The sequence below is a fragment of the Natrialba asiatica DSM 12278 genome, from assembly GCF_000337555.1.
Classification (GTDB): Archaea; Halobacteriota; Halobacteria; order Halobacteriales; family Natrialbaceae; genus Natrialba; species Natrialba asiatica.
The window spans coordinates 223,474-408,357 of the sequence record NZ_AOIO01000040.1; the positions used below are offsets into that span (position 1 = coordinate 223,474).

The following is a 184,884-nucleotide window of genomic DNA, read 5'->3' on the forward strand; positions in this document are numbered from 1 at the left end:
TGGCATTCGTCGCTGCATTCACCGGCCTGCTGCTGTTCTATAACTCCTATTACCTCGCCGATTGACGGCCGATAAGTCCCTTCTTCCCGAACCTCCGTTTTCGATTTTAGCACCGAGACTGCATACCGAAATCGCGCTACTACCTACTGCGATACTGAACGACCAAGCGATTACTTCTGACGTGCCTGTCTTCGGCCACCTATTTTTGTATCGCTATAATTGGTTTATGGAACATCTCCAATGAGACGAGTATCTCTCGAAAACCGGATATTCAGGACGTCTTCGTACGGAACTGGGTTTATACGCTTCCGAGTGGTAGCAACCCACATGAGTGAGGAACAACAAAATCCTCGGCTCGGCTTCGGCACCACCGTCTACAGCGAAGATGGGTCCCCCGTCGGTCGCATTCGCGGCTTCGACGAGGAGGGGTTCTACGTGACGATTCGAGACGGTATCGAGGGGATGAGCATTGAACACGTCCGCTCCGGCCACGAGTTCGGCGAGGCGCATCTGATGTGGCGCTGTCTCGAGTGCGGAGCGATGGACGAACTCGACAACGAACTTCCGGAGCGGTGTCCATCCTGTGGCACCGAGCGGGAGGACCTGTACTACTGGACCGAGGACTAAGACGAGCGTTTTTATCGCGTCTGGTGCGCTACAGCCCGGTATGGAGATCGTGGTCTTCGGAGCCGGGAGCCTCGGCAGTCTCGTCGGTGGACTCCTTGCACAGCCTGGCGCACACGAGGTGACGCTCGTTGCCCGCGACCCACACGCGAGTGCGGTACGGACGGCCGGCCTGCAACTCGCGGGCGAGTTCAGCGAGACGGTCGCTCCCGCGGCGGTAACGGACGGAACCGAACTCGCAGCTGAACTCGGGGTCGTGACGGTCAAATCCTTCGACACGGAAGCAGCCGCCGCTGCGCTCGCGACCGGTTCGTTCGATGCCGTGCTCTCGCTCCAAAACGGGATGGGAAACGAAGCGACGCTCGCAGGCCGGCTTGACGTTCCCGTCCTGGCCGGAACGGCAACCTACGGAGCGCTATTGCGCGAGCCCGGCGTCGTCGAGTGCACCGGACTGGGTGAGGTTACTCTCGGCCCGCGGTCCGGTGGGTCGACCCCACTTGCCGACCGCGTCGGCGAGGCATTCGCGCTGAGCCCGCTCGAAACGACCGTTGCGAGTGATATGCCGACTCGTCTCTGGCGGAAACTCGCTGTTAACGCCGGTATCAATCCGCTAACGGCGCTTACCGGAACGAAAAACGAGGCCGTTCTCGCCGATCCTGCTACTGAACTCGCCCGAACAGCCGCCCGGGAGACGGCTCGGGTCGCCCGGGCTGACGGCGTTTCCCTCTCGGACGAGACGGCCGTTAAGACGATGACCCGCGTGGCGCGACAGACCGCGCTGAACTCGTCTTCGATGGCTCAGGATGTCCGTGCGGGCCGGCGGACGGAGATCGACGCTATCAACGGCTATGTGGTCGAGCGCGCCGATGAACTGGGTGTGTCGGTACCGGCGAATCGGACACTCACTGCGTTACTCCGTACCTGGGAGCACGACTGTGGGTTTCGATAGAAGCGGAAGGAACGGTCGAATCAGCGGTCAACGGTCAGCACCGACGTATCCGGGTCGTACGCTGGGCGACACTGGGGGGCGCTGAGGGGCGCCGGTGACGCGATTAGAACGGCGCTTCGGGACCTTCGTCGGTCTCGCCGTCGTCGTCGACGGTTTCGCCGGGGAACGATGGGCTCATGCCACCGCCCATGTCGTCGCCGCCGCCCATTCCGGTCTGGGCGTTGACTTGCTCGATTTCGGGGATCTCTTTGACCATCCGGCTCTTGATCGCCTGGATCGTCATCGGCGAGATCCCGCAGCCACTGCAGGCACCGCCGAGGGCGATCGAGACTTCACCCGTTTCACGGTCGAGATCCTGAATCGCCGCACTCCCGCCGTGCATCTGGATCTGTGGGAAGTTCCGTCGCAGGAAGTTCGCGACGCGGTCTTCGAGGTCGTCTCCGCCTTGGGTTTCGGTACTCATATCTCGCCGTTAGGGCTGAGCCTCCCTAAACCTTCCGTCGGTCCCCTTCGTCGCGCCGCTCAGGCGAATCCGAAGACGCGTTCGAGTTCAGTTTCGATAGCGTCGACGTGGCTGTCTAGAACGTCTTCGAATCGGTCCTGTTCGACGATAGTGCCGGTAAGTCGGTTGTAGGGGTCGTCGGGGAGTTCGACGTGGAACTCGCCGTCGCCGTCGTAGAAGGGTTCGCTTTCGTTTAACACCTGTTGGTCGATTGCGTGGACGAGTTCGGAGTCGTAGCGGTCGTTCATCCGGTTGAACGCGTTCTTGTAGGCTTGTTGGAGTTCGGGGAAGTAGTTCGCGTACTTGTCCTCGAATTTTTCGGGATCGAACTCGGTGTTCGTGTCTGCCATATCGTATTCGAACGCGAGTGAGGACAAAAGTCGGACGGTTGGCCCGGCCGGTGTTCGTACCGGTCTGTATTGAAGTAGCCGCTCGTTTCGGCGACTGCCGATTCGTTGACATTGTAGGGGGTCCCTACAGATGGCGTGCGTACGCAAGCGGAACGCACACCTTCACCAGTAGCGATATTGTCAGCTATGCCACTCGATACCCACCCCATTCCCTGGGAGAAACTGCCGCCGGAGTGGGGGCCGACCGAGTACGACGACGGTCGGTTTGCGTACCATCATGATCGGTTCTCGATCGTGTTGGTGGCTAATCGGACGGAAGCGGCGAAGTCTCATCCTGGCTTTGGACTCTGCGGGTACTGGGAACTTCGCTACCGGTATCTGCTCGGCGACCGGGCGGTTTCCGAGGCGATCGCTCGCGTCTCGACCCGCAGTGCTGCAGTCAGCGGCTTGCTCAAGTGTATGAATCGGGTTCACGATTCGGTCGAGCGACCGACGGATCCGATCGAAGTGATGGAAACGCTGCGCGACATCTCGTTTTCGGATTTCGTCCCGGAGAACCGGTCTACGCCGGGCTGATTGTGCGCGACGGCTCGGTTGCCGTGTAATCGCCTATGAACGTTGCCCGTCTCGTATAATCGGGTGCTACATTAGCAATAAATCCCATGTTGCGATATAAAATGGGTGGTCTGTTCGGTCCCGCTCGTAACCGAGTGTTTAAGCTTCCATCGGCAGTACACGTGTGCATCCCCGGTCCCCATGACAGCGCCGATTCCCTTCACGATCGACTTTCACGTTCACTCGGACGACTCCTACGACGGCCACGAGCCGGTCGAACTCATTCTCGAACACGCTGCCGACATCGATCTCGACGGGGTCGTTATTACCGACCACGACGAAATCGGTGAATCGCGCCGCGCCGCTGCGCTTGCCCCCGAGTACGGGCTACTCGGGATTCCGGGCGTCGAGGTGTCGACGCGGCACGGCCATCTGCTCGCAATCGGCGTCGAGGAACGCCCCGACCCCGGCCAGCCGTTCATGGACACTGTCGCCGCCGTTCGAGAACTCGGCGGCATCGCGATCGTTCCGCATCCGTTCCAGCGAAGTCGCCACGGTGTTCGCAAACGCCGTATCCGGGATGCAGATGCGATCGAGACCTACAACTCGATGCTCTTTACCGGCTACCGGAATCGCCGCGCGCGGACGTTCGCTCGCCGGCGTGAGTACCCTGAAATCGGCGCAAGTGACGCACACTACCTGCCAAACGTCGGGAGGGCATACACCGAGGTACGCGTGACACCCGAAACGGACAACGGAACGCCGACAAAGGCCGATATTAACGGTGAGGACCTCGTCGAGGCCATTCTCGAGGGCCGGACGCAGATTCGAGGGAAGCGAACGCCGATCCACAAGAGTTCGGTGCAGTACGCCAAGGGAGCGGTTCGGAAGTCAGCGTTCGTGCTGACATCGCACGCGCCGCTCGTGCCGACGGTCCCGGCGTCGATGGAGCGGTCAGGATAGCTGGTCGCCGACGAGTTCGTCGGCGCGGTCGACGAACGCCTGTTCGTTGCCCTTCGGGACGGTTGCGCCGGCCGCCACGTTGTGGCCGCCGCCGTCGCCGCCGACGGCCCGCGCGGCTTCACCCATCACGACCGAGAGGTCGAGGCCCTGACGAACCAGACCGTGTGTGCCGCGAGCCGAGACTTTGACCTTCTGGTTTTGCTCGCGCCCTTCCGAATCGTTCTGATCTGGCGCATCCGGATCTGGCTCGTCGCGCTTGTCGGCGAAGGCGATGATCGGCTTCGAGCGGCTGATGCCTGCGTTGCCCATCGCCATCCCGGCGACGATGCCGACGATGGTCTCCCGGATGCGATCCTCCGCGTGGAACCACTGGACGTGCTCCGCGTGGGTGACGCCCTCCTCGGTGACGAGTTCGATGCCGTTCGAGAGGTTTCGTCGGTGATCTCGTAGGAGGGTGCGGGCTCGATCCAGGGCCTCGTCACGGTCGCCGAGACAGACGCCGAGGCCGACGTCGGCGCGGTCGTAGCGCGCGGTCGCGTTGAGCAGCGTCGAGAACTCGCTGGCGTCGCGGAGTTCGGTCCCGACGGGTTCCGCGCTGAGGACGTAGGCGGTGCCGACGAGTTGGTCGATCTTCGAGGCGGGGACGCCGCGGGAGACGGCGCGTTTGACGAGGGCGCTGGCGACGGTTTGCTTTTCGTCGCCGGAGAGTTCCGCCCAGCGCCGCCAGTTGCCGTCGCCGGTGCCGTCCCCGTCACCCGTCCGTTTCAACTCGAGATCGAGGTCGTCCAGAAACGAGAGCGCGCCGCGTTCGCTGCCCGAAATTCCGGGGATGCGGACGTCGGTGGCGTACTCGAGGAGTTTCGGGAGCGGGCGGGTCTGTTTGCCGTAGAGCGCGAGATCCGTGCTGGTTTCGATGACGCCGGCTTCGACGCCCTCGGCGACGATTTGCTCGTTCGCGCCGTGGAGTTCGCCGCCCGAGGCTTGCATGTCCCCGACCGCGCCGACGACGGCGAGGGCCGCGAGGTCGCGGTTGTCGGCGCGGGCGGCGGATCCGCCGCCGTCCGTCGTCATCGTCCGCTCCGCCGTCTGCCCCGAAACGTCCGCGAGTGCCCGTGAAAGTACGTAACTCGCGCCTGCGCCGGAGAGCTCCGACGCCCCGTCGATGCCGAACAGGAGCGGGTTGAGATGATAGTGCGTTTCGCTGTCGGCCGGCTGGTGGTGGTCCGCGATGACGGGCGTGAACGCGCCCTCGCCCTCGTGGACGGTGATTTCGTCGAGCTGGCCGCTCCCGAAGTCCGTAAAGAGGACGGTGTCGTACTCGGTCGCCGCGATTGCGGCGATCGCGTCCGCGTCGAGTTGTTTCTCGAAGACGGTTTCGAAGGGAATATCCGCGCGCTCGAGCGCCTGCGAGGCGATCGCGGCGCTCGTCAGTCCGTCGGCGTCGATGTGGGAGGCGAGCAGGACGCGCTCGGCGTCGGTGAGCCGCCGTGCGCACTCGGTCGCGCGTTCCGCGAGTTCGGGGATCGGGCCAGCCATCGGTCGAGTGTGGGTCGGCTTCGGGGATAAACGTGCGGTCCTCGGCTCGCAGCGGGGTCCGTATTCGTGTGCGTGTGCGCGTCCGATCGATCAGCGATTCCGTCCGGTCACGGCGTCGACCGTCTCGCGGGCCAGCGTCTCGAAAGTTGCCTCGCTCGCGACGAGATCGACGTCGAGTTCGTATTCGGCCGCTGTCGCGGCGGTCGGTTCGCCGATGACGCCGACGACGGCTTCGTCGAGTCCCGCGAGCGCCTCCTCGCGAACGCCCCGTTCCGCGGCGGCCTCGAGGAAGTGTGCGACGGTCAGCGACGAGGTGAAACAGGCCCCATCGAGTTCACCCGCGGCGGCCGCGGCGGTCGACGCGCCGCTGCCCTCGGGGCGGACCAACCGGTAGAGGACGGTTTCGTGGCAGTACGCGCCCGCGTTCTCGAAGCCCTCGAGCAACACGTCGCTGCCGTGGTCGCTGCGAGCGACCTCGACGCGCGCGCCGTCGATCTCCGCGGCGAGTTCGGCGACGAGGCCGCTCGAGGTGAACTTGTCGGGGACGCGATCCACCGCGTAGCCTGCCTCGCGGAGCGCGTCGGCCGTCGCGGAGCCGATCGCACAGACGGTCGCGTCGCCGGGGTCCCAGCCCGCGTCGGCGACGAGTTCGGCGCCGGTCTTGCTCGTGAGGACGGCGTAGTCGGCGTCGGTTCGCGGGACGGCGTCGGTCGGCTCGACGGCGAGCATCGGGTCCGGAAGCGGTCTGACGCCGAGGGATTCGAGGCGGTCGGTCGCCACCGCGAGACGCTCGTCGTCGGGGCGGAAGACGGCGACGGTGGGTGCCGCCGCTGTTTCGGCCGATTCGGCGTCGCTCATCGGTCTCCTCCGGCCCCGCCGTCGGCCGCCTCGCCGTACTCGTTCCGGATGAACTCGACGACCGGCTCGCGGGTACCCGCAACGTCGCCGATCACGGTCACGGCCGGCGGCGAGATGTCCTTCTCATCGCGCACGTCGACGATGGTTTCGAGCGTTCCCGTGGCGACGCGCTGGCCGGGCCAGGTGCCGCGTTCGACGAGCGCGACCGGCGTCTCGGGGGCCATGCCGGCCTCCCGAAGCGCGGCCGTGTAATCCGGCAGTCGACCGACGCCCATCAGGACGACGATGGTGCCGCCGGTCGCGGCCAGCGCGTCCCAGTCGACGGACGATTCGGCCTTCGTCGGGTCCTCGTGGCCGGTGACGAAGGAGACCGACGAGGCGTGGTCGCGGTGGGTGACCGGGATTCCGGCGACGGCGGGTGCCGCGATCGCGGACGTGACGGCGGGAACGACCTCGAACGGAATCTCGTGGGCCGCGAGGTGCTCGGCCTCCTCGCCGCCGCGGCCGAAGACGAACGAATCGCCGCCCTTGAGCCGCACGACGGACTTGCCCTCGCGGGCGAGTTCGACCAGTCGCTCGTTGATCTCCGACTGGGGCGTGCGCTCGCCGCCGGCGCGCTTGCCGACGTCCTCGCGGCGGTCCTCGGGGAGCATTTCGATGATCTCCGGCCCCGGGAGCTTGTCGTGGAGGACGACGTCCGCCGATTCGAGGAGGCGTTTTGCCTTGACCGTGAGCAGGTCGGGATCGCCGGGACCGCTGCCGACGAGGAAGACGGTGCCGGGTTCGAGTTCGAGTTCGGAGCCGGACTCGGATTCGGCCGTGCGCCCCATCTACTTCCCCTCCGGCTGGTCCTCCTGATTCGGTGCAGCGCCTCCGTCGGCGTCCTCGCGCGCCGTGTCGATCAACGCCGCGGCGCCCTGGTCGGCGAGTTCAGCGGCGAACTCGCGGGCCGCTTCGGCGTGGGTTTCGATCGGCAGGTCGCGGGTCGCCGTCACCGATTCCTCGCCGTCGCGGTCGAAGACGGTCACGCTCGTGTGGACGAACTCGCCCTGGACGATCGCGTAGATGCCGATCGGGGCGATGCAGCCGCCGCCGAGTTCGGCGAGGATGGTTCGCTCGACGGTCGTTTCGACGCGGCTGCGCGGGTGGTCGATCGCGGATTGGATCTCGCGTGCGGTTTCGCCGTCGGTCGCGGTGACGGCGAGTGCGCCCTGTCCCGGTGCGGGGACGAACGTCGTTGTCGGAAGTTCCTGGGTGTCGACGTAGTGGGTGAGGCCGCTGCGTTCGAGGCCGGCCTGTGCGAGGACGATGGCGTCGTACTCGGTGTCGACCTCGCGGCCGAGGGCCTGCTTTTCGAGTTCGGAGAGGTCGTCGAACCACTCGTCGACGGTGCGGTCGTACTCGGGCTCGAAGTCCTCGTTACCCGTATTTCCTTTCCGTTCTTTGTCGGCCTCGCTGCGTTCCTGGTGTTCGGCCTGCAGCGCGGGTGCGAGGAGTTTCTCGAGGCGAGTGTCGACGTTGCCGCGGAGCGGTTCGACGGTGAGGTCCGGCCGTTCGGACAGGAGTTGTGCGCGCCGGCGGAGACTCGAGGTACCGACGGTCGCGCCGTCCGGAAGGTCCGCGAGTGGCGATCCGTCGGGCGTGACGAGGAGGTCGCCCGGGCGGCCCCGCTCGGGGATGGCGGCGGTGACGAGTTCGTCGGGCTGTTCGGTCGGCATGTCCTTCATCGAGTGGACCGCGCCGTCGAGGTCGCCGTCGAGGACCCGCTCGTCGAGTTCGCGGACGAAGGCACCGGTCTTGCCGAGGCGGTGAATGAGTTCGTCTCGGATCTGGTCGCCGGTCGTTTCGACGGTCACGAGTTCGACCTCGTACCGGCGGTTCTCGAGGGCTTCTTTCACGAGTGCGGCCTGGCGGCGGGCGAGGGCCGATCCCCGTGTCGCCAGTCGCAACGTCCCACGCGTTCTCATAAAGAGTAGTCCTCGCCTGAGGTATGAAAAGCGCACGCTTGTCCGACGCTGGCCACACTGTCCGGTCCCGGGCCGCCATAGGGGCTGACTGAATCGTCACGAATGTCGTGGGTAGTCGTAGAAGCCGGCCACAGCGGCCGACAACGGGCGAATTGTCCGGGTTCGAGTAACATGTTCGGGGCGCCACTTATGATCAACCGGCGATAATATCGATCCAGATGACAGAGACGCTCTATACGCGCCTCGGCGGCGAGGACGCGCTGACCGTCGTCGTCGACCGCTTTTACGATCGCGTTCTCGCCGACGAGCGCCTCGCCCCCTTCTTCGAGGACGTCGACATGCAACAACAGCGCGCCCATCAAGCGCAGTTCCTCAGCGCGGTCACGGGCGGCCCGGTCGAGTACACGGGCGCGGATATGGCGTCCGTGCACGCCGATCTCGACGTCGGTCGGGCCGACTTCGACGCCATCGCGACGCACCTGGACGACACGCTGGCCGAGTTCGACGTCGACGAAGCCGACCGGGAGGCCGTCCTCGCGGAGTTCGGCAGTTACGAGGACGCGATCGTCACGGCCGATTGAATCGTCTTCGCGTCCTGGCCGATTGCTCTGGCGGGGGTGTGGGTGTACCTTCTCACTCGCTCACTACCGTTCGGCGCTTGTACAGATAGTACCCCGCAAGGAGCGGTTGCAGCGGCGCGACGGGGAGACTCAGAAACGCGAGCCCCAGGTAGACCCCGGGGTTCGGCCGCCACGAGTTCGGCTGCGTGCAGACGTACGCCGCATCCCGGTGGATCGCGACCGGGAACGAGCCGACGACGACCGTGCTCGCCAGCCCGATCGCAGCCGTGATCAGCCCTGGAATCACGAGAACGTACGCGATGGCTGCGACGGCTGCACCGAGGAGCGTCGCCACCAGCGAGCCCAGAACGAGGAGCCACCAGCCGGACCACCCCGGCGGCGTCCCGAAGTATCTGTGTCGCCGGGCCAGATAGACCACGCCCGCGACGGGGGCCCAGACGAGCGCGAAGAGCCCGTTGAGCCAGGGCCGGGGCCGCCAGTTGCCGCTCGCTTTCGGCCGCCGCCGAACGCGGCTCGCATCACAGACGATCGCGACCGTGATCCCGATCGTGAGGACCGTATAGCCGCCCGTTCCGAGCAGGAGCAGCACCTGATCGAGGCCGGGAACGCCGACTTCGAGTTCCCGTAGCACGCCGACGATACCGACCCCGGCGACGGGGGGGACGAGATACAGGAGGTGCTCCAAGATGCGCGCCCAGTCGCGGTCGGCTCGGGTCGTCGACACCTGCGGTATCGAACCACGCCCCGCCTCATAACAGTTCGTCGTCGCGTCGCCGCGATCGACTTACAGCGCGTCCTTATACGCTTCGAGCGTGTCCTCGACGTCCGCTTCGATGTGTCCGTAGCTGACGAACTGACACTCGAACTGGTTCTGCGAGAGGAACACGCCCTGCTCTTTCATCTGCCCCCAGAAGATGCGCCGCCAGCGGTCGCTTTCGGCGGCTTTCACGTCGCCCGCGTCCTTCGGACTGAACTCGTAGCGCGGGCAGTCGGGGTCCTGTCGGGAGCCGGCCGGACACTGGCCGTCGAGTTCGTCGCGCCCCGGCCCCTCGCGGGTGAATATCACCTTGAACATGCTGTCCGTCCCGGTGACGGTGTAACTCGGGGCCTGGTCGGCGACGATGTCGGTGAGGCCGCTGCGAAGCTGTTCGCCCAGGTCGTTGACGTGCGCGTACACGTCGTTTTCGGCGGCGAACTGCAGCGTCTCGAGGCCGGCGGCCATCGTGACGGGGTGGCCGGAGAAGGTGCCGGCCTGGAAGACGTCGCCGGCGGGCGTGAAGTGCTCGATAATCTCGGCGCGGCCGCCGATCGCGCCGACCGGGAAGCCGCCGCCGATGATCTTCCCGAAGGTGGTGAGATCGGGCGTGACGCCGAACTCACTCTGGGCACAGCCGAGGCCGCCGACGCGGAAGCCGGTGATGACTTCGTCGAAGATGTGTAAGGCACCGTACTCGGTCGTGATCTCGCGGACGAACTCGTGGTAGCCGTCTTCGGGGTAGACGATGCCGTGGTTGCCGAGGATCGGCTCCGTGAGAACGGCCGCGATGTCCTCGCCGTGTTTCTCGAAGACCTCGCGCATCGCGTCCTCGTCGTTGAACGGCACCGGGAGGGTGTGCTCGGCGAAGGCCTGCGGAATCCCCGCCGAGGAGGGCGTTGGGCTCTCGGCGTCGCCCTCGACCAGCGTCGACTCCTGGGCCCCGTGGTAGCCGCCCTGCATGACGACGATCTTGTTCCGGCCCGTATAGCCGCGCGCGAGTCGGACCGCGGAGGTCGTCGCCTCGGTTCCCGAGTTCACGAAGCGGATCTTTTCGACGCTCGGGACGTGGCGGACGACGAACTCGGCGAGGTCGACCTCGATTTCGGTGGGGGTGCCGTACATCGGTCCTTCGCTGGCTTTCTGCTGGATGCCGGCCTGGACGGATTCGGGGAGGTTGTGGCCGAGCAGCAGCGGGCCGAGGCCCATGACCCAGTCGATGTAGCGGTTGCCGTCGGCGTCGATGACGTGGCCGCGGTCGCCTTTCTGGACGAAGAACGGATAGGGTTCGATCGCCGCACGAACGGCGGAGTTCACGCCGCCGGGCATCACGGAGAGCGCCCGGTCGTACAGCGCACGCGAGTTGTCGTCGGTCATGCGCGGGCCTAGGTAACGGAACGGCAAAGTAGTACCGAGGTTCGACTGACGGCCTCCGATTACGACGCCGTTGAACGATTGGTGAACGAAAACAGGCACCCCCGTGATATCCTGGTCCCCGTGACATCCTGCCATCCGGAGACTGGCTGTCCGGTAGCCGGCGTGGGTCCGTCCCTCCCCCGAGTTCAGACCCACGTCGTGTCGGTTGTCGGTTCAGACGGCGTCCGAACCGGTCTTTCCGGTGCGGATCTGGTAGGCGCTCTCGACGGGCGTCACGAAGATTTTCCCGTCACCGGGTTCGCCGGTGTGTGCGCCCTCGCTAATTGCGTCGATAACGTCGTCGGCGGGGATGTCGGCGACGACGCACTCGATTTTGACCTTCTGGTGGAGGTCGACCGTGTACTCCTCGCCGCGCCACTGGCCCTTCTTTGCGGGCTGGGAGCCGCGACCGGAGACGTTGGTGACGGTCAGCGACGGTGCGCCCGCTTCGGCGAGCGCCTGTTTGACCTTGCCGAGGCGGTCGGGGCGGATGATCGCGGTGACCATCTTGATCTCGCCACCGTTTGGCTTGCCCCCGTCGGTCCGGATTTCTGGCTCAGCGTCGCCTGCACGCGCTGGGCTGCCGCCGTCGGTTCGAACGTCCGAGACGGTTCCGCTGCCGTCGGTGGCCACGTCCGGCTGGCCGAACTCGGGGTAGGTGTCGACGCCGTGTTCGGAGACGTCGAGGCCGTCGCGTTCGTGTTCGGGCGTGACGCGGGCCTGTCCGGCGGCTTTGAACACGAACCAGATCGCAGCGGTCGCGGCGACCGTCCAGACGGCGATGACGGCGACGCCGGCGAACTGAGCGATGAACGCCTCGGTGCGGGTCGCACCGAGATCCGCCATGTATCCCGACGTTGCGACGAGCGGGAACAGCAGCGTGCCGAGGACGCCCGCGGAGCCGTGGACGGGGAAGACCGCACAGACGTCGTCGATCTTCAGGTAGTTTTCGACGAATCCGAAGACGAGCGGGAGTTGCGCCCCGGCGAGACCGCCGACGAGAAACGCACCCCACCAGGTCGAGGCGTCCGGAATCGCGGTGATCCCGACCAGCCCGGCGAGCAGTCCGTTCGCGACGTATAGCGTGTCGACCTTCCCCGTCTTGAGCCACGCGACGAGTCCCGCACCCATCGCACCGCAGGCCATCGCGATCGTCGTCGTCATGGCGACGCGACCGAGCTGCTCGCCGAGGAACGCGCCCTCCTCGGAGAAGATCGCCGACGTCCCGACGTTGAAGCCGTACCAGCCGAAGGCGAGGATCAACGTTCCGAGGACGGCGAACGTGAGCGAGTGACCGGGAATGACGTTCGCGGTGCCGTCACTGTTGTACCGGTCCATGCGCGGACCGAGGATCCACGCGGCGGTGAGGCCGGCGATACCGCCCATGCCGTGGACGATCATCCCGCCCGCGAAGTCCGAGAACGGCGTGCCCGTGAGCGTCTCGATGTACCCGCCGGCCCAGGTGATCCCGGTGACGACCGGATAGATGACTGCGGCCAGCAGGAACGTGTAGGTGACGTACGCGCGGAGCTTCGCACGGCCGGCGACGGCTCCCGAGACGATGGTCGCCGCCGTCATCGCGAAGACGGCGCCGTACAGCCAGTCGATCCACCCCGTCCCATCACCCGTGAACGCGGGCTCGAACCCCGCGCCGGCGACCGCGCTTTCGACGCCGATACCGACGAGGAAGAACACCGTTACGCCGACGCTCCAGGTCAGCAAGTTCTTCGTCAGCTGGTTTGCAACGTTCTTCGAGCGCACCTGCCCTGCCTCGAGCATGGCGAAGCCGGCGTGCATGAAGAAGATCAGGAACGTGACGACGAGAATCCACGTGTAATTGATCGCCTCCATCAACGCATCGGGCTCGGTTTGGAGCACCATCGACTCCATCATCCGCTCACCTCCGTCCACGCACTACCGTTCCGTATTTGTAGACATATGTCCACGTCCCATCCAATCAACTTCGTGGTTATGTTCTGAATCACGTCTATCCTCGATGGACTAGCTATATATAAGGATTAGCGTTGATGTTCGTCTAAAAATCGGCGGATAATAGGGGCAGCCGAACAAATCTAAAGGTGGTTTAATGTGTATAAGGGTATTGGATTTTGTGTCTTTTTCGTCTCGCGGGTATCTATCCGGCGTTCGTGAACTCGAACTAACGGCGATCTGTCGCGTATCGTACCGAGATGACGACAAATTGTGTCACGACACCGCACGCGCGGCAGATGTTGCCACCCGTTCGGCAGATGGAGACATCGGTTGGACGTTCGTCCGAATGGTGGTGTCTCACACTGGGTTTGCCGTAGATGCCCACGTGTTACCGATCGAGTATCGGATCCAAATCCGACGATACGTTCGCAGTCGGTGGGGCAATGCCCCCGAAATGGACCTCCGTTCAACGCAGTTGTTCGGCGATGTCCTCGGCGAAGTACGTCAGAATCAGATCCGCTCCGGCCCGCTTGATCGACAGCAGCGATTCGTGGGCGGCCGCTTCGAGATCGAGCCACCCCTTCTCCGCCGCGGCGTGGAGCATCGCGTACTCCCCGGAGACGTTGTAGGCGGCGACCGGCTGCTCGAACTCGCGGCGAACGTCGGCCACGATGTCGAGGTACGGAAGCGCGGGTTTGACCAGTAGTACGTCCGCGCCCTGCTCGACATCGAGGCGGACCTCGCGCATGGCCTCGCGGGCGTTGGCGGGGTCCATCTGGTAGTGGCGGCGGTCGCCAAAGGCGGGTGCCCCGTCGGCGGCGTCCCGAAACGGGCCGTAGAAGGCGCTCTCGTACTTCGCGGCGTAACTCATGATCGGCACGTCGTCGAACCCCTCGCCGTTGAGTTCGTCTCGAATCGCGCCCACCATACCGTCGGTCATGCTACTCGGCGCGACCATGTCCGCGCCGGCCGCGGCGTGAGAGACGGCCGTCCGTCGGAGCGAGTCGAGCGTCGCGTCGTTGTCGACGGTCAACGACGGATCCTCGCGCGATCCAGTCTCGGTCTCGCGGATACCGGGTTCGAGCGTTCCGCAGTGGCCGTGCTCGGTGTACTCGCACAGACACACGTCGGTGATGACGTAGGCGTCCGTCTCGGCGGTAATCCGTCGCGTCGCCTCCTGGACCACGCCGTCTTCGGCCCAGGCCCGCGTCCCCTTCGCATCCTTCGATTCCGGAATCCCGAACAGCATCACCGCTTCGACGCCGGTTTCGAGCACCTCCTCGACGCGAGCGACGCTGTCCTCGATCGGCACGCGCTCGTGGCCCGGCATCGACTCGATCGGCTGGCGCTCCGCCGTCGTCGCATCGACGAACACCGGCGCGATGAGATCCGTCGGCTCGAGGCTCGTCTCGCTGACGAGCCCGCGGATCCGGTCCTGCCGGAGCCGCCGCGGGCGATGTGTGAGATCCATACTGGCGTTACTGACGGCATACGCAAAAGCGGTGCGTTCGCGGTCCGTCGGGGTAGATGAAAGACCGCTTTGAGCTAACTTCACTTTTATGATGAAACGAAACCGTTCTGACGTGTGGACCGCCATCGCCGCCGCTTTCTCCGGGTCGTCGCCGGGGCCGGGGGAAGCGCCCTCTTCGCGGGCTGTACCGACCGCCTCAGGTTCGACGACTCGCCGCAACGACCCCCGGCGCAGGTGAGTACCGACCCCAACGCAGACGCCGACGCGGACGATGCAGGGGGAGTCGGAGGCTCGTTCGAACAGCCAACGATCGTCGACTTCGAGACGGCGCCGCTGACGGCCGTCGTCAACGGGAGCGTTCGCACGGACGACGGCCTCGTCGCGACGCTCGATTTCGTCGAGCCGGCGACCTCGTCCTCGCCGGCGACGCTCGCGGCAGTGGTCGAGAACGGACGGTCCTACGAACAGACGTTCGAACCGGGCCGGCTGGTCGTGCTCGACGATTCGCCCGCCAGTCGCTCGAGCGGCGACGCCGCCTACCTCGCCCCCGCCGCGGATCACCCGCTCGCCGAGACGGCGCCGCCGTTCAGCCGCGACGACGACGGCCGCTGGCGGCTCGACAGCGTTCGAGACGAGTGGTTCCCCGACACGCTCACGCTCGAGGCCGAGGAACAGGTCGAGTGCGAGTACTACCTACTGGGGCACTACCAGCGCGATTCACAGCCGATTCAAGCCGGTCGCTACCGGTTCGGCCGGCGGGAGGGAGCGTTCACGGTGACCGTCTGGCCGACCGCGGAACCCGGTCCGGACGGCGACTCGCGGTTCGACGGGACGGACGTGCCGGCGATTCCCGGTGCGGAGAACGGAGCGATGCGGTGGTACCACGAGGCGACGCCGGAAACGCCGGTCTTTCTCGAGCCGAGTCGCGAATCGGTCGCGGCTCCGGCGCGTATCGAGTTCTCCCTCGTCAATCACGGCGACGAACGGCTGTCCGGCAACCCCCATCAGTGGCGGTTGTACAAGCTCGTCGACGGCGCGTGGCATTCGATCGCGCCCTGGGCGATTCTGGACCCGTTCTCGTGGGTTGATCCGGGGACGACCGCGGCGTCGGAACTGTTCCTTTACGACGGCGATCCGATCGACCGCGAGGACGCTCGGACGATTGGCCATCTCGGCGGCGGTCGGTACGCCTACACGGTCGGCTACAGCGCCGGTTCGGGGACCCACGCGGCGCTGTTCGATCTCGAGGCGCCCGAGATCCGGGTCGACCCGGAGGCGGACGCGGTGATCGACGAGGACGGAGGCGATACGCTCGTCGTCCGACTGCCGAACTACGAGGCGGCTCGCCGTCCGGCGACCGTCACCATCGATCGAGCCGATTCCTCCGACGACGCCGGCGCTGCCGCCGAACGTCTCGTTCCCGAACAGCTTCCCCGACGGCAGTTCCGCAGCTTCCGCAACTCGCTGCCGCTCTTCGACGACGGCGTCGACCGGGTGCTGGTCCGGACGGATCGCAGCACCGCGCTCGGCTGGTTCGGCTACGACGAGGGCGTGACGCGGACGGTCGCCTACGACGGCGAGTTGTTCGAAGCGACCGGGTCGCTCGAGTCGGAGTGAGCGAGCGCGAGCGACGGCGGGGTTGGGCTCGCAACTCGGGTGCGATTCGGACGCGACTCAGACGACCGACTCGACGCCGTCGAACGCGGCCGCGACCCGTTCGTGCGGCGTCCCTGCGTTCGCGTCCGCGTCCAAGCTCTGGTCCGAGTTCGCACCCGTTTCCCCCGCCCCGCCGGCCGACAGCACGAGTTCAGTTTTCACCCTGGCCTTCCACGGTGGAAGGTCGCCGCCGGAAATCGCGCCGGCGTCGAGAAGCGTTCGTCCGCCGCCGGGGCCGCCGTACAGGCCGGCCGAACTCCCGGCGTGGCAGCGGGAGGTGAGGACGACGGGGTAGCCGGCGTCGATCGCGGATTCGAGTGTGGCCCCGAGTTCGCCGGTCGCGTTACCGAGTCCGGTGCCGGCGAGGACGAAGCCGTCGGCGGTCCCGTCGTCGAGTGCGCGCTCGACCTGTCTGCCGTCGACGCCCATCGCGTTCGTCACGAGTTCGACGCGCACGTCGGCGTCGATTCGCGCGCCGGCGTCCGGAATCGCCGCGGCGTCGCTGTAGCTGCGCGGCTCGCGGAACGTTCGCAGTCCGTTCGGCGTGCGTTCGGCGACCGGCCCCGCGCCGGGCGAGGCGAACGTTTCGAGTTTGCTCGTGTGGGATTTGCGGACCCAGCGGGCGGCGTGAACGGCGTCGTTGAACGCGAGATAGCTGCCGGACCGAAATCGGTCGTCGACGACCGTCTGAACGGCTGTGAGAAGATTTGCCGGGCCGTCGGTGCCGGGCTGGTCGAAGGGACGCTGCGCGCCGGTGAACACGACCGGAACGTCGGCCGCCGAGACGAGGTCCAGGTAGTAGGCGGATTCGGCCATCGTGTCGGTGCCGTGGGTGACGACGACGCCGGTAACGCCGTCTTCGGCGGCGCGTTCGGCCGCATCGACGATCGCCGTCGCCTGCTCGGCGGTTATCTGGAATCCCGAGCGCTGACAGACCGTCTCGACGCTGACGGTCGCGTAGTCGGCCAGTTCCGGAACGGCCTCGACGAGTTCGTCGCCGGTACGGGTGGGCGTCTTTCCGCTCGTCTCGCTCTCGCCCGTGCTCGCGATGGTACCGCCGGTGCTGAGGATTCTGACGTGTGGCTGCGAGCGTGATTCCGACCGCGATTGTGACCGTGATCGTCCCGTCTCCATACCGCTCACCTCGCACCCCAGCGGGAAGGCTCTAGTCCAGCGCGCGGTCGGCACGGCAAATGGGACTGTCACCGGTGGTCTGTGGTGAGCACCGTCACGCCACTCCACGGCGGCGACTGCCGGGACCAATATCCTCATCCGTACACGCCGGTGACGAACGGATGAACTCTCGGCGCGAGTGACCGGTCGGGACGCCGCGTTTTCGACCGCCGAGACCACTACTCACGCCCGATGCGCTCGACAATGGCGACGATACCCCGACGACACGACCACGCGAGACAGCCGGTCGATCAGACGACGCGCCGGCGGGACCACGAATGAGACGTTGGCGGTACAGCGAGACCGTCCTCGCACTGTCGACGCTCGCGTTCTTCGCGACGATGGTCGGCCGCCTGGCGATCAGCCCCGTCCTGCCGATGATCAAGGACGAGTTCGGCGTCTCGAACACGGTCGTCGGCATCGCGATGACGGGCATGTGGATGGCCTATTTCCTCTCGCAGTTCCCGAGCGGTATCTTCGCCGACCGGTACGGCGAGCGCCCGATCATCCTGATCGCCGTCGGCGGCACGGCGGCGACGAGCCTCTTCCTCGCGGTCGCCCCCGTTTTCGACGTCTTCGTCCTCGGCACGGTCGCGCTGGGTGCCGTCGCCGGCCTCCACTACAGCGTCGCCACGACGCTGCTCACCCGGACCTACGACGAGATCGGGGCCGCGATCGGCATTCACAACAGCGGCGGTCCCGCCGCCGGGCTCATCGCGCCGCCGATCGCCGGCTGGGTCGGCGTCACCTACGGCTGGCGGCCGGCCGTCGCCATCGCGGTTCCGATTGCTATCCTGGTCTACGTCCTCTTCGCGCGGTTCATCGAGCCGACCGACCCCCGACGGCCCGACCAACCGATGCGCAACCGCTTCGACCTCGGCGCCATGATCGACCTCCTCTCTCGGCCGCAGGTCGCGTTTCCGATCTGCCTCGCCATCGCCGCCGCGTTCGTCTGGCAGGCGACCTCCTCGTTTCTCCCCACGTTCCTCGAACACCACCGGAACTACTCGACTGAACTCGCGAGCGTCGTCTTCGCCGGCTACTTCGTCGTCCAGGCGACGACGCAGGTCGGCGTCGGGGCGATTTCGGACCGCTACGGTCGCGATTTCGCCACGGCGGGCTGTATGCTCCTGGCGTCGGCCGGGTTCGCGCTGCTCGTCGTCGGTCCAGGCTTCACCGCCGTGGCCGTCGCCGTGCTCCTGATCGGCACCGGACTCGGTTGGGGGGCCGCCCTGCTGCCGCGGTTCATGGACGTGCTTTCGGACGCCGAACGCGGGGCCGGCTTCGGCCTCATCCGCACCGTCTACGGTTTCGTCGGCGCGCTCGGCTCGGTCGGCACCGGACTGGTAGCGGACCTCTTCAACTGGGGGGTTGCCTTCGGCATGCTCGCGGGCCTGCTGGCGCTCGTGCTCTGTGCGCTCGTCGTCAACTGGGCGCTCTCGCTCGGGTACTGACATCTGCAGTTGTGAGCGCGCTGTTGTTACGACAGCAGTAACGACCGTCGTACTACTGCTAAAACGACAATATGTTTATATTACCCACCGACGAAATCCGCATGATGACGGAATCAACGCGACAGAGAGGCGCAGCACGTTGTGAGGCCTGCGGCAAGGCGCTCGCGGTCTGGGTAACCTCGACCCACAAGATCGCACCGATCGGCTCCGTCGACGGCTGTCCCTGTGGCGGGTCCTCGTTTCGGCTGCTCGGCTGACCGGATCGTTCTGCGGACTCGTCTGCTGAAGGCCCCGAACTTTACCCGCTTCGAATCCTGTATCGCGTGTGTCCGCCGAGAAAGCCGAGGAAGCGATCAGCACGCTCGTGGAGATCGGGCTCACGGAGTACGAAGCGCGCTGTTTCGTCGCGCTCACGCGCCTCCCGAAAGGCACTGCCAAGGAGATCAGTCAGGTTGCAGACATCCCTCGATCGCGGGTGTACGACACGATCGAACGACTCGACCGAAACGGATTGGTCGACGTCCAGCAGACCGAACCCCGCGAGTACAAAGCCGTGTCCGTCGAAACGGCCTGTCGGCGGCTCCGAGAGGACTTCGATTCGCGGATCAGCGCCGCCGAGAACGCTCTCACGCAGGTCGAAGAGCCGGCGTCTCGGGAGGACGAGGGAATGTGGGCGATTTCCCAACCCGATCACGTCACCGATCGAATCGTCTCCTTTCTGGAGGAGGCTGCTGAGACGATCCATCTGGTCGTCGCCGACACGTCGGTCGTCGACCGCCGAACTCGTGACGGACTGGCGGCGGCAGTCGATCGCGGCGTCGACGTTCACATCGAGGTTCCCACCGCGGACGACAGGGACGCCTTCGAGAGTTCGGTTCCGGCCGACGACATCGTCGTCGCGCCCGACCTCGAGACGACCGCCACGATCTACGACGAACGGCCGGGACAACTCCTCGTTGTCGACGGCCAGTCGATAGTCGCGGTCGGGATCAGGGAGAGCGACCTTCCGGATGTCGTCAAGGAAACGGCGGTGTGGACCTACGGTAACGATCACGGCTTTGCAGCCTGGGTGCGAACGCTACTCGACAACCGGCTGGAGCAGTATGCCGACGACCGGACGGATGGCGGATGAGGCCGAGCGAAAAATCCGAATCGTCAGTCCGGCGAGCGGGCGGTCAATCGGTTACACCGCAGACCCCGAGTCCGTGCTTTTAAGTACGCATCGGCCCTTCTCCTCTGCTAGCAATGGCCATCGATCCGCAGTTTCACGAAACCCGCGAGCAGGTCGACGACCACGAGGGCCACAGCGTCTGGGGTCCCGTCGATGAACCGGACGAACTCGGTATCCACGGGACACACGTCGCCGTCGACTTCGATCTCTGCATCGCCGACGGTGCCTGTCTCGAGGACTGTCCGGTCGACGTCTTCGAGTGGCTTGATACGCCGGGTCACCCTGAAAGCGAGGAAAAAGCGGACCCCGCAAACGAGGCCCAGTGTATCGATTGCATGCTCTGCGTCGATGTCTGTCCGGTCGACGCGATCGATGTCGACGCCGGACGATCGGCCTGAATCGGCCACTACCAACCAGTCAGACGCCTTCCCAAGGCGTTACTCGGCACGATCCACGTCGACCTTCTCCTTCAAGTTCTCGAGGCCGTCGGCTTCGGCGAGCTCCTGTAACCGCTCGCGGAAGTGTTCCTCGCAGAGCCCGACTTTGAGGCCATCGGATTCGGCGGCGAAGGCGGCCTCGCGGTCACAGTAGTGGCAGTTCATACTGCTTCGTTGGAGACACGGAACATTGAACCCTCCGCTCCCGGCCAGGATTTACATTTTCACGCTGTCAGATTCAGCCGACTGAACTCGGCCTCGGTGAGACCGGCGACGCCGAGCGTCTCATCGTGGGCGTCGGTGCCGCCAGTCGCGAGGAGGTCGTATCGTTCGATGGCCCGCTCGACCGGCGTGCGATCCACCGATCGACCGTAGGGATACGCGAGTTCAACGGCGTCGAGTTCCGCGGCGTATTCCAGCGCGCCGTCCGGGTCAGGGTAGCGAAGCGGGTGGGCGAGCGAGACGAGTTGTGCGGCGTCCGCGAGTATTCGTCGGCCTTCCTCGAACGACGGGATGTCGCGGGCGACGAAGCAGGGGCCGTCGTCGCCGATGAGGTGCTCGAAGGCGTCCCCGTAGTCGTAGTCGGTGTTCGGATTGGCGTCGACGGCGCGGGCGACGTGCGGGCGGCCGAAGCCGTCGCCGACGGTAACGTCGAGGTCGATGTCGAGGCGCTCTTCGACGCGGTCGACGATGGCCCGGCCGCGCTCGATGCGGTTCTCCTGGATGCGCGCCGTCAGCGATTCGAGTTCAGCCGTGGGTTCGATGCCGTAGGCCAGGAGGTCGACGCGCCGGTCGCCCCCGTCGGAAACACCGATCTCGTCGTCGAGTTCGACGCGGAGTTCGATGCCGTTGACGACGGTCACCCCGTCGCGTTCCGAGAGGGGAGCGTCGAACGGTTGGAGCCGATCGTGATCCGTGACGGCGACGACCGAGACGTCGGACCGGCGGGCAGCCGCGGGGATGTCCGCCAGTTCGAGGCTACCGTCGGAGCGGGTCGTGTGGACGTGCAGGTCGGCGTAGGGCATGGCTCATGCGAGCCGTCCCGGCGATAAAGGCGTTTTCAGTGTCGGTTCGGTCGTGCGGTGACGACCCATTCTAGCTGTATTAGGTCTTGGGTGGCACTAGGAATCCATTATGGACAATATTTATAATCATTGTTCACGGACAACTGGGTGTAATGCTTTCAAACGGCACCGCCGAGGTCATCGACGACCACGAGTACCCCGCGACGACCGAGGAACTGATCGAGGACTGTGGCGACCGCGTCCTCGAACTCCCGAACGGCTCCGAGACGGTCAGCGACGTGCTCGCCCGCCTCGAGTCCGAAACCTTCGAATCGGCGGACGACGCCCACCTCGCCGTCTACTCGGCCGTGAGCAACAAGGCCGTTGGCCGTGTCGGTTACAGCGACCGCGATCCGACGCCGGTCGGGAGTCCGTACTCGCCGGATGCCGTCTCGTTCTAGGACTGCGGCACACCCTTCTGTCCGTTCGAAACCTTCGATAACGCGTCTCCGATTCAGGCGATTACAGGCTTTCCTCATTCGCCGATCGCAGTGTCTCCTCATCCGGCCGATCGACTCCGAGGATGAGACGCCGATCGGCCGACGAACGGCAACGATTTAGATACCGAGTGCTAACTAGACACATGCCAGAACACGTCCTCGTTCCGATCGATCGGTCACAGCAATCCCGGTCGGCGCTCACGTTCGCCGTCGAGGAATACCCGGACGCGACGATCACGCTCTTGCACGTCATCGACGTGGGAAACTTCTCCACCTACGGCACTGACGGCGCCATCTTCACGGACGAGTTCATCGATCAGCTCCGGGCGCACGGCACCGAACTCCTCGATGACGCCCGCAGCCAGGTTGCAGATCGCGACGTGACGACCGAGACTGAACTCGAGATCGGGACGCCGGCACAGACGATTACCGAGTACGTTTCGACGCACGACGTCGATCACATCGTCATGGGGAGCCACGGTCGACACGGCGTCAGCCGGGTGCTTCTCGGGAGCGTCGCCGAGACGGTGACGCGACGCTCGCCGGTTCCGGTGACGATCGTTCGGTGAGTCCGTTCTCGGTCACGGCGGGGACCGGGACCGGGACCGGCGCTCGAGGCCGGTCGCCCCGCGCCATCACTTCGCCGGCGGCCACTCCCACGCGTCGGCCCGAACGACGCCCAGTAGCTTCCGTCGGCGATCCGATAGCTCCGCGAGCGCAGCGTCGAACTCCTCGTCGGAGACGGTCGGAATCCCCTCCTCGCGCAGTCGCTCGAGTTCGGGTTCCGGTGGCACTTCTTCGGCCGGATCGATGAACGCCGTGTCCAGCGTTTCGAGGTAACTGTCGACGCTCGTGCGCGCGTTCTCGACCAGCGTCGGATCGAGTTGCTCGTCGGCCGGGACTCCGTGCCGAAAGAGCGTGAGCGCATCGTCGAGGATCGGGACGGCGACGGCGGAGGCCTGCATGGCCTGCTCGCTGTGGTAGTAGTGCAAGATCGGGTAGGACTTGTGCTGCTCCGCAAGGAGACTGAGCTGGGAGGCGAGCGATTCGAGCGGCAACTCGAGGCCGCTGAACGGGTTCTGCGCCTCGCCGGCTCGCCCACCGTCCGGGCGGCGACCGTCGGTTTCGGAATCGTAATCGGAAGGGGCGACGTCACCGGTCCAGCTCGTCCGCACGAACGCCTCGCTGCGCTCGCCCAGCCCGGTCACGTCGCTGGCGAACGCTCGCTTTTCGGAAACCGCGCCGAGCACCGAGAGGACGTATGAGACGCCGAGCGTGACGAAGGCCATCCCCGTCGCCGTCGTGAACGAACTGACGAGTTCCCAGACTGAACTCGTCGGCGTGTAGTCGCCGTTCCCGCTGGTGAACATCGTGTAGGCGACGTAGTAGAGCCGTCCGGCCCAGGTTGCGGGGTCGCCGGTCTGACTGTCGGCGAGGGCTGTCGTGCCCCCGGCAAAGAGGAGCGTCCAGCCGAGCCAGATGAGTCCGATCCACATCGCGAGGGTGAGCGCGAGGATGATCGGGCCGGCGAGGCTGAGCGCGCGGGGGTAGTTGTCGGTGACACGCCGAAGGCCGTGCCAGACGCCGGTCGTGAGCCGACCGGACAGCGGGCCGGAACCCCCGTCAACCCAGAGCGTCGTCCAGAGTAAGTCGACGATGACGGCGGCCAGTACGACGGTTCCGGCGAGGAGAAACAGCGGGTTCATAGATTCGTCACACTACTACGGGATGGCGGACCGTTAACGATGGGCCAGCGACGGACGACAGCGGGCGATCGATAGCGGGGGTGGGGGGTGAAAGAGCGAGGAGTGATGAAACCGGTGGAAAACGAGGATGGGCGACGAAACGGAAACGGGGGGCGATGGCGGCAGCGTCGACACTCGAACCGTCGGCGTCGGAAACGAAAGTCGAGTCGCGTTACTCGAGCAGGCCGAGATCCTCGAGTCGGGAGACGATCTTGTCGACCGCGTGTTCGGCGTCTTTAGGCTTCTTGCCGCCGGTAATGACGAGCTTGCCCGAACCGAAAAGCAGTGCGACGACTTCGGGTTCGTCGAGGCGGTAGACGAGACCGGGGAACTGCTCCGGTTCGTACTCGATGTTTTCGAGCCCCAGGCCGATCGCGATCGCGTTCAGGTTGAGGTTCCGCCCGAGGTCGGCCGAGGTGACGATGTTCTGGACGACGATTTCTGGGTCTTCGTTGACCTGAATCTGGAGTTCACGGAGCTTATCGAAGACGATACGAAGGCTCTCGTGGACGTCGTCAGTGCTCTTTGCCCCGGTGCAGACGATCTTCCCCGAGCGGAAGATCAGCGCTGCGGATTTTGGATTCTGCGTCCGGTAGACGAGACCGGGGAACTGTTCTGGGTCGTAGTCGGCCCCCTCGAGGTCCATCGCGACGCTCTGGAGGTCGAGTTCCTGCCCGATGCCGGTCGACGCCACCACGTTTTCGATGTTGATGGTGTCCTTCGGATCCGTCATAAGTCGCTTAAAAAGACGTATTTAAGGTTTATAAAGCTTGGTACCGACACCTGATATATCCGGTTCATTGAGTACGGGGCGGTCTTAACCGGTAGTCGAGGCGAAGCCGACGTCGATCGTGCCACCGAAAACGGTAGGCTCATACTCGGCCCGCGGTGACGACTCATCGTGTACCTCCTCGAGTTCGGCGGCGAGGACGACGCCTTTGCGGCCCGGGAGGCCCGTAGCGCCGCGAGCGACGTACGACGGATCGCGCCCGGACTCGGCGTCGCGCGCGGCATCGCATCCGAGCGGGTCCGCGGACTGGCTTATACGCACCGCGCGAGCGAGTTACTGGGTCGAACCGAAACCGACGCCGACCTCGAAAGCGCCCGCGCGCTGCTTGACGCGGCGACGCTCGAGCGCGAGCCGCCGGGAACCGTCGCCGTCCGCGCGACGGACGTGCACGGCTCGACCGGTATCAGCACTGCACGCGCCGAACGTGAACTCGGGCAGGTGTTGGTCGATCGCGGGTTCGACGTCGACCTCGACGATCCGGACCACCTCTTGCGAGCCGTGTTTTCGGCCGAGCCGGCGGACGGATCGACGGCGGGAGACAGCGATAGCGGGCACGCGAGAGACTCCGATTGGGGTTCCGTCTGTGCCCTCGGCTGGCTCGCCGCCGAGAGCGTCCGCGACTTCGGCGCTCGCGCTCCGACGGACAAGCCGTTCTTCCAGCCCGGCAGCATGGACCCGCTGCTCGCTCGCGCGGTCGCGAACATCGCCGGCGCGCGGCCCGGCCGCACCCTCTTGGATCCGATGTGTGGCACCGGCGGCGTCCTCGTGGAGGCCGGCCTCGTCGGCGCGGACGTGATCGGCACCGACGCGCAGGCGAAGATGACCGAAGGGGCTCGAAAGAACCTGGCTCACTTCCTGGATCGCGACGAGCCGTCGCCCATCGGCGTCGAGCGCGGCTCCTGGCACGTCGGTCGCGGCGACGGCACGCGCCTGCCGCTCGCGGACGACGCCGTCGACGGCGTGATCTTCGACGCGCCCTACGGCCGCCAGTCGAAGATCGACACCCACCGACTCGAGGATCTCGTCGCCGGCGCGCTCGCCGAGGCTCGCCGCGTCGCCTCGCGGGCCGTCGTCGTCGCCGACCGATCCTGGGAGCGCGAGGCGCGGGACGCGGGCTGGGAACTCGAGGCGTCCTTCGAGCGCCGAGTTCACCGATCGCTGACGCGATACGTGCTGGTGCTCGAATAGCTCGTGTTCGTGACGAGCGGTTTGGTAGGAAACAGCCGCCTTAGGATCTGTAATCGGCCGCGAGCGCTCGCTCTCGGAGTTGCTCGCCCTCGTCCGTTTCGACGCCGAGTTCAGGTACTGGGATGGGGGTCCCGTCGTCGTCGATCGCGACGAAGGTAAACGACGACTCGGTCGTCTTTTCGGTCTCGCCGGTTCGCGGGTTCTCGCGCCAGGCTCGAAGGGCGACGTGGACGCTCGTTCGCCCCGCATCGTAGACGTAGGCTTCGACTAGCGCGGTGTCGCCGATCTGGACCGGCCGCTCGAACGAGAGGCTGTCGACCCGCGCGGTGACGCAGGTTTCGCCGGCAAAGCGCATCGCCGCCATCCCGCCGACCTCGTCGAGCCACTTCATCAGATTGCCGCCGTGGAGCGTGCCGTTGCTGTTTGCGTGGTTCGGCTGAACGGGAAAGCGGTTCTGAATATGGGTTTCGCGAACGGTTGGCATACCGGCCCTTCGCCCGACGGGGTGAAGAAATTTGCTTCACCCGCCCGCGACGCGGCATCGTAATGCCGTCCGAATCAGGCGTCCCGCCCGAGTTCAGCAAGCAGGTGCGAGACGTGAATGCGATCGCTCGTTCCTTCGTGCATCTCGAACTCGATATCCGCGGCCAGTCGGTGTATCCGGGCCAGTTTCGCCCCCTGATAGCGCTTACGTGCGAGTTCCAGAACGGAGTCGAGAACTTCCTCGCCGTCTAATCCCTCGTCGACGAGCAGGTCGTCCAGCGTCTTTCGCGCGTCGCTGAACTCGCCGGCTTCCGCGTCGTCGAGCATGGATTCGATCTCGTCGTCCAGCCCGACTTCGCCGATCGTTTCGTAGGCTGCACTCATCGTGAGTTCGCCTTCGTCCTCGACGGTCGTCTGAGCCGCCAGAATGGCCTGCCGAAGGTTGCCGTCGGCGTAGCCGGCGACGAACTCGAGGCCGTCCTCGTCGTATTCGACGGCTTCGGCCTCCACGATGCGTTCGAGGACGGTGACGATTTCGGCGGTCGTCGGCGAGCGAAAGGAGACGGGAAAACACCGCGATCGGATCGGCGGAATGAGTTTCGTCGGCTGGCGGGTAGCGACGATGAACTGCGTCGTCCGGTGGTGTTGCTCCATGATCCGGCGCAGTGCCTGCTGGAAGTCCTCGCGGACGTCCTCGGCGTTGTCGAGCAGGATCGTCTTGTACTCCCCCGAGACGGAGGCGTAGCTTGCGGATTCCTTGAGGACGCGATTGATCATGTCGCGTTTGGACATCGAGGAGCGCCCGACGAGGAACTGCGCGAACCGCGGGTCGTTCTTGATCTCGGTCTTCGTCCGACCGAAGAAGTCGGCGACGTTGATCTCGATTAGATCGTTGTCCGGGTCCGCGTGCGCTTCGCGGGCGAGTGCGCGCGCCGCTGCGGTCTTGCCGCTTCCGGGCGGTCCCTGCAGCAGGAGATTGATCGGCTCGTCGACGGCCCGCGCTAAGTACTCGCGGGCGTCGTCCTGTGGCAACTCGGCCAACTCGGGCGCGTACGTGTCGGTCCACAGCGGCGCGTCCATCGACGGGTGCTATGGTCGGAACGGGTAAGAATCGGTCGATTACTCCGCGTCAGTCGTCTGGCCGTTCGGTGTCGTTCCAATCGTGAACGTCGTCTCGATCCGATCCCCGTCCTCCTCGTACGGCGATGCCGATTCTGGTGTGTCGGGATCACCCTCGTAGACGACCGCGGTGAGTTCAGCCTCCCCGTCGACGGAGACGTTTTCCGGGATCGAGATGCGGACCTCCTCGTGCTCGCCGGAGTCGAGTTCGTCGCTCGTGGCGAGTATCTCGCCGCTGTCGTTTTCGACGGCGACGAACCCCTCGGTGGGCGTCGCGACATCGGTGATGATGCGGTCCTCGGTCGCGTTCGTCACTTCGACACTGGGGTCGGTGTGGAACTCGAACTCGACGAGTTCGACTGTGCCGTCGCGGTTCGTTTGGACGCTGAGGGGGTGTTCGCCCGGTGGCGTGCCGCGGGTGTCGACCTCGAAGGTGAGTTCGGTTGTCTCGCCGCCGTCAAGATCGACGGACTGCCACTCGACGAGTTGGCCGTCGAGCCGAAGTTCGACGTTCTGTTGAGCGCGGATGTCGGTCGGATTCCGTACGTTGACGGTGACGTTCATCGTCTCGTTCGTCGTCGCGGTGTCCGGAACGTCGAGCGAATCGATGACGAACGAATCGCCGAGCGCGTCGTCAGTCTCGTCTGCGGTGACCGTCGCAGTGGCGCTGACCGGATAGCCGGCGTCGAGATACGGACGGTCTTCCTCGCCGTCGCTCTCCCCGTAGGTGTACGTTTCGTCGTCGTCGGTATCCTGGTGGACCGTCGCGGTGAGTCGCCCGAGCAGTTCGCGGTCGGCATCTTCGGCTAAGTCGACCGTGACGTTCTCGTGGGTGCCTGCTTCGAGCGGATCGGAGACCGCGATCGATTCCGAGCCATCACTGTTGGCGGTAATGACGACGAATCCGCCGTCAGACAGGCTCACCTCGTCGATCGTGACTGCCGTTCCGTTGCCCTGTTGATCCGTGAACTCGATCGATGCTTCGGGGTCTTCCTCGATCCCGAAGAGGGTGGGTGCCTGCCCGACGACGATTCCGGCGGCCAGGACGATTATGATCGCGATCAGGATGGCGACGACGCGTTTGATAGTACCGAAAGTCGATCTCGAACTCATTGGGTTGGGGGTGGATAGCGACCGGGGATACGGACTCGAATGACGTAAAACGCGCCGTCCGTTCACGGGTTTCGAGTCGCTTCGAGCGACTGCTTCTCGCTCTCATCCAGAGTCACGATTCGAAGCCGGTTTAGCCGCGGCCCGTCGAACACCCTACCAGATGCCACTACGCGTGACGTTTCTGGGGACGGCCGGCGCGATTCCGACGACCGAACGGAATCCGAGCAGTATCCACGTCTCCCGCAAGGGTGAGGGGCTGTTGTTCGACGCCGGTGAGGGTACCCAGCGACAGATGATGCGCTTTGGGACCGGGTTTTCCGTCTCGCATCTGTTCGTCACGCACCTCCACGGCGATCACGTCCTCGGGATCCCGGGACTCCTCCAGACGATGGCCTTCAATGACCGCGAAGCGGCCCTGGCGATCCACACTCCCCGCGGGACGCGTCGCCAGCTCAAGGGACTGGTCAACGCCCTCAACAATCGCCCCTCGTTTCCGGTGCGCATCAGCGAAGTCGGCGACGGCGACGTCGCCTACCGCGCCGCCGAGTTCGAGGTCCGAGCCTTCGATACCGACCACGACACGAACTCGGTCGGCTACGCGCTCGTCGAGGACGACCGCAAGGGCCGCTTCGACCGCGACCGCGCCGAAGAACTGGGCGTCCCCGTCGGTCCGAAGTTCTCGAAACTCCACGAGGGCGAGGCGGTTGAACTCGAGGACGGCACCGTCGTCGAACCCGAACAGGTCGTCGGCGAGCCCCGACCCGGCCGAACGATCGTCTACACGGGCGACACGCGGCCCACTGCGGCGACGGTCGAGGTTGCGGACGAACCGGACCTGCTGATCCACGACGCGACCTTCGCCGCGGACCGCGCGGACCGCGCGGCCAAAACCGCCCACTCGACGGCGCGGCAGGCTGCCGAACTCGCGAGTCGCGCGGGTGCGGACCGACTCGCGCTAATGCACCTCTCCTCGCGTTACGCGGGCCATACCGGCGATCACCTCGCCGAGGCTCGCGAGGTCTTCGACGGCGAGACGTTCGTCCCCGCGGACGGCGACGAACTCGAGATTCCGTACCCAAACGCGCCCGAGTGACGACGGACCGTTCCGATACCCGCGAAGGAAATCCTCGACATCGCTCGCGACGAGTGTTTCACTGGTTCTCAGCAGCGTTGTCGCCGCGCCGGATTTATACTCGACTCGCCCCTATACCCCGTCGTGAGTACGCGAACGAGTGCGCTCGATGCAGTCGTCTTTGGGATCGACATCCAGAGCGGCGACATACGCGGCGACGCACCGTCGTACGCGCTGGTCGAGTTCGACGGCGAAACCGTCACTCGGGACGTCGTCTCCCACCGAAAACTCAGGCGGCTGATCGACGACGAGGAGCCGGCGATCGTCGCGACGGACAACATGTACGAGCTGGCCGCCGACAAGGACCAGCTCATCCACCTGCTCGGCTCGTTGCCGACCGGGACGAAACTGGTGCAAGTGACGGGAGCCGAACAGCCCGAGCCGCTCTCTCGCGTTGCGAAACGCCACGGCATCCCCTACGGCAAGGAACCGATGAAAGAGGCCGAGGCCGCCGCCCGCCTCGCCGCCCACAACGTCGGCCACGAGGTCTCCGCCTTTACCGACACCACGACCGTCAAAGTCTCACGCGGCCGGTCGACCGGAAGCGGCGGCTGGAGCGAGGACCGCTACACCCGCCGCATCCACGGGGCCGTCAAGCGCCGCGCCCGCGAGGTCGAATCCGAACTCGAGGACGCGAACCTCGCCTACGAGACGGATATTCGGGAAGCCTACGGCGGTTACGCGAACGCCGTGTTCACCGTCGAAGCGCGACCGAGCGACATCCCCGTTTCCAGCGCCCGCTCGGGCGACGTACGGGTCGAAATCGAGCGCGAACGCCGGGACGGGATCGAGTTCAGGCCGCTGGCAAAGCGCCGAGATCACGTCGTTGTCGGGATCGATCCGGGGACGACGACCGCGGTCGCCATCGCGGGGCTCGAGGGCGAGGTGCTGGACGTCTGGAGTTCGCGCACGAGCGATACCGCCGACGTGATCGAGTGGATCGTCGAGCGGGGGCGACCGATCGTCGTCGCGGCGGACGTGACGCCGATGCCCGAAACGGTCGAGAAGTTCCGCCGGAGTTTCGACGCCGCGGGCTGGACGCCGGAGTCGGACCTGCCGATCGACGAGAAGCAACATCGCACGCGCGAGCAGCCCTACGACGACGATCACCAGCGCGACGCGATGGCGGCCGCCCTGTACGCCGCCGACGCCCACGAAGACCAGTTCAAGCGCATCGCCGACAAACTCCCGCCGGGGATCGACCGCGGCGAAGTGATCGCCCGCGTCGTCGCCGGCGAGGAGAGCGTCGAAGCCGTCCTCGCGGATCTCGAAGACAACGACGGTGCGGACGAGGCGACGACCGAACACGAACCTCGCGAACTGACCGAGGACGAACGGCGGATCAAGGACCTAGAACGGCAGGTCGACCGCCTCCAGTCACACGTCGAGACGCTCGAAGGGCGACTCGAAGAGCGCGAGGATCGCATCGACGAACTCGAGGACGAACTGAGCGGTGCGCGACGGGCGGAACGCAAGGAAGTCCGCCAGAACCGCGAGGTGACGCGACACCGCCGCAAAGCCGAGCGACTCGAGTACGAACGCGACGGGGCCCGCGACCGCGTCGACGAACTCGAGGACAAGGTCGAACGGATGAAAGCCCTCTGGAAACTCGATCACTCGAATTTCAGCGACGTGTCCGCCGAGAAGGAGGGGCTGGCTCCCGTCAAGGTCGTCGAGAAGTTCACCAAGGGAGCGATCCGCGAAGCCGACGACCAGTACGGCATCGCGATCGACGACGCGGTCTACCTTCGAGACGCGAGCGGTGCCGGGCGCTCGACGGCCGAACTCCTCGCCGAGTTCGAGCCGCGAGTGATTCTCAAAGACGGCGGGCTCTCGGAGGTCGCAGACGAGATCCTCTTCGAAAACGAGATTCCCGTGGGTCCGGCGGGCGACGTGGCCATGCAGGAAGTCGATGAACTCGCCGTTGCGCGCGAGGAAGACATCGAGGCCGTGATCGACGACTGGCACGACCGAGCCCGCGAACGCCGGCGGGATCGGAAGGCGGCGATGGTGGATCAGCTCATCAGCGAACACCGTGCGGGCGACAACGAAGTCTAACGACCCGCGCTATCTGCTCCGTCACGCTGAACTCGGTACTCGACGGATTCGACCGGTGCGAGAAACCGGGGTACGTCCTCGAGTTCGATTTCCTCGCCGAGATCGGCGACCTCGCTGACCGGACCGTTGATGAATAGGGCGCGGCCGATGAACGCGATGGCGACGAGCCCGGGCCCGATGATGGCCGCGGGGAATGGGAGAGGGGTTGCAAGGCCGAGAACCGCGCCGCTCCCGATACTCGCGCCGAGTGCGAGCAAGATGCGGTCGTAGTACTGGAGCGTGTTCCCCGTACGAGTTCGAGGCGGTGTAACGACAAAACGTTCCGGAGAAATGATACGGCCGTTCGAGCGGCCGACTGGGCGGTTAGCCGAGCGTTCAGAACATGCCGAACTGCTTGAGTACGCTCGAGACGAGGGATTTGACGACGAGTCCGAGTCCGGCGAGGACGAGCGCGATGCCGACGGCGACCATCCAATTTGCGTACGCGATCACACCGATTCCGGCGAGGAGAACGACGATGCCGACGATACCGAGCAGTCCGAGATTTTTCAGCATGTGCTGGCCTGCACAGGCGAGCGAAATAAACGGCGTGGTTCGGCGTCCGGACGAGAACGGGCGACGGACGGCGAATCGATAAAGGGTTAAACCGTTCGAACCCGAATCGTGCTGCATGAGCGACGACGGCGAGGGCGGTCGGAAGAACCTCCGAATGCCTGACGAGGATGAGGTCTTTGCGACCGTCACGAATATGCTCGGCGCAAATCGAGTGACAGTACGCTGTGCAGACGGGAAAGAACGGACAGCACGGATTCCCGGGAAGATGCAAAAGCGGATCTGGATTCGCGAAGACGACGTAGTCCTCGTCGAACCCTGGGATTGGCAGGACGAGAAGGCGGACATCACCTGGCGCTACGAGAAGAGCGACGCGGACCAGTTGCGCCGGGAAGGCCACATTCAGTAGCTCGGTAGCGCCCTCGGGTTGCATCTCTTCTCGCGTTGACGCTTTTTAGCGAACGGGAGGCCCCACAGCAGTAGCCGTGCGGGCGTCCGCCGTGACGGCGGCCCTCGAAGTCACACTACGCAAAACGGTTCTCTGGCTATCGTTGCGCGTATCGTTTCTGAATGGATGTTCAACCCGGCCGGAGCGTTCCGTATGACGCCCGCTGGTGCATACTATGGCCGGAATCGATCCCGAATCGATAGCAGAAACCGGGGTGGTCTGAGCGATAGTGGTATCCTCCCGCGTTTGCTTGCGAACCGTCACAGAGTTCACGAGTTCGACGCGGTAATGACGGTCGCTGTCCTCACTAAACGGCTGCGTTCGTCATCTATGAGGTAAGATCGGCGTGATTTGAATAATCCAATAAAGTACCGAGGAGAAACTATTTACCGCTGGCTGACTGAACGGTCAGTATGGTCGCCGTAGACAATCCCGGTATGAGCCGTCTGCCGGACCCGATTGGCTCTCCACAACGGCAATTGAACCCGTATCCGTGGTATCGAGAGATGCGTGAGACCAACCCCGTCCGCTACGACGAGACGCGGGGGTGCTGGGACGTATTCCAGTACGATGATGTCCAGACAGTACTCACTGATTTCGAAACGTTTTCCTCCGAATTCGGGTCCGGGCTAGGCGGGGTGAGCAGGGACAGCGCAGTCGATCTCACGGACACGATGATCAAGCGCGATCCCCCGGAGCACGAACGCCTTCGAGGGGTCGTCGACGAATACTTCCAACCGGGCAACCTACGCACGTTTAGCGATGATTTCGAGGAATTAGCTCGCGACCAGCTCGATACGGTCCTCGCGGCTGGAACCGAATTCGACTTCGCCGCAGAGTTTGCAGCGCCGATTCCGGCGAGCGTTATCGGAGAGATTCTCGGCGTCCCACGGGACAAACGCGAGGTGCTTATAGGCGTCAGACCGGGCGGCGAACACACGCAGGAAGAACTCAAAGCGTACATTACCGAGTTGGTTCAGAGGCGGAAGGAAAACCCCCGGGACGACATCCTCTCGGAGGTGATTCACGCGACTCCGGACGGGAGGGAGATGACGCCGGAGGAGATCTATAATTTCTGTGCGTTGCTGTTGCTCGCTGGGAGCCACACGACGATCACCCTCCTGACGAATGCGCTCTGGATGTTTACGAAACACGACCTCATCGCAGACATTCAGGCGGGCGTTATCGACCTTGACACTGCGATTGAGGAGGTGTTACGGTACCAACCATCGGTTCATACCGTCGAGCGGATCGCGTCGACGGACGTTGAAGTCAACGGTACTACCATTCCGGAAGGCGATCAAATCGCTGCATGGGTTGCATCAGCGAACAGAGACCCACAACAGTTTGACGATCCCGAAACGTTCGATCCGGAACGGTCACCGAACCCCCATATGACGTTCGGCAGGGGTATTCACGTCTGTCTGGGGGCACCGCTCGCTCGACTCGAAGCGAGAACCGTTCTCCCCGTATTCTTCGACCGTGTCTCCGACGTGAGCTTCGCGACCGACGAACGCGATCCGATCGTCGGGCCGACGCTATACGGATTGCAGACGCTCCCTATCTCTGTCCAAACCTAATCGTCCTGCTCGCGATTGAACGGCCCCCAACGGTAACGCGAACATGCTAGGCGCTACTGGATCTGATGCTGCCGTCGTACCGGAATACGAGCGAACGAACGCCGCACGAGTGCGGATCTCGGTTCCGAGACGACCTACAGGCCGGCGGCGTCTTCGATCGCGTCGGTCAGCGTTCGAACGGACTCCACGTCGTGTTCGCCCATGTGGCCGATGCGGAACGTCTTCTCGCCGAGTTCGGATCCGTATCCGTTCGAGAAGACCATGTCGTACTCCTCGGAGACGGTGTCGATGGTTTCGGCCACGTCGATGCCCTGCGTATTCTCGATGCAACTCACCGTCTGCGATTCGTAGCCCTCCTCGGGGAACATCCCGAAGTGATCGCGGGCCCATTCGCGCGTGTACTCGGCCATCTCCCGGTGGCGCTGATCGCGGGCATCGTGGCCCTCGGAGAGCATGTGCTTCATCTGCGTGCGGTAGGCCAGCATGATCGGAATCGCGGGTGTGGAGTGGGTCTGGCCCTTCCGGTCGTAGTAATCGAGCGAGCGCTGGAAGCCGCCGTACCACGACGCCGAGTCGCTCTCGAGTTCGCGATCGTAGGCGTCGTCGCTGACGACGCAGACGCCCAGTCCCGGCGGCATGGCGAAGGCTTTCTGAACCGAGGTGAAGATAACGTCGATGTCGTGTTCGTCGATGGAGACGTAGTCCCCGCCGAGCGACGAGACGGCGTCGACGATGAAGGACGTGTTCGGATACTCGGCGATGACGTCGCCGATCTCCTCGATCGGGTTGCGAACGCCGGTCGAGGACTCGTTCATCACGCAGGTGACGGCGTCGTACTCCGTGTCGCTCGCTTCGAGCGTCTTGCGCACATCCTCGGGTTTGACCGCCTGCCCCCACTCGTACTCGAGCGTGTCGACGTTCTTGCCGAGACGTTCGGCGACGTTAGCTTGGCGCTCGCTGAAACTCCCGCAGGTCGTCACGAGCACGTTCTCGTCGACGAGGTTCAGGACTGAACTCTCCATGAACTCGGTGCCCGAGCCGGTGAGGATGATGACGTCGTTGTCGGTGCCGAGGAACTCCTTGGTGTCCTCGACGATGGTCGTATAGAGGTCCGTCATTCGGTCCATTCGGTGACCGAACATCGGCTCGCACATCGATTCGAGAACGTCGTCACGTACCTCGGTCGGGCCCGGAATGTACAACGTTTTGTCGGGATAGTCGTCTCTGTATTCGCGTTTCTCGGTCACGGAAACCACCTGAGTACGGCTTACTGCGTAGCGAGGCGGTATGGTACTTTTGATGCCGTCTTCTTTTGGCGGTCGGGAGAAGTGCTACTCTCCGATCTCGGGCTCACTGACGGTTTCTCACCTTGTCGATAGCCGCCGCGCTCCGTGAGCCGCCGTGCGGTGGTGCTGATGGCGGTGGTGGTCTTTCGTCAGTCTCCGTGCGGGGCAACGCGGGTCGAGTGGTCGCTCTCACTGAGACCGAGTTCACGATCACGCAGGTAGGCGTTCCCGTCCACGACGATACTGCTACCGTTATCATCGTCACCGGCAAGCAGGGGACGCTGGGGACCGTATCCAACCAGCGGACCGCCGACGCGCCACAGTGCCTCGAGTTTACAGAGCCCAAAGCCGGTGACGATCAGTGCGAATCCGAGGACCGTCGTCGCGGTGATCGCTTCGCCGAGGAGCGCCCAGCCGACGAGTGCGGCGATGACTGGCGTCGCGTAGTTGACGAGGCTGAGTTCGGTCGCGCCGACGCGCTCGAGGAGGACGAAGTACGCGAGGAAGCCGCCGGCGGTTGAGACGACGCCGAGATAGAGAAGCGCGCTCAGGGTCGCCGAGGGGAGCGCGACCGTAGCGAGTCGCTCGCCGGGATGGAAGGCGCTCAAGCCGTGCAACAGGCCGGCACCGACGACCATCGCCCAGGCTTGTACCGAGATCGTTGGGAGCGTTTCCTCGAGTCGTTCGAACAGAACGGACCCGAGTGCAAACACCGTGGCCGCGATGAACAGCAGTGCGACGCCGAGGATCTGTCCGTCGAGGGAGCCGCCGGGAACGGCGATGACGACGATACCGACGAGGCCGACGAGGAGGCCGGCGACGGCGGGCGCGCGGAGCCGCTGATTCGGGAGCAAGAGGAGTGCAAGCGGCGGTGTAACGATCGGGGTGAGACTCAGCACGATCGCAGACACGGCACTCGAGACGTACGACTGCCCGAGAAACAGAAACGCGAAGTGCCCGCCGACGAGCAGGCCGCCGGAGACGGCGATAGCGAGCCAATCGGTTTTCGTCTCGGGTCGCCACTCGAGTTCGCGAACGACGACCAGGCCGGCAAAGAGCACGGCGGCGATATCGAAGCGAAGCGCAGCGAACAGGATCGGGGGAAGCGTCGTCAGTCCGATTTCGATCGCACTGAACGCGCTGCCCCAGGCGAATGCGAGGGCGACGAAGAGAACCCCAGTTCGATTGAGAATCATTTTCGAAAGAGAAGGGGCGGGACTACTTTTGCATTCGGATTTCGGCGCGTCAGTGCCTCTCGGTGCCAAATTCGCCGCTATGTGGTATCACGAATCGCGGTATCGACGCGCATAGAGAGCGGCCGCTACTCGGCCGAGAGGCGTTAAAAGAATAGGGAATGAAAAGACGGCAGCAGCGTTATTCTTCGCTTTCGTTGCCGTTGCCGGTACTCTCGTTGCCGTTACCCGAACTCTCGTTGCCGTTACCGGATTCGTCACCGTTGCCACCGCTTGGCGGCTGTTCCACTTGGATCTCGCCGTGCATTTGGCTCTCGTGGGGACGGCAGAGGTAGTTTTTCATGCTGCTCGTGACCTCGTCAATCGTGAGCGTCTGCGTTTCGCCTTCCTCGTTCATCTGGTCGGTCGAGAGGTCGTTGACGGGTTCGTCGCTGTCGTCGACGATTTCGATATTGTGGTTCTTTCCGTCAAGGTTCTCCCACGTAATTTCGTAGGACTGGCCCTCAAAGAGCACGAGAGTTGGGTTCTCTTCGTCTTCAATGGGGCTTGGTGAAACTCCTTGCCAGGCGCTCATTTCACCGCCGAGTTCGATAGTTTCGACGCCTTCCCAGTCCTCCACGTTGACCTCGTCGCCGTTGCCGTTTTCGCTGCCGTTCCCTTCGTCCGTGTCGTCGCTGCAACCAGCGACAAGCGCGGTCGTGGCCGCGGCACCCGTGATCTTCATCGCAGTCCGCCGTGAAATCGGGTTGTTTCGACTCATCAACTGAGCGTTATAGGCGGATACATAAAAATCACCATCTTCTTCCCCCACAGTGTCATGCGATTTCACACCATGGTCCTGATCTGAAGTAATATCCTATTACCCGTCGAAACAGACGAAAAATAATATATTTATGCCGAAAATGCGGTCTTTTCTGAAATATTCACGCCCCATTCGGGCTATTCAAACCCACCACCAAATCCGGTCGCAGCAACCGAACAGGTTCGGCTGAGGGGGAATGCCGGCTAACATATATTAGATCTTACTGTAGATGATGTGAGAAAACAACCACCACCGTCGGTGGTCGAATCACTCCCGACGGGTTCCGCTCGGGTCGCTTTGCGGCGCTCACGCGAAACCGACGACGAAACCGGTTCGACTCGTCCCGTTCGTCCGGCGCCTACTTCTCGAAGCCGTCTTCGAACCGGAAGGTGCCGTTCCGTTGGACGACCTCACCGTCGACCTCGATGAACGAGTTCTCGCTCATATCGACGATCATATCGACGTGGGCGGCGCTGTCGTTCTGTTCGTTGCCCTCGCCGACGGTGTCGTCGTAGGCCCGTCCGACGGCCATGTGGACCGTATCGCCCATCTTCTCGTCGAAGAGCATGTTGTACGTGAACCGGTCGATATCTCGGTTCATGCCGATGCCGAGTTCACCGAGTCGGCGCGAGCCCGCGTCGGTGTTTAGCACCTCGGTCAGGATTGCTTCGTTTTTCGCCGCCGAGTGCGAGACGACCTCGCCCTCGCTGAACTCGAGGTACACGTCGGTGATTTCCCGTCCCTGGTGGTAGAGCGGCATATCGAACAGGACTTCGCCCTCGACGCTATCGGGTTGTGGGGCGGTGAAGACCTCCCCGCCGGGGAGGTTGTGCTCGCCGTGGTCGTTGATCGTCGGGTTGCCGTCGACGGACATCGTCACGTCCGTCGTGTCGCCGCTGACGATGCGGATCTCGTCGGCGGGATCGAGGATTTCGACCATGTTGGCTTGGTGGGCGCGCTGTTCGTCCCAGTCCTTGTTGACGGCGTCCCAGACGAAGTTCTCGTAGCCCTCGGTGCTCATCTCGGCGAGTTGGGCGTTCGCGGGCGCGGGGAACTGGGTTAGACACCAGCGCGTCGAGAGGCGCTCCTCAAGGACCGGCCCGTGAGCCTGCTGGTAGGCCGAGCTGATTTCGGGGTCGACGTCGCTCGTCTGGGTGACGTTGTCGCTCGCTCGGATGGCGATGTAGACGTCCGTGTGCTCGATGAGCGCGAGTTCGTGTTGGGGCGTTTCGAACTCGCCGTCGCTGGCGCGCAGGAACGCACGCTGTTGGCGCTTTCCGGTGCGCTGGCTCGTCGTGACCGGATTCGCCCCCTGCTCCCCGATGACTTCGTAGAGTGCGACGACGAGGTCCTCGGCGACCGGGTGCGCGTCGATGATGACGTTGTCTCCTTCTTGGAGATCGACCGAATGATTCGCGATAATCTCGGCATGGTTTCGGATTCGCGGGTCCATACCGGAGATGTATTCGCAGTGTTGGGATACCATTTTCGAATCGAAAGCCTTCGCCGGTCCCACTTATCGCCCCGCGTCGCCGTCTGCCAGGAAAATGCCGAGGTAGATCGCGACCAGCGCACAGGCGATGCCGACGGCGAACGAGAGTGTGAACGGCGAGTCGAGTGTGCGTGTGCTGTCGTCGAATAGCCAGCCGCTGAATCCGACGACGAGCAGTGCCAGCGAGGCGAGCCGGAGCACCGAGATGAGCCGGTGGCCACGGCGGCCACCATCGGCTCGCGACCGAGCGTCTGCGGGCGGCTGGCTGCGCCCGCTTTCACGTGCGCGTCGGATTGATCGCCGCGTCGTGCGCTGATCGCCGTTCGGTTCGGTTTCGACTGCGGCTCTCTCTTCGGGGTCGGTTTCGAGTTCAGTCTCGGCCTCCCGTCCGTTCGCCCCGGTTCGATTCGATTCAGATGGCATCGTCGGTCCCCGTCGTGTAGTCGGGCGCGTCGGACGGACGGCCGCGGCCATTGCCGGGCTGTGTCCCCACGGTGGAAGCACCGATCGCCTCGCTATCGACGAGTTCCCGACAGAACGAGACGGTTGCGGCGGTCAGGACGAGCGACAGCGGGACCGTCACCGCGAGGGCGACCACGACTCCGAGGACGGGTATCGCGCTCACGAGCACCGACAGGACGAGGGAAACGGCGATTCCGATGCCGGCGTGCCAGAGCGCGAACCGAAGGTACGCGCCGCCATCCGTCGCGAACTCGTACGATCGGCGGAGTGCGTCGAGAAACCGCGCGTCGGCGACGACGAACAGGAACGGAGCCGCGTAGAAGAGATAGGCCAGGACGAGCACGACGGGAATCGCGAGCACGAGCAGCAGCGGACTGATCAGCGCGAACGGGACGGCCAGCAGCACGAGTCCGAACAGCGCCGCGTGATACAGGATGAATCGCGGCGTGTACCTGACGAGGGACGCAGCGACCGCGATCGGTTCGTCGCGGAGCCGCCGATCGAGCCCGCCGATGTAGACCGCGGCGACCATCGACGCGAGCACGGTGTAGACCACGAGGAGCACGCCGATCGTGCCGAGCGTCGCCCCGCCGATCGAGTCCGGAGAGAGCACGATCGTTTCGAACGGCGTGTCGATCGGTACGTCGATCCCGGTTTCGGTCCCGCCGTAGCTCCCACCACCGGCGGGTGTCGACGCGGGTGGCGTCTCCGTCGGCGTGACTGCCGGTGCCGACGAGCCGGCTGCACCGGTCGCCGAATCGAGTGCACTCGATGCGCCCCCCATCCCCGGACCGGGTGCGTCGACGAACGACCAGAGTTCGAGCAACGGCTCCGGCAGCACGAATTTCGCCGAGATGGTAAAGCCGTTAGTCGGTCCCATCGCTCGCCCGAGTTTACCGAGTTCAGCGAGCGAGAGACAGAGCGGAACGAGCGCGAACGGACGGAGGTCGCCGAACCGACCGAGAACGCGCGAGACGTGGTTCCAGAAGGGGGATGACGATTGGGATGGGGATGACGCGGGCGCTGATGGTGAACTCGATGCCGGTGACTGCGAGCCGTTCGGATCGCGACCACCATCTGCCCTGACCCCACTCGTCCCCGCCCGGTCGGTCGTTGCGGAGTACGAATCACCGTCGGTCGAACCAGAGCGAGATGCGGGGTCCATACGCTCACAACAAATGATGGGTAGTTGAACCCATCGCTGTCGAAGACTGTGACATCCGGCTGTCGTGTGATAGTGATTCGACCGCACACGGGACATAACAGGGTATTTCTTCGGCGACGGGCTACCTCGCGCCATGATCGATCTTCGCTCGGATACCGTAACGACACCCGACGATCGCATGCGCGATGCCGCTCAGTCGGCCGCCGTCGGCGACGACGTCTACCGCGAGGACCCCACCGTCGCCGAACTCGAAACGACCGTCGCCGACCGACTCGGCACCGAGTCGGCGCTTTACTTCCCCTCCGGGACGATGGCGAACCAGGTCGCCGTCAGAGTGCACACCGACCGCGGCCAGGAAGTCCTGGCGGACCGCAAGAGCCACGTCGTCAAATACGAACTCGGCGGTCTCGCCGATCTCTCCGGCCTGCAGGTGCGCATGCTCGACACCGACCGCGGCGCGCCGACGCCCGAGCAGGTCGCCGCCGGTTTCGTCGAGACGGAACTCCACCGCCCGGGGACCGGCCTACTCTGTCTCGAGAACACCCACAACGCGCGCGGCGGACTCGCGATCGACCCGGAGCGGATTGCCGCGGCGGCCGAGGCGGCCCACGATCGCGACGTTCCGGTGCACCTCGACGGCGCGCGCGTGTTCAACGCCGCGACGGCGCTCGACGTACCCGTCACCGAACTCGTCGATCCCGTCGATACCGTCATGATATCGCTCTCGAAGGGCCTCGGCGCGCCCGTCGGATCGATGGTCGCCGGCCCCGAGTCGTTCGTCGAGGACGCCCGCCGCACTCGAAAACTGTTCGGCGGCGGCATGCGCCAGGCCGGGATCATCGCCGCTCCGGCGCTCCGTGCGTTGGAGAACGTCGCCGACCTCGAAATCGATCACGAACACGCACGCGTGCTCGCGGCGGGACTTACGGCTGTCGACGGCTTCGCCGTGCAGGAACCGGAAACGAACATCGTGCTCGCAGACGTCGAGGGCACCGGACTCGACACCGAAACCGTTCTCGACCGCCTGGCGGACCGCGACGTGCTGGCGACGGCGTTCGGCCCGACGACGATCCGGTTCTGTACGCATCGCGACGTCTCGCGGCCCGATATCGACGCGGTACTCGAGCGAATCGACGACGCGTTCTAAGCCATCACCGACCGCCTGTCACGGTCGGTTGTTGGATCGAAACCGAAACCGCTCTTTACCCTATCGCATTCCGTCGCGGAACTCGAGGACCGTCCGCCGGAGCAGCAGGTACGAGAAGAGAATCAGCGATAACAAGATCACGACGATCGCAATGATGACCGGGTCGTCGGGGATGAACTCGAGCATACGCGCCGGGTACAGTGTCAGTGCGCAAAATCGTTTCGACGTGGATCGGCGTGAATTCGGGATCGGCGACTACCACCAGCGGTTTTCGACCAATCGGTCGATCGCCTCCCGAATCGTCGCCTCGTTCCGCGAGAACGTAAACCGAATCCAGTCGGATGCCTCCTCGGCGTCGGTGTAGAAGCTACTCCCCGGCACGGCGGCGACGCCGGCCTCCCGGATCAGCCGATAACAGAACTCGATGTCGTCCTCGTCGGTCGGGTATCGCGTCAGGATGTAGTACGCGCCGTCGGGTTTGACGGGGGCAAGTCCTGCGTCCTGCAGGCCCTCGTAGAGCAAGTCGCGACGCCGCTCGTAGGAGTCGGCGAGTTCAGTGTAGTAGGAGTCGGGGAGCGACAGCGCCTCGACGCCGGCGCGCTGGAACGGCGTTGGCGCGCAGATACTCGTGTAGTCGTGGATCTTCCGGAGTTCTTTCGAGAGGTACTCGGGTGCGAGACAGAAGCCGACGCGCCAGCCGGTGACGCTGAACGTCTTCGACATGCCGGTACAGACGACGGTTCGGTCGGCGAGGTCGCCGACTTCGACGGGGCTGACGTAGTCGTCCGTGTAGACGATGTGCTCGTAGATTTCGTCGGTGAGGACGATGAGGTCGTGCTCGAAGACGATTTCCTCGATGCGCTCGAGTTCCTCGCGCGAGAACACCTTCCCGGTGGGATTCATCGGGGTGTTGAGCACGAGGATGCGGGCGTCCGCGGCGGCCGCGGCGAGTTCGTCGACGTCGATGGTGAGGTCGTCGGTGATGTCGATCGGGACCGCGGTCGCGCCGGCGAACTGGCTCGCCGGAATGTAGCTCTCGTAGACGGGTTCGAAGTAGACGACCTCGTCGCCGGGGCCGGCGAGTGCGAGCATGGTCGACATGAGGGCCTCGCTGGTGCCGCTGGTGATCGTGACCTCGGTTTCGGGGTCGTACGCGACGCCCTTCCACTCGGCGTAGCGCTCGGCGACGGCCTCGCGGAGTTCGGGCAGGCCCCAGGTGATGGTGTACTGGCTGTCGGTTTCGACGGCCTCCTGAGCGGCGGCCTTGATTTCGGGGGGCGTCTCGTCCTCGTCGGGGATGCCCTGCGAGAGGTTGATCGCGCCGCGGTCGATCGCCTCCCTGGTCATCTCGCGGATCACGGACTCGGCGACGCCCGCTGTTCGGGCGCTGCCGACTGCGTCGGCCGTTTCAAGTGTTCCGGCGGGTGGTTCTCGTTCCATCGTCTCACTCCGCGAACTGTCGTTCGAGTAGCGTAACCAGCAGGTACGCGGCGAGTTTCTGGGTGCCCTCGTCGGTGTCGTACCGGGGTGCGACCTCCATCATATCGACGGCGCTGACCGCGTCGGTCGCACCGAGCACTTCCATCGTCTTGAGCGCCTGGTGGGCCGTCAGCCCGCCCGGAACCGGCGTGCCAGTTCCCGGCGCAACGCTCGGGTCGACGCCGTCGATGTCGAAGGAGACGTACACCGCGTCGGTTCCCTCGGCCGCCGACGCGACCGCGTCCGCGACGACCGACGTGATTCCCTGGTCCTCGACGTCGCGCATCGTGTAGAGATCGAGTCCGGTCTCCTCGGCGAACTCGAAGAACTCGGGCGACTCGTAGCCGCGGATGCCGACCTGGCTGACGTTCCCGTAGTCGACGTACTCGGAGTCGGCGATCAGGGCCGTACTGGAGCCGTGGAAGTCGGTTCCGAAGACGGGACTCTCCGAGGTCGTATCGGTGTGTGCGTCGATCTGGACGAACCCGACGTCGTCGTAGTTCCTCCCCTCGGCGAAGCCGCGAACCGCGGGGAACGTACAGTAGTGGTCGCCGCCGAGCATGACCGGAAACGTCTGGGACGCGACCGTCGCCACGTGCGCGGTGATGCTCTCGGCCGTCGTCTCGCCGTCCATCGGGAAGACCGGCACGTCACCGCAGTCCGCGACGGTGAGGTCGTCGAAGTTCACCTGCTTGCCGGTCTGCATGTTCGTTAACCCACCCTTGTAGTCCGAGAGATACGCCCACCAGCCGCTCGCTCGTCGAATCGCCGTCGGGCCGTACCGGGTCCCGGGCCGATTCGAGACCGCCCCGTCGTAGGGAACGCCGAGAACCGCCGCGTCGACGTCCGTCACATCGTCGATGTTCCGCGCGTCTCCCTTGAGAAACGTCCCCAGTCCGGCGTAGGCTAGTTCGACGCCGGCACCGTCGACCGACTCCCGAAAGGCCGCTGCGGGATTGTAATTCGTCACCGGTCAGCCCCCGTTTCGTGCGTCTCGATCGCGTTCCTGCCAGTACGCCGGTCGTCCGTCGTCCGGCCGGTCGCTCGCAGCTGCGTCCACGACAGTTTGGGTGTCATAATTTCACATCCCGGCAAGTGGTTGCCACCCTATCCGTTTCGCGACAGGGACAATAAGGTTACGCCATCGCCCAACCTAGTAACCCAAACCTTGGTGGTCACCCTCGCCCACTGTCTGTGCATGCCACCGGAACTCGACAGACGAACGTACGATCTCCTTCGACTCGTCGATCGCCACGGCCCGATCGGCAGCATCCAGCTCGTCGAGTTGATGCAACTCCACGGCTACGACATCAAAGACCGCACGATCCGGCTCACGCTCTCCGATCTCGACGACCTCGAACTCACCGAGAAGGTCCCCGGCCAGGGTCGGCGACTGACCCAACGCGGCCGCAACGAACTCGAACAGGGCGACGTGAGCAGCCGCCTCGAACAGATCCGCGCCCGGATCGCCGCGCTCACGAGCCGCGTGAGCTACGATCCCATCGAGGACACCGGCGCACTCGTCGCCTCGGCCGCCCACCTCGAATCCGACGCCGTCGACGACGCGCTCGAACTCGTCTCCCGCCTCGAATCGCTCCCGCTCGGTCCCATTCCGATCTCTCTCGAGGACAGCGCACCCGGCGAACCCGGTGATACGCGATTGCTCGTCCCCTCGAGCATCACGCTCGACGGCGTCCTGCTCGCCCACGGCGTCAACGCCGACCTCACGACCGCCGGCATCCTCGAGTACGAACCCGTCCACGTCGACGACGAGTTCAGCGACGGCGACCGACAACTCCAGAGCGGCGGTCGGATCACGCGCTACGTCGACGTGATCAACGGCGAGGGGTCGTCGATCGACGTGATCTCGCTGCTGATCGAGGCCGGGCGCACCGACGTGTTGACGCTGCTCGAAACCGAGAGCGAGGGGCCGGGACTTCTCGTCGGCGACGGCCGACAGTTCCCGATCAACCGGTACGAGGAAGCCCGCGACCTCGCGGTCGCGAGTCGTGACGCGATCGGCGGCGTCCTCGACTTTCGCCGCCCGCGCGAACAGGACAAACTACCGAACGGCAGTTCGGCCTGGGCGTTCGGCTCGCTTACCTACGTCGGCGTCGGTGAACTCGTGCTCGCGGCGCTCAGCGAGGCCGGCCTGACCGACGAGTGGGACACGTTGTACGGCACGGTCGAACGGAACTCGTTCGAACCGGTCGCGGCGGTTGCGCCGACGGCGGCGATCGGCGATTGAGTCCGGTATCGCGGCTCGCGACGATAATTCGGCGAGAATAAAGATGAATTCCGGTGGCAACCGACACGCCCGCTCGGCCAGCGGGCGACGGCTGAACTCGCGTCGCGCTACTCGGTGTTCGCGTCCGTTCCCTGTTCGTCTCGCTGCGCTGTCCCGTAGATCGCCGGCCGTCGGGACGCGAGCACGTCGTCGTAGTCGGTCAGTTTCTTCGCCCGTGCCCGTTCGAGCGCGCACTCGGCGCCGAGTTCGTACTCGCCGGTCGTCGCTGCCGGTCCCGCGAGGGGGACCCCCTCCGGGTCGAGAATAACGCTCTGTCCTTCGAAGGTGACGCCGCGTTCGGTGCCGGCGCGGTCCGCACACGCGACGAACACGCGATTCGAGTTCGCGTGGGCGAGCGCTTGGTGGACGCCGACGGTCCAGCCGCCGGGTCGAGTCGGAGCGTCGTCCGGCGTTCCTGGAACCCAGTTGGTCGGAACGGCGATAATATCGACGCCGGCGCGGGCCTGTGCGATCGTGAGTTCCGGAAACCAGAGGTCGTTACAGATCTGGACGCCGAGGCGACCGAACGGCGTATCGACGACCGCGAGGTCGGTTCCGGGGTCGAACCAGCGGTGTTCCTCGTTCCAGCGGTGGACTTTTCGGTACACGGCCTCGACGCCGGACGGCGAGACGACGAGCGCGCTGTTGTAGTACGCGTCCCCGTCGGCTTCCGGTACGCCGCCGACGATCCAGGTGTCGGTATCGGCGGCGACGTCGCTCCACGCCCGGGCCGTCTCGCCGTCACGCGGTTCCGCCATCGACGCGACCTCCGTTTTTGACTCGAAGACGTACCCCGAGGTTACGAGTTCGGGGAAGACGATCAGGTCGGCGTCGGCGTGCTCGCGGACGAGTTCAACTGTGCGGTTGCGATTGCGTTCGACGGCACCGAACTCGGGGGTGAGCTGGACGGCGACGATTCGGGCGTCGGTTGCGGGGGGTGCATTCGCGTCCGTGCCCGACGCCTTCGCATCTGCGTCCGTTTCTGTTCCCGCTCCCGAATCCGGTTCCGCCGTCACTCCCAGATCCCTCCGGAGAGCCTGTCGATAGCCGTCATCACGACGACCGTCAGGAAGATGAAGACCACGCTGGCGGCCGCGATGGTCGGCGGGTAGGAGTACCGCAGCTGGTTGAAGATCTGGATCGGAATCGTCTGAACGAGGAACAGCGACAGCAGCCACGCGATGATGTACTCGTTCAGCGAGAGGATGAACGCGAACAGCGCGCCCGAGACCACGTTCGCCCGGATCAGCGGGTACGTGATCGTCCGGATCGTCCGGAACGAGGACGCGCCGAGGTTCATCGCGGCTTCCTCGTAAGTGCGGTCGATCTCGTCTAATCCCTGCGAGATCAGGATGAACGGGAACGGGGCGTAGAAGATCCCGTGGGCGATGATGATGCCCAGCCGCGAGCCGGCGAGCGCGAAGCCGCCGATCTCGAGTTCGAGGAAGAACACGAGGAACGCGACCCCGATGATGACCGGCGGAAGCAGAATGGGTAACACGCCGAGCGTCCCGTAGATCGTCCCCCACCGGTAGTCGAAGCGGTCGAGCGCGAACGCGAGTCCGCCGCCGATCGTCGTGCTCAGTAGCGCGGCGGCCCCGGCGATCGTGAGACTGTTGAGCAACGCGTTTCGCCAGTCAGCGGTTCCGAAGAACTCGGCGTACCACTGCAGGGAGAACCCGCCCGGCGGGAACGTGAGGAACTCTTCGGGCGTGAACGAGACCGCGATGATGATTGCGAGCGGGAGGACGACGTACACCATCACCGCTGCGACGTACGCTCGGAACGTCACCCAGATGATGGACTCGCGCGTGTTCGCGTCGATCCGCGTGACCACCGAGTCGAGTGCAGCCGCAAGTCGGCTCCCCGCGGCGGTCAGCCCGACCGTCGCCGCCGCGGTTCCGAGTCCGCTCCGGAACCGGGTCAGCGGTCCGGGGGCGGACGAACGCGCCGGCTGCGACCCGCCGTCCGTCGCTATTTCTTCGGTGCCGCCGAGGCTCGCCGTCGTCACGTTCGTCACGCGGATCAGCACCCAGAGGAACACCAGCACGACGACGATGAGCCCGATGCTCATCGCCGCGCCGAACGGATAGTTGCTCTCGCTCATGACCTGTTGCTCGATCAGCACCGGCAGCGTTCGCTGTGCGGAACTGCCGAGGAGCCGCGGCAGGACGTACGAGCCGAGCGCCAGGATAAAGACGAGCGCAGTGCCGCTCATGACGCCGTTTTTCGACAGCGGCAGCGTCACTCGCCGGAACGTCTTTGCCGGTCCTGCGCCGAGGTTCTTCGACGCCTCGAGCAGTTCGCCGTCGAGATTCCGCAAGCTGCTGTAGAGGGTGAGGATCATGAACGGCAGGAAGACGTAGACCATGCCGGCGACCAGCCCCCAGTAGCCCGGGTAGAACGACTGCGGTTCGTCGAGGAGTCCGAGTGCGACGCCGGCCGAACTCAGGATTCCCCCCGAAGCCAGGATGACCTGCCAGGCGTAGGCCCGGATGACGTAGGTCACCCACAGCGAGGAGATGATCGTAATGAGCAGCACGCTCCGCAGCCACGGTCGATTCATCCGCGCGAGATAGTACGCCATCGGATAGCCGAGCAACAGCGAGAGCCCGGCCGTGACGAGCGCGAGTTCGACCGTCAGCCAGAGCTGCCCGAGATACAGGCCGGGTTCGACGAACGGCCACGTCGACGTGAAACCGATGTCGAGGAACCGGGCGTAGTTCTCGAGCGTAAACCCGATCCGGTACCGTCCGCCAGGAATGTTCTCCCAGAAGCTGAAGACGACCAGCATACACAGCGGGATGAAGAAGACGGCGACCAGCCAGAACAGCGGATACGACAGCGCGTACCACTTCGCTCTCGATTTCAGGCCCGCACGGCCGGATTCGCCCGAACTGGACGGTTCTGCAGTGGATGCCTCTGTGTCGCTCGCAGCGGTCGCTGCGTCGGTGGTGGTGGCAGTTCCGGTTCCAGTTCCGGCATCGGACGAAGTGTCTGGACGATTCGTCATCTATTCCTCCACGATACGGCAGTCGGTGGCCCCGATGGACACCGTCACCCGGTCCCCGGGGCCTCGTTCGTCCAACCCGCTCCGTCGGACGACGACGAGTTCGCGACCGGCGTCGGTTTCGACGCGGAACTCGACGCTGCTGCCCAGGTGGCGTTTGAAGGTGATCTCGCCCTCGAAGACGGTTTCGGGTGCGGGTTGCGTGCCGCCGTCGGCGCTCGGGTTCGTACTCGCGCTGACGGTAGCGTTTGCGGCCGCGTCCGCATCCGATTCGGCCGCCCCAGCGAATCGAATTCGTTCCGGTCGCACGATGACCGAGACGTCGTCGCCGGTCGAGACGCCGTTCTGAGCCGTCGCCTGCACCGTCACATCGGCACACTCGACGGTCGCGTAGCCGTCTTCGATCGCCGTTACCGACCCGTCGAAGATGTTCGCCGTTCCGAGGAAGTCCGCGACGAATCGGGAATCGGGGTCGTTGTACACGTCCTCCGGCGGGCCGACCTGTTCGAATTTCCCGTCGTTCATGACCGCCAGCCGGTCCGACATCGTCAGCGCTTCCTCCTGGTTGTGCGTGACGAAGACGGTCGTAATCCCGATCTCCTGTTGGATACGGCGGAGTTCGACCTGCATCTGCTCGCGCAGTTGCTTGTCCAGACTCGCCAGCGGCTCGTCTAACAACAGCGCCTTCGGCCGCGGTGCGAGCGCCCGTGCCAGGGCGATTCGCTGCTGTTGGCCGCCCGAGAGCTGATCCGGGGTTCGATCGCCGACGCCGGGCAACTCGACGAGTTCGAGCATCTCCTCGACGCGCGCGTCGATCTCCTCGTCGGTGTACTCGCCCGCCGCTTCCATCCCGTAGGCGATGTTCTCGTGGATGGTCATGTGCGGGAACAGCGCGAAGTCCTGGAAGACCATCCCCGTGTCGCGCTCGTACGGCGGCGCGTCGGTCACGTTCTCGCCGTCGATCCGAATGCTGCCGTCCGTCGGCGTTTCGAAGCCCGCAATCGTCCGAAGCGTCGTCGTCTTCCCGCAGCCGGAGGGCCCGACGAGCGTGACGAACTCGCCGCTCTCGATGTCGATGTCGACACCTTTGACCGCGAGGACGCCGCCCGGATACCGCTTCGTCACGCCCGCGAGTGAAATTCCACTCATACCCGATCAGTTGGTGATGAACTCTTCCCAGCGTTGATTGACCCAGTCCTCCTCCTCGACGTAGAGGTCGTAGTTCGGCGTGATCGCTTCGTCGGGACCCGGGCCGGCGATCTGTTCGTAGAGTTCGTCGTCGATTTCGGAGTGTTCGCGGTCGATCGTCGGACTCGTATAGAGGTTTTCGGCGAGTCGGTCCTGGACCGCGGGCTGGCTCGCGTAGTCGATGAACTGCCGGGCTTCCTCCGACAGATCGGTGCTTTCGAGGGTGACCCAGAGCCCGGAGTCGAGTACGGATCCCTCTTCGACGAAGTTCGACTGCACCGGCGCGCCGTCGTCTTGCATGACGCGCGTGATGTCACTGTAGAGCATCCCGGCTGGGACTTCGCCGTCCCGAAGGCGCTGCTGGAAGTCCGCCTCGTTCTCGTACCACATATTCGCCTGGTCGGTGACTCCCTGTAGCTCTTGAAACACCTCCTCGACGCCGTCGCGGTCCTGCAGGATCTCGGGGTCGTCGAACCGCAGTTCCGCGGTGATATCGAGCAGGAACGAGTTCGACGCGTAGCCGAGCAGGCCGAGCGTATTCTCGTACTGGTCGTCCCACAGCGCCTCCCAGCTATCGACCGGCTCCTCGATAACGTCCGTGTTCTGGACGAGGTTAATGTACCAGGAGAGCGCGCCGACGGCCGGAATGCCGCCGTCGCCCTCCATGACGAGGTCGTCGCTGATGTACTCCAGATTCTCGAAGTCGTCTTCACTCCAGATGTGCCACAGATTGGAGTTTAGCCCCTTCAGAACGCCGGTCTGTGCCATGATGGCGACGTCGACCGGTGCCTGTCCGGCGCTGACGGCGTTTTCGTACTGCGTCAGCGCCTCTTCGGAGGTCGGCTGCGCCTCGGACTCGACCTCGATATCGTGTTCGTCCGAGAAGGCCGGGAACAGTTCTTCGTCCATCACCTCTTGGAACACGCCGCCGTAGACTGCAACCGTCAGCGCATTCCCGCCACTATCGAGCATCCCTATACAACCGGCAAGCCCACCGAGAGCCGCGGCGCCTCCCACCGCCGCGCTCGTGCGAAGGAACTCCCGCCGCCCGTTCGTGTTTTGTGCTGGCATACTATTGCCACCTACCCACAGTATCCTGGCTATCCCTACATAAGTGTTCCCACAGTACGGTATGACGTACCACCATTCTTTCGCCCGGAGAGGGGTTGAATGAGATTAGCGGGGTTGTGAACTTCCGAACTACCAATTCTCGCTTATGCGGGTACTATCTGGCTATTCAGCGATAGTGCGGCGTCGATATCGAGTTCAATTTCGACGATTCACGACCAGTCGTCGAGTTCAGCTCGCGGCTGAACGCGGGCGAGCGTCGTCCACTCGGTTGCCACCTCGGCTTCCACGCAGCGGGCGATGAGGCATTCGGACGCGCCGACGCAGGTGAGCGAGGCGAACGCCCAGCCGGGGTCGTCCCACGGAAACGGCCCCGGTTCGCGGGGTCGGCGAGCGTCGATGACGCCCCCCAGGCGATCGCGGGTCGCCGCCGCGAGTTCGTGCGCCCGGTCGTAGTGAGCGAGCGGGAACTCGCGGTTGTCGGCGACCAGCAGACCGGCCTCGGCCTCGAGTGCGGCCCCGACCGACGTCCGCCGGGCTTCGATCAGCAACGACACCATGTCGACCGTCGCGCGCTCGTTCCCGATCACGTCGGTAAACCGCCGGATTGCGCCGCCGTGTGCCGTCGGATCGGGGTCCTCGTAGGGCACCGTCTCCGGATCGGGATGGTACTCGACGACGCCGGTGGTATCGAGGTCGCTGTCGATCCCCTCCGCGAGCAAGACCCCGTCGATCGTCACGCTCGAGGGCGTCGCGATCTCGACGTACTCGGTCCCGTTCCGCTCGCTGAACTCGAGGGACGCGACGACGGGTCCGAGCGGCGAGTCGTCGATTGCGGTTAGAAGGGAGTCAACCCGCGAGCGCGCCGTCGCGGGAACGGTGACGGTGCCGACGACGACGGCACCCTCGTCCGCGAGCGGATCGTAGGTGACGCGGCTCGTCAGATCGGCGAGTCGCTCGCGAACCTGTTCGACCCGGCCGCTCACGCCGCCGCGTTCGAGTTCGGCGCGGCCGGCCGCGGTCAGTCGCCGTCCCTTCCCGCCGACCTTCTCGGTCAGGCCGGCTTCGTCGAGGTCGGCGAGCGTGAGCCGAACCGTTCGTTCGGTGAGCGAGTAGCCCCGCTCCCGGAGGTGCTCGGTGAGGTGGACGCTCCCGATCGGCTCGTGTGCGTCGAGCAGGCGAAGGATGTCGTACGTCCGCCGGTCCGGATCGCTCGTCATGCGTGACTACTGCTGTGCGGCGGATAAATGCGTGGCGAGATCCGCGAAGGCGTCGACGTGGACCTCGATGTCGTCCGCCGTGTGCTGGACGCTGATGGTCCACTGCTGCGAGGCGTCGTGCGGGTGCGGGATGACGCCGCGATTGAGCATGCCGAACCAGTAGGCCTCGTGGAACTCTTCGTCGACGTGCTCCCAGTCGCGGAACGTCCGAATCCGTTCGTCGGTAAAGTACACCATGCCCTGCGAACCGGCGGTCACGACGTGGCCCTCGAGACCGGCATCGTCGATCACATCGCGGTAACCCGCGGCGAGTCGGTCGGCGAGTTCGGCCACGCGATCGTAGGCGTCGTCGGTCAGGATCTCCCGCAGCGTGACTCCGACCGCCCGGAGCGAGAGCGGGTTGCCGTTGTACGTGCCGTAATGGGCGGCACCGGTCGCGACACCCTCGTTCAGATCCGCTGCGATCTGGGACATGAGTTCGCGCCGGCCGCCGAACGCACCGACCGGGTAGCCGCCGCCGATCGCCTTGGCGAGCGCGACGAGATCCGGTTGGATGCCGTAGTACTCGGCCCCGCCGCCGGGTGAGAGTTTGACGCCGGTTTTGACCTCGTCGAAGATCAACACCGCATTGAACTCGTCGGCGAGTTCGCGCAGCCGCTGGAGGAAACAATTTTCCGGTTCGACGACGCCGAGATTGAAACAGGCCGGTTCGACGAGGATGCCGGCGACCTCGCCCTCGTGTGCGCGAAGCAGCCGTTCGACGCTGTCGGCGTCGTTGTACTGCCCGAGAAGGATGTTCTCCGGCACCGATTCGGGGATTCCCTGCGATTCTCTGACCGGCGTCGGGTCGGCTGCCGCCCCGGCGCGGTCGACCGGCGGCATCTTGCTCACGAGCGCCGGATCGTGCGCGCCGTGGTAGGCGCCTTCCATCCGGATGATCTTCTCGCGGCCGGTCGCCGCCCGCGCCAGCCGCATCGCGTGCATCACCGACTCGGTGCCGCTGTTCGTAAACCGCACCTGCTCGATCGCCTCCCAGCGGTCGATCAGCGGCTGCGCCGCGAACTCGAGGAGGTCGCTCGGCCGCGTGTAGAGCGTTCCGTCGTCGATTTGCTCTTTCACGGCCGCGGATAGCTTCTGGTGGGTATGGCCGACGAGTTGGGTGCCGTTGTTCAACGCGAAGTCGAGGTATTCGTTGCCGTCGACATCGATGATGGACGTTCCCTCCGCCCGCCGTGCATGGACGGGATACGGCTCGTACGCCCGAAACGTGCTACAGACACCGGCGGGAACGATTTCACGCAGTTCGTCGGCCATCGCTTCCGAGCTCGACGTCCGTTTCTGGTACTGGTCGTACGCTCGTGCGAGCAGTTCGTCCGTCGACGTGACGTGTGGCGAGTGGGTATCGGTCATCGAATCCCGGAAATACTCTTCCGGTTCTAGCATCTCTTGTAGCGGCAAGCAATATATCTTTCTCTCATTTGGAATTCAATTCGGGGCGTCGGATCGTTCGCGACCCGGCTGACGGATCGATTCGCCTTTCCGCAATGCACACATATACCACGACTGAGATTCCTGGGGTCTCTATGGTCTCTGGAACCGCCTTCTGGCACGACAGTTTCGTCGCGCACGAACCGCCCGCCGGTGAAGGGGAAGCCGAGTGGAGCGGCCGTCTCGCAGTGAAACAACCCCACCCGGACCGGCCCGAGCGCGTACAGAACGTCAGGCACATCCTCCGCCACGAGTTCGGCGACGAGATCGAGTGGAAATCGGCACCGAGCGCGACGGACGACCAACTCCATCGCGTCCACGAACCGGCCCACGTCGACTCGATCGAAGCGTTTTGTGCCGGCGGCGGCGGACGCATCACCGGCGGGACCGGCGCGAACGAAGCGACCGCCCGGGCGGCCCGCCACGCCGCGGGTGCAGCGGCGGCCGCCGCCGAGCACGCCCTCGAACACGGGCTGGAAAACGTGCCCTACGCCTGCGTTCGGCCGAGCGGCCACCACGCCCAGCCGGCGCAGGTGGACGGGTTCTGCTTCTTCAACAACGCCGCCGTCGCGGTCGAGCAAGTGCTCGCCGACGCGACCGTCGACCGGATCGCCGTGCTCGACTGGGACGTTCACCACGGCAACGGCACGCAGGAAATCTTCTACGACCGCGCGGACGTTCTGACGATCAGCGTTCACAACGACCACGACTCCTGGAATCCCGATGCGCACCCCCAGCGCGGCACCGTGGACGAACGCGGCGTCGGCCCGGGCGAAGGATACAACCTGAACGTACCGCTGCCGCCCGGAACCGGCGACCAGGGGTACCGGACGACGATGGATCGGCTCGTCACCCCCGTCCTCGAACAGTACGACCCCGACCTGCTCGTCGTCAGCGCGGGCGGCGACCCCGGCGTCGTCGATCCGCTCGGGCGAAACGTCGTGACGAAAGCCGGCTTCGAATCACTCGGCAGGCGCGCCCGCGAACTCGCGGCGCGCACCGCGGACGGCCGACTCGTCGTCCTGCAGGAAGGGGGCTACCACCCGAGCCACCTCGGGTACGCCATGCTCGGCACGCTCGAGGGAGCGCTCGACCTCGAGTCAGCAGTCGCCGATCCGTTCCCGTGGCTCGACGAGGATTTCGACGCGGCGGCCGACAAACTCGCCGAAATCGTCGACTACTACGCCGACTGGTGGGACTTCGAGTGAGCGACCCGACGGAGACTAAAACTGATTTTTCACCTTGCGCTGACTATAATGTGTTTGCCACCGTTGGTCAAAATGCGCCTCGATCACCGGCTCACCGCGGTGGGAATCGGCCGGTGAACTCGAGGGCTGTCAGGTAGCATCCCCCCCACATCCCCCCATCCACCATCGCCATGCCCTGATCACCCCCAACCACTCCCCAATCCGATCACCCCCGATCATCCTCTCCCTCCCGCTCGCCGCCTCCCCACCGCAGCCGTCTCCGCTGTTCGCCACCCGCTGGCGTCCTCGTCTCTCCTCCACCTTTCGCCGCTTCGACTGCCCGCTCCCGCGGCAGTCGACTCATGTCTTCAGACGACGACCGACTCGACGAGTTCACCGGTCGGCTCGCGGATTTCGCCGGTGAGAGTGGGACCGTCCGTGTCGCTATCACTGTCGCCATCAGCCGTTTCGAGAACGGCGTATCCCGGCCGATGCCCGCGTGGCTGGGCGTAGCTACCGGGATTCAACAGGAGACAATCGTCCGTCCGGACGGCCGTCGGGCGGTGGGTGTGTCCCGAGACGACGACGTCGGCGTCCCGCGAGCGGCCGAACATCGCCAGTCCCGTCTCGCCGCCGTCGCGGCGGTGCGTAACCGCGAAGCGAACGCCGCCCGCCTCGACGACGCGGGCCGCCGGCAACCGGTCGCGAACCGCCGCGCTGTCCGCGTTGCCGTGGACTGCAAACAGGGCCGCACACTCGTCTTGCAACGCCTCGAACGCCGCTGAACTCGTGAAATCGCCCGCGTGAATTACGACGTCCGCGTTTCGGACTGCACGCAGCACGTCTCCGTCGAGTTCGTGTCCGTCGGCGCTGTGGGTGTCCGAGAGAACGGTGATCGTCGTCGCCGATGATTCGGTGTCGGTGTCGGTGTCGGTCATGGCTCCGTCTACGAACGCCGTCCGTGGCATGGGTTTCGGTGTGGTGGTGATAGTGCTACTGTCGGTTTCGTCGGTTCCGCATCGAGGATGGACTCTCAGCAGCCGCGACCCTGCTCGTGTCCGGCATACCTCTTTGGGAACCTGTCTCGATAGTGAACCTGATGGCTACCAGTACCGCCGTCGTCCTCGCTGCGCTGTTTGCAAACGCCGCGATCGCGGTCCTCAAATTCGGCGGCTTCGTGCTCACCGGAAGCCCCGCGATGCTATCGGAGACCTATCACTCGATCTCGGATACGGGCAACCAGGTCTTCCTGCTGATCGGCATCCGCTACGGCGCCCAGGAGCCCACGCGATCGCACCCGTTCGGCCACGGCAAGGCCCAGTTCTTCTACAGCTTCCTCGTGAGCGTCATGCTGTTCGGCATCGCCGGCTGGGAGAGCGCGACACACGGTTACAGCGCACTGCAAGCCGGCGAGGTCCACCGGGCGAACGAGTCGGTGACGCTGCTCGGCGCGACGTTCGACCCGATCTACGTCAACTACGCGGTGTTGCTCGGGGCGATCGCCTTCGAATCCTACGCGTTCTGGAAGGCCTACCAGGGACTCACCGCCCAGATGGAGGAATACGGCTGGGAGTCGTTTCGCGAGGCGTTCCGAAAGACCAGCGACGTGACGACGCTGACCGCACTCACCGAGGACACCATCGCGCTCGTCGGTGCCGGTATCGCCCTCCTCGGCATCTACCTCTCTCGAACGTACGAAAACCCGATCTACGACGCCGGCGCTGCGCTCGTTATCGGCATCCTGCTCATGGGTTTCGCCGTCGCCCTGGCCTGGCAGAACAAGCGCCTCCTGCTCGGCGAGAGCTTACCCGCCCCCGCCGAAAACGAACTCCGCGCCATCGTCGCCGGCTGGGACGGCGTCACCGAACTCGTCGACTTTCGCACCGTCTACTTCGGTGCCGAAGAGTTACTCGTCACCGCTGATGTCGCGTTCGAATCCGAACTCGATGCGGCGACGATCGACGAGCGGATCACCGCCATCGAACGGGCGCTGAAGGAACACGACGATCAGATCCAACGCATCTACATCGAACCCGAAACGTCGCAGTCCGACCGCCTCTGAGCGCGTCGTGACCGCAGGCGCTGACCCGAGACGAACCCTTTTATCGGAGGGGGAACCAATCACCTATCGTGTCCGAGACAGCCGGGTACATGCGCTTTTTCCCGTACGACGAGCCGTACGAGAATCAGCGCGAGGCGATGGACCGCATCCACAACGCGCTCACACGCGGGCAAAACGTACTCTTCGAGGGTGCCTGCGGGACCGGTAAGACGCTCTCTTCGCTGGTCCCCGCCCTCGAGGTCGCCCGCGAACAGGACAAGACCGTCGTCATTACGACGAACGTCCACCAGCAGATGCGCCAGTTCGTCGCGGAAGCCCGCGCGATCACCCGCGAGGAGTCGATCCGCGCCGTCGTCTTCAAAGGCAAGGGCTCGATGTGCCACATCGACGTCGGCTACGAGGAGTGCCAGACGCTCCGGGACAACACCCGCGCCCTCGTCGACGCCGAACAGGACAAACGGCAACTCGAACGCCGCCAGCGCGAACTCCTCCAAGAGAGCCAGGACGGCGACGGCGGCGCGGCCGACGCCCGCAGCGCCGTCATGGACGAACTCGAGTCCATCGAGGAACGCCTCGACGACCTCGAAGACCAGAACGTTTGCGAGTACTACCGGAACAACCTGACCGAAGACACCGAGGCGTTCTTCGGCTGGCTCTTCGAGGACGTTCGCACCCCGGACGAAATTTACGACTACGCAGAGCAGCGCCAGCTTTGCGGCTACGAACTCCTGAAGGAGGGCATCGAGGGCGTCGACCTCGTCGTCTGCAACTACCACCACCTGCTCGATGCCACGATCCGCGAGCAGTTCTTCCGCTGGCTCGGCCGCGATCCCGATGACGTGATCGCCGTCTTCGACGAGGCCCACAACGTCGAGGACGCCGCCCGCGAGCACGCAACCCGGACCTGCTCCGAACGCACGTTCGAGTCCGCGCTGGATGAACTCGCAGACTCGGACGACCCCCGCGCCGAGGACGCCGTGAACGCGCTCTCCGCATTTCATCGGGCGCTCGTCGAAACCTACGAGGATTCCTTCGGCTTCGGCGAGCGCGAACGGATCGGCGAGAGCTGGGAGGACGTCCCGATCGCCAACGAGGGCCGACGCGACGACCTCACGCTCGAGTTCTTACGGCGCTACTCGGGGCAGGGGATCGAGACGGATCTCGAGGCGGCGATGAAACTCGGCCAGGAGTTAGACGAGGAGTACGAAGAGGCCTACCGCGAGGGCGAGACGGCGACGCGAACGGAGTGTCAGACGCTCCAGGCGGCGGCGTTCGTCAGCGCGTGGATGAACGAAGGGGCGAAGGAAGGCCTCTATCCGGTCGTTTCCGTTACCCGAGACGCGGGAACCGACGAGATTTACGGCCGCGCGGAGCTGTACTCCTGTCTGCCCCGGCAGGTCACCGGCCAGTTGTTCGACGAGGTGTCCGCAACCGTTCTGATGAGCGCAACGCTGCAGCCGTTCGACGTGACCGAGGACGTGTTGGGGCTAGAGAAGCCGGTGACGATGGCCTACGGACTGCAGTTTCCCGCGGACAACCGCCGGACCTACGCCGTCGAGACGCCGCCGCTTTTCTCTTCGGACCGGGACGACTCGGCGGTCCAGGCGGCTGTCACGGAAACGATCCACGACGCCGTTCGCATGACGCCCGGGAACACGCTCGCCTTTTTCCCGAACTACGGGGAAGCGAGTCGGTACGCCGAACGACTCGAGAACCGTTCGGAACGGCAGGTCTACCTCGACGAGCCCGGTGTTGCCGTCGAGGAGTTGCGACAGGAGTTCATCGCGGCCGACGACGCCGTCCTCTGTACTTCGTTGTGGGGGACGCTCGCGGAGGGTGTGAGCTTCGACGGCGAGGATGCCCGAACCGTACTCGTCGTCGGCGTTCCGTACCCCCACCTCGACGACCGGGCCGAGGCGGTCCAGGAGGCCTACGACGCGGCCTTCGAGGGAACCGAGACCGGCTGGCGATACGCGGTCGAGATTCCGACCGTCCGCAAGACCAGACAGGCGCTCGGCCGAGTCATCCGCTCGCCCGAAGACATCGGCGTCCGCGCGCTACTCGACCGACGCTACTCGAAGCAGGCGAAATCTGATCTCGGCAAGTACAGCGTCAACAGTACCTTTCCGTACGAACAACGACAGGAGCTACTCGATATCGGCTCGGACAAACTCAAGTTCGCAATGCGAAACTTCTACGGCGACCACGGTTGCTACAGTGGCGACCCGCCAGCACCCTGATTTGGCACGGGCGCTTTCGACGCTCGCTTGCTCACTCGATCGTCACGTGTCCAACACCGCCAATCAGCATCACAACGTACGTTCCGCCGTCCTCAACTGCTACTTCGAACGACTCCTCGTCCGCCGTGATCGTCCGAGTATCGATGATGCCGTTTTCTTCGTGATCCAGTCGAAATCCGATCCCCTCGCGTTCGAGGTCCGAGCTCCCGTTCTCGCCGTCACCGAGCGGAAATATCTCCTCGATCTCCACCGTGATTGCCAGTTCCGATCCCGCGTCGGCGCTGAACTCGACGACTTCGTCCTCGCCGATCGTCGTATCGACGCCACCGCCGGCAAGGAGCCCGGTACAGCCTGCAAACGGGACGGTTGCAGCGAGTGCCACGACAGAACGTCGGTTCATAGAACAGAGACGCGATAGTAGCCACGAATAGTTTCTGGCCGAACTGCCGTGTCTCGTGTGCCTTCCCGTTACTGCGGCTGAAGGCTGGATTCGGACGCGGCCGACTCCCAGGCCTCGTACCCGCCGTCCATGCTCGCAACGGATTCTGCGTCGCCGTACTCGTCGATGAGTCGAGCGGCCTGGATCGAGGTCTTGCCGATATAGCAGTAGACGATAACCTCGTCGGCCCAGTCGCGGTCGACGACCGTCTCCTCGAGTTCGTCGATCGTGACGTGTTCGGCACCGGGGAGATGGCCGTCGTCGTAGGCCGCGTCCTCGCGGACGTCGATCAGGTCGAGTTGGTCGTCGCTGTCGAGGCGGTTGCGGACCGTTTCGGGGGAGAGTTCGTCGATCATTGTCTGAAGTATCGTTCGGAGGGACTATTGTTTTTGGAGGTAGATGCGATAGGTTGCGTCGCCGCTTCGCCACACCTTCGCTTCGGCGTCGTCGCCGACGGCTCGGGGGACGTTTTCGGTGCAGGGGACGTGGTCCGTCTCCTGGACGAGGAGGTCGCCCGGTTCGAGCCGCTGGAGGCCCTTTTTGGCCTCGACTTGCGGGTACGGACAGACCTCGCCCATCATGTCCTGGACGAGGTCGGCCTCCTCGAAGAGTTCGGCTGCGTCGTCGTCGCTCAGTTCGTCCGGGGTGTTCGTTACGTCGTCGATTGATGGCATGTGTCTGTGTGTGCGTATGTGCGTGTGCTGATTCTGTGCTGATTCTGTGCTAATTCGGCGGTAGTTGACGACCGATTCGACCGGAGACGGGGCCGGACGGGCGAGGACGGCGCGTCAGATGGCACAGCCGACCTCGCGGTAGATCCAGTGGGTCATCACGTAGACGCCGGCGACGATGCCGACCGCGGCGATGAACGAGTGGACCGACAGCTCGGCGATGCCCGAGTAGATGTTCCCGATGTTACAGCCGGGGGCGAGTCGGGAGCCGGTTCCCATGAGGAGCCCGCCGACGACCGCGTTCGGGAGTCGCCGGCGCTTCGGCACGCGGACCGCGAAGTCCCCGCTCCAGAGAGCCGCGAGAAACGCGCCGACGATGACGAACGCGATCATCACCATGTCGACGGTCACGTCGACGCCCTGGCCCTGGAAGAGCACGGAGCCCCAATACTCGAACGAGTTCGTCTCGACGCCGACCTGCGAGAGCAGGTAGCCGGTCCAGCGGGATTCGGGGCCGGTCACGCCGACGATCGAGTGCTGGGTGAACCAGAGCACGGCGGCGGCGGTGATCCCGAGGGCGGCGGTGCGGGGGTCCCAGGGCTGCTTGCTCGCGGCGATCGGGTTTCGCCACGCGCGAGCGAGACCGCGAGCGTAGGCGGCCGTCCCGCGGGCGAACTGGCGCAATCCGACGATCGGCGCGCGAAATGCGGCGAGGTTCAACTGGGCCGCGTCCGCGCGCTCGGCGAACGCGGCGGTCGTCGAGGCCCGTCCGATGAGGGTGGCGTACCCGAGCAGCGCGACGAGCGCGACGCCGACGCCGAGCAGTCCCGCCGGGATCGACGTGACGGTAAACAGGCTGACGCCCTCGCCCACCGTTAGCGCCGCGAAGTACGTGCTATCGAGCGTCGGGAAGGCAACGGTAAACGCCGCGTAGCCGATGCCCATACAGAGCAGCGTGAGCCAGAACTGCAGGTAGCCCTCGCCGGCCCGGTAAAGCGTGCCGCTGGCGCAGCCGCCGGCGTAGGTCATCCCGATTCCGAAGATGAACCCGCCGACGAGTCCGGTGAACCCCCACTGGGGCGTCCAGAACGTCTGATAGTACCCGAACTGATAGGCGATCCCCCAGAAGACCATCGTCAGGAGCGTCGCAGCGAGAACGCCCTTCGTGACGCGAGAGTCTTTGTACGCGAAGAAGTCCCGAAAGGCGTTCACGAAGCAGAACCGTCCCTTCTGGAGGAACGCCCCCAGCGCGGTCCCGACGAGCGCTGCAACGAGTAGTGTCGAAAGCACCACCGAAAAACAGCGCCTTGCCGGCCTTAACTCGCGTCCAGCCGGATGACTATTCCCCCACTCCTGACGAACTCGAGTCGCCGAATTCGGCCGGTAACGGCTTCTCTCGGTGACGAACGTCGTGGACTGGCGTCTCTGTGGCTACTAGCTACCAGCAGCATTTGCACCTATCGCGTACCGCCGATTGCGGGGACGAAATGCGACAATGACGACGACTACAACGACTGTGACGACAACGGCACGCGACTCGCCGGTACCTTTTCCGTGCCGTTCCAGAACTCGAGTTCAGTGACGGTCCAGGTGATCGGGTCGATCTCGCGGTCGGCCAGTCGCCGCGCGGTTGCAGTGTCGCCGCCGCGAGCGAGGGTGATGTGAGGGACGTAGTCGTCGCCTTCGAGGTCGTCGACGGGATCGAAGATCTCGATGAGTTGGGAGTGAATGGCCTCGAGACCGGGGCTGTCGACGCTGAGGTAGACAACGGGTGCGGAGCCGATCGGCGGGTCGTCGAAGTAGTCGATACCGGTGATCGTCGCGTCGACGGCGGCCGTGTTTTCGAGCGCACGGTGGGTCCGACGCTGGAGGTGAGTGAGGTGTGTCCGTGAGGCATCGCCGAGCCGTTTGAGGAGACACGAGTGGGTCCGGCGGACGTGCTCGAAGGCGACGAGTTCGGGATGGAGATCGGTAGCGAGTTTGCGGACGCGGCCGGGGACGGGGGCGATAACGCTGTACACGCGTCGAGTCGACTAGTGATTGTGGTGGGGAACGTTTGAGCGTTCTGTTCCCGTTTTTGCGTTTTGTTACGCGTGCGAGCGCGCAAATCGCACCTCGCTGATTCAGCGCCACTTACAACCGGTCGAGCAGCCACAGGCCGATCAGGACGAGGACTGCAAGCATGAGCAGCGGCTGGAGGATTCCGATGAGGGTGCCGACGATCGCCTGTACGACCTCGATGACGAGCAAGAGGGCGACTAACACGAGGACGAGTTTCAGGAGGGTTTCGACCGCGAGTGCGCCACGAGTGTCGATCATAACTCGTGCTTTGTCAGGCAAATTGAAAAACACTCCGCTACTGGAGTCGGAAAGACCTATTTAGTCGGCCCCAGCAGTTGTACGTAATGGACGGGAAGGGGCTTCGAGCCCTGGTATGTGCACTCGTCGTCGTCTGGTGTACGGTTGCGGTGGGCTGGTCCATGTCGGGTGCTGTGGTGGCGACCGACACGGCAACCGGTCAGTCGCTCGCGTCGACACAAGTGCCGGTGCACGAACAGGGTCAGGCTACGGGTCAGTTTGTGACTTCGTCACAGTCACTGTTACAGTCACAACAGCTACAGCCGCAGGTGCAAGACGACGCTCCCGATGCGAGTTCACATCTCAATAACTCGACCGAGACCCACATCAGCATCTTCCTCGAGGAGGATGGCTCTGCGACGGTCGAGGTTGACTATCGCTTCGAGGCGGGATCGGATGACTGGAACGAACTCGAGTCGGACGTCGAGGCCAATCCGGACGCGTATACTGCGCGAGAAGAAGCGGATTGGGAACAAGACGTCGAGGAAGCCCAGAACAGGACGAATCGAGAGATGAACATCTCGAACACCACGGTGACGACGACGACGAGTTCGGCGACGCCACAGGATCTCGGTCACGTCACGTTCACGTTCGAGTGGTCGTCGTTTGCAAACGTCGTGTTGAACCAGATCGAGGCGGGAGATGCACTCGCGGGCTGGTTTACACCCACCGAGGGGACGACGCTACAGATAATCCCGCCGGACGGATACGTGATCGAAGAGGCTGATCCGCAGCCGGCGGGGTCCTCGGAGGAGTCAGTTCTCTGGAACGGGGCCGAAACGGAATTTATCGAGGATCAGCCCATGATCGTCATGACCGAGGATAGCGAGACTGCCACGACGTCGGACGGAGCGGGTGAGGGGCTATCACTGTCGCGGCTGGTCATCGTTGCGACGCTCGTTGTGTTGGCGGCGGTCGGCGTCGGTATCGGAGCCGCCGCGTGGTGGACTCGGCGAGGCCCCGGGAACGGGAGCGGTTCCAGGTTCGGGTCCGGATCCAGTACTGACCCACGGTCCCGGCCACCGACAAGCGGGGCGGCGGGAGAGTCGGTAGAGGAGTCGTCGACCCCGGCTTCGGGTTCTCCTCGCGGAAACGGCGGTGGTTCCGGGTCGAATAGCCCGCCGCCGGAACTCTTGAGCAACGAAGAGCGCGTGCTTAAACTCCTCGAGAGATCCGGTGGCCGGATCAAACAGCAACAGGTCGTCTCCGAACTCGAGTGGACCGAAGCCAAGACGAGTCAGGTCGTCGGCGGGTTGCGAGAGGACGACGAGATCGACGTCTTCCGAATCGGGCGCGAAAACGTGCTGGCGCTGCCGGACGAAGCCGAGTCAGAACAGTAGTCGTCGTTGGTAGTTGGCAGCGATTTCGTTCCGTATTCTTGCGCTCGATCCCGCAAGCCACGATCGCTTTTGACTCTGCGTGCAACCCGGTGCAACATTTGCCCGACACGAGGATTTAATAGGGTCAAGTCTCGTAGGAGGGTGCAATGACGCAGTCCGCCGGTCTTGCAACTGCGTTCGCTTCTGTCGTGACCGGCGGGGCTGTCTCCCCGCGACCGCGACGACCGCGACCGGGCCTTTGAGCCCGTACTATCCCTTCCCCCACGTTCCATGCTGTTTCCCAAATTGATAGGTAATTCCTATTTTTCCGGTTAGCGTCCGCTCTCTCCATAAATTACAACAATTGAAGCAATGAATTTAAGTATATCCCTCGGTTCTGTTCGGATATGACACGCGTTGCACTCGCGTTCTCGGGTGGACTGGACACGACCGTCTGTGTCCCGTTGCTCGAGGAAGAGTACGGATACGACGAGGTCATCGGCGTCACCGTCGACGTCGGCCAACCGGCCTCGGAGTTCGACGAAGCAGAAGAGACCGCAGAAGCGCTCGATCTAGATCACTACGTCGTCGACGCCAAAGCCGAGTTCGCCGACCTCTGTTTCGACAGCGTTCGCGCGAACGCGACCTACCAGGGCTACCCGCTCGGGACGGCGCTCGCTCGTCCCGTCATCGCCGAGGCGATCCTGCAGGTCGCTCAAGAACAGGACTGTGACGGCATCGCTCACGGCTGTACGGGCAAAGGGAACGACCAGCTCCGCTTCGAAGCCGTCTGGCGCGACTCCGACCTCGAAGTCATCGCCCCCGTGCGCGAACTCGGACTCACGCGCGAGTGGGAACAGGAGTACGCCGACGACAAGGACCTCCCCGTCGAGGGCGGCAGCGGCGGCGACTGGTCGATCGACACCAACCTCTGGAGTCGCTCCGTCGAGGGCGACGAACTCGAGGACCCGAGTTACGTCCCGCCCACGGACATCTACGACTGGACGGACGAACCGTCCGGCGAGAGCGAGGAAATCGAGATCACTTTCGAGGCGGGGTACCCCGTCGCCGTCGACGGCGAGGAGTACGATTCCGTCTCGCTCATCGAGCACCTGAACGAACTCGCCGGATCCTACGGCGTCGGTCGCACGGACTCGATGGAAGATCGCATGCTCGGGCTGAAAGTCCGCGAGAACTACGAGCACCCCGCCGCCACGACGCTTCTCAACGCCCACGAAGCCCTGGAAGGGCTCGTGCTCACCCAGGAAGAGCGCGAGTTCAAGCAGCTGATCGATCAGCGCTGGTCGAAGAAGGGCTACGAGGGACTGGTCGACGCGCCGCTCGTCGGTGCACTCGAGGGCTTCATCGCCCAAACCCAGCGGCGCGTCACCGGCACCGTCACGGTTCGCTTCGAGGGTGGCACGGCTCGCCCGGTCGCCCGCGATAGCGAGTTCGCGGCGTACTCGGCCGAACACGCGTCCTTCGACACGGAAACGGTCGGCAAGATCAAGCAGGAGGACGCCACCGGCGTCGCGAAGTACCACGGCTTCCAGCGCCGCCTCGCGAACGCGGTGACCGACGACGACGCGGACGCCGAGACGGTCGAACTCGCCACCGACGGAGGCGAGGAGTAGTCATGTCCGAGGAGAGCGCTCGCGGCGGAGCCGACGGAGACGAGTCGGGCGTCGTCCGGCGAGACCGCTTCAGCGGCGGCCCCGCCCGGAGTTTCCTCTCCTCGCTTGCGGCGGACGAACGGATCTTCGAGGCCGATCTCGAAGTCGATCGCGCACACACCCTCATGCTCGCGGAGCAAGGGATTATCGACGCGGAGACGGCGGGGTCGATTCTGACCGCGCTCGATGCGATCGAAGTCGCCGGCCACGACTCGCTGCCCGACGGCGAGGACGTTCACGAGGCCATCGAGACGGCCGTCATCGACCGCGTCGGTGCGGACGGCGGCATGATGCACACCGCGCGCTCGCGCAACGACGAGGTCGCGACCTGCATTCGCTACCGCCTGCGCGAGGACGTCCTCGACGCGATCGAGACGACGCTTGCACTGCGCCAATCGTTGCTCGATGTTGCGGACACGCACGCAGAAACGATCATGCCGGGGTACACTCACCTTCAGCCCGCCCAGCCGACCACCGTCGCTCACTGGGCGCTCTCCTACGAGGGGGCCGTCCGTCGCGACACCGAACGGTTACTCGAGGCCTACGCCCGGATCAACGAGTCCCCCCTCGGCGGAGCGGCCTTCGCGGGGACGACCTTCGACGTCGACCGCGAGTTCACCGCGTCCCTGCTCGGGTTCGACGGCGTGGTTGTGAACTCGATGGACGCCGCCTCGAGCCGGGATTTCCTGCTCGAGACGACCCAGGCGCTGTCGACCCACGCGACGACGCTGTCCGGCCTCGCGGAGGATCTGATCATCTTCGCGAACCGCGGTTTCGTTTCCATCGCGGACGATTATTCCTCGACCTCGTCGATCATGCCCCAGAAGAAAAATCCCGACACGCTCGAACTCGTCCGCGCGGTTGCGGGCGATGCGGCCGGGAACGTCCAGGGGCTGACGACGACGCTGAAGGGACTGCCTCGGGCCTACAATCGTGATTTGCAGCGCGCGACGACCCACGCGTGGGAGACCGTCGATGCGGCGGTCGAGGCGAGCGAGGTTGCGGCCGGCGCGATCGCGACGGCGGACTGGAACGAGGAGGCGCTGACCGCGGAAGCTGGCGCGGGCTTCTCGACGGCGACCGGCGTCGCCGACCTGCTCGCGGCGAACGGGCTGCCGTTCAGGACGGCTCACGAACTGGTCGCTACTGCCGCCGAAAATAGCTCGGACTACGACGCGCTCGACGCTGCCGCCGAAGACGTTCTCGGCGAACCGCTCGGGTCTTACGTCGACCCCGATGCCGTCGCGGACGCGCTCGATCCCGCCGAAAGCGTTGCGAGCCGCAACTCACGGGGTGGGCCGGCCCCCGAAGCGACGGCACCACAGCTCGAATCGGGCCGCGATGCGCTCGATGCCGACGAGTCGACTCACTCTGAACTCGCCGCCGAACTCGAGACGGCACACACGGCGTTGCGCGAGGAGGTGAACGACTATGTCTGAGTCACCGTTGTCGTCGCCAATTTCGCCCCCGCGACCGCCGTCCCCTTGAGGGGACAATATACACCATACGTGACATACAAAATGAAAACGGTCGCGCTGTAGCTATTTTATACCGTTAGCGGGAAGTACAGTCTTATAATTTATATTATAGATCCGGTGGATTTAAGGTGGTATGGCTCCCAGGTGAGAATACAATGACAGAATGCGTCGAATGTGGGGCCGAAGTGTCCCTGCACGACACTCTGGAAGTCGGAGAGATCGTTGACTGTACGACCTGCGGAGCCGAGCTGGAAGTCGTCGACACCGAGCCGCCAGTCCTCGAGCGAGCCCCCGAGCTCGAAGAGGACTGGGGTGAGTGACCTTGCAGATAGGAATCCTCTACTCCCGGATCCGCAAGGACGAGAAGCTCCTCCTCGCAGAGCTTCGCGAGCGCGACCACGAGATCACGAAGATCGATATTCGCAAGCACGAGTTCACCGTCGGCGAGGTACCCGACGCGTTCGCCGACCTCGATCTCGTCGTCGATCGCTGTCTCGCCACGAGCCGGAGCCTGTACGCCACGCAGTTCTTCGAGGCGTACGGGATTCCCGTGGTCAACAGCCACGAGACGGCCGATATCTGTGCGGACAAGGCGAAAAACAGTCTCGCGCTCGAACGGGCGGGCGTGCCCACGCCCGAAACGAAAGTCGCCTTCACGAAGGAGACGGCGATGGAGGCCATCGAGGACTTTGGCTACCCCTGCGTCCTCAAACCCGTCGTCGGCTCGTGGGGACGCCTGATGGCCAAGATCGATTCGCCTGACGCCGCGGAGGCGATCTTAGAGCACAAAGCGACGCTCGGACACTACGAGCACAAGGTGTTCTACGTCCAGGAGTTCGTCGAGAAACCCGGGCGGGATATCCGCGTGCTCGCAATCGACGGCGAGCCGGTCGCCGGGATGGTCCGCTCGTCGGATCACTGGATCACGAACGCCGCGAAGGGAGCGGAGACCGACGTCTTCGAACTCGATGACGAGGCCGAGGACCTCGTCCAGACGGCCAGCGACGCCGTCGGCGGCGGGCTGCTGGGCGTCGATCTCATGGAAACCGAAGATGGATACACCGTCCACGAGGTCAACCACACCGTCGAGTTCAAGGCGCTCAACGACGCCGTCGAGACCGATGTCGCCGGCACCGTCGTCGACTGGCTCGAGGAGAAGGCCGCCGAGAACGCCGCGCAGGAACTCGAGGTGACCCTCTGATGGCAGTCGGTACCGACGCGGACGCGAGCGCGGCCGAATCCGCCGAGACCGTCACCGCGACCGTCATCGGTGGCAGCGGATTTACCGGCGGCGAACTCCTGCGGTTGCTCGCCGGCCATCCGAACGTTGAACTCGCGGAGGTCACCAGCCGGTCGAAGGCCGGCAAGAGCGTCGGCTCCGTGCACCCGCCGCTGCGGGGGGCGGACCTGCGCTTTACCGAGCCCGAGAATCTGGAGAGCGTCGACGTGCTGTTTGCCGCGACGCCACACGGCGTTTCGATGGGACGGGTGGACGAGTTCTTCGAGATCGCAGATACCGTGGTCGACCTCTCGGCCGATTTTCGCCTCGACACCGAGGAGCAGTACGTCGAATGGTACGACGGCCACGATGCGCCCGAGTACTTAGCGAAGGCCGAATACGCCCTGCCCGAGATCAACCGCGAAAACCTCGACGGAGCCGACCTCATTGCGGGCGGCGGCTGCAACGCCACCGCCACGATTCTGGGTCTCTACCCGCTGTTCGAGCACGACATCTTGGAGGGAGGAGAGCAAGTCGTGGTCGACGTGAAGGTCGGCTCCTCCGAGGGCGGCGCGGGCGGCGGCGAAGCCTCCTCCCATCCGGAGCGGTCGGGCGTCGTCCGCCCCTACGCGCCGACGAGCCACCGCCACGAGGCCGAAATCGAGCAGTTCCTCGGCACCGCCGTGGCGTTCACCTGCCACGCCGTGGACATGGTTCGGGGCGCGAGCGCGACGAGCCACGTCTTTCCGAGTTCGCCCGTGTCGAAGGGCGACCTCTGGCAGGCGTATCGCGGTTGCTACGAGGACGAACCGTTCGTCCGCACGGCCGCCGGTGGCTCCGGCGTCTACCGCTATCCCGAGCCGAAGTCGGTTGCGGGAACGAACGTCGCCGAGGTCGGCTTCGAACTCGATCCGCAGAACGAGCGCGTCGTCGTTTTCTCGGCGATCGATAACATGATGAAGGGCTCGGCGGGTCAGGCGGTCCACGCCGCTAACGTGGCGCTCGGCTTCGAGGAGACGGCCGGACTCGAGTTCACGGGACTACATCCCGTGGGGGCACCATAATGACGACCGTCGTCAAGGTCGGCGGCGCACGCGCCGTCAATCCGGAAGGCGCGCTCGCGGACGTCGCGAGCCTCGTCGAAGCGGACGAAAACGTGGTACTCACCCACGGCGGTTCGACGGCCGTCGACGAGACCCTTGCGGAACTCGGCGAGGAACCCACCTACGTCGAAACGCCCGGCGGCGTCGTCGGTCGGTTCACCGACGAGGACACGATGGACGTCTTCAAGATGGTGATGCCCGGCAAGCTCAACACCGACCTCGTGGAGTCGCTCCAGAACGAGGGCGTGAACGCGGTCGGTCTCTCGGGCACCGACGGCAAGCTGCTCGAGGGCAAGCGCAAATCCGCCGTTCGCGTCAAAGAGGACGGCAAGAAGAAGATTAAGCGCGGCGACCACTCGGGAACGATCGACTCGGTCAACGCTGACCTGCTCGAGACGATCCTCGCGGGCGGCTACACGCCGGTCGTCTCCGTCCCGGTGCTCGGACGGGAAACAGAGGGTGGTTACACTGCGGTCAACGCCGACGCCGACCGCGCCGCCGCCGCGATCGCGGGTGCGCTCGAAGCCGATCTGGTCGTCCTGACCGACGTCTCGGGTATCTACGAGGACCCCGACGACGAGTCGACGAAGATCGCATCGGCCGCCACGCCCGCCGAGTTCAGCGCGGTCAAAGACGCGGCGGAGGGCTTCATGACGAAGAAGGTCATGGCGGCCGAAGAGGCCCTGGAGGGAGGTGCCGCATCGGTTACCGTTGCGTCGGCGAACGCGGCCGAGCCGATTACGAGCGCGCTCGCGGGTGCGGGAACGACGCTCGAACCCGGCGTGATCGCCGGTGCGGACGCGAACGAGACAGAGACAGCGAACACGGAGGCCACACAATGAGCGGATTCGTCTTCTCCGAGAAACCGATCAGTATCGCATCCGGCGAGGGCGCGACGCTCACCGCCGAGAACGGGACCGAATACCTCGACTTCGGCGCGAGCTACGCCTGCACGCCGACCGGCCACTGTCACCCCGACGTGGTCGACGCGATTCGGGAACAGGCCGCCGAGTTGCTGTACGTTCAGGGTTCGTACCCGGTCCAGTCGCGGACCGATCTCCACGAGAAACTGGGGGCGCTCGCGCCCGGCGGGATCGAGAACGTCTGGCTCTGTAACTCCGGGACCGAGGCCAACGAGGCCGCCCTGAAGTTCGCCCGGAGCGCGACCGACGGAACGAAGATCGTCGCCGCCAAGCGCGCCTTCCACGGCCGCACCGCCGGCACCCTGTCGGCGACCTGGAAACCGAAGTACAAGAAACCCTTCGAGCCGCTGCTCGAAGACCAGATCGAGTTCGTCACCTACGGCGACGCGACTGAACTCGAGGACGCGGTCGACGACGAAACGGCGGCCGTTATCCTCGAACCCATCCAGGGCGAGGGTGGCATTCACCCCGCGCCGGCGGGCTATCTCGAGGCGGCCCGCGAGTGCACCGAGGCGACCGACACCGCGCTGATCTTCGACGAGATCCAGACCGGGATCGGTCGCACGGGGAATCTGTGGGCTTGTGACGGCTACGGCGTGACGCCCGATATCCTGACGACCGCGAAGGGGATCGCGAGCGGCCTGCCGATGGGGGCGACGCTCTGTGCGGACTGGGTCGCCGAGGCGGCGGGACCGCACGGCTCGACGTTCTCCGGCAACCCCCTCGTTTCGGCTGCAGCGAACGCCACGCTCGACGCGGTCGTCGACGAGGACCTGCCGGGTAACGCCGCCGAAGTCGGCGGCTACCTGCGGGACGAACTGGCCGCGCTCGACGTGCCGATTCGCGACGTTCGCGGCGAGGGGTTGATGGTCGGCGTCGAAGTGAAGCGCGGAGCCAATCGGGTGCTGCGGGACCTCGCACTCGAACACCAAGTGCTCGCCCTGCCGGCCGGCCGGAGCGTCGTCCGCCTGCTGCCGCCGCTGGTGCTCGAGGAGGAGCACGCCGATCAGGTCGTGACGGCGCTCGCGGACGTGCTCGCGCCCAAAGCCGAATCGCAATCATGAGTACGACGATGACCGATCCCGACCCGGTATCGTTCGCGGACGCTCGCGAACTGCTGGTCGACCTCGTCTCGATCCCCTCGCCGTCGGGCCAAGAACGCGACGCGGCGGAGCGCCTCGCCGCGTTCTTCGAGGCCCACGACCGCGAGGTCCGGATCGACGAGGTTGGTAACGTCCGCGCGCCGGCGGACGATTCGGTGCTGTTGACCTCCCACATCGATACCGTCCCCGGTGAGATTCCGGTCGAGGTCGAATCGGCGGACGAAGCGGACGAGGAAGACGACATCGCCGATGAAGGAACGGGCGTTCTCTGGGGTCGCGGCAGCGTCGACGCGACCGGGCCGCTGGCCGCGATGGCCGCGGCCGCGGTCCGCACCGGCGTCTCGTTCGTCGGCGTCGTCGGCGAGGAGACGAACTCCCGCGGCGCGCGCCACCTGGTCGCCGACCGCGAGGAACCGGACGCCGTCGTCAACGGGGAACCCAGCGGCGCGACGGGGATCACCCTCGGCTATCGCGGCTTCCTCTCGGGAACGTACGTCGCGACCAGCGAGTCCGGCCACACCTCCCGCCCCGAACCCAACGCGATCCAGCACGCGACGAGCTGGTGGACGAGCGTCGAGGAAGCGTTCGAGCAAGACGAGTACCAGCCCGTCTTCGAGCGCGTGACGACCAAACCCGTCGCTATCGACGGCGGCATCACCGACGACGGCCTCTCCGTCGAAGCCACGCTCGACGTGCAACTGCGCGTGCCACCGACGCTCGACGTCGAGACGGTTCGCGAGACCGCCGAGGCACCGCTCGAAATCGGCACCGTCACCTGGGCCGACCCGATCCCGCCGGTGATGGAAAGTCCGCGGACCGAAGTCGCCCGCGCGTTCCGTGCGGCGATCCGGGAGGAAGACGGCGAGCCGCGGCTTCTGCGCAAGACCGGCACCAGCGACATGAATCTCTTCGCCGGCGCGTGGGACTGCCCGATGGCGACCTACGGCCCCGGCAACTCCGAACTCGATCACGCTCCCGACGAACGCCTCTCGCTCGCCGAGTTCGACCGGTCCGTCGCGGTGCTCACCCGCGTCGCGACGACGCTTACAGGAGGTGACGACTAGTGTCTCAATCCCAACCCCAGTCCCCGTCTCCGTCCGACCCGGAACCGCGGCACTTCCTCGAGATCGACGACGTCTCACACGAGGAACTGCTCGAGATCCTCGATCGGGCGGACGATCTCAAGCACGCACAGCAAACCGGCGAGCCGCACGAAGCGCTCGACGGACAGACGCTCGGAATGATCTTCCAGAAGCCGAGCACGCGCACCCGCGTCTCGTTCGAAACGGGAATGACCCAACTCGGCGGTCACGCCGTCTTCCTCGGCGCGGACGACATCCAACTGGGCCGCGGCGAACCGCTGAAGGATACCTCGCGGACCCTCTCGCGGTACGTCGACGTCGTGATGGCGCGGCTGTTCAAACACGACAACGTCGAGGTGCTCGCGGCGAACTCGTCGGTGCCGGTCGTCAACGGACTCACCGACGACGCTCACCCCTGCCAGACGCTCGCCGATCTGCTGACGATCCGCGAGCAGGAAGGGGGGTTCGACGACGTTTCCGTCGCCTGGATCGGCGACGGCAACAACGTCGGTCAGTCGTTCGTGATCGGTGCCGCGATGACCGACATGGACCTGACGGTGGCGACGCCCGAGGGCTACGGTATCGACGACGGCGTCATCGATCGTGCGCAGGAACTCGGCGGCGATCCGACGATCACGACCGATCCGGTCGAGGCGGCCACTGACGCTGACATTATCTACACCGACGTCTGGATCAGTATGGGCCAGGAGGACGAACGCGACGTACGCATGGAGGCCTTCGAAGGCTTCCAGGTCTGTTCGGACCTGCTCGAACACGCCCCAGAGGCGTCGGTCATGCACTGTCTGCCGGCCCACCGCGGCGAAGAAATCACCGACGAGGTCATCGAAAGCGACCGGTCGATCGTCTTCGATCAGGCCGAAAACCGTCTCCACGCCCAGAAGGCGTTACTCCAGTGGCTGCTCGATTGAGATCGACGCTACCGGTCATTTCGTCCCGGTAAATCGCTGTTTTTCGCGAGTCAATACGCTGTTGTTCCGTTCTCGAAAGAAGTCAGCAGGAAGAACAATCTAGAAGAATTATGTGTGTGAACGCGATCCTCCTGGAGTGGCATGTCGTTCAAACTGCTGTTTGCCCTGTTCATCATGTTCCTGGGTCCCGCGGTGCTGATGGGGCTCATCGTAATGTAGGATGGGGGAATCGCGAGCGAATCCGGGCACACCACACTGTCCCGATGACACACCACTCGGCTTTCCGGGACGCTTTTTGCCGATCGCATCCTGCAACGGGCGGGCGATCCTGCAACGGGCGAGCGATCCTGCAACGGGCGAGCGATCCTGCAACGGGCGAGCGATCCTGCAACGGACGAGCGATCACACCGGCGCTCGCGGACGCGAGCACGCGCGAACACGAGCCGAACGGGGGTATCTGCCGAATCCACGTGCTTTTTGCCGGTTGCTCCCCTCCCGAACGACAGAACGATAATGAGTCTCAGTCTCTCTGCCGACCAACCGGCAGCCCCTGCCGACGCCGACGACGGCGTCTGGCTCGAGTGCATCGAGTGCGGCGAGACGTTCGCCCCGTTCGCGGACATCCGCTACACCTGCGACGAGTGCGATAGCTTGCTCGAGGTTCGCTACGACGACCTGCCGACGTTCGAGGACTTCGCGGGCGAAGGCCAGGGCGTCTGGCGCTACGCCGACACCCTCCCGCTCGATGCGGGCGTCTCGATCCAGGAGGGTGCCACGCCGCTGTACGAGGCCCCGCAGCTCGAGGCCGATATCGGGCTCGAGGCCCTGCGGATCAAACACGAGGGGATGAATCCAACCGGCTCGTTCAAGGACCGCGGCATGACCGTCGGCGTCGCCGTCGCGACCGAACTCGGCGTCGACCGCCTCGCCTGCGCCTCGACCGGCAACACGAGCGCCGCGCTCGCCGCCTACGGCTCCCGCGGCGGCATGGAAACGCTCGTGTTGCTTCCGGCGGGGAAGGTCGCCGCCGGCAAAATCGCCCAGGCCAGCCTCCACGGTGCCCGAATCCTGGAGGTCGACGGCAACTTCGACGCCTGCCTCGACATCGTCCAGGAACTCGCCGGCCAGGGTGAGGCCTACCTGCTGAACTCGCTGAACCCCTTCCGGCTCGAAGGGCAGAAGACGATCGGCCTCGAAATCCTGGAGGGCTTTCTCGCGGACTACGACGCCGTCCCGGACCGGATCGTCCTCCCGGTCGGCAACGCCGGCAACACCGCCGCGCTGTACAAAGCCTTTCGTGAACTCGTGCAAGCGGGTGCGCTCGAGGAGGACGACGTTCCGAAACTGGTCGGCGTGCAGGCCGAGGGTGCGGCCCCGATGGTCGAGGCCGTCGAGAACGGCGCGGACGAGGTTCGGCGCTGGGACGACGTCGAGACGCGCGCGACGGCGATCCGGATCGGCAACCCGGTTAACGCACCGAAGGCGTTGCCGGGCATTCGCGAAACCGGCGGCACCGCGATCTCGGTCACCGACGAGGAGATCACCGCGGCACAGCGCGACCTCGCCGGCGAAGGGATCGGCGTCGAACCGGCCTCTGCCGCATCCGTCGCGGGACTGCGAAAACTCCGCGCTGAGGGGATCGTCACCGACGACGAACGCGTCGCCTGCTTGACGACGGGCCACCTGCTCAAAGACCCCGACGCGGCCGCCGCTGCGGGGAGCGAACCGGAATCGGTACCAGCCGAGACGGCAGGCGTACTCGAGCACCTCCAGCGCTGACCGCCGATCTGGGGCTCTCAACCAGTAATCGCCGCACAACCTACAGTAGACGCGTCTGACGCCCGACTGACTGACCTTTTTCCCCGGGAGCGATGTACCGTCCGAGTCGCCATGTCCGTCGAGTATCGGTCCCTCGAACAGCCCGCTACCATCGCTACCGACCCCGACGAATACGCTCGAACGTCCCGTTTCGCGTTCACCGGCCGCGTTTACCCCGGTCGCGCCCCTCCTCGGAAACCGGTATCGCTCTCGATACGATCGTCCCCGAACGCGAGACACCCGCTTCCCGCCAGAATCGAACGAGTTCACCTCCGTGCCCGGATCGCCGCACTCGAACGCGAACTGACGATCCGTGACCGCCAGCGCCGGGAGTTGATCACGCAGTACGAACGTGAACTCGAGGGGCGACAGGATCACGACTGCAGTCAGAAGCAGCGTCACCGTGGCGAGGAGGATGACCGCTCCGGCCGGTCCGACCGGTCTGATTTCACGCAGGCGCGCCAGTCGCGACAGACACGGACCAAACGCACGGGTCTACTTCAGCGAGTTCTCGATCGGTGGCACCAACACCGGCACTCGAAGTGAGCGATCCGGGTTCAGTCGGAGCGACCGACTGATTCCGATTGCCCGTCCACCGTAGCCGTCGTGTCGGCTGCGGTTTCGCGGACGAACTCGATGAAGTTCTCGAAGACGAGTTTCGCCTCGCAGGCGGCGGCGTAGTTCTCGTCGGTGATTTCGGCGAGGACGGCGTCGCGGCGGTCGGGGTCGAGGTCCTTGCGGTGGACGAGTTCGCGGGCGGTCTTCGTATCGTACTCGGGGTGGAACTGGACGCCGAAGACCCGGCCTTTGCGGAAGCCGTGATTCGAGTACTCGTTTTCGGCGAGCGGGGTTGCGCCGGGCGGCAGTTCGGTAACCGCGTCGGCGTGGCTCGTAAAGGCCGTGAACGTCTGGGCGATGCCGTCGAACAGTCGGGAGTTCCCGTGGTGGTCGATCTCGCTGTAGCCGACCTCGTAGGCCCCCATGTCCTCGACGGTGCCGCCGAGTACGTCGGCCAGGAGTTGGTGCCCCCAACAGATGCCGAGTGCAGGCATCCCCTGTTCGAGGGCCTCGCTGACCCACTCTTTGGCGGCATCGATCCACGCTTCCTCCCAGTAGACGGACGACCGCGAACCGGTGACGACGAGGCCATCGAACTCGTGGTGCGGGGGGAGCTCGCCGTCGGTGACATCGAACTCGGCCAGCGAGGCGTCGAGTTCGCGGCGGAAGTTTCGCGTCGTGTTCGCGTCCTCGTGGGCCGCGTTCAGGACGGCGATACGAACGTGACTCATACTGTGTCGTGTAGTGGCCGTGCTGGACGGATATTCTTTCCGCCCATCGTCCCCGATGCGGTATTGGCTGTCGAATCCGGTATCATCTGTCAAGACCGATACCGCCTGTCGAGTCGCCAGTCGCTGCCGCGTGCAGTTCCGGCACCCGGATCGTAGAGCGGTCAGTAATCGCTGAAGAACCCGAACTCTTCGCCGCTCCGATTGATGTACTCTGTTTCCAGTACGTCGCTGACGGTCCGTCCGAGGTCGTCGAGTTCTTCTTCGATACCTTGCCGTTCGCCCCGTTCGAGCGGGTCACCGGACGGCGTTGTCAGATCCGTGGGGACGGTTGGCGCTCGGTAGCCGACGTCTTCCGTGGCCATGTTCCAATAAAAATCGAACTCGTCTATCAGCCCGCGGTCGCGCACGAGTCGGAACTCATCGACTGCCATATACGTATCGTCACGCCACTCGTTGAAACCGTCCTCCCACGCACCTTCTTGGAGGAACGTCGCTAACGCTTCGTGCGGTGTGTTGTCTCCTGATCGGTACTCCGGTTCGTCGACGGCATCGTAGTCGCCCGGATCCTGTGGTCTGTCGAGCGCTGGCGGGTCGGGGATTTCGACATCGAGTGACATACGTCATCGTTCGCTCGATAGCTGTTTGGTAGTTTCTATCACTGTTCTAGTTACTCCAATTTCTAAGGCACTCCGACTAGCGACGTGATCCGTGACTTCGCCGATATGCGTCGGCTTACAGCGCCGTTTCCCGGTGTCGAGGCGGCGACCGACGTACGCAGTCGCGCTGGGAGGCGCTGCACGGGCCTTCGAGTGAGAGTTCAACGACACCGCACTCATCGTAGTCGGAGGCCGAAACCATAACGGTACCGCGCTTCCCAGGACCTGGTGTGTCACTCGCGTTCGTCTCCGCGACCGGGCCGGATCTCCTTCGGCTTCTCGCGCTTCCCGTCTTCGCCTGGACCGCCGTTCGGGATATCAAGACCAGGCGCGTTTCGAGTCACGTCTGGGTTCCGCTCTCGCTGCTCGGTGCGGGGACGCTTCTCTGGGAGGGAGTGCTCGCCTGGCGCGCCGGCGGGACGGCCTGGATCCACGAGTTCATCGTTCCGGCGACGGTGAGTTTAGGGTTGGTCGTGCCGCTTGCGTATCTGTTCTGGTGGGCCGGCGGCTTCGGGGGTGCCGATGCGAAGGCGTTGCTCGTTTTGGCGGTGGTGTTTCCGACGCAGCCGATCTACGCGATCGGATCGTGGACGACGCCGACGGTACCGACGCCGATCGGAACGTTCTCGTTTACGATCCTGACGAACGCCGTGCTGGTCGCGCTCGCGATCCCGATTCTCCTCGCGATTCGAAACGCTGCGGCGGGGCGGTTTACGTCGGTGATGGCGCTCGGTTGGCCGGTTTCCTGGGAGCGCCTGCCCGAGGCGCACGGTCAGTTGCTCGAGGGACCGGCCGGGCGCTCGACGAGCGGACTCGACCTCGATGCGCTGCGGATGTACCTGCGCTGGCGCGGCCTGACGCTCGCGGATATTCGCGAGTCGCCGGATCGGTATCGTGATCCGGCGACGCTGCCCGAGGAGCCGAATCCGCCGACTGACGGTGCCGTGGCGGCCGCCGTTCGAGCGGACGGCGGGGCTCCGACGGCAACTGCTGCGGCGGAGAGCCGTGCGACCGGCGATAAATCGCCCGAAAAGTGCGGTGATACTGCGTCGACGGGTCAGGTGGGTGACCACGACGATCCGTGGGGTGCCGACGCCTTCCTCGACGATATCGAGGGCACGGCCTACGGGACCGCTCCCGAACAGTTGCGCGCCGGACTGGAGGCGGTCACGACGGCCGAGACGGTCTGGATTTCGCCCGGAACGCCGTTTCTGGTGCCGATATTCTCCGGGCTGGTGATCGCACTCGGCTACGGCGACCTCCTCTTTGGCCTGCTCGGATCCTTCTAGCCCTGCACGTTCTGCACGCGTTGGAACAGCGGAACGAGCGCGGTCCAGAAGACGACGAAAGCGGCACCCGTCCCGATGATCGCGAGCCAAGCCAGCGGTACCTGACTCCCCGCACCTGCTCCGCCGGCGGTACTCGTTACTGCCGGAGGCCCACTCACGAGAACGGCGAACGTCCCCACGAACAGGCCGAGACAGACGAGGACGCTCCCGAGTTCAAGTGCCGCGGCGATGGGAAACGAGCGAACCGTGCCGACGAGTCTCTCGTACATCGTCGCTCACGCGCGTGACTCGATATCCGCCGCGATGTCGTCGAGTTCGTCGTCGGCGAGGTCGGGACGATCGCCGGCGATGGCGTGGATGGGGCCGCCGCCGTCGCCCTCGAAGCGCGGGACGATGTGGCAGTGGACGTGCGGGACTTCCTGGCCGGCGGCCTCGCCGTTGTTGAACGCGACGGTCGTCGCGTCGGCGTCGACGGCGTCCTCGACGGCGGGGACCATGCGGTGGATCGTCTCGTAGAGGTCTGTCGCGACATCGGCGGGAACGTCGTCCAGCCGTTCGAACTCGTCTCTTGGGACCACGAGCGTGTGGCCGGGCGCGAGCGGGTTGGCGTCGAGAAAGGCGACGGTCGTGCCGTCCTCGTAGACGATTCGGGCGGGGATTTCGCCCTCGATGATCTGGGTGAAGATCGTGCTCATACGCCAGTGTGTGTCGCCTCGCGGTAAGAAGGTTACCGCTGTGGTGTCACTTGCACGTCGAACTGTCCTGGTCGGATCGGCAGCACTCGTCTAGCGTCTCCCGGAGTGCGTCGAGGTACTCGTCCGGCTCGAAGCCGAGTCTGCCGATCCAGACGTCCTGATAGGAGGGGTGGAGGATCGGCACGAGCCAGGCGTCGAGGGGAGCACAGCGAAGCGGATCGAGGACGGTTTCGAGGAAGCCGTCGAGTTCACGATCGGCCGCCGCGAGGGCGGTTTTCGTCGCGTGTTTGCCGGTTGCGAGGACGACGGTGGGGTCGACGGCATCGATTTCGGCGAGGAGGTGGGGACGGCAGTTCGCGCGTTCTTCGGGGGTTGGCTCGCGGTTCGTCGCGGGGTCCTCGGGGTCGGCGGGGAAGCACTTGACGGCGTTGGTGTAGTAGGCGTCGTCGCCGTAGCCGACGCGGTCGAGCATCCGACGGATGCGCCGGCCGGAGTGGCGAGAGGTGTAGGCCTTGCCGGTCCAGTTGCCGCCGCGCCAGCGGTCGGCGTCGGGGTGGCCGTGGCCGGGGGCTTCGCCGACGACCAGGACGCTGGCGTCGAGGGAGCCGGTACCCCACGAGATGCACTCGCGGTTCTCGGTGAGCGCTGGACAGCGCGTACAGTTCGCCTCGAAGACGTGCCGCGAGTCGGGGAACTCGGGGTCGTCGGGGGCGTTCGAATCCGAATCAGGGTTAGCTGCTGGCACAGACGGGTGTACGTCTACAGGCGTTTAGCCCAGTCGGTCTGGATGTTCGATGCATGAAGGCAAGTCGAACGCTGGCATCGTGCGTGTCCCACGACGCGTTAGAACGATGCGCAAGTGAACAAATTTACCTTGGTGCCCTCTCTATGGAGTGTACATGGTTACGTTCAGCCTGGAATTACTCGTAGAAGCACTCCCGTTACTCCTCTATACCGTTATCGGTGGTCTACTAACAGTCGTCGGCGCTGCTGCGGAGTACGCGAGCCTGCAGCACTTCGGTGCCGGTGAGGCGACCGTTGCACTCTGGCTCGCCGCGATCGGCTGTGTGATGCTCTATGCGGGCGTCTACGGCATCGGCTACCAGAAATTGTTTTCTTCGACCAACTGAGCGGAGCGTCGTCGTTCGACCGATCGATCACCGCGTCCAGTCACGCCTGCAGGACCGATTCCCCTTTAATGTCGGAGCGAATCACGTCACGTATGAGCCGGTTTGGCGAGGTCGACGACCAGTACGATCCCCACGCGCTCGAGCAACGGGTATTCGAGTACTGGGACGACGTCGACGCCTACAAACAAACGGTCGAGCACCGATCGGACGGTGAATCGTTCTTCTTCGTCGACGGCCCGCCGTACACGTCGGGCTCGGCGCACATGGGGACGACCTGGAACAAGTCCCTCAAGGACGTCTACCTTCGCTTCTTCCGGATGCAGGGGTACGACGTGACCGACCGCCCGGGCTACGACATGCACGGGCTTCCGATCGAAACCCGCGTCGAGGAGCAACTCGGCTTCGAGAACAAAAAGGACATCGAGGAGTACGGCGAGGAAAACTTCATCGAGGCCTGCAAGGAGTACGCCGACGAGCAACTCGAAGGCCTGCAGTCGGACTTCCAGGACTTCGGCGTCTGGATGGACTGGGAGGACCCCTACCGGACCGTCAGCCCCGAGTACATGGAGGCCGCCTGGTGGGGCTTTTCGAAGGCCGCCGAACGAGGGCTCGTCGAGAAGGGCCACCGCTCGATCTCGCAGTGTCCCCGGTGTGAAACCGCGATCGCGAACAACGAGGTCGAGTACGAGGACGTCGAGGACCCCTCGATCTACGTTAAATTCGACCTGCAGGACCGCGAGGGCTCGATCGTCATCTGGACGACGACCCCGTGGACCATCCCGGCGAACACGTTCGTCGCGGTCGACGAGGAGGGCGACTACGTCGGCGTCCGCGCGGAGAAAGACGGCGAGGAAGAACTGCTGTACGTCGCCGACGCCAAACACGAGGACGTCCTGAAGGCGGGCCGGTACGACGACTACGAGGTCGTCGAAGAACGCTCCGGCGAGGAGATGCTCGGCTGGGCCTACGACCACCCGCTCGCCGAGCAAGTCCCGGACCGCGTCGACGCCGAGGGCACCCACGAGGTCTACGCCGCCGATTACGTCGACACCCACGGCGACGGCACCGGCCTCGTCCACTCCGCACCCGGCCACGGTGAGGAGGACTTCGAGCGCGGCCGCGAACTCGGCTTCCCCATCTTCTGTCCCGTCGGCGGCGACGGCGTCTACACCGAGGAAGCCGGCAAGTACGAAGGCGAGTTCGTCAAGGATGCCGACCCCGAGATCACGAGCGATCTCGAGGCGGCGGGCGCGTTGCTCACCTCCGAGACCGTCACCCACAGCTACGGGCACTGCTGGCGCTGCGACACCGGCATCATCCAGATCGTCACCGACCAGTGGTTCATCACGATCACCGACGTCAAGGACGAACTATTGGACAACATCGAGGACAGCGACTGGCACCCCGACTGGGCGCGGGACAACCGCTTCCGCGACTTCGTCGAGGAGGCCCCCGACTGGAACGTCTCGCGCCAGCGCTACTGGGGCATTCCGCTGCCGGTCTGGACGCCCGAGGACCGCGACGATGACGAGGACATGATCGTCGTCGGCGACCGCGATGAACTCGCCGAGCGGGTCGACCAGAACGTCGATCCCGAGGACGTCGACCTCCACAAGGACACGGTCGACGACCTCACGATCACCGAGGACGGCACCACCTACACCCGCGTGCCGGACGTCTTCGACGTCTGGCTCGACTCCTCGGTCGCCTCCTGGGGTACCCTGAACTACCCCTCGGACGACAGTCGGTTCGACGACCTCTGGCCCGCGGACTTCATTCTCGAAGCCCACGACCAGACGCGGGGCTGGTTCTGGTCCCAGCTCGGCATGGGAACCGCCGCGCTCGGCGAGAGCCCCTACAAAGAGGTGCTCATGCACGGCCACGCGCTCATGCCCGACGGGCGCGCGATGAGCAAGTCCAAGGACATCCTGATCGACCCCCACGAGGCCATCGACCGCCACGGCCGGGACGTGATGCGCGCCTTCCTGCTGTCGAACAACCCGCAGGGCGAGGACATGCGCTTCTCCTGGGACGGCATGCAGACGATGGAGAACCACCTCCGCACGCTGTGGAACGTCTTCCGGTTCCCGCTACCGTACATGCGACTGGACGAGTTCGATCCGCGGGAGACGACCGTCGATGCCGTCGCGGATGACCTCGAACTCGTCGACGAGTGGGTCCTCGCCCGCCTCCAGTCGACGAAACAGACGATGACCGACCACTTCGAGGACCGCCGCCAAGACAAGGCGATCGACGCGCTCATCGAGTTCGTCGTCGAGGACGTCTCCCGGTTCTACGTTCAGGCGGTCCGCGAGCGCATGTGGGAGGAAGAAGACAGCGCCTCCAAGGAGGCGGCTTACGCGACAATCTACCGCGTCCTCCGCGAGACCGTCGCGCTGCTGGCTCCCTACGCGCCGTTTATCAGCGAGGAAATTTACGGCACGCTCACCGGCAGCCAGGAGTACGACACCGTCCACATGTGCGACTGGCCCGCCGTCGACGAGGCGTTCGTCGACGAGCAACTCGAGGCGGACGTGGCGTTTCTGCGCGCCATCGAGGAAGCCGGCGCGAACGCCCGCCAACAGGCCGGCCGTAAACTCCGCTGGCCCGTCCCGCGCGTCGTCGTCGCCGCCGACGACCAGCGCGTCGTCGAGGCGGTCGAACGCCACACCGACCTGCTCGCCGAGCGACTCAACGCCCGCGAGATCGAACTCGTCTCGCCGGAGGACCGCTGGGGCGAACTCAACTACAGCGCCGAGGCCGACATGAGCGAACTCGGTCCCGCCTTCGGCGACCGCGCCGGGCGGGTTATGAACGCGCTCAACGAGGCCCGGATCGACGACCCGTCCCTCGAGGCGCTCGCGGCGGCCGTCGACGACGAACTCGAGGCGGACGACGAACTCGAGGAAGCGATGGTCTCGTTCGTCACCGAAACGCCCGAGGGTGTCGCCGGCACCGCCTTCGGCCTCAACGGCGACGACCGCGGCGTCGCCTACGTCGACGCCTCGCTCACCGACGACATCGAGAGCGAGGGCTACGCCCGCGAGGTTATCCGCCGGGTACAGGAGATGCGAAAGGATCTCGACCTCGACGTCGAAGAGCGGATCGCGCTCGACCTCGAGATCGAAGACGACCGCGTCGCCTCGCTCGTCGACGACCGCGAAGCCCTCATCCGCGAGGAGGTTCGTGCAGATGAACTCGGCGCGGTCGAGGACGGCCACCGTAAGGAGTGGGATGTCGACGGCGTCGCGATGGAGATCGCGATCGAGTCGCTGGCGGCCGCCGAGGCGTCCGAGTAATCGCCCCGGAGCGAGACGGATTTTTTGTCTCCTGCTGAGCGGAGCGAAGCAAGGTCGGCGAGAGCGTCGCCCTCGCCGGACAGATTTTCGAGGAGCGGTAAGCAGTAGCGAACCCGACGAGAAAAGGTGGCTGCCGAGAGTACGGTCGAACCGTGGTCGATGCCCGTAGCGTCGAGCTAGCGACCGTCGGTCGCCAGGATGGTGAGTTCCGGACGGACGAAGTCGGTCTCCGTTTTCCGGTTTCCGTGCCGGCTTAGAGGACGTCCTGGGTGATGCCGCCGTCGACTTTGACCGCCTCGCCCGTGATATTGCGATTCTCGGCGAAGAATACGGCGAGCCGACCCATGTCTTCGGGTTTCTGGTCGCGGTGGAGGGGAATCGACCGCTGGATCGTCTCGTCGTAGGACTCCTCGCTCGCGGGCGTGAGAACGTCGCGCCACATCGGGGTGTCAACGATCCCCGGACAGATCGCGTTCGCGGTGACGTCGTCCTCGGCGAGTTCGAGTGCGAGCGTTTTCGTGAGTGCCAACACGGCGTGTTTCGACGACGCGTAGTGGCCGATTCCGACGGCGCTAATCTCGCCGGCGATGGAGGCTGTGTTGATGATAGCCCCTCCATCTTTGAGTTCCGGGATGGCGGCGCGCGAACAGAGGAAGACGCCCTTCGAGTTAACGTCCATGACGGCGTCCCACGCGCTTTCGTCCAGTTCTTCAATCGGCGAGTAGCTGATGATTCCGGCGTTGTTCACGAGGATATCGAGCTGTCCGAACTCATCGAGGGTCGTCTCGATCATCGCCTCCGTTTGGTCCGCGTCCGTGACATCGCATTCGACGATCGCCGTTTCGGAATCGGTCGTCGCCTCGATCTCGTCGGCGAGTTCTTCGGCGGGCTCGACGTTATCCGGTTTCGAATCGTCGTCGGCCGTCGACTCTGAGACGCCGATGTCGGCGAGGACGATGTTACAGCCCGCTTCGGCCAGTTCCCGCGCGATGCCGCCGCCGATGTCTCCTGCAGCCCCGGTAACGATAGCGACCGAGCCATCGAGATCGTGTTTCTCAACCATACTCGCCGTTCACCATCCCCGTGTAAAGTACTATTTTCGATGAAGATTGTATTTACAATTATGTGGACGGTCGCGAGTTCGAGCAGGATGGTTTTCCCGACGAGAGACACCGCGTCAGTGCTCGAAACCGAGTGCTGACGCGATTGCCGGAATCGAATCGGCGCAGCGATCGTGTCCGTCGCGACTTATAGCTGGTCGGCGAGGACCGGTGCGACCGAAACGGTACTCTGTTGTCGCTCGATCGTATCCGTGCCGTAAATCGCTTCGACGCCGGCCCGCGAGAGCTTCGTGACCGCGTTACTGGCGAGGAGCGGATGGACGCACGTGACGAAAACCCGGCCGACGCCACGGTCCTGCAGGACGCCAACGGCCTCGCTCATCGTCGACCCCGTCGCGATGATGTCGTCGGTGACGACGACGTCCCGGCCGGTCACGTCCACGTCGCTCGGCGAAATCTCGACCTCGGTGCCGGAGTGACGCACCTTCTCGAAGTAGTCGGTCTCGCCCTCGCCGTAGGTATCACGGACCGTCTCGGCGAGTTCAACTGCGCCGGCGTCGGGCGAGAGGAACACCGGATCGACGAGGTCCTCGGGGAGCGGTTCGGCCAGCCGACCCGCGGCGTCGACGGCGGTCGCCGTCGGCTCGAAGAACTCGCAGACGGACGTCTCGTGGGGGGTGACCGTGAGGACGCGATCGGTCCCNGCTCGAGATGGCGCGGGCGACGGCGCGAGCGGAGACCGGGTGGCCGGGTTCGAACGCCTCGTCCTGTCTGGCATAGCCCATGTAGGGGAGGACGGTGACGACTTCCGAGACGCCGGCCTCGCGGGCGGCGTCCTGAAGCTGGAGGAGTTCGAGGTGGGCGTCGCTCGAGACGGTCGAACCGACGACGACGGCGCGGTCGGTCGTAGTAGTGCCGTCGGTGGCGACAGCATCGTCGATACCGGGGACGGCGGCGAGCAGTTCGCCGTCCGGGAATCGGTCGTACTCGGCGGTGACGAGCGGTTCCTCGAGTTCACGTGCAAGCGCCGCGGCCAGCGCCTGCGACGCGGATCCGCTGATTATCATACTCGTACCCATTGGGTGTGGCGTAAACCAGCTTTCGTTCTGCGGCCCGCTCACTCGCTCGTGCCCTCGTCGAACGACGCGTCGCCGTCGCCACAGGGGCCGCTGCTCGTGTCGGCGTGGGTCGTCAGCGCGCCGTTGCGGTTGATCGTCACGAGCAGGTTGAGACAGTCGGGATCGTTCCACGACGCCGCCGTATCCTGAACCGGCTCGCCGTCGTCCAGTCGGAGGATGACGCGGAACTCGCCCGTCTCCTGCGGCCAGTCCTGCTCGAGCGTCGCGCCCGCGCCGGCGTCGAGTTCGTGCGTCGACCAGTGTTCGATGTCGCCGTCGAACTCGACGATGACGTTGATCGTGTGTTCGTCGTTGTCGAGGTTTTCGACGGCGACGTTGCCGAGTAGCGTTCCCGACGCACCGCCCGCACCACCGCTATCTGAACTCGAGTCGGTTTCGGTTCCGTTCTCCTCTTCGACGCCATCGCTATCGCCGCCGTCCGAGTTCGAATCCGCATTCGGGTCGCCCTCGTCCGCGCTACCCGAACAGCCGGCGATCGTTCCCGTCAGTGCCGTTCCTCCAAGCGCCAGTAGTCGGCGCCGCGGTAGGTCGCTCATGTGGAACCCGGAGACAGTCACGGATAGTTAACCTTCCGTTCGTCGTATCCGCTCCCGGCAGCCGTGCGGAAAAGCAACCTTCCGCAACGGCGCCTTCAACTCGTTCTTGAAGCCGATGAAACAAGACGAATCCGTAACATATTTTCTGTATCGATCAAACACAGAGAACGATGCCCTTCAATATCGTCCTCCAGTCCGGCGGTGCCGGACTCCTCGGCCTGATTGCGCTCCTGTTCTTGGCACTGCAGATCGGGATCATCATCTGGACGTACACGGATGCACAGTCTAACAGTTCGCATCCGGCCTTCCTCTGGGCGATCGTCGTCTTCTTCGCGCCCTTCCTCGGCCTCGTCCTGTACGTCCTCCTCGGACGAGATCGGATGGGGCCGGGACGGGGGCCGTCGGGAATCTAGCGCCCCGCCCTCGATTCCACAGTCGAAGCGGGAACCGCAAGCCCCGTCACGCCCGTCACACCGAGGGACCGTCGCCGCCACGAATTCCCCTCGTCAGTGCCCTCGCTCGTCACGAGAATCGTTCCCCGTTCCGTGACCGCATAGATCGGTCCCGCCGATTCGGAACCGCGATCTGAACTCGTCTCCGTCGCTTCATCCGATCGTTCGCGTTCGGCGGTCGGTCCGGTCCCGTATCCGATATCGACGATCGNGGGTGTCTCGATCGCCGTCCAGTCGCCGTCCGCGAACGCGTAGACTGCGCCGTTCGGGTCGTCCGCGCTCGAAACCGCGTGCGCTCGGGCGAGTCGGCCACGCTCCGTCCGCGGATCGGCGGTGACCGTCTCGAACGGTTCCTCGCGGATCGCCATCCAACCGTTCCCGAGTTTGTAGAGGCCGTCCGCGGTTGCCGCGAGCGGAATCCCGGCCGCGGAGACGTCGCGGGCATCCGAGAGGCCGGCGTGTTCGAGTTCGCCGTCGGCGGGTCGGAATCGGTAGACGCCGTCGTCCGTTGCGACGAGGTCGCGGTCGATCGCACGAACCGATGTGATCGCGTCGGCGCTGCAGCGGTGCCAGTCCGTTCCGTCGTTCCGCTTCCGGTAGCCGAGGTCGCCGTCGGGACCGGCTGCGAGGAGCGTCGAGTCGGTCGCGCCGACGGCGACGGCGGGGCCGAAGCCGGCGTTTGCGAGCGCGAGGTCGTCATCGCCGTTCGCACCGTGGTCATCACCGCGGCCGACGGCGGCCTGTCCCAGAACGTCCTCGTCGGTTGCGATCACGATGCGCCCGTCGACGGTTGTCGCGATGTCCCGCGCGTTACAGCGCGCACAAAGGCTGAACTCGCCGACCGTGTCCCCGGCGACCCGCACGCGAACGACGCCGATCGAACTCGTGACATAAAGTCGAGTCGCGCCGTCACGGGTGCCGTAGACGCGCTTTTCCTCGATCGAATCCATACGTAAGGATTGGCGGCACAGCCCGAAAGCGTTCCGTCTGCTCCGCAACCCCTTTGAGGTGGCCGGTCGGACTAGCGACCGATGGAAGTCTTCGGATCGAGTGGGAAACGTGGCGTCGCCAACGAGGAGTTGACGCCCGCGTTCGTCCTGCGTGTCGCGAAGGCGGCGGGGACGGCCTGGCAGGTGGACCGGGTCGCCATCGCACGCGATACGCGCTACACTGGACGGATGCTGGCCGATGCCGCAGCCAGCGGGCTGGCAAGTACCGGAACCAACGTCGACCGCCTCGGGATCGTCCCGACGCCGGGTGCACAGGGCTACGCGGAACGGATGGACGTTCCCGTCATCGTCATCACGGCCTCGCACAATCCGCCCCAGTACAACGGCATCAAACTCGTCGGTCGCGACGGCGTCGAACTCGCCGTCTCGGACCTCGAAACGATCGAGGACACCCTGCTGGCCGGCGAGTTCGCCGTCGCGCCGTGGGACGAAACGGGTCGCGTCCGCGAGATCGACACCGCCAGACGCGACTACGTCGCGGATCTCCTGGCGGCCGCCGACCGCGAAACGATCGCCGAGGCCGACCTGACGGTCGCTCTCGACCCCGGCCACGGCGCGGGTGCGCTGACCAGCCCCGAGTTCTTCCGCGAACTCGGCTGTCGCGTCGTCACCGTCAACAGCCAACCCGACGGCCACTTCCCCGGACGAGACCCCGAACCGGTTCCCGACAATCTCGGCGATCTGGGGCGACTCGTCCGGACGAGCGACGCCGATGTCGGCATCGCCCACGACGGCGACGCCGACCGGGCTATCTTCTTCGACGAGAGCGGTGCGTTCGTCTCCGGCGATGCGGCCCTCGCCGCCCTCGCCGCCGCGGAACTCGAACCCGGCGAAACGACCGTCTCGGCGGTCAACGTCTCCCAGCGACTCGTCGACGTCATCACCGAGATCGGTGCCGACCTCGAACTCACGCCAATCGGCTCGACGAACATCATCACCCGCATCGAAGAACTCGAGGCGAACGGTGAACACGTCCCCATCGCGGGCGAGGGCAACGGCGGGATCTTCTTCCCCGACTACCGACTCTCGCGTGACGGCGCGTACACGGCCGCGCGATTCCTCGAACTCGTCGCCCAACGGCCGGTCAGCGACCTCGTCGGCCCCTACGACGGCTACGCCAACGTCCGGCGCAACATCGAGTACGAGTCGACCGCCGAACGCGACGCCATGCTCGATGCCGCAGCGAACCACGCCCAGTCCGCCGACGCTGAACTCAACACCCGCGACGGCTACCGCCTCGACCACGGCGACGCTTGGGTACTCGCTCGCCCCTCCGGAACCGAACCTCTCGTCCGCATCTACGCCGAGGCCCGCGACGGCGAGCGCGCGACTGAACTCGCGAACGGAATGTACGAGACGCTATCGACGGCCAAGACGACTATCTGAACGGTCAATCGCACTTCTCCGGAGACAGGACCGTTCACAGTGATCCATTTCGAGCGCCGCCACACCGCGCGTTCGATACGTCGACGCCGAAACTACTGATTACCACTGGCTTGCTCGCATTACCCCGCGGAATTACTGACAACGGTGGATAGCGTTTATGGCCGGTGTCGTTTCACGCTGGCCGTATGGTTGACCGTACCGAACAGCCACCTGCAGACGAACCGACTTCCGAACCGGTCACAGAGACCGACCGCGATAAGCACCCGACTGACACAGCGACCCGCGTTCATCGCGGCTCCCGTTTCCGCCGTCGCCCCGTCCTTCAATCGCTCGCGGGCACCGGCCTCGCCGCGATCGCGGGCGTCGCCCCGGTTGCCGCAAGCGAGACAGCATCGGACCAGACCGAGACGAGCAGCGATACTGACGGCGACACCGGAACGGACGCGACCGCCGAACCTGAACTCGTCGCCGACCTCGAGCCGCCTGCGCTCCCGGAAAACCTCGCTCTCGATGACTCGGGAACGGTCTACCTCAGCCTGGCCGTTACGGGCGAACTACTTGCCGTCGATCCCGACGGGAATCAGGAATCGGTCGCCCAGTTCGATGTCGGCGAGGAGGGCTCGCTGCTCGGTATCGTCGCCATCGACGGAACGATTTACGCGCTGGTGAACTCTGGCGACCCTGAGACGCACGGCGTATGGACCGTCGACATCGCCAGCGGAGACACCGAACGCATGGCCGAACTGCCGGCCGAGGAGACGGCACCGAACGGCATCACCGTCGACCCGTACACCCAGGACGGCTTCCTCGTCACCGACCACCTGGGCGGGGCGATCTGGCGAGTGACGCCGGACGATGCGACGGTCTGGGTCGACGACGAACTCCTCGATCCGGACCCCGAAGCCGAGGGCGGCGTCGGTGCCGACGGGATCGCGATCAACCCCGACGGCGATGTCTACGTCGACAACCTCGATTACGGTCGGCTCGTCCGAGTCCCCGTCTCCGAGGACGGCAGCTCCGGTGAACTCGACCTGGTCGCCGAGGAGGACTCGCTGGTCGGCGCTGACGGCATGACCTTCGACAGCCAGGGTCGACTCTACGTCGCCGTCAACGCGAGGGATGCGATCGTCCGCGTCGAACTCGGTTCGGAGATGGACGGCAGCGAGTCGGTAGCGATAGAGGAGAGTGGGTCGATGGAAACTGAGGGCAACCGATCGATGGAGGGTGGGGATACCGAATCAGTGGAGAACGAGTCGGTGGAAAACGAATCGACAGAGAGAGCAGATAACGAGTCGATGGAGACGGAAGGCGGCCCGACGGAAGCCGAGGACAACGAATCGGTCGCGGCTGACTCGACCGGATCGACGGCGACCGAGTCGGCATCGGAGCAGGCCGGCTCACCGTCGATCGAGACGCTTGCCGAAGGCGGACTCCTCGATTTCCCCGCTGACGTTGCGTTCGGACGGACCGCTGGCGACGAAACGTTCCTCTATGCCTGCAACTTCGCAATCGGGCGGTTCGAGGCCGAAGCGGAGACTGCAGAGCCGAGTCTCGTTCGGCTCGACGTCGGCGCAACCGGCGCGTTCTTCGGACCGAACGAGTTGGTCGCGGCTGGTGAGACCGCCGACGGTGAGGCAGCTAGCGAGTCGGCTGACGATGCTGAGGTGGGAGATGCGGCTGATGACGGTGGGACGGATGCTCGAACCGATGGAAGTAACGAGACCGGTGGGGATAACGGGAACGAGAACGGGAACGGAAACAACGGGGAGACCGAAGACTACTGACGACAGTTCCAGCACCCGCTGATGGACGGGCAGCAGTGAACTCGCTGTTGTGCCGGAGGGCGCGCGATAGAACGCACCCGAGTACAGTAGCGACGAACCGATCGGGCGGCGTCTCCGGTGAGTTCGATAGAGAGGCAGCTAGTGATTCGTGAGAACGGCAACCGCAAAGGGGGAGAACCGATCAGATGACGCGGTTCTGCAGGTAGTCGAGGTGCTTTGCGTTGTAGACGATTTTGACCTCGTCGGTCTCGGCGGAGCCGATGCAGGTCAGACGGACGTCCTTGTCTTCGACCTCCTCGTCGGAGAGAATCTGCTGCATGTCCATCTGGATTTCCCCTTCCTTGACGATGGCAGCACAGTTCGCACAGGCACCAGCACGGCACGAGAAGGGCCAGTCGTAGCCCTGGGCCTCAGCCGCTTCGAGGATGTATTCGCCCTCGTTGACTTCGAGGGTGCCGTAATCCTCTTCGTCGAGCCCGGCGTCCGCTGCCTGGCCGAAGAGGTCGTCGTCATCCATGTCCCAGCCCTGGTCGTCCAGCACTTCGTAGTTGAGGTATTCTACCGTGGGCATCAACCGGCGGTTCGAGTCCCGCACTGGTATAGCTTGCTGTTCGGTTTTCAATGGTTTTTGAATCAGAATTTGGCGTTCGTTTGAAACTGATCGCTGAACTCGGCGCAGCAGACGGCCGATACGCGACTCAAAGCGGAACCAGGACGAGGAAGCCGTAGGACAGTCCGACGGAGGCTGCGGGGCCGATAGTCCAGAAGGAGACAACGCGTGCGATCGCGTTGGGCCGACCGAGGTCGTCTGCGTCGACCATTTCTTCGGGATCTTCCTCGCCGATTTTGGGCACTTCGTTCGGGGTTTCCTTTGTTACTGCGCCCGTCGTGAACTCGAGTTCTTCATCGCCGCGGCCGTTTTGCCGATGACACCGGCCCCAACCGCTGGTCCCCAGGCGATGCCCGTAGGTGAGCCACCGGTATTGAAGCCACCGAGGGGGGCGGCGAGAATTCCGAGTAGCATGCCCCTATCGACACGAGAGCCGAAAAAGCCCTTTCGAAGCGTCGAGTGACTGTTAACGCGGCTGAGAGCTACCGAACGCTCGCCAACGAGTTCAAAATCCGAATATCGGCACGAATCTGAACGTGAGGTAGGCACCGACTGTCGAGATGATCGGGACAATGTTTTGCATGAGGATGACGCGAGCCGTCGTCGACGGGTCGAACAGGTCGGAGGCGGCGGGGATGTCTTCGGGTTTTTCCTCGCCGATTTTGGGAGGTGTTTCGCCCGCCTCTTCGGCGGTGAGCGCACCGACCGACACTCGTGTTTCTTCACCGGCTCTGACACCGGAGAGCGTCGTCGTTCGGGTTGCACGCCCCCAGCCGAGGCCGATGATGCTCATCGTTGCCACGACGACGAAACTGGCGGGAATGCCGATCCAGGAGAGGCCGGTGACGATGGTCGAACTGATGACGGCGACGATGATCGCTGCTGTCAGCGGCAGGTTCGTGATGTCGTTGCCGAGCGTATCGAGCGTGCGGCGCGCAATGGTGAAACAGCCGATCGTGACGGCAGCCGAGCCGATCACGATCAGCGCGGTCATATCGATCGGAACGGCGGTCGAGCCGATCGCGAGTTCGGTTCCGGAGTCGGAAACGGTTCCGTAGATCGGGGCGATTGCGTTCGCGATGTTGCTCGTTCCGGACGAAAAGCCCATGAGACAACCGATGGCGACGACGACGAACGCACCGGTGACCTCGCGGCGGTTCGTGCCGTCGCCGAACCGGAGTCGAGGGAGCGTTCCGCTTCGGTCAACGGTGATCATTTCGCGACCTTCGCGGTTCGTTTCGATTGCAACCCATTCGTTGATTCTCGGGTAGAAGTACCGGCCGACGACGCCGGCGACCCAGAAGCCGGTGATCGGCGCAACGACCCACCAGATGACGATTTCGCCGAGAACATCCCAGGCGAGTTCACCGGTTGCGAGGCCGAGTGCGGCGATGGCGCCGACGGCGGTCATCGAGGTGGAAGCGGGGACGCCGGCGTAGTTGCCGAGAAAGAGCGCGCCGCCGATGAAAAAGAGGACGGCGACGTTCGAGCGCATCGTAAACACGCCGGTGTCGTGGACGAGGTCGTTACCGAGGGTGTCGACGACCTGCGGACCGATCGTGATCGCGCCGAGGAAGAAGAATATGGCCATCAACCCGGCGGCCAGTACCTTTGTAATGACGTTTGCGCCGACGGCGGGGCCGAACGCGGGGCCGGTCGTTGCCCCGCCGATGTTGTACCCGACGAAGATTGCGACGAGAATTCCCACGATAAGCAGTACTTCCGTCACGTGTGGGAATCACGCGATCCGACCCTAAAAACGCGCCTATTCCGGTCGGTTCCGACGAGGGTGACAACCATTTTTGCGACGGCTGGCGCGTTTCCTCTCAAAGCGGAGCGGTGAGACCCAAAGCGTTTCACCGAATCGTATCGTGTATTACGACAGCATGTTGCCACGCGTATCATCGACTCGGTGGGGAGGCGATCGGCGGAGTGAACGGCTGTTGTCGTGGTCGCAGGCGCGACTGCTGGTGACTGGTGCGGGTTCGAGTATTGTCCTTCAATGAGACCGGCACGTATCGACGCGCTCATCGACCTCGCGTACGGCGCGTTAATCCTCCTCTCGGTCGTCTTGATCGCGACGCTCGATATACAGATCGGGCTGGTGTTCGGATTGGGCGTGTTCGCCTCGTACGTGCTCCACGTCGTCTGGAAGATGGCTCGATTCGATCCGAACTGGATGACGACGGCCGTTCAGGAGTCCGTCGAACAGACCGTGGGAGAGACCGTCGAAGAACGGGTCGAACAGACTGTCGGAGAAACGGTCGAAAAACGTGTCGGGGATACCGTCGAGGAGACGGTCGAACAAACTGTCGAGGAACAGGTCGGACAGACGGTCGAGGAGACCGTCGGCGAGACGGTCGAACAAACGGTTGGCGAGACGGTCGAACAAACGGTTGGCGAACAACTCGAGCAGGTCCAGTCGCAGGTCGAATCGGTGGACGAACGCATCGATCGCCGCCCTCGAGAGGACCAGGTCGAGGAACTCATCGAAGAGTCGACCGAAGCGGACGACGACACCGAGAACTGATGCGGACTGCTGTCGGTCAGTTCCGGCGCACTCACAGGACGGGTCGCGGGTGCGTCTGGGAATCGGTACAGCAGAGCGTCTGATCGCGCGTCGAACCGTCGGCTCATCTCACCGCACGACAACGACCGGAACCGGAGATCGATTGACGACCTTTTTGGCGACGTTTCCGACGTAGAGGGAATCCGAGACCGAACCGCCGTGACTACCGATGACGACGGTATCGTAGTCATCCGCGCGGTCGATGATCGCGCGAACAGGGTGTCCGAGTTCGACGACGGTATCGAGTTCAGCGTCACTATCGGCGGCGGTGGCGATCTCTCGAGCGCGGCCGAATACCGCTCGGGCGTGTTCCTGTGTCGCTTCCTCGAGGTCGCCGGCGAGCGCGAGCCCTGTTGCCTCGCCCCACATCGGCAACGGCTCTCCAACGACGGTCAAGACGGTGATGTCGGCGTCGAGGGCGTACTCGGGGGCGTGCTCGCTCATTTCGGAGCCGTCCATCGGGACGAGAAGCCGGGAGGTCATTCCGTTGCTACGAGCGGTGCGAAAATAAACGGGAGGGGGTGATGGCGGTAGAGTCGGTAGGTGCGGTAGGAGCGGTGAGGGTAGTGAGAGTGGTGGAGGCAATGGGGACGGTAGGACGGTGGGGTCGGTGAGGCAGTAGCGGCGGCGAAGATCGTGGTCCAGAAGAGACGAACGATCAGACGAACGGGACGGCGATGAAGAAGCCGTACGCCAGAAGCGTCGACATCGCCGGCCCGATGATCCACATCGAGATGTACTTCATCACGGCTCGCGGGTTGAACAGGCTCCCCGCGTCAAGAACCTCGTTGGGTTCGGCCTCCCCGATCTTCGTGACCGGGGCATCCGGCTCCGCTTTTAGTGCGCCAGTCGCGAGTTCCGCGTCGGATTCGCCGCGAATCGCCTCGCGGGCCGTGACGGGTCGGGTCGCCCGTCCCCAGCCCAGGCCGACGATCGTCATCACAGACGCCATCACGAGACTGATCGGGATGCCGGCCCACGAGAGCGCGGTCGTGATCGTCGAGGCGGTGAGCATGACGACCAGGGCGGCCAGCAGCGGGATGTCGCTGAGTTCGCTGCCGACGGATTCCATCGTCCGCCGAGCGATGGTGAAGCCGCCGAACCCGATCGCCACCGTCGCGATGATGATGGCGGGGTTACGATCGAGCGCCCCGCTGCTGACGAGCGGTGCGACGGCGTTCGGGACGTTGCTCGCGCCCGCGCTGAAGGCCATGTAGCAGCCGATGACCAAGACGACGCACGTCCCGACGAGTTCCTGAATCGTCGTGTTCGGTCCGAGCGTCGGTTTCGGAACCGACCCGCCGCGATCGAGGGCGAGCAACGGTCCCTCGGAGGACCGAATCTCGAACCGGCGGTTGAGTTCCGGGTAGATGTACCGACCGACGGTCGCGCCGATCCAGAACCCGATGATCGGGGTGACGACCCACCACGAGACGATCCTGCCGATTTCCGCGTAGTTGACCGTGTCCGTCGCCAGCCCCAGCCCGGCGATCGCGCCGACGGTTACCATCGAGGTCGGGACGGGAACGCCGAAGACGTTCGCGACGAGGATTCCCAGCCCGATGAAAAAGAGGACGGCGACGCCGGCGGCGAGCGAAATCTCGATCGTGATAATCCCCTCGCTCAGCGTGTCCATTACGTTTCGGCCGACGGTCCAGCCGCCGAGGAAGACGAAAATCGTCATCAGCCCGGCTGCGGTGACCTTTCGGAGCAGTCCGGCTCCGACGGCGGGTCCCCATGCGATCCCCGTCGACGACCCGCCGATGTTGAATCCGACGAATATCGAGGCAACGATGCCGACCAGGAGCACGGTTTCCACCATCGGTTGGTATTATCGGTCTCTCCATGAAATACGTATTGGGACTGCGGATTACTCAGCTGGGTTATGCTATACCGCACAGCACGTCACACGGCGTCCGACAGTCGTTCGCTGTTCGGAACCGATCTCGATACATAGTGACAGTTTGATCACACTCCCCAGAAAAACGCGATTCCAAGGACGGTTACGACCGACAGAATCAGCTGTAGCGGCGCACCGACGCGGAAGTAGTCGCCGAACCGGTAGCCGCCGGGACCGTAGACGAACAGATTCGTCTGGTAGCCGATGGGGCCGAGGAAGGCCGTACTCGCCGCGAACGTAACCGCCAGCACGAACGCGAACGGGTTCGACCCGATGCCGGCCGCCGCCGCCGCTGCGACGGGGAGAAGCAAGACGACGCTCGCGTTGTTACTGATTACCTCCGTAATGAGTCCCGTCACGATGTAGAACAGCCACAACACGACGAGCGTCGGCAAAAAGTCCGCCGTCGAGACGACGAGCGACGCGAGATAGGCCGCCGAACCCGTTTGCTCGAGTGCGATTCCGAGCGGGATCACGCCCGCGAGCAGGAAGATGATATCCCACTCGACCGCATCGTACAGTTCGTTCGGTTCGAGCACGCCGGTACCGACCATCGCGACGACGCCTGCAAGCGCCGCGATCAAGATTGGATAGAACTCGAGCGTCGCGACCGCAACGACGCCGACCATGATCGCGACCGCGATCGGCGCTTTGTCGGTGCGGTAGTCGGGCTGGGGCGGTTCGCGGGCGACGATCATGTCCCCCCGCCGTGCGAGCCGATCCAGCGTCTCCGGCGGGGCCTGGACGAGCAACGTGTCACCGACATCGAGGCGTTTGCCAACGATGCGTTCGCTGACGAGTTCACCGCGGCTCCGCAGGCCGAGGACGGCGGCGTTGAACTCTTCGCGGAACGCCTCGGGGTCGAGGCGGTCGCCGACGAGTCGGGAGTCGAGCGAAACGACGAGTTCGGTGAGAATGCCCTCGTCGGCGTCGGCCGAGAGGGCGGCCGTGGACTGCGGGCGGGTGACGGGTTCGACGCCGGGGATGCCCGCGAGTTCGGTGATCGCGTCGCGGTTCGTTCTGACGACGAGGACGTCGCCTTCGGTGAGCGGGAGGGCCTGGCGGGGAGCGACTGCGCGGCCGGGAGCGGAGCGAGAGCCGGAGTCGGCATCGGTCTCGGGCTCGCGGCCGCGGCCACGGCTGCGATTGCGCACCACCTGGACGATGTCGATGTCGGGACCGAGAATCTCGGTTGCATCGCGGACGGTGCCGTCGACCAGCGGGGAGCCGGGGACGACCGCCACGTCCGCGACGTAGTCGCTCACGGCGTACTCCTCGAGATAATCCGCCCGCGGCGGGACGCGCTCCGGAAGGAGGTAGTGACTGACGAAGATCAGGTATAGTCCGCCTACGAGGGCGACGATGAGTCCGAGTCGAGTGAACTCGAACATCGAGAAGCGGTGAAGTTCGGGATACGTGGTGCCGAGTCGGGCGCTGACGTCGCTTGCGAGGATGTTCGTGGAGGTGCCGATAAGGGTGAGCATACCGCCGACCTGCGAGGCGTACGACAGCGGGATGAGGAGTTTCGAGGGCGACGTGTTCCCGCGGTTGGCAACGTCGGTGACGACCGGAACGAGCAACGCGACGACGGGGGTATTGTTCAGCACGCCTGAGACGGGGCTGGTTACGGCGACCGTCGCGAACAACTGCTTTCGGACGCTCGTTCCCGCGAATGCGGCCATACGGCGGCCGAGTTCCTGCACGATGCCGGTCCGACTGATCCCGCCGCTCAGGATCAACATTGCGAGGACGGTAATCGTCGCTTCGTTTGCGAACCCGGAGATGCCGGTTGCAGGATCGATCCCGGTCCACGGTTCGAGGACGACCAGGATGACGATCAGCAGAATTGCAGTGACGTCGACGGGGAGACGTTCGGTGAGAAAGAAGATGAGTGCCAGGACGACGACCCCGAAGACGACGATCATATCCGTCGTCAACTGGGGCTGGGTCGTCGTCTCCTGTATGAGCGGGGCACTCGCCGGCATGCGTATCGGAGACCACACCGGGCGAAGATGTAATTTCTCTGCACGGACGTTGAACAGTGTTCGAGCGATGGTCGTCGACTCGGCATGCTTGCCAAACCGTCGCCTTTACTCGGGTCGGTCGCACGCACACACATATGACCGGGACGGAGACCGATACGGCGACGAGCGAGACAACCGACGAGTTCGAGACGTTCGAGGTCATTCCGGCCGTCGACATTCAGGACGGCGAGGTCGTCCAGCTCGTCCAGGGCGAGCGCGGAACGGAACGAACCTACGGCGAGCCGGTTGCGGCCGCGCGGCGCTGGATCGACGCCGGCGCGGAGTCGCTCCACCTCGTCGATCTCGACGGCGCGTTCGAGGGCGAACGAGCGAACGCGGGGGCCATCGACGCCGTCATCGACACCGTCGACGTGCCGACGCAACTCGGCGGCGGCATCCGCACCGCCGCCGACGCGCGGGCCCTTCTCGACCGCGGCGTCGACCGCGTCATTCTCGGCACCGCAGCCGTCGACAACCCCGATATCGTCGCCGAAATCAGCGAGACCCACCCCGACAGCGTCGTCGTCAGCCTCGACGCGAAAGACGGCGAGGTCGTCGTCGAGGGCTGGACCGAAGGCGCTGGCATCTCCCCGGTCGAGGCCGCCGAACGCTACGCCGACCTCGGTGCCGCCGCGATCCTCTTTACCAACGTCGACGTCGAAGGCCAACTCGAGGGCGTCGCGACCGAACCCGTTCGTGAACTCGTCGACGCGACCGACGTGCCGGTGATCGCAAGCGGCGGCGTCGCGACCCTCGAGGACGTCCGTGAACTCGAGGCGGCCGGCGCGACTGCGGTCGTGGTCGGAAGTGCGCTCTACGAGGGCAAGTTTACGCTCGCGGAGGCCCAAACTGCCGTGGACCGCTCGTAATCGACGGCCACTGATATTCGTTCCCACACCACCGAAAGAGTCGTCCCGATTCCGCGAGAGGGGTCGGTCGATGCCACCGTCACCGCCATCATCGTCATCCACGTCGACGCCGGCGACCGTTCGCGATCTCACTCCTGATGACGCTCCCGCGCTAACCGCCCTCTACGAGGAGTACGAGTGGTGGGACGACCGCGATGAAACTGCCGTTCGCGACGCCCTTTGTGAGACTGCGGTCGCCGTCGGCGTCGAAGCGGACGGACGCCTCGTCGCCGCGGCGCGGGTGCTGACGGACTTCACGTACTACGCGACCGTCTACGACGTTATCGTCGCTGCTGACCGTCGCGGCGAGGGAATCGGCGAAACGCTCATGCGCGCCGTCGTCGACCACCCGGACCTGCAGTCGGTCGCCGGTCTCTCGTTGCTCTGTCGGCGCGGGCTGGTTCCGTACTACGAGACGGTCGGCTTCGAACCGTTCGATCCCGAACTGGAGATTCCCGAGGGCGGCACCGAAGAACTCGTCCGGATGACCTATACCCGTCCTGCCGACCAGCGCGGTGACGAAGACTGACCGCGCCGCTCGCGGCTGCCAGTCGGCGCGAATCAGCATTCGAGTAGGCGACGCTGCGGGAAGGGCTAATCCGTCCTGAAGCGGCCGGTAGGGGACCTGCGCCCGTTAGGGCGGCCGTCCGGCGACCCCCGTTATCCGGGACTTCCACTCCAGTTAGATCGATGATTGATCCGATGACGTATCGAGTCCGGAATCGGTCGATCCTGTTCCCGATCGGTTCACGACCGGTTGTAATCACGTCCCATGTAGAGTGCGAGGACGTTGAGCCCGAGGAGGGCGAGAAAGACGAGCGTGATCCGAGGATTGCCCAGTCCCTGCGTTAACAGCGGCAGATGGACGAACGGCAGGGCGACGGCGATCCAGAACGAAAGAAACCGCGTCGATCCCTTGAGCGAGTGGATGAATCGACTGCGCGCCGGATCGCTGTTTTGGTTCGACTCCGACCCTGCTGGAGACAGGGAGTCGTTCGACAGTGGGGAGGGGCTGGGGGAGTTGGACATTGTGACGAGGCACCTCTTCGTAGTAACGACATTCACTCAGGATAGCATATAACCGTCAGACGGTTGGTCCCGTTTCGGTCCGTTTCACGTCCGTAATGATGGTAATACTACTCTTCGAAACGCCTTTAGAATCGCGGAAAAATTTTACAAACGGCTCTAACTCTGTTTCATCGATTTTGTCATGACATGTGGATCGGTCCGGTATAGCCGCCCTATTCTCCGTCGCCGATCGCTCGTGGCCGCTGCGTACTCTCCGTCGCAACCGAGCGCAATCCCCTTGTACCGAGAACGCAACCATTTCGACATGAGCGAGCGACGCGCGACCGTCACACGAGACACGGCCGAAACGACGATCGAATGCACGGTGTCCGTCGACGGCAACGGCACAGCCACGGTCGATACCGGCGTCGGCTTCTTCGATCACATGCTGACGGCCTTCGCCCGCCACGGCCTCTTCGATCTCGAACTCGAGTGCGACGGCGACCTCGACATCGACGATCACCACACGGTCGAGGACGTGGCAATCGTCCTCGGAACGGCGTTCGATGAGGCCCTCGACGATCGGGCGGGCATCGTCAGGTACGCGGATCGCCGCGTTCCGCTCGACGAAGCCGTCGCGTCGACCGTCGTCGACGTGAGCGGCCGCCCACGGTTCTACTTCGACGGCGAGTTCTCCCAGGCGGCGATCGGCGAGTTCACGAGCGACATGGCGCGTCACTTCGCGGAGTCGCTGGCGATGAACGCGGGACTGACGCTGCACGTCGGCGTTCGCGGTGAGAACGCCCACCACGAGGTCGAGGCGCTGTTCAAGGCGCTGGCGCGAGCGCTCGACGACGCGACGCGGCTCGATGACCGACGCGAGGGGACACCGAGTACGAAGGGAACGCTGACCGACTAAGTGCAGCGCGACGGCCCAGCAACGACGAACTACGATGACGGACGGTGCAACTCCCCGCCGCGCTCGGCGAACTCGTCGCGTTCGAGCGCGTGCTCGATGATCGCCTCGGCCTCCTCGGCTTCGAGGTCGTAGGCGCCGGCCGCCAGCGATTCGACGGCCTCGCGGCCCATCGGGAACTCGCGGTTGCGAAGCAAGCGGATGACCTTGGGATAGGCTCGCGGCGAGGCTGGGGCCGCTCTCGTCGATTCGGATCGGGCGGTCGGTTCGGCTTCGGTTTCGATTGGATTCGATTCCCGGGCTGGTTCTGCCGCCGCCTCGTCCGTCCCGCCGGTCGCATCTTCGGAACTGGGTGTCTCGTCCGACGGCTCGTCGAACGTGATCTCGTTTCCCGTTTCGAAGCGCCCTGCCGGTGGTGCGTCCGATTTTGCAACCGAACCTGAATCTGGATCCGAGTTCACCTCCCCTTCCGAACTCGTGCTCTCTGGAGGCGTTCTCTGCGTACTCGAATCGTCGCTCCCAGTCCCGTCAGTGGCCGGGGTCTCGGCCGTTTCAGTGTCGCTGTGTGACTGGCGTGAGCCGGTGGTGGTGTCACTTCGGAGTCGGTCGAGGAGCGGTTCGAGGACGGTTCCAAGACGACGTTTGCAGTCCGGACAGACGCTCACGCGGCGTTGTTCGGCCTCCGTCGGATCGAGTTCGGCGGGAATAACCTCGTACGTGCCGGCAGCATCGCTAGCACAGAAGTCACAGTGGTTGATCGCGCGCATAGAATACCGTCTCATTCGAATCGGTAAAAACGTCCGTCAGACGCGGGGTGGCACGGCGGTCGAGTTTGCTGAACGGTGTTGACCGCTCTGTGTTGCGACGGTATCGACGCATCCCGTCACCTCGGCCGCTGAACTCGTTATGACCGACCGTCAATCACCGACCATTATACCTGGGCACGCGTATACCCACCAACGAATGTTCGACGAGATAATGGGGAAGTTCGAGGGGTCCCCGAGCCAGCAAGCAGTTATTCGACTCCTGTTAGAGCGTGGCTTTTCGGTCAACGACGACGGTCGCGTCGTTTCGGGTGGGATCGAGATCCCGAACACCGGTATCGCTCGCGAGATCGATGTCGATCGCCGCGTCGTCGACTCGACGACGAACGCGATCCTCGACGATCCCGAACTCCGGCGGATCTTCCAGAACATCTCGCAGGTGCCGAGCCTGATGGATCTCGCACCCGTGCTCGATCTGACGGTGCTGTCGATTGCCGTCGACAACGCGGAGCAAAAGGGGATCGTCGCCGCGGTGACGGGGACGCTCGCCGAAAACGACATCTCGATTCGCCAGACGATCAGCGAGGACCCCGAGTTCACCGACGAGCCGCGGCTGTACCTGATCACGGACGAGGACGTTTCGGGCGCGGCGATAACCGAACTTCGCGATCTCGAGTTCGTGCGGAAGATCGAGTTACAGTGAGCGTACAGTGAGCGACCCGATCGACTGCGCGAGGTGCGAGGTGAAACCGTGACCGACACCTACGCGACGATCGCCGAGGCTGCGACCGCCGAGTTCGTCGTCCAGGGCTCGGAGTTCATCGGCCACGCGCGCCCGGTCGAATCCGTCCCGGACGCCGAGTCGTTCGTCGACGCGATCCGCGAGGAGTACGCCGACGCGACGCATAACGTTCCCGCCTACCGGGTGCGCGCGGACGCCGACGGCGACTTCCTCCGGGAGTATTCGAGCGACAACGGCGAACCCTCGAGTTCGGCGGGCAAGCCGGCGCTCAACGTCCTCGCACGGCGCGAGATCGAGAACTGCGCGGTCGTCGTGACGCGGTACTACGGCGGGACGAACCTCGGCGTCGGCGGTCTCGTCCGGGCGTACTCCCGCGCGGTGAAGGAGGCCGTCGACGCGGCGGGCGTCGTCGAGGAGCGCCCGCACGAACGCGTCTCGATCACCGTGGAGTACGACGATTCGGGCACCGTCCGCGGCATCATCGAAAGCGAGGGCTACGAGTTCGACGCGGATTACCAGGCCGAGGTTACCTTTGCCGTTCGCGTTCCGGTCGCGGCGGCCGACGCCTTCCGCGATCGGATTCGAAGTGCGACGAGCGGGCGGGCCGAACTCGAGTCGGAGTAAGAGTACGGGTACGGCGCGTTCGAAGCGGGATCGTGTTCTTGGCGGCCGTTACGGCAGCGCTGTCGTTCGATCCGAGAGCCGCTGTTCGACCGTCGCGATGATCGCCTCCGGCGCGTCGAGGGACTCGCGGTCGAGACGCACGTCGAACAGCCCGCGGTCGAAGACGAGTTCGTCGTCGCGCAGGCGGACGTGATCGATCTCGTCCCACGGGACGAATCTGCTGGTGTAGGGTCGCTGTTTGACGAGGCCGTTCTCGTAGAGCCGGATTTCGGGGTCCGTTCCGGTCTCGCCGACGCGGAATCGGCCCTCGATGAACCCGCCGACGAGCCAGCAGAGCCAGAGCGTCCCCCAGACGAGTGCGCTGAGCCAGTTTCTCCCGATTGCGTCGAGGAGCGCGAGCGCCGGCCAGACGACGAGGAGCAGCACGTCTATTTTGGGCGTGCGTGGCGGGTGCCAGCGACACGCCGCGATCGGGCGGCCGTGCGCTCTGTCGGCGGCGTACCCCGTCTCGGTGACCCCCAGCAGCACGTATCCGGCGACGAGGAGTCCGCTCGCCGACACGGCGGTCGCGAGTCCGAGTGCGGTATCGACCGGGCCCAGCACCGAGGCGAGGCCGACGAGTCCGAACGGTACGGCCGGGGCGAACGGCGCGGCGCGCTGAACTCGTCCGCGGCCCAGTCGGGCCGGCAGGTCGGGGAAGCGACGGTGGACGGCGGTACCGAGACCGATACCGACGAAGAGTCCGAGGAGTGTCCCACCGGCGAGGACGACACTGCCCCCGTTCAGCGCCGTTGCACCGGTCAGCGCGACCGCTGCGAAGACGACACCGATGTAACCCGCGAGGATGCGCCGCTCTACCGCGGCAGAGACGGATGCTGTGGCAGTACCGCCGTCAGCTCCCTCTGCGGACGAACGTTCGTTCATACGTTTTTGTACGCGAATTCAGGGTATATGTGTACTGGAAATGACCCGTCTCAGGCCTCGCCGGCGACGGCGAGCAGTCCCTCGAGAATCAACAGCGGGATCTCGGGTACCATCAGTAGAATTGGAGGAACCACGTAAATTCTCTCCTACATGTGAAACCGTAAGGCATGTGCGCTCTGTACTTCGGAAGTATTATCACCTGATTTCAAGACCCTACCACATGAGAGTATGACTGGCGTATTTATGTCATTGTGGAGACGGTATCGGTCTATTCCCATCGTATACCGGATCGCGATAGCGTTCGTTCTCGGCGCTCTCGTCGGGTTGGCTGTCGGCCGGCCGGCGATGGAACTCCAACCGATCGGTGACTTGTTCGTCCGATTGCTCGAGATGATCATCGTTCCGATCATCATTTTCACGTTGTTGATGGCGACGCGGGAACTATCCCCGAAAAATCTGGGTCGCATTGGCGGACAGGTCGTGATCCTGTATCTCGCCACGACCGCCGTTGCCATCGGAATGGGACTTGGCGTTAGTAATCTCATCGATCCCGGGACGGGAATGACCTTAGAGCAGACGGACGTCCAGACTGGACAGACACCGTCGCTGACGGATCAAGTGTTCAATATCGTCCCCGAGAACCCCATCACTGCGATGGCGGAGGGGAACATCCTCGCGATCATCTTCTTCACGCTCGTCTTCGGCCTCGGGATGACGATGGTCCGAGCGGAAGTCGAACCCGACTCGGCCGTCCGGAACGGCATCGACACGATCTTCGACGTGGTTGATGCCGGCGCAGAGGTTATGTTCAAAATCGTCTGGGGAGTCATGGAGTTCGGTGTCCTCGGCGTATTTGCGCTGATGGCGGCGCTGTTCGGCGAAGTTGGTGCCCAAGCTGTTGGGGCGTATTTCTCCCTCTCGATGACGCTCGCGATCGCCATCGGACTCCAGATCACGCTGGTCTACCTCCTGGTCATCATTCGAGGTGCGGTTGGCGTTTCACCCGTCGCCTTCCTTCGCGGCATCAAGGAGGCACTTATTACGGCACTCAGTATTCGGTCGTCCACCGCGACGCTTCCCATCTCGATGTCGGACGCCGACGAGAATCTCCAGATCAAAGAGCGCGTATACGGTTTCTCGCTTCCGCTGGGAGCCACGATCAACATGGACGGCACGGCGATGTACCTCGGCATCGTCGCCATCTTCGCTGCGAACATCGCCGGTGCTTCACTCACACTAATCGAACAGCTCACCATTCTGCTGACCGCGCTCCTTATGAGCATCGGCACCGCGGGCGTTCCCAGCGCGAGTCTGGTCATGATGACCGCGGTGTTGACTCAAGTCGGGCTTCCACTCGAAGTGATCGGAATGATTGCGGGTATCGATCCACTGCTCGATCGTCTCCGGACGATGAACAACATCGCCGGCGATATGGCAGTGACGACGGTCGTTGCAAAGTGGAACGATGCGATCGACCTCACATCCGGCGTGTGGGCTGACGCCCCCGCCGAGTTCAGTGAGGAAGCCGTTAGCGCGACGAACGACGACTGAACACCCTAAATTCCGATAAATGATACACGGTGCGCGGAATCTCACGACCGGAATCACGGATCCACGCGACAGGCACAGCCCTGAAACCGTACGACGTCACCTATCTGAGATCACATCTCTGTGCAACTCGAGTGGGAAAATTGGGGTTGGATTGGTTCGGACGGACGCAATCATCCGCTCCTCGCTTCGACCCGGTCACTACAAACCGGGATCGGCCTCCGCGGTCGGAACGGTGCCGTTGTCGGGGTGGGCACTGTGACCGATTTCGATCGTACGGAATCCGACGACGTCAATCGTGTGGAGGATATGAAAGACGATTCTTCGACGAACAGAGACCGAACGGAACCGATCGTTGACCGCGCACGCGAAATAATCCCTGGCGGTGCACAGACCGGGTTGCGAGCGCAGGCGTACGACACGGGAGATGTCGCCTTCGAATCGGCGTCGGGTGCCACGCTGACGACCGTCGCCGGGGAGCAGTACATCGACTATCACCTCGGATTCGGCCCGATCATCCTCGGCCACGCTCACGAGGATGTCGACGCGGCGGCCCGAGCGGCTATCGACGACGGCGTATTGTACGGCGCGGGCACAACACCGCTGGAGGTCGAGGTTGCTGAACGCCTCGTCGATCTCGTACCCAGCGTCGAGATGGTGAACTTCTGCAACAGCGGCAGTGAAGCCACCTATCACGCGATCCGGCTCGCGCGAGCCGCCACCGGTAACGAGAAGGTGCTAAAATTCGAGGGCTGTTACCATGGCTGGCACGACTACGTCGACGTCAGCGTCTATCCACCCGCCGACCGCGTCGGCGAGCGTTATCCCGAGTCCGACGGTATGCTCCCGGCAGCCGTCGAGAACACGCTGGTCGCTCCGTTCAACGATTCCGACGCCGCCGAGGAGATCGTTCGCGACCACAGCGACGACCTCGCGGCGGTCATCCTCGAGCCCGTTCCCCACTCCGTCGGCTGTCTACACCCGCGAACGGAGTTCCTCGAGACGCTGCGCGAGGTGACCGAAGTCCACGGCGTTCCGTTGATCTTCGACGAGGTCATCAGCGGCTTCCGTCACTCGCCACACGGCGTTCAGGGCGAGGTCAACGTTACGCCCGATCTCACTTGCGTCGCGAAGGCCTTGGGCAACGGGTATCCCGTGGCGGCCGTCGGTGGCCGATCAGATCTACTCGCCCAGGCGGGCGGTGACAACGAGTCCGGCGTTGTCATCAGCGGGACGTATTCGGGTAGTCTTCCGGGACTAGCCGCTGCACGCGAGACTATCGACACCATCGTCGCCGAGGACGTTCAGGCGTCCCTGACCGACCTCGGTGACCGCTATCGCGACGGACTGGCCGACCTACTCGAGGACCACGGGGTCGACGGCCGGGTTGTCGGCCACCGGAGCATTTTCAGCGTTCAATTCGGCGTGCGTGGCGAACCCCGTACCTACGAGGACGTTCTCGGACTCGACGAGGAGCGCTTCCACGCGTTCGCGGCGGGCATGCGAGAGCGCGGCCACTTCTTCACGCCGAACCCGTACAAGCGCCACCACCTTTCGGCCGCTCACGACGAGGCCCACCTCGAGTCTTATCTCGAGGCTGCCGATACGGTGCTCGCTGAACTCTGATTCGGCTTCTGAACCAGAGACGTGTCCCAGGGGACGGCACGCTCAACTGTCTTCTCGGTCACGCTCCGTGTGAACCTCTTCCTTCCAACCGTTGATGCCACCGCCAACCTCCCTCTTCGACTTCTTCCTGTACGACGTACCGGAACGCGAACACCTTTTACGTTCCTCCCGGAGACAGCGTACATGAACGCCATTACCGCAGCCGATTACTACGATTTGCGGCAGGTCTCGGAGCCGCAACTCTCGCCGGACGACGAACGGGTGGCGTTCGTCCGCCGAACGCCGACGGACGACCGATCCCACGAAGCGACGATTTTCGTCGTCCCGGTCGGCGGCGACGAACCGACCCAGTTCACCATCAGCGAGGGCGTCGACAGCCAGCCCCGCTTTAGCCCCGACGGCGACCGCCTCGCGTTCGTCAGCACCCGCGGCGAGGCCGACGACAGACAACAACTCTGGGTTACCCCCACGACGGGCGGCGAGGCCCGCCAACTCACGTCCGTCGTCGGCGGCGTCACTGAACTCGAGTGGAGTCCCGACGGCTCGCGGCTACTCTTCTCCCAGCGCGTCACCGCCGACGACCGCGCGGAAGACCGCGACCTTGCGGTCGATCCCGACTACGAACCCGCGGAGCCGGACCCGCGCGTGATCGACCGCATGGTCTACCGCGCCAACACCGAGTACGCGGACGGCCGACGCAGCCACGCGTACGTCTTAGACGTCGAGGCGGCGCTCGAACGCGACGCCGATCTTCGGGAGGCGGAGACCGGCGACGCCATCCAGCGTCTCACCGACGGCGACGAGGACCACATCAGCCCGACCTGGGGCGACGACGACACGATCTACTACGCGGTCAAAACCGCCGCCGAAGGCGTCCATCCCGACGACTCGCTCCGCTACGAGCTGTACGAGCACGACCTCGACACCGACGAGGCGACGGCCTTCACCCGGACGACGGGCTGGGCCACTGAACTCGCGGCGACGACGGACGGCCTGGTCGCGTTCGAGTTCACCCCGGCGGAACGGTCGTCGATGCGCCAGACGGAGGTCCGCGTCCACGACCGGGAGACGGGGACGGAGACGACGCCGACGGCGTCTCTCGATCGGACGATCGGTCACCGCTGTGACTTCGCGTGGGCACCGGGCGGCGAGGCGCTGTATTTCACGACGCCGGAGACGGGATCGCGGGTGCTCTGGTCGGTCGCCGTCGGCGTAGGGGTGGGGACGGGGAGCGGCGCTGATGACGGGACGAGTGACGAGGTCGGCAGCGAGGAGCCGACGCGCGTCTACGGCGAGGGCGTCACCGTCGCGGACTTCTCGGTCGGCGAGAACGCGGTCGCGCTCGTCCAGAGCGAGTGGGATCATCCCGGCGACGTGTTCGTCACGACGCGGGGGGGTACCGAGACCCACCGGCTCACCCGCGTCAACGGCGATCTGCTCGCGGATCGGGCGGTGCGCCAGCCCGAAGAGGTCTGGTTCGAGGGTGGTACCGTCGCCGATGGTGGTGCTGGTGACGGTGCCGGTGCGGAGGGCGGTACGGATGACGGCGTCAAGGGCGGCGATGACGGCGATGGCGGAGACGACGGCGACGAAGCGGAGACGCAAATCCAGGGCTGGCTCCTGACGCCGCCCGAGTTCGACGCCGACGCCGCGGGCGGGCCGGACGAGACGTATCCGCTCGTCGTCGAGATTCACGGCGGCCCGCACGCCCAGTGGACGACTGCGGGAACGATGTGGCACGAGTTCCAGACGCTCGCGGCGCAGGGCTACGTCGTCTTCTGGTGTAACCCGCGAGGCTCGACGGGGTACGGCGAGGCGCACGCGACGGCGATCGACCGCGACTGGGGCGACGTTACCCTCGCGGACGTGCTCTCGGGCGTCGAGACGGTCTGCGAGCGCGAGTTCGTCGACGAAGACGAGACATTCGTCACCGGGGGGAGCTTCGGCGGGTTCATGACCGCGTGGACGGTCACCCGGACCGACCGCTTCCGGGCGGCGGTTTCCCAGCGCGGCGTCTACGACCTCACCGGTTTCTACGGCTCGACGGACGCGTTCAAACTGATCGAGGGCGATTTCGACGCGACGCCCTGGGACGATCCCGACCTCCTCTGGGAGCAATCGCCGGTAGCACACGTCGCCGAGGTCGAGACGCCGACGCTGGTGCTCCACTCCGATCGCGACTACCGCACGCCGGCCAACACCGCCGAACTGTTCTACCTCGGCCTGCAGAAACACGGCGTCGACACCCGGATGGTCCGCTACCCGCGCGAGGGACACGAACTCTCGCGGTCCGGAGAGCCCGGTCACGTCGTGGATCGCCTCGAACGCCTCGTCCGCTGGTTCGACGGCTACGCCGACTCGCGCGAGGCCCCGCCGGCGCTCGATCGCGAGCGCGATGCGGGTCTGTCCGGCGGGCTAGACGAGTCGGACGAGGAGTGACGGGTGACGGGTGACGAGCGACGAGTGTCGTCGCTCTCGCTATCCGGCGACCGGTCCGCCCTGATCGCCGACCGCGCGTTCACAGGGCCGACTCCTACAGGTCGGGCACTCGTTCGGTCGGGCATGGACAGAAACGTCGGCGGCGTCGATCGCTTCCTTCGCATTACGCTCGGACTCACCCTTTTGCTCATCGGGTACCGAAACCGGGAGCAAACGGCCGGCGCGCTCGCGTTCATCGCCGGAAGCGACCTCCTCGCGACGGCCGTCATCCAGCGGTGCCCGATAAACGCCCTTCTCGGGATCGATACCTGCGGGAGCAGCGAGTGACCGACCGCTCGCGTCCGTTCACTCGTCGCCGGCGAACTCGTCCGGGTTGTCCGGATCGTACTGCACCGCGTCGTCGTCGGCCGGCGGCGCACCGATCGCCATCACTTCGATCGCCTCGTCCGCGTGGGCGGGGTTGTAGGCCCGATGCGGGGATGCAGGCTGGGCCGTGAACGTCGCCCCCGTGGGCACTTCGAACTCGCCGCCGGGCGTTTCGACGTGAAGCGGCCCCGAGAGAACGACGAACGCCTCCTCCTGTCGCTCGTGGTAGTGATACGCAAGCGGCAGCTGTTCGCCGGGCTCCGCCGAGAAGTGATTGATCGCCACGCTCTCCAACCCGGCCGCCTCGCTCACCCGCCGGCAGTCGCATGGCCGATCCCCGACTGCGTCGAGTACGTCCGGATCGACGACGCTGTAGGACATGGCTGTCCCGTTACCGGCGAGGCGCAAAAGTGTCGCGGTCCGTGCGCCGATCAGGTCGTCCGGAACGCCCGGTCGCCGGCGTCGCCCAATCCGGGGATGATGAAGCCGTCGTCGTCGAGTCGGTCGTCGATCGAGACCGTCAACAGGTCGGCCTCGGGGAACTCGTCGTCGACGCGCAGGAGGCCCTCGGGTGCGGAGACCGCAGAGAGCACGATCAGGTTCTCCGGGTCGGACGAGTTCTCGACGACGTGATCGAGGACGGTACACATCGTGGAGCCGGTGGCGAGCATCGGATCGGCGATGATGACCGTGTCGTCCTCGGTGATCTCGGGGAGTTTGACGTAGTCGACGGTAATCGGGAACGAGCCGTCCTCCGCGCGGCCGGCCTCCTCGTTGCGACTGGCGCTGATGACGCCCTGTCGGGCGCGGGGGAACGCCTTCAGGAGCCCCTCGACGAACGGCGTCGCCGCGCGCAGGACGTTGATGATCACGACGTCGTCGAGCCCGCGGACCCGTTCGCCCATCGTGGTCTCGAGGGGCGTCTCGATCTCGACGTACTCGGTTTCCATGCGGCCGTCGATGATCTCGTAGCCGCAGATGCGGCCGAGTTTGACGAGACCCTTACGGAAACTGACCTGCTCGGTTTCGACGTCTCGAAGCTGCGAGAGCGTGTGTTTCGCGAGTGCGTGCGTCACGAGATACGCGTCATCCCGGTCTTCGATTGGCATACTCGTATGGCCACCCGCGGGGTAGTTCACAGTGTCGATCACCGGCGACGATGTCGCGTACACGCCCCTGCAAGGGGCTGACACGCAGCGGAGAAGTTTATGCCGATCCATCCCCTACTACTCGCTCACTCGAATGGAAGAGAGCATTTCGGGATTCAAAGTTCGCGGCGACTGGGGCGACGTCGTCGAACACGGCGAACGCATTACCCGGGCGCTACGCGACGAAGGCGTTCACGATCCCGCACACGACTACGGCGCACACTTCGCTCGCGCCTTCGAAGAGTGGGACGAGTGGCGACCCAAAGCACACGAGACGCTCGACACCGACGTCAGCGAGAAGACCGCAGACCAGGCAAGCGTCGAGGAAGGAACGGGCGAACAAGCCGGCAAAGACCCCGACGAAGACATCAAAACCGCCGGAGAGAAACTTACCACCTCCTACGAACAACTCGAGGAGGACGACCCCGAGGCCGCCGTCGACAACTGGAAGGAATCGATTGACTACGTCGCCCGCGCAGCCGATTCCGCCGGTCGCAAGGCCCTCCGCCGCGTCGAGGACACCGTCTACCAGAACGTGATGACCCAACTCGCACCGTACTACTTCGACAACGAACTCATCAGCGCCAACGTCCAGCAATCCGCCCGCAACGGCGACAACGGCGAGCAGTTCGCCTTCGAGGTCAACGTCAACGACGACGATCTGAAAGATGCCGTCTCCGACCGCCTCGCTGAACTCGACGATGAAGTCGACCGTTGGCACGTCGAAGTCGAAAAGGATACCGGTGCGGCCGAGGCGATCGAGGGGGCGGAGCCGCCGCCGGAGGCCGATGATCAGTCAAAATTCACGACGAACTGAACCGTTCGCGTGTCTCGGCACATCAGCTATCTACAGGCCGGCACACACTTGTAGGGCCCGCGAATAGAATCCCCCGTAGATGGTCGAACCCGCGACAGTCGCGACGTTTCTGGTAGCCGCCATCGCCAGCCTCTTTATGGCCTGGGCGATCGGTGCCGGCTCGAGCGGCTCGACACCGTTCGCTCCCGCCGTCGGTGCCAACGCGATTTCGGTGATGCGAGCCGGTTTCTTCGTCGGGCTCCTCGGATTCATCGGCGCCGTCGTCCAGGGTGCAAACGTCTCCGAAGCGGTCGGCAGGGAACTCATCGGCGGCGTCATCCTCTCGCCGAGCGCCGCAACGATCGCCCTGATTATCGCCGCCGGGCTGGTCGCAATCGGCGTCTTCGCCGGCTACCCCATCGCCACCGCTTTTACAGTCACCGGTGCCGTCGTCGGCGTCGGCCTGGCGATGGGCGGCGATCCCGCGTGGCCGAAATACGTCGAAATAGCCACGCTCTGGATTCTCACGCCCTTCGTCGGGGGCGGTCTCGCCTACGGTATCGCCCGGCTCCTCCGGAGCGAACCCATCGCAGAACCCTCCCTGATCGTCGGCCTCGCCGCCTTCGTCGGCCTCCTCATCGCCAACATCGAGTTCGCCTTTCTCGACCCCGACAGCACCGGCGGCGCGTCTATCGCACAGGCTGTAAGCGACTGGGCGCCCGGTCCTGAACTCGTCGGTATGATCGTCGTGACAGGACTCGTGGGGCTGCTCTGGGGTGGAATCGTCGCCGCCGATCTGCGCAGCAGCGTCGAACGCGGTGAACGACATTTCCTGCTCGTTCTCGGTGCGCTCGTCGCGTTCTCGGCTGGCGGCAGTCAGGTCGGGCTGGCAATCGGGCCGCTGATTCCGCTCTCCGAAGACGTCGGTCTCCCGCTTCTTGCGTTGCTTCTGGGCGGCGGTATCGGCCTCCTGATCGGCTCGTGGACCGGTGCGCCGCGAATGATCAAGGCCATCTCACAGGATTACTCTTCGCTCGGTCCCCGGCGGTCGATCGCCGCGCTCATTCCGTCGTTCATGATCGCGCAGACGGCGGTATTGTTCGGCATCCCCGTCTCCTTCAACGAAATCATCGTGAGTGCGATCATCGGTAGCGGCTACGCCGCAAGTGGCAGCGGCGTCAGCGCCCGGAAAATGGGGTACACCGTCCTCGCGTGGGTGCTCTCGCTCGCCGGTTCGATTATCGTCTCCTTCGTCGGCTACACGGCCCTCTCGGCAGTACTTCTGTGACTATTCGTCCGTCTCGAATCCGTCTTTTCTTTGTTCCAACGGACCGCTCTGGAACGCTTGCGAGTTGGTTGTGATCCGTCAGTCCCTTCCCTCGCGCGAGTGACGGCGTTCCGGTCAGGCGTCTGCCGTTACTCCCTTCTCGATCAAGCGTCTGTCGTCACCATCCACTTTAGCATCTGTGGAAAGAGTGGCTCTGTTGAAATCCTCTTCTTCAGATGTATTTTAGCGCGAAACACACGCACACTACAGATGCGAGTACAACGACTGTTCAAGTTCTCGCGTGGTAGTTCACTATGTTAAGCCCCACACCACACCGAGAAAGATACCGAGAACCATACCAAACGGAATACCTATCGCGATATCACCCAGTGCGAGTCCAAGAGTGGCTCCTAGTAGCGGCCCGAACGCAATCCCCAGAGCCATTTTATTCGAATCCATTTGGTCATCTTCTTCGTCAAACACGTGCTGTCTTTGGACTTCCGGTGAGATAAACCCAGAGATCTAATGGAACGTGAGTTCCCCGTACTTACTGATCCCCATCAAAATTTATTAGCCGCTGAGGATTTCAACAGAGCCGAAAGAGTACGAGTTCAAACGCAGCGAACCCCAACACGAGCAACCGGGTCATCCCCTCCAGGTACGAAATTGCGACGAACGCAAGAATCGCGGCGCTGCTAAGTCCCATTCCATAGCGATACACGGGATTTTCGAGTATGTTACTCATACGATCAGTTCTTCAATTGAGACGTACATCTGTTGTCGTCTGCGCGCAGTGCGCCAGTAACGAACGCTATCGGATGCTCATCACCCGTCTTCTGTCGTAACGACTGCAACGATTTACACCGGTCACAGACCTGTCGTGCGATCGGGCGTGTGCAGTGACTCGCAGCGGCGACGAGAGCTGCACTCGCTTTGCCGTGCTGAGTCGGGCTTTCCAGCCCGGATGAGGAATATCGAACGGTCTTTACACGATCAGCGACGAGTTCACCCATGGAGGATGCGAACGTGAACGCGGCGGCACCGTCCGGGGACGAGTCGGAGCCGATCCAGTGGCGGCGTGACGCATCGACCTCGCGGACGGTGTGGGCGTTGTGGTCGCTCGGCGTCGGGACGTTCTTTGCGGCGATTTCCATCGTTGCCTTCTGGCGGGTGTACGATCTGGCTATGCAGTTCGGTCTCGGTGGGGTCGTCCTTGCGGCCGGGGCCGGGATCATCGCAACGGTGCTTGCGTTTGCAGCGACCGAAAATACGGAACAGCGCCTGCAGCGGCTTACTTCGAGGCTTCCGATCTCGTCACCGTCGGGACGTGGTCTCGAGCGGGCGACGGATGCGGCTCTCGGGACGATTGCGATGATGGCGATCATCGTCTCGTTGATGGTCGCCGGACGGATCGTCTCGCAGAACGGGTTGCTCGGCGGTATCGGTGCCGGTCCGTTTACCGGCCTGGCGGCGATAACGATCCCGCTTGCGCTTCTCGCGCTCGTTCTCGCGTCGTTTCTTCGCTCCGTGGGTGCTTTCGACCGCGAGGAGGAGGCGATTTATCTGTACGATCCCGAGCAGGCGGTCGACCTCGACGTGATCGAGGCCGTCTCGATTCGTCAGGTCGGTAGTGTGGCGGTGTTAACACTGACGTACATCGAGCGGGACGGCACGTACGTTGCTGGCCCGCGGCGGCTCGTCGTGCCGCCGGCGGTTGCCGTTGCCGTTCAAGACGTCGTGGAGTCGAACCGATAACGGAGTCGATAGCGTGCGGTCCCACCCGCAATCGATCCCTTAGCGCGCCCGCTCGTTTCCGTCAGTAGCGGGTGTGCCGGTGTCCGTGTGCCGTGTTCCCTCCCGGTCGTTCTCTCCAGTACCGTCATCGTCGGAGACGGACCCGTTTTCGTCGCGTTCACTCGTCTCGGCATCGAGTTCAGTCTCGTCGAGTTCGTCCTCGAACGTTTCGAGTTTTCGCAAGCGTGCTTTCATGATACGGGTGTTCTCGACGGTCTCGACCGTGATTCGGACGCCATCGTAGGTGATCTCTTCGCCCTCTTCGACGAGCCGGCCAGCACGATTGAAGATGAAGCCGGCGATCGTTTCGAACTCCTCGCCTTCGGGAAGGTCGATGTCCAGCGATTCGTTGACGTCCTCGATATTGACCTCGCCGCGGACCATCACCGTCCGATCGTCGAGTTCCTCGATCGGCATGTCCTCGCCGCCCTCGAGAATCTCGCCGATGATTTCCTCGACCATGTCTTCCATCGTGACGAGGCCTTCGGTCGTCCCGAACTCGTCGATGACGATGGCCATGTGCATCCGGTTTTCGCGCATTTCGGTCAGGAGCTCGTCGACGTTTTTGGATTCGGGGACGTGAAGCGTCGGCTGGATGAGGTCGCCGAGTTCGAGTTCCTTGGTTTCGGTTTCGCCGTAGTTGAGATCTCGGACGAGGTTGCGGATGTGGACGACGCCCTGGACGTTGTCGAGGCTGCCCTCGTAGACGGGGACGCGGGCGTGGCCGCTCTGGATACAGGTTTCGATAGCCTCGTCGATGCTGGCGTCTTTCGGTACCGCCGTCATGTCGAGTCGCGGGGTCATCACCTCCTTGACGATGGTGTTGTTAAAGCGGAAGATGCGCTGGAGCATCTCGTGTTCTTCCTCCTCCAGGACGCCCTCTCGCTCGCCGGATTCGATCATCTCCTGGATCTCGTCGCGGGTGACGTAGGGCGACTCGATCGCACCGGTTGTCGAGCCCGTGAGTCGATTGATCTGCCGCGTGAGATAGTCGAAGAGGACGATGAGCGGATAGAGGAAATACTCCGTCGCCTTGAGCGGCTTCGCGATGCGGATCGACCACGATTCGGTGTTCTCGACCGCGTAGGACTTCGGCACGCTCTCGCCGAACAGGAGGACGATCGCGGTCACGCCGAAGGTCGACAAGAGGACCGGTGCCAGCCCGGACTCGAAGTAGAGACCCAGAAGGGCGGTCGCGATCGAGGACATCGCGATGTTGACGAGGTTGTTGCCGACCAGAATCGTCACGAGCAACCGGTGCGGATCGGATTTCAGCTGCTCGACGAGTTTCGCGCCCTCGATATTGTCCTCGACCATTCCCTCGAGCCGGTGTCTGGGAAGGTTGAACATCGCGATCTCCGAGGACGAGAAAAACCCCGAGAGGGCGATCAGAGCGACTATTGTGAGCACGCCGAGGACGGCGATCGTCGACCGCCCGACCTCGAGCCCCACCATCGGTACCGTGTAGAGAGGGGTACCGATGCCGGTACCGACCTCGACACCGACCTCGGAAAGCGAAACCAACGCCATTGGTGTACAGCGTTATCACCGGATCGGTTAACCGTTTACCATTTGACCACGTTTCCCACCCCGTTTGTCCGCTGACGACACGTTTACCCGCTTGTTCCACGAACGAATCACCATGAGTCACGCGACCGATTCGCCAATTACGTTCTACCGCCTGCACGGGTGTCCGTACTGTGAACGCGTTGCTCGACTCCTCGACGAGTTCGATCTCGACTACCACTCCCGGTTCGTCGAACCGCTGCACTCGAAGCGCGACGTCGTCAAGCGCGTTGCCGGCGTTCGGTCGGTCCCGGTCATCGTCGACGAGACGACCGGTGTGACGATGGCCGAGAGCGCGAACATCGTGGACTACCTGGAGTCGACCTACGGCGACGGGGCGGGCACCGACGCATCGGCCGCAACCGCCGGAGGTGCCGACTGATGCCCGAGTTCGATGTCGTCGATCTCGGTCCCGCCAGCCATCCCGAATCGGGCGACGACGCGCCCGAGTTCACTCGCCCGCTCGTCACCGACGAGTTCTGGGCGGACCGGGCAATCTCCGAACTCGTCGGAGACGCGCAGGCGGGTGGCGAAACGATCCTCGTCTTCACGCCGATGATCGGCTCGTTCGCAGCCACGTACGTCTGGAGTGAACTCCTCGAGCGCGACTGGGACGAACGCGCCGACCGCGTCGTCGGCGTCACGGCCTCGACGCCGTACGCGATTTCGGACTTTCTCGCCGACAACGACCTGCCGTTCGACATCTTCGCCGATCCGGCGAACGACGTTGCGGAGGCGTACGGAATCGCTCACGACCTGGACGGGATGGAAGGCGTCGACGAACCGCGCCTCGCCGTCTTCGCCGTCGACGACGACCTGACGGTCACCGACGCCTGGGTCGCCACCGACTGGCCCGAGTTCCCCGACTACGACGACCTCGAAGCGCGGTTCGACCTCGCATAGACACGCCGTCGAACGCCGCGTCACCACCGGAACGCGGTACGCTTTTTGCCACGACGACGCGAGTATCCGACATCGACACATGTCCGATATCGATCGCGCCGCGGACGCCGTCCGCGACGGCGAACTCGTCGTTTACCCCACCGAAACCGTCTACGGCCTCGGCGCGGACGCACTCGACTCCGACGCCGTCGGCCGCGTCTTCGACGCGAAGGGACGGGACCGCTCGAAACCGATCTCGCTCGCCGTTCCGTCGGTTCCGGCTGCACTCCAGTACGTCCGTGCAACCGAGCGCGAGCGCCGGTTCATGGCAACCTTTCTCCCCGGCCCCGTGACGGTCCTCTGTCGATCCCGCGAGCCGGTTCCCGGAGTTCTGACAGCGGGCCGCGACCGCGTCGGCGTCCGCGTTCCCGACCACCCGATCGCACTCGCGCTGTGCGAGCGCGCCGAGACGCCGATCACGGCGACGAGCGCGAACGTTAGCGGCCGCGGCAGCGTTCGGCGACTCGATGAACTCGATCCTGAACTCCGCGAGGCGACTGCAGCCACGCTCGACGGCGGCGAGACGCCCGGAACCGAGAGTTCGGTCGTCGATCCGACGAGCGAGACGATTCACCGACGCGGCGCGCTGGCGGACGACATCGAAACCTGGTTCGAGACGCACTGAACGCGGATCGTCGCGTCCGTGCGCACACCTTGCCGGTCCGAACGGCTGGCCATCGGCGAGGCGTAACCCGCTTTTTTGGTACCGCCGTCCGATGGACGGCTATGAGATATCGATTTCGACCGGCCGATTCCGCCCAGCAGATCGTCGGCGGCTTTCTGCTCGCCGGTCCGTTCGTCGTTACCGAGGAGGTGTGGGACCTCGCCGAAAACATGAATCGGTTCCGGATGCTGCTGACCGTCATCGTCGCCTGCGCGATTGGGTATGGCGCTCTCTATCAGGCGGATACGAAGCGCGATCCGGACCGCGAGACAGCCGTCGTCGGTGTCCCCGTCCGGTTTCTCTCCTTGATGTGCGTGGCGTTCGGATCGGTCGCAATCCTCGCGTTCCTGTTCGATGCCCCGGACACGTTTCTCGATTCGTCGAAATCGACGGCCGAATTGGTCGAGACGACGTTCAATGCGGTGAGCGTCGGAGCGGTTTTCAGCGTCGTCGGCGCCGCGACGGCGGACACGCTGTTCTAGTGCGGCGATCGCGATTCAATCTGTAACCGACACTACCCAAATCCCAGCAACGACCGCAACGTCCGCGTCCGCACGCCACACTCCGATGTGAACTCGCAGGACTCGCACTTCGAGCGGTTGTCCGTCCGCGCCGGCGGGCCGTCTAACTCTCGAACCGTCCGCAGCGCGCGCCGATACCGGGCCTTCCGGCGCGTCGTCATCGTCACCGACCGAACCACGCCGTAGGCCGGATACTCGACCCACACCCGTTCGACCGGCGTCTGGTGCTCCCAGGCGAGCGCCTTCGCCGCCGCGACGGCGTGCACCGACCGAGACTCCCAGATTCCCCGCTCCGGCGGCGAGCCGGTTGCGACCAACACCGGCTCCAGCGGGTCAGCGAGCACTTTGTGAACGCGGCCGCGACAGTCTCGCCCGGTTGCGAGTACGTCCCGTTCGTGCGGCTCGCAGAGCCGCTGCCAATCGCCGTCGGCCGCGAGTTCATCGCGCGTCTCGGTTAGCGCCCGTCGATACGCCGCCGGCGGTCGCGCGATCGGCTCGGCTTCGAGTTCGGTTGCGGACATGTCGAGCAGGCGCTCGTACCGGGTTGCGAGGTCGCGAATCGCTTCGACTTCCGGCGGGGGTTCGCGGTCGGTTTCGCGAGTGCGGGCGTAGTAGCACTTTCGCGGGCAGTAGGCGGCGGTTCGGAGGTCACCGAACGTGACGGGGGGACGGGTCACGCCCGGTTTGGGCGCGGCTTCCTATAAAAACTGTAGCAGTTCATCGCAGCGCTGACGGAACCGTAACCTCGCGGGCTCCGTGGTCGGACGGCCCGCTTAGAAGTCGACGTCCGTCTCCATCCCCTCGGTTGCGTCTTCGAGGCCGTCCTCGCGGACGTCGGTCGCCATCTGCGCCGAGAGGTCGGCGTCGGCGAGGATGCTATCGAACTCCTCGCGGTAGCGGTCGTTGGCCGCTCGGGATTCGTCTTTGGCCGCGGCGACGCGTCGGAACCGTCGGATGTCGGCCGCCGTAACGTCGTACTCCTCGGCGAGTGTTTCGTCGTCTTCCTCGCGGTCGCGGATCGCGACGAGGTCGACTTCGTCGGCGTCGTCCTCGCCGACGAGGTGCAGCGCCATGCGGGCCTCGAAGACCGTTTCGGCGTCGCTTCCGAGGTCGGCCGCGATGGTCGCGTCGTCCCGTCCGTCGTAGAATCCGTTCGCGACCGCGATCAGCTCCTCGTCTTCGAGGGGCGTTTCGAACTCGTATCGCTCGCGCAGCTGTGTGACGACGCTCTCGAGGCGCTCGTCGTCGGAGCGTTCGTCCCGTTCGAGCGAGCCGCGGGTGTCCTCTTGGGATTCGGTGATGGTCTCTTCGCCGTCGGTAACGTCGGTGAAGATGTCCCGGAGTTCTTCGGTTTTGTCGTTCATGAGTGGACACTCCCGACGGGCGGCTATTTAAGGCTGTTGCCAGATAGCGTTGGGCGCAAATCCAACATCGACAACAATTATAAACTTGAAAACTCGACTACTATTTCCGCAAGACGGCGGAGAGGTCGCCTGTCGTACAGTGTGGCAAGAATTAAGTCACGCCCCACCCCGTGGTTGAACATGAACACCATAGCACAGGCGGCCGAAGGAAGGGAGACCTACCTGGGGATCAGCGACGTTGGCTACGTCCTGTTCTACCTCCTCGTGGCGATCGCCGTCACCGTTTTCGCCTACGGCGTCTATCAGCGCGTCCGGCGGTACACGCGGGGTGACGACGATCCCTTCGATCGCGTCTCCGACCTGTCGAACCGCGTCGTGAGTAGCGCCAAGATCGTGCTCTCGAACGAGAAACAGTTCAACAGGGACCTCTACGGCGGGTTGATGCACTCGTTTATTCTCTGGGGGTTCCTGACGTTGTTCATCGCCACGTCGATCATCGTCGTCGAACAGTACGGCACCGAGATATTCCTCGGAATCGTCTTCTGGAAGGGCGACTTCTATCTGGCCTACCAGTTCATCGTCGACGCGATGGGGCTGCTGTTCGTCGTCGGCATCGGGATGGCTCTCTACCGGCGCTACTGGGTCCGGAACCACCGTCTCTGGGGCCGTCACACCTCGAACGAGGACGACATTTTCATCTGGACGCTGTTCGGCCTCGGCCTCGGCGGCTTCCTCCTCGAGGGCGCGCGGATCTACGTGACCGGCATGCCGGACCACGAAATCGTGAGCTTCGTCGGCTACGGCATCGCGATGGTCCTGCAGGCGATCGACCTGCCGACCAGCGGCGCTGCACTCGAACCGGCGACCTACGCCGCCGGCGACTACTTCGGCGCGAACGCCGAGACGCTCCACTGGGCGTTCTGGTGGGGCCACTCGCTGCTCGCCCTCTTTTTCATCGCGTGGATTCCCTACGCCAAACCGTTCCACATGCTCTCGTCGTTCGCGAACGTCATCACGCGCGACGAGAAGTCCGGCACGCGCCTGCCGAACGTCCCGTCGGACCTCGACGCGACGAACGCCGAGTCCATCGACGATTTCACCTGGAAGGAGATTCTGGATCAGGACGCCTGTACCAAGTGCGGTCGCTGTTCGTCGGTCTGTCCCGCCAAGGCGTCCGACCGACCGCTCGATCCGCGAAACGTCATCCTCGACCTGAAGAAATACCGCGAAGAACTCGACGCCGGCGGCGAGGAGAAACCGATCATCGCCGACGGCGGGACGAGCGTCATCAACACGGAGACGATGGAATCCTGTATGGCCTGTATGGCCTGCATGGACGCCTGTCCGGTTGAAATCGAGCACCTCCAGTCCTTCACCCGACTCAATCGCCAGATGACCGACCAGGGCGACGTGTCCTCGTCCATGCAGGACGTCTTCCAGAACGTCATGCAGGACGGCAACACCTTCGGCGACAGCCCCCGCAACCGCGCCGACTGGACCGACGACCTCGAGTTCGACGTTACCGACGCCCGCGAGGAGGAAGTCGACTACCTCTGGTACGTCGGCGACTACCCGAGCTACGACGAGCGCAACAAGCAGGTCGCCCGCTCGCTGGCGACCATCTTGCAGGAAGCCGACGCGAGCTTCGGCATCCTCTTCGAGGACGAGAAGTACGACGGCAACGACATCCGGCGCGTCGGCGAGGAGTTCCTCTACGTCGAACTCGCCGGCCACCACGTCGAAACGTGGGAGGACTGCGAGTTCGACAAAATCGTCTGTACCGACCCCCACTCCTACAACACCTTCAAGAACGAGTATCCGGAGGTCGACTTCGAGGAGTTCGCCGACGACCCGATGATGCCCTTCGACTACACCGACGAGTGGAACGCAGACGGCGAGATCGACGTGCTCCACTGGACCCAAGCCGTCGAAGAATTGGTCCGGGGCGGCCGACTCGACCTCGACGGCACCGAACTCGACTACACCGTCACCTACCACGATCCGTGTCACCTCGGCCGGTACAACGACGAGTACGAGGCCCCGCGCGAACTCATCCGCGCCACCGGCTGTGAACTCGACGAGATGCCGCGTAACCGCGCGAACTCGTTCTGTTGTGGCGGCGGCGGTGGCGGCCTCTGGATGGACTTCGAAGAAGAGCCGAAACCGAGCGAAGAGCGCATCCGCGAAGCGTTAGAGGACACCGACGCCGGCGCCGGCGTCGAGAAGTTCGTCGTCGCCTGCCCGATGTGCATGACGATGTACGAAGACGGCCGCAAGACCGGCGGCTACGAGGACGACATCGAGGTCGTCGACGTGGCTGAACTCGTCGTCGAGGCGATCGGTGCTGAGAACGAGGCGAACCTCGAAATCGCGGCGGACTGATCGGATACTGCGTTCTTCTCGGCGATTCATCCGTGTCTGTGGTTCGTTCGGAGCGACGGCTCTTGGCTCGACTGTCACCGAACCACCTGTTACCCCGTCGCCAGGCTCTGACCGCCGTGTGAACGTACAGACCCGCCAGAAGGCGCCTCGCATCCGGCTCGCGGCGGCCACGTGCACGTGTTTCCCGCACCGTCGCGTGCTGTCGCGCACCGTCGTAGCTGCGTGGTCGCTATGGTTCGTTTCCAGCGTTCGCCGGCAGGGTGAACACGAACGTTGTCCCGTCGCCAGGCTCTGATTCGACCCGGATCTCGCCACCGTGGCGTTCGACGATTCGTTGCGTCAGTGCAAGCCCGAGCCCGGTGCCGCTGTGTTCGGTCCGGTCGTGAAGCCGCTGGAACACCTGAAAGATTCGGTCGGTATCGTCCGGATCGATCCCGATCCCGCTATCGGCGACTGCGAGCCGCCACATCGATCCCTCCCGCTCGGCCGAAATTTCGACGGCAGGCGGCTCGTCGCCGCTGTACTCGATCGCGTTACTCAAAAGGTTCTGGAACACCTGTCGGAGTTGGCTCCGATCACCGCTCACACGCGGCAACTCCTCGACACTGATTTCCGCGTTCGACTCGTCGATTTGCAGCTGTAAATCGTCGATGACGTCCTCGAGAACACGATCGAGCGCAACCGGTTCGAACGGCTCGCCCTGCGTCTCGACCCGTGAGTACTCGAGGAGCCCGTCGATCATCTCGCGCATCCGCTCGGCCCCGTCGACGGCGAACTCGATGAACTCCTCGCCGTCCGTATCGAGTTCGTCTCTGTACCGTCGTTCGATGAGTTGCAGGTAGCTGGTTACCATTCGAAGCGGTTCCTGCAGGTCGTGCGAGGCGGCATAGGCGAACTGTTCGAGCCGCTCGTTGGATGCTTCGAGTTTCCGGCGTTGTTCCGTTCGTGTCGTAATATCCCGTCCAATTCCCGCAAGCACCGGATTCCCCGCGGGATCCTCGAGTGCAGCGGCGATGAACTCGTATGGGACGTGCGTGCCGTCTTTCGTGAGTAAGTCCGCTTCAACGCGGGCGTGTCCCGTTTCGAATACTTCTTTGATCGTGTTCGTAATCGACTCGTGGTCGTCCTCGTCGAAGAACTCCAGTGCGTGCATCGACGCTATTTCTTCGTCGGTGTATCCCGTGACCTCACAGACACGCTGGTTCCACCGCTGGAGGGACACGTCCGCGTCGACGACGTAGAACACGTCGTCGATTGCGTTCAAGATATCGTCCGTATACTCTTTGTACTGGTTGAGTTGGCGTTCGCGATCACGGAGTGCGTACTCGGCCTCCTTCCGCGGTGAGATGTCTCGGAACAGCCCGACGAAGTATCGTTCCTCGTCGACGAAAAAGTCGTTCAACGAGATACCGAGCAGGACCTCGTGACCCGATTTGTGCTGGCCGGGGAGTTCGACGTACTCCCAGTCGATGTGTCGTTCTCCGGTTTCGAGATAGCGGTTGAGCGCTTGCAGGTGAGTTTCGCGGAGCCGCGCCGGGATGATGCTGAGTTTGCTGCCGCCGACGAGTTCGTGTGGCGTGTAGCCGAGGATCCGCTCGACGGCGGGGTTTGCGTACTGGATCTCACTGTCTGCACCGAGGACAATGATTCCGTCGGGCAGTGCGTCGGCAAGAGCGGCGAAGGCTTTTGCCGGTGCTGTTTCTGTGCCGTGGGAGCCGCTCCATTCGGGATGGGAAGCCGCCATCGACGTCGATGGCGGCTCCGAACGGCGATGAAGCGTTCCGATGATCCCGTCGTCCAGGTCGGGAGAGGGCCGGTTGAAATAGCCGTCAAAAACGGCCGTGTCGCCGTTCGCGGTCGTTATCGTGAGCGGGACTGTGATCGCCGTGGTCGCGTTCGTGGCCACCGAGTCGCCGCTTAGAAAGGTTTTCAGTCGCTCGGGAACCGTCGGTAGGAGTGATTGCAGTGATTTCCCACGAAGCGTTTCGGGGGTATATCCCGTCTGATCGGCGAGCGTGTCGGTTGCGGTGATGATCTCGCCGCTCTGGGTCAGTTGGACGACTGCGGTGTCTGCCTGTGCCAACAGCGATGCCAGTTCTCGCGGGACCATCGAATCGCCGTCTGCCGGGGGCCGATCGCCGGAACGGGTCACGAGTACGTTACCGGTGTGCCGATAATAAGTTACACTATTGCCGTATAGTTCAGATCCGCGGACATTCCAACTCCATCGTCTTTCACACAATTCGACAGCACCGGCCCTGATTACGACGGGTCGGTCCACGAAGTTTATAATAATCCGCTGAGACGAATTCGGCATGGACGACATCACGATCGCCACGACGGACGAACTGGACGGACGAGAAGTAACCGAGTACTGCGGTATCGTTACGGGCGAGGCCGTCATCGGCGCGAACGTCGTGAGCGACATCGCCGCCGGCATTCGAGACGTCGTCGGCGGCCGGAGCGGGTCGTACGAGCGGAAAATCGAGACGGGCCGCGAAGAAGCGATCGCCGACATCCGCGCGGAGGCGGCCGACCTCGGCGCTGACGCCGTCGTCGGGGCCTCCTTCGACTACGAGGAGATGGCAGAGGGCATGCTGTGGGTCAATCTGTCGGGCACTGCCGTCAAAACACGCCGTCGATAGCGACCGCCGATAGAACCTCGAACCGCGCGGTACTCAGTCCTCGATTTCGATCGCCGGCCGCCCCGGCGCCGCGTTCTTGCGCACGCTTTCGTCGACCTCGTCGGCGTGAACGACCGAAACGGGCGCGTCGAACTCGCGTTCTACCAGCCAGGCTGCCGATTCGAGCGCGTCGTGTTCGTTCTCGGGCCCGAGCGTCATCGACAGCGCTTCGCGCTCCGCCTGCAGGTCCTGTCCGTAGTCGGCCGCGGCGTCGCCCTGCTCGCGGATGTGCGATTCGCTCATGAGTTCGCCGATCAGGTTGTCGGCATCGCTCTCGACGGCGATTTCGAGGGCGTCGTACTTCCAGGTCGGTGCGACGACAACCTCGATCGCGTCGGGATCTTCGATGCCGGCCACGTCGATGATGTCTCGAACGTCCTCGCGCGTGTTCTCGACCAACTGCCGGCGCTTGTCGACGCGCTCGCGGTCGACGCTCGCGGTCGGCCACGGCGCGTCCACGACGAACTCGTCGTTGCCGAGTTCAGCGTACAGTTCCTCGGCCAAGTGGGGAACGACGGGCGCGAGCAGCCGCACGACGGCAGCGAGGCCGCGTTCGTAGGTTTCGGCGTGTGGTTCCGTGTGACCGGCGTAGTTCCGCAGCGTCCGCGTCAGATCCTGCGTTTCTCGCAGCGCACGGTTGAACGTCAGGTCGTCGTACTTCTCGCCGGCGATGGCGATCGTCGCGTCGATCTCGTTTGCGACGTAGTGCGCGATGGCGTCTTCCTCGCCGTCGGGTTCGTTCGAAACGAAGTCCTCGACCATTTCTTTCAGTCGTGCGAGGAACGCGTTCGTCGACCGCACGCCCTCCTCGCTCCAGTCGAAGTCGCGTTCGGGCTGGGCGGCCTGCATCATGAACAGCCGCGCGGTATCCGCGCCGTATTCCTCGACGATCCGCTGCGGTGAGACGACGTTGCCCTTCGACTTGGACATCTTCTCGCCCTCCAGTTGGACCATCCCCTGGGCCAGCAGGTTCGTGAACGGTTCGCGGTGTTCCAGTCCCTCGTGGTCCGCCAGCACCTTCGTGAAGAACCGCGAGTAAAGCAGGTGCATCACGGCGTGTTCGATGCCGCCGACGTACTGATCGACCGGCATCCAGTCGTTGGCCCGCTCGCGGTCGAACGGGGCGTCTTCCAGGTCCGGCGAGACGTATCGTAGGAAGTACCACGAGGAGTCGACGAAGGTATCCATCGTGTCCGTCTCGCGTTCCGCCGGCCCGCCGCAATCGGGACAGGTCGTTTCCTTCCACTCCTCGGCGGCGTCCAGCGGGTTCCTGGTCGTATTGATGAACTCCGGTAGCTCGACCGGCAGGTTCTCGTCGGGAACCAGCACGGGGCCGCAGTCCTCGCAGTGGACGACCGGAATCGGCGTCCCCCAGTAGCGCTGCCGGGAGATACCCCAGTCGCGCAGCTGGTACTGCGTGGCCTCTTCGGCGCTCTCGATGTCCTCGGTCAGGCGCTCGCGGGCCGTCTCGCTGTCCAGCCCGGAGTACTCGCCCGAGTTCACCAGGACGCCGTCCTCGGTGAACGCGTTCTCGCTCACGTCGGGGATCGTCGGTTCCTCGCCGTCCTCCGACTTTGACTCGGGCCCAGACTCGGACTCGGGATCGGTCTCGGGTGCGATAACGGGAACGATCTCCTCGCCCATCTTCTCCGCGAAGGCGTGGTCGCGCTCGTCGTGGCCGGGGACGGCCATCAGCGCGCCCGTTCCGACGTCAGAGAGGACGAAGTCGGCGACGTAGACCGGAATCTCCTCGCCCGTAGCGGGGTTCGTGGCCGTCAAGTCGGTCGCGACGCCGTTCGGTTCGTCGCCCTCCGGGTCGGCCTCGTGCTCGATGAACTCGCGGACGGAATCGTCGTCCGCGGCCAACTCCTCGCTGATCGGGTGATCGGGCGCGAGCGCGAAGAACGTCGCCCCGTGGATGGTGTCGACGCGGGTTGTGAAGGCCTCGACGGGGCCGTAGCCCGCGACGTCGAACTCCAGTTCGGTGCCGTACTGGCGGCCGATCCAGTTGCGCTGCATCTGGCGGACCGAGTTCGGCCAGCCGTCCAGGTCGTCGATATCCTCGAGCAGTTCGTCCGCGTACTCGGTGATCTTCAGGAACCACTGCTCGAGGTCGCGTTGCTCGACGGGGGTGTCACAGCGCCAGCAGAGTTCGGCTTCGCCCTCGACCTGTTCGTCGGCGAGGACGGTCTCGCAGTGTGGACACCAGTTGACTTCGGCGTCGCGGCGTTCGACGAGGTCTTCGTCGTGGAACCGCGAGAAGAGCCACTGGTTCCACCGGTAGTACTCCGGCGTGCAGGTGGCGATTTCGCGATCCCAGTCGTAGCCAAAACCCATCGCCCGCATCTGGTCGCGCATCGTGTCGATGCAGTCGACGGTCCAGTCGCGGGGGTTCGTATCGCGTTCTTTGGCGGCGTTTTCCGCGGGGAGCCCGAATGCGTCCCAGCCCATCGGATGGAGTACTTCGTCGCCGCGCATCCGACGGTACCGGGCGTAGGCGTCCGTAATCGTGTAGTTTCGGACGTGGCCCATGTGGAGTTTCCCGGACGGGTACGGATACATGCCGAGGACGTACGTCGGATCGTCGACGTCGTCCGGCGTCCGATACGCGTCCGCGTCGTCCCACGCGGCCTGCCAGCGTTGCTCGACTGCTGCGTGGTCGTATCCCGCGTCGCTCATTAGGTAGGAGTGGGAGCGACGCCGCCCTATATTTTCGCATTACCGCTCGGCGTGGCTCCGAAAAAACAGCTGTCGTCCCAGCTAGTTATCACCGCTACCGAGACCGACCGCGCTCGACCGAACTGACCGGTGACCGTCGTTATTCGAGGTGAATCGCCGGCCGGAACGGTTGGGCCTGACTCGCCTTGCCATCGGGACCGACCGGGTCGCCGTCCTCGTCGTAGACTTCGACGTCGGCGTCGAACTCGCGGCCGAGGAACGCGGACGCGTCCTCGTAGACGGCCCGCTCGTCGATCTCGGACAGGGACGCGAGCGTCGAGTCGTCGCGCTCGCGAACGAACGCGACGAGATCGCCGACGAGAGCGTTGACGGCGTCGCCTTTCTCACGCAACGCCCCGTCTTGTATCACGTCGCCCATCACCCGGCCCTGATTCGGACCGACGTCAAGTACGGTATCGAGGACGGTGCGCTTCCAGTCGGCCGCGACGTATAGCCGAATCGTCTCGGGGTCGGTGTCGGTGACTGCGATGATATCGCGAACGTCTTCGAGGACGTCTTTGACCAGTCGCTCCCGCTCCACGACGGTTGGATTCTCGAACTCGGGAACGGGGTCGGGCCAGGGAACGTCCTCGGCGGGCTCGCCGGTCAAGCGCTCGTGGAGTTCGTTGGCCATGAACGGGACGAACGGTGCTAACAGCCGCAGTCGGGTTTCGAGGACCGTCCGCAGCGTCCAGCGGACGCCCGGTCGCTGCGCGCTCACTCCGCGAGCGCGATGCTCGGGGGACGCGTCGGTCCCCTGTTGATCGAGGTTCACGCGGCGGCGGTACCATTTGAGGTGCTCCTCGAAGCGGTAGAAGGCGCGCTGGCTGGCGGTGCGAGTCTCGAAGCGCTCCATGGCGTCGGTGACGGTACGGACGGTCCGCTGGAGCCGGGCGAGCAGCCAGCGGTCGATCGTCTCGAGATTCCGCTCGCCTTCGGCGTCCTCGATCACGTCGACGGCGCGGTTCCAGAACCGCTCTAACTGGTCGCGGGTCGAGCCGACCTCGTCGGCCCGCCAGTCGAAGTCCTGCCAGGGTTCGGAGCTGTTCAGCAGGAAGAACCGAACGGTGTCGGCGCCGTACGTCCCGATGGCCTCGTCGGGTAACACGACGTGACCCTTCGAGGAACTCATCTTCTCGCCCTCGAGCAGTCCCATACCCATGCTGGTAATCCCCCGCGGCCACCGTTCTTCGTCGAATAGTTCGGCGTGATGGTAGAGGAAGAACGTGAGGTGGTTCGAAATCAGATCGGTGGCCGAACAGCGGTAGTCGACCGGATACCAGTAGTCCCACTCCTCGCGCAGCTCCAGCGCCCGCCCGTCGGGGTCGGCCACGGCACCCTCGCCGTAGAACAGCGTCTCGAAGAAGTTCCGATCCATCTCCTCCGGCGGAACGTCCTCGAGCCGGTGGGCGATGGTGTAGTAGGCCATGTAAATCGTCGAGTCCGACAGGGGTTCGATAACGAACTCGTCGTCCCACGGTAACCGCGTTCCGAGCCCGTAATTACGGATGCAGGGCCACTCCTCGAGCCAGTCGACGGTGTGGGTGTACTGCTCGCGGGTCGTCTCGGGGATCGCATCGAGGTTATCGATCGCTCGCAGCACCTTCTCGCTCCACTCCTCGTCGTTGTACCGCAGGAACCACGTCTCCTGTTCGGCGACCTCGACATCGCCGCCGCAGCGACAGACGACTTCCTCCGAAAAATCGTACATCGCGTCGAAGACGCCCTGCTGTTGGAAGCGTGACTCGAGTTCATCGCGGACGTCCTCGATACCCTCGCCGGCGAACTCGCCGTATTCGGCGACGAGTTCACCCCGGTGGAACTCGCGGTTGTACAGCTCTTTGGTGGCCTCCTCGAGCGCGGGATCGTTCGAGGATTCGACGCCGTGTTTCTCGACGGCGTCTTTCGCGGGGAACTCGCCGTACCCTTCGATGGTGAGGATCGCCCGCGGTTCGATCGCCCGGATCTCGTCCGGATCGAGCCCGTATTCGGTCAGGTCGTCGGCCCGCGCTTTCGCCTCCGCGAGGGCGATCCAGTCGTCGGGCGAGTGGGCCGGCACGGACATCACGACGCCGGTCGCGCTGTCGGTGTCGACGAAGTCCGCTGGAACGACGATGATCTCCTCGTCGGTGACCGGATTCGTGACGCGTTCGCCGACCAGCTCGGCTCCCTCGAACGTCTCCTCGACGTCGACGTCGCGGGCCTGGAGGTCTAACTTCTCCGCCGCTTCCTCGGAGACGATCCACTCCTCGCCGCCGGAAGACGCAACCGCACCGCCCGAGCCGTCCGAGCGTTGCTCGGCGGTGTCCACCGTCGCGCGAGCGTAGGTCGCGTTGGGGTCGACGTACGCGTTGGTGACTCCCCGGACCGTCTCCGGTCGGAGCGTGGCCATCGGATAGACGACGCCCTCGCCCTCGTCTTCGAATTTGATTAGGGTATACTCCTGAAATTCCGCCTCTTCGCCCTCGAGCAGATCGTGGGTCGTGACCGGCTGTTCCTCGTTCGTACAGTAATTGACGGGGTGCAGCCCATTCTCGAGCAGCCCGCGCTCCTTGAGGGTCTCGTACTGCCACGTGATGAACTTCGAATAGCGTTCGTCGTTCGTCGTGAACTCGCGTCGCCAGTCGATCGACAGGCCGAGCCGGCGCATTCCGGTCTTGTAGCTGCAGTCTGCCTCCTCGATGAAGTATCGCGCGTAGCCCATCGGCGTTTCGAGCGCCGTCAGATCGGATTCGGGGACGCCGAAGGCGTTTTCGAGGCTCCGTATCTGCTCCTCCTCTCCGTTCTTGAGCCGTTCGACGGCGCCAACGATCGGCGTGCCCGTGACGTGCCAGCCGATCGGGAACAGCACGGTATCACCCTGCTGGCGGCGGTATCGTGCGTAGACGTCCGGAACCGTGTACGTGCGGGCGTGGCCGATGTGCATCCCGCCGCTCGGATAGGGGTAGGGAACCGTCACGAACGTCCCGCCGTCCGACCCTCGTCCGTCGGGATCGGCCTCGTACCGCCCCGACTCGGCCCAGCGCTCGCGCCACTCGGCCTCGAGTTCATGCGGAGTATAGCTCATGCGCACTCATTATGCTGGAACGGGTAAAAGTACTATCACGTTGGGCACGTGCCGCTGCCGCCGACCGAAAGAAGTGCCCCGCGTCGTCGTCCGCCAATCACTCACTCGATGTCGATCTGCTTCGACTCCTCGTCCCCCGACTCCTTCGGCAGTCGGACGGTCAACACACCGTTCTCGTACCCGGCCGACACCTCGTCTTCGGCGACCGGTTCCGGCAGTCGAATCCGACGGTTCGCCGTCTTTCGAGTTCGTTCGTGTCGGAGGTATCGCCCCCCGTCGTCCGCGAACTCGGCTTCCTCGGCGCGGTTCGCTTCGAGTCGCAACGTCCCTTCCGTGAGCGTCAGGTCGATATCCTCGACCTCGTAGCCCGGCAGGTCGGCCGTCACGACGAACTCGTCGTGGGTGTCGGTCACGTCGACCGGTACCGTTCCGGGGACCTGCAGGCCGCCGCTTGCCATCCCTTCCTCGACCTGCTTGCTGACGCGGTCGAGCATCTCCTCGATTTCGTCGAACGGGTTTCGTCGCATACGTCCACCTAGGTGTTCGAGGTGGATAAATTCTGCCCGTGATAAAACAACAGAACGGGCCTGCGAGTTCTTCGAGCGGGGCGACCCGTCTACTCGGGGAGCGTCGCCAGGTCGTCGTCCAGTGCGTCGAGCAGTACCTCGCGTGCGTGCCCGTCCGGGTCGACGTTCTCGTAGACGGCCCGTATTTCGCCATCGGCGAGGACGAACGTCGTTCGCGGGGCTGTCCCGTCCTCCACCTCGACGCCGAAGGCGTCGGCGACCTCGCCGTCGGGATCCGCGAGCAGATCGAACTCGAGTTCTTCTGACTGAGCGAACGAGCTGTGAGACGCCACGTCGTCGGTGGAGACGCCGTAGACCTCGACGCCAGCCTCCCGATAGGTCTCGCGTTCGCGCTGGAACTGCGTGGCCTCGGTCGTACAGCCGGGCGTGTCGTCGCGCGGGTAGAAGTACACGACGGTCGGATCGTCGAACGCGGGGGAAATCTCTTCGCCGTTCTGGTTTGGCGCTGTCACGGTCGGCGCGTCGTCACCTGTTGTCAGTGTCATCGTTCCTTCGGTCGTGTGTCCGCGAGACGAGGGAAAACAGTTTGCGGTCGGTGTCAGTGTCGGTGTCGGTGTCGATGTCGTCGTCCGCGGGCGGCGAACCGGTCTCACTCGACGACGTGTTCCATATCGTACGAGCCGAGTCGCCGGACCCAGCCGTTCTCGGCGAGCGCTTCGAGTTCGGCGATGGCTTCGCTCGTTCGCGCCTCGTAGAGGCCGGCCTCGATGTCGACGTGGAAGATGTAGTCGCCGAGGCGCTGGCCGCTCGGGCGGGATTCGACGCGGGTGAGGTTGATGTCGCGGTCGGCGAAGGGTTCGAGCAGTTCGAGCAGCAGTCCGGGGTAGTTCGCGTTCGGGTAGACGACGAGCGTCGTCTTGCCGCCGCCTTTCGACCGATCTTCGGCGGGTGCGACCGCGAAGAATCGCGTCGCGTTCGAGTCCTGATCCTGGATGTCCTCGGCCAGCACCTCGAGTGCGGCGTCCCCGGCGGCGTTTGCAGGGTGGGCGATGCCGGCGACGGACGGATCGTCGCGGGCGAACTCGACGCCCTGGGCCGTGCTCGCGACGGCTTCGAGGGTGGTGTCGGGGTACTCCCGATCGAGATAGGAACGACACTGGGCGAGGGCCTGCGAGTGGCTGGCGATCGTTTCGAAGTCGGGGCCCTGTGCGAGCAGCGCGTGTTTGATCGGCGTGACGATTTCGCGGACGACGGCCACGTCGTACTCGGCGAGTGCGTCCAGACTCTCCGTGACGCTGCCCTCGATACTGTTCTCGATGGGGATGACGCCGCGGTCGTACTCGCCGCTCGCGACGGCATCGACGATCGAGGTCACGGACTGGCGAAAGTCGATCGCATCCGCGTCGGCGATCGACTGTGCCGCCCGGTGCGAGTAGGTCCCTTCGGGGCCGAGTGTCACTGCGGTCATCGCCACTTCATTGCCGAGAGAACGTGAAAATACCCGGGGTTCGTGCCGACGTTGCCGGGGCGTTCGGTGCGGTCGCCGCGACCGGCACAGCCGTTCTCACCCCGGTATCGGCGATAACAGTTATCTGGGATCGAGACGGTCGTGTTCACTACCCCGCAGTTACGGCCGAGTCCGCTCGGAGATGGACGGCCACGGACACGGATACGAATACGAATACGATGAACGACACACCACCCATTTCGATCCGCCGTCGACGACAGTCCCGTCAGCATAGCACCGCACGAATCGCACGTCTCGAACTCGTCGAGGGGAACCGATCGTGATCGGTCTGCTCGCCCTCCTCGGCGTCTCGAGCGCCGTACTCGTCGCCGCCGCGCTCGTGTTCTACTGGCGGACGCGATCGCTTCGCCCGGGCTCTCGACCGTACGGGTACGCCGTCGTCGTCGCAACGATCGCGATGGGGATCACCTATCTGTGCATGGCTGTCGCCGACGTGTCCGGGATCGGGACGGATTTCATCCGGTTCATCGGCTATACGGTCATGTGGGTTGCACTTCTCCCCGTCGCCTGCGCCGTTGCAGGTGTTGACCGCCGGTTGACGCTCCTGTTCGTTGCCGCCGTCGTGGGTCGCCTTTGGGCTACTCTGGGAAGTTGGCTCCTCGAGGGAGCGCTCGCGATGATCGCAACGCTTGGTACTTTCGGCGCTCTCGGCGGCGGACTCTACTTGCTGTTCGGACCGATCTCCCGCGCGGCGAGGTCGCTCCCGGCCGAACGAACGCTCCTGTTTACCAAACTCAAGTACCTGCTCGTCCTCGGGTGGAGCGGTCTCGTCGTGACCGGACTGCTCTCGGCAAGCCTGAACCCCGCGGACGACTTCGTCGGCCAACTCATCGTCATCTACGTCGAGGCGATCCTACTGCTCGGTTTCGGCGGCATGGTCCTCTGGAGTTCCGCGGCGCTCGAACAGACGGCGTCATCGACCGGGCTTCTCTCGTCCGATACTGAACTCGGCGATGCTGGCACGCCTGAATCCACGGAGCGCGTCGAACACGTCGATTAGTCGTCTCCCGCTGGATTGGCAGCACCGACCGGTTCGTCGCCGCCAACGGCCAGGCCATCCTCGGTCGCACGCTCTGCGATCCGGGGCTGGAAGACCCACGAACAGAGCGCCAGAATCGGGATCATCGTGACGGCGACGACCGCGTATCCGACGTGCAGATTGGGAAGGAACGGCGCGGCAAACACGAGCGGATAGACGGTGCCACCAATCGTCCCGATCCCACCGACGACGCCGGAGACGGTGCCCGAATTGTTCGGAAACATCGCGGGAACCTGTGCAAAGATCGCTCCTTCGGAGAACGCACAGCCGACGCCGACGAAAAAGCCGGCGACGACCGCGACGTAGATGTTGCCGGTCAGTCCCGCGGCCGTCATCACCAGTAACGAGACGACGACGAAGACGAGCATCGTGAACGTCCACTGTTCGCGGTAGCGCCCGTCGAACCACGGCAGCACGGATCGTTCCGTTCGAGCGACGAGATCGCTAATGTAGCCTCCGATGGGGCGAAGCAAGCCAGCCGCAATCGAGAACGTCGCCGCGAACGTCGCCGCAATCACGAGATCCCCCTCGCCGAAGGCTTCGCGGTAGTACGTCCCGAGCCAGCCGTTCATCGCGACTTCGAGCCCGAACGTCATCACGTAGGCGGCCGACAACACGATCGCACCGTACCGTGTGCCCACGTAAAGCACTCGCCGGAGACTGGCGCTCTCCCGTGTTGCTCGGCGTTTCGCCTCGCTCTTTGCGGCATCTCCGAACAGGGAGTAACCGAGTCCCAGAACGATGGCGATAAGTCCCGTATAGAAGAACGCAGCGCGCCAGTTCGTCGAGAACAGCGGCCCGGCGTAGTCGGAACCGAAGACTCTCGGCAGCGTAACGTACGCGCCGAGGCCTGCCCCAGCGTTTCCGATACCGGCGAAGATCCCCTCTGCCGCCCCGAGGTTTTCCTCTTCGAACCACTCCGAAACGTGCTGAATGCCGATGACGAACGTGATTCCCGCCAGGGAAGCGATAACCCGCGAGACCGTAAACACCTCGTACGTCTGTGCGAACGCGCTGATCACCGAAAAGACACCGACGATGACGAGCGTCACACTGGCCGTTATCGGTGCACCAAATCGGTCTGTAAGTGGCCCGATAAGGAGTCGGCCAGCCGGAACCGCAACGACTGCTGCACTCGAGACGATCCCGAGTTCAGCGACCGAGAGTCCGAACTCGGTGGCGATGTCGTCGGTAAACGGGGCGAACGAGAACCAGATCGTAAACCCCAGGTTGAACATGAGCGTCGCGAGTATCAGATTCTTCCATTTACCGTCGATCATGGACACGCATCACCGCCCCGTTGTCGGGGGCGCTTCTAGTGAGACTAACACGCCACGACTGTGGTTCGAATCGTGTCGTTCCCCAATTGAACTCGAATGACGGCGGATAGTTGTACTCATATGGCGGAGAATACTGGACGCATACAAACATATAGGTTTAGTTCTTAGATAGGTATGAAATGTATGTTGGCTGCGGTACTACCCTAACCCGTATTATTGCCCCTAGAAGTTCGACAATCGTTGGATTCTCCGCTGGCGTCCCTCCGTCTAAACAATGTTGGTAAACCCTTCTCACGCGCCCCAGTCTGACGAGTGATGGGCGCAGCGGTGGGAACAGCGATGAGCGACGAACCCGGCGCTTGTGATCGATCGTCCCAAAACTGGTATACAAGTAGAACTGATGTGTGACAATTATGGTTTCATTCACTGCAGACGAGCGAGCAGCCGTCTATAAATCGATCTATACGCGACGCGATATCAGGCGGTTCAGTGCCGATCCCGTTTCCGAGGAAGCGATGGCACGAATTCTGGATGCTGCACATCACGCACCCAGCGTCGGCTTCTCCCAGCCGTGGGACTTCATCGTCATCGAGGACGAGGAGACAAAAACCGAGGTTGCAGCGATCGCTGAACGAGCGATTGCGGCTGCACGCGAAGGGTACCAAGAGCCACAGCGGTCTGATTTCGGCGCGTTGAAACTGGAAGGCATCGCCGATGCACCCGTGAATATTTGTGTCACCTGCGACCCAACCCGTGACGCGCCTCACGTCCTCGGTCGCAACACGATGCAGAAGATGGACGTCTATTCGACGTGTCTTGCCGTTCAGAACATCTGGTTGGCCGCCCGAAGTGAGGACATCGGTGTGGGATGGGTATCGTTCCTCTACCCCCACGAACTCCGCGATGTGCTGGGAATTCCATACCACGTGCATCCCGTCGCGTACCTCTGTGTCGGGTACCCCAGAAACGGCTTTCCTGCCGAACCCGTCCTGCAAGAGCAAGGATGGCGTGACCGTCTCGATGGCGAGCAACTGATTCACTACGATGAGTGGAACCCCGAAAAGGCACCGCAGGGACGATGACCTGCGTTGCCATCCGGTCCCGGTTACCCGTCGTCACTGGATAGTTGCTCCCCGCCAGAGATGCCACTCACAGACTCGTCCCCCCGAAATCGCCGACAATACGTGTTACTCGTCCAGGTGGTCGATACCCTTCTTCGAAACATTCGCCTCCGTGATCTCGTTGGGCATCCAGTCTGGCTTATCGTCGGGCGCCGTCTCCTCCCAGGCCCAGCCGTCGTAGATGTGGACTTTATCCGTCCCCTTCTCACGAAGCCTGAGTTCAGTTCGATCAGCTGCGTCTTCGCTCGAGCCCGGTTCGAGCCGTCGTGCCGCCTTGAGGGCGGCCTGCCGGGGAGTGTTCCCCGAAAAGACGCTTTCCTCTTCCCCGCTCGACGCTCGCAGCGCAAAGTTTCGTTTACCGTCTTCGCGTACCATGGTTTTGCCTCCATGCCAACCCAGCACACGACCCGACATAAATATATCCCTGAAAATCGACCGACAGTGCCGGTATCTTTAAGTACGTTCGTCAGTCACCTCCTCGCACTATCTCGCTCCGCCGGTCGCCGCTCTCCCGTAATTGTCCGCGAAACTACTGTGTAATAAGGTCATTCCCCAGGGCGTCGAAAACACTTAAGTATATCCTACGGCGAAGTTCGTCATAGAATCCCGCGATGGTACGGAAAAAGAAGTTGAGTCCAAGCGGTGCGAAAGACGAAGACGGTAACTATCACAACGTCCACCTCAATCTCCACGAGGATGAACTCGCAGTCGCGGGGATGGATATCGGCGACGAAGTTTTCGTTCGGGTCCGGGACGGGAAGATCATCATTCAGAAAGCCGACGAGGAAGACGTCGAGCACGAGTTTTAATCAACTATTGAACGACGGACGGCAGCGTCGTACATCGAACGTACTCGCCGCTACAGCACGAGCGTGGGTCCGTTTCGCGTTCGGCCGCGCTCGTTTCTCGAGAAGACGGCACTCACACGGACTGCTATCGGCCGGTTCCGGCGCACCCGCGGCGTCCTGCAGTTGCGCCGGGAAATCGGTACAAGAGACCGTCTGAGTAGTTGACTACTGCCCGTTGCACTCGCCGCAGCGATCGACTTTTGCGATCGAGTTCCGATCGGAGCACGTCCGCCGTTGTAAGTATACGTGTTCCAGAGACGTTCGCTCTTTCCACACCGTACTTATCGAGGATCATTGTGGGCTATTTCCGTGGGTAACTACCACGTGATCGAGAATGTCAGACGACACAGATAACGAGGCCCTGAGCAATGCGACGGACTGGTCGGCTGCTGGCGACGAGCGTCTTCCCGCCGAACGGTTCACGAATAGCCCCGTCGATCGACGAACGTTTCTCCGCCTTTCGGCCACGACCGGTGCCGCGCTCGCGCTTCCCGGCAGTGCCATCGCCGACGTTTCCGGCGACGCGCTCACCGACGAGTTCACCTTCGTCGTCAACCACACGCCGGAGACGTACGAGGCCGCGACCGTCATCGAGTTCGGCGAGCGGGAGGCGTTCGACGCCTTCGCGGACGAGTACGAGGAAGAACCCGATCCGGAACTGTCCCGGGCACCGAAGGCGGTCACCCGGGAGGAGCCGACGCTCGCGGCGCACGCCCACCTCACCGCCGCCGAGGTCGAGGACGTGCTCGACCTGAGCGGCGACGGCATCGACGCCATGGACTTCGCACCGGGAGCGAACCCGTGGTGGACGATCGAGGCACCCTACGAAGAGGGCGTCTTTCCGCCGGTCGAGGCGGCGCGCAACTACATCTCCTACGAGGAAACCGTCGAGGCGCTCGCACGCCTCGAAGACGCGTTCTCGGACCGCGTCCGCGTCCGCGATATCGGCGAGTCGCCGGGCTGGACGAACGCATTTACCGGCGAGGAATCCGACCCGCGGGACGTCTACGTCGCGGAGGTGACGAACGACGTTCGAGACGAGACCGCCTTCGCCCGGAAGGAGAAGGTCGTCTTCTCGCTCAGCATTCACGGCGACGAACGCGCCGGCGTCGAAGCCGGTAGCCGGCTCCTCGAGGACCTCGCACGCGGGGAGGCGGCGGCGTTCGAGCCCCTGCTCGACGACATCGCCGTCGTATTCTTGTTTACCAACCCCGACGGCTGGGTCGCGCGCAATCCGCAGACCGAAATTCCGTGGGTCGAGGCCCACGACACCAACTTCCAGCGGGGCAACGCGAGCGCCTTCGACGGCCAGCCGATCGACACCAACCGGCAGTACCCGACTATCGGGTGGACGAACCCGAGTTTCCGCCCGGCCGAACCCGAGGGTGCACCCGACGAGTTCACCGAACTCGTGCCGGACTCGCTGGCCATCGTCGAGCACTTCCGGGGGTACGAGAACGTGGCGTTCCTCTGTGATTACCACGGGATGTACACGGCCGACCACCTGGTGTTCAACCTCGAGACGAACGCGTCGTTCGAGCACGAGGGGACCCACGATCTGGACGAGGTCAACATCCGGGTCGGCGAGGGAATGCGGGATCACTGGGGCGACGTTGATGCGATCGCCGACGACATCGAGACGGCCGGCGAGGAGATGTACGGCGTGCCGTTCGTGCCGGACGGTGACAGCTTCAACGGTCTCTTTGACTGGGGATCGATCTACGACTCGCTCGCCTACCAGATCACCGGCAGCTTGCTCGGGTGGGCCGGCCAACCCGAGGCGGACGGGGGACTCGGCGCGATTACCGTCGCCCCGGAGATCGTCCTCTCGAATCACTATATGAACGCACAGAAGGAATGGAAACCCTACTGGTCGCGCCACTACGCGACGGCTTACCGACTCTCGATGCGCGAGTTCGCCGAGATGGCCGCCCGCGACACGACCGCGACCGTCGCGACCGGCGGGCGGGATACGGCCTACGTCACGTCGGACGAACTCACGCGCTCGTCCGCCGATCTGCCCCACACGGGCGTCGATTCGGGTCGAGGTAGGGACGACGGCCGCGGACGGGCTCAGAATCAGAACCGCGGGACGGCGGTACGGCGACGCCACGAGGTCGTCCGGCCGGGTCCGTCCGGTCAGTCACGCGTCGGCGCGGAGACCACGGACGCCTCTCACTCGCTGTTCGTGGATCTCGAGGGCGTGCAGAACGCGACCGACGGCACCGTTCGCGTCCGCGATCCCGCGGGAACCGTCGTCCGTGAGGTCGACATCGAGACAAAGGCCGATCCGGCCGACTCGGACGTCCGAACGCACGACTTCGAAGGGGCCTTCGTCCGCCGACCGCAAGCGGGCCGGTGGACCGTCGAGGTCGACAGCGACGCCGAGGTACACGTCCTCACGACGGTACTCGATGTCGAAAACGACGACGAAATTCCCGACCCCGGGGAGGTCCTCGGCTACGAACAGCGCCCCTACACCGTCAATCCGATGCGGTTCTTCGCCGACCTCGAGGAGTCGGTCGTCGACGGCGACGTGGACTACATGGGCGTCCACCACGTGAGCGTCGGCCGCCTCCTGCGGGGCAACTCCGGAAAGCGCCACTACGACAAACTCGTCGTCTCCCACGACGACGGTATCGACGACTCGCGGTACGTCTCGGCCATCGAAGAGTTCGTCCAGGCTGGCGGCGACCTCGTCCTCACGGATTCGGGCGTGAATCTGCTCGCCGAACTCGAAATCGGCGACGCCGCCGACGTCGCTGCCGGCGACATCGCCGACGTCTTGCTCCCGTTCGCGAACCTCGAAAACAGGGACTTCGAACACCCGTTACTTGCCGACATCAGGCCCCGCCAGCAGGAAATCTGGAAGGGCTCACAGCTGGGGTACACGACCGGCGTCGATCAGCCCGCGACGATCGTCGACCAGGAGGCGTTCGAGCGCGCCGGCGGCTCCGTCGCCGGCACGTTCACCGTCGGCGATCTGCAGGACGGCGAACCGACCGACCTCGAGTTCGGCGTCGGCGCCGGGACGCTCTCGGCGGGCGACAGCGAAATTTCGGTCGTCGGCTCGGTGCTGCCGCCCGCCCGGCAGACCGAACTCCACCCGTTCGGGATGGCCGACTACGCCGTGTCCTTTATGGGCCATACGCTCCTGTGTAATGCGCTCGGGTTCGAACAATGCCGGTACGCCGACGGCGAACTCGTGCGGACGTACGGGGAGATTCGGTAGCCCCGCAGCGTCGCTCTCGTGGCGTCCTCCAGCCGCCTCGCAACGCGGACTACTCCAGCGCCGCGAGGTCGAACTCGAACGCCGCGACCGGTACTTCCAGATCGTGTTCGACGAGGACTTTCGGATGAACCTCCCCGATCACGCCGACCACCTCGTCGTCCATGACGATAGCCGCCGTTCGACCCGAAATGAAGGTGGGGTGTTCCGTCGGCGGCGTCTCGAGTTCAACGTCGAACCGACGGGCGAGCGCTTGCAGTCGCGCCTTGGCGTCCTCGTAGCCGGCGTCGTGGTTCGCGAGGACGGCCCCGACGTGGCGGCGTTCGTCGACGCCGATAGTCTCGGTTTCGTCGACGACGGCGGTAAAGCCGATCTCCGCGAGGTGCTGGGGATACGCGCGGTGGGTGTTTCGCTCTAACACCATCAGTAGCGAGGGCATGACCCACGTCCGTAACATCGTGAAGTCCTCGCTGTAGGGTTCCTTGATCGTCGCGGGTTCGCCAGCCCCGTAGACGTCCGCGTCGGGGTCAAGGTCGAGACGCTCGTTGTTCTCTCCCTCGCTGATCATGTGGAAGTTCAGCAGATCCTCGAAGCCGAGGCCGACGAGTTGGGTGCGCGTCGCGTCTTCGAGCCGGGAGCGTTCGTGGCGACCGCCGACGGTCCCTACGTCGGGGTACTTCGGCTCGAGTTCGTTGAAGCCGTAGGCCCGCCCGAGGTCGTCGATGACGTCGAGCGGGTGGAGCACGTCGACCCGGTAGGGCGGAACGGTGAACTCGTAGACGAGTTCGTCGGCGGTGGCATCGGTGGTGGTGTCGGTTCCGGATCCACCCTCCTGTTTCGTCGCGTCGAGGCCGGAACGTTCGGCCAGGTCGATGACCTCGTCCGGATCGAGGTCGATTCCGAGGATGGTTTCGATGCGGCCGTGGGGGACGGTCTTCGTCCGCGTCGAGAGATCCGGGCGGACGAGTCCGCTGCCGCCGGACTGCGTCCGACTACCTTTCGAGTCCGCGTTCGCCGACTCGCCGTCTTCGTACTCGACGACGACGTCTTCGAGCGTCGCGCCGCGGGCCGCGAGCGCGTAGCAGACGATGTTCAGCATCTTGTCGATCGTCCACTGGTCGGTGCCGGTCATCTCGATGAACAGGTCCCGTGAGTCCGTCGTGACCTCCGTTCGCCGACCGTTGATCACCGGCGGGAACGAGAACAGCCCGATGTCGTCGTAGATCGCCGGGTAGCGCTCGTACTCGCTGACGAGGTCCGCGTAGGTCCGGCCCGTGTCGTGTTCTTCGAGCACCTCGGCGGGCGTCAGTTCGGCGTCCGAGTCGAGCGGCACGAAGCGGTCCCCGTCGGGGTCGATGCCGACGTACTCGATGGTCGGGTTGCCTTCGGTCGCCGGGCTTCCGCGGAGCATCGTCAGATCGTGAATCCCGATCGCGCCCTTCGCGCGCTTTCGGCCCATCGTCGCGTGTAGTTTCTCCTGGAGTTGGATCAGCGAGTCGAGGCTCTCCTCGTCGAGATCGATGTCGCGGATCACCGCGCCCGTCACGTACGGCCGCTCGTCCGGCACCGACTCGTCGACGCGAATGGTCCACTCGGCCGAGTTCGTCGCGGGAACGTGCACGCCGCGGGCGTCGCCGTACTGGTAGCGCATCGAGCGGGCCACGCCTTCGACCGACAGGCGGTCGAGCCGATCCGGCGCGAACTCGAGTTCGAACGCGCCGTCTTCGGTGCGTCCCTCGAACTCGAGTCCGAGGCCGAACAGGTCCTCCTGCAGTTCGCCGTCGGATTTCTCGTCGTGGCCGGTCAGTTCGCGCAGTTCGTCGGGGTCGATATCGACCGTTGGCATCAGTAGGTCACCTCCGTCTCGCGAAGCAGTTCAAGGTCACACAGCGTCCCGTGGATGTCCCGGATGTCCTCGAAGCCGTACATCAGCATGAGCAGGCGCTCTAAGGCCAGTCCCCAGGCCATCACGTCGCACTCCACGCCGAGGGGTTCTAACATCTCCTCGCGGAAGATGCCCGAGTTTCCGATTTCGACCAACTCGCCGGTCGTCGGGTGGGTCCCGAACAGTTCGAACGACGGCTCGGTGTAGGGGTTGTAGTGGGGTTTGAACTGGATGTCTTCGATGCCGAACTGGGCGTAGAATTCCTCGAAGGTACCCATCAGATCCCGGACCGAGAGGTCCTCGGCCATCACCCACCCCTCAATCTGGAAGAACTCGAGCAAGTGCGTCGGGTCGAGCGTGTCGTTCCGATACACCTTCTCGACGCTGAAGAAGCGCGCCGGCGGTTCGATCTCGCCGATCTCCCTGCCCGATAGGTAGCGCGTCGACAGCGAAGTCGTGTGCCCGCGGAGCGCGAGCGCCCGGGCGAAGTCCTCGTCCCAGGGCGAGTGATAGCCCTCGCCGTCCTCGCCGACGCCCTCCCTGTGGGCGCGCTCGACGCGCTCGACGAGTTCTGCCGGCAACTCGTCGATGTGGGTCGGCCGCTCCAGGGCGAACCGGTCCCAGTGCGTGCGGGCAGGGTGGTCCTGGGGCATGAACAGGCTGTCGTTGATCCAGAAGTCCGCGTCGACGTGCGGGCCTTCCATCTCCCGAAAGCCCATGCCGACGAGCACGTCCTTCACGCGGTCGGCCGTCTGGCGCAGGATGTGCACCCGGCCGCCCTCGAACTGCTCGGCGTCGGCCTCGACGTTGTACTCGGCGAACTCGACGTCCTCCCACTCGCCGCCCGTGAGGAGTTCGGGCGTCACCTGGCCGACCGTCTCGGCCGTCTCGAGGCCCGCCATCAGCTCCGTGACGCCGTCGTCGGTCAGCGTGACCTCGCGGGTCGTCGTCTCGGCGAGTTCGAGCAATCCGCGGCGCTCGAGTTGGTCGCGGATCTCGTCGCTGAACTCGTCGGCGAGTTCACTGTCGCTGTCACCGTCGACGTTGCCGTCGCCGTCGTCTTCGAGCGCCGACAGGGCGTTCGCCTCCGCGTCGGCGTTCGGGTCGGCGTTCGGGTCCGCGGTGATCTCGCCGCTGTCGATCTGTCCGTAGCCCTTGCGCGCGTAGTTCGAGAGCGCGATGTCGACCTGGTTGCCGTCGAGTTCGGCCGCGCCGATGACCCGTCCCATCGAGACGGGGTCGTCGTCGGCTCCCGCCTCGAGCGCGGCCTCGTAGAGGCGGATCTCGGGGAGGTCGCCGGCCGCGTATTCGGCTCCCTCGTCGGTGAGCGTGATCGTTTCGTCGACGCGTTCCGCGACGGCGACCAGTCCCTCGTCCTCGAGTTCGAAGACCGCGCCGGTGACGGTCTCGGGGGGTAAGTCGGTCGCCTCGGCGATGGCGTCGACGGACGTTGCGTCGTCCGCGCTCGCGGCCTGTAGGACCGCGACCTGTGCTGCTGGAAGTTGCATTCGCTTGTATAGATGGCTGCGTGGCGGTCAGTTAGCGGTTCCGACTCGAATCGATGGCGGTAGCGAGTGCAGTGAGCGACGGCGGGTGTGACGACCCTCTCGCGTCTCGCGACCGTTCCGTCCCGATGCCACTGCGGCAACAGCCGCTCATCGGCGTCCCGTGACCGGTTTCACCGCGACAACCCGGTGTGGATCACCGCGGGTTCACCGGTTCCTCTCACCCTCAGCGCGCAAAAACGAACCCGAATCCCGAGTGTGGCTGCTGTGGCTGGCTCACGACGCTGGCACGAGTCGGGGATTCGGGTGCCATATACGTTCGATGCCCTGGCTGGGGCAAAAGCGTTGCGGGACGGTGACACTGCCCTCGACAGATCGTGCGCCGGCTCAACCGCGTTACCCGCGTTCGGACGATGCCCGGCCAGTGGCCTCGAACGGACTCTTGCAGCGGTCTCGAACGCGGCTCCATCGCGGACTCGCCGGCTACGAGTTCGACACGCGCGTCGTCTCCAGCGAGCCCGATTCGACCCAGACGAACCCCGACTGCTCGGCCGCCGCCTTCGCCCGCGAAACCGCCGCCGGATCGAACGCGTCGCCGAACTCGATGCGCGTCTCCGATCGCTCCCTTTCCGGCAGCTCCGGCAGGAACTCCTCGTCCTCGAGCAGTCCGCGCACGGAGACCTTCCCGCCGGCACCGAGCGCCGCACCCAGCGCACGATACCGGTCGTCTTCTGACTCCCACTCGACATCGCTCCCGAAGGAGTCGTTTGTGACCCGCGTCGTCGTACTCGAACCCGAGAGCGAGCCGAACTCGTCGGCGGCCGCGGAATCGGTCGCTGTCGCATCCGCACCGGCTGAGGCCGATGACGATGCTGCCGATCGGTCGAATTCCTCGAGTTCAGTTTGCGAACGCGGGTCGGTGCCGGGTCCGGCTGTGTCGGCGTCGGTTCCGGTTTCGCTGGTCTCGTCGGTGCCGGCCTCGGTCACCCGCGAGACGCTCGGTGAGCCGCGGAGTTCGAAGTCGTTCTTGCTCTTGCTCTTGCTCTCGCGCTCCGGGGCCGCTGTCGCTCCGGCTTCTGCCTCCTCGATCAGCGATCCGAACTCCTCGCCCGTCGTCCGCGTCCCGTCGCGCTCGCGGTCGGCGGCCCAGTCGGGCCACGGGGCAGCACCGTCGCTCGGTATTGCACTCGAGTAGGCTGTCGACTCGTCGGGGACGTACGCCCCGAGTTCGTACTCGGGGAGTAGCGGCGTTCCGACGGCGTCGATTCGCGGGCCGTACCGTTCGCGCAGGCGCTCGAGTTCGGGTTCCTCGACCAGCGCGGCCCGCCAGCGATCGACGCCGGCGGAGAGCAGGACGAATCGCGCGTCGGTTCCGGCGAGCAGCGAGGCGTTGATCGCTTGCAGGATCGCCGGCAGATTGTCGGTGCCAAGCGGCGTGTCGGGATACTCGACGGTCGTCTCCCGCCGTCGGCCCTGATAGTCGGACGCCCGCAGGTGGAGCCGGTCGTCCGAGCGCAGCGCTGCGGCGATCCGTTCGCACCGAAACGACCAGCCGATGGCGTCGAAGACGGCCGCCAGTTCCCGATCGAGCGTGTCCTGGGCGTAGCGTGCGGCGCAACCGAGCCCGCGCTCGCTCTCGGCGATCGTCCGGCAAAGGACGGCCGTCCGATCCTTGCCGGCCGCGAGTTCGTCGGCGAGGGCGGTTGCGAGGTCGCCGGTGTCGCCGGCGCTACCACCTCGACCAGAGCGAACGTCGGCCGCCGTGACGCCGAAGGAGCCGAGCACGTCCGCACAGCGCAGGAGGGCGTCCGCGTTGCCGGTGGAACTGGACGGACCGGAAGGGCGAGAGGAGGGCATCCGTTGTCGGTGCTTTCACGAACGGCCCTATATAACTTCGTCAGACGCCAAAACACAACGCCGACGCGGGGAGAAACGTACCGCTGCCGTCACGTCCGACTCTTCGACTTCGGTGTGTGCGAACGCGCTACTGTCGCCGCGGCGACTCGAGTTCGATATCGGCCTCCTCGAGCAGTTCTTCGACCTCCGCACGCTTCTGCTGGTGCTCTTCGAGGAATTCCTTCATCAACTGAGCGGCCTGTTCCTTGCAGTCGCCACAGAGGCGCTCGCCGCCGACGCACTCGTCGTAGACGCGCTTTGCGAACTCGTCGTCGTCGCCGGCGAGCAGGTAGGCGTACAGTTCGTAGACCGGACACTCGTCGGCCTTGCCGCCCTTCTCGCGTTGCTCTTCGGCGGTTTCGCGGCCGCCGGTCGTCGCCGATTTGACCTTATCGTAGCCGTCCTCGGGGTCGTCGAGCAGGGAGATGTGGGAGGCCGGAATCGAGGAGGACATCTTCCCGCCCGTCAGCCCGGTCATGAAGCGGTGGTAGATCGACGACGGCGGCTGGAAGCCGTAGCCGCCGTTCCCGACCTCGATCTCCCGCGCGAGGTCTTCCGCCTCGGCGCGGTCGATCTCGAAGGCGTCGACGTGGTTTTCGTAGACGCGCTTTTCGCCCTCGATGGCGTCGATGAGCGCGTTGAAGGCCTCTTCGGTCGCCCGTCGGTCGGAGAAGCGGGTTCGCGGACGAAGCGGTTCCATTCCGCCCTCGTTCAGCTTCGTCAACACCGACTCGAGCGTGCTCGCGTCGATCCCGAGGTCGGCGAGCGGCGTCTCCTCTAAGGTGTCGGCGACGTGGACGCACCGGAGCCGCTCGTCGTCGAAGTCGGCCGGATCGAGGCGCTCGTAGAACTCGGCGACGAGTTCGCGCTCGTCGGCCTCGAGTTCGAAGCTGGCGTAAGCCTTGGAGACCTTGAAAAAGCGCATCCGTTCGGCGAGGTCGCGGGCCAGGCGGACGTGGGGGTCCTGGTCGGGTCCGACGGGGATCACGGTCGGCTTCGGTTCGTCCAACTGCGGGTAGAGGATGTCCGCCATCTGGGTGACGACCGACTGCATGTGCGAGACGTCGGTCTCGCCGTCGAAGCCGTAGATCGCCTGGAACTCGGAGAAGTTGGCCTCGGCCCCGAGATCGAACGCCAGGTCCTGGACCTCGCGGTTTTCCGACTGGCGGTAGAGGTCGCCGTCCTCGGGGTCGAAGCCGAGCGCGAGCAGGGAGAGCAGGTAGCTGCGGGCGTGTTCGTCGATTTCTTCCCAGGAGAGGCCGCGAGCGGCGTTGGCTTCCAGGTCGGCGATCAGCGCGTGGGCCTCTGCACCCTGCTGTTGGTGCCAGATGATCTCGTCGAAGACGAGTTTGTGGCCGATGTGCGGGTCGCCGGTGGGCATGAATCCCGAGAGGACGGCCGCCGGCTCGTCGTTCTGGAGCGCGCGGATGACCGGCCGGTACTCGCGCTGGCCGAAGATGACGCCTCGGCGCATCAGGTAGTGCGGGTGCGGGACCTCGTCCAGGACGTCGTCGAACTCCTCGATGCCGAACTCGTCGAACAGTTTGCGGTAGTCGGAGACGGTCGAGGAGCCCCACGGGTCCAGTGCGACGTCGTCGGCACCCGCGGCACCGCCGTCCGCTCGAAGGGGTGTCGCCCCCTCGTCGTCGACAGCGACAGCGTCGGCCGCAGTCTCGGACTCGTCGTCCTCGAACTCCCTGGGCTCCTCGCGTGGGTCGTCTCCGGTCATTACCACCGTTTTGGCGCGCCGGCGCGCAAAAGCCTTCGCTTCTTTGCCGTCCGCTGTCCGCCAGTATCTTCATGTGACGCCCACGACAACGCCAACCGATGGCAGACGACGTTTCGGCCGTCGCGACGAGCGAGACCTGCACCGAAGTCCTCTCGCGGATCGGCGACGCGGTGATCACCGACCGCGAGTTCCTCGAGCAGGTGCTCACCGCGACGCTCGCCCGCGGCCACGTCCTTCTCGAAGACGTACCCGGCACCGGGAAAACGCTGACGGCGCTGGCGTTCGCCCGGGCGCTCGGGCTCGAGTTCTCCCGTATCCAGTTCACCCCGGACCTGCTGCCGAGCGACATCACCGGGTCGCACGTCTTCAACGAACGCACCGGCGCGTTCGAGTTCACCCGCGGACCGGTGTTCGCGAACGTGGTGCTCGCCGACGAGATCAACCGCGCGCCGCCGAAAACCCAGGCCGCCCTCCTCGAAGCGATGGACGAAGGACAGGTCACCGTCGACGGGACGACGCGCGATCTGCCGGACCCGTTTCTCGTCATCGCGACGCAGAACCCGGTCGAACAGGAAGGGACCTTCGAGTTGCCCGAAGCGCAGCGCGACCGCTTTACGATCAAGACCGCCATCGGCTACCCGGATCGGGCGGGTGAACTCGAGTTGATCGAGCGGCGAAGCGAGCGCGAGACGAAGCTGCCGACGGTCGAGCCGGTGCTCGATGCGGCGGGCGTGCGGACGCTCCAGCGCGTCCCCGAGCGGGTGTCGATGAGCGGGCCGGTTCGGGGCTATCTCGTGGATCTCGCGCGGGCGACCAGAGCGGACGATCGGGTCGAGATCGGCATCTCGCCGCGGGGGATTCAACGGTATTTCGAGGCCGCACGCGCACGGGCGGCGATTTCCGGCCGGGAGTACGTCGCACCGGACGATATCAAGCGGATCGCCGAGCCGATCATGCAGCACCGGCTCGTGCTGACGACCGACGCGCGAATCGAGGGCGTCGACGGATCGACCGTCGTCCGGTCCGTGCTGGATCGAGTCGAGGTTCCGGCGGTCGACCCGTAGCGCCGGGCCGATCGAACGCGGCTAGTCGGTTTTCGAAGCCGAGTGCTCCGTTTCGCTCTCGTCGAGCGCTGACTCGGAGACTCCCGCAGTCTGTCCTGGTCTCTCGTCCGTAGACGGCTCGCTGCCGGTGAACTCGGCTGCGGCTGACTCACCCGACGGCGCGGCGTCGAGACGCGAGGTGATGGCCGCGACCGTCTCGTCGCTCAGCGTCTCGACGGATTCGAGTTCAGCCGCGCGGGCGGTCTGGATGTCGCCGAGCGTTTCGAAGCCGGCGGTTCGCAGGGCGCGGGCCTCGCCGGCGTCGATACCGGGGACGGTTCCCGCCGCGACGGGGAGCCGAGAGATGTCCCCCGTTCGGGTTCGGCCAGCCGCAGCGGCGGCGGTTGCTCGTCGTTTGAGAACGATAAGCGAGGCGACCAACGCAATGGTACAAGCGACGGCGACCGTCACGCCGGTTCGGATCGCGAGTCGGCCGAGAAGGGAGTTGAGACCGACTGCGAGACCGATTCCGAGCGTTCCGACGAGGACCGTGCCGGTCGTATGCGCCAGTGCTGGCCGTCGTGCGGGGACGTTTCGGCCGATTTCGTCGACGAGCGAGACGCCGTAGCCGCCGGCGTCCCAGGCGACGAGTGCGCAGGCGACGGCGGTGCCGACCGCGAGCGTCGACCCGCCGCCGAGAGCGACGACCGCGCCGCCAGCGACGAGCGAACTCGCGGCCAGCGTCGCGGGAGCCGCGCGGTCCGAAAGCGGGCCGAGGGCGCCGAGCAGCCAGACGGCGACCAGTAGCGCGAAGATCGTCCCGACGAACCCGCTTAGCAGGAACCCGGCGATGGCGATGCCCGTCGGCGGCGACGCGAGCGAACGCAGGTCATCGATCGCGAGTTCACCGGCGGGTCCCGGCAGCGCGCCCCGTTCGTTCGCGGCGGCCATCGCCTCGAGTTCGGGACCGATCCAGTGGTCGAACGCCAGCGGGTAGCCGATCGAGGCGAGGATCACGATGAGGGCCCCGCCCGCGAACGCCGGCGTCCACCTGACGGCGGCCCCGTATCGGAGCCTGGAGAGCGTTGGGAGCCGCGAACCGAGTCCGGCCAGACAGAGCGCGACGATCCCCGCGAGAACGGCGACACGAACGGGTGTCGCCATGGTGAGCGGGACGAGCGTCGACTCGACGAGCGCGGCCGCGGTATCGATGCCTCGATTGTCGCCGGTTCGAGCCAGGACCGCGACTGAACTCGCCAGGAGGGTTCCACCCAGGACTGCCCAGCCGGTCCAGCCCGCTCGCGAGGCGAGCCACGCGATCCGCCGGCGTGCCGTCTCGCGTCGATCCCGGGGGAATAACTCCGGAATCGGCAGTCGCGGCAGGACGAGCACCGCGAGCCACAGCAGTCCCACGAGTAGCCCGACGAAGCTCAGCGCACCCGCAGTCGTCGCCGCCTCCGTCGGCGACACGAGTTCACCGAGCACTTGCGCTGGAGTGTTGCCGTTCCTTGTCCCTGTTCCAGTCCCCGTCCCCGTCCCGGGAAGAGCGGGCCACAGCGACGGTGACCGAATCGGGTCGAAAAACGCCGCCGACACGACGGCGACGAGGATCGACGTGAGCCAGACGACCGGCAGCGCGGAGCGGACGGCACCGTCGCCGACCGCGCCCGTTCTGGTCGCCGCGCCGCCGAACGTCGCGAGAACGATCGCGAGGACGACACCGACGCGGTACCCCGGCTGAATCGACGCCGAATCGCCGCGAAGGGCAAGGCCGAGCGCGCCAGCCGTTCCGAGTGCAGCGAGCACGGCGAGCAGGCTCCCGACGGCTCGACCGCCCGGCGTTCGCCGTTTCGTGGCCGTCACCGTCGCCGCCAGTAGACCGCCGGCGAGACCGGCGACGACTGCAGCCGCAACCGCATCGACGATGATGCCGAGCACGAGTGTCCCCGCGAGCGTCGCCAAGATCGTCACGACGGCCGGTATCGACGCACTGACCGTCCCGCTGGATCGCGCGGTGGTGGGTCGCGTCGCGTTCGGTCGCGTTGTCGTCGCCGGTCCTCCCCCGACAGGTCGCCGTTCCGTCCGCCTCCTCTCCTGGGACCCGAGGTCGTCGTCCGGAGCCATTAGTGACGCACCTCCCCAAACGCCCGCTCGAGGGTCGTCGCAAGCGGCTGCTCCGGTTCCCAGTCCGCCACGGGAATCTCCCCTCGCCGGAGGCGTTCGAGCCGCGCCTCCCGGCGAATCGCCGCCAGCCGCGCCCCGATTTCCGCGCGCGTCGTCACGTTCGGCGACACGACCGACAGTCGGTACCCGCGCCGGCGAAGCGCCAGCGCGAGGTCGACGATTCCGTCGTCCACCGCCGGCGTACAAACCACGAGCTGCGCGTCCGACGGCAACAGCGTCTCGAGCCGGTCGGCGGTCGCCGTCGGCGCCTCGCTCGCCCTCGCTCGTTCTCCCCCGCCGCCATCGCTTCGCGCCCGCATCCGCGTCGGCTCATCGCGCGCGGCGACGGCGTCACAGACGCTCGCAATTCGACCGCTCACGTCCGCGCCCCTTCCCGGTTCGACGTATGCCGGCGGTCCCGCGTAGACGCCGGGTATCCGGCCCCGAACGCCGAGTCCGACGACGCCGACGCTGTGGGCGGCCTCGAGCATCGTCGCACTCGTCACCGTCCCAGCGTAGGACGCGAGCGTGGTTCCACCCGGGTGTCCGCGGGCCGCCGCGACTCCCGACACCGCCCTGCCGTCGACGACGACCACGACCTTCGTCGCCTCCTGCTCGCGGTAGCGCACGGTGCCGAGTTCACCCGTCCGGGCGTACCGCCGCCAGTCGATCCGGCTCACCGGATCGCCCCGGTGGTAGTCCCGCGTCGAGTGGAACTCGTACCCCGCGCCGCCGCTGTCGCTCGCGACGGTGCCGGCGAGCGGCAGCGTCTTCCGGCGGAGCGAGAGACCGTCTACCGGAATCGTACACTCGAGTTCGTCGTCCCCGGCGGCCGGGATCGAAGCCGTCGCCACGGCCGTCCCGCTCAGGCTCCGCACGCGGACCCACGCGTCGTCGAAGGCGTAGGTGCCCCGCCGCGGGCGCACCGCGTAGGTGAACTCGGTCCGCTCGCCGGGGCGGAGCGTCGTCGCGGTTCGCGCGGTTCCGTCGACGACGGCGGTTTCGACCGGAACGCGGTCGGCGATTCGAACGTCCGGAAGCGTCCGAGTCGAGTCGTTTCGAACCGTGAGCGTCACGTCGACGCGCTCGCCGGGGTGGGGCAGCCGTGGCTCGCAGTCGCGTTCTATCGACACCGCCGCCGCCGGATCGGGAACGGACGACAGCGCGGCGTAGCCGAGGTAGCAGACGGGGACGGTCGCGGCGAGTAACAGCGTCGCCGAGCCGAACACGGTGCCGACGGCGGCGAGGGCGAGCGACGCGACGACGCCGGAGTGCCACCGGGAGACGCTACGCACGCGTTCCCTCCGTCGGTGTCGCGGTGTCCTCGCCGGAATCGCCGCCGGCGTCGTCTGGCTTTCGACCGGTCGGTTCCCGGTCTTCCACCGCCCCTCCCGCCCTCCGTGCGTCGCTCGTCTCTCCTACTGTAGCCGCCGATCCAGCGGACTCCGTTGCGTACCGTTCCAGTTCGGCAATCGTTCGATCGAGGCGGCGTTCGAACGTTCGTCCCGGGAACAACCAGTTCCGAAATCGGTGCCAGATCGAGAGCCGCCCCGCGGATTCGTCGCCGAGAAACGTCGCCGCGATCCGGTCGTCCGTCCACTCGCCGCACCGAATCCGCTCGTCGGTTTCGTCGACTCCGTCCGCCCCGCCCGCCCCGTCCGTCCGACCGTGTGCCATCTCGACGGCTCGAAGCGTCTCCCGAAGCTCCTTGACGACAGCTTCCGTCCGGACTGGTCCCGCCGATCCCCGTTTCAACGCGCGGGTCGTCCGATCGACGCGCTCGGTGATCTCCTCGCCGACCACCTCGACGGCCGGCGACTCACTCGCTGTCCCCCGAGTTCGTGTCGGCGGTCGATCCCCGACACGGTCCCCGCGCGGATTTTGAACTCGCGTCCGAGGTCGGTTCTGTTCGTACGCGGTGCCGATGCCACGATCTGTCGCGCCACTCGCTCCCGAGAAGTACGCCCGCCAGAGGGCGAACAGCCCGATCAGCCCGCCGAGCACGAGGAGGGCACGCTCCGCGTCGACCGTCTGCTCGACCGTCGCCACGAGTTCGATGACCGCGGCCGGGAGAACCGTCGGGGCCGCTGCCAGTACCGTGCCGATACCGAGCGTACTGATCGCGAGCACGCCGAGAAGCACGTTCAGCACCGATCGGTCGCTCACGGCCGGTCACCCTCTTCTGCCTCTTCTACCGGCTCATCCTCCCGGTTCGACTCGTGTTCGCCCCCCGGCATCGTATCCGTCGTTCCTTTTCCTTCCCGTTCCGCTTCCGCTGCCCTTGCCCCTGTTTCCGCGCCTGCGTCCGCCGGTGCGGCTGTGTCTCCAGCGACCGACCGCACGGCAGCCTGAACGCGTTCGATCCGCGGCTCCGCCGGCGATGACTCGCCGTACTCCGCGTCTCTGAAAACCTCGACGACGGTCCGGACCGGCCGCTCCGGAAACCCGCGCTCGACCGCGTACCGACCGATCTCGCCCGCGGTCTTCGTCCGAACGCCGGGCGGTCGCACCGCGCGGACGAACTCGCGCCAGAGTCTCCGAACCGTTCGCCTTCGACCTCCGGGCTCGCGCGCCGATTCGGTCTCGCCTATCTCGGCGTGAACGTCCGAAGCCGACTCCGCTTTGCGTTCTCGGTCCGACCGTCGCAACGACCGCAGGACGGTGCGGATGAACGCGGCGAGCCGCCTCGGATGGAGCGCCGCCAGTGCGGCGAGCCCTCGCTCCGCGAGTTCACCCGGCAGTCCGCGGAGTCGGCGTCCGGTCCGTCGGAGTGCTCGCAGCGCGGCCCGACCCTGGACGGCCAACCAGTCCCCGACTCGTTCGAGGGCGGCGGCGAGGCGGACGACCGCCTCGACGGCCCGCCTTCCGAGGTCGCGGATGAACTCGCCCGTTCGAGCCAGGAGTCGACGAACTCGCTCCGGCAGCGTTCGGACCGTCGCCGTCGTCATTCCGAACCGACGCTTGAGGAACCATCCGAGGAGGGTGACGAGTGTGAGTCCGGCGGTGGCGACGACCGCGGCGTTCCGGTAGAGTCCGGTGAGGGTGGTTTCGGCCGTCGTCTCGGAGACCCGTGCGCTGATCGTCGCCTCGTTCGAAACAGGGAGGGAGACCGTCGCGGTTCCGTCGGTTCCGGTCGTCGCCACCGGTTCTCCATCGATCAGCAGGGTCGCATTCTCCACCGCGGTCGGTGCGTCAGGCGCGGTGGCTTCGCCACCAACACCAGTCCCGTCGCCCGCCTCGTCTGCTCGCGCGGCGGCGCTTCCACCGTCGTACTGGACCGTCGCTTCGACGGTCCGTCCCGGGAGCGGGAGCCGTTCGGCGACCTCGATCGACAGTCCGTAGACCCCGACCGTCCGCTCGGCACGAATGTCGTCACGCTCGACGGCGATCGTCGTCTCCCCTCGCGTTTCCGGCATCTCGATTTCCGCCGTTCCGAACTCGTCCGTCGTTCCGACTTGTTCCCCGTCGAGTAGCACCGTCCCCGCTGGAATCGGATTTCCTTCGACCGCGGCCGTCACCGTGACGTTCGTTCCGGACGGGACCGCGTCGTCGTCCGCGAGTGCACCCGCGCGACTGATCGCGAGCGTGGTCTCGGCGTCCATCTCGACGGTCCGTTCTGTGCCCGCCGCTCGTCCCCCCGGCCGCGCCGACTCGTTCGAAGCACCTCCCTCGTCCGCGCTCTCGTCTTGGAGGCGAGCAGGTGGACCGGCGACGTTCCCGCCGTAGAACTGGATCGATGAGCCCCCGAGACGCGCGCCGATCGCGCCCCGAACGGCTGGGTCCCGTGCTGTAGTCGGTTCCTGGGCGTGGGTCTGCTCCCGTTCTCGTTCCCGCCCCTGTCCCCGTGGCTCGACCGCGACCGTCACCGTCTCCGTAAACGGAACCGTTCCGCTCACGACCCCATCAACACCGGTGGTGCCGATCGGGTTCCCGTTGAAGGAGACCGTCGCACCCGGGAGCGGGTCGCCGTCTTCCGTGACGGTAACCTCGACCTCGCTTCCGGGCGTCGGCGACTCGTCGAAGGAAATATCGTAGCCGCTTGCGGCCCCCTCGCTCTCCGTTTCGCCGTCGGTTCCCCCGCTACTCCCGTCCCGTTCGGCCGACTCCTCGGCGCCCCCCGACCCGGCCGCTGACTCGTCTCCGCCCTCGCTCGATTCGAACCCGTCGTCACTGTCGGCCCCGCCGCTCTCAGTCTCCGCCCCGGGAGCACCCTCCCCATCCCCGGCCACCTCACCGTTCCCACCACCGTCGCTCTCCGCCGACCCGCTTCCGCCCTGGCCGAACTCGTCGCCGGCCTCGTCGCCGAATTCGTCTCCCTCGTCGGGATCTGCGCCGAACTCGCCACCGGCGCCCGGTTCTCCAGCCGTCCCATTCCCTCCCGCAGCGCCAGTCTCGACTCCTTCGCCGGTCTCACCGCCGGAATCACCACCAGTTTCGCCGTCCTCACTCTGCCCGCCACCAGCGCCACCCTCATCACCAGTGCCGCTCTCGTCGCTCTCGAACCCGCTTTCACCCGACTCACCGCCCCCTCCTNCCGCCACTGAACCCGTCTCCATCGCCGTCACGGCCTTCACCACTCGTCTCTCCGCCCCGGTTCGGAACCGCCTCTCCACCGCCCCCACCCTCACCACTGGACGCCGATCCACCACTCCCGTTCCCGCTCTCGCTTCCGCTCCCGAGTTCAGTACTGCCGTTTCCGCTTCGCGCTGCCCCTCCTGTTCCGGCCGTGCCGTCTGCACTGTCGTTCCCGCCCGCGCCGAGTTCAAGGAGATTTCCTGCCCCCGCGGCTGAACGGGTTCCGTCGCCGCCGCCACCGAGTGCCGGGATCGCAATCGCTGCCAGCGCGAGCACCAGGACGGTCAGTACAACGAGCAGGAACTGTATCCAATCTGGGCCGGGGCCCGACTTGGACTCGGATTCGAACTCGGATACGGATCCGGATTCCGGTACTGGTGTCGATGCCGATGTCGACGCCGATACCGATACCGACCGTGAACTCGTCGCTGCGTCCTCCGTTCTTGTCGATTCCGCCGGTTCCGTCGGTTCCGTCCCCATCCAGACCTACCGTTCGGAGAGACATATTGGTTCTTCGACTATAAACGTACGCACAGATGACATGCAGACGGCCAAAACACTTACTGGACGGTCGCTTTTCCCACGTCGAGTACTGACAGAATGCGTGGGTATTGTGATCGGCGGGGTGCTGCGCTGTCACTGCTCGGACTGGTGCGCCGCTGCCCGCAGCTGCTCGATTCGGTCGACGGGTTCGATGCCGGCCAGCACTGCGAGCGCGAAGACGGTCTCGCTGTCCGGTCGCGGTGCGTCACCGCCGAGCGTCTGCGTCGATTCCGTCGCCGATTCGAGCCGGCGGCGACCGTCTGCGACTGCCGTCCGATTGAGCCACTCGGGCGGCCCGCCGACGACGAGCAGCGCCCGGTCGGTGTTCGCGCGCTCGCACTCGAGCGTGAGTTTTCCCTGGATCGCTTTGCCGACCGTGGTTTCGACGGCGCTGACGGCGGCACTCGTTTCCACGGTCGAGTCCGAGCCGAAAAGACCGAGGCCCAGATCGAGTTCGAGTCCCAGTACGGAGCCGGCCTCGCCGCTGGACTCGATTCGCTGTGTGCCGTAGCCGAGCGAGACGAGCGCCGTCTCGTTGCCCAGAATGCGGCGGATGTCGTTCGCGTCGATGACGGTCTCGGCGCTCGTTGCACTCTCGTCGGCCGGCTGTGCTGTCGCACCGAACAGCGCCTCGACGCGGGCTGCGAGTTCTTGATTGAGCCGGGCGCGCCCGTCGGCCATGTCCTCGCCGGTTCGAAGCCACGGCTCGTTGTCGAAACAGAGCACGGCGTTCGCGAGGCCGTCGAGTCGAGAGAGCGTCTGCGTCGCGTTCGCTGCGGCGAGCGGTCGCGTCGCGCCGTCTGCATCCGCGCCTGACGGACGGGTATCGTCGTTCGGTACCGACGGATCACCGTCGGGTGAGCGCTCGCGGTCGGCCGGGAGCGTCCCGAGAACGTATACCGGTACGTCGTACAGCGTCTGCAGATTTGCGACGAGTTCGGGTGCGGCCCCGCCGCCGGTTGCGCCGCCGAGGCCGACGACGACGAGGAACGCGTCCGCGGCCGAGGGGTGGCCGGCGTCGAGTTTGCGGCTGAGTTCGTCGACGTGTTCTTCGCCGAGCGTCTCGCCGCGCTGAAGATTCCCGTTGAGGCCGGTATCGATGCCTGCACCGTATCGATGGCGGTGGTCGTCGGGAACGGAGTCGAGTTCGGCAAGCGCCTGCGTATCGGTATCGAACGCGAAGACGTCACAGAGAAACGGTTGGGTCGCGGTTTCTGCCGTCCGGATCGTCTCGGCGATCCGACATCCTGCGCCGCCGACCCCGATCACCTCGAGTTGCATGGCTACCCCTATCGTCTGGCGGGACTTTCATGGTTCCGTTTGTGTCGGTTCTATTGTCGCGTCGCGATAGTGGAGGCGAACGAGCGGACTGACTACGGCGTTAACCGCTCGATCGACCACCACTCGATATCAGTCTCCGCAGGTGTTGCTCCGTCACCCCGCTCGACAAGCGCAAACACCATCGTCTTTCGCACCCCGTGGGCCAGCCGCACGTCGAGTGCCAGATCACGGGGCTCGAAGACCGCTTCCGCGGGATGAACCCGTACCAGTAACTCCGAGTGGCCGAGTTCGGCGACAGACTCAACCTCGGCGTACGTCCGAAAGTCAGCCCCGAACTTGTAGCCCGTCTTGGGGACGATTTCGCGCTCGCGCAGTTCGGTATAGACGCGCAATCGGCGGTCGAAGCGTTCCCCCTCGACCTCGCGTCCCCGCTCCCGAACCGCACCGAACTCGAGGTCGATCACGTCGCGTCTGGCAAGGTAAGCCGCTTCGAGGAGCGAACACTGCAGCGTCGGCCGCTCGTACTCCCGCCCTTCCAGGGGCTGGCCGTAGAACGCATCCTCGTAGAGGTCGATCGGCGGCTCCCAGAGGACGACGCGATCCGCGAGCAACGTTGCGTCGACCCCGCTCGGAAGGCTGGTCGCCGTGTTTCCCGTCGGCTCGCTCCCCGTCACCTCGAAGTACGTGATCTCGCTTTCTTCGTCGACGACCGCGAGCACGCCGTCCGCGAGTGAACTCGCGGGGACGTCGGTTCGCTCGCCGATGATTCGGAGTGCGTAGCCGATTTCGCCGTCGCCAGGGCCCTTGCCGCGGGGGAAGACGGCGAAGTCGACCGCTCCCCCTGGCGGGTCGTCGACCCACGGCTCGGCGGCCGGTGAAAGGTAGAACCCGCGCTCGCGCAGATCCGCGTAGACGAGAAATCGGACGCCGAAGTCGGTACCGGGTTCGCGGCTGGCAAACGCTTGAAAGTCGAGTCGGTCGCCGGTCGCATCGTCGACGACGGCGTCGAGGTCGCCGCGATAGAGCAAGTGGGCCGCCTCGACGGGCGCGAGAGCGATCTCGTTGCCCTCGAGTGGATAGCCGTAGCCGCGCGAGTCGTGATAGCGCTGGCGCGCGTCGTTGCCGACGCGGACGACGCCCGTCTCGGCGTCGAATCGCCCCTCCAGTGACATACGCAGTGGTTGTCTGTGGTGCGTTAAGTGCGTGTGGATCGACGCTGCGTCTATTGTCCACCGGTCAGTCGTCGCTTGCAGCCTCGACGCGTCGTGCAGCCGCTCGGTCACACGTCGCATCGAGACACCGCGTCCCACCGTGCGTTTCGAACGTTGGCAGGCCACAGTCACACTCGCCGTCGACGACGCCCGCGGGCATCGCGAAGCCGGTGTCGCACTCGGGATAGTGCTCACAACCGGCGATGAGTCCGCCGCGCCGGAGGATGCGAAGGTCGCCGTCGCAGTTCGACTCCGGACAGTCCCATTCGCGGTCGAAGGCCTCTCGGACGGCCTCATCGAGCGATTCGCAGTTGCGATCGAGACAGACGTCGAACGCGAGGCCGCGCTCGACGCGCATCCGCGGAAGCCCGCAGTCGCAGTACGATTGGTCGTCCTTGATCGTCGCGTCGGTCGGGATGCCGTAGCGCGTCCCGCAGTCGACGCAGTGGACCCCCTTCGAGCGGACGAGTTCACCGTCGCAGTCCTCGCTTTGGCACGTTCCGACGGGCGTCCCGGCCGCAGAGGCGGGGTAGTGAGCGAAGCCGTCCTGGTCGTGGGCCGCGATCCGCAGGGTCTGGGTGTCCTTCTTCGCGACGAGCGTGAAGTCGCCCGCGCGGTCGCTGGAGACGCTGTCGGCGCGGGTGAGCCAGGCGACGGGCTGGTAGCCGTCGACGTCGTGGACGAGGACGGTGTTGTCGGGTTTGACGATCGTCGTCACCCGGCCGCGGTACTCCGATCGGTCGTCGGCCTCGGCGATCACGGTACAGTCGCCGGCGAGGACGCGAATCGCGTCGTCGATCATAGGCTGGCTGATGCGGATTCCTATTTAAACTCGCGGCCGGCGGACGGGTGGTCGCCACAACCGCATCGACTGTCGATTTCGACGACACACCCATAAAATCTGCCTGTGGCACTATTTGAGCGCCGATTCGACCATCCGTTGTGGCAGGCCGACCAGGAGTGCGACCAGTCCGCTCGTCTCTTCGTCGTCACGCAGGTACGACCGGAACCGCTGGCTGATGATTTCGACGGCGAGAATCAGGAACAGGACCACGACAATACCGGCCATCATGTTTCCGTACGCACGCAGCCCCTGTTGGACCTGAATGATCTCGCCGATCCCGCTGCCGCCGAGCAGGCCGAGCGTGACCGCCGTCCGGACGTTCACCTCGAAGATGTACAGCGTCCAGGCGATGAACGACGTTTTGACCTGGCTAATCATGCCGAAGACGACCGTCTGTCCCTTCGATGCACCGGTCGTCTTCATCGCCTCGATCTGTCCCTCCTCGACCTCCTCGAGTTCGTCCGTGAACAGTCGACCGAGATTCCCGATCGTACTGACGACCACCGCGATAGTCGCGGTGACCGCCGACAGGCCGGCAAGCGGGATGAACATCAGGAACCAGACGAGCGACGGAATCGCACGGAAAACGCCCATCACGCCTCGAAAGAGGAAATTCAGGGGGAACGGTGTCACTCGCGAGCTGCCGAGGACGCCGAGCAGCAGTGCCAGCGGGAGTCCGATAACCGTTCCCGCAAAGCCGACCGCGAGGGTGATCACCGACTCGCGCGGGAGGTTCCGTTCCAAAATGAACATCCAGTTCGGGGTGTAGTTCGTGATCCGTTCCGCAAAGACCGGAAGTTGATTATAGAGGTCGACGACGGAGAACTGGATCAGGAGTAACGATCCGTAGAACGCGCTGATAAAACAGAGCGACAGGAAGCCGTAGAGTATCCATCGAACCCGCCGAGTAAGTCGAATCTCCTCGAGTCGTTGTTCGAGGGACAATTGGGTACTCATTGTACCACCGTCGCATCGGTTTCGTTTCCGGAGAGGAACCCCTCCATGTCGATGCCGCCGTACAGATCGTCGATGACGTCGAACGTGAGGTCCTCTCGGTAGCCGTCGAAAACGACTCGTCCGTCCGCGAGGCCGATAAACCGCTCGCCGAACTGGCGGGCGAGATTCACCTGGTGAAGGCTGATCATCGCCGTCAGCCCGCGTTCTTCGGCTGCACCTCGCAGATACCGCATGACCGTCTGTGAACTACCGGGGTCGAGACTCGCAACCGGTTCGTCGGCGAGCAGTATCTGCGGGTTCTGGACGAGCGCGCGAGCGATGCCGACGCGCTGTTGTTGTCCGCCGCTCATTCTGCCGGCGCGTTGGCTCGCCTCGTCTAGCAGTCCGACCATATCCAGTGCCTCGAGCGCCTGGAGTTTATCCTCCCGGTCGTTGAATCGAAGGAGGCTCCGAAGAAAGTTCGTCCGGCCTAATGCGCCGCTGAGCGCGTTCGAGTACGCGCTCGTTCCGTCGAGAATATTGTGCTGTTGGAAGACCATCGCCACGTCGTCTCGATGCGATGTCACGGGGTCGCCATCGACGACTACCCGGCCGCTGGTTGGGGCAGTTAGCCCGTTGACACACCGGAGTAGCGTCGATTTCCCCGACCCCGAAATACCGAGCACGACGGTGAACTCGCCCGCTTCGATTTCGAACGAGACATCGTCGAGCGCGACGGTTTCCCCGAACCGCTTTGTGAGGTTCTCTACGCGTATCGCAGACATTGATAGCTGTGTGAATGGTTGGTTGCTCGGCTACGTCTGTTGCTTCGTTATTCGCCGAAATCCTGGAACTCGAGTCCGAGTTCATCGAGGATGTCGTCGATCGGTTCGTAATCGCTCCGCTCGGCTTCCTCGATGCCGGTAAACCAGAGTTCGTATTCGTCGTCGACATCTTCCGGGACCAGGTCCGTCTCGTCGGCTTCGAGCAGTGCCGTTTCGATGGCGTCACGCTCCGAACCGTCCCACTCGCTGCGAGCCATGATCGGGGCTCGTGGAAGGGGATCCGAGACGGCCAGGAGGCGTAGTTCCGGGTTCTCGTCGTCGATTCCCGAGCCGGCATCCTCGTACTCGGACGAATGCTCGACGAACTCGGAGTAGTCGTCGAACTGTTCCTGTGGTACCTGTGGCGCAGACGCAAACGCACCCGTTGCGGCGGCGACAATTGCGTCATCGTTGACCAACTGTTCGCGCGACCGATCGTGATCCGGTGCGTTTTGTAGCTCCAGATCGACCGCGTCGCCGTCGGGGTAGTTTCCGGTGTCGAGACCGGCGTCTTTCAGCATAAGCGTCGGTGCGAGGGTGCCGCTGGTCGACATTCTGGCACCGGTCGTCATCACTTCACCCTCCAAGTCGGACAAGCTCTCGATGTCGCTGTCTGCCAGCGTCGTGATCGTCGAAAAGTAAAGCGCGCCGCCGTACGCGGTTCGCATTCCGATGATATCGGCGAACCCGTCTCCGGCCGGAACTGCGGTCGGCGACGTATCGGCGATATCTCCCTGATCGGTTTCGAGCGATTCGAGGGTGTCGACGTACGAATCGGCCCGGATGAGTTCGATTTCCGCCTCGGTTTCGCCCTCGAGATATTCCTTCATCGGCGTATACTCCTGTACGATGTCAGTCTGTTCCTCGGCCGGATTGAGAATGAACCGGACTGCACCGCTTTCGGTACTGCTGAGACACCCAGCCATCCCAGCGAGCGTAAGCCCCCCTGTCGCCTTCAGGAACGTGCGTCTGGTGTGATCGCCGCGTCGTGGTAGCTGCACCATACGTAGTACGAAAATCGAAGCATTATAAACATAATGATAATTCTGCTACGGAACAGAATATATTCATATATATCTCGCTCGTGTTCAACGGAATCGTCCACGTCCCCCGGTCGAATCCATCTCTCTGGGTATTCGCTCCAACTATCGGATTTCGATATCGAAATCCAGGCGGATTTAGTATCCGACCCGGAACTGGAACACGTGGCTCGTCCAACGCTAACCGTCTACTGTGGCCTCCCTGGGACGGGGAAATCGGCCGCTTCAGCCTATACTGCTGCTGAACTCCCCGCTGAACGCTACCGGACCGACCGGGTCCGCAAACAGCTCTTTTCCGATCCCGACTATACGACGGCGGAAACCGACGCGACCTACGAGGAACTACTCGAACGCGCTCGCACGGCCCTCGAGAGCGGGTCGAACGTCGTCCTCGACGCGACGTTTCAGTCCCGACGCTACCGGGACCGCGCTGCTGCGGTCGCAACCGCAACCGGTGCCGAGTTCACGTTCGTCCGCGTGACTTGCGACCTCGAGGTCGTTCAGGAACGGATCGAAGCGCGAACGAACTCGATCAGCGACGCGCAGTTCGAACAGCACCTACAGTTGCGCGAGACGTTCGACCCCGTCGAGCGCGATCACGTCGTCATCGACAATTCGGGGACGCTCGAGGAGACCTACCGGCAGATCGACGAGTTCATTCTGTAGTCCCTTTTCAGTCATCGGTGCATCGAGCGCGTCGGTCCCACCTCGCCGGCGATGACTCTGAGACCACCGCGTCTAAGAGCCCTCCGCCGAGTGGTCGACTATGACTCCGACGGCGACGACGATCAAGGACAGCGTTCACGACTACATCGAACTCTGTCCGACCGCGGAAGCGCTGCTCGATACCGCCCCGATGCAGCGGCTGCGCTACGTCCGGCAACTGAGCACCGTCCAGTTGGTCTATCCGTCCGCAAATCACACGCGCTTCGAGCACAGCCTCGGCGTCTACCACCTCGCCTCGCGCGCCGTCGACCGGCTCGGCGTCGACGACCCGCTCGCCGACCGCCTCCGCGCCGCGGCGCTCGTCCACGACGTCGGCCACGGCCCGTTCGGCCACCAGACGGAGGCCGCCATCGAACGCCACCTCGGCCGCCACCACGACGAAATCGAGTGGCTCCTTACCGACAGCGAACTCGCCAGCGCCCTCGAAGCGCAGGGACTCGACCCCGAGGCGGTCGCGGCGACCGTCGACGGTCGCGGCCCGCTCGGCGAACTCGTCTCCGGCTCGCTCGACGTCGACCGAATGGATTACCTCGTTCGCGACGCCCACCACACCGGCGTTCCCTACGGCACCATCGACCACTCGCGACTCCTCTATTCCCTCCGCACCGTCGACGGCGACCTCGCGCTCGAGGCGGGCAACGTCGCCACGGCCGAGAGCGCGTTGATCGCCCGCACGCTGATGAACGCGACCGTCTACGGCCACCACGTTTCCCGCATCGCCGGCGCGATGCTCGACCGCGCGAGCGAACGCGTGCTGCGCGACGCGGTCGTCGCGCCCGAGCGATTCGCACGACTCACCGATTCGGAACTGCTCTCACTGCTCGCAGAACACGAGTCGACGGCCGATTTCGAAACCCGGCTCCGCGAGCGCTCGCTCTACAAACGGGCGATCTGGGCACAGCGCGGAACCGTGCCGGACCGGTTCGTCGGCCTCGCGTACGACCGCACGCGTGAACTCGAACGCGAGATCGCCGAACTCGCCGGCGTCGACCCGTCCGCCGTCATCGTCGACAGCCCGCCGGTCCCCAGTTCTCCCGAATCGCGGGCCAAAATCGTGGTCAACGGCGAACTTCGACGGCTCGAAGAGCGGTCCTCGCTCGTCGCCGGACTGGACGCCTGTGCCCGCGAAATCTGGCGGCTCGGCGTCTACGCGCCCGAACCCGCGTTATCGGCGGTGCGCGACGCCGCGGCAGCCGTCCTCGAGACTGAGGCGACGGTCGCCCCGTAGTCTCCGTCCGTCGTTACTTTACCGTCCCGACCCCGGCGACTCCGCATCTTCGAGGCGCGTTTCGTACTTCTCGAGCGCTTCGTTCAGAGCCGCGTTCGCATCGACATCGACCGAGTTCGCGAGCGCGAGCAGCGCGAACAGGACGTCCCCGAGTTCATCCGCGGAGAGGTCGAGTTCGTCCGGGGCCGAGCCGTAGTCGGTCGACTCGTTCGCGTCCTTCGCGAGCTCACCCACCTCGGACGTGAGATCGAGCAGCCTGAACGCGGGTGGGGTTTCGAGGTCGTGGCGGTCGATGAACGCGGCGACGCGGTCCTGCTGGGACTGAGACTGGGTCGTCATAGGTCGCCCCAGAACCTGTCGGAAGAAAAGATGATCGGCTCGGGGCTGCGTTGCACGTTGATGCCGGCACAACACGTTTCTTCCGCGACAGTGACCGGTTGCACATGGTCGATCTTACCGCCGAAATCGTCCTGTTCGACGGCTTCGATGAACTCGACGCGATCGGTCCGTACGAGGTGCTCGAGAACGCCGCCCACGCCGGCGCGTCGGTCGACACGGAACTCGTGACGCTCGAGGAGACCGATCTCGTGACGGCCAGCCACGACCTGCGGGTCGAACCCGACGGGACGCTCGGCGACCCGGACCTGTTGCTCGTCCCGGGCGGCGGGTGGACGAGCGCGAACGAGGGCGTCCGCGCGGCCGTCGAGGGCGGCGCGTTGCCGGACGCGGTCGACGAACGCTACACGAACGGCGCGACCGTTGCCTCGGTCTGTACCGGGGCGATGGTCCTCGCCGAGGCGGGGCTGCTCGAGGGTCGCCCCGCGACCACGCACCGCGTCGCGGTCGACGATCTCGAGGCGACCGCTGCCAACGTCGTCGACGAGCGCGTGGTCGACGACGGCGACGTGCTCACCGCCGGCGGCGTCACCTCGGGGATCGACCTCGGCCTCTGGCTCGTCGAGCGCGAGTTCGGCGCGTCGGTCGCGGACGAGGTGGCAACCGAAATGGCCCACGAGCGCCGCGGCGACGTTTTCGGCTAACTTGCGACGAAACCGACTGCGAGCCAAACTGCTATACGGGACCGTCGGGTAGCCCGATACACATGGACGAAGCGACGGCAGTCACGACGGACGTGAGCGTCGACGCAGTGTTATTCGATATGGACGGCGTCCTCGTCAACAGCGAGGACTACTGGGTGACCTTCCAGGAGGAAGAGATCCTGCCCGCGGCGGTCCCGAACGAAGACGTCGACGTCGCCGAAGTCAGCGGCATGAACTACCGGGAGATCTACGACTACCTCGACTCGACGTACGGAGCGGCGATCACGCGCGAAGCGTTCGTCGAGCGGTTCGCCCTGGCCGCGGAAGAACTCTACACGGAACGGGTCGAACTGTTGGACGGGCTGCACGACTTGCTCGCCGAACTCGATGCGCGCGGTATCGAGACGGCGANTGCGGTTCGCCCTGGCCGCGGAAGAACTCTACACGGAACGGGTCGAACTGTTGGACGGGCTGCACGACTTGCTCGCCGAACTCGATGCGCGCGGTATCGAGACGGCGATCGTCTCCTCGTCGCCCCACGAGTGGATCGGCTGGGTCACGGACCGATTCGAGCTCGCCGACTCGTTCGACTACGTTATCAGCGCCGACGACATCGACGCGGCGAGCAAGCCGGCTCCCGACGTGTTCGAGTACGCCGCGGACGAAGTCGGCGTTCCGGCCGCCAGGTGTGCCGTCGTCGAGGATTCGGCGAACGGCATCGAGGCGGCGGATCGCGCCGGAACCGCCGTGATCGCCTACCGGATCGACGCCCACGGCGACATCGATCGGTCGGGCGCGGACGTGGTGGTCGAGACGTCGGCGGCGCTCCGTCGGACCGTCCTGGCGTTCACCGCGGACGACACCCGCTAGATCGCTCGCTCGTAGACATCGACGACGGCGTCGGCGATCGCTTCCCAGTTCCCGTCCTCTCGAACGGCGGGCGACTGCTCGACCTGGAGGCCGCTGGAATCGTCCTCCGTGAGCCAGTTGACGAAGTTGGCGGTGCTGGTCCCGGGAAACGGTTCCTGCTCGCAGTCGTGATCGGTCGCTTCGTCGCCGTCGATACCCGTGACGAGGACCGCGAACTCGGTGCGGGCTTCGATTTCGGCTTCGAGGTCTCGCTTCAGTTGCTCGGGGGCGCCGCCACCGATCACGATATCCTCGTCGAAACAGTCCCAGTCGCTGAAGCCGTGAAAACTCACCGCGTGGTCGAACCCGCGGTCGGCGATTCGGTCGAGTTCGGGAAACGATTGCGGGCTAATATCCGCGGACATGATATGCCAGCGGTCGAACGCACCCTTCTCCGCGCTGTAGCCGACGCAGGTCCACTCGACGGCCGCGGCGGTGGTCCGTTCGTAAACCCGGTCGGCCTGTTTCTCGGTATTGTACTCGAGATACGTCCCGTGGGGGGCGGTGATGACGAGTTCATCGGCTGTTCCATCGTCTTCGAGGACTTCGACGTACTCGTTGTGATCGAGTGCGTCCTGCCGAGTCTCGTACTCGGGGTGTGGACCGTACGGTTTGATCGACGCCGCTTCGCCGACGATGCCGTCCATCGACCCGCCGTCGATGAACGCTAATCGCTCGGCGGTAGCCTCGTCGAAGCCGACGACGTCGCCTCGCCGCTCCGCCAGCCCGACGCCGATCGTGGCGATTCCGTCTTCGGTGCTGTCGTTGCAGTCGCCGCACCCGATTCTCACCTGGTCTCCGTTCTCGAGGCCGAGTTCGTCTCGCGTCCCCACCGCGAGTGCGAGGCGCTCGCGATGCGCGGTCGTCTCGTGGTCAAAATCGATGATTTCGTGGTCCTCGGCCGTCGTCGACGCTGGTCCGCCCGCCCAGGCTATCGCCTCACTGCCGATGGCTGTCAGTAGCGTTCGTGGGAACAGTTCACGTTTCACGCTCATTCGCGTTTGCCAGAAGGACCGAGATAAAATTGACTCCTGCATGCTAACACGTTCGGTCAGATACAAACCGATCGGCGAAGTTGGGCTTCCCGCCTCGGGCGCTTTCCCCGCCCCCTCGCTCGAGTACCACCGGAAGAGGGACATTGAAGACGTACCCCGGTTCGGCTCCCGTCACCGAACGCGGACGGTCCGCGTCCCCTCGACCGGAACCAGCGGTTCCTCGGGGAAGGCCACGCTCACCGTGAACTCGAGTTCGTCCGCGTCGGCACCGAAAACGCCGACCGGGACGGTTTCGGTATCTCGAAGATAGGTACTGGTGGCGGTCATCTCGACGCTATTGACCGTGACGCGGATGCCGGCCCGCGCCGGCTCGCCGATGTTACGGATCGTCACCTCGCAGACCTCGTTCTCGCCCGCGTCGATCGACTCGGGGAACGCACCCCAGCTGAACTCGATCGAGGGAAGGGACTGTGCCCCCTCGTAAATCCGCTCGGCGACGCCTTCCGAGAGGCCGGCACCGACGATGCCGTCGATATCGGCGTCGAGAACGTCGCCGGGGGTCGACACACCTTCTTTCGCGAGTTTACTCGCCCGCCCGGCCGCGACGCCGTCGATGGCCGTCAGCCCGACCGCGTCCTCGGCGACGCCGTTCTCGATTCGGGCTTCGGTTCGGCGCGCGAGATTCGCCGCGTGCGGCCCGACGAATCGGTCGAGAAACGCCCCCAGCGCGGAGATGAGTCGCGTCGCGTTCCGCTGGATGACCCAGGCGTCGCTTCGCAACTCCGCCGGCGTCGTGCCGCTCGCGGAACTGCGCAAGATTGCGAGCACCTTCCGCTGCCCGGCTTCGAGGTCGCCGGCGTCGGTCCCGACGAGGACCGCGTCGATCGCGTCGCGTTCGTCCTGGCGGGCCGACACCGAGTCGAACTCGTCGGCGGTCGCCACGGCCGTCAAAATGTCGTCCATCTCGAGCGTTCCCGGGCCGTCGGCCGCGCGGTCACAGAGTTCGGCGAAGGCGGCGGCGGTCGGGAGCCGCAGGTAGTACTTCGAGGCGAGCACGCCGCGGGGGGTCGCTTCGATCGAGAGGTCCTCGCCGGTTTCGACGAAGCCGCGGTCGACGAGTTCTTCGAGGCAGTCCCGGACGCGCTGTCTGAGGTTCGGAAAGTCGTAGTCCTCGGGGCGGGACTGCCCGCGGACGTAGTAGAAGGTCGTTTCGAGCCAGTCCATCACGTCGTCGAGATCGGTGATGGTGCCCATCGCGATCTCGGCGTTCAGGTGCGTTTCCAGGCTCTCGGCGAGGCGCGATTCGATCTCTTTGCCGTTTCGCAGGAGGCGACGGTACTTGTCGGCCTCCGCGCCGTCGCAGACGACCCAGCCGTAGCCCACGTCGTCGTAGCCCGGTCGGCCCGCGCGCCCGAGCATCTGGAGCACGTCGAGCGGACTCATGTCGACCTCGCCCTCCAGGGGGTCGTGGAGCTTCGTGTCTCGAATCACGACGCAGCGGGCGGGCAGGTTCACCCCCCAGGCCAGCGTCGAGGTCGAAAAGAGCAGTTCGACGATGCCCTCCTTGAACCACTCCTCGACGAGGTCGCGGTCGTTCTTCGAGAGGCCCGCGTGGTGGAAGGCGACGCCGTCGAGGACGGAGTTGCGGAGCGTGTCGTTGTCGAGTTCCTTCGACTCCGTATGGAAATCGTAGTCGCCGCGCGCGCCCATCGGTACGTCGCGTTCGGCGATCTCGTCGCGGGCCTTCTCGGCCGCCCGCACGGTGTCCTGTCGGGAGGAGACGAACACGAGCGCCTGGCCGTCCTCTCGGAGGTGCGGCTCCGCCAAATCGAGCGCCCGGTACAGCCGGCGGTACTTGTCCGCGAAGGAGTTCTCGCCGTGCGTGTAGGTCTTGACGCCGGCGTTGAGTTCGACCGGGCGGTACTCCTCGTCGAACTCGAAGGTGGTCTCATCGGGCGCGTCGAGCCAGGCCGCCACGTCGGAGACGTTCGGCATGGTCGCCGAGAGCGCGACGACGCGCGGGTCACAGAGCCGACGCAGGCGGGAGATCGTGACTTCGAGGACGGATCCCCGTCGATCGGCGTCCAACAGGTGAACCTCGTCGATGACGCACACGTCGATGTCCGTGACGAAATCGTACCGTCGGGAATCGTGCTTGCGGGTCGCCGAGTCGAGTTTCTCGGGCGTCATCACGAGGATGTCCGCGTGGCGCGCGCGTCGCGAGTTCAGTTCGCGCTCGCCCGTGACGACGTAGACCGAGTAGCCGAGTTCCTCGAAGCGGTCCCAGTCGTCTTCCTTCTCGTTGGTCAGCGCCCGCAGCGGCGCGATAAAGAGCGCGGTCCCGCCGTCGGCGAGCGCCTTGCAGATCGCGAGTTCGGCGAGCGCGGTCTTGCCCGAGGCGGTCGGCGCGCTGGCGACGACGTTGGCCTCGGATTCGAGCAGCGCGGGCAGGGCCTCGCGTTGCATGCGGTTGAACTCGGTAAAGGCGAAGGCGTCGGCGAACTCGGGAAGAACCTCGGCGACCTCCATCAGGCAAAAACGGGAAGCGGGTGGTGAAAGGCGTTTCCTTCGGTGCGTGCGAGCGGGCTGACAACTGCGGGCAACCGATTCGAGACGGAGACCGATTACTGCGACCGGACCAGGGCCGCCGCGACCGCTCCGACCGTGGCGAACACGACCGGATAGAGCACGCCGCCGAGGACGAGCGCGGGCGGGAGTTCTGGAGCCATCGATGCTGCAGAATCGATGCCGAAGAACGAGGCCTCCGTGTTCGACTCGGCGACGACCGCGCCCAGCCCCATCACGACGGCGTAGCCGATCGTGACCGGCGCGCCGACCACAACCGCTTCGCCGAGATTTCGCGCGTCGAACTGCGACGCCAGTATCGCCCCGACGGCGACGAGGACGAGCGGCGGGATCGCATACGCGGCTACCGAACTCGTGGTTTCGGACTGGGCGATCAGGTCGACGGTATCAGTGCGACTGAAGCCGCCGACCTCCCCGTAGGCTTCGATTTCGACGAAGTGGGCGTTGTAGTAGTACCAGGCGACGCCCATCCAGTCGGCGACGCTATCGCCGAAGGCCTCGCGAACCTCGTCGACGACCAGCAGGTAGGTGACGAGGTAGCCGACCGCGGCAGCGAGAACGCCGACGCCGGCGCTGGCCGCGACGCGTGTCGCGCGCGATACCGACCGTCCCGTTACCGACAGCGACCGGTGTGCCATCGGCTGGGGCGACCATCGTCCGCGTAATATGCTTTGTGTATCGCCGGATCAGGTGGTCGTTTCGTTCGGGGTGGCACAGTTGCTGGTGTAGCCCCGGTAGTCCGGAGCGCGATTCACACGGCTACACGGCCGGCTCGTTGCGTACGGTCTCCTCGAGTTCGTCGCTGAGCAAACTGGAGGCGCGTTCGGGTTGGGGAACGCGCTCGAAGGTGAGTTCGGGGTCGCCGGAGCCGGCCGTGTAGACGGTCAGGTCGCCGTAGCCGAGGACGCGGCCGAGCATCGTCTGCCGGAGGCTGGTGTTCTGGATGCGATCGAGGCGAAACTGGATGACGTTCCGGGAGATGACGCCGTGTTTCTTGTACAGTTCGCCGGAGGTGATTACGTACCGGGTGTTCGTCCAGGCGAGGTAGCACGCGAGCGCGATGGCCGCGCCAACGAGGGCGACTGCGACGCCGAACAGCGTCAGCGTGTCGATACCGCCGGTCGCACTCCAGGTAGCGAGCAAGACGCCGACGAGTGCGACCCCGATTCCGATCGGCATCCTGGTCCCCATCGAAATCGGATGCGGACGACTCTCCCAGATGATGTCCTCGTCGTCGCTGATGTGAAACCACTTGGGAGTCGAACCCAACCCCATTGCCCGCCGTTACTCCGTTCGTGGCCGTAAAGGTGGCGTGAGAATGCCTAAGTAGCGGCAGCTCGATCGCCGCTTCGGAAGTGCGGAAATCGAACCGGTCGCGGTCCCTATCCGTCGGCGCGTTCGGTCGGCGACTCTCCGTTCCAGACGCCGGCGCTGAACTCGACCGCGTCGTTCCAGCGGCCGACGACCGTCGTGACGGCGAGATCACCCGAAATGGTGGTCATTGTCCGAAGCCGATCCAGAATCGGATCGATTCCGGCCACGAAGTCGACGATCTTCTCGGCGTTTGCCATCGAAACTGGGTGCGTGCCGGTCGACGAACGGACCGCGAGTGCGGTCACGAGCGCCTCTTTGGTTCCCTGAGAAATGCGAGCGCCGACGGTCACGAGTTCAGCATCCGACTTTTCCGGAGCGGGGGCGCGTGTCCGGCCGGGAGTGCGGGAGGATCGTCAGACCGCGAGAACCACCACGGTTTTTCACCTCGCGCGGCAACGGTCCGGTATGCGCAGCGCACGAAAGCCCGACTGGCTCAAGATGCGGCCCCCGTCGGGGCGGGAGTTCACCGATATTCGGGAAACGCTCCGCGAGCGGGACCTGCATACGGTCTGCGAGGAGGCGAACTGCCCGAATCTCGGGGAGTGTTGGTCCGGCGGGGCCGGAACGGGCGAGGGGGAGGGCGGCACGGCCACGTTCATGCTCATGGGCGATCGCTGCTCGCGCGCGTGCAACTTCTGCGACGTGACCACCGGCGGCATGGAGCCGCTCGATCCCGACGAACCCGCGAACGTCGCCGACGCCATCGCCGAAATCGGCCTCGACTACGTCGTCCTCACGTCCGTCGACCGGGACGACCTCCCCGATCAGGGCGCGGGTCACTTCGCCGATACCATCCGCGAGATCACGGACCGCCACCCCGGCATCCTCGTCGAGGTGCTGATCCCCGACTTCCGAGGGGAACCCGAACTCGTGCGGAAGATCATCGACGCCGATCCGGACGTGATCGCGCACAACGTCGAAACCGTCGATCGCCTCCAGTTTCCCGTGCGCGACCGCCGCGCCGGCTACGAACAGTCCCTCTCCGTGCTGGAGCAGGTCGACCGCGAGTCCGATATTTACACGAAAACGTCGATCATGCTCGGCCACGGCGAGTACGACCACGAGGTCTACCAGACCCTCGCGGACTGTCGCGAGCGCGGCGTCGACATCGTCACCCTCGGGCAATACCTCCAGCCCTCGCGGAACCACCTGGATGTCGAGCGCTACGATCACCCGCACAAGTACGAGACGTGGCGGCAGGTCGCAGAAGAAGAACTGGGGTATCTCTACTGCGCCAGCGGTCCGATGGTCCGCTCGTCGTACAAAGCGGGCGAGTTATTCGTCGACGCCGTCCTCCGAGCGGGCAAGAGCGTCGAGGAGGCCCGCAGGAACGCTCGGCGCGTCGATTCACCCGTCTCGGCGACCGAGTAGGCGCGGCGACGAGCGCGGTTTGAGCGTCCCGACCTGTCCCGTTTCGTTTCCTTCTCTTTCCTTCCGCCTCGCACCCGTCCGTTTTCGTCGATCGATCTCGATTCGCGAATCTACGTCACCATCGGTACCGTTCGTATCGCCCGTTTCCGACAGTTTGCTGCCCAACTGTCCACTGTTCTGGCGAAAGCCGTCGCTCTTTCCGGGGCTATTCTAAAAATAATAATCAAGGTAAACGATCGCGGCATTCTCGACGCGATTCTCCCCGGTCCTTCGCTCACGATGGCAAGAATTCCACTGACAGTAAACTATTTACGAAAATCCTTTAACAGGAGCGATAATTCACTAGAGCATGCGCAGGTGGGTATCTCCGTGAGCACGATACAACGCGACCCCCGAGAACGAGTACAGATCCTCGACGACACCGGCCGCGTCCTGAACGACGCCGAGGTCCCCGACCTCTCCGAGGCTGAACTCGTCGAGATGTACGAACAGATGCGGCTGGTTCGCCACTTCGACGAACGCGCGGTGAGCCTGCAGCGACAGGGACGGATGGGAACGTATCCGCCGCTGTCGGGACAGGAAGCCGCACAAGTTGGCAGCGCGCACGCGCTGGATACCGACGATTGGGTCTTCCCCAGCTACCGCGAACACGGCGTCGGGCTGGTTCGTGGCCTCTCGTTGGAACACACCCTACTGTACTGGATGGGCCACGAGAAGGGCAATCACATCCCCGAGGACACGAATATCTTCACCGTCGCCGTTCCGATCGCGACCCAGATCCCGCACGCGACGGGGGCCGCCTGGGCCTCGCAACTGCAGGACGAGGAGAAGGCCTTTCTCTGTTACTTCGGCGACGGCGCGACCTCCGAAGGCGACTTCCACGAGGGACTGAACTTCGCCGGCGTCTTCGACACGCCGAACGTTTTCTTCTGTAACAACAATCAGTGGGCCATCTCCGTGCCGCGCGAGCGCCAGACCGCGAGCGCCACGTTAGCCCAGAAGGCGACCGCCTACGGTTTCGAAGGCGTCCAGGTCGACGGGATGGACCCGCTCGCGGTGTACAAGGTCACACGAGACGCCGTCGAGAAAGCGAAGAACCCGGACGACGACGAACTCCGGCCGACCCTGATCGAGGCCGTCCAGTACCGCTTCGGCGCACACACGACCGCCGACGACCCCTCGGTCTACCGCGACGATGACGAAGTCGAACGCTGGAAGCAAAAGGACCCAATTCCGCGTCTCGAGACGTTCCTGCGGAACAACGGGATGCTCGACGACGAACGCGTCGGTGCGATCGAATCCCGAATCGAAAGCGACGTCGCAGATGCCATCGACGCCGCGGAATCCGTCGAACGGCCCGACCCGGCCGAAATCTTCGCGCACGTCTACGAGGGCATGCCGAAGCGGCTGCAGGAGCAACTCGAGTGGTTCGAATCGATTCGCGAGGAACACGGCGACGACGCGCTGTTGGAGGGATAACATGGCTGCAGAATCACACTCACACGCACAATCCGAATCCGACAACCTCACGCTGGTACAGGCGGTCCGCGACGGACTCCAGAGCGAGATGGCGCGCGACGAGGACGTCGTCGTCATGGGCGAAGACGTCGGCCGAAACGGCGGCGTCTTCCGCGCCACGGAGGGGTTATACGACGAGTTCGGTGACGACCGCGTCATCGACACGCCGCTCGCGGAGTCCGGAATCATCGGCACGGCGGTCGGCATGGCCGCCTACGGGATGCGCCCGGTGCCCGAAATTCAGTTCCTCGGCTTCATCTACCCGGGATTCGATCAGATCGTCTCGCACGCGGCGCGGCTCCGAACGCGCTCGCGCGGTCGGTTTACGTGCCCGATGGTTCTTCGCGCGCCCTACGGCGGCGGCATCCGCGCCCCCGAACACCACTCCGAATCCTCGGAGTCGATGTTCGTCCACCAACCCGGGCTCAAGGTCGTCGTCCCCTCGACGCCGTACGATACGAAGGGGCTGTTGACGAGTGCGATCCGCTCGCCCGATCCGGTGGTCTTCCTGGAGCCGAAGCTCATCTACCGAGCCTTCCGCGAGGAGGTCCCCGCGGAATCGTACGAAGTGCCGCTCGGCGAGGCTGCGGTCCGCCGCGAGGGGTCCGATATCTCCGTCTTCACGTGGGGTGCGATGACGCGTCCGACGATCGAAGCCGCCGAGAACCTCGAAGGCGAGATCGACGTCGAGGTCGTCGACCTGCGAACGCTCTCGCCGCTCGACGAGGACGCGATCGTCGAATCCTTCAAGAAAACCGGTCGGGCGGCGGTCGTCCACGAAGCGCCACAGACCGGCGGTCTCGGCGCGGAGATCACCGCGACGATCCAGGAGGAGGCGCTGCTCTACCAGGAGGCACCGGTCGAGCGAATCACCGGCTTCGACACCCCGTTCCCGCTGTACGCGCTCGAAGACTACTACCTGCCCGAGGCGGCCCGTATCGAGTCGGGTATTCGGAACGCGGTGGGGATCTAACATGGTCCGCGAGTTCGAACTCCCCGACGTCGGCGAGGGCGTCGCCGAAGGTGAACTCGTCTCTTGGCTCGTCGAATCGGGGGAGACGGTCAGCGAGGACCAGCCGGTCGCGGAGGTCGAGACGGACAAGGCGCTCGTCGAGGTCCCTGCCCCGGTCAACGGAACGGTCCGCGAGTTGCACTTCGAAGAGGGCGACGTGATCCCGGTCGGGGACGTGTTCGTCACGTTCGACGTGGACGGCGAGGACGAAGCGACCGATGCCACAGCGGAGGAAGCGGCTGAAACGCCCGACAGTGCGGCGGAAACCGACAGCGACAGCGACAGCGGCACCGAACCCGCGGGCGATCCCGGCGCGACCGGTGCCGGTGAAGACACCGAGTCGGCGGAGACGCCCGACGATCGGATCTTCGCGCCCCCGCGAGTGCGACGTATGGCCCGCGACGAGGGAATCGACCTCTCGCAGATCCGGGGCAGCGGTCCGGGCGGACGGGTCACTGCTGCCGACGTGCAGGCCGCTGCGGGTACCGCACCGAGCGGGACGGCACAAGCGGCTGCGGGGGCCGACGAGGGCGCTGCTGCGGAGACGACGGCCGACGCAACCGAGGAAGGGTCGGCAGCAGACTCCAGTTCTGGAACGGAGACGGCAACCGGATCCAGTCCCCAGACCGCCACCGCGACACAAACGCAGCCGCCGGCGCAGGTCGACGCTGCGGACCGCGACCGAACGCTCGCCGCTCCTGCGACCCGTCGGATCGCCCGGGAAGAAGGCGTCGACCTCGACGCCGTCCCCGCCACCGAGGAGCGAGACGGCGAGGCGTTCGTCACGCCCGAAGCGGTTCAGGAATACGCCGACGCCCAGCGCCAGGCTCAGGAAGCCGACGCGGCGGCGCTCGAAGCCGGCGAGGCGGTCGGCGAGACGGCGGACGAGTTCGCCGAGGGCCAGCGCGAACGCCGCGAACCGTTCCGCGGCGTCCGCAAGACCATCGCCGACGCGATGGTCGAGTCGAAGTTCTCGGCACCCCACGTCACCCACCACGACGAGGTCGACGTCACCGAACTCGTCGAGGCCCGCGAACGGCTCAAATCCCGCGCCGAGGACCAGGGTATTCGGCTGACTTACATGCCGTTCATCATGAAAGCCGTCGTCGCGGCGCTCAAGCAACACCCCGAGATGAACGCGGTCATCGACGAGGCAAACGAGGAGATCGTCCACCGCAACTACTACAACATCGGCGTTGCGACGGCGACCGACGTCGGGCTGATGGTGCCGGTCGTCGACGACGCCGACGGGAAGGGACTGCTCCAACTGTCCTCCGAGATGAACGAACTCATAGCGCGCGCTCGCGACCGCTCGATCAGCCCGGACGAACTCCGCGGGTCGACGTTCACGATCACGAACATCGGCGGCATCGGCGGCGAGTACGCGACCCCGATTCTGAACTACCCCGAATCGGGCATCCTCGCCATCGGCGAGATCAAGCGCAAGCCCCGCGTCGTCACCGACGAGCACGGCGACGAGTCGATCGAGCCGCGGTCCGTGCTGACCCTCTCGGTGTCGTTCGACCACCGACTGATCGACGGTGCCGACGGCGCACGGTTTACGAACACGGTGATGGAATACCTCGAGAATCCGGACTTGCTCCTGCTCGAGTGACCACCACCCCTAAACGTTAGACACTACCCACCCTACCTATGCACATGCGCACGCACACGGTACGATTGGCTACCGAAAACTCGAGCGCGACTTCGAACGGAGGTCTCCACTGATGGTCGTCGGAGACGTTACCACCGGGACCGACGTCCTCGTCATCGGTGCCGGGCCCGCCGGCTACGTCGCCGCCATTCGAGCCGGCCAGCTCGACCTCGACGTCACGCTCGTCGAGAAAGACGCCTACGGCGGCACCTGCCTGAACTACGGCTGTATCCCATCGAAAGCCTTGATCACGGCCACCGACATCGCCCACGACGCCCGCAACGCCGAGCAGATGGGCATCCACGCCGATCCCGCAATCGATCTCTCGGGGATGGTCAGCTGGAAAGACGACGTCGTCGACCAGCTCACCGGCGGCGTCGAAAAGCTCTGCAAGGCAAACGGCGTCAACCTGATGGAGGGCACCGCCACCTTCACCGACGAAAACACCGTCCGTATCTCCCACGACGGCGACGGCCAGGGCTCCGAAACCCTCGAGTTCGAACACGCGATCGTCGCGACCGGTTCGAGCCCCATCGAGATTCCCAACTTCTCCTACGGCGACGAGCCCGTCCTGAACTCGCGCCAGGCGCTCTCGCTCGACTCCGTCCCCGACTCGCTGGTCGTCGTCGGTGCCGGCTACATCGGCATGGAACTCGCGAGCGTCTTCGCCAAACTCGGCACGGACGTGACGGTCATCGAAATGCTCGACGAGATGCTACCGGGCTACGACGACGACCTCAAACGTCCCGTCAAACAGCACGCGACCGACCTCGGCATCGAGTTCGAGTTCGGCTACACGGCTGCAGAGTGGTCCGAACGCGAGGACGGGTCCGGCATTCGCGTCGTCGCAGATCCCGTCGACGGAGCCGATGTTGCGGCGGACGGTGGCGCTGCAGCCGGCGAAGCCGAGGCCGAGGGCGAAGGCGAGGAGCCAGCATCGCTCGACCTCGACGCCGAGAAAGTCCTCGTCGCCGTCGGCCGCCGCCCCGTCTCGGATACGCTCGACCTTGATGCGGCCGGCGTCGACATCGACGACAACGGCTTCATCGAAACCGATTCGCGCGCACGCACGTCCGTCGACCACATCTACGCCGTCGGCGACGTTGCCGGCGAACCGATGCTCGCCCACAAGGGCAGCATGGAGGGTCAGGTTGCCGCCGAGGTCATCGCCGGCGAGCCGTCGGCGATCGACTACCAGGCGATGCCCGCCGTCGTCTTCACCGACCCCGAAATCGCCACCGTCGGCATGACCGAGACGGACGCGGCGGACGCCGGCTTCGACACCGCCGTCGGAAAATTCCCCTTCCAGGCCAGCGGCCGCGCGCTCACGACCGGTGAGAGCGACGGCTTCGTCAAAATCGTCGCCGAGGAAAACGAGGGCTACGTCCTCGGTGCTAGCATCGTCGGCCCCGAAGCGTCCGAACTCGTCGCCGAACTCGGACTCGCAATCGAACTCGGGGCAACTCTTGAGGATGTTGCCTCGACGGTACACACACATCCGACACTCTCGGAGTCAGTGATGGAAGCCGCTGAGAACGCGCTTGGACACGCAATTCACACACTAAATCGATAGCGCTCCGCTCGAAATCAGTTGCCGCTCTTCGGGCCGCTTCACTCTCAGGGCCTGCACTCGGGTTCACTCTCGATATCTCGCTGTTACTGTACGTACAGTGAATACGCGATCACGAGAAAGCCTGCGAGTACGAGCAGACTCTCGAGCAAGACCCCCATCATCAGATGGACGTTGAGGACTTCATACAGCATTCCTGCCAGTACGAATCCGAGCGTTACGAGGCCGAATCCGAACGACAGATACCCGAGTGCTCGCTGTCTCGTCCGCCGATAAGCCTTGAACGCGAAGTACGTAATGATGCCTCCCACGATGAGGACGAGCGTTTTGACGACTGCGAGTGCAAGCGCGATCTCTGCTCCGCCAGTGTTGTATGGACTCATGTCTCCTTTCGCACCTCCGACCAGAGTTCTGCAAGCCGTTAGTCTGCCGTCTGAGCTGGACGGTCGATCTGCACCGATAGCGACCGGTCCTCGTCTAACCCTAGTGTGATCTCATCGAACGCGACAGCATACTTGCTTGCGTGGTGCCCGTCGCGGCGAATCTCCGTCGTCTCCTCGAGCAACGTCGACTCCGTCAGTAACTCGAGTTTTCGGTAGAGCGTCGACTGCGGGATCTCACACCGGGCAGTGAGTTCAGAAGCCGTCATCGGTTCCTCGAGATTTCGAATAATCTCACGGCAGTCAGGGTCGTCGAGTGCAGCGCAAATCTCCGCTGCAGACGGCATCGACTCCGAACCGATCGGGTCCCGGACCATTCATTCTCTCCTTGTAACGCGTGCCGTTTATTCGCATCGATGTGCTCCCCCGCTGATCGCCTTATTCCCGATTTCAGCGGTTTTCTCAACCGTTGTCGCCGATCGACCCGAGCGGTGCTCGGCAAACAGTGAATCGTTTCCAACTGCTAGACCGACCCCATCTCCACTACCGATCGACCCCACACAAATCAGTAATCGTATTCCATTTCAACCGTCCTCTCCCACTCCCGCTGGAACACCGCTGCCACGCCACACCGACCACAACCACCAACTACAAACCTTCTTACACTCGCGCCTCCGAACACACCCCACGCGGGTATCATCCGGTCCGACCGATCTACGAGGACGGGATGACCGACCGACCTCCGCCCGCGTAACACGTTCATACTCGACTCTCCCTGACCTGAACTCGAGACGAGACCTTTCTCTACCGAGACGGACATTGCTCTCAACATAGCCACCTGTAGCTCCAACTCGCATCCACAGTTGTGCTTTAGCCACTGGTAATAAGATACTCAGTGTTGGTCTCGGTCCTTCTATTCTTCTTTGACCCACTCAAACTAGGAAATACAGCCGGCAATCAACCATCGTGACTCTCTACCTTGAGAGAGGGATCAACACGGACCAGACCGCCTCCGAGACGACGGCCTTATATATGTACCCTCGCCTCGTCTTTAATGCGAACGACGTGGCCCACGCCGCCACGTCCCCTCCGGCCGTTTCCCGGCACGGAGGTCGGCATCATATCCACCTGCCCGTCAGCCACCTCGGCTGTCACCTGGGGTCTCGTCTCGGGGTGCCTCGCACCGCGAGACGATGCCCTTAAGTATACCAGGGCACTCGGATATGACGCAACGAACGCGTGATGGCGACGTGCTGAACTCTCAGCGCGTCGTCGCTCGGACGGTTCGGGTTCGAAGGGGTTAAGTACCCCAGATAACCTACGAATACGTCCGAAGGAAATGAGGATTCCACCCCTGCGGTCCGCCGTACAGATGGGATCTGATGTGAGCCTTGGTAGTTCGGTGACGCCCGATCGGTTCACGATCGCGGCCGCTCACCGAACGTGGACCCATTTAGTGTGAGTGCATNTCTGATGTGAGCCTTGGTAGTTCGGTGACGCCCGATCGGTTCACGATCGCGGCCGCTCACCGAACGTGGACCCATTTAGTGTGAGTGCATTAGCATTCACCGCCAACCCCCCAGCTTCGCGCTGGGGAGACCATTCCGGTTGATCCTGCCGGAGGTCATTGCTATTGGAGTCCGATTTAGCCATGCTAGTCGCACGAGTTTAGACTCGTGGCAGATAGCTCAGTAACACGTGGCCAAACTACCCTATAGATCCGGCCAACCTCGGGAAACTGAGGCTAATCCGGAATAACGCTTTCAGCCTGGAGTGGCGAGAGCGTGAAACGCTCCGGCGCTATAGGATGTGGCTGCGGCCGATTAGGTAGACGGTGGGGTAACGGCCCACCGTGCCAGTAATCGGTACGGGTTGTGAGAGCAAGAGCCCGGAGACGGTATCTGAGACAAGATACCGGGCCCTACGGGGCGCAGCAGGCGCGAAACCTTTACACTGCACGCGAGTGCGATAAGGGGACTCCAGGTGCGAGGGCATATAGTCCTCGCTTTTCTCNGAGGAACAAGTGCTGGGCAAGACCGGTGCCAGCCGCCGCGGTAATACCGGCAGCACAAGTGATGACCGCTGTTATTGGGCCTAAAGCGTCCGTAGCTGGCCAGACAAGTTCATCGGGAAATCTGCGCGCCTAACGCGCAGGCGTCCGGTGGAAACTGCCTGGCTTGGGACCGGAAGACCAGAGGGGTACGTCTGGGGTAGGAGTGAAATCCCGTAATCCTGGACGGACCACCGGTGGCGAAAGCGCCTCTGGAAGACGGATCCGACGGTGAGGGACGAAAGCTCGGGTCACGAACCGGATTAGATACCCGGGTAGTCCGAGCTGTAAACGATGTCTGCTAGGTGTGACACAGGCTACGAGCCTGTGTTGTGCCGTAGGGAAGCCGTGAAGCAGACCGCCTGGGAAGTACGTCCGCAAGGATGAAACTTAAAGGAATTGGCGGGGGAGCACTACAACCGGAGGAGCCTGCGGTTTAATTGGACTCAACGCCGGACATCTCACCAGCATCGACAGTGTGCAGTGACGGTCAGTGTGATGAGCTTACCTGAGCCACTGAGAGGAGGTGCATGGCCGCCGTCAGCTCGTACCGTGAGGCGTCCTGTTAAGTCAGGCAACGAGCGAGACCCGCACCCTTAATTGCCAGCAACACCCTTGTGGTGGTTGGGTACATTAAGAGGACTGCCAGTGCCAAACTGGAGGAAGGAACGGGCAACGGTAGGTCAGTATGCCCCGAATGTGCTGGGCGACACGCGGGCTACAATGGTCGAGACAGTGGGATGCAACGCCGAAAGGCGACGCTAATCTCCGAAACTCGATCGTAGTTCGGATTGAGGGCTGAAACTCGCCCTCATGAAGCTGGATTCGGTAGTAATCGCGCCTCAGAAGGGCGCGGTGAATACGTCCCTGCTCCTTGCACACACCGCCCGTCAAAGCACCCGAGTGGGGTCCGGATGAGGCCCGGTTCCCGGGTCGAATCTGGGCTCCGCAAGGGGGCTTAAGTCGTAACAAGGTAGCCGTAGGGGAATCTGCGGCTGGATCACCTCCACAGATCGGGACTGGGGCGACGCCCCAGCCCACCTACAGTCCACGTTCGGTTACAGCAGCCGTCCGCCGAACCGAGCGGGCACCTTTGAACTACCAAGGCTTACATCACGCTTCCCGATGGCTCGTTTGAGCCATCGGGGTGGGCCCATAGCTCAGTGGGAGAGTGCCTCCTTTGCAAGGAGGATGCCCTGGGTTCAAATCCCAGTGGGTCCATATCGCGACGCGCACTCAGTGCGGGTCGCTTGTAACCGATGCACCACTCCGCGTAAGCGTGAGTGGGAAGGGTCAATGCAGGCCGGCCGTCTACCGGCGTGCAAATGCGACCGTGTGTACGTGTAGNGATGCACCACTCCGCGTAAGCGTGAGTGGGAAGGGTCAATGCAGGCCGGCCGTCTACCGGCGTGCAAATGCGACCGTGTGTACGTGTAGTCCAGGCGTCCACTGGACCCGTTCCCGGGTCACTTGCGTTCCACCTCTGGTGGAACGCAGATCCGAAGAACGTGGCTACTGTGCCAGCTGGTGGATCGCTCGGCTTGAGAGCTGAAGACGGACGTGCCAAGCTGCGATAAGCCTGTGGGACCCGCACGGAGGGAAAGAACACAGGATTTCCGAATGGGAATCCCCACCGCAATTGCTTCGCGCAATGGGGAACGCCGAGAACTGAAACATCTCAGTATCGGCAGGAAGAGAAAACGTAATCGTGATGTCGTTAGTACTGGCGAAGGAACGCGATCCCAGTCCAAACCGAAGCCTTCGGGCAATGTGGTGTTCGGACTGACATGCACTCTCAGAACCGTTACAAGAAGTCTCTTGGAACAGAGCACGAGACAGGGTGACAGTCCCGTACTGTAACGTAGTAAGAGACGAGTCAGCTCCAGAGTATCGGGGGTTGGATATCCCTCGTGAATATCTCAGGCATCGACTGAGAAGACTAAATACTCCTCAAGACCGATAGCGAACAAGTAGTGTGAACGAACGCTGAAAAGCACCCCACGAAGGGAGGTGCAATAGGGCGTGAAATCAGTTGGCGATCGAACGACNATAGCGAACAAGTAGTGTGAACGAACGCTGAAAAGCACCCCACGAAGGGAGGTGCAATAGGGCGTGAAATCAGTTGGCGATCGAACGACAGAGCACACAAGGTCCCGTGAGCAACGAGGCAGGTGCGAACCTGTAGTAGACATCACGGGAAGCCGGTGTTGTGTCGTGCGTTTTGAAAAACGAACCAGGGAGTGTGCCTGTTTGACGAGTCTAACCTGCTTATCAGGGAAGGCGTAGGGAAACCGATATGGCCGCAGTCTTTCGACGAGGGCCACCGTGTTCAAGCGCGGGGAGTCAAACGGGCACGACCCGAANGGGAAGGCGTAGGGAAACCGATATGGCCGCAGTCTTTCGACGAGGGCCACCGTGTTCAAGCGCGGGGAGTCAAACGGGCACGACCCGAAACCGGACGATCTAGACATGGATAAGGTGAAGCGTGCCGAAAGGCACGTGGAGGCCTGTTAGCGTTGGTGTCCTACAATACCCTCGCGTGATCTATGTCTAGGGGTGAAAGGCCCATCGAGTCCGGAAACAGCTGGTTCCAACCGAAAAATGTCGAAGCATTACCTCTGCCGAGATAGTTCGTGAGGTAGAGCTACGGATTGGGGGACCGCACTCCGAGAGGAGTGCGCCCCCCTGTCCAACTCCGAACTTACGAACGTCGTTTGACGCAGGGAGTTCGGTGCACGGGGTAAGCCTGTGTACCGTAAGGGAGACAACCCAGCGCCGGGTTAAGGTCCCCAAGTGTGGATTAAGTGCGATCGAAGGTGGTCTCAAGCCCCAGACAGCCGGGAGGTGAGCTTAGAAGCAGCTACCCTCTAAGAAAAGCGTAACAGCTTACCGGCCGAGGTTTGAGGCGCCCAAAATGATCGGGGCTCAAATCCACCACCGAGACCTGGCCGTNAACCGTGTAGGTTGGCGTTCTGTTCGGGTGGAAGCACGAACGAGAGTTCGTGTGGACCGTTCAGAAACGAAAATCCTGGTCATAGTAGCAGCGTGAGTCGGGTGAGAACCCCGACGGCCGAACGAGTAAGGGTTCCTCAGCAATGCTAATCAGCTGAGGGTTAGCCGGTCCTAAGTCTCACCGCAGTTCGACTGAGACAACAGGGAAACAGGTTAATATTCCTGTGCCGGTATGCAATCAAAGTTGACGCTTCGGGGCCGCTCGAACCGGGCACTCGCCCGGTCGAACAGTCGAAGACCGTGGAAGCCGTAATGGCACGAAGCGATCGAATGACTGGATAGCGCAAGTCGAGCCAACCTGGAGCCCGTGAAAAGACGAGCATACCGTCCGTACCGAGATCCGACACAGGTACTCGTGGCAGCGAAAGCCAAGGTCTGTCGGGAATAACCGACGTTAGGGAATTCGGCAAGTTAGTCCCGTACGTTCGCAATAAGGGATGCCTGCCCTGCAATGGGGCAGGTCGCAGTGACTCGGGCGCTCCAACTGTCTAGTAACAACATAGGTGACCGCAAATCCGCAAGGACTCGTACGGTCACTGAATCCTGCCCAGTGCGGGTATCTGAACACCCAGTACAATGGGACGAAGGACCCGTTAACGGCGGGGGTAACTATGACCCTCTTAAGGTAGCGTAGTACCTTGCCGCTTCAGTAGCGGCTTGCATGAATGGATCAATGAGAGCGCCACTGTCCCAACGTTGGGCCCGGTGAACTGTACGTTCCAGTGCGGAGTCTGGAGACCCCCAAGGGGAAGCGAAGACCCTATAGAGCTTTACTGCAGGCTGTCACTGAGACGTGGTCGCCATTGTGCAGCATAGGTAGGAGCCGCTACACAGGTACCCGCGCTAGCGGGTCACCGAGGCANATTGAAATACTACCCGATGGTGACTGCGACTCTCACTCCTGGCGGAGGACACTGGTAGCCGGGCAGTTTGACTGGGGCGGTACGCGCCTGAAAAGATATCGGGCGCGCCCCAAGATTTCCTCACCCGCGTCGGAGACGCGGGAAAGAGCGCAAGAGCATACGGAAGTCTGACAGTGTCCGGCCTAACGACGGACGCTGACGCGAAAGCGTGGTCTAGCGAACCAATTAGGCTGCTTGATGCGGCCAATTGCTGACAGAAAAGCTACCTTAGGGATAACAGAGTCGTCACCCGCAAGAGCACATATCGACCGGGTGGCTTGCTACCTCGATGTCGGTTCCCTCCATCCTGCCCGTGCAGCAGCGGGCAAGGGTGAGGTTGTTCGCCTATTAAAGGAGGTCGTGAGCTGGGTTTAGACCGTCGTGAGACAGGTCGGCTGCTATCTATTGGGGGTGTGAGGTTCCTGACAGGAACGTTCGTATAGTACGAGAGGAACTCCGAATGGGTGCCACTGGTGTACCGGCTGTTCGACAGAGCACGTGCCGGGTAGCCACGCACCACGGGGTAAGAGCTGAACGCATCTAAGCTCGAAACCCACCTGGAAAAGAGGAACCANTTCGACAGAGCACGTGCCGGGTAGCCACGCACCACGGGGTAAGAGCTGAACGCATCTAAGCTCGAAACCCACCTGGAAAAGAGGAACCATTGAGGCCACTTCTAGAAGAGAAGATCGATAGACTCGGGGTGTACGCGTCGAGGCAACGAGACGTTGAGCCCGCGAGCACTAATCGGCCAAGCCACACATTCATACTGCATCTGGATCGGACCCGTGAACGGGTCCGGACGCAAACTGGACTACACGTACATTACGGTTATGCCACCGATTATGGTTTGACAGCGGTTCGATTCCGTTGATCGGCGTTAGGGCGGCCACAGTGGCGGGGAACCTCCCGTACCCATCCCGAACACGGTTGATAAGCCCGCCTACGTAT

The 184,884-nt window shown here is 64.5% G+C and carries 169 protein-coding genes, 1 tRNA gene, 3 rRNA genes and 3 pseudogenes (1 of these 176 only partly in view); 78 read left to right on the top strand and 98 right to left on the bottom strand.

All coding sequences use genetic code 11. From position 1 onward, the window contains the following. From C481_RS18660 to C481_RS18670, 3 genes are all read left to right on the top strand, one after another. Positions 1–65: the final stretch of a hypothetical protein gene (locus C481_RS18660; RefSeq protein ID WP_006110889.1), read on the top strand. It extends 148 nt beyond the left edge of the window; the window shows 65 of its 213 coding nt (coding positions 149–213); the start codon falls outside the window, past its left edge; it ends in the stop codon at positions 63–65. 262 nt (positions 66–327) lie between these two features. Continuing rightward, a complete protein-coding gene (locus tag C481_RS18665; protein ID WP_006110890.1) occupies positions 328–627 on the top strand; it encodes a DUF7130 family rubredoxin-like protein in 300 nt (99 codons plus the stop codon). 40 nt (positions 628–667) lie between these two features. After that, positions 668–1,573, top strand: coding sequence for a ketopantoate reductase family protein (locus C481_RS18670; protein ID WP_006110891.1), 906 nt, complete (start codon positions 668–670; stop codon positions 1,571–1,573). A gap of 103 nt (positions 1,574–1,676) precedes the next feature. On the opposite strand, the gene C481_RS18675 is transcribed toward C481_RS18670, so the two are convergent. Further along, on the bottom strand, positions 1,677–2,036 hold the full coding sequence (locus C481_RS18675; RefSeq protein WP_006110892.1) for a NifU family protein: 360 nt from the start codon (positions 2,034–2,036) through the stop codon (positions 1,677–1,679). A gap of 59 nt (positions 2,037–2,095) precedes the next feature. Then, positions 2,096–2,425: a DUF5783 family protein gene (locus C481_RS18680; RefSeq protein ID WP_006110893.1), complete on the bottom strand. Its 330-nt coding sequence runs from the start codon at positions 2,423–2,425 to the stop codon at positions 2,096–2,098. Between the two features lie 186 nt (positions 2,426–2,611). On the opposite strand from C481_RS18680, the gene C481_RS18685 reads away from it, so the two are divergent. Continuing rightward, complete coding sequence (locus C481_RS18685) at positions 2,612–3,001, top strand: hypothetical protein (RefSeq protein WP_006110894.1); 390 nt, start codon at positions 2,612–2,614, stop codon at positions 2,999–3,001. Positions 3,002–3,181: 180 nt separating this feature from the next. Further along, positions 3,182–3,943, top strand: coding sequence for a PHP-associated domain-containing protein (locus C481_RS18690; RefSeq protein WP_006110895.1), 762 nt, complete (start codon positions 3,182–3,184; stop codon positions 3,941–3,943). On the opposite strand, the gene C481_RS18695 is transcribed toward C481_RS18690, so the two are convergent. The 4 genes from C481_RS18695 to hemC all read right to left on the bottom strand — a co-directional run bounded on the left by C481_RS18695 (position 3,935) and on the right by hemC (position 8,304). Beyond that, on the bottom strand, positions 3,935–5,479 hold the full coding sequence (locus C481_RS18695) for a DHH family phosphoesterase (RefSeq protein ID WP_006110896.1): 1,545 nt from the start codon (positions 5,477–5,479) through the stop codon (positions 3,935–3,937). The two genes, C481_RS18690 and C481_RS18695, sit on opposite strands and share 9 nt — an antisense overlap. Positions 5,480–5,569: 90 nt before the next feature. Continuing rightward, the gene (locus C481_RS18700) at positions 5,570–6,337 is read right to left on the bottom strand and encodes a uroporphyrinogen-III synthase (RefSeq protein ID WP_006110897.1); all 768 of its coding nucleotides are present in this window, start codon (positions 6,335–6,337) and stop codon (positions 5,570–5,572) included. Continuing rightward, positions 6,334–7,167, bottom strand: a complete 834-nt coding sequence (gene cobA, locus C481_RS18705; protein ID WP_006110898.1) for a uroporphyrinogen-III C-methyltransferase — start codon at positions 7,165–7,167, stop codon at positions 6,334–6,336. The genes C481_RS18700 and cobA overlap by 4 nt, the downstream gene beginning before the upstream one ends. After that, positions 7,168–8,304 carry a hydroxymethylbilane synthase gene (gene hemC, locus C481_RS18710; protein ID WP_006110899.1) on the bottom strand — a complete coding sequence of 379 codons (1,137 nt, stop codon included), beginning with the start codon at positions 8,302–8,304 and terminating at the stop codon, positions 7,168–7,170. 218 nt (positions 8,305–8,522) lie between these two features. On the opposite strand from hemC, the gene C481_RS18715 reads away from it, so the two are divergent. After that, positions 8,523–8,885, top strand: a complete 363-nt coding sequence (locus tag C481_RS18715; protein WP_006110900.1) for a group I truncated hemoglobin — start codon at positions 8,523–8,525, stop codon at positions 8,883–8,885. A gap of 52 nt (positions 8,886–8,937) precedes the next feature. On the opposite strand, the gene C481_RS18720 is transcribed toward C481_RS18715, so the two are convergent. The 4 genes from C481_RS18720 to hemB form a co-directional block, all read right to left on the bottom strand. Continuing rightward, on the bottom strand, positions 8,938–9,609 hold the full coding sequence (locus C481_RS18720; protein ID WP_006110901.1) for a hypothetical protein: 672 nt from the start codon (positions 9,607–9,609) through the stop codon (positions 8,938–8,940). A 60-nt stretch (positions 9,610–9,669) separates the two neighbouring features. Beyond that, a complete protein-coding gene (hemL, locus tag C481_RS18725) occupies positions 9,670–11,016 on the bottom strand; it encodes a glutamate-1-semialdehyde 2,1-aminomutase (protein ID WP_006110902.1) in 1,347 nt (448 codons plus the stop codon). A gap of 213 nt (positions 11,017–11,229) precedes the next feature. Then, complete coding sequence (locus C481_RS18730; protein ID WP_006110903.1) at positions 11,230–12,945, bottom strand: ammonium transporter; 1,716 nt, start codon at positions 12,943–12,945, stop codon at positions 11,230–11,232. 508 nt (positions 12,946–13,453) lie between these two features. Continuing rightward, positions 13,454–14,458 carry a porphobilinogen synthase gene (gene hemB / locus C481_RS18735; RefSeq protein ID WP_006110904.1) on the bottom strand — a complete coding sequence of 335 codons (1,005 nt, stop codon included), beginning with the start codon at positions 14,456–14,458 and terminating at the stop codon, positions 13,454–13,456. A gap of 114 nt (positions 14,459–14,572) precedes the next feature. Between hemB and C481_RS18740 the strand changes: the two genes are divergently transcribed. Next, positions 14,573–16,075 (top strand): hypothetical protein, encoded by a 1,503-nt coding sequence (locus tag C481_RS18740; RefSeq protein WP_006110905.1) that lies wholly within the window; start codon positions 14,573–14,575, stop codon positions 16,073–16,075. Positions 16,076–16,132: 57 nt separating this feature from the next. Here the strand turns inward: C481_RS18740 and C481_RS18745 are convergent, their stop codons facing one another. Beyond that, positions 16,133–17,248 (bottom strand): asparaginase, encoded by a 1,116-nt coding sequence (locus C481_RS18745; protein ID WP_006110906.1) that lies wholly within the window; start codon positions 17,246–17,248, stop codon positions 16,133–16,135. Between the two features lie 317 nt (positions 17,249–17,565). On the opposite strand from C481_RS18745, the gene C481_RS18750 reads away from it, so the two are divergent. The 4 genes from C481_RS18750 to C481_RS18760 all read left to right on the top strand — a co-directional run bounded on the left by C481_RS18750 (position 17,566) and on the right by C481_RS18760 (position 20,310). Further along, complete coding sequence (locus tag C481_RS18750) at positions 17,566–18,741, top strand: MFS transporter (RefSeq protein ID WP_006110907.1); 1,176 nt, start codon at positions 17,566–17,568, stop codon at positions 18,739–18,741. Positions 18,742–18,845: 104 nt separating this feature from the next. Beyond that, positions 18,846–18,998, top strand: coding sequence for a hypothetical protein (locus tag C481_RS22330; RefSeq protein WP_169331463.1), 153 nt, complete (start codon positions 18,846–18,848; stop codon positions 18,996–18,998). Positions 18,999–19,066: 68 nt separating this feature from the next. After that, positions 19,067–19,873: a TrmB family transcriptional regulator gene (locus C481_RS18755; protein WP_006110909.1), complete on the top strand. Its 807-nt coding sequence runs from the start codon at positions 19,067–19,069 to the stop codon at positions 19,871–19,873. Between the two features lie 113 nt (positions 19,874–19,986). Further along, positions 19,987–20,310 (top strand): 4Fe-4S dicluster domain-containing protein, encoded by a 324-nt coding sequence (locus C481_RS18760; protein WP_006110910.1) that lies wholly within the window; start codon positions 19,987–19,989, stop codon positions 20,308–20,310. Positions 20,311–20,349: 39 nt separating this feature from the next. Here the strand turns inward: C481_RS18760 and C481_RS22335 are convergent, their stop codons facing one another. Further along, the gene (locus C481_RS22335) at positions 20,350–20,514 is read right to left on the bottom strand and encodes a DUF6757 family protein (RefSeq protein ID WP_006110911.1); all 165 of its coding nucleotides are present in this window, start codon (positions 20,512–20,514) and stop codon (positions 20,350–20,352) included. A 59-nt stretch (positions 20,515–20,573) separates the two neighbouring features. Then, positions 20,574–21,374: a PHP domain-containing protein gene (locus C481_RS18765; protein WP_006110912.1), complete on the bottom strand. Its 801-nt coding sequence runs from the start codon at positions 21,372–21,374 to the stop codon at positions 20,574–20,576. A 152-nt stretch (positions 21,375–21,526) separates the two neighbouring features. Between C481_RS18765 and C481_RS18770 the strand changes: the two genes are divergently transcribed. Both C481_RS18770 and C481_RS18775 read left to right on the top strand, forming a co-directional pair. After that, positions 21,527–21,814, top strand: coding sequence for a DUF5789 family protein (locus tag C481_RS18770; RefSeq protein WP_006110913.1), 288 nt, complete (start codon positions 21,527–21,529; stop codon positions 21,812–21,814). Positions 21,815–21,996: 182 nt separating this feature from the next. Further along, positions 21,997–22,422 carry a universal stress protein gene (locus tag C481_RS18775; RefSeq protein ID WP_006110914.1) on the top strand — a complete coding sequence of 142 codons (426 nt, stop codon included), beginning with the start codon at positions 21,997–21,999 and terminating at the stop codon, positions 22,420–22,422. A gap of 66 nt (positions 22,423–22,488) precedes the next feature. Here C481_RS18775 and C481_RS18780 read toward each other — a convergent pair whose 3' ends face one another. Both C481_RS18780 and C481_RS18785 read right to left on the bottom strand, forming a co-directional pair. Beyond that, complete coding sequence (locus C481_RS18780; RefSeq protein WP_006110915.1) at positions 22,489–23,559, bottom strand: potassium channel family protein; 1,071 nt, start codon at positions 23,557–23,559, stop codon at positions 22,489–22,491. A gap of 211 nt (positions 23,560–23,770) precedes the next feature. Beyond that, on the bottom strand, positions 23,771–24,331 hold the full coding sequence (locus tag C481_RS18785; RefSeq protein WP_005554970.1) for a TATA-box-binding protein: 561 nt from the start codon (positions 24,329–24,331) through the stop codon (positions 23,771–23,773). 168 nt (positions 24,332–24,499) lie between these two features. Between C481_RS18785 and C481_RS18790 the strand changes: the two genes are divergently transcribed. After that, on the top strand, positions 24,500–25,576 hold the full coding sequence (locus C481_RS18790; protein WP_006110916.1) for an RNA methylase: 1,077 nt from the start codon (positions 24,500–24,502) through the stop codon (positions 25,574–25,576). A gap of 40 nt (positions 25,577–25,616) precedes the next feature. On the opposite strand, the gene C481_RS18795 is transcribed toward C481_RS18790, so the two are convergent. The 3 genes from C481_RS18795 to C481_RS18805 all read right to left on the bottom strand — a co-directional run bounded on the left by C481_RS18795 (position 25,617) and on the right by C481_RS18805 (position 28,291). Continuing rightward, positions 25,617–26,060, bottom strand: a complete 444-nt coding sequence (locus C481_RS18795) for an acyl-CoA thioesterase (RefSeq protein WP_006110917.1) — start codon at positions 26,058–26,060, stop codon at positions 25,617–25,619. Positions 26,061–26,134: 74 nt separating this feature from the next. Continuing rightward, on the bottom strand, positions 26,135–27,139 hold the full coding sequence (locus C481_RS18800) for an AAA family ATPase (RefSeq protein ID WP_006110918.1): 1,005 nt from the start codon (positions 27,137–27,139) through the stop codon (positions 26,135–26,137). Positions 27,140–27,178: 39 nt separating this feature from the next. Further along, the gene (locus C481_RS18805) at positions 27,179–28,291 is read right to left on the bottom strand and encodes a DUF7282 domain-containing protein (RefSeq protein WP_006110919.1); all 1,113 of its coding nucleotides are present in this window, start codon (positions 28,289–28,291) and stop codon (positions 27,179–27,181) included. 160 nt (positions 28,292–28,451) lie between these two features. Between C481_RS18805 and rnz the strand changes: the two genes are divergently transcribed. Together rnz and C481_RS18815 are read left to right on the top strand one after the other, a co-directional pair. After that, entirely contained in the window at positions 28,452–29,384 is a 933-nt protein-coding gene (gene rnz, locus C481_RS18810; RefSeq protein WP_006110920.1) for a ribonuclease Z, read from the top strand. Between the two features lie 123 nt (positions 29,385–29,507). Then, positions 29,508–31,481 (top strand): DUF460 domain-containing protein, encoded by a 1,974-nt coding sequence (locus C481_RS18815; protein WP_006110921.1) that lies wholly within the window; start codon positions 29,508–29,510, stop codon positions 31,479–31,481. On the opposite strand, the gene C481_RS18820 is transcribed toward C481_RS18815, so the two are convergent. Then, the gene (locus C481_RS18820) at positions 31,478–31,738 is read right to left on the bottom strand and encodes a hypothetical protein (protein ID WP_006110922.1); all 261 of its coding nucleotides are present in this window, start codon (positions 31,736–31,738) and stop codon (positions 31,478–31,480) included. The two genes, C481_RS18815 and C481_RS18820, sit on opposite strands and share 4 nt — an antisense overlap. Before the next feature lie 118 nt (positions 31,739–31,856). Continuing rightward, positions 31,857–32,036: a DUF7470 family protein gene (locus C481_RS18825; protein ID WP_006827001.1), complete on the bottom strand. Its 180-nt coding sequence runs from the start codon at positions 32,034–32,036 to the stop codon at positions 31,857–31,859. Between the two features lie 115 nt (positions 32,037–32,151). Between C481_RS18825 and eif1A the strand changes: the two genes are divergently transcribed. After that, positions 32,152–32,442, top strand: coding sequence for a translation initiation factor eIF-1A (eif1A, locus tag C481_RS18830; RefSeq protein ID WP_006110924.1), 291 nt, complete (start codon positions 32,152–32,154; stop codon positions 32,440–32,442). A 545-nt stretch (positions 32,443–32,987) separates the two neighbouring features. Next, complete coding sequence (locus C481_RS18835) at positions 32,988–34,061, top strand: cytochrome P450 (protein WP_006110925.1); 1,074 nt, start codon at positions 32,988–32,990, stop codon at positions 34,059–34,061. Positions 34,062–34,195: 134 nt separating this feature from the next. On the opposite strand, the gene C481_RS18840 is transcribed toward C481_RS18835, so the two are convergent. The 6 genes from C481_RS18840 to C481_RS18865 form a co-directional block, all read right to left on the bottom strand. Continuing rightward, positions 34,196–35,308 carry a pyridoxal-phosphate-dependent aminotransferase family protein gene (locus tag C481_RS18840; RefSeq protein ID WP_006110926.1) on the bottom strand — a complete coding sequence of 371 codons (1,113 nt, stop codon included), beginning with the start codon at positions 35,306–35,308 and terminating at the stop codon, positions 34,196–34,198. Between the two features lie 188 nt (positions 35,309–35,496). Further along, positions 35,497–36,543 (bottom strand): DMT family transporter, encoded by a 1,047-nt coding sequence (locus tag C481_RS18845; RefSeq protein ID WP_006110927.1) that lies wholly within the window; start codon positions 36,541–36,543, stop codon positions 35,497–35,499. A 178-nt stretch (positions 36,544–36,721) separates the two neighbouring features. Beyond that, positions 36,722–37,300 (bottom strand): plastocyanin/azurin family copper-binding protein, encoded by a 579-nt coding sequence (locus C481_RS18850; RefSeq protein WP_049904760.1) that lies wholly within the window; start codon positions 37,298–37,300, stop codon positions 36,722–36,724. A gap of 400 nt (positions 37,301–37,700) precedes the next feature. After that, on the bottom strand, positions 37,701–38,795 hold the full coding sequence (locus C481_RS18855) for an aminopeptidase (protein WP_006110929.1): 1,095 nt from the start codon (positions 38,793–38,795) through the stop codon (positions 37,701–37,703). Positions 38,796–38,858: 63 nt separating this feature from the next. Then, positions 38,859–39,257 (bottom strand): hypothetical protein, encoded by a 399-nt coding sequence (locus C481_RS23100; protein ID WP_006110930.1) that lies wholly within the window; start codon positions 39,255–39,257, stop codon positions 38,859–38,861. Continuing rightward, positions 39,247–40,461, bottom strand: coding sequence for a hypothetical protein (locus tag C481_RS18865; protein ID WP_006110931.1), 1,215 nt, complete (start codon positions 40,459–40,461; stop codon positions 39,247–39,249). The genes C481_RS23100 and C481_RS18865 overlap by 11 nt, the downstream gene beginning before the upstream one ends. A gap of 133 nt (positions 40,462–40,594) precedes the next feature. Here C481_RS18865 and C481_RS18870 point away from each other — a divergent pair, with 133 nt between their 5' ends. Further along, a complete protein-coding gene (locus tag C481_RS18870) occupies positions 40,595–41,608 on the top strand; it encodes a threonine aldolase family protein (RefSeq protein ID WP_006110932.1) in 1,014 nt (337 codons plus the stop codon). 60 nt (positions 41,609–41,668) lie between these two features. On the opposite strand, the gene C481_RS23010 is transcribed toward C481_RS18870, so the two are convergent. From C481_RS23010 to speB, 3 genes are all read right to left on the bottom strand, one after another. Further along, on the bottom strand, positions 41,669–41,794 hold the full coding sequence (locus C481_RS23010) for a DUF7859 family protein (protein ID WP_006110933.1): 126 nt from the start codon (positions 41,792–41,794) through the stop codon (positions 41,669–41,671). A 69-nt stretch (positions 41,795–41,863) separates the two neighbouring features. Continuing rightward, positions 41,864–43,048, bottom strand: coding sequence for a pyridoxal phosphate-dependent aminotransferase (locus C481_RS18875; RefSeq protein WP_006110934.1), 1,185 nt, complete (start codon positions 43,046–43,048; stop codon positions 41,864–41,866). Positions 43,049–43,052: 4 nt separating this feature from the next. Continuing rightward, on the bottom strand, positions 43,053–44,057 hold the full coding sequence (speB, locus tag C481_RS18880; protein ID WP_006110935.1) for an agmatinase: 1,005 nt from the start codon (positions 44,055–44,057) through the stop codon (positions 43,053–43,055). 228 nt (positions 44,058–44,285) lie between these two features. Here speB and C481_RS18885 point away from each other — a divergent pair, with 228 nt between their 5' ends. Then, a complete protein-coding gene (locus C481_RS18885; protein WP_006110936.1) occupies positions 44,286–45,335 on the top strand; it encodes a DUF128 domain-containing protein in 1,050 nt (349 codons plus the stop codon). 107 nt (positions 45,336–45,442) lie between these two features. Here C481_RS18885 and C481_RS18890 read toward each other — a convergent pair whose 3' ends face one another. The 6 genes from C481_RS18890 to C481_RS18915 all read right to left on the bottom strand — a co-directional run bounded on the left by C481_RS18890 (position 45,443) and on the right by C481_RS18915 (position 53,270). Further along, the gene (locus tag C481_RS18890; protein WP_006110937.1) at positions 45,443–46,390 is read right to left on the bottom strand and encodes a nitrilase-related carbon-nitrogen hydrolase; all 948 of its coding nucleotides are present in this window, start codon (positions 46,388–46,390) and stop codon (positions 45,443–45,445) included. Next, positions 46,387–48,387, bottom strand: a complete 2,001-nt coding sequence (locus tag C481_RS18895) for an ABC transporter permease subunit (RefSeq protein WP_006110938.1) — start codon at positions 48,385–48,387, stop codon at positions 46,387–46,389. The genes C481_RS18890 and C481_RS18895 overlap by 4 nt, the downstream gene beginning before the upstream one ends. Continuing rightward, positions 48,388–49,533 (bottom strand): ABC transporter ATP-binding protein, encoded by a 1,146-nt coding sequence (locus C481_RS18900; protein ID WP_006110939.1) that lies wholly within the window; start codon positions 49,531–49,533, stop codon positions 48,388–48,390. Positions 49,534–49,539: 6 nt separating this feature from the next. Continuing rightward, positions 49,540–50,643, bottom strand: a complete 1,104-nt coding sequence (locus C481_RS18905; protein WP_049904761.1) for an ABC transporter substrate-binding protein — start codon at positions 50,641–50,643, stop codon at positions 49,540–49,542. A 209-nt stretch (positions 50,644–50,852) separates the two neighbouring features. Then, positions 50,853–51,860 (bottom strand): NrpR regulatory domain-containing protein, encoded by a 1,008-nt coding sequence (locus C481_RS18910; RefSeq protein WP_006110941.1) that lies wholly within the window; start codon positions 51,858–51,860, stop codon positions 50,853–50,855. A 6-nt stretch (positions 51,861–51,866) separates the two neighbouring features. Further along, positions 51,867–53,270 (bottom strand): aspartate aminotransferase family protein, encoded by a 1,404-nt coding sequence (locus C481_RS18915; RefSeq protein WP_049904762.1) that lies wholly within the window; start codon positions 53,268–53,270, stop codon positions 51,867–51,869. 173 nt (positions 53,271–53,443) lie between these two features. Here C481_RS18915 and C481_RS18920 point away from each other — a divergent pair, with 173 nt between their 5' ends. After that, positions 53,444–54,556, top strand: coding sequence for an arginase family protein (locus C481_RS18920; RefSeq protein WP_006110943.1), 1,113 nt, complete (start codon positions 53,444–53,446; stop codon positions 54,554–54,556). Positions 54,557–54,761: 205 nt separating this feature from the next. Here the strand turns inward: C481_RS18920 and C481_RS21995 are convergent, their stop codons facing one another. Continuing rightward, a complete protein-coding gene (locus C481_RS21995; protein WP_161605640.1) occupies positions 54,762–54,899 on the bottom strand; it encodes a hypothetical protein in 138 nt (45 codons plus the stop codon). A gap of 4 nt (positions 54,900–54,903) precedes the next feature. Further along, positions 54,904–55,473, bottom strand: a complete 570-nt coding sequence (locus tag C481_RS18925) for a metallophosphoesterase (RefSeq protein ID WP_049904763.1) — start codon at positions 55,471–55,473, stop codon at positions 54,904–54,906. A 161-nt stretch (positions 55,474–55,634) separates the two neighbouring features. Between C481_RS18925 and C481_RS18930 the strand changes: the two genes are divergently transcribed. Next, positions 55,635–56,597 carry a cation diffusion facilitator family transporter gene (locus tag C481_RS18930; RefSeq protein WP_006110945.1) on the top strand — a complete coding sequence of 321 codons (963 nt, stop codon included), beginning with the start codon at positions 55,635–55,637 and terminating at the stop codon, positions 56,595–56,597. Positions 56,598–56,686: 89 nt separating this feature from the next. After that, positions 56,687–58,837, top strand: coding sequence for an ATP-dependent DNA helicase (locus C481_RS18935; protein WP_006110946.1), 2,151 nt, complete (start codon positions 56,687–56,689; stop codon positions 58,835–58,837). A gap of 31 nt (positions 58,838–58,868) precedes the next feature. Here C481_RS18935 and C481_RS18940 read toward each other — a convergent pair whose 3' ends face one another. From C481_RS18940 to C481_RS18965, 6 genes are all read right to left on the bottom strand, one after another. Further along, entirely contained in the window at positions 58,869–59,237 is a 369-nt protein-coding gene (locus C481_RS18940) for a hypothetical protein (protein WP_006110947.1), read from the bottom strand. Positions 59,238–59,305: 68 nt separating this feature from the next. After that, on the bottom strand, positions 59,306–59,632 hold the full coding sequence (locus tag C481_RS18945; RefSeq protein WP_006110948.1) for a rhodanese-like domain-containing protein: 327 nt from the start codon (positions 59,630–59,632) through the stop codon (positions 59,306–59,308). A gap of 24 nt (positions 59,633–59,656) precedes the next feature. Then, positions 59,657–59,950, bottom strand: coding sequence for a sulfurtransferase TusA family protein (locus C481_RS18950; RefSeq protein ID WP_006110949.1), 294 nt, complete (start codon positions 59,948–59,950; stop codon positions 59,657–59,659). A 114-nt stretch (positions 59,951–60,064) separates the two neighbouring features. Beyond that, complete coding sequence (locus C481_RS18955; RefSeq protein WP_006110950.1) at positions 60,065–61,237, bottom strand: YeeE/YedE family protein; 1,173 nt, start codon at positions 61,235–61,237, stop codon at positions 60,065–60,067. Between the two features lie 215 nt (positions 61,238–61,452). Then, positions 61,453–61,968: a 2'-5' RNA ligase family protein gene (locus tag C481_RS18960; RefSeq protein WP_006110951.1), complete on the bottom strand. Its 516-nt coding sequence runs from the start codon at positions 61,966–61,968 to the stop codon at positions 61,453–61,455. 112 nt (positions 61,969–62,080) lie between these two features. Beyond that, positions 62,081–62,266, bottom strand: a complete 186-nt coding sequence (locus tag C481_RS18965; RefSeq protein WP_006110952.1) for a DUF7554 family protein — start codon at positions 62,264–62,266, stop codon at positions 62,081–62,083. Positions 62,267–62,352: 86 nt separating this feature from the next. On the opposite strand from C481_RS18965, the gene C481_RS18970 reads away from it, so the two are divergent. From C481_RS18970 to C481_RS19025, 12 genes are all read left to right on the top strand, one after another. After that, on the top strand, positions 62,353–63,645 hold the full coding sequence (locus tag C481_RS18970; protein WP_006110953.1) for a helix-turn-helix transcriptional regulator: 1,293 nt from the start codon (positions 62,353–62,355) through the stop codon (positions 63,643–63,645). Between the two features lie 386 nt (positions 63,646–64,031). Further along, positions 64,032–65,258 (top strand): argininosuccinate synthase, encoded by a 1,227-nt coding sequence (locus C481_RS18975; RefSeq protein WP_006110954.1) that lies wholly within the window; start codon positions 64,032–64,034, stop codon positions 65,256–65,258. A gap of 2 nt (positions 65,259–65,260) precedes the next feature. After that, positions 65,261–66,736: an argininosuccinate lyase gene (gene argH, locus C481_RS18980; RefSeq protein ID WP_006110955.1), complete on the top strand. Its 1,476-nt coding sequence runs from the start codon at positions 65,261–65,263 to the stop codon at positions 66,734–66,736. A 194-nt stretch (positions 66,737–66,930) separates the two neighbouring features. After that, positions 66,931–67,095: a lysine biosynthesis protein LysW gene (lysW, locus tag C481_RS18985; RefSeq protein WP_006110956.1), complete on the top strand. Its 165-nt coding sequence runs from the start codon at positions 66,931–66,933 to the stop codon at positions 67,093–67,095. Continuing rightward, the gene (lysX, locus tag C481_RS18990) at positions 67,092–67,976 is read left to right on the top strand and encodes a lysine biosynthesis protein LysX (RefSeq protein WP_006110957.1); all 885 of its coding nucleotides are present in this window, start codon (positions 67,092–67,094) and stop codon (positions 67,974–67,976) included. The genes lysW and lysX overlap by 4 nt, the downstream gene beginning before the upstream one ends. Next, positions 67,976–69,058, top strand: a complete 1,083-nt coding sequence (gene argC, locus C481_RS18995; protein ID WP_006110958.1) for an N-acetyl-gamma-glutamyl-phosphate reductase — start codon at positions 67,976–67,978, stop codon at positions 69,056–69,058. Before lysX ends, argC begins: the two co-directional genes overlap by 1 nt. After that, positions 69,058–69,939, top strand: a complete 882-nt coding sequence (locus C481_RS19000) for an acetylglutamate/acetylaminoadipate kinase (protein WP_006110959.1) — start codon at positions 69,058–69,060, stop codon at positions 69,937–69,939. The genes argC and C481_RS19000 overlap by 1 nt, the downstream gene beginning before the upstream one ends. Then, positions 69,936–71,084, top strand: a complete 1,149-nt coding sequence (locus tag C481_RS19005) for an aspartate aminotransferase family protein (protein WP_006110960.1) — start codon at positions 69,936–69,938, stop codon at positions 71,082–71,084. Before C481_RS19000 ends, C481_RS19005 begins: the two co-directional genes overlap by 4 nt. After that, a complete protein-coding gene (locus C481_RS19010) occupies positions 71,081–72,187 on the top strand; it encodes a [LysW]-lysine hydrolase (protein WP_006110961.1) in 1,107 nt (368 codons plus the stop codon). The genes C481_RS19005 and C481_RS19010 overlap by 4 nt, the downstream gene beginning before the upstream one ends. Further along, complete coding sequence (gene argF, locus C481_RS19015; RefSeq protein WP_006110962.1) at positions 72,187–73,134, top strand: ornithine carbamoyltransferase; 948 nt, start codon at positions 72,187–72,189, stop codon at positions 73,132–73,134. Before C481_RS19010 ends, argF begins: the two co-directional genes overlap by 1 nt. 513 nt (positions 73,135–73,647) lie before the next feature. Beyond that, entirely contained in the window at positions 73,648–74,913 is a 1,266-nt protein-coding gene (gene thrC / locus C481_RS19020; protein WP_006110963.1) for a threonine synthase, read from the top strand. 111 nt (positions 74,914–75,024) lie between these two features. Next, positions 75,025–75,498, top strand: coding sequence for a hypothetical protein (locus C481_RS19025; protein WP_006110964.1), 474 nt, complete (start codon positions 75,025–75,027; stop codon positions 75,496–75,498). 11 nt (positions 75,499–75,509) lie between these two features. Here the strand turns inward: C481_RS19025 and C481_RS19030 are convergent, their stop codons facing one another. After that, positions 75,510–76,241, bottom strand: coding sequence for a type 1 glutamine amidotransferase (locus C481_RS19030; RefSeq protein WP_006110965.1), 732 nt, complete (start codon positions 76,239–76,241; stop codon positions 75,510–75,512). Between the two features lie 161 nt (positions 76,242–76,402). Further along, positions 76,403–76,858: a hypothetical protein gene (locus C481_RS19035; RefSeq protein WP_006110966.1), complete on the bottom strand. Its 456-nt coding sequence runs from the start codon at positions 76,856–76,858 to the stop codon at positions 76,403–76,405. 269 nt (positions 76,859–77,127) lie between these two features. On the opposite strand from C481_RS19035, the gene C481_RS19040 reads away from it, so the two are divergent. Beyond that, entirely contained in the window at positions 77,128–78,186 is a 1,059-nt protein-coding gene (locus C481_RS19040; protein WP_006110967.1) for an A24 family peptidase, read from the top strand. Here C481_RS19040 and C481_RS19045 read toward each other — a convergent pair. From C481_RS19045 to C481_RS19055, 3 genes are read right to left on the bottom strand one after another with little or no spacing between them, the layout of a single operon-like run. Further along, a complete protein-coding gene (locus C481_RS19045) occupies positions 78,183–78,455 on the bottom strand; it encodes a hypothetical protein (protein WP_006110968.1) in 273 nt (90 codons plus the stop codon). The genes C481_RS19040 and C481_RS19045 overlap by 4 nt on opposite strands. A gap of 6 nt (positions 78,456–78,461) precedes the next feature. Next, a complete protein-coding gene (locus C481_RS19050) occupies positions 78,462–78,881 on the bottom strand; it encodes an HIT family protein (protein ID WP_006110969.1) in 420 nt (139 codons plus the stop codon). Positions 78,882–78,927: 46 nt separating this feature from the next. Beyond that, positions 78,928–79,626, bottom strand: a complete 699-nt coding sequence (locus C481_RS19055) for a uracil-DNA glycosylase (RefSeq protein WP_006110970.1) — start codon at positions 79,624–79,626, stop codon at positions 78,928–78,930. A gap of 154 nt (positions 79,627–79,780) precedes the next feature. Here C481_RS19055 and C481_RS19060 point away from each other — a divergent pair, with 154 nt between their 5' ends. Together C481_RS19060 and ileS are read left to right on the top strand one after the other, a co-directional pair. Then, a complete protein-coding gene (locus tag C481_RS19060) occupies positions 79,781–80,011 on the top strand; it encodes a hypothetical protein (protein ID WP_006110971.1) in 231 nt (76 codons plus the stop codon). A gap of 92 nt (positions 80,012–80,103) precedes the next feature. Continuing rightward, positions 80,104–83,310, top strand: coding sequence for an isoleucine--tRNA ligase (gene ileS, locus C481_RS19065; RefSeq protein ID WP_006110972.1), 3,207 nt, complete (start codon positions 80,104–80,106; stop codon positions 83,308–83,310). Positions 83,311–83,563: 253 nt separating this feature from the next. Here ileS and C481_RS19070 read toward each other — a convergent pair whose 3' ends face one another. The 3 genes and pseudogenes from C481_RS19070 to C481_RS19080 form a co-directional block, all read right to left on the bottom strand. Beyond that, the gene (locus C481_RS19070) at positions 83,564–84,373 is read right to left on the bottom strand and encodes an SDR family NAD(P)-dependent oxidoreductase (RefSeq protein ID WP_006110973.1); all 810 of its coding nucleotides are present in this window, start codon (positions 84,371–84,373) and stop codon (positions 83,564–83,566) included. Positions 84,374–84,558: 185 nt separating this feature from the next. Continuing rightward, a pseudogene (locus C481_RS19075) lies at positions 84,559–85,438 on the bottom strand (ribose-phosphate diphosphokinase). A gap of 50 nt (positions 85,439–85,488) precedes the next feature. Beyond that, complete coding sequence (locus C481_RS19080) at positions 85,489–86,046, bottom strand: hypothetical protein (RefSeq protein WP_049904764.1); 558 nt, start codon at positions 86,044–86,046, stop codon at positions 85,489–85,491. Positions 86,047–86,216: 170 nt separating this feature from the next. Here C481_RS19080 and C481_RS19085 point away from each other — a divergent pair, with 170 nt between their 5' ends. Beyond that, positions 86,217–86,459: a PLDc N-terminal domain-containing protein gene (locus tag C481_RS19085; protein WP_006110975.1), complete on the top strand. Its 243-nt coding sequence runs from the start codon at positions 86,217–86,219 to the stop codon at positions 86,457–86,459. Here the strand turns inward: C481_RS19085 and C481_RS19090 are convergent. After that, positions 86,456–87,448 carry an HVO_0234 family beta-propeller protein gene (locus C481_RS19090; protein ID WP_006110976.1) on the bottom strand — a complete coding sequence of 331 codons (993 nt, stop codon included), beginning with the start codon at positions 87,446–87,448 and terminating at the stop codon, positions 86,456–86,458. The genes C481_RS19085 and C481_RS19090 overlap by 4 nt on opposite strands. Before the next feature lie 81 nt (positions 87,449–87,529). Here C481_RS19090 and glmM point away from each other — a divergent pair, with 81 nt between their 5' ends. Further along, entirely contained in the window at positions 87,530–88,894 is a 1,365-nt protein-coding gene (gene glmM / locus C481_RS19095; protein ID WP_006110977.1) for a phosphoglucosamine mutase, read from the top strand. Between the two features lie 185 nt (positions 88,895–89,079). After that, the gene (locus C481_RS19100; protein ID WP_006110978.1) at positions 89,080–90,678 is read left to right on the top strand and encodes an SMP-30/gluconolactonase/LRE family protein; all 1,599 of its coding nucleotides are present in this window, start codon (positions 89,080–89,082) and stop codon (positions 90,676–90,678) included. Between the two features lie 181 nt (positions 90,679–90,859). Here C481_RS19100 and fer read toward each other — a convergent pair whose 3' ends face one another. The 4 genes and pseudogenes from fer to C481_RS19115 form a co-directional block, all read right to left on the bottom strand. Further along, entirely contained in the window at positions 90,860–91,249 is a 390-nt protein-coding gene (gene fer / locus C481_RS19105; protein WP_006110979.1) for a ferredoxin Fer, read from the bottom strand. A 127-nt stretch (positions 91,250–91,376) separates the two neighbouring features. Then, positions 91,377–91,499, bottom strand: coding sequence for a phosphate transporter (locus C481_RS19110; protein WP_241434713.1), 123 nt, complete (start codon positions 91,497–91,499; stop codon positions 91,377–91,379). Positions 91,500–91,585: 86 nt separating this feature from the next. Then, positions 91,586–91,702: pseudogene (locus C481_RS22000) on the bottom strand (inorganic phosphate transporter); the annotation flags it as partial. 91 nt (positions 91,703–91,793) lie between these two features. Then, a complete protein-coding gene (locus C481_RS19115; RefSeq protein ID WP_006110981.1) occupies positions 91,794–93,017 on the bottom strand; it encodes an inorganic phosphate transporter in 1,224 nt (407 codons plus the stop codon). 273 nt (positions 93,018–93,290) lie between these two features. Between C481_RS19115 and C481_RS19120 the strand changes: the two genes are divergently transcribed. Further along, positions 93,291–93,818, top strand: a complete 528-nt coding sequence (locus tag C481_RS19120; protein WP_006110982.1) for a hypothetical protein — start codon at positions 93,291–93,293, stop codon at positions 93,816–93,818. A gap of 108 nt (positions 93,819–93,926) precedes the next feature. On the opposite strand, the gene C481_RS19125 is transcribed toward C481_RS19120, so the two are convergent. The 3 genes from C481_RS19125 to C481_RS19135 form a co-directional block, all read right to left on the bottom strand. After that, on the bottom strand, positions 93,927–94,340 hold the full coding sequence (locus C481_RS19125) for a universal stress protein (RefSeq protein WP_006110983.1): 414 nt from the start codon (positions 94,338–94,340) through the stop codon (positions 93,927–93,929). A gap of 175 nt (positions 94,341–94,515) precedes the next feature. Then, positions 94,516–95,679 carry an inorganic phosphate transporter gene (locus tag C481_RS19130; RefSeq protein WP_006110984.1) on the bottom strand — a complete coding sequence of 388 codons (1,164 nt, stop codon included), beginning with the start codon at positions 95,677–95,679 and terminating at the stop codon, positions 94,516–94,518. Positions 95,680–95,825: 146 nt separating this feature from the next. Next, on the bottom strand, positions 95,826–97,742 hold the full coding sequence (locus C481_RS19135) for an SLC13 family permease (protein WP_006110985.1): 1,917 nt from the start codon (positions 97,740–97,742) through the stop codon (positions 95,826–95,828). Between the two features lie 134 nt (positions 97,743–97,876). Here C481_RS19135 and hisA point away from each other — a divergent pair, with 134 nt between their 5' ends. Together hisA and C481_RS19145 are read left to right on the top strand one after the other, a co-directional pair. Further along, complete coding sequence (gene hisA / locus C481_RS19140; protein ID WP_006110986.1) at positions 97,877–98,650, top strand: 1-(5-phosphoribosyl)-5-[(5-phosphoribosylamino)methylideneamino]imidazole-4-carboxamide isomerase; 774 nt, start codon at positions 97,877–97,879, stop codon at positions 98,648–98,650. A 70-nt stretch (positions 98,651–98,720) separates the two neighbouring features. Further along, positions 98,721–99,218 (top strand): GNAT family N-acetyltransferase, encoded by a 498-nt coding sequence (locus C481_RS19145; RefSeq protein WP_006110987.1) that lies wholly within the window; start codon positions 98,721–98,723, stop codon positions 99,216–99,218. A gap of 218 nt (positions 99,219–99,436) precedes the next feature. Here the strand turns inward: C481_RS19145 and C481_RS19150 are convergent, their stop codons facing one another. After that, positions 99,437–99,718: a hypothetical protein gene (locus tag C481_RS19150; protein ID WP_006110988.1), complete on the bottom strand. Its 282-nt coding sequence runs from the start codon at positions 99,716–99,718 to the stop codon at positions 99,437–99,439. A gap of 304 nt (positions 99,719–100,022) precedes the next feature. On the opposite strand from C481_RS19150, the gene hisB reads away from it, so the two are divergent. Continuing rightward, on the top strand, positions 100,023–100,616 hold the full coding sequence (gene hisB / locus C481_RS19155) for an imidazoleglycerol-phosphate dehydratase HisB (protein WP_006110989.1): 594 nt from the start codon (positions 100,023–100,025) through the stop codon (positions 100,614–100,616). Positions 100,617–100,645: 29 nt separating this feature from the next. On the opposite strand, the gene C481_RS19160 is transcribed toward hisB, so the two are convergent. Beyond that, positions 100,646–101,380: a hypothetical protein gene (locus C481_RS19160; RefSeq protein ID WP_006110990.1), complete on the bottom strand. Its 735-nt coding sequence runs from the start codon at positions 101,378–101,380 to the stop codon at positions 100,646–100,648. A gap of 196 nt (positions 101,381–101,576) precedes the next feature. Here C481_RS19160 and C481_RS19165 point away from each other — a divergent pair, with 196 nt between their 5' ends. Both C481_RS19165 and C481_RS19170 read left to right on the top strand, forming a co-directional pair. Next, positions 101,577–102,080 (top strand): hypothetical protein, encoded by a 504-nt coding sequence (locus C481_RS19165; RefSeq protein ID WP_006110991.1) that lies wholly within the window; start codon positions 101,577–101,579, stop codon positions 102,078–102,080. A 48-nt stretch (positions 102,081–102,128) separates the two neighbouring features. Continuing rightward, entirely contained in the window at positions 102,129–102,743 is a 615-nt protein-coding gene (locus tag C481_RS19170; RefSeq protein WP_006110992.1) for an IMPACT family protein, read from the top strand. 48 nt (positions 102,744–102,791) lie between these two features. Here the strand turns inward: C481_RS19170 and C481_RS19175 are convergent, their stop codons facing one another. Then, positions 102,792–103,667, bottom strand: a complete 876-nt coding sequence (locus tag C481_RS19175) for a hypothetical protein (protein WP_006110993.1) — start codon at positions 103,665–103,667, stop codon at positions 102,792–102,794. 243 nt (positions 103,668–103,910) lie between these two features. Between C481_RS19175 and C481_RS19180 the strand changes: the two genes are divergently transcribed. From C481_RS19180 to C481_RS19195, 4 genes are all read left to right on the top strand, one after another. Continuing rightward, entirely contained in the window at positions 103,911–105,218 is a 1,308-nt protein-coding gene (locus C481_RS19180; RefSeq protein WP_083860934.1) for a dicarboxylate/amino acid:cation symporter, read from the top strand. 306 nt (positions 105,219–105,524) lie between these two features. Further along, positions 105,525–106,841: an aspartate aminotransferase family protein gene (locus C481_RS19185; protein ID WP_049904782.1), complete on the top strand. Its 1,317-nt coding sequence runs from the start codon at positions 105,525–105,527 to the stop codon at positions 106,839–106,841. Between the two features lie 183 nt (positions 106,842–107,024). Beyond that, positions 107,025–109,280 (top strand): S9 family peptidase, encoded by a 2,256-nt coding sequence (locus tag C481_RS19190; protein WP_006110996.1) that lies wholly within the window; start codon positions 107,025–107,027, stop codon positions 109,278–109,280. Between the two features lie 123 nt (positions 109,281–109,403). After that, on the top strand, positions 109,404–109,607 hold the full coding sequence (locus C481_RS19195) for a YgaP family membrane protein (protein ID WP_049904766.1): 204 nt from the start codon (positions 109,404–109,406) through the stop codon (positions 109,605–109,607). Between the two features lie 18 nt (positions 109,608–109,625). Here C481_RS19195 and C481_RS19200 read toward each other — a convergent pair whose 3' ends face one another. After that, entirely contained in the window at positions 109,626–110,027 is a 402-nt protein-coding gene (locus tag C481_RS19200; RefSeq protein ID WP_006110998.1) for a cupin domain-containing protein, read from the bottom strand. Positions 110,028–110,077: 50 nt separating this feature from the next. Beyond that, positions 110,078–110,755 (bottom strand): uracil phosphoribosyltransferase, encoded by a 678-nt coding sequence (upp, locus tag C481_RS19205; protein WP_006110999.1) that lies wholly within the window; start codon positions 110,753–110,755, stop codon positions 110,078–110,080. A gap of 133 nt (positions 110,756–110,888) precedes the next feature. On the opposite strand from upp, the gene C481_RS19210 reads away from it, so the two are divergent. Further along, complete coding sequence (locus C481_RS19210; protein WP_006111000.1) at positions 110,889–111,611, top strand: DUF5828 family protein; 723 nt, start codon at positions 110,889–110,891, stop codon at positions 111,609–111,611. A 79-nt stretch (positions 111,612–111,690) separates the two neighbouring features. Further along, positions 111,691–112,878, top strand: coding sequence for an inorganic phosphate transporter (locus C481_RS19215; protein WP_006111001.1), 1,188 nt, complete (start codon positions 111,691–111,693; stop codon positions 112,876–112,878). A 291-nt stretch (positions 112,879–113,169) separates the two neighbouring features. Here the strand turns inward: C481_RS19215 and C481_RS22340 are convergent, their stop codons facing one another. After that, positions 113,170–113,340 (bottom strand): hypothetical protein, encoded by a 171-nt coding sequence (locus C481_RS22340; RefSeq protein WP_169331464.1) that lies wholly within the window; start codon positions 113,338–113,340, stop codon positions 113,170–113,172. Between the two features lie 103 nt (positions 113,341–113,443). Next, a complete protein-coding gene (locus C481_RS22345) occupies positions 113,444–113,602 on the bottom strand; it encodes a hypothetical protein (protein ID WP_006111003.1) in 159 nt (52 codons plus the stop codon). 266 nt (positions 113,603–113,868) lie between these two features. Between C481_RS22345 and C481_RS19220 the strand changes: the two genes are divergently transcribed. Then, a complete protein-coding gene (locus C481_RS19220) occupies positions 113,869–114,612 on the top strand; it encodes a hypothetical protein (protein ID WP_006111004.1) in 744 nt (247 codons plus the stop codon). Positions 114,613–114,651: 39 nt separating this feature from the next. On the opposite strand, the gene C481_RS19225 is transcribed toward C481_RS19220, so the two are convergent. Further along, the gene (locus C481_RS19225; RefSeq protein WP_006111005.1) at positions 114,652–116,181 is read right to left on the bottom strand and encodes a hemolysin family protein; all 1,530 of its coding nucleotides are present in this window, start codon (positions 116,179–116,181) and stop codon (positions 114,652–114,654) included. 112 nt (positions 116,182–116,293) lie between these two features. Here C481_RS19225 and C481_RS19230 point away from each other — a divergent pair, with 112 nt between their 5' ends. The 4 genes from C481_RS19230 (at position 116,294) to C481_RS19245 (ending at position 118,305) form a co-directional block, all read left to right on the top strand. Then, positions 116,294–116,599 (top strand): glutathione S-transferase N-terminal domain-containing protein, encoded by a 306-nt coding sequence (locus C481_RS19230; protein ID WP_006827079.1) that lies wholly within the window; start codon positions 116,294–116,296, stop codon positions 116,597–116,599. Then, the gene (locus C481_RS19235; protein ID WP_006111007.1) at positions 116,599–117,120 is read left to right on the top strand and encodes a redoxin domain-containing protein; all 522 of its coding nucleotides are present in this window, start codon (positions 116,599–116,601) and stop codon (positions 117,118–117,120) included. Before C481_RS19230 ends, C481_RS19235 begins: the two co-directional genes overlap by 1 nt. Before the next feature lie 79 nt (positions 117,121–117,199). Next, on the top strand, positions 117,200–117,784 hold the full coding sequence (locus tag C481_RS19240) for an L-threonylcarbamoyladenylate synthase (protein ID WP_006111008.1): 585 nt from the start codon (positions 117,200–117,202) through the stop codon (positions 117,782–117,784). Between the two features lie 101 nt (positions 117,785–117,885). After that, complete coding sequence (locus C481_RS19245; protein WP_006111009.1) at positions 117,886–118,305, top strand: DUF2391 family protein; 420 nt, start codon at positions 117,886–117,888, stop codon at positions 118,303–118,305. Positions 118,306–118,337: 32 nt separating this feature from the next. Here the strand turns inward: C481_RS19245 and C481_RS19250 are convergent, their stop codons facing one another. Together C481_RS19250 and C481_RS19255 are read right to left on the bottom strand one after the other, a co-directional pair. Beyond that, positions 118,338–119,021 carry a CRISPR-associated protein Cas4 gene (locus tag C481_RS19250; protein WP_006111010.1) on the bottom strand — a complete coding sequence of 228 codons (684 nt, stop codon included), beginning with the start codon at positions 119,019–119,021 and terminating at the stop codon, positions 118,338–118,340. Between the two features lie 96 nt (positions 119,022–119,117). Next, entirely contained in the window at positions 119,118–119,708 is a 591-nt protein-coding gene (locus C481_RS19255; protein WP_006111011.1) for a hypothetical protein, read from the bottom strand. 180 nt (positions 119,709–119,888) lie between these two features. Here C481_RS19255 and C481_RS19260 point away from each other — a divergent pair, with 180 nt between their 5' ends. Further along, entirely contained in the window at positions 119,889–122,090 is a 2,202-nt protein-coding gene (locus tag C481_RS19260; protein WP_006111012.1) for a (Fe-S)-binding protein, read from the top strand. A 229-nt stretch (positions 122,091–122,319) separates the two neighbouring features. Here C481_RS19260 and C481_RS19265 read toward each other — a convergent pair whose 3' ends face one another. Then, the gene (locus C481_RS19265) at positions 122,320–124,200 is read right to left on the bottom strand and encodes a PAS domain-containing sensor histidine kinase (RefSeq protein WP_049904783.1); all 1,881 of its coding nucleotides are present in this window, start codon (positions 124,198–124,200) and stop codon (positions 122,320–122,322) included. A 205-nt stretch (positions 124,201–124,405) separates the two neighbouring features. On the opposite strand from C481_RS19265, the gene C481_RS19270 reads away from it, so the two are divergent. Further along, positions 124,406–124,735, top strand: coding sequence for a YbjQ family protein (locus C481_RS19270; protein ID WP_006111014.1), 330 nt, complete (start codon positions 124,406–124,408; stop codon positions 124,733–124,735). A 33-nt stretch (positions 124,736–124,768) separates the two neighbouring features. On the opposite strand, the gene leuS (C481_RS19275) is transcribed toward C481_RS19270, so the two are convergent. From leuS (C481_RS19275) to pheA, 5 genes are all read right to left on the bottom strand, one after another. Further along, positions 124,769–127,453 (bottom strand): leucine--tRNA ligase, encoded by a 2,685-nt coding sequence (gene leuS / locus C481_RS19275; protein WP_006111015.1) that lies wholly within the window; start codon positions 127,451–127,453, stop codon positions 124,769–124,771. Between the two features lie 139 nt (positions 127,454–127,592). Next, the gene (gene leuS, locus C481_RS19280; RefSeq protein WP_006111016.1) at positions 127,593–130,559 is read right to left on the bottom strand and encodes a leucine--tRNA ligase; all 2,967 of its coding nucleotides are present in this window, start codon (positions 130,557–130,559) and stop codon (positions 127,593–127,595) included. A 101-nt stretch (positions 130,560–130,660) separates the two neighbouring features. Further along, positions 130,661–131,086, bottom strand: coding sequence for an Hsp20/alpha crystallin family protein (locus C481_RS19285; protein ID WP_006111017.1), 426 nt, complete (start codon positions 131,084–131,086; stop codon positions 130,661–130,663). An 89-nt stretch (positions 131,087–131,175) separates the two neighbouring features. After that, a complete protein-coding gene (locus tag C481_RS19290; protein WP_006111018.1) occupies positions 131,176–131,631 on the bottom strand; it encodes a peroxiredoxin in 456 nt (151 codons plus the stop codon). Positions 131,632–131,735: 104 nt separating this feature from the next. Then, the gene (gene pheA / locus C481_RS19295) at positions 131,736–132,554 is read right to left on the bottom strand and encodes a prephenate dehydratase (protein WP_006111019.1); all 819 of its coding nucleotides are present in this window, start codon (positions 132,552–132,554) and stop codon (positions 131,736–131,738) included. Between the two features lie 319 nt (positions 132,555–132,873). Between pheA and C481_RS19305 the strand changes: the two genes are divergently transcribed. Beyond that, entirely contained in the window at positions 132,874–133,614 is a 741-nt protein-coding gene (locus tag C481_RS19305; RefSeq protein ID WP_006111021.1) for a bacteriorhodopsin, read from the top strand. Here C481_RS19305 and C481_RS19310 read toward each other — a convergent pair. Next, positions 133,611–134,933 (bottom strand): MFS transporter, encoded by a 1,323-nt coding sequence (locus C481_RS19310; RefSeq protein ID WP_006111022.1) that lies wholly within the window; start codon positions 134,931–134,933, stop codon positions 133,611–133,613. The two genes, C481_RS19305 and C481_RS19310, sit on opposite strands and share 4 nt — an antisense overlap. 413 nt (positions 134,934–135,346) lie before the next feature. On the opposite strand from C481_RS19310, the gene bluB reads away from it, so the two are divergent. Next, complete coding sequence (bluB, locus tag C481_RS19315) at positions 135,347–136,015, top strand: 5,6-dimethylbenzimidazole synthase (RefSeq protein ID WP_006111023.1); 669 nt, start codon at positions 135,347–135,349, stop codon at positions 136,013–136,015. 105 nt (positions 136,016–136,120) lie between these two features. Here bluB and C481_RS19320 read toward each other — a convergent pair whose 3' ends face one another. Beyond that, on the bottom strand, positions 136,121–136,429 hold the full coding sequence (locus C481_RS19320; protein WP_006111024.1) for a non-histone chromosomal MC1 family protein: 309 nt from the start codon (positions 136,427–136,429) through the stop codon (positions 136,121–136,123). A 236-nt stretch (positions 136,430–136,665) separates the two neighbouring features. Between C481_RS19320 and C481_RS19325 the strand changes: the two genes are divergently transcribed. Together C481_RS19325 and C481_RS19330 are read left to right on the top strand one after the other, a co-directional pair. Further along, positions 136,666–136,863: a hypothetical protein gene (locus C481_RS19325; RefSeq protein WP_006111025.1), complete on the top strand. Its 198-nt coding sequence runs from the start codon at positions 136,666–136,668 to the stop codon at positions 136,861–136,863. Between the two features lie 373 nt (positions 136,864–137,236). Beyond that, positions 137,237–140,134, top strand: a complete 2,898-nt coding sequence (locus tag C481_RS19330) for a M14 family metallopeptidase (RefSeq protein WP_006111026.1) — start codon at positions 137,237–137,239, stop codon at positions 140,132–140,134. A 49-nt stretch (positions 140,135–140,183) separates the two neighbouring features. Here the strand turns inward: C481_RS19330 and pheT are convergent, their stop codons facing one another. From pheT to C481_RS19350, 4 genes are all read right to left on the bottom strand, one after another. After that, complete coding sequence (gene pheT / locus C481_RS19335; RefSeq protein WP_006111027.1) at positions 140,184–141,977, bottom strand: phenylalanine--tRNA ligase subunit beta; 1,794 nt, start codon at positions 141,975–141,977, stop codon at positions 140,184–140,186. Next, positions 141,977–143,524: a phenylalanine--tRNA ligase subunit alpha gene (gene pheS / locus C481_RS19340; protein ID WP_006111028.1), complete on the bottom strand. Its 1,548-nt coding sequence runs from the start codon at positions 143,522–143,524 to the stop codon at positions 141,977–141,979. The genes pheT and pheS overlap by 1 nt, the downstream gene beginning before the upstream one ends. A gap of 480 nt (positions 143,525–144,004) precedes the next feature. After that, the gene (locus C481_RS19345; protein WP_006111029.1) at positions 144,005–145,378 is read right to left on the bottom strand and encodes a hypothetical protein; all 1,374 of its coding nucleotides are present in this window, start codon (positions 145,376–145,378) and stop codon (positions 144,005–144,007) included. 127 nt (positions 145,379–145,505) lie between these two features. Beyond that, the gene (locus C481_RS19350) at positions 145,506–147,146 is read right to left on the bottom strand and encodes a tryptophan--tRNA ligase (RefSeq protein WP_006111030.1); all 1,641 of its coding nucleotides are present in this window, start codon (positions 147,144–147,146) and stop codon (positions 145,506–145,508) included. Positions 147,147–147,244: 98 nt separating this feature from the next. On the opposite strand from C481_RS19350, the gene C481_RS19355 reads away from it, so the two are divergent. After that, complete coding sequence (locus C481_RS19355; RefSeq protein ID WP_006111031.1) at positions 147,245–148,210, top strand: AAA family ATPase; 966 nt, start codon at positions 147,245–147,247, stop codon at positions 148,208–148,210. A gap of 21 nt (positions 148,211–148,231) precedes the next feature. On the opposite strand, the gene C481_RS19360 is transcribed toward C481_RS19355, so the two are convergent. From C481_RS19360 to C481_RS19410, 9 genes are all read right to left on the bottom strand, one after another. Beyond that, positions 148,232–150,313, bottom strand: a complete 2,082-nt coding sequence (locus C481_RS19360) for a DUF7519 family protein (RefSeq protein WP_006111032.1) — start codon at positions 150,311–150,313, stop codon at positions 148,232–148,234. Next, positions 150,313–151,647 (bottom strand): DUF58 domain-containing protein, encoded by a 1,335-nt coding sequence (locus tag C481_RS19365; protein WP_006111033.1) that lies wholly within the window; start codon positions 151,645–151,647, stop codon positions 150,313–150,315. Before C481_RS19365 ends, C481_RS19360 begins: the two co-directional genes overlap by 1 nt. Beyond that, positions 151,640–152,518, bottom strand: a complete 879-nt coding sequence (locus tag C481_RS19370) for a DUF7269 family protein (protein WP_006111034.1) — start codon at positions 152,516–152,518, stop codon at positions 151,640–151,642. Before C481_RS19370 ends, C481_RS19365 begins: the two co-directional genes overlap by 8 nt. Positions 152,519–155,563: 3,045 nt before the next feature. Then, positions 155,564–156,751 (bottom strand): tubulin/FtsZ family protein, encoded by a 1,188-nt coding sequence (locus tag C481_RS19385; protein ID WP_006111037.1) that lies wholly within the window; start codon positions 156,749–156,751, stop codon positions 155,564–155,566. A 92-nt stretch (positions 156,752–156,843) separates the two neighbouring features. Further along, positions 156,844–157,923, bottom strand: coding sequence for a tRNA-intron lyase (endA, locus tag C481_RS19390; RefSeq protein ID WP_006111038.1), 1,080 nt, complete (start codon positions 157,921–157,923; stop codon positions 156,844–156,846). A 64-nt stretch (positions 157,924–157,987) separates the two neighbouring features. Further along, the gene (locus tag C481_RS19395; RefSeq protein ID WP_006111039.1) at positions 157,988–158,764 is read right to left on the bottom strand and encodes a hypothetical protein; all 777 of its coding nucleotides are present in this window, start codon (positions 158,762–158,764) and stop codon (positions 157,988–157,990) included. A gap of 111 nt (positions 158,765–158,875) precedes the next feature. Further along, the gene (locus C481_RS19400) at positions 158,876–159,763 is read right to left on the bottom strand and encodes a PhnE/PtxC family ABC transporter permease (protein ID WP_006111040.1); all 888 of its coding nucleotides are present in this window, start codon (positions 159,761–159,763) and stop codon (positions 158,876–158,878) included. After that, complete coding sequence (gene phnC, locus C481_RS19405; protein WP_006111041.1) at positions 159,760–160,527, bottom strand: phosphonate ABC transporter ATP-binding protein; 768 nt, start codon at positions 160,525–160,527, stop codon at positions 159,760–159,762. Before phnC ends, C481_RS19400 begins: the two co-directional genes overlap by 4 nt. Before the next feature lie 47 nt (positions 160,528–160,574). After that, positions 160,575–161,570, bottom strand: a complete 996-nt coding sequence (locus C481_RS19410) for a substrate-binding domain-containing protein (protein WP_049904768.1) — start codon at positions 161,568–161,570, stop codon at positions 160,575–160,577. 201 nt (positions 161,571–161,771) lie between these two features. On the opposite strand from C481_RS19410, the gene C481_RS19415 reads away from it, so the two are divergent. Together C481_RS19415 and C481_RS19420 are read left to right on the top strand one after the other, a co-directional pair. After that, positions 161,772–162,272, top strand: a complete 501-nt coding sequence (locus tag C481_RS19415) for an AAA family ATPase (protein ID WP_006111043.1) — start codon at positions 161,772–161,774, stop codon at positions 162,270–162,272. Between the two features lie 100 nt (positions 162,273–162,372). Next, complete coding sequence (locus C481_RS19420; RefSeq protein ID WP_006111044.1) at positions 162,373–163,560, top strand: HD domain-containing protein; 1,188 nt, start codon at positions 162,373–162,375, stop codon at positions 163,558–163,560. Between the two features lie 18 nt (positions 163,561–163,578). Here C481_RS19420 and C481_RS19425 read toward each other — a convergent pair whose 3' ends face one another. Continuing rightward, positions 163,579–163,899, bottom strand: a complete 321-nt coding sequence (locus C481_RS19425) for a MazG nucleotide pyrophosphohydrolase domain-containing protein (RefSeq protein WP_006111045.1) — start codon at positions 163,897–163,899, stop codon at positions 163,579–163,581. Positions 163,900–164,003: 104 nt separating this feature from the next. On the opposite strand from C481_RS19425, the gene C481_RS19430 reads away from it, so the two are divergent. Then, positions 164,004–164,600, top strand: coding sequence for a DJ-1/PfpI family protein (locus C481_RS19430; protein WP_006111046.1), 597 nt, complete (start codon positions 164,004–164,006; stop codon positions 164,598–164,600). A 62-nt stretch (positions 164,601–164,662) separates the two neighbouring features. Further along, positions 164,663–165,470: pseudogene (locus C481_RS23220) on the top strand (HAD family hydrolase). Here the strand turns inward: C481_RS23220 and C481_RS19445 are convergent. The 5 genes from C481_RS19445 to C481_RS22800 all read right to left on the bottom strand — a co-directional run bounded on the left by C481_RS19445 (position 165,467) and on the right by C481_RS22800 (position 170,754). Then, positions 165,467–166,504 carry a poly-gamma-glutamate hydrolase family protein gene (locus tag C481_RS19445; RefSeq protein WP_006111049.1) on the bottom strand — a complete coding sequence of 346 codons (1,038 nt, stop codon included), beginning with the start codon at positions 166,502–166,504 and terminating at the stop codon, positions 165,467–165,469. The pseudogene C481_RS23220 and the gene C481_RS19445 overlap by 4 nt on opposite strands. A 171-nt stretch (positions 166,505–166,675) precedes the next feature. Beyond that, the gene (locus C481_RS19450) at positions 166,676–169,033 is read right to left on the bottom strand and encodes a DEAD/DEAH box helicase (protein ID WP_006111050.1); all 2,358 of its coding nucleotides are present in this window, start codon (positions 169,031–169,033) and stop codon (positions 166,676–166,678) included. 95 nt (positions 169,034–169,128) lie between these two features. Next, the gene (locus C481_RS19455; RefSeq protein WP_006111051.1) at positions 169,129–169,728 is read right to left on the bottom strand and encodes a hypothetical protein; all 600 of its coding nucleotides are present in this window, start codon (positions 169,726–169,728) and stop codon (positions 169,129–169,131) included. A 121-nt stretch (positions 169,729–169,849) separates the two neighbouring features. Continuing rightward, on the bottom strand, positions 169,850–170,365 hold the full coding sequence (locus tag C481_RS19460) for a PH domain-containing protein (RefSeq protein ID WP_006111052.1): 516 nt from the start codon (positions 170,363–170,365) through the stop codon (positions 169,850–169,852). A 107-nt stretch (positions 170,366–170,472) separates the two neighbouring features. Further along, positions 170,473–170,754 (bottom strand): hypothetical protein, encoded by a 282-nt coding sequence (locus C481_RS22800; RefSeq protein ID WP_006111053.1) that lies wholly within the window; start codon positions 170,752–170,754, stop codon positions 170,473–170,475. Between C481_RS22800 and lipA the strand changes: the two genes are divergently transcribed. The 5 genes from lipA to lpdA all read left to right on the top strand — a co-directional run bounded on the left by lipA (position 170,735) and on the right by lpdA (position 177,592). Continuing rightward, the gene (gene lipA / locus C481_RS19470) at positions 170,735–171,835 is read left to right on the top strand and encodes a lipoyl synthase (RefSeq protein ID WP_275040074.1); all 1,101 of its coding nucleotides are present in this window, start codon (positions 170,735–170,737) and stop codon (positions 171,833–171,835) included. The two genes, C481_RS22800 and lipA, sit on opposite strands and share 20 nt — an antisense overlap. 369 nt (positions 171,836–172,204) lie before the next feature. Continuing rightward, positions 172,205–173,314 (top strand): pyruvate dehydrogenase (acetyl-transferring) E1 component subunit alpha, encoded by a 1,110-nt coding sequence (gene pdhA / locus C481_RS19480; protein ID WP_006111056.1) that lies wholly within the window; start codon positions 172,205–172,207, stop codon positions 173,312–173,314. Position 173,315: 1 nt separating this feature from the next. Next, positions 173,316–174,326, top strand: a complete 1,011-nt coding sequence (locus C481_RS19485; protein ID WP_006111057.1) for an alpha-ketoacid dehydrogenase subunit beta — start codon at positions 173,316–173,318, stop codon at positions 174,324–174,326. 1 nt (position 174,327) lies between these two features. Then, the gene (locus C481_RS19490; RefSeq protein WP_006111058.1) at positions 174,328–175,980 is read left to right on the top strand and encodes a 2-oxo acid dehydrogenase subunit E2; all 1,653 of its coding nucleotides are present in this window, start codon (positions 174,328–174,330) and stop codon (positions 175,978–175,980) included. 112 nt (positions 175,981–176,092) lie between these two features. Beyond that, a complete protein-coding gene (gene lpdA / locus C481_RS19495; protein ID WP_006111059.1) occupies positions 176,093–177,592 on the top strand; it encodes a dihydrolipoyl dehydrogenase in 1,500 nt (499 codons plus the stop codon). A gap of 83 nt (positions 177,593–177,675) precedes the next feature. Here lpdA and C481_RS19500 read toward each other — a convergent pair whose 3' ends face one another. Both C481_RS19500 and C481_RS19505 read right to left on the bottom strand, forming a co-directional pair. Beyond that, complete coding sequence (locus tag C481_RS19500; protein ID WP_006111060.1) at positions 177,676–177,972, bottom strand: DUF7521 family protein; 297 nt, start codon at positions 177,970–177,972, stop codon at positions 177,676–177,678. A 38-nt stretch (positions 177,973–178,010) separates the two neighbouring features. Then, entirely contained in the window at positions 178,011–178,346 is a 336-nt protein-coding gene (locus C481_RS19505; RefSeq protein ID WP_006111061.1) for a winged helix-turn-helix domain-containing protein, read from the bottom strand. A gap of 1,224 nt (positions 178,347–179,570) precedes the next feature. Here C481_RS19505 and C481_RS19510 point away from each other — a divergent pair. From C481_RS19510 to rrf, 4 genes are all read left to right on the top strand, one after another. Beyond that, a 16S ribosomal RNA gene (locus C481_RS19510) occupies positions 179,571–181,028 on the top strand. A 140-nt stretch (positions 181,029–181,168) separates the two neighbouring features. Next, positions 181,169–181,240 (top strand) — tRNA-Ala (locus C481_RS19515). A gap of 282 nt (positions 181,241–181,522) precedes the next feature. Further along, a 23S ribosomal RNA gene (locus C481_RS19520) occupies positions 181,523–184,698 on the top strand. Between the two features lie 116 nt (positions 184,699–184,814). Continuing rightward, positions 184,815–184,884 (top strand): 5S ribosomal RNA (gene rrf / locus C481_RS19525); the annotation flags it as partial.

Coding starts and splice junctions, on each gene's coding strand:
- C481_RS18665 (WP_006110890.1), top strand. CDS start 328: ATGAGTGAGGAACAACAAAATCCTCGGCTCGGCTTCGGCACCACCGTC.
- C481_RS18670 (WP_006110891.1), top strand. CDS start 668: ATGGAGATCGTGGTCTTCGGAGCCGGGAGCCTCGGCAGTCTCGTCGGT.
- C481_RS18675 (WP_006110892.1), bottom strand. CDS start 2,036: ATGAGTACCGAAACCCAAGGCGGAGACGACCTCGAAGACCGCGTCGCG.
- C481_RS18680 (WP_006110893.1), bottom strand. CDS start 2,425: ATGGCAGACACGAACACCGAGTTCGATCCCGAAAAATTCGAGGACAAG.
- C481_RS18685 (WP_006110894.1), top strand. CDS start 2,612: ATGCCACTCGATACCCACCCCATTCCCTGGGAGAAACTGCCGCCGGAG.
- C481_RS18690 (WP_006110895.1), top strand. CDS start 3,182: ATGACAGCGCCGATTCCCTTCACGATCGACTTTCACGTTCACTCGGAC.
- C481_RS18695 (WP_006110896.1), bottom strand. CDS start 5,479: ATGGCTGGCCCGATCCCCGAACTCGCGGAACGCGCGACCGAGTGCGCA.
- C481_RS18700 (WP_006110897.1), bottom strand. CDS start 6,337: ATGAGCGACGCCGAATCGGCCGAAACAGCGGCGGCACCCACCGTCGCC.
- cobA (WP_006110898.1), bottom strand. CDS start 7,167: ATGGGGCGCACGGCCGAATCCGAGTCCGGCTCCGAACTCGAACTCGAA.
- hemC (WP_006110899.1), bottom strand. CDS start 8,304: ATGAGAACGCGTGGGACGTTGCGACTGGCGACACGGGGATCGGCCCTC.
- C481_RS18715 (WP_006110900.1), top strand. CDS start 8,523: ATGACAGAGACGCTCTATACGCGCCTCGGCGGCGAGGACGCGCTGACC.
- hemL (WP_006110902.1), bottom strand. CDS start 11,016: ATGACCGACGACAACTCGCGTGCGCTGTACGACCGGGCGCTCTCCGTG.
- C481_RS18730 (WP_006110903.1), bottom strand. CDS start 12,945: ATGGAGTCGATGGTGCTCCAAACCGAGCCCGATGCGTTGATGGAGGCG.
- hemB (WP_006110904.1), bottom strand. CDS start 14,458: ATGGATCTCACACATCGCCCGCGGCGGCTCCGGCAGGACCGGATCCGC.
- C481_RS18745 (WP_006110906.1), bottom strand. CDS start 17,248: ATGGAGACGGGACGATCACGGTCACAATCGCGGTCGGAATCACGCTCG.
- C481_RS18750 (WP_006110907.1), top strand. CDS start 17,566: ATGAGACGTTGGCGGTACAGCGAGACCGTCCTCGCACTGTCGACGCTC.
- C481_RS22330 (WP_169331463.1), top strand. CDS start 18,846: ATGACGGAATCAACGCGACAGAGAGGCGCAGCACGTTGTGAGGCCTGC.
- C481_RS18760 (WP_006110910.1), top strand. CDS start 19,987: ATGGCCATCGATCCGCAGTTTCACGAAACCCGCGAGCAGGTCGACGAC.
- C481_RS22335 (WP_006110911.1), bottom strand. CDS start 20,514: ATGAACTGCCACTACTGTGACCGCGAGGCCGCCTTCGCCGCCGAATCC.
- C481_RS18765 (WP_006110912.1), bottom strand. CDS start 21,374: ATGCCCTACGCCGACCTGCACGTCCACACGACCCGCTCCGACGGTAGC.
- C481_RS18770 (WP_006110913.1), top strand. CDS start 21,527: ATGCTTTCAAACGGCACCGCCGAGGTCATCGACGACCACGAGTACCCC.
- C481_RS18775 (WP_006110914.1), top strand. CDS start 21,997: ATGCCAGAACACGTCCTCGTTCCGATCGATCGGTCACAGCAATCCCGG.
- C481_RS18780 (WP_006110915.1), bottom strand. CDS start 23,559: ATGAACCCGCTGTTTCTCCTCGCCGGAACCGTCGTACTGGCCGCCGTC.
- C481_RS18785 (WP_005554970.1), bottom strand. CDS start 24,331: ATGACGGATCCGAAGGACACCATCAACATCGAAAACGTGGTGGCGTCG.
- C481_RS18795 (WP_006110917.1), bottom strand. CDS start 26,060: ATGCCAACCGTTCGCGAAACCCATATTCAGAACCGCTTTCCCGTTCAG.
- C481_RS18800 (WP_006110918.1), bottom strand. CDS start 27,139: ATGGACGCGCCGCTGTGGACCGACACGTACGCGCCCGAGTTGGCCGAG.
- C481_RS18805 (WP_006110919.1), bottom strand. CDS start 28,291: ATGAGTTCGAGATCGACTTTCGGTACTATCAAACGCGTCGTCGCCATC.
- rnz (WP_006110920.1), top strand. CDS start 28,452: ATGCCACTACGCGTGACGTTTCTGGGGACGGCCGGCGCGATTCCGACG.
- C481_RS18825 (WP_006827001.1), bottom strand. CDS start 32,036: ATGCTGAAAAATCTCGGACTGCTCGGTATCGTCGGCATCGTCGTTCTC.
- eif1A (WP_006110924.1), top strand. CDS start 32,152: ATGAGCGACGACGGCGAGGGCGGTCGGAAGAACCTCCGAATGCCTGAC.
- C481_RS18835 (WP_006110925.1), top strand. CDS start 32,988: ATGCGTGAGACCAACCCCGTCCGCTACGACGAGACGCGGGGGTGCTGG.
- C481_RS18845 (WP_006110927.1), bottom strand. CDS start 36,543: ATGATTCTCAATCGAACTGGGGTTCTCTTCGTCGCCCTCGCATTCGCC.
- C481_RS18850 (WP_049904760.1), bottom strand. CDS start 37,300: ATGAGTCGAAACAACCCGATTTCACGGCGGACTGCGATGAAGATCACG.
- C481_RS18855 (WP_006110929.1), bottom strand. CDS start 38,795: ATGGACCCGCGAATCCGAAACCATGCCGAGATTATCGCGAATCATTCG.
- C481_RS23100 (WP_006110930.1), bottom strand. CDS start 39,257: ATGCCATCTGAATCGAATCGAACCGGGGCGAACGGACGGGAGGCCGAG.
- C481_RS18865 (WP_006110931.1), bottom strand. CDS start 40,461: ATGGACCCCGCATCTCGCTCTGGTTCGACCGACGGTGATTCGTACTCC.
- C481_RS18870 (WP_006110932.1), top strand. CDS start 40,595: ATGATCGATCTTCGCTCGGATACCGTAACGACACCCGACGATCGCATG.
- C481_RS23010 (WP_006110933.1), bottom strand. CDS start 41,794: ATGCTCGAGTTCATCCCCGACGACCCGGTCATCATTGCGATCGTCGTG.
- C481_RS18875 (WP_006110934.1), bottom strand. CDS start 43,048: ATGGAACGAGAACCACCCGCCGGAACACTTGAAACGGCCGACGCAGTC.
- C481_RS18885 (WP_006110936.1), top strand. CDS start 44,286: ATGCCACCGGAACTCGACAGACGAACGTACGATCTCCTTCGACTCGTC.
- C481_RS18895 (WP_006110938.1), bottom strand. CDS start 48,387: ATGACGAATCGTCCAGACACTTCGTCCGATGCCGGAACTGGAACCGGA.
- C481_RS18900 (WP_006110939.1), bottom strand. CDS start 49,533: ATGAGTGGAATTTCACTCGCGGGCGTGACGAAGCGGTATCCGGGCGGC.
- C481_RS18905 (WP_049904761.1), bottom strand. CDS start 50,643: ATGCCAGCACAAAACACGAACGGGCGGCGGGAGTTCCTTCGCACGAGC.
- C481_RS18910 (WP_006110941.1), bottom strand. CDS start 51,860: ATGACGAGCGATCCGGACCGGCGGACGTACGACATCCTTCGCCTGCTC.
- C481_RS18915 (WP_049904762.1), bottom strand. CDS start 53,270: ATGACCGATACCCACTCGCCACACGTCACGTCGACGGACGAACTGCTC.
- C481_RS18920 (WP_006110943.1), top strand. CDS start 53,444: ATGGTCTCTGGAACCGCCTTCTGGCACGACAGTTTCGTCGCGCACGAA.
- C481_RS21995 (WP_161605640.1), bottom strand. CDS start 54,899: ATGAGTCGACTGCCGCGGGAGCGGGCAGTCGAAGCGGCGAAAGGTGGA.
- C481_RS18925 (WP_049904763.1), bottom strand. CDS start 55,473: ATGACCGACACCGACACCGACACCGAATCATCGGCGACGACGATCACC.
- C481_RS18930 (WP_006110945.1), top strand. CDS start 55,635: ATGGCTACCAGTACCGCCGTCGTCCTCGCTGCGCTGTTTGCAAACGCC.
- C481_RS18935 (WP_006110946.1), top strand. CDS start 56,687: ATGCGCTTTTTCCCGTACGACGAGCCGTACGAGAATCAGCGCGAGGCG.
- C481_RS18940 (WP_006110947.1), bottom strand. CDS start 59,237: ATGAACCGACGTTCTGTCGTGGCACTCGCTGCAACCGTCCCGTTTGCA.
- C481_RS18945 (WP_006110948.1), bottom strand. CDS start 59,632: ATGATCGACGAACTCTCCCCCGAAACGGTCCGCAACCGCCTCGACAGC.
- C481_RS18950 (WP_006110949.1), bottom strand. CDS start 59,950: ATGCCATCAATCGACGACGTAACGAACACCCCGGACGAACTGAGCGAC.
- C481_RS18965 (WP_006110952.1), bottom strand. CDS start 62,266: ATGATCGACACTCGTGGCGCACTCGCGGTCGAAACCCTCCTGAAACTC.
- C481_RS18970 (WP_006110953.1), top strand. CDS start 62,353: ATGGACGGGAAGGGGCTTCGAGCCCTGGTATGTGCACTCGTCGTCGTC.
- C481_RS18975 (WP_006110954.1), top strand. CDS start 64,032: ATGACACGCGTTGCACTCGCGTTCTCGGGTGGACTGGACACGACCGTC.
- argH (WP_006110955.1), top strand. CDS start 65,261: ATGTCCGAGGAGAGCGCTCGCGGCGGAGCCGACGGAGACGAGTCGGGC.
- lysW (WP_006110956.1), top strand. CDS start 66,931: ATGACAGAATGCGTCGAATGTGGGGCCGAAGTGTCCCTGCACGACACT.
- argC (WP_006110958.1), top strand. CDS start 67,976: ATGGCAGTCGGTACCGACGCGGACGCGAGCGCGGCCGAATCCGCCGAG.
- C481_RS19000 (WP_006110959.1), top strand. CDS start 69,058: ATGACGACCGTCGTCAAGGTCGGCGGCGCACGCGCCGTCAATCCGGAA.
- C481_RS19005 (WP_006110960.1), top strand. CDS start 69,936: ATGAGCGGATTCGTCTTCTCCGAGAAACCGATCAGTATCGCATCCGGC.
- C481_RS19010 (WP_006110961.1), top strand. CDS start 71,081: ATGAGTACGACGATGACCGATCCCGACCCGGTATCGTTCGCGGACGCT.
- thrC (WP_006110963.1), top strand. CDS start 73,648: ATGAGTCTCAGTCTCTCTGCCGACCAACCGGCAGCCCCTGCCGACGCC.
- C481_RS19025 (WP_006110964.1), top strand. CDS start 75,025: ATGTCCGTCGAGTATCGGTCCCTCGAACAGCCCGCTACCATCGCTACC.
- C481_RS19030 (WP_006110965.1), bottom strand. CDS start 76,241: ATGAGTCACGTTCGTATCGCCGTCCTGAACGCGGCCCACGAGGACGCG.
- C481_RS19035 (WP_006110966.1), bottom strand. CDS start 76,858: ATGTCACTCGATGTCGAAATCCCCGACCCGCCAGCGCTCGACAGACCA.
- C481_RS19045 (WP_006110968.1), bottom strand. CDS start 78,455: ATGTACGAGAGACTCGTCGGCACGGTTCGCTCGTTTCCCATCGCCGCG.
- C481_RS19050 (WP_006110969.1), bottom strand. CDS start 78,881: ATGAGCACGATCTTCACCCAGATCATCGAGGGCGAAATCCCCGCCCGA.
- C481_RS19060 (WP_006110971.1), top strand. CDS start 79,781: ATGGTTACGTTCAGCCTGGAATTACTCGTAGAAGCACTCCCGTTACTC.
- ileS (WP_006110972.1), top strand. CDS start 80,104: ATGAGCCGGTTTGGCGAGGTCGACGACCAGTACGATCCCCACGCGCTC.
- C481_RS19070 (WP_006110973.1), bottom strand. CDS start 84,373: ATGGTTGAGAAACACGATCTCGATGGCTCGGTCGCTATCGTTACCGGG.
- C481_RS19080 (WP_049904764.1), bottom strand. CDS start 86,046: ATGAGCGACCTACCGCGGCGCCGACTACTGGCGCTTGGAGGAACGGCA.
- C481_RS19085 (WP_006110975.1), top strand. CDS start 86,217: ATGCCCTTCAATATCGTCCTCCAGTCCGGCGGTGCCGGACTCCTCGGC.
- glmM (WP_006110977.1), top strand. CDS start 87,530: ATGGAAGTCTTCGGATCGAGTGGGAAACGTGGCGTCGCCAACGAGGAG.
- C481_RS19100 (WP_006110978.1), top strand. CDS start 89,080: ATGGTTGACCGTACCGAACAGCCACCTGCAGACGAACCGACTTCCGAA.
- fer (WP_006110979.1), bottom strand. CDS start 91,249: ATGCCCACGGTAGAATACCTCAACTACGAAGTGCTGGACGACCAGGGC.
- C481_RS19110 (WP_241434713.1), bottom strand. CDS start 91,499: ATGGTCGACGCAGACGACCTCGGTCGGCCCAACGCGATCGCACGCGTT.
- C481_RS19120 (WP_006110982.1), top strand. CDS start 93,291: ATGAGACCGGCACGTATCGACGCGCTCATCGACCTCGCGTACGGCGCG.
- C481_RS19125 (WP_006110983.1), bottom strand. CDS start 94,340: ATGACCTCCCGGCTTCTCGTCCCGATGGACGGCTCCGAAATGAGCGAG.
- C481_RS19130 (WP_006110984.1), bottom strand. CDS start 95,679: ATGGTGGAAACCGTGCTCCTGGTCGGCATCGTTGCCTCGATATTCGTC.
- C481_RS19135 (WP_006110985.1), bottom strand. CDS start 97,742: ATGCCGGCGAGTGCCCCGCTCATACAGGAGACGACGACCCAGCCCCAG.
- hisA (WP_006110986.1), top strand. CDS start 97,877: ATGACCGGGACGGAGACCGATACGGCGACGAGCGAGACAACCGACGAG.
- C481_RS19145 (WP_006110987.1), top strand. CDS start 98,721: ATGCCACCGTCACCGCCATCATCGTCATCCACGTCGACGCCGGCGACC.
- C481_RS19150 (WP_006110988.1), bottom strand. CDS start 99,718: ATGTCCAACTCCCCCAGCCCCTCCCCACTGTCGAACGACTCCCTGTCT.
- hisB (WP_006110989.1), top strand. CDS start 100,023: ATGAGCGAGCGACGCGCGACCGTCACACGAGACACGGCCGAAACGACG.
- C481_RS19160 (WP_006110990.1), bottom strand. CDS start 101,380: ATGCGCGCGATCAACCACTGTGACTTCTGTGCTAGCGATGCTGCCGGC.
- C481_RS19165 (WP_006110991.1), top strand. CDS start 101,577: ATGTTCGACGAGATAATGGGGAAGTTCGAGGGGTCCCCGAGCCAGCAA.
- C481_RS19175 (WP_006110993.1), bottom strand. CDS start 103,667: ATGAACGAACGTTCGTCCGCAGAGGGAGCTGACGGCGGTACTGCCACA.
- C481_RS19180 (WP_083860934.1), top strand. CDS start 103,911: ATGTCATTGTGGAGACGGTATCGGTCTATTCCCATCGTATACCGGATC.
- C481_RS19185 (WP_049904782.1), top strand. CDS start 105,525: ATGAAAGACGATTCTTCGACGAACAGAGACCGAACGGAACCGATCGTT.
- C481_RS19190 (WP_006110996.1), top strand. CDS start 107,025: ATGAACGCCATTACCGCAGCCGATTACTACGATTTGCGGCAGGTCTCG.
- C481_RS19195 (WP_049904766.1), top strand. CDS start 109,404: ATGGACAGAAACGTCGGCGGCGTCGATCGCTTCCTTCGCATTACGCTC.
- C481_RS19200 (WP_006110998.1), bottom strand. CDS start 110,027: ATGTCCTACAGCGTCGTCGATCCGGACGTACTCGACGCAGTCGGGGAT.
- upp (WP_006110999.1), bottom strand. CDS start 110,755: ATGCCAATCGAAGACCGGGATGACGCGTATCTCGTGACGCACGCACTC.
- C481_RS19210 (WP_006111000.1), top strand. CDS start 110,889: ATGGAAGAGAGCATTTCGGGATTCAAAGTTCGCGGCGACTGGGGCGAC.
- C481_RS19215 (WP_006111001.1), top strand. CDS start 111,691: ATGGTCGAACCCGCGACAGTCGCGACGTTTCTGGTAGCCGCCATCGCC.
- C481_RS22345 (WP_006111003.1), bottom strand. CDS start 113,602: ATGAGTAACATACTCGAAAATCCCGTGTATCGCTATGGAATGGGACTT.
- C481_RS19220 (WP_006111004.1), top strand. CDS start 113,869: ATGGAGGATGCGAACGTGAACGCGGCGGCACCGTCCGGGGACGAGTCG.
- C481_RS19225 (WP_006111005.1), bottom strand. CDS start 116,181: ATGGCGTTGGTTTCGCTTTCCGAGGTCGGTGTCGAGGTCGGTACCGGC.
- C481_RS19230 (WP_006827079.1), top strand. CDS start 116,294: ATGAGTCACGCGACCGATTCGCCAATTACGTTCTACCGCCTGCACGGG.
- C481_RS19235 (WP_006111007.1), top strand. CDS start 116,599: ATGCCCGAGTTCGATGTCGTCGATCTCGGTCCCGCCAGCCATCCCGAA.
- C481_RS19240 (WP_006111008.1), top strand. CDS start 117,200: ATGTCCGATATCGATCGCGCCGCGGACGCCGTCCGCGACGGCGAACTC.
- C481_RS19245 (WP_006111009.1), top strand. CDS start 117,886: ATGAGATATCGATTTCGACCGGCCGATTCCGCCCAGCAGATCGTCGGC.
- C481_RS19255 (WP_006111011.1), bottom strand. CDS start 119,708: ATGAACGACAAAACCGAAGAACTCCGGGACATCTTCACCGACGTTACC.
- C481_RS19260 (WP_006111012.1), top strand. CDS start 119,889: ATGAACACCATAGCACAGGCGGCCGAAGGAAGGGAGACCTACCTGGGG.
- C481_RS19265 (WP_049904783.1), bottom strand. CDS start 124,200: ATGGTCCCGCGAGAACTGGCATCGCTGTTGGCACAGGCAGACACCGCA.
- C481_RS19270 (WP_006111014.1), top strand. CDS start 124,406: ATGGACGACATCACGATCGCCACGACGGACGAACTGGACGGACGAGAA.
- leuS (WP_006111015.1), bottom strand. CDS start 127,453: ATGAGCGACGCGGGATACGACCACGCAGCAGTCGAGCAACGCTGGCAG.
- leuS (WP_006111016.1), bottom strand. CDS start 130,559: ATGAGCTATACTCCGCATGAACTCGAGGCCGAGTGGCGCGAGCGCTGG.
- C481_RS19285 (WP_006111017.1), bottom strand. CDS start 131,086: ATGCGACGAAACCCGTTCGACGAAATCGAGGAGATGCTCGACCGCGTC.
- C481_RS19290 (WP_006111018.1), bottom strand. CDS start 131,631: ATGACACTGACAACAGGTGACGACGCGCCGACCGTGACAGCGCCAAAC.
- pheA (WP_006111019.1), bottom strand. CDS start 132,554: ATGACCGCAGTGACACTCGGCCCCGAAGGGACCTACTCGCACCGGGCG.
- C481_RS19310 (WP_006111022.1), bottom strand. CDS start 134,933: ATGATCGACGGTAAATGGAAGAATCTGATACTCGCGACGCTCATGTTC.
- bluB (WP_006111023.1), top strand. CDS start 135,347: ATGGTTTCATTCACTGCAGACGAGCGAGCAGCCGTCTATAAATCGATC.
- C481_RS19320 (WP_006111024.1), bottom strand. CDS start 136,429: ATGGTACGCGAAGACGGTAAACGAAACTTTGCGCTGCGAGCGTCGAGC.
- C481_RS19325 (WP_006111025.1), top strand. CDS start 136,666: ATGGTACGGAAAAAGAAGTTGAGTCCAAGCGGTGCGAAAGACGAAGAC.
- C481_RS19330 (WP_006111026.1), top strand. CDS start 137,237: ATGTCAGACGACACAGATAACGAGGCCCTGAGCAATGCGACGGACTGG.
- pheT (WP_006111027.1), bottom strand. CDS start 141,977: ATGCCAACGGTCGATATCGACCCCGACGAACTGCGCGAACTGACCGGC.
- pheS (WP_006111028.1), bottom strand. CDS start 143,524: ATGCAACTTCCAGCAGCACAGGTCGCGGTCCTACAGGCCGCGAGCGCG.
- C481_RS19345 (WP_006111029.1), bottom strand. CDS start 145,378: ATGCCCTCCTCTCGCCCTTCCGGTCCGTCCAGTTCCACCGGCAACGCG.
- C481_RS19350 (WP_006111030.1), bottom strand. CDS start 147,146: ATGACCGGAGACGACCCACGCGAGGAGCCCAGGGAGTTCGAGGACGAC.
- C481_RS19355 (WP_006111031.1), top strand. CDS start 147,245: ATGGCAGACGACGTTTCGGCCGTCGCGACGAGCGAGACCTGCACCGAA.
- C481_RS19360 (WP_006111032.1), bottom strand. CDS start 150,313: ATGGCTCCGGACGACGACCTCGGGTCCCAGGAGAGGAGGCGGACGGAA.
- C481_RS19385 (WP_006111037.1), bottom strand. CDS start 156,751: ATGCAACTCGAGGTGATCGGGGTCGGCGGCGCAGGATGTCGGATCGCC.
- endA (WP_006111038.1), bottom strand. CDS start 157,923: ATGTCACTGGAGGGGCGATTCGACGCCGAGACGGGCGTCGTCCGCGTC.
- C481_RS19395 (WP_006111039.1), bottom strand. CDS start 158,764: ATGATCGACGACGCGATTCGCGTCCTCGCCGGCGACTGTACCGTGATC.
- C481_RS19400 (WP_006111040.1), bottom strand. CDS start 159,763: ATGAGTACCCAATTGTCCCTCGAACAACGACTCGAGGAGATTCGACTT.
- phnC (WP_006111041.1), bottom strand. CDS start 160,527: ATGTCTGCGATACGCGTAGAGAACCTCACAAAGCGGTTCGGGGAAACC.
- C481_RS19410 (WP_049904768.1), bottom strand. CDS start 161,570: ATGGTGCAGCTACCACGACGCGGCGATCACACCAGACGCACGTTCCTG.
- C481_RS19420 (WP_006111044.1), top strand. CDS start 162,373: ATGACTCCGACGGCGACGACGATCAAGGACAGCGTTCACGACTACATC.
- C481_RS19425 (WP_006111045.1), bottom strand. CDS start 163,899: ATGACGACCCAGTCTCAGTCCCAGCAGGACCGCGTCGCCGCGTTCATC.
- C481_RS19430 (WP_006111046.1), top strand. CDS start 164,004: ATGGTCGATCTTACCGCCGAAATCGTCCTGTTCGACGGCTTCGATGAA.
- C481_RS19445 (WP_006111049.1), bottom strand. CDS start 166,504: ATGAGCGTGAAACGTGAACTGTTCCCACGAACGCTACTGACAGCCATC.
- C481_RS19450 (WP_006111050.1), bottom strand. CDS start 169,033: ATGGAGGTCGCCGAGGTTCTTCCCGAGTTCGCCGACGCCTTCGCCTTT.
- C481_RS19455 (WP_006111051.1), bottom strand. CDS start 169,728: ATGGCACACCGGTCGCTGTCGGTAACGGGACGGTCGGTATCGCGCGCG.
- C481_RS19460 (WP_006111052.1), bottom strand. CDS start 170,365: ATGGGGTTGGGTTCGACTCCCAAGTGGTTTCACATCAGCGACGACGAG.
- lipA (WP_275040074.1), top strand. CDS start 170,735: ATGCGAGCGCCGACGGTCACGAGTTCAGCATCCGACTTTTCCGGAGCG.
- C481_RS19485 (WP_006111057.1), top strand. CDS start 173,316: ATGGCTGCAGAATCACACTCACACGCACAATCCGAATCCGACAACCTC.
- C481_RS19490 (WP_006111058.1), top strand. CDS start 174,328: ATGGTCCGCGAGTTCGAACTCCCCGACGTCGGCGAGGGCGTCGCCGAA.
- lpdA (WP_006111059.1), top strand. CDS start 176,093: ATGGTCGTCGGAGACGTTACCACCGGGACCGACGTCCTCGTCATCGGT.
- C481_RS19500 (WP_006111060.1), bottom strand. CDS start 177,972: ATGAGTCCATACAACACTGGCGGAGCAGAGATCGCGCTTGCACTCGCA.
- C481_RS19505 (WP_006111061.1), bottom strand. CDS start 178,346: ATGGTCCGGGACCCGATCGGTTCGGAGTCGATGCCGTCTGCAGCGGAG.